Annotated in this window: 204 protein-coding genes, 1 tRNA gene and 1 pseudogene (2 of these 206 running past the window's edge); 112 read left to right on the plus strand and 94 right to left on the minus strand. The window is 63.6% G+C overall.

The genetic code is table 11. The features are described 5' to 3' along the window. Positions 1–474, minus strand: the 5' portion of a protein-coding gene (locus B9N93_RS10685; protein ID WP_085213459.1) for a hypothetical protein. Its footprint begins 432 nt before the window's first position; only the first 474 of its 906 coding nucleotides appear in the window; the start codon lies at positions 472–474; its stop codon lies beyond the left edge, outside the window. 14 nt (positions 475–488) lie between these two features. Further along, positions 489–803, minus strand: a complete 315-nt coding sequence (locus tag B9N93_RS10690; RefSeq protein WP_085213461.1) for a PilZ domain-containing protein — start codon at positions 801–803, stop codon at positions 489–491. A 153-nt stretch (positions 804–956) separates the two neighbouring features. Here B9N93_RS10690 and B9N93_RS10695 point away from each other — a divergent pair, with 153 nt between their 5' ends. Further along, positions 957–1,355 (plus strand): exosortase system-associated protein, TIGR04073 family, encoded by a 399-nt coding sequence (locus tag B9N93_RS10695; RefSeq protein ID WP_176225224.1) that lies wholly within the window; start codon positions 957–959, stop codon positions 1,353–1,355. 95 nt (positions 1,356–1,450) lie between these two features. Here B9N93_RS10695 and B9N93_RS10700 read toward each other — a convergent pair whose 3' ends face one another. Then, positions 1,451–1,819, minus strand: coding sequence for a VOC family protein (locus B9N93_RS10700; RefSeq protein ID WP_085213466.1), 369 nt, complete (start codon positions 1,817–1,819; stop codon positions 1,451–1,453). 11 nt (positions 1,820–1,830) lie between these two features. On the opposite strand from B9N93_RS10700, the gene B9N93_RS10705 reads away from it, so the two are divergent. Continuing rightward, a complete protein-coding gene (locus B9N93_RS10705; RefSeq protein ID WP_125468935.1) occupies positions 1,831–2,694 on the plus strand; it encodes an ATP-grasp domain-containing protein in 864 nt (287 codons plus the stop codon). 10 nt (positions 2,695–2,704) lie between these two features. Here the strand turns inward: B9N93_RS10705 and B9N93_RS10710 are convergent, their stop codons facing one another. The 3 genes from B9N93_RS10710 to B9N93_RS10720 form a co-directional block, all read right to left on the minus strand. Beyond that, positions 2,705–4,375, minus strand: coding sequence for an SWIM zinc finger family protein (locus B9N93_RS10710; protein ID WP_085213471.1), 1,671 nt, complete (start codon positions 4,373–4,375; stop codon positions 2,705–2,707). A gap of 401 nt (positions 4,376–4,776) precedes the next feature. Continuing rightward, positions 4,777–5,325, minus strand: coding sequence for a GTP-binding protein (locus B9N93_RS10715; RefSeq protein ID WP_085213473.1), 549 nt, complete (start codon positions 5,323–5,325; stop codon positions 4,777–4,779). Continuing rightward, positions 5,309–6,589 carry a hypothetical protein gene (locus tag B9N93_RS10720; protein WP_125468936.1) on the minus strand — a complete coding sequence of 427 codons (1,281 nt, stop codon included), beginning with the start codon at positions 6,587–6,589 and terminating at the stop codon, positions 5,309–5,311. The genes B9N93_RS10715 and B9N93_RS10720 overlap by 17 nt, the downstream gene beginning before the upstream one ends. A gap of 609 nt (positions 6,590–7,198) precedes the next feature. Between B9N93_RS10720 and B9N93_RS10725 the strand changes: the two genes are divergently transcribed. Together B9N93_RS10725 and B9N93_RS10730 are read left to right on the plus strand one after the other, a co-directional pair. After that, entirely contained in the window at positions 7,199–8,572 is a 1,374-nt protein-coding gene (locus tag B9N93_RS10725) for an ammonium transporter (RefSeq protein WP_085213477.1), read from the plus strand. A 462-nt stretch (positions 8,573–9,034) separates the two neighbouring features. Beyond that, entirely contained in the window at positions 9,035–10,501 is a 1,467-nt protein-coding gene (locus B9N93_RS10730) for a PAS domain S-box protein (RefSeq protein WP_085213479.1), read from the plus strand. 46 nt (positions 10,502–10,547) lie between these two features. On the opposite strand, the gene B9N93_RS10735 is transcribed toward B9N93_RS10730, so the two are convergent. From B9N93_RS10735 to B9N93_RS24655, 3 genes are all read right to left on the minus strand, one after another. After that, positions 10,548–11,096, minus strand: a complete 549-nt coding sequence (locus tag B9N93_RS10735; protein WP_085213481.1) for a hemerythrin domain-containing protein — start codon at positions 11,094–11,096, stop codon at positions 10,548–10,550. A gap of 166 nt (positions 11,097–11,262) precedes the next feature. After that, on the minus strand, positions 11,263–12,018 hold the full coding sequence (locus tag B9N93_RS10740; protein ID WP_085213483.1) for a proteasome-type protease: 756 nt from the start codon (positions 12,016–12,018) through the stop codon (positions 11,263–11,265). A gap of 485 nt (positions 12,019–12,503) precedes the next feature. Then, a complete protein-coding gene (locus B9N93_RS24655; protein ID WP_176225225.1) occupies positions 12,504–13,532 on the minus strand; it encodes a DUF3530 family protein in 1,029 nt (342 codons plus the stop codon). Between the two features lie 112 nt (positions 13,533–13,644). On the opposite strand from B9N93_RS24655, the gene B9N93_RS10755 reads away from it, so the two are divergent. Next, positions 13,645–15,105, plus strand: a complete 1,461-nt coding sequence (locus B9N93_RS10755) for a glycosyl hydrolase family 57 (protein WP_085213487.1) — start codon at positions 13,645–13,647, stop codon at positions 15,103–15,105. Between the two features lie 6 nt (positions 15,106–15,111). Here B9N93_RS10755 and B9N93_RS10760 read toward each other — a convergent pair whose 3' ends face one another. The 4 genes from B9N93_RS10760 to ftsH form a co-directional block, all read right to left on the minus strand. Beyond that, the gene (locus B9N93_RS10760) at positions 15,112–15,639 is read right to left on the minus strand and encodes a hypothetical protein (RefSeq protein WP_125468938.1); all 528 of its coding nucleotides are present in this window, start codon (positions 15,637–15,639) and stop codon (positions 15,112–15,114) included. A gap of 10 nt (positions 15,640–15,649) precedes the next feature. Beyond that, positions 15,650–16,915 carry a glycosyltransferase gene (locus tag B9N93_RS10765; RefSeq protein ID WP_085213491.1) on the minus strand — a complete coding sequence of 422 codons (1,266 nt, stop codon included), beginning with the start codon at positions 16,913–16,915 and terminating at the stop codon, positions 15,650–15,652. A gap of 6 nt (positions 16,916–16,921) precedes the next feature. Beyond that, on the minus strand, positions 16,922–17,776 hold the full coding sequence (locus B9N93_RS10770) for a hypothetical protein (protein WP_085213493.1): 855 nt from the start codon (positions 17,774–17,776) through the stop codon (positions 16,922–16,924). 76 nt (positions 17,777–17,852) lie between these two features. Continuing rightward, complete coding sequence (gene ftsH, locus B9N93_RS10775; protein WP_085213495.1) at positions 17,853–19,787, minus strand: ATP-dependent zinc metalloprotease FtsH; 1,935 nt, start codon at positions 19,785–19,787, stop codon at positions 17,853–17,855. Between the two features lie 348 nt (positions 19,788–20,135). On the opposite strand from ftsH, the gene B9N93_RS10780 reads away from it, so the two are divergent. Further along, positions 20,136–21,704: a multicopper oxidase family protein gene (locus tag B9N93_RS10780; protein WP_085213497.1), complete on the plus strand. Its 1,569-nt coding sequence runs from the start codon at positions 20,136–20,138 to the stop codon at positions 21,702–21,704. A gap of 183 nt (positions 21,705–21,887) precedes the next feature. Next, entirely contained in the window at positions 21,888–23,114 is a 1,227-nt protein-coding gene (locus B9N93_RS10785; protein WP_085213499.1) for an outer membrane protein assembly factor BamB family protein, read from the plus strand. A 123-nt stretch (positions 23,115–23,237) separates the two neighbouring features. Here B9N93_RS10785 and B9N93_RS10790 read toward each other — a convergent pair whose 3' ends face one another. Both B9N93_RS10790 and B9N93_RS10795 read right to left on the minus strand, forming a co-directional pair. Beyond that, positions 23,238–23,750, minus strand: a complete 513-nt coding sequence (locus tag B9N93_RS10790; RefSeq protein ID WP_085213501.1) for a Slp family lipoprotein — start codon at positions 23,748–23,750, stop codon at positions 23,238–23,240. Beyond that, complete coding sequence (locus B9N93_RS10795; RefSeq protein WP_085213503.1) at positions 23,750–24,295, minus strand: Slp family lipoprotein; 546 nt, start codon at positions 24,293–24,295, stop codon at positions 23,750–23,752. The genes B9N93_RS10790 and B9N93_RS10795 overlap by 1 nt, the downstream gene beginning before the upstream one ends. A gap of 179 nt (positions 24,296–24,474) precedes the next feature. Here B9N93_RS10795 and B9N93_RS10800 point away from each other — a divergent pair. The 13 genes from B9N93_RS10800 (at position 24,475) to B9N93_RS10860 (ending at position 36,674) form a co-directional block, all read left to right on the plus strand. After that, a tRNA-Val gene (locus tag B9N93_RS10800) sits at positions 24,475–24,551 on the plus strand. A gap of 57 nt (positions 24,552–24,608) precedes the next feature. Beyond that, the gene (gene thrS / locus B9N93_RS10805) at positions 24,609–26,525 is read left to right on the plus strand and encodes a threonine--tRNA ligase (RefSeq protein WP_085213505.1); all 1,917 of its coding nucleotides are present in this window, start codon (positions 24,609–24,611) and stop codon (positions 26,523–26,525) included. 21 nt (positions 26,526–26,546) lie between these two features. Continuing rightward, complete coding sequence (gene infC, locus B9N93_RS10810; protein ID WP_176225368.1) at positions 26,547–27,071, plus strand: translation initiation factor IF-3; 525 nt, start codon at positions 26,547–26,549, stop codon at positions 27,069–27,071. A 24-nt stretch (positions 27,072–27,095) separates the two neighbouring features. Beyond that, positions 27,096–27,293, plus strand: coding sequence for a 50S ribosomal protein L35 (gene rpmI, locus B9N93_RS10815; protein ID WP_085213507.1), 198 nt, complete (start codon positions 27,096–27,098; stop codon positions 27,291–27,293). Positions 27,294–27,324: 31 nt separating this feature from the next. Continuing rightward, positions 27,325–27,672: a 50S ribosomal protein L20 gene (gene rplT, locus B9N93_RS10820; RefSeq protein ID WP_085213509.1), complete on the plus strand. Its 348-nt coding sequence runs from the start codon at positions 27,325–27,327 to the stop codon at positions 27,670–27,672. A gap of 89 nt (positions 27,673–27,761) precedes the next feature. Next, positions 27,762–28,784, plus strand: coding sequence for a phenylalanine--tRNA ligase subunit alpha (gene pheS / locus B9N93_RS10825; protein ID WP_085213511.1), 1,023 nt, complete (start codon positions 27,762–27,764; stop codon positions 28,782–28,784). 22 nt (positions 28,785–28,806) lie between these two features. Further along, the gene (gene pheT, locus B9N93_RS10830) at positions 28,807–31,185 is read left to right on the plus strand and encodes a phenylalanine--tRNA ligase subunit beta (RefSeq protein ID WP_085213513.1); all 2,379 of its coding nucleotides are present in this window, start codon (positions 28,807–28,809) and stop codon (positions 31,183–31,185) included. 3 nt (positions 31,186–31,188) lie between these two features. Continuing rightward, entirely contained in the window at positions 31,189–31,506 is a 318-nt protein-coding gene (locus B9N93_RS10835; protein ID WP_085213515.1) for an integration host factor subunit alpha, read from the plus strand. 113 nt (positions 31,507–31,619) lie between these two features. After that, a complete protein-coding gene (gene argC / locus B9N93_RS10840) occupies positions 31,620–32,651 on the plus strand; it encodes an N-acetyl-gamma-glutamyl-phosphate reductase (RefSeq protein WP_085213517.1) in 1,032 nt (343 codons plus the stop codon). A 130-nt stretch (positions 32,652–32,781) separates the two neighbouring features. Beyond that, entirely contained in the window at positions 32,782–33,699 is a 918-nt protein-coding gene (gene prmB, locus B9N93_RS10845) for a 50S ribosomal protein L3 N(5)-glutamine methyltransferase (protein ID WP_176225226.1), read from the plus strand. A gap of 15 nt (positions 33,700–33,714) precedes the next feature. After that, positions 33,715–34,323, plus strand: coding sequence for an arylesterase (locus tag B9N93_RS10850; RefSeq protein WP_085213519.1), 609 nt, complete (start codon positions 33,715–33,717; stop codon positions 34,321–34,323). Positions 34,324–34,407: 84 nt separating this feature from the next. Continuing rightward, positions 34,408–35,508, plus strand: coding sequence for a chorismate synthase (aroC, locus tag B9N93_RS10855; RefSeq protein ID WP_085213521.1), 1,101 nt, complete (start codon positions 34,408–34,410; stop codon positions 35,506–35,508). A gap of 41 nt (positions 35,509–35,549) precedes the next feature. Next, positions 35,550–36,674, plus strand: coding sequence for an MFS transporter (locus tag B9N93_RS10860; RefSeq protein WP_368655827.1), 1,125 nt, complete (start codon positions 35,550–35,552; stop codon positions 36,672–36,674). Here B9N93_RS10860 and B9N93_RS10865 read toward each other — a convergent pair. The 9 genes from B9N93_RS10865 to B9N93_RS10905 all read right to left on the minus strand — a co-directional run bounded on the left by B9N93_RS10865 (position 36,671) and on the right by B9N93_RS10905 (position 43,476). Then, positions 36,671–37,288, minus strand: a complete 618-nt coding sequence (locus tag B9N93_RS10865) for a DUF4276 family protein (RefSeq protein WP_085213524.1) — start codon at positions 37,286–37,288, stop codon at positions 36,671–36,673. The genes B9N93_RS10860 and B9N93_RS10865 overlap by 4 nt on opposite strands. A 1-nt stretch (position 37,289) precedes the next feature. Then, on the minus strand, positions 37,290–38,450 hold the full coding sequence (locus B9N93_RS10870; protein ID WP_085213528.1) for an AAA family ATPase: 1,161 nt from the start codon (positions 38,448–38,450) through the stop codon (positions 37,290–37,292). An 88-nt stretch (positions 38,451–38,538) separates the two neighbouring features. Next, positions 38,539–38,994, minus strand: coding sequence for a large conductance mechanosensitive channel protein MscL (mscL, locus tag B9N93_RS10875; RefSeq protein WP_085213530.1), 456 nt, complete (start codon positions 38,992–38,994; stop codon positions 38,539–38,541). Positions 38,995–39,053: 59 nt separating this feature from the next. Then, the gene (gene sufT, locus B9N93_RS10880) at positions 39,054–39,620 is read right to left on the minus strand and encodes a putative Fe-S cluster assembly protein SufT (RefSeq protein WP_085213532.1); all 567 of its coding nucleotides are present in this window, start codon (positions 39,618–39,620) and stop codon (positions 39,054–39,056) included. A 21-nt stretch (positions 39,621–39,641) separates the two neighbouring features. Further along, positions 39,642–40,325, minus strand: a complete 684-nt coding sequence (locus B9N93_RS10885; RefSeq protein ID WP_085213534.1) for an SDR family NAD(P)-dependent oxidoreductase — start codon at positions 40,323–40,325, stop codon at positions 39,642–39,644. Then, positions 40,322–41,008, minus strand: coding sequence for an HAD family hydrolase (locus tag B9N93_RS10890; protein WP_254899376.1), 687 nt, complete (start codon positions 41,006–41,008; stop codon positions 40,322–40,324). Before B9N93_RS10890 ends, B9N93_RS10885 begins: the two co-directional genes overlap by 4 nt. Then, positions 41,005–41,718 (minus strand): bifunctional 2-polyprenyl-6-hydroxyphenol methylase/3-demethylubiquinol 3-O-methyltransferase UbiG, encoded by a 714-nt coding sequence (gene ubiG, locus B9N93_RS10895; protein WP_085213539.1) that lies wholly within the window; start codon positions 41,716–41,718, stop codon positions 41,005–41,007. The genes B9N93_RS10890 and ubiG overlap by 4 nt, the downstream gene beginning before the upstream one ends. Before the next feature lie 30 nt (positions 41,719–41,748). Further along, complete coding sequence (locus B9N93_RS10900; RefSeq protein ID WP_085213541.1) at positions 41,749–43,059, minus strand: TRZ/ATZ family hydrolase; 1,311 nt, start codon at positions 43,057–43,059, stop codon at positions 41,749–41,751. Between the two features lie 51 nt (positions 43,060–43,110). Then, entirely contained in the window at positions 43,111–43,476 is a 366-nt protein-coding gene (locus tag B9N93_RS10905) for a SpoIIAA family protein (protein ID WP_176225227.1), read from the minus strand. Between the two features lie 291 nt (positions 43,477–43,767). On the opposite strand from B9N93_RS10905, the gene B9N93_RS26000 reads away from it, so the two are divergent. The 3 genes from B9N93_RS26000 (at position 43,768) to B9N93_RS10920 (ending at position 47,913) form a co-directional block, all read left to right on the plus strand. Then, positions 43,768–46,065, plus strand: coding sequence for a cytochrome C (locus B9N93_RS26000; RefSeq protein ID WP_217807292.1), 2,298 nt, complete (start codon positions 43,768–43,770; stop codon positions 46,063–46,065). 77 nt (positions 46,066–46,142) lie between these two features. Continuing rightward, entirely contained in the window at positions 46,143–47,459 is a 1,317-nt protein-coding gene (locus tag B9N93_RS10915; RefSeq protein WP_254899377.1) for a dicarboxylate/amino acid:cation symporter, read from the plus strand. A 121-nt stretch (positions 47,460–47,580) separates the two neighbouring features. Beyond that, entirely contained in the window at positions 47,581–47,913 is a 333-nt protein-coding gene (locus B9N93_RS10920; protein WP_085213545.1) for a DMT family transporter, read from the plus strand. A 9-nt stretch (positions 47,914–47,922) separates the two neighbouring features. On the opposite strand, the gene B9N93_RS10925 is transcribed toward B9N93_RS10920, so the two are convergent. Further along, the gene (locus B9N93_RS10925; protein ID WP_085213547.1) at positions 47,923–48,828 is read right to left on the minus strand and encodes a DUF2167 domain-containing protein; all 906 of its coding nucleotides are present in this window, start codon (positions 48,826–48,828) and stop codon (positions 47,923–47,925) included. A 250-nt stretch (positions 48,829–49,078) separates the two neighbouring features. Continuing rightward, positions 49,079–49,924 (minus strand): aldo/keto reductase family protein, encoded by an 846-nt coding sequence (locus tag B9N93_RS10930; RefSeq protein ID WP_085213550.1) that lies wholly within the window; start codon positions 49,922–49,924, stop codon positions 49,079–49,081. A 308-nt stretch (positions 49,925–50,232) separates the two neighbouring features. Here B9N93_RS10930 and B9N93_RS10940 point away from each other — a divergent pair, with 308 nt between their 5' ends. Genes B9N93_RS10940 through rimI form a run of 3 tightly spaced genes read left to right on the plus strand, consistent with a single transcriptional unit; the run spans position 50,233 to position 53,256 of the window. Continuing rightward, entirely contained in the window at positions 50,233–51,780 is a 1,548-nt protein-coding gene (locus tag B9N93_RS10940; protein WP_085213555.1) for a 2-isopropylmalate synthase, read from the plus strand. Positions 51,781–51,828: 48 nt separating this feature from the next. Further along, on the plus strand, positions 51,829–52,710 hold the full coding sequence (locus tag B9N93_RS10945; RefSeq protein ID WP_085213558.1) for a uracil-DNA glycosylase: 882 nt from the start codon (positions 51,829–51,831) through the stop codon (positions 52,708–52,710). Between the two features lie 9 nt (positions 52,711–52,719). Further along, positions 52,720–53,256: a ribosomal protein S18-alanine N-acetyltransferase gene (gene rimI / locus B9N93_RS10950; RefSeq protein WP_085213561.1), complete on the plus strand. Its 537-nt coding sequence runs from the start codon at positions 52,720–52,722 to the stop codon at positions 53,254–53,256. Positions 53,257–53,441: 185 nt separating this feature from the next. Here rimI and B9N93_RS10955 read toward each other — a convergent pair whose 3' ends face one another. Then, positions 53,442–53,765, minus strand: coding sequence for an RNA recognition motif domain-containing protein (locus B9N93_RS10955; protein ID WP_085213563.1), 324 nt, complete (start codon positions 53,763–53,765; stop codon positions 53,442–53,444). A gap of 129 nt (positions 53,766–53,894) precedes the next feature. Here B9N93_RS10955 and B9N93_RS25480 point away from each other — a divergent pair, with 129 nt between their 5' ends. Further along, complete coding sequence (locus B9N93_RS25480) at positions 53,895–54,080, plus strand: hypothetical protein (RefSeq protein ID WP_217807293.1); 186 nt, start codon at positions 53,895–53,897, stop codon at positions 54,078–54,080. A gap of 57 nt (positions 54,081–54,137) precedes the next feature. Here the strand turns inward: B9N93_RS25480 and B9N93_RS10960 are convergent, their stop codons facing one another. Further along, a complete protein-coding gene (locus B9N93_RS10960; RefSeq protein ID WP_176225229.1) occupies positions 54,138–55,400 on the minus strand; it encodes a DEAD/DEAH box helicase in 1,263 nt (420 codons plus the stop codon). 471 nt (positions 55,401–55,871) lie between these two features. Here B9N93_RS10960 and B9N93_RS10965 point away from each other — a divergent pair, with 471 nt between their 5' ends. Further along, positions 55,872–56,204 (plus strand): hypothetical protein, encoded by a 333-nt coding sequence (locus tag B9N93_RS10965; RefSeq protein WP_085213565.1) that lies wholly within the window; start codon positions 55,872–55,874, stop codon positions 56,202–56,204. Positions 56,205–56,216: 12 nt separating this feature from the next. Here B9N93_RS10965 and B9N93_RS10970 read toward each other — a convergent pair whose 3' ends face one another. After that, entirely contained in the window at positions 56,217–56,885 is a 669-nt protein-coding gene (locus B9N93_RS10970; protein WP_085213567.1) for a M15 family metallopeptidase, read from the minus strand. A gap of 30 nt (positions 56,886–56,915) precedes the next feature. After that, entirely contained in the window at positions 56,916–58,580 is a 1,665-nt protein-coding gene (locus B9N93_RS10975) for an ATP-binding protein (protein ID WP_085213569.1), read from the minus strand. Positions 58,581–58,893: 313 nt separating this feature from the next. Here B9N93_RS10975 and pepN point away from each other — a divergent pair, with 313 nt between their 5' ends. Next, on the plus strand, positions 58,894–61,548 hold the full coding sequence (pepN, locus tag B9N93_RS10980; RefSeq protein ID WP_085213571.1) for an aminopeptidase N: 2,655 nt from the start codon (positions 58,894–58,896) through the stop codon (positions 61,546–61,548). A 106-nt stretch (positions 61,549–61,654) separates the two neighbouring features. On the opposite strand, the gene B9N93_RS10985 is transcribed toward pepN, so the two are convergent. From B9N93_RS10985 to grxC, 7 genes are all read right to left on the minus strand, one after another. Beyond that, positions 61,655–62,038, minus strand: coding sequence for a YgaP family membrane protein (locus tag B9N93_RS10985; RefSeq protein WP_085213574.1), 384 nt, complete (start codon positions 62,036–62,038; stop codon positions 61,655–61,657). A 127-nt stretch (positions 62,039–62,165) separates the two neighbouring features. Beyond that, positions 62,166–62,543 (minus strand): hypothetical protein, encoded by a 378-nt coding sequence (locus tag B9N93_RS10990; protein WP_085213577.1) that lies wholly within the window; start codon positions 62,541–62,543, stop codon positions 62,166–62,168. 165 nt (positions 62,544–62,708) lie between these two features. Beyond that, positions 62,709–63,911, minus strand: coding sequence for an ammonium transporter (locus B9N93_RS10995; RefSeq protein ID WP_085213580.1), 1,203 nt, complete (start codon positions 63,909–63,911; stop codon positions 62,709–62,711). 258 nt (positions 63,912–64,169) lie between these two features. Beyond that, entirely contained in the window at positions 64,170–65,039 is an 870-nt protein-coding gene (locus B9N93_RS11000) for a cupredoxin domain-containing protein (protein ID WP_254899378.1), read from the minus strand. A 10-nt stretch (positions 65,040–65,049) separates the two neighbouring features. After that, on the minus strand, positions 65,050–66,792 hold the full coding sequence (locus B9N93_RS11005; protein WP_085213582.1) for a multicopper oxidase domain-containing protein: 1,743 nt from the start codon (positions 66,790–66,792) through the stop codon (positions 65,050–65,052). 88 nt (positions 66,793–66,880) lie between these two features. Then, entirely contained in the window at positions 66,881–67,462 is a 582-nt protein-coding gene (locus tag B9N93_RS11010; RefSeq protein WP_085213584.1) for a hypothetical protein, read from the minus strand. 261 nt (positions 67,463–67,723) lie between these two features. Then, on the minus strand, positions 67,724–67,984 hold the full coding sequence (gene grxC, locus B9N93_RS11015) for a glutaredoxin 3 (RefSeq protein ID WP_085213588.1): 261 nt from the start codon (positions 67,982–67,984) through the stop codon (positions 67,724–67,726). A gap of 104 nt (positions 67,985–68,088) precedes the next feature. On the opposite strand from grxC, the gene B9N93_RS11020 reads away from it, so the two are divergent. The 11 genes from B9N93_RS11020 (at position 68,089) to B9N93_RS11070 (ending at position 79,381) form a co-directional block, all read left to right on the plus strand. Then, positions 68,089–68,304, plus strand: a complete 216-nt coding sequence (locus tag B9N93_RS11020; protein ID WP_085213591.1) for a YgaP family membrane protein — start codon at positions 68,089–68,091, stop codon at positions 68,302–68,304. A 223-nt stretch (positions 68,305–68,527) separates the two neighbouring features. Further along, a complete protein-coding gene (locus tag B9N93_RS11025) occupies positions 68,528–69,133 on the plus strand; it encodes a DUF502 domain-containing protein (protein ID WP_085213593.1) in 606 nt (201 codons plus the stop codon). A gap of 43 nt (positions 69,134–69,176) precedes the next feature. Next, positions 69,177–70,031, plus strand: a complete 855-nt coding sequence (locus tag B9N93_RS11030) for an isocitrate lyase/PEP mutase family protein (protein WP_085213595.1) — start codon at positions 69,177–69,179, stop codon at positions 70,029–70,031. A gap of 116 nt (positions 70,032–70,147) precedes the next feature. After that, positions 70,148–70,510: a hypothetical protein gene (locus tag B9N93_RS11035; RefSeq protein WP_125468941.1), complete on the plus strand. Its 363-nt coding sequence runs from the start codon at positions 70,148–70,150 to the stop codon at positions 70,508–70,510. Positions 70,511–70,991: 481 nt separating this feature from the next. Next, entirely contained in the window at positions 70,992–71,429 is a 438-nt protein-coding gene (locus B9N93_RS11040; protein ID WP_217807294.1) for a type IV pilin protein, read from the plus strand. Next, a complete protein-coding gene (locus B9N93_RS11045; protein WP_176225230.1) occupies positions 71,423–72,007 on the plus strand; it encodes a GspH/FimT family pseudopilin in 585 nt (194 codons plus the stop codon). Before B9N93_RS11040 ends, B9N93_RS11045 begins: the two co-directional genes overlap by 7 nt. A gap of 2 nt (positions 72,008–72,009) precedes the next feature. Beyond that, on the plus strand, positions 72,010–72,489 hold the full coding sequence (locus tag B9N93_RS11050) for a type IV pilus modification PilV family protein (RefSeq protein ID WP_085213601.1): 480 nt from the start codon (positions 72,010–72,012) through the stop codon (positions 72,487–72,489). A gap of 13 nt (positions 72,490–72,502) precedes the next feature. Further along, a complete protein-coding gene (locus B9N93_RS11055; protein WP_176225231.1) occupies positions 72,503–73,702 on the plus strand; it encodes a PilW family protein in 1,200 nt (399 codons plus the stop codon). Continuing rightward, entirely contained in the window at positions 73,696–74,292 is a 597-nt protein-coding gene (locus tag B9N93_RS11060) for a pilus assembly PilX family protein (protein ID WP_085213605.1), read from the plus strand. Before B9N93_RS11055 ends, B9N93_RS11060 begins: the two co-directional genes overlap by 7 nt. Before the next feature lie 10 nt (positions 74,293–74,302). Further along, on the plus strand, positions 74,303–78,775 hold the full coding sequence (locus tag B9N93_RS11065; RefSeq protein ID WP_085213607.1) for a pilus assembly protein: 4,473 nt from the start codon (positions 74,303–74,305) through the stop codon (positions 78,773–78,775). Between the two features lie 120 nt (positions 78,776–78,895). After that, on the plus strand, positions 78,896–79,381 hold the full coding sequence (locus B9N93_RS11070; RefSeq protein ID WP_085213609.1) for an FKBP-type peptidyl-prolyl cis-trans isomerase: 486 nt from the start codon (positions 78,896–78,898) through the stop codon (positions 79,379–79,381). Between the two features lie 3 nt (positions 79,382–79,384). On the opposite strand, the gene B9N93_RS11075 is transcribed toward B9N93_RS11070, so the two are convergent. Beyond that, the gene (locus tag B9N93_RS11075; RefSeq protein ID WP_125468942.1) at positions 79,385–79,801 is read right to left on the minus strand and encodes a hypothetical protein; all 417 of its coding nucleotides are present in this window, start codon (positions 79,799–79,801) and stop codon (positions 79,385–79,387) included. Between the two features lie 158 nt (positions 79,802–79,959). On the opposite strand from B9N93_RS11075, the gene B9N93_RS11080 reads away from it, so the two are divergent. The 3 genes from B9N93_RS11080 to B9N93_RS11090 all read left to right on the plus strand — a co-directional run bounded on the left by B9N93_RS11080 (position 79,960) and on the right by B9N93_RS11090 (position 85,251). Then, positions 79,960–80,370: an HMA2 domain-containing protein gene (locus B9N93_RS11080; protein ID WP_085213613.1), complete on the plus strand. Its 411-nt coding sequence runs from the start codon at positions 79,960–79,962 to the stop codon at positions 80,368–80,370. Between the two features lie 44 nt (positions 80,371–80,414). Further along, positions 80,415–81,485, plus strand: a complete 1,071-nt coding sequence (locus tag B9N93_RS11085) for an EAL domain-containing protein (RefSeq protein WP_085213615.1) — start codon at positions 80,415–80,417, stop codon at positions 81,483–81,485. 301 nt (positions 81,486–81,786) lie between these two features. After that, on the plus strand, positions 81,787–85,251 hold the full coding sequence (locus B9N93_RS11090; protein ID WP_176225232.1) for an autotransporter outer membrane beta-barrel domain-containing protein: 3,465 nt from the start codon (positions 81,787–81,789) through the stop codon (positions 85,249–85,251). A gap of 67 nt (positions 85,252–85,318) precedes the next feature. Here B9N93_RS11090 and B9N93_RS11095 read toward each other — a convergent pair whose 3' ends face one another. The 4 genes from B9N93_RS11095 to B9N93_RS11110 are packed head-to-tail and all read right to left on the minus strand — an operon-like array spanning position 85,319 to position 91,971. Beyond that, positions 85,319–89,221, minus strand: a complete 3,903-nt coding sequence (locus B9N93_RS11095; RefSeq protein WP_085213619.1) for an EAL domain-containing protein — start codon at positions 89,219–89,221, stop codon at positions 85,319–85,321. Continuing rightward, a complete protein-coding gene (locus B9N93_RS11100; RefSeq protein ID WP_085213621.1) occupies positions 89,199–90,050 on the minus strand; it encodes a response regulator in 852 nt (283 codons plus the stop codon). Before B9N93_RS11100 ends, B9N93_RS11095 begins: the two co-directional genes overlap by 23 nt. Beyond that, entirely contained in the window at positions 90,047–91,576 is a 1,530-nt protein-coding gene (locus tag B9N93_RS11105; RefSeq protein ID WP_085213623.1) for a PAS domain-containing sensor histidine kinase, read from the minus strand. Before B9N93_RS11105 ends, B9N93_RS11100 begins: the two co-directional genes overlap by 4 nt. A gap of 20 nt (positions 91,577–91,596) precedes the next feature. Continuing rightward, entirely contained in the window at positions 91,597–91,971 is a 375-nt protein-coding gene (locus B9N93_RS11110) for a hypothetical protein (protein WP_085213625.1), read from the minus strand. A gap of 255 nt (positions 91,972–92,226) precedes the next feature. Here B9N93_RS11110 and rdgC point away from each other — a divergent pair, with 255 nt between their 5' ends. Both rdgC and B9N93_RS11120 read left to right on the plus strand, forming a co-directional pair. Beyond that, positions 92,227–93,141 carry a recombination-associated protein RdgC gene (rdgC, locus tag B9N93_RS11115; protein WP_085216244.1) on the plus strand — a complete coding sequence of 305 codons (915 nt, stop codon included), beginning with the start codon at positions 92,227–92,229 and terminating at the stop codon, positions 93,139–93,141. A gap of 19 nt (positions 93,142–93,160) precedes the next feature. Next, on the plus strand, positions 93,161–94,861 hold the full coding sequence (locus tag B9N93_RS11120) for a L,D-transpeptidase family protein (RefSeq protein ID WP_254899379.1): 1,701 nt from the start codon (positions 93,161–93,163) through the stop codon (positions 94,859–94,861). Positions 94,862–94,932: 71 nt separating this feature from the next. On the opposite strand, the gene B9N93_RS11125 is transcribed toward B9N93_RS11120, so the two are convergent. Both B9N93_RS11125 and mutY read right to left on the minus strand, forming a co-directional pair. Continuing rightward, positions 94,933–95,205, minus strand: coding sequence for an oxidative damage protection protein (locus tag B9N93_RS11125; RefSeq protein ID WP_085213626.1), 273 nt, complete (start codon positions 95,203–95,205; stop codon positions 94,933–94,935). A gap of 62 nt (positions 95,206–95,267) precedes the next feature. Continuing rightward, positions 95,268–96,344: an A/G-specific adenine glycosylase gene (mutY, locus tag B9N93_RS11130; RefSeq protein ID WP_085213628.1), complete on the minus strand. Its 1,077-nt coding sequence runs from the start codon at positions 96,342–96,344 to the stop codon at positions 95,268–95,270. 262 nt (positions 96,345–96,606) lie between these two features. Between mutY and B9N93_RS11135 the strand changes: the two genes are divergently transcribed. Further along, positions 96,607–98,406, plus strand: a complete 1,800-nt coding sequence (locus B9N93_RS11135; RefSeq protein ID WP_085213630.1) for a multicopper oxidase family protein — start codon at positions 96,607–96,609, stop codon at positions 98,404–98,406. 361 nt (positions 98,407–98,767) lie between these two features. On the opposite strand, the gene B9N93_RS11140 is transcribed toward B9N93_RS11135, so the two are convergent. The 4 genes from B9N93_RS11140 to B9N93_RS11155 all read right to left on the minus strand — a co-directional run bounded on the left by B9N93_RS11140 (position 98,768) and on the right by B9N93_RS11155 (position 103,730). Further along, positions 98,768–99,283 (minus strand): lipocalin family protein, encoded by a 516-nt coding sequence (locus tag B9N93_RS11140; RefSeq protein WP_085213632.1) that lies wholly within the window; start codon positions 99,281–99,283, stop codon positions 98,768–98,770. Between the two features lie 13 nt (positions 99,284–99,296). Next, a complete protein-coding gene (locus B9N93_RS26005; RefSeq protein WP_217807295.1) occupies positions 99,297–99,758 on the minus strand; it encodes a DUF2956 domain-containing protein in 462 nt (153 codons plus the stop codon). Between the two features lie 97 nt (positions 99,759–99,855). Beyond that, positions 99,856–102,873, minus strand: a complete 3,018-nt coding sequence (locus tag B9N93_RS11150) for a bifunctional diguanylate cyclase/phosphodiesterase (protein ID WP_085213634.1) — start codon at positions 102,871–102,873, stop codon at positions 99,856–99,858. Beyond that, a complete protein-coding gene (locus tag B9N93_RS11155) occupies positions 102,870–103,730 on the minus strand; it encodes a GGDEF domain-containing protein (protein ID WP_085213636.1) in 861 nt (286 codons plus the stop codon). The genes B9N93_RS11150 and B9N93_RS11155 overlap by 4 nt, the downstream gene beginning before the upstream one ends. A 335-nt stretch (positions 103,731–104,065) precedes the next feature. Here B9N93_RS11155 and B9N93_RS11165 point away from each other — a divergent pair, with 335 nt between their 5' ends. After that, entirely contained in the window at positions 104,066–104,281 is a 216-nt protein-coding gene (locus B9N93_RS11165; protein WP_085213639.1) for a hypothetical protein, read from the plus strand. Positions 104,282–104,293: 12 nt separating this feature from the next. On the opposite strand, the gene B9N93_RS11170 is transcribed toward B9N93_RS11165, so the two are convergent. From B9N93_RS11170 to B9N93_RS11185, 4 genes are all read right to left on the minus strand, one after another. Then, the gene (locus B9N93_RS11170) at positions 104,294–105,412 is read right to left on the minus strand and encodes a response regulator (protein ID WP_085213641.1); all 1,119 of its coding nucleotides are present in this window, start codon (positions 105,410–105,412) and stop codon (positions 104,294–104,296) included. A 146-nt stretch (positions 105,413–105,558) separates the two neighbouring features. Further along, the gene (locus B9N93_RS11175) at positions 105,559–108,675 is read right to left on the minus strand and encodes an efflux RND transporter permease subunit (RefSeq protein WP_085213643.1); all 3,117 of its coding nucleotides are present in this window, start codon (positions 108,673–108,675) and stop codon (positions 105,559–105,561) included. Then, complete coding sequence (locus tag B9N93_RS11180; protein ID WP_085213644.1) at positions 108,672–109,832, minus strand: efflux RND transporter periplasmic adaptor subunit; 1,161 nt, start codon at positions 109,830–109,832, stop codon at positions 108,672–108,674. The genes B9N93_RS11175 and B9N93_RS11180 overlap by 4 nt, the downstream gene beginning before the upstream one ends. Continuing rightward, the gene (locus tag B9N93_RS11185; protein ID WP_254899380.1) at positions 109,829–111,241 is read right to left on the minus strand and encodes a TolC family protein; all 1,413 of its coding nucleotides are present in this window, start codon (positions 111,239–111,241) and stop codon (positions 109,829–109,831) included. Before B9N93_RS11185 ends, B9N93_RS11180 begins: the two co-directional genes overlap by 4 nt. A 298-nt stretch (positions 111,242–111,539) precedes the next feature. Here B9N93_RS11185 and B9N93_RS11190 point away from each other — a divergent pair, with 298 nt between their 5' ends. The 5 genes from B9N93_RS11190 to B9N93_RS11210 all read left to right on the plus strand — a co-directional run bounded on the left by B9N93_RS11190 (position 111,540) and on the right by B9N93_RS11210 (position 118,099). Next, positions 111,540–112,523 (plus strand): DUF11 domain-containing protein, encoded by a 984-nt coding sequence (locus B9N93_RS11190; protein WP_125468943.1) that lies wholly within the window; start codon positions 111,540–111,542, stop codon positions 112,521–112,523. Between the two features lie 171 nt (positions 112,524–112,694). Beyond that, the gene (locus B9N93_RS11195; RefSeq protein ID WP_085213648.1) at positions 112,695–114,368 is read left to right on the plus strand and encodes a formate--tetrahydrofolate ligase; all 1,674 of its coding nucleotides are present in this window, start codon (positions 112,695–112,697) and stop codon (positions 114,366–114,368) included. Between the two features lie 147 nt (positions 114,369–114,515). Next, on the plus strand, positions 114,516–115,637 hold the full coding sequence (gene wecB, locus B9N93_RS11200; RefSeq protein ID WP_254899381.1) for a non-hydrolyzing UDP-N-acetylglucosamine 2-epimerase: 1,122 nt from the start codon (positions 114,516–114,518) through the stop codon (positions 115,635–115,637). Between the two features lie 15 nt (positions 115,638–115,652). Beyond that, the gene (locus tag B9N93_RS11205) at positions 115,653–116,612 is read left to right on the plus strand and encodes a DUF6635 family protein (RefSeq protein WP_254899382.1); all 960 of its coding nucleotides are present in this window, start codon (positions 115,653–115,655) and stop codon (positions 116,610–116,612) included. 59 nt (positions 116,613–116,671) lie between these two features. After that, positions 116,672–118,099, plus strand: a complete 1,428-nt coding sequence (locus B9N93_RS11210; RefSeq protein ID WP_176225233.1) for an Nramp family divalent metal transporter — start codon at positions 116,672–116,674, stop codon at positions 118,097–118,099. A 164-nt stretch (positions 118,100–118,263) separates the two neighbouring features. On the opposite strand, the gene B9N93_RS11215 is transcribed toward B9N93_RS11210, so the two are convergent. Both B9N93_RS11215 and B9N93_RS11220 read right to left on the minus strand, forming a co-directional pair. Further along, positions 118,264–118,608 carry an HU family DNA-binding protein gene (locus B9N93_RS11215; protein WP_439897116.1) on the minus strand — a complete coding sequence of 115 codons (345 nt, stop codon included), beginning with the start codon at positions 118,606–118,608 and terminating at the stop codon, positions 118,264–118,266. Positions 118,609–118,694: 86 nt separating this feature from the next. Beyond that, the gene (locus tag B9N93_RS11220; protein WP_085213656.1) at positions 118,695–119,447 is read right to left on the minus strand and encodes a GNAT family protein; all 753 of its coding nucleotides are present in this window, start codon (positions 119,445–119,447) and stop codon (positions 118,695–118,697) included. A 133-nt stretch (positions 119,448–119,580) separates the two neighbouring features. Here B9N93_RS11220 and B9N93_RS11225 point away from each other — a divergent pair, with 133 nt between their 5' ends. The 11 genes and pseudogenes from B9N93_RS11225 to B9N93_RS11275 all read left to right on the plus strand — a co-directional run bounded on the left by B9N93_RS11225 (position 119,581) and on the right by B9N93_RS11275 (position 129,111). After that, entirely contained in the window at positions 119,581–120,054 is a 474-nt protein-coding gene (locus tag B9N93_RS11225; RefSeq protein WP_085213658.1) for an NUDIX hydrolase, read from the plus strand. Between the two features lie 5 nt (positions 120,055–120,059). Then, positions 120,060–121,157, plus strand: a complete 1,098-nt coding sequence (mnmA, locus tag B9N93_RS11230) for a tRNA 2-thiouridine(34) synthase MnmA (RefSeq protein WP_085216248.1) — start codon at positions 120,060–120,062, stop codon at positions 121,155–121,157. Further along, positions 121,154–121,367, plus strand: a pseudogene (locus tag B9N93_RS26010) (DUF29 domain-containing protein). Before mnmA ends, B9N93_RS26010 begins: the two are co-directional and overlap by 4 nt. Before the next feature lie 290 nt (positions 121,368–121,657). Next, positions 121,658–122,554, plus strand: coding sequence for a glycosyltransferase family 61 protein (locus B9N93_RS11240; protein WP_176225234.1), 897 nt, complete (start codon positions 121,658–121,660; stop codon positions 122,552–122,554). Positions 122,555–122,681: 127 nt separating this feature from the next. After that, positions 122,682–124,040 carry an adenylosuccinate lyase gene (gene purB, locus B9N93_RS11245; protein ID WP_085216249.1) on the plus strand — a complete coding sequence of 453 codons (1,359 nt, stop codon included), beginning with the start codon at positions 122,682–122,684 and terminating at the stop codon, positions 124,038–124,040. 17 nt (positions 124,041–124,057) lie between these two features. Next, positions 124,058–124,681, plus strand: a complete 624-nt coding sequence (gene lolA, locus B9N93_RS11250; RefSeq protein WP_085213662.1) for an outer membrane lipoprotein periplasmic chaperone LolA — start codon at positions 124,058–124,060, stop codon at positions 124,679–124,681. Between the two features lie 13 nt (positions 124,682–124,694). Then, positions 124,695–125,996, plus strand: coding sequence for a replication-associated recombination protein A (locus tag B9N93_RS11255; RefSeq protein WP_085213664.1), 1,302 nt, complete (start codon positions 124,695–124,697; stop codon positions 125,994–125,996). Between the two features lie 18 nt (positions 125,997–126,014). After that, positions 126,015–126,698, plus strand: a complete 684-nt coding sequence (locus B9N93_RS11260; protein WP_085213666.1) for a PilZ domain-containing protein — start codon at positions 126,015–126,017, stop codon at positions 126,696–126,698. Continuing rightward, positions 126,676–127,662: a biotin--[acetyl-CoA-carboxylase] ligase gene (locus B9N93_RS11265; protein ID WP_085213667.1), complete on the plus strand. Its 987-nt coding sequence runs from the start codon at positions 126,676–126,678 to the stop codon at positions 127,660–127,662. The genes B9N93_RS11260 and B9N93_RS11265 overlap by 23 nt, the downstream gene beginning before the upstream one ends. Further along, positions 127,655–128,401, plus strand: coding sequence for a type III pantothenate kinase (locus B9N93_RS11270; protein ID WP_176225235.1), 747 nt, complete (start codon positions 127,655–127,657; stop codon positions 128,399–128,401). Before B9N93_RS11265 ends, B9N93_RS11270 begins: the two co-directional genes overlap by 8 nt. Further along, positions 128,398–129,111 (plus strand): SPOR domain-containing protein, encoded by a 714-nt coding sequence (locus B9N93_RS11275; RefSeq protein WP_085213671.1) that lies wholly within the window; start codon positions 128,398–128,400, stop codon positions 129,109–129,111. Before B9N93_RS11270 ends, B9N93_RS11275 begins: the two co-directional genes overlap by 4 nt. A 69-nt stretch (positions 129,112–129,180) precedes the next feature. Here B9N93_RS11275 and B9N93_RS11280 read toward each other — a convergent pair whose 3' ends face one another. The 3 genes from B9N93_RS11280 to B9N93_RS11290 all read right to left on the minus strand — a co-directional run bounded on the left by B9N93_RS11280 (position 129,181) and on the right by B9N93_RS11290 (position 131,900). Then, a complete protein-coding gene (locus tag B9N93_RS11280; RefSeq protein WP_085213673.1) occupies positions 129,181–130,182 on the minus strand; it encodes a COX15/CtaA family protein in 1,002 nt (333 codons plus the stop codon). Positions 130,183–130,293: 111 nt separating this feature from the next. Beyond that, a complete protein-coding gene (locus B9N93_RS11285; protein ID WP_085216250.1) occupies positions 130,294–130,863 on the minus strand; it encodes a CDP-alcohol phosphatidyltransferase family protein in 570 nt (189 codons plus the stop codon). Beyond that, positions 130,860–131,900: a DUF2066 domain-containing protein gene (locus B9N93_RS11290; protein ID WP_176225236.1), complete on the minus strand. Its 1,041-nt coding sequence runs from the start codon at positions 131,898–131,900 to the stop codon at positions 130,860–130,862. The genes B9N93_RS11285 and B9N93_RS11290 overlap by 4 nt, the downstream gene beginning before the upstream one ends. Before the next feature lie 148 nt (positions 131,901–132,048). On the opposite strand from B9N93_RS11290, the gene purM reads away from it, so the two are divergent. Genes purM through B9N93_RS11305 form a run of 3 tightly spaced genes read left to right on the plus strand, consistent with a single transcriptional unit; the run spans position 132,049 to position 134,265 of the window. Then, positions 132,049–133,101, plus strand: a complete 1,053-nt coding sequence (purM, locus tag B9N93_RS11295) for a phosphoribosylformylglycinamidine cyclo-ligase (protein WP_254899478.1) — start codon at positions 132,049–132,051, stop codon at positions 133,099–133,101. 10 nt (positions 133,102–133,111) lie between these two features. After that, positions 133,112–133,834 (plus strand): glycosyltransferase family 2 protein, encoded by a 723-nt coding sequence (locus B9N93_RS11300; RefSeq protein WP_085213679.1) that lies wholly within the window; start codon positions 133,112–133,114, stop codon positions 133,832–133,834. 35 nt (positions 133,835–133,869) lie between these two features. Continuing rightward, a complete protein-coding gene (locus B9N93_RS11305) occupies positions 133,870–134,265 on the plus strand; it encodes a cupin domain-containing protein (RefSeq protein WP_085213681.1) in 396 nt (131 codons plus the stop codon). Between the two features lie 16 nt (positions 134,266–134,281). On the opposite strand, the gene B9N93_RS11310 is transcribed toward B9N93_RS11305, so the two are convergent. After that, positions 134,282–134,869 (minus strand): putative metalloprotease CJM1_0395 family protein, encoded by a 588-nt coding sequence (locus B9N93_RS11310; RefSeq protein ID WP_085213683.1) that lies wholly within the window; start codon positions 134,867–134,869, stop codon positions 134,282–134,284. A gap of 183 nt (positions 134,870–135,052) precedes the next feature. Between B9N93_RS11310 and B9N93_RS11315 the strand changes: the two genes are divergently transcribed. Then, on the plus strand, positions 135,053–135,430 hold the full coding sequence (locus tag B9N93_RS11315; RefSeq protein ID WP_085213684.1) for a hypothetical protein: 378 nt from the start codon (positions 135,053–135,055) through the stop codon (positions 135,428–135,430). Between the two features lie 61 nt (positions 135,431–135,491). Here B9N93_RS11315 and B9N93_RS11320 read toward each other — a convergent pair whose 3' ends face one another. Together B9N93_RS11320 and B9N93_RS11325 are read right to left on the minus strand one after the other, a co-directional pair. Then, entirely contained in the window at positions 135,492–136,445 is a 954-nt protein-coding gene (locus B9N93_RS11320) for a response regulator transcription factor (protein ID WP_085213686.1), read from the minus strand. Continuing rightward, positions 136,442–139,819: an ATP-binding protein gene (locus tag B9N93_RS11325; protein ID WP_085213688.1), complete on the minus strand. Its 3,378-nt coding sequence runs from the start codon at positions 139,817–139,819 to the stop codon at positions 136,442–136,444. Before B9N93_RS11325 ends, B9N93_RS11320 begins: the two co-directional genes overlap by 4 nt. Positions 139,820–140,124: 305 nt before the next feature. Between B9N93_RS11325 and puuE the strand changes: the two genes are divergently transcribed. Continuing rightward, a complete protein-coding gene (puuE, locus tag B9N93_RS11330; RefSeq protein WP_176225237.1) occupies positions 140,125–141,045 on the plus strand; it encodes an allantoinase PuuE in 921 nt (306 codons plus the stop codon). 2 nt (positions 141,046–141,047) lie between these two features. On the opposite strand, the gene B9N93_RS11335 is transcribed toward puuE, so the two are convergent. From B9N93_RS11335 to B9N93_RS11360, 6 genes are all read right to left on the minus strand, one after another. Then, on the minus strand, positions 141,048–141,830 hold the full coding sequence (locus B9N93_RS11335; protein ID WP_085213689.1) for an ABC transporter ATP-binding protein: 783 nt from the start codon (positions 141,828–141,830) through the stop codon (positions 141,048–141,050). Then, a complete protein-coding gene (gene urtD / locus B9N93_RS11340; RefSeq protein ID WP_254899479.1) occupies positions 141,830–142,594 on the minus strand; it encodes an urea ABC transporter ATP-binding protein UrtD in 765 nt (254 codons plus the stop codon). The genes B9N93_RS11335 and urtD overlap by 1 nt, the downstream gene beginning before the upstream one ends. Positions 142,595–142,647: 53 nt before the next feature. Next, positions 142,648–143,736 carry an urea ABC transporter permease subunit UrtC gene (gene urtC / locus B9N93_RS11345; RefSeq protein ID WP_085213693.1) on the minus strand — a complete coding sequence of 363 codons (1,089 nt, stop codon included), beginning with the start codon at positions 143,734–143,736 and terminating at the stop codon, positions 142,648–142,650. Between the two features lie 2 nt (positions 143,737–143,738). Beyond that, complete coding sequence (gene urtB, locus B9N93_RS11350; protein WP_125468944.1) at positions 143,739–145,382, minus strand: urea ABC transporter permease subunit UrtB; 1,644 nt, start codon at positions 145,380–145,382, stop codon at positions 143,739–143,741. A 166-nt stretch (positions 145,383–145,548) separates the two neighbouring features. Continuing rightward, positions 145,549–146,847, minus strand: a complete 1,299-nt coding sequence (gene urtA / locus B9N93_RS11355) for an urea ABC transporter substrate-binding protein (protein WP_085213695.1) — start codon at positions 146,845–146,847, stop codon at positions 145,549–145,551. Between the two features lie 77 nt (positions 146,848–146,924). Then, complete coding sequence (locus tag B9N93_RS11360) at positions 146,925–148,157, minus strand: hypothetical protein (protein ID WP_125468945.1); 1,233 nt, start codon at positions 148,155–148,157, stop codon at positions 146,925–146,927. Between the two features lie 208 nt (positions 148,158–148,365). Here B9N93_RS11360 and B9N93_RS11365 point away from each other — a divergent pair, with 208 nt between their 5' ends. The 11 genes from B9N93_RS11365 (at position 148,366) to ureG (ending at position 157,517) form a co-directional block, all read left to right on the plus strand. Next, on the plus strand, positions 148,366–149,346 hold the full coding sequence (locus B9N93_RS11365; protein ID WP_085213697.1) for a hypothetical protein: 981 nt from the start codon (positions 148,366–148,368) through the stop codon (positions 149,344–149,346). Continuing rightward, positions 149,343–150,182, plus strand: a complete 840-nt coding sequence (locus tag B9N93_RS11370) for an urease accessory protein UreD (RefSeq protein WP_085213699.1) — start codon at positions 149,343–149,345, stop codon at positions 150,180–150,182. The genes B9N93_RS11365 and B9N93_RS11370 overlap by 4 nt, the downstream gene beginning before the upstream one ends. A gap of 74 nt (positions 150,183–150,256) precedes the next feature. Next, entirely contained in the window at positions 150,257–150,559 is a 303-nt protein-coding gene (gene ureA, locus B9N93_RS11375) for an urease subunit gamma (RefSeq protein ID WP_085213701.1), read from the plus strand. Between the two features lie 33 nt (positions 150,560–150,592). Further along, on the plus strand, positions 150,593–150,910 hold the full coding sequence (locus B9N93_RS11380) for an urease subunit beta (RefSeq protein ID WP_085213702.1): 318 nt from the start codon (positions 150,593–150,595) through the stop codon (positions 150,908–150,910). After that, complete coding sequence (ureC, locus tag B9N93_RS11385; RefSeq protein WP_085213704.1) at positions 150,907–152,610, plus strand: urease subunit alpha; 1,704 nt, start codon at positions 150,907–150,909, stop codon at positions 152,608–152,610. The genes B9N93_RS11380 and ureC overlap by 4 nt, the downstream gene beginning before the upstream one ends. Before the next feature lie 139 nt (positions 152,611–152,749). After that, complete coding sequence (locus tag B9N93_RS11390) at positions 152,750–154,894, plus strand: ATP-binding protein (protein ID WP_085213706.1); 2,145 nt, start codon at positions 152,750–152,752, stop codon at positions 154,892–154,894. Then, positions 154,891–155,262 carry a response regulator transcription factor gene (locus B9N93_RS11395; RefSeq protein ID WP_085213708.1) on the plus strand — a complete coding sequence of 124 codons (372 nt, stop codon included), beginning with the start codon at positions 154,891–154,893 and terminating at the stop codon, positions 155,260–155,262. The genes B9N93_RS11390 and B9N93_RS11395 overlap by 4 nt, the downstream gene beginning before the upstream one ends. Positions 155,263–155,279: 17 nt before the next feature. Beyond that, positions 155,280–155,741 (plus strand): chemotaxis protein CheX, encoded by a 462-nt coding sequence (locus B9N93_RS11400; protein WP_085213710.1) that lies wholly within the window; start codon positions 155,280–155,282, stop codon positions 155,739–155,741. Further along, entirely contained in the window at positions 155,734–156,177 is a 444-nt protein-coding gene (gene ureE, locus B9N93_RS11405) for an urease accessory protein UreE (RefSeq protein WP_368655813.1), read from the plus strand. Before B9N93_RS11400 ends, ureE begins: the two co-directional genes overlap by 8 nt. Continuing rightward, positions 156,167–156,841, plus strand: a complete 675-nt coding sequence (locus B9N93_RS11410; RefSeq protein WP_085213715.1) for an urease accessory protein UreF — start codon at positions 156,167–156,169, stop codon at positions 156,839–156,841. The genes ureE and B9N93_RS11410 overlap by 11 nt, the downstream gene beginning before the upstream one ends. A gap of 52 nt (positions 156,842–156,893) precedes the next feature. After that, positions 156,894–157,517, plus strand: coding sequence for an urease accessory protein UreG (gene ureG, locus B9N93_RS11415; protein WP_085213717.1), 624 nt, complete (start codon positions 156,894–156,896; stop codon positions 157,515–157,517). Between the two features lie 73 nt (positions 157,518–157,590). Here ureG and odhB read toward each other — a convergent pair whose 3' ends face one another. Next, the gene (gene odhB / locus B9N93_RS11420) at positions 157,591–158,820 is read right to left on the minus strand and encodes a 2-oxoglutarate dehydrogenase complex dihydrolipoyllysine-residue succinyltransferase (RefSeq protein ID WP_085213718.1); all 1,230 of its coding nucleotides are present in this window, start codon (positions 158,818–158,820) and stop codon (positions 157,591–157,593) included. Continuing rightward, positions 158,795–161,623 carry a 2-oxoglutarate dehydrogenase E1 component gene (locus B9N93_RS11425; RefSeq protein ID WP_085213720.1) on the minus strand — a complete coding sequence of 943 codons (2,829 nt, stop codon included), beginning with the start codon at positions 161,621–161,623 and terminating at the stop codon, positions 158,795–158,797. Before B9N93_RS11425 ends, odhB begins: the two co-directional genes overlap by 26 nt. Positions 161,624–161,963: 340 nt before the next feature. On the opposite strand from B9N93_RS11425, the gene B9N93_RS11430 reads away from it, so the two are divergent. Then, complete coding sequence (locus B9N93_RS11430; protein ID WP_085213722.1) at positions 161,964–163,163, plus strand: EAL and HDOD domain-containing protein; 1,200 nt, start codon at positions 161,964–161,966, stop codon at positions 163,161–163,163. 96 nt (positions 163,164–163,259) lie between these two features. Then, complete coding sequence (moaA, locus tag B9N93_RS11435) at positions 163,260–164,261, plus strand: GTP 3',8-cyclase MoaA (protein WP_085213724.1); 1,002 nt, start codon at positions 163,260–163,262, stop codon at positions 164,259–164,261. An 8-nt stretch (positions 164,262–164,269) separates the two neighbouring features. On the opposite strand, the gene B9N93_RS11440 is transcribed toward moaA, so the two are convergent. The 3 genes from B9N93_RS11440 to ettA form a co-directional block, all read right to left on the minus strand. Beyond that, the gene (locus B9N93_RS11440) at positions 164,270–165,142 is read right to left on the minus strand and encodes an ATP-binding protein (RefSeq protein ID WP_085213726.1); all 873 of its coding nucleotides are present in this window, start codon (positions 165,140–165,142) and stop codon (positions 164,270–164,272) included. Beyond that, on the minus strand, positions 165,142–166,941 hold the full coding sequence (locus B9N93_RS11445) for a DEAD/DEAH box helicase (RefSeq protein WP_085213728.1): 1,800 nt from the start codon (positions 166,939–166,941) through the stop codon (positions 165,142–165,144). Before B9N93_RS11445 ends, B9N93_RS11440 begins: the two co-directional genes overlap by 1 nt. A gap of 193 nt (positions 166,942–167,134) precedes the next feature. Next, complete coding sequence (gene ettA / locus B9N93_RS11450) at positions 167,135–168,802, minus strand: energy-dependent translational throttle protein EttA (protein ID WP_085213730.1); 1,668 nt, start codon at positions 168,800–168,802, stop codon at positions 167,135–167,137. Positions 168,803–168,915: 113 nt separating this feature from the next. Here ettA and B9N93_RS11455 point away from each other — a divergent pair, with 113 nt between their 5' ends. The 4 genes from B9N93_RS11455 to infA all read left to right on the plus strand — a co-directional run bounded on the left by B9N93_RS11455 (position 168,916) and on the right by infA (position 171,821). Next, the gene (locus tag B9N93_RS11455; protein WP_085213732.1) at positions 168,916–170,052 is read left to right on the plus strand and encodes a GNAT family N-acetyltransferase; all 1,137 of its coding nucleotides are present in this window, start codon (positions 168,916–168,918) and stop codon (positions 170,050–170,052) included. A 72-nt stretch (positions 170,053–170,124) separates the two neighbouring features. Next, on the plus strand, positions 170,125–170,829 hold the full coding sequence (gene aat / locus B9N93_RS11460) for a leucyl/phenylalanyl-tRNA--protein transferase (RefSeq protein ID WP_085213734.1): 705 nt from the start codon (positions 170,125–170,127) through the stop codon (positions 170,827–170,829). Next, positions 170,826–171,545 (plus strand): arginyltransferase, encoded by a 720-nt coding sequence (locus tag B9N93_RS11465; protein ID WP_085213736.1) that lies wholly within the window; start codon positions 170,826–170,828, stop codon positions 171,543–171,545. The genes aat and B9N93_RS11465 overlap by 4 nt, the downstream gene beginning before the upstream one ends. Positions 171,546–171,602: 57 nt before the next feature. Beyond that, positions 171,603–171,821, plus strand: coding sequence for a translation initiation factor IF-1 (gene infA, locus B9N93_RS11470; RefSeq protein ID WP_085213738.1), 219 nt, complete (start codon positions 171,603–171,605; stop codon positions 171,819–171,821). Positions 171,822–171,823: 2 nt separating this feature from the next. Here the strand turns inward: infA and clpA are convergent, their stop codons facing one another. The 3 genes from clpA to htpX form a co-directional block, all read right to left on the minus strand. After that, the gene (clpA, locus tag B9N93_RS11475; protein ID WP_085213740.1) at positions 171,824–174,091 is read right to left on the minus strand and encodes an ATP-dependent Clp protease ATP-binding subunit ClpA; all 2,268 of its coding nucleotides are present in this window, start codon (positions 174,089–174,091) and stop codon (positions 171,824–171,826) included. A gap of 13 nt (positions 174,092–174,104) precedes the next feature. Further along, the gene (clpS, locus tag B9N93_RS11480) at positions 174,105–174,425 is read right to left on the minus strand and encodes an ATP-dependent Clp protease adapter ClpS (RefSeq protein ID WP_085213742.1); all 321 of its coding nucleotides are present in this window, start codon (positions 174,423–174,425) and stop codon (positions 174,105–174,107) included. Between the two features lie 206 nt (positions 174,426–174,631). Then, positions 174,632–175,525, minus strand: a complete 894-nt coding sequence (htpX, locus tag B9N93_RS11485; protein ID WP_085213744.1) for a protease HtpX — start codon at positions 175,523–175,525, stop codon at positions 174,632–174,634. Between the two features lie 183 nt (positions 175,526–175,708). Here htpX and B9N93_RS11490 point away from each other — a divergent pair, with 183 nt between their 5' ends. The 3 genes from B9N93_RS11490 to radA are packed head-to-tail and all read left to right on the plus strand — an operon-like array spanning position 175,709 to position 178,949. Then, positions 175,709–176,818 (plus strand): PQQ-dependent sugar dehydrogenase, encoded by a 1,110-nt coding sequence (locus B9N93_RS11490; RefSeq protein WP_085213746.1) that lies wholly within the window; start codon positions 175,709–175,711, stop codon positions 176,816–176,818. An 8-nt stretch (positions 176,819–176,826) separates the two neighbouring features. Beyond that, positions 176,827–177,570, plus strand: a complete 744-nt coding sequence (locus tag B9N93_RS11495) for a class I SAM-dependent methyltransferase (RefSeq protein WP_085213748.1) — start codon at positions 176,827–176,829, stop codon at positions 177,568–177,570. Between the two features lie 23 nt (positions 177,571–177,593). Next, on the plus strand, positions 177,594–178,949 hold the full coding sequence (gene radA / locus B9N93_RS11500; protein WP_085216254.1) for a DNA repair protein RadA: 1,356 nt from the start codon (positions 177,594–177,596) through the stop codon (positions 178,947–178,949). A 56-nt stretch (positions 178,950–179,005) separates the two neighbouring features. On the opposite strand, the gene B9N93_RS11505 is transcribed toward radA, so the two are convergent. Together B9N93_RS11505 and B9N93_RS11510 are read right to left on the minus strand one after the other, a co-directional pair. Next, positions 179,006–179,383, minus strand: coding sequence for a PilZ domain-containing protein (locus B9N93_RS11505; RefSeq protein ID WP_085213750.1), 378 nt, complete (start codon positions 179,381–179,383; stop codon positions 179,006–179,008). A gap of 15 nt (positions 179,384–179,398) precedes the next feature. Then, positions 179,399–180,007, minus strand: a complete 609-nt coding sequence (locus B9N93_RS11510; RefSeq protein ID WP_176225238.1) for an FHA domain-containing protein — start codon at positions 180,005–180,007, stop codon at positions 179,399–179,401. A gap of 541 nt (positions 180,008–180,548) precedes the next feature. Between B9N93_RS11510 and B9N93_RS11515 the strand changes: the two genes are divergently transcribed. From B9N93_RS11515 to B9N93_RS11560, 10 genes are all read left to right on the plus strand, one after another. Then, positions 180,549–181,943 carry a sigma-54 interaction domain-containing protein gene (locus B9N93_RS11515; protein WP_085213753.1) on the plus strand — a complete coding sequence of 465 codons (1,395 nt, stop codon included), beginning with the start codon at positions 180,549–180,551 and terminating at the stop codon, positions 181,941–181,943. A 214-nt stretch (positions 181,944–182,157) separates the two neighbouring features. Further along, a complete protein-coding gene (gene fliE, locus B9N93_RS11520; protein WP_085213755.1) occupies positions 182,158–182,481 on the plus strand; it encodes a flagellar hook-basal body complex protein FliE in 324 nt (107 codons plus the stop codon). A gap of 9 nt (positions 182,482–182,490) precedes the next feature. Then, positions 182,491–184,314: a flagellar basal-body MS-ring/collar protein FliF gene (gene fliF, locus B9N93_RS11525; protein ID WP_085213757.1), complete on the plus strand. Its 1,824-nt coding sequence runs from the start codon at positions 182,491–182,493 to the stop codon at positions 184,312–184,314. Positions 184,315–184,338: 24 nt separating this feature from the next. Continuing rightward, positions 184,339–184,530 (plus strand): hypothetical protein, encoded by a 192-nt coding sequence (locus B9N93_RS11530; protein WP_085213759.1) that lies wholly within the window; start codon positions 184,339–184,341, stop codon positions 184,528–184,530. A 10-nt stretch (positions 184,531–184,540) separates the two neighbouring features. Beyond that, positions 184,541–185,551, plus strand: coding sequence for a flagellar motor switch protein FliG (gene fliG, locus B9N93_RS11535; protein ID WP_085213761.1), 1,011 nt, complete (start codon positions 184,541–184,543; stop codon positions 185,549–185,551). Then, the gene (locus B9N93_RS11540) at positions 185,538–186,365 is read left to right on the plus strand and encodes a flagellar assembly protein FliH (RefSeq protein ID WP_085213763.1); all 828 of its coding nucleotides are present in this window, start codon (positions 185,538–185,540) and stop codon (positions 186,363–186,365) included. Before fliG ends, B9N93_RS11540 begins: the two co-directional genes overlap by 14 nt. Beyond that, complete coding sequence (fliI, locus tag B9N93_RS11545; protein WP_085213765.1) at positions 186,362–187,711, plus strand: flagellar protein export ATPase FliI; 1,350 nt, start codon at positions 186,362–186,364, stop codon at positions 187,709–187,711. The genes B9N93_RS11540 and fliI overlap by 4 nt, the downstream gene beginning before the upstream one ends. A gap of 49 nt (positions 187,712–187,760) precedes the next feature. Beyond that, complete coding sequence (gene fliJ / locus B9N93_RS11550) at positions 187,761–188,222, plus strand: flagellar export protein FliJ (RefSeq protein ID WP_085213767.1); 462 nt, start codon at positions 187,761–187,763, stop codon at positions 188,220–188,222. Positions 188,223–188,244: 22 nt separating this feature from the next. Next, on the plus strand, positions 188,245–189,345 hold the full coding sequence (locus tag B9N93_RS11555) for a flagellar hook-length control protein FliK (protein ID WP_085213769.1): 1,101 nt from the start codon (positions 188,245–188,247) through the stop codon (positions 189,343–189,345). Between the two features lie 122 nt (positions 189,346–189,467). Beyond that, positions 189,468–190,700, plus strand: a complete 1,233-nt coding sequence (locus B9N93_RS11560) for an HD-GYP domain-containing protein (protein ID WP_085213772.1) — start codon at positions 189,468–189,470, stop codon at positions 190,698–190,700. 82 nt (positions 190,701–190,782) lie between these two features. On the opposite strand, the gene B9N93_RS11565 is transcribed toward B9N93_RS11560, so the two are convergent. Next, positions 190,783–192,345, minus strand: a complete 1,563-nt coding sequence (locus B9N93_RS11565; RefSeq protein WP_176225239.1) for a diguanylate cyclase — start codon at positions 192,343–192,345, stop codon at positions 190,783–190,785. A 221-nt stretch (positions 192,346–192,566) separates the two neighbouring features. On the opposite strand from B9N93_RS11565, the gene B9N93_RS11570 reads away from it, so the two are divergent. Next, complete coding sequence (locus B9N93_RS11570) at positions 192,567–193,394, plus strand: hypothetical protein (RefSeq protein ID WP_085213779.1); 828 nt, start codon at positions 192,567–192,569, stop codon at positions 193,392–193,394. Here B9N93_RS11570 and B9N93_RS11575 read toward each other — a convergent pair. Together B9N93_RS11575 and B9N93_RS11580 are read right to left on the minus strand one after the other, a co-directional pair. Beyond that, positions 193,391–195,211 carry an autotransporter assembly complex protein TamA gene (locus B9N93_RS11575; protein WP_085213781.1) on the minus strand — a complete coding sequence of 607 codons (1,821 nt, stop codon included), beginning with the start codon at positions 195,209–195,211 and terminating at the stop codon, positions 193,391–193,393. The two genes, B9N93_RS11570 and B9N93_RS11575, sit on opposite strands and share 4 nt — an antisense overlap. After that, positions 195,211–195,585: a hypothetical protein gene (locus tag B9N93_RS11580; protein ID WP_085213783.1), complete on the minus strand. Its 375-nt coding sequence runs from the start codon at positions 195,583–195,585 to the stop codon at positions 195,211–195,213. Before B9N93_RS11580 ends, B9N93_RS11575 begins: the two co-directional genes overlap by 1 nt. A gap of 242 nt (positions 195,586–195,827) precedes the next feature. Between B9N93_RS11580 and rpsF the strand changes: the two genes are divergently transcribed. The 9 genes from rpsF (at position 195,828) to B9N93_RS11625 (ending at position 207,345) form a co-directional block, all read left to right on the plus strand. Continuing rightward, positions 195,828–196,214 (plus strand): 30S ribosomal protein S6, encoded by a 387-nt coding sequence (gene rpsF, locus B9N93_RS11585; protein ID WP_085213785.1) that lies wholly within the window; start codon positions 195,828–195,830, stop codon positions 196,212–196,214. Between the two features lie 60 nt (positions 196,215–196,274). Next, a complete protein-coding gene (gene rpsR / locus B9N93_RS11590) occupies positions 196,275–196,502 on the plus strand; it encodes a 30S ribosomal protein S18 (RefSeq protein ID WP_085213787.1) in 228 nt (75 codons plus the stop codon). 23 nt (positions 196,503–196,525) lie between these two features. Next, the gene (locus tag B9N93_RS11595) at positions 196,526–197,431 is read left to right on the plus strand and encodes a YybS family protein (protein ID WP_085213789.1); all 906 of its coding nucleotides are present in this window, start codon (positions 196,526–196,528) and stop codon (positions 197,429–197,431) included. A gap of 44 nt (positions 197,432–197,475) precedes the next feature. Further along, positions 197,476–197,922 carry a 50S ribosomal protein L9 gene (gene rplI / locus B9N93_RS11600; protein WP_085213791.1) on the plus strand — a complete coding sequence of 149 codons (447 nt, stop codon included), beginning with the start codon at positions 197,476–197,478 and terminating at the stop codon, positions 197,920–197,922. Between the two features lie 66 nt (positions 197,923–197,988). Next, positions 197,989–199,287: a lipid IV(A) 3-deoxy-D-manno-octulosonic acid transferase gene (gene waaA, locus B9N93_RS11605; RefSeq protein ID WP_085213793.1), complete on the plus strand. Its 1,299-nt coding sequence runs from the start codon at positions 197,989–197,991 to the stop codon at positions 199,285–199,287. Positions 199,288–199,362: 75 nt separating this feature from the next. Beyond that, positions 199,363–200,829, plus strand: a complete 1,467-nt coding sequence (locus B9N93_RS11610) for a mannose-1-phosphate guanylyltransferase/mannose-6-phosphate isomerase (protein ID WP_125468946.1) — start codon at positions 199,363–199,365, stop codon at positions 200,827–200,829. Between the two features lie 41 nt (positions 200,830–200,870). Further along, the gene (gene ychF / locus B9N93_RS11615) at positions 200,871–201,965 is read left to right on the plus strand and encodes a redox-regulated ATPase YchF (protein WP_085213795.1); all 1,095 of its coding nucleotides are present in this window, start codon (positions 200,871–200,873) and stop codon (positions 201,963–201,965) included. Positions 201,966–202,264: 299 nt separating this feature from the next. Continuing rightward, entirely contained in the window at positions 202,265–206,260 is a 3,996-nt protein-coding gene (locus B9N93_RS11620; protein WP_176225240.1) for a translocation/assembly module TamB domain-containing protein, read from the plus strand. A gap of 188 nt (positions 206,261–206,448) precedes the next feature. Then, positions 206,449–207,345 (plus strand): GGDEF domain-containing protein, encoded by an 897-nt coding sequence (locus B9N93_RS11625; protein ID WP_085213800.1) that lies wholly within the window; start codon positions 206,449–206,451, stop codon positions 207,343–207,345. A 22-nt stretch (positions 207,346–207,367) separates the two neighbouring features. On the opposite strand, the gene B9N93_RS11630 is transcribed toward B9N93_RS11625, so the two are convergent. From B9N93_RS11630 to B9N93_RS11660, 7 genes are read right to left on the minus strand one after another with little or no spacing between them, the layout of a single operon-like run. Then, entirely contained in the window at positions 207,368–208,663 is a 1,296-nt protein-coding gene (locus B9N93_RS11630; protein WP_085213802.1) for a type III PLP-dependent enzyme domain-containing protein, read from the minus strand. A 3-nt stretch (positions 208,664–208,666) separates the two neighbouring features. Beyond that, on the minus strand, positions 208,667–210,229 hold the full coding sequence (locus B9N93_RS11635) for a hypothetical protein (RefSeq protein WP_085213803.1): 1,563 nt from the start codon (positions 210,227–210,229) through the stop codon (positions 208,667–208,669). Positions 210,230–210,238: 9 nt separating this feature from the next. Continuing rightward, positions 210,239–211,123, minus strand: a complete 885-nt coding sequence (gene rluB, locus B9N93_RS11640; RefSeq protein ID WP_085213805.1) for a 23S rRNA pseudouridine(2605) synthase RluB — start codon at positions 211,121–211,123, stop codon at positions 210,239–210,241. After that, the gene (gene scpB, locus B9N93_RS11645; RefSeq protein WP_085213806.1) at positions 211,080–211,679 is read right to left on the minus strand and encodes an SMC-Scp complex subunit ScpB; all 600 of its coding nucleotides are present in this window, start codon (positions 211,677–211,679) and stop codon (positions 211,080–211,082) included. The genes rluB and scpB overlap by 44 nt, the downstream gene beginning before the upstream one ends. Before the next feature lies 1 nt (position 211,680). Further along, positions 211,681–212,502: a segregation and condensation protein A gene (locus B9N93_RS11650; protein ID WP_085213808.1), complete on the minus strand. Its 822-nt coding sequence runs from the start codon at positions 212,500–212,502 to the stop codon at positions 211,681–211,683. Positions 212,503–212,511: 9 nt separating this feature from the next. Beyond that, positions 212,512–213,198: a site-2 protease family protein gene (locus B9N93_RS11655; protein ID WP_085213810.1), complete on the minus strand. Its 687-nt coding sequence runs from the start codon at positions 213,196–213,198 to the stop codon at positions 212,512–212,514. A 22-nt stretch (positions 213,199–213,220) separates the two neighbouring features. Beyond that, a complete protein-coding gene (locus tag B9N93_RS11660; protein ID WP_085213812.1) occupies positions 213,221–213,841 on the minus strand; it encodes an L-threonylcarbamoyladenylate synthase in 621 nt (206 codons plus the stop codon). A 294-nt stretch (positions 213,842–214,135) separates the two neighbouring features. On the opposite strand from B9N93_RS11660, the gene B9N93_RS11670 reads away from it, so the two are divergent. After that, complete coding sequence (locus B9N93_RS11670) at positions 214,136–216,901, plus strand: glycoside hydrolase family 44 protein (RefSeq protein WP_085213815.1); 2,766 nt, start codon at positions 214,136–214,138, stop codon at positions 216,899–216,901. A 73-nt stretch (positions 216,902–216,974) separates the two neighbouring features. On the opposite strand, the gene tsaB is transcribed toward B9N93_RS11670, so the two are convergent. From tsaB to B9N93_RS11685, 3 genes are read right to left on the minus strand one after another with little or no spacing between them, the layout of a single operon-like run. Beyond that, the gene (gene tsaB, locus B9N93_RS11675; RefSeq protein WP_085213817.1) at positions 216,975–217,670 is read right to left on the minus strand and encodes a tRNA (adenosine(37)-N6)-threonylcarbamoyltransferase complex dimerization subunit type 1 TsaB; all 696 of its coding nucleotides are present in this window, start codon (positions 217,668–217,670) and stop codon (positions 216,975–216,977) included. A 16-nt stretch (positions 217,671–217,686) separates the two neighbouring features. Further along, complete coding sequence (locus tag B9N93_RS11680; protein ID WP_085213819.1) at positions 217,687–219,612, minus strand: ATP-dependent DNA helicase; 1,926 nt, start codon at positions 219,610–219,612, stop codon at positions 217,687–217,689. A gap of 2 nt (positions 219,613–219,614) precedes the next feature. Continuing rightward, positions 219,615–220,175, minus strand: a complete 561-nt coding sequence (locus B9N93_RS11685) for a tetratricopeptide repeat protein (protein ID WP_085213821.1) — start codon at positions 220,173–220,175, stop codon at positions 219,615–219,617. Positions 220,176–220,329: 154 nt separating this feature from the next. Here B9N93_RS11685 and B9N93_RS11690 point away from each other — a divergent pair, with 154 nt between their 5' ends. From B9N93_RS11690 to B9N93_RS11700, 3 genes are all read left to right on the plus strand, one after another. Then, complete coding sequence (locus tag B9N93_RS11690; RefSeq protein ID WP_085213823.1) at positions 220,330–221,556, plus strand: DUF1015 domain-containing protein; 1,227 nt, start codon at positions 220,330–220,332, stop codon at positions 221,554–221,556. Positions 221,557–221,657: 101 nt separating this feature from the next. Further along, on the plus strand, positions 221,658–222,548 hold the full coding sequence (locus tag B9N93_RS11695; RefSeq protein WP_085213824.1) for a hypothetical protein: 891 nt from the start codon (positions 221,658–221,660) through the stop codon (positions 222,546–222,548). 28 nt (positions 222,549–222,576) lie between these two features. Further along, complete coding sequence (locus B9N93_RS11700; RefSeq protein WP_085213826.1) at positions 222,577–222,891, plus strand: hypothetical protein; 315 nt, start codon at positions 222,577–222,579, stop codon at positions 222,889–222,891. On the opposite strand, the gene B9N93_RS11705 is transcribed toward B9N93_RS11700, so the two are convergent. The 5 genes from B9N93_RS11705 to B9N93_RS11725 form a co-directional block, all read right to left on the minus strand. Further along, positions 222,884–223,870, minus strand: coding sequence for a serine/threonine protein kinase (locus tag B9N93_RS11705; RefSeq protein WP_085213828.1), 987 nt, complete (start codon positions 223,868–223,870; stop codon positions 222,884–222,886). The two genes, B9N93_RS11700 and B9N93_RS11705, sit on opposite strands and share 8 nt — an antisense overlap. Before the next feature lie 180 nt (positions 223,871–224,050). Next, a complete protein-coding gene (locus B9N93_RS11710; protein ID WP_085213829.1) occupies positions 224,051–225,439 on the minus strand; it encodes a class II fumarate hydratase in 1,389 nt (462 codons plus the stop codon). A 1-nt stretch (position 225,440) separates the two neighbouring features. Next, a complete protein-coding gene (locus B9N93_RS11715) occupies positions 225,441–225,716 on the minus strand; it encodes a glutaredoxin family protein (RefSeq protein ID WP_254899383.1) in 276 nt (91 codons plus the stop codon). A gap of 26 nt (positions 225,717–225,742) precedes the next feature. Then, the gene (locus tag B9N93_RS11720; protein ID WP_085213833.1) at positions 225,743–227,896 is read right to left on the minus strand and encodes a tetratricopeptide repeat protein; all 2,154 of its coding nucleotides are present in this window, start codon (positions 227,894–227,896) and stop codon (positions 225,743–225,745) included. Further along, positions 227,893–228,283, minus strand: partial view of a hypothetical protein gene (locus tag B9N93_RS11725; protein WP_085213835.1) — the 3' portion only. 617 nt of this gene lie beyond the right edge of the window; 391 of the gene's 1,008 nt are visible here — the last part of the coding sequence; its start codon lies beyond the right edge, outside the window; the stop codon is at positions 227,893–227,895. The genes B9N93_RS11720 and B9N93_RS11725 overlap by 4 nt, the downstream gene beginning before the upstream one ends.

Genomic DNA, 228,283 nt, shown 5'->3' on the forward strand with positions numbered 1-228,283 from the left:
GGGCTGTGCTTCCCGGGTCGTCACTTGTTCGTCGGCGAGGTCGGGCGCGATCAGCGGCGCGACGGTGAAGCGCCATTCGGGCAGGGTGGCGGTCAGCGGACCGGGTCCCTGGAAGCGTAAGGGCAGGGCGGGGACCGTCGCCGTTTCGATGGCGCGAACCCCTTTGAAAACTTGGTAGGCGACGCGGACTTGGTAAACCGAGGTATCGTCCCGTTGTTCCAGATGCCATTTGCTACCGCGCACTTCGAGGTATTCGTCCAGCGCCCCGGTTTGGGGCAGATATCCGGTTTCGAGCGCATAGCCCGCCGGGACCGAGACGGTGAAGGTTTGTTCGAGGATATCGCCCATGGCGTAGCCGAAATCGCGGGGGGGCTGGACTTGGAGACGCGGCGTGGCCGGGCCGGGACCGGCCAGGGCGGAGCCGGTGCAGAGCAGGAACCACACCGCGAAGGTGCGGGAGCGCGGGGCGATCATGGGCGTAGTCGCCGTTATTCGTCGTCGTCCCGGAAGCGGTAGGTGTTGTCGCCCACCCCATCCATGCGGTTGATCTGGAAGCCGATATGGCAGGTGCCTTCCGGTTGTGGGGTGATGCGTACCACCGTGACTAGACCTTCGACGCTTTGGTCCGGCAACTCGATCCTGAGGATTTGTTCAGGTTGCAAGCCGGGATTGTGGTCGAATTCGGCTTGCAGTCCCCGCAGGGACAAATCCAGCAGGGAGAATTTCCGCTCTTCGCCGGATGGTAGAATCAGGTATCCGGTCGATGTCAGCTTTTTCCGGTAAAAATGCCTCTGTTCGCTCATGTCGTGTCCTTGGAATCTAGTGGGATTGTGGCCGGGGAAACCGCGGCACAGTTTAACGTTCCATAGGGCCGGGGGTGAACGGGGCCGACGTTTTTCCAGCGGGACGTGCCCGAGCCGGCATCGATCCCCCTATCCGCGATGAAGTGGAGTTTTATGAAGAAAATCAATTATATGGCCGTCGCGGTGGTGTGCCTCGGCCTAGCCAGCGCCCCGGCCTGCCACGCGCAGCGCGAACCGGCCCCGGCCTATCGGGGCTATACCGGCACCATTGCCGAGAAGTTCGGGACCGGCGTCACCAATATGGGCTTGGGTTGGGTGGAAATCCCCAAGACCATGTATGTGTCCTCGATGCAGGACGGCGTGTTGTCGGGCCTGACCCTGGGCCTGTTCAAGGGCATGGCGAACACCTTCGGCAGGATGTTCCTGGGGATGGCGGATATGTTCACCTTCATGATCCCGACCAAGCCCATGGTTACGCCGGATGTGGTATGGCGCGATTTCGGCACGGAAACTTCGTATAGCAATAGCTGGGAGTTGTACAACACCCGCTAGGACATTTTCGGAACGGGTGTACGGTCCTCAGCGTAGGTGGGCATGTCCCCATGCCCACCCTACAGAAAATATGAAAACGCTTTGGCGAGGGGCCGTCACTGGCCGATCAACTCGAAGGCGTTGCCGTCGGGGTCGCGGCAGAACAGGGCGGGACGGCCCGAGCGGCTGAGGGTGTAGGGGATGCCCGCTTGTTCCAGGTCGGCTTTGAGGGCGTCGAGGTCGGCCACCCGCAGGGCGGTATGGCGGTCGCGCCCGCCGTGTTCGGGTTTTGCAAGGCCGAATTCGGGGCTGGGCAGGGCGAGCAGGTGGATTTGTTGGTCGCCGATGTCGTACCACGCGCCGTCGAAGTCGAAATTGGGGCGCTTGGGATTGGGGACCAGCCCCAGGATGCCCTCGTAGAAGGGGCGGGCCAGGGCCATATCGCTGACCATGATGGAGGCGTGGTGGAAGGCGGTGATTCGCATGGGAAGCTCCTGTGTCGGGTGGTTTTGTGCCGGATGATCGCAAAGGGGGATGGCGCGGCGGGCTTATGGTTATGCGGAATTTCTGCCCGGTCAACTTGAAAGACACGGGGTTTTCTATTTTGTTTTCAAATAAGCAGGGTTGGAAACCCGCCCTGCAAAATAGGTTATCCGGTTACAATGTAACTTTCGGTGATTTTCGCGCCGTCGATCTGGGCGCTTTCGATCTCATTATCCCGCTGAATTTAAGCGACCAAAGATATCTCAACGAAATGGCTGCGCACAAGCCGCTGGCCCGCCTGAGTCCTTCGGAATATTGCATGGGGCTTTGCAATGACAAAACCGCGCTTTATGTTTTTTTGCAAGGTTTGGGGCTTGGCGATGCGGTCCCCAAAATCGACCAGCAGTTGCCGCCACCTTATATACTGAAGCCGAAAATCGGGGAATGGGGGATTGGCACAAGCATTATCATGGACCCGAAAGATGAGCCGGGGAGTGCAGATAAGCTCAAGTCTGGCAAGTATTTCAAGCAGGAATACATCGCGGGCGGACGCGAATATGCGACCCATATTATCATGAAGGACAGGCGGATCGTTTTTTTCAAAACCATCGAATTTGAATTCGATACCGATGTTTATGTCAAGGGCATCGACAAGACCCCGGCCAAGGCGCGGTGGATCGATCATGGAAAATACCAAGGGATATTCGAGAAAATCCTAGGGGCGATGGATTATCAAGGGATTTGTTGCTTCGATTATAAAGTCGTGAACGACCGCCTTTATCTCTTCGAGATCAATCCACGCTATGGGGGCAGCCTGACGGGCTTCATAGAGGAAGCTTTGGCGGCCTATGCCCTGGCGGTTTATGGGGCGGGTTGATTCCGCGCGCCTACAAATCCCAGCCCATTTCATCCAGCAGCTTCATGAAATTGCGCTTGGCCTTGAACGCCGCCCGCCACCCGGCCAGCAGCCCCTGGAATTCATCCTCCCGGTCCAGGCGCTGTAGCAATTCCCCGACGATCCCGATCAACTCCACCGCCCGCTGGTAGGCTTCGTTCTTGCCCTGGGCGACCTGCGCCGGGATCATCGGCAGATAGAGCGCCAGGGCTTCCGCCGGGCGCGGTTCTTCGAGTTTTTCGGCCAGCCGCGTCTTGAGTCCCGGTTGGCAATAGCCCCGCTGCGCCGCTTCCCAACCCGCCTCGGGGTCTTCCTCCCACAGGGCGATTTCCACCCGCAACGACGTATCCGGGGTTTGGTTCTGGGTGGCCCAGCGCTTGGGATGTTGGGCCGCGCGTTCCACTTCGGCCAAGGCCCGTTCCCGTTGTTCGGGCCACCTGCCCAAGCGTTCCGCCAGGTCGCGCAGCTTTTGATAGGTGCGGAGGCTTGGGTCTTCGGCGAATTGCGCCCAGGCCAGTGCCAGCGCCTCGTCGTTCCGCCCGAGTTCCAGATACAACTCCGCCAGGAAATCCCGCAGCCGGGAGTCTGGGCGTTCGGGAAAGGCTTCCAGGCCGAGTTCGGCCCACTTCAAGGCTTGGTCCGGTTGCCGGGCCTCCTGGTAGATTTCGGCGATGTCCAGGAAACGATGGGCGGACGACAGGTCGTGGGCCTTGACGGCGACCAGGGCTTCGATATTGCCGGATTCCCGCGCCAGGTTTTCCATGATCGAGCTGATCCGGTAATTACGGCCAGGGTTTTCGCGCCAAGCGGCTTCGGCGAGTTCCCGGTAGCGCCGCGTCCCGGCTTCGCCCAGCGCTTCCCGGTAGTCGGGCAGGCTGTTGTGGAAGGCATTGCCTTCGCCGGTCGTGTCGTAGCGGAACAGCCGTTCCGCCAGGGCCACCGGGTCGGGCCGGGCCGACAAGCAGGCTTGGCGGTGGAGTTCGCCCAACCGGTCCAGGATATCGATGGCCTCGCCCTCGTCGTATTCGAGTTCGGGAATGGCCGCCTCCACCCGCTCGACGGCGTATTCGGCCACTTCGACCACGGCGGCGGGTTCGGTGTCCAACAGTTCTTCGAGGCTGTCGAGCAGGGAATCCCAGTCGTCCGGGTTGCAATAACGGGCGATTTGGTCGATTTCCCGGCGCAGGGCTTTGATCTGGTGCAGCGAGCCGCCGACCTTTTCCATGGCCAGCCGCAAGGTCCGGTAGGTGGTTTCGTCGCGTCCGGCGGCTTCGAGCAGCCAGTCCACCAGGGTTTCCACCGGTTGGAGCGGGAGGTATTCCCCAAGCCGCTTCCAGACGCCTTGCGGGGTGTCCGCCGGGGCCAGATGTTCCATGCCGCGCCGCCCGTCCAGGAAGGCCAGCCCGGCCGCGACGCAGTGCTTGCAGAAATTGCCTTCGGCGGCGTGGGGGCAGGTGCAGGCGTATTCGAATTCCTCGCCGTCGGTCCACAACTCGACCTCGTAGTCCTCGGAACCCGAAACTCGGGCGCTGACCCGGTGGCCGATGTCGCGCAGCCGGGTGACACTGCTGGCTTGGAAATAATCGAGGCCGCGTTGGAAAACCTTGGGGCCGGCGTATTCGGCTAGGGATTGGCGGGTGATCCAGTCGTCGAGGTCGGGCATGGGAGCGCTCGGTGATGGTGGGAGGGGGCGTAGTGTAATGGATACGCCGTTTTGTGCTAAGTCGCGGGTGGCGGGCGGCGGAATCCGGGGGAATTTCAAAATCCGGCGTGGATGCGCCATTGGCGGTGGGTGGAATCGGTTGAAAGCCTTGGGCTTGGAAATCCGCTGCTCGCCAACTTCATCCTGGCGCCGGCCCAAGACCAATGGCAGGACGCATCCGACTCCTGGCGTATATCCCGGTGGGGGCGAAACGGCGTTAAACCGCCCAATGCTACAACCCGCCGGGCCAGAGGATGTTGAGGAAGGAAACCCGCCCAACCGGAACCCGGTGGAATCCGTGACCCCCAAGCGACCGGGTCGTCACGGATTCCACCCCACTCCACCTGGGCGGAAGGGCAGCCTCAGCCGAACTCCAGCACCGACAGCAGCGCGTTCACCAGGATCGTCACATCGTCCCGGCTGCGGGCGTCGGCCTTCAGCACGGGCCAATATTCCCCGCGCTCGGCCAGGCATTGGTAATACTCCTCGATGCTGGGCGTGGCGGCTTCGTCGAGGTGGGTCACGCCGATCACGGCGGGCCGGTCCTTGAGGAAATCGGCGTTGAGGTTGAGGTAGTAGTCCAACTCATCCAAGGGCGTGGGATGGGCGTTGTTGATGAGGACGATCAGCCCCAACGCGCCCTTGGTCAGGATATGGCACATGAAATCGAAACGGCGCTGGCCCGGCGTCCCGTACAGGTTCAGCTTGATCCCGCCTTCCAGGGTCAGTTCGCCGTAGTCCATCGCCACCGTGGTGCTGCTCTTGCGGAACGCCACGTCGTCGCTGGGACGGGCCTCGGTCATGATCGGTGGCACCTCGCTGATGACCGAAATCGCCGTGGTCTTGCCCGCCCCCACGCTGCCGGTGAACACCAGCTTGATCTGCGGATTGCCCTTAGGAGGTTGGCTCATGCTGCGCGCCCGCCTTCATGGTCTCCAGGGCCTTGGATATCTTCCGGTAGATTTCGCGCTGGCCTTCCGCCACCGGCTTGGCCTTGATGCTCTCGGTCCCGCCGGTCTCGATCAGGCCCAGCGCCGCGCAGGCGTTGTGGAATTCCGCCACCCGCCCCAGCGAGATGCCGGTGTATTCGGAAATCTTCGCCACCGAGGCGGTATTGGCCGACATGAACGCCGCCAGCGCGAAAAACCGCCGGTCCAGTTCCAGGCAGTGGGCCTCCGGCCAGCGGGTCAGGCGCACGGTGTCGCCCAGGGAGCTACCCGCCACCAACCGTCCGCGCGAGGTGTCCAGCGTGGCCCGGAATAGCAGTTGCGTCAGCGGATAGGCCGGCGGCGCGGCCACTTGCACTTCTTTCTTGCGGCGTACCCACATCCGCCCGATCTGCACCAGTTCTTCCTCCTCCCCGGCCTGGGTGCCGAGGCCGTCGGCGATGCCGATGTCCATTTCCGCCAGCGAGGCCGTGGCATAGGCCGCGACCGTGGCGGCGTCGCCCTGGGTGTAGTACTTGCCTTCGGCGGGGGCCAGGAACAAAGGGGCGCGGCCCGGCAGTTCGCAGCGCCGCATCTGCCGGTCGACCAGCGCCCGCTGGATCGCGCCGGCCAGGTATTCACCAGGGTCGAAGGCGTTGCCGCGCTCGATCAGGCCCAGGGCGGCGCAGGCGTTGTGGAAGTCGAACACCTTGGCCAGCGGGATGCCGGTGGCCTCGGCCACGGTCAGGAGGTCGCCGCTCTCCTCCATCATGAATACCGCCAGGGTCATGTCGTGTTCGGAGTGGGGCAGGATCGAAAAATCCGGGCAGCGCTTGAGCCGCACCAGATCGTCGGCCCGGCAGCCGTGCAGCAATTGCCCGTGCGAGGCGCTGAGGCTGGCGTACCACAGGAGTTCTTGCAGGGGACGGGCGGGCAGGCTGGGGGCGGCGGTTTCGGCTTTGGGTTTGCGCATCCAGAGCCGGCCCGCCTGCACCGCTTCCTTGCCGCCGTCGGGCCGCCAGTCCGGCACCGGTTCCACCATTAGGTCGAAAGGCGCGGCCAGGCAGAGTTCACGCAGCGCCTGGACGTTGGGGGCTGTCGTGTAGTAGGCCTTGTCGGTGGGCACGATATAGACCTCGGGGCAGGCCGGCATCGAACAACGCCGGGGGATGCCGTCCGAAAGGGCTTTCTGGATCAGTCCAAGGAAGTGGAACGAGGGGTTGAATTGGCCTTCTGTCGCTAGTGGCATGATCGTTCACCGGGGAAGTGGGGCAAGCGGAGCGGGGCGGCGTGGTCGCGGGGGCGTCCCGCATGTTCCAGGTGGCCAGCAGGTTATGTGCCAAACCTCCCGTGGGTTCGCCGCGTCGGGTGTAGCCGAAATTAACCGGGGCTTGTGACGCCGCCATGGCCTGGGTCCGTTGGGGCTATGGCCCTATGCGGCGTATGGATATGCACCATTATTGAGCTTGGCCGTGAACTTGGTTGGTTCGTGGTGCGCGTCGGTATCGCCTAAACAAGGCCGGTGTCGGCGGGAGGCGTGGCGCGGTGGGGCCGGGGGTCTGGGGCGGGTTTCGTTCCGCCACCACCACTCCCACGCGGGTTGTCCCGTATGTTTGGCATTTTTAATGCTAGGACGCATTCCGCTCATTGCAATACACCGGCCTGGGGGGCGGGGACCACGCATCCCGTCGGCCGGGGCCGGATACAGCGGCCCATCGCCATGTGCCGCCGCCTGCGGACGGCGGTGGAACGGCCAAGGCCCGATCCGCCCATTTGGGAAGGGACGGATCGCGATTTGGCTGGATGGGGTGATTTTTGACGAAAACAATCTTTCAGAAACAACCGTTTAGGGGAGTCCATGATTAAACCATCGACCTCGCTCGCTTTATTGCTCCTGTCCGGCGGCGCGATGGCCGCCGAACCCGTGGCCAGCAAGCCCGACACCGCTTGGCTGCTGGTCGCCACCGTGTTGGTGATCCTGATGACCGTGCCGGGGCTGGCCTTGTTCTATGGCGGCATGGTCCGCGCCAAGAACGTGCTGTCGGTCCTGATGCAGGTGTTCGTGGTCTTTTGCCTGGTCGCGCTGCTGTGGGCCGTCTATGGCTATAGCCTCGCCTTCACCGAGGGCAATGCCATCATCGGCGGCTTCGGCAAGAGCTTCCTGGGGGGCATCACGGTGGATTCGGTCGCGGCCACCTTCAGCAAGGGCGTATATGTGCCGGAATATGTGTACGCGATGTTCCAGCTTACTTTCGCCGCCATCACCCCGGCCTTGATCGTGGGCGCTTTCGCCGAGCGCATGAAATTTTCGGCAGTGCTGTTGTTCATCTTCCTGTGGTTCACCTTCTCCTATCTGCCCATCGCCCATATGGTGTGGTACTGGGCCGGTCCCGACGCCTATACCGACGCCCAGGCCGCCGAGGCTGCGGCCGCCACCGCCGGGTTCATCTTCCAGAAGGGGGCGCTGGATTTCGCGGGCGGGACGGTGGTGCATGTCAACGCCGGGGTGGCCGGTTTGGTGGGCAGCCTGCTGGTCGGCCAGCGTATCGGTTTCGGGCGCGAACCCATGGCCCCGCACAATATGCCGATGACCATGACCGGCGCCTGCCTGTTGTGGGTGGGCTGGTTCGGTTTCAACGTGGGTTCCAACCTGGAGGCCAACGGCGCGGCGGGGCTGGTGTTCGCCAACACCTTGCTGGCCACGGCGGCGGCGACCCTGGCCTGGATGTCCGCCGAATGGCTGGCGCGGGGGATGCCTTCCGTGCTGGGCGCGGCTTCCGGGGCGGTGGCGGGCTTGGTGGCGGTGACTCCGGCCTGTGGCTGGGCCGGTCCCATGGGGGCGATCCTGTTGGGGCTGGTGGCAGGGGCGGGCTGTTTCTGGGCCGTCACCGGCTTGAAGGGCCATTTCGGCTACGACGATTCGCTGGACGTGTTTGGCGTGCATGGCGTCGGCGGCATCATCGGTTCCCTGGGGACCGCTTTCGTGGCCGCCCCGGCCTTGGGCGGCACCGGGGTCTATGATTACGTCGCCAATGGGTTCGGCGAGTATAGCCTGGGTTCGCAATTGCTCAGCCAGGTTTGGGGGACCGGGGTAGCCTTGGTTTGGTCCGGCGTGGTGGCCTTTCTGGCTTTCAAGCTGGTGGATATGACCCTGGGCCTACGCGTTGCCGCCGATGCGGAACGGGAGGGTCTGGATTTGTCCGAACATGGCGAAATGGCCTATCACGATTAAAATCCGGGGGCCATCGCCATGGCGGCCCCCGCTGCGGTTGGCCTTCCTATTGGGTACAACCGGGCGGCGGGCCTGTGACACAGGTGCGGTCCGCCACATCCTTGTGGCGCGGCTATAGCGTTATCAGCGGATTGTCCCCAGACACACCGGCGGCGCGACCGGATTTTCCTAAGCATTAATACTTATTTCCCTACTTGCAGGTTTCTGTATATTGGTCCGGGCTTCCATCGGCGGACGGAGGGTGGCCCATCCCATGCAGGTGCGGTCCCCGAGAATTTCTGCCACATAGCGGTTTACGCGGATTTTTTCACAAAACCGGACACGACAGTATCACCATAATACCCGCGACCTTTGTTCGATAGCGTCTACCCTATCGGGTTCCCCTGTCCGACCGCGTTCTCCCGCCGTGGTGTCTTTTGCCCTGTGTCGTCCATTGTCCCGGCCAGTCCAAGGAGTCCCAGCATGAACCCGCAGCCCCACACCCCCCCGATCCGCCTGTTGCTCATCGCCAGTGATCCCGTCGATAGCGCGGCTTGTCGGCGGGTCTTGGCGCGATCCGGCGGCGAGTTCGTCCTCAGCGAAGCCGGGAGCGTCGCGCAAGGCATCGCTTTGGTGCGGGATGATGGCTGCGATTGCGTGCTTTTGGAGCAGCGGCGGCCCGATTGGGAGCGGCTCGCGGAATTGGCCGGGGCTTGCGAAAGGGCCGATGTGCCCGTGGTGGTGCTGGCCGGGGCCGAGGACGCTGGGGTCGGGCTGCGGGCGCTGGAATCGGGTGCCGCCGATTATGTGGTCGCGACCGCCGCTGGCCTGGAATGGCTGCCCGCCGCGATTTTCAAGGCTTTGCGGGAGAGCGCGGCCCGCCGCGTGGGCCGCGCGGCCTTGGCCGAACTCGGGGCCGTGCGGGCGCAGTACCGGGGCTTGGTGGAGCAGATGCCGGCCATCGTCTACCTCGCCGCCTTGGAACCGCCGGGGCGGCTCTTGTATCTCAGCCCCCGCATCGCCGACTGCCTGGGTTATCCCGCCGAGCGTTGGCGGGAGGCGCGGGACGGGCTGCTTGGCGCGGTGCATCCCGAGGACCGGCCCCGGTTGGCCGGGCTGTGGGCGCGGACCTGGGAGGACCATGCGCCCCTGCGGGCCGAATACCGGATGCTCAAGCGCGATGGCCGCGTCCGCTGGATGCTGGACGAGGCGCGGGTGGTGCGGGACGAACTGGGCCGTCCTTTGTTCGTGCAAGGGCTGTTGGTCGATATTACCGAGGACAAGGAGAACGAGCGCGACCTGGAGTATTACCGCCACCGGCTGGAGGATTTGGTGGCCCAGCGCACCGAGCAGTTGGAGCGGCAGGGCAGCCTGCTCCTGGCCGCCAACCAGCGGATGGACCTGGAGCTATGCCACCGCAAACAGGCCGAGGCCAAGCTCCGGGCCAGCGAGGCGCGGTTCCGGCTGTTGTTGGAATCGGTGGGGGAGGGCATCCTGGGCATGGACCGGCAGGGCCGCTGCACCTTCATCAACCGGGCGGCGCGGGATTTGCTCGGCTGCGAGGACGGTTGGGAGCCGGTGGGGCAGGATTTGCTGGGGTTCCTCTGCCATTGCCGGGAGGAGGTGGCCGCCGAACCCTGCCCCTTGCGGCGCACCTTGCGGGACGGGGTGCCGGCCCGCTTCGACGAAACCTTGCTGCGTTCCGACGGCACCCATTTCCTCGCCGAGTTCGCCGCCTATCCCTTACGGATCGGGGCGGAGGCGGCGGGGGCGGTGGTGGTGTTGCGGGATATCGGCGCGGCCCGCGCCTTCGTCGCGCGCTTGGCCCAGGGCGCGGGGTTCGGCGGCCATCTGCCGGGCCATCTGGATTCGGAGTGGCCCGTCGAGGCCGTGCCCTCCGCCCATCATGCCCTCAGGACCGAGCCGCTCCGGCAGGTCGCCGCCGGTTGAGGGCGTGGCGGGGGCCGGTCCCCGGCCCCCGCCCGCCGGGACCGGCTTAATAGGCCGATTCCACCACCCGCTCGTAGATGTTCTGATAGCGCCGCCGCATCTGATCCGTGAACAAGGGATCGGACCCCGGCGGCAGGCCCGCCTCGATCCCCGCCCAATCCTCTTCCCCCAGCCCTTCGGCCAGCATCCCGTAGATCGAGCCTTCCTCCAGGTTCAGGTGTTCCCATTGCAGGCGCAGGTAGTCGTCGATCTGCCCGGCGACCTGTTCCCGTGGCATCGGCGAATCGCAATGCCATTGCTCCAGCGAGACCTTGAGCTGGGCGGTGCTGTCCAGTAGGGTTCGATGCTCCGCCATCAGGCGCTCGATCACGTCGATCCCCGGCAGCGCCCGCGCCCGGTAGGCCGCGAAGATCATGTCCTCGCGGGGATGGTGGACGAGGTCGGGATAGCTCTGCACATAGTCGATGATTTCGCCCAGGACGTGGATGTCCGCGTCCGCGCCGGCGCGGAGCAGGCCGAGCTGGTTCTCCAGGATACGCAAGACCCTGCCGAGGTTGACATGGTCTTGGTGCAGTTCGTTGAGTAGGCGGTGCATGGCGGACCTCCTGCGGGGGAGCCGGTAAGGCGGGGCCGGTCCCGGAAACGGCGCGTCGTCCGGCTTCCGGGGGGGCGGGTGCCCACGCCGGGTAGCGGCGTGGCTGGGCCTATATCCTGCGCCGATTCGCGGTGGATGGCGAGTCCCTCCGCAGGGACCGTCGGCCTTAGGACGGGGACGGTTTTTTGTCGAGCTTGTCCTCCCAGGAAAATACCGGGAGGCTTTCCAGGGCCAGGATCAGCCCCTTGTTCCAGCGTTCGGACAGTTCGTGGGCGAAGGGATCGTCATCGGTGAGGAACAGCCGACGGCCTCCGCTGAGGCTGTCTCGCTCATAGATCAGGAGTTCCACCGGCGGGCCGACGGTCACATTGCTGCGGATGGTGGAGTTCATCGACACCAATGCCACGCGGGCGGCGCGTTCGAGGTCGATCTCGCGCTTGATGGTTCGATCCAGGATGGGTTTGCCGTATTTGGTCTCGCCGATTTGCAGGAACGGGTGTTCGCTGGACTCGTGGATGTAGTTGCCCTGCGGATAGACCATGAAGGTCTCCGGGGTCGCCGTCCCCAACTGTCCCCCGAAGATGAAGGTGGCCTCGAAATTGGTGTTGGCCGTGTCGCGGGTGGCCTGTTGGCGCTGGATTTGGGTGCTGATCATGCCCACGTAATCGGCGGCTTCGCTGATACTGCCCACCGAGAGCAGGTTGGGGACCAGCGTCTGGTCGATATCGTGGTTGAGTTTTTTCACCACGGCCTGGGTAGTCGCCAGATTGCCCGCCGACAACAGGACGAACACCCGGTCGCCCGGCCAGATGAAAGTATGCATTTTCGAGTAGCTGCCGATATTGTCCATCCCGGCGTTGGTGCGGGAGTCGGAGCAGAAAATCAAGCCGCGGTCTACGTTGATCGAAAGGCAGTAAGTCATGGCTATCCGGGTCCTGAAGGTCTTTTTAATTCTTGAATGCTAGGTCTTGGGCCGCCGTGCGGCAGGGGTTCCGGGGAATCGGCCAGGGGGCGCGGCACGGGTCGGCACATTAGGCAGAAATTAAGCCATTTGCGCAAGTCCGGCATTTACCCCCTTGCGCAAGGGATGCGGGACTGGGCCGGGCGTGTGGGGGGGAGAAGGGTTTGCCCTGTTTTGGCGCGTTTATGCCTCGCCATGAGGCGGCGCGGTGGGGAAGGAAGGGGCGGGAAGCGGGATTTCCGGGGGGCCAAAAAAACGGAAACCCGACCTTGCGGCCGGGTTTCAGTCCCCCAGTCCGAAACGGAACACCGATGCAAAATGTTTCCGCCAGACTTGGTGCCTATTTAACCGCGGCTTCGTTTATCGGTAAATTAGTAGATTCCGTCGCTATCTACGAGGAACTACGTAGTCCCCGCCATGGAGTGATATTCAGGGTGCATGGGATTTCAGGGGAGACCAGAGGCATCCCGGACCGGTGCCGAGTCGGGATCGGCGCTTTGTTGCAGCCGCACCAGCCAGCCATGGACGCGGTTTTCCACGAATTCCTCCATATCCTTCCAATCGGGATGGGGGTCGTTCAGGACCGATTGCCGGTAGCCGGGATCGCCCCGGAACGCCACCCGCCATAGGCGCGCCTCTTCCCCCAGGACCGCGATATCCCGCCCGGTGCGGAGGTCCAGGACCGGGAGCCGCAGCCGCGCCGCCTGTTCGTTGCCGATCCCCATGCCCGGCGCGAATATGCCCGGCACCGGGTCGATCACCACGGCGGCCTTGACCGCGGGATCGGTCTCCTGTTGCAACAGGTAGTCGAGCAAGGTCCGTGCGCCCTGGTCGTGTCCCAGCAGGATCAGCGACTTGAAGTTTTTGCCCTTGAGGAAGTCCACGCCCGCTTTGATCCGTGCCCCGGCTTGGGTTTGGCCCGGCGGCGTATCCGGCAAGGCCAGGGACAGGCTGGACCAGCCGCGTTCCGGCAGCCGGACCCGGAGCGGATCGACGATGGCTTGATCGTTCGCCGCCGAACTCCGGCCATGCATCAGGAGGATCGCGCCCCGGATTCGCCGCGCCGGGGTTTCGCGGAACAAGCCCTCGAAGGACGTGCCGTCCGCCGTCAGTTTGACCACTTCGCTGGGTGGGAACAGGTCGCTGGCTTCTGGGGGCTTGGGTTTCGCTGGCGCGGCGGGCGGGGTTGGCGCCGGGGCGTTGGTGGTCGCGGGCGTCGGGGCGCTGGGGGGGGCGAAGCCGGTGTGCTGGGTGGCGCGGGCGTACCGTCGGGCGCGGCGGGTGGAGCCGTGGTGGGTGGCTCGGACGCGGGCGGGGTGGCCGGTGGATTCGCAGGTGCCGCTGGCGGTTCGGGGGCCGCCAGCGGCGCGGCCATCGCCAGTAGTAGCGGCCAGCCGGGCCAGAGGGCTCGGACTCCACGGCGGCGCGGAATGGAAGCGGAGCGGGATAGGCGGTTCATGGCGGATAAGTTGCATCAAGGCCGGACTGCCGGGTCCGGGGATTCGTGTACACTCGGGCCGTCGCGGCGGGCCGGTCCCCGTGGGTCCGGTGCCGAACCAACCCCTCCACAGTTTAGAGGAGCCTGCCATGGAACATCTTCCCGAATACATCGACGAGCTGCCCAATATCTCCGGTTCCGAAGCCTTGATCGAAGCCACCCTGCGGAACCGTCCCGCCGAGGTGTACAAGCCCGCCAGCCCCATCCATTTCGACCAGATCGACAGCGCCTGCGCCATCGCCCTGCACATGCACCAGCCCTTGATCCCGGCGGGCGGCGGCGACCTCCGCAGCGCCGATATCATCAGTAACCTGCAATATATGATGTGGAACCAGGGCGTCGGCGACAACCACAACGCCCCGGTATTCCACTGGTGCTATAAGCGCATCGGCGAATTCGTGCCGCAGTTGTTCCACGAGGGCAAAAGCCCCCGGGTGATGCTGGAATATTCCGGCACGCTGTTCCACGGGCTGCGCAAGATGGGCCTGCACGATGTGTTCGACACCTTGCGCAATGTGACCTGCAACCCGGATTACCGCCAGGGCGTGGAATGGCTGGGCGCGCCCTGGGGCCACGCGGTCGCGCCTTCGACCCCGGCGCAGGATTACCGCCTGCACGTCAAGGCGTGGCAGCACCATTTCGCCGCTATTTTCGGCCTGGAGGCGCTGGAGCGGGTGCGCGGCTTCTCGCCTTCGGAAATGGCCCTGCCCAACCATCCCGACGTGGCCTACGAATATATCAAGACCCTGCGCGACTGCGGTTTCACCTGGCTCTTGGTGCAGGAACACACGGTCGAGCTTCCTGAAAGCGGCCATGGCCCGGAACTCAAGCATCTGCCGCACCGGCTGGTCTGCACCAATTCGGCGGGCGAGCGCGTCGATATCATCGCCATCATCAAGACCCAGGGCAGCGACACCAAGCTGGTGGCGCAGATGCAGCCGTTCTACGAGGCCAAGGGGTTGTCGCGCTGGACCTTGGCGGGGCGTTCGGTTCCGCCCCTGGTGACGCAGATCGCCGACGGCGAGAACGGCGGGGTGATGATGAACGAATTCCCTGGCAAGTTCATGGACGCGGTGCGGGAAGCCAGCGGCAGCCGTTCCCCCTTGATGAACGCCACCGAATACCTGGAATTCCTGTTCGCCATGGGCATTAAAGAAAGCGATTTGCCGGTGGTCCAGCCCTTGTTCCAGAAGAAGATTTGGGACCGTTACACGCCGGGCGAGGGCCCCGCCAAGCTGGAAACCGTGATCGAGGATATCCGCAAGGAGGATCACCGTTTCCACATGGAGGGCGGCAGTTGGACCAACGATATTTCCTGGGTGCGCGGCTATGACAACGTGCTGGGACCGATGGAGGAGGCCAGTTCGGCGTTTTACCAGAAGGTGCTGAAGTCCGGTGCGTCCACCAGCGATAGGCGCTACCGCAACGCGCTGTTCCATCTGATGACGGCGCAGACCAGTTGCTACCGTTATTGGGGGCAGGGCCAGTGGACCGATTATGGGCGGGAGATTTGCCGGCGGGCGGTGGAGATCGCGACGCACGATTTTTGAGGTGGATTAGTGGTGTGGGGCGGGTTGCGGCCCGTCCTGCCAGGCAACCGCATCCCGCGCCCGCAAGAATTCCCCGATATAGCCGCCCGGCAAAGCCAGCGCCCGCCGCCCGCCCGCTTTCCCGAGCAAAGCCAATTCCACCCCCTCGGCCCGCGCCCGCTCCAAAGCGCCTGGCGGCGGGTCGAGGTCCAGCACATCGTGATAAATGCAGCGCGATTGCAGGCTGCCGAACACCTGGCAACGCTCCGCCGAATGCTCCAACACCCGCAAAGGCTGGATGCCCAGTCCCGGCCAGTCGATGGCGCGAAAATCGGCGCTGGCGGCCCCATAGCGCAAATCCACGACGAGTGCGTCCCCCGCCGCCGTGTGGCGCAGGCGGTAGGCCGCTTCGTCGTAGCCGTAGAATTCGCCGCGCCACCATTGGGCATGTAGGCGCGGGGCTTCGACCACGCCGGGTTCGGTGGCGGGGGGCGAGGCGCAGGCGGACAAAACCACCAATAACAGCGCTATCGACCGGGATCGGGGTCTGGGCATGGCAAACCAGTCAAGGGTATGGGGCCAGGGGAAGGTGCCCGCCGGGATAGCGCCTTTCCGCCACGGTACGCACCAAGGCCATCTGCCGGGGCAGGCACAGGCGTTCCAGGTCGTAGCGCTCGACCACGGTACGGCGGGCGTTGGCCCGCAAATCCCGTAGCTGTTCCGGCTGTTGCAGCGCCCGTATCACCGCCCCGGCGATGGACTCGGGCGAGAAGAAATCCACCAACAGCCCGTTCATCCCGTCCTCGATTACTTCCTCGACCGGCGGCGTGCGGGAACCCACCACCAAGCAGCCCGCCGCCATCGCTTCCAGCATCGACCAGGACAGCACATAGGGATAGCTCAGATAGACATGGGCGGCGGACACCTGGAACAGCGTCAGCAGCAAAGGGTGGGGCAGGGTGCCGACGAAGTGCACCCGGCCCATGTCCAGTTGGGCGCCGACCTCGGCCAGGGCGCGTTGCTTGTAGCTGTCGCCGGCGGGCAGCGCCGGGCTATAGCTGGCGGTTGCGCTGCCGACGATGATCGCCCGCGCCTGGGGACAGGCCCGCTGGATCAAGGGCAGGGCGCGCATGAAGCTCGGGAAACCGCGGGCCGGTTCCAGGCTGCGGCCCGCGAAAGTCACCACCGGGTCGCCGGGGCGCAGGGTGAGACCATGGGCCGCGAGTTGGATAAAGGCATCCGGGTCGGGCCGGGCGGCGTGGGTGTCGATGCCGTCATGGATGACTTGGATGCGCGGGCGGTGGTAATCCGGGAACTGCGCGGCCTGCCACTGGGTGGGGCTGACGCCGAAGTCCATGGCGTCGAGTCCATGCAGGGCGAAGCTGTTCTTCATCCGCCAGGCGCATTCCGCCTCGAAGCCGCGCTCCGGGTATGCGGGATCGAACGCCCCGAAGTGGTTGCCCCGCTGGAAGAAAAATTCCAGATAGCACAAGAGCGGCGCGTCCGGCCACACGTCCTTGAGGAACAGGGCTTCGCCCCAACCGGGATGGGCGCAGATCGCATCGGGGGTGAAGCCGCCGCGCTTGAGTTCCAAGGCCGCCCGCGCCGCCGCCTCGCCCATGAGGACGCGGGTTTCGGTAGTTTCCAGCCAGGGGTGGAGGCCGCTGGCGAAGTCCGGTCGCACCGTGTAGCGCAGGGCTTGGAGGCCGGGGGGCAAGGGGCGGCGGTGGGCGCAGAGGACCACCACTTGATTTCCAGGATCGGCCGCCAACCGGGGCGCGAGGCGCTGGTATTGGCCGGGGAAATTCTGGTGGACGAACAGGACGCGCATGGACCTTCAAGTCCTGCCGCACCAGGAACCGCGATAGGCCTTGCGGATATCGCGGGTGCCGAGATTGGCCTGGATGCGCTCGACCCGGTCTTGGATATCGTCGGCGGATTGGCGGCGGTAGTCGGCGATTTCGCGTTCGATGCGCTGCTGGGTTTCGGGCGAGGCCGTCTGCACGAAGCGGTGCAACAGCCCCGCGAACACCGGGCCGCTGTCCTCGGTCGGGCCGCTGATGCCGTAATGGCGGCGGATGGCGGCGGCGGCTTGGTCGGTGTTGCAGAAGTCCAGGTCCAGCCATAGCCGGAGTTGATCCAGCGCGGCGTCTTTGTTGCCCAGGGCGGTGCCGGTGGCTGCGCCATTCCCGGCGACGGCGGCATAGGCCGTCCAACTGCGCTTGACTTCGGCGTCATAGGCTGCGCGGGTGATGGTCCGGGCTTGGTATTGCTTCCAGGCCCGCGCCATTTCGGTTTGATAGCTGCGCCAGGCTTCCATTTCGGCGAGGTAGTCGGCTTCGCTGGCCGGGGCGGCTGGTGCGGGTGCGCTGGCGGGCGCGTGGCGGGTTTTGGGGTGGGGTGCCGGTTCCGTCGGGGCAGTGGCAGGGCTGGCTTGGATTTCCGGGATGGCAAGCTTCGGTTCCGGTGCCGATGGGGGCTGGGGTGGCGTCTTCGCGGCCACGGGAGCTGGATGAGGGTGTTTAGGTCCGGTGGTTTTGGCCGGTTGCGCCGCCTTGGCCGGGACGGGGGCGGTGGCTTTACCGGGTTGGGGTTTGGCCTTGCCGGGGTGTTTTTCGGCGGCGGCGGCGGGGCCGAGCGCACATAAGAGGGCGAGGACCAAGGGCAATTGTCGGACGATGCTCGGGGTCATTGTGATGTTTGGGGATGGGGAATCAAGGGGGGCGCGGGCCGGTGGCGTTGCGGATTCCCGGCCCGCGCCCCTGGGTTCAGCCGCCGTGGATGACTTCCTTGATTTCTTCTCCGCCGACGACTTCCTTATCCTGAAGCAGCTGGGCGATCACGTCCAGGATTCCGCGCCGCTCGCCAAGGATTTCCCGCGCCCGGCGCTGGCCTTCCTCCACCAAGCCGCGTACTTCGGCATCGATCAGCTTCGCGGTTTCCTCGCTGAAATTGCGCTCCTCCATGCCTTCGGTGGCGAGATAGGCCAAGCGCTGGCGACGGCCATAGGTCAGGGGACCGAGCCGCTGGCTCATGCCCAGTTGGCAGACCATGGCGCGGGCGATTTCCGACGCCTTTTCCAAATCGTTCTGCGCCCCGCTCGACACATCGCCGAACACCAGCTCCTCCGCCGTGCGCCCGCCCAGGAGGATGGCGATCTGGTCGCGCAATTCGGCCTCGGTCGAGAGGAATTTTTCCTCCACCGGCAGTTGCAGGGTATAGCCCAGCGCCGCCGCGCCCCGCGGGATGATCGATACCTTATGCACTGGCTCGCCGGTCGGCACGATCTCGGCGACCAGGGCATGGCCGGATTCGTGGTAGGCCACCCGGCGCTTCTCGGCTTCGTTGAGGGTGCGGGATTTCTTCTCGGGACCGGCGATGACCCGGTCTATCGCCGCTTCGAAATCTTCCAGGTCCACCGCGTTCTGGTTTTTCCTGACGGCGATGATGGCGGCTTCGTTGCAGATGTTGGCGAGGTCCGCGCCGACCAGCCCCGGCGTGCGCTGGGCCACGATGCGCAGGTTCACGCCCGGCGCCAAGGTGATCTTGGCGGTGTGGAGCTTGAGGATGGCGAGGCGGTCTTCAAGGCCGGGTTTGTCCACCACGATCTGGCGGTCGAAGCGGCCCGCCCGCAGCAGGGCTTTGTCGAGGATTTCCGGGCGGTTGGTCGCGGCCATCACCACCACGCCCACCGACGGGTCGAAGCCGTCCATCTCGGTCAGCAGTTGATTCAATGTCTGTTCGCGTTCGTCGTGGCCGCCCATGACCACGGGACCGCCCCGGGCGCGGCCTATGGCGTCGAGTTCGTCGATGAAGATCATGCAAGGCGCTTTCTGGCGGGCCTGTTCGAACAAATCGCGCATCCTAGCCGCGCCGACGCCGACGAACATCTCGATAAATTCCGCCCCGCTGATGTTGAAGAACGGCACGCCCGCCTCGCCAGCCACGGCCCGCGCCAACAGGGTCTTGCCGGTGCCGGGCGAACCCACCAGCAACACGCCCTTGGGCATGCGTCCTCCCAGGCGCTGGATTTGGCTGGGGTCGCGCAGGAATTCGATGGTTTCCCGCAGTTCCTGCTTGGCTTCCTCGGCCCCGGCCACGTCCTGGAAGGTGACGTTGACCGAGATATCGGCGTTGATCCTGACCCGGTTGCGGCCAATGCTGAGGAAGCCGCGGCCCGCCCCGCCGGTCATGCGCCGGGCCATCCAACTCCACAACGCGATCATGATGGCGATGGGCAATAACCAGTTGAAGATGAAATTGCCCAGCCAATTGCTGCCGTAGCGCACGCTGTATTTGACGCCCTTGGCTTCCAAGTCTTTGGCGAGGTCTTGGTTCCACAGGGGCACGGTGATGAAGCGGCGGCGCTCTTCGCCATTCTTGGGTTTCAGGGTGCCGGTGATGACTTGGTCGGTGACGACGGCGTCCTCGATGCGCTGTTCCTGCACGTATTTGAGGAAATCGCTGTAGGGGATTTCGTCCTGGCGGACTTCCTGGTAGCCCTGCCACAGGTAGAGCGTGGCGAAGAACAGCAGAGCATAGAAGAACAACAGGTTGCGGCGGCGCTGGCCATCGCCTTGGGGATTGATTTCCACCTCGGGCTTCCCGAGCGGGTTGGCGGATTTGAGCGAGTCGGCGAGCTTTTGCCAGTATTCCCGGAGGGTTTTGAGCAGAGGGTTGGCGGGGGAGGGGTCTTTGTTCATGGTGTTCTCCTTAAAACGCAGGGGAGTTGCCGGTTCCGGCCGTTGCGCGGGGCGGGGGTTGCTGTGAAGGATGGGGGCCGTCCGCCGCTGTTCAAGGCGCATCCTAGCTTGGATTTGTTGCGGGCGGCGTTGTGGACGGGCGGGGCGTCGATCCGGGGCGAGTGTAGGCGTTAGTCGTGGGGAATGAAAGTTCACAGCCCATGGCGTCGGCGTGGGATCGGCGCTCGATCCGGTGGATGGCCCTATCCTGGGCTATATTCCGGTTCGGTCCCGCCGGGTCCGCCGTGGGCGGGCGCGGACCGGGCCGATACATGAATAAACGATAACTAAAACCGATAAGAGGTGGCTATGCATGCTTTGAATAAATCTGTGGTGGCGGGAGCGATTGCGTTGCTGATGGGAGTGGCCTGGGGGGCCGACGGGCCGGGGGACGCAGCGGCGGTGCAGTCCGGCGCGGTCCATGCCGGGCATCGTATGGATGCCGAGGTGGCCCCGGCTGCGCCGCCGCCCCGGATTCCCAACAGCGTATCCGGCGATATCCTGACCGGCCTGCCCTTGGCCGAACCGCCGGTGATCCGCAGCCGCCAAGGCGTGCTGAAAGTGGAGTTGACCGCCATGGCGACCCCGGTGCGGATCAGCGGCAAGCTGGTCAACGCCCGCGTCTATGCCGCCAGCGCTTACGGGCAGAGCTATCCGCCCGCGTTCGCCCCGCCGACCTTGGTGGTGGACCCCGGCGATAATCTGCAAGTGACCCTCAATAACCAACTGGGCGAACCCACCAACCTGCATACCCATGGCTTCTTCGTGTCGCCGATGGGGAATCAGGATAATATCTTCGTGGATTTGCCCAGCGGCTCCAAATTCCTCTACAGTTATGATTTGCCCAAGGGTATATCGCCGGGTTCGTATTGGTATCATCCGCATTTACATCCCTTGGTCGAGGAACAGGTGTTCGGGGGGTTGTCCGGGTTTATTTATGTGCGTGGGCAGGAGTCTTTTTTGCCCCAGGATTTGCAGGATATTAAGCAGCGCTTCCTGCAACTCAAGGATTTCCAGTACGACGGCGGGAACACGATCCCGGCGACCAATATCGATTCCAACGCCGCCACCCATCGCACGGTGAACGGTTTGGTCCAGCCGACCCTGGCACTGCGGGCGGGCGAGACCCAGCTTTGGCATCTCGGCAATCTCGGGGCCGATATCTGGTATACGCTGGAACTGTCCGGGCTGAGCTTCACCGTGATCGGCGAGGATGGCAATATCCTCGGCCGCCCTTGGACCACCACGCAATTGCTGATGCCCCCGGCCAAGCGCTTCGATGTGCTGGTGCAGGCCAGGACGCCGGGTAGCTATTCCCTCCTCACCGCGCCGATGGATACCGGCCCGGCGGGCGACACGTACCCCTTGGCCCTGCTGGCGACCTTGAACGTGACCGGCAAGGTTGCGGAACCCACCGCCCTGCCCAAGCGGCTCAAGGGCTTCGACGATCTGAGCGATGCGGCCATTGCCAAGCAGCGCGTGTTCGTGCTGTCCGAGAACCAGAACACCAATCGTTTTTTCATCAATCACCGCACTTTCGGGGCCAACCGGGTCGATGCCACGCCGGAGACCGGCACGGTCGAGGAATGGGTGTTCCAGAACAACACGGATGAACTGCATCCGATCCATTTCCACGTCAACGATATCCAGGTGGTGAGCGTCAACGGCGTTCCGCAGCAGGCGCGGTCCTTGGTGGATACCGTGCCGATTCCCTATGCGACCACGGACGCGGCGGGCCACCGGACGCCGGGCGAGGTGGTGATACGGACCCGCTTCAGCCGCTTCGTCGGTCCCTATGTGTTCCATTGCCATATCCTGGCGCACGAGGACAACGGCATGATGTCGATTATCAACGTGACCAGTCCGGGATCGGAGTAGGGGTGGTGTGCCCACCCGGAGCGCGGGCTAATCCTGTCGGGTGGGCTTGACTTATCGTTTGGACATGGGTTGTCCGATCCGGGTTGACCTGTCCGATAGCTTGGACGAGGATGGGTCGCGGTATTGATTCATGGTGGTCTGCCATCCCGGCGACCGGACCCATTGCCTTCCAGGAGACCCGATATGTCCAAAGCGCGTTTTTCCCTGAAGATCGCCGCCTGCGCCTTGTTGTGCGGGGTCGGCCTCGCCGCCCAGGCGGCCCCCGTCCAGGCTTGGCGGCAGAGCGGCTACGACGCCGCCCAAACCCGTTACAACCCCAATGAAAGCCAGTTGAACAGCAATACCGTGGCCCGGTTGCGTCCGGTGTGGTCGGCGGAAACGGCGTTCTACCGCACCGCTCCCATCGCCGAAGCCGATGGCGTGGTGTACCAATGCGGCTCCAACCTCACCGCCCACGATCCCACCACCGGTGTTGTGCTGTGGAGTGTGCCCGGCTGCGGTACGGCCCCGGCCCTGGTGGGCAACCTTGTATTGGGCAGCGCGGTTTCCGGCCATTCGATGGTGGAGGTCGGTGCCTATAACAAGAACAAGGCGGGGGCCAAGGTGTGGCGGCAGACTTTCGCCGGCGAGCATATTTCTGCGCCCACCGTGGCCAATGGAGTGGTCTATGTCAGTGTTTCCTATGGTTTCCAGAACATCGCGCCGCCCTCGGTGTACGCCCTGGACGCCAAAACCGGGGTGGTTTTGTGGCAGGGGCAGGCACCCGCCGATAAGACCATCTTCTATGACAATGGCGTGAGCGTGGCCGATGGCGTGGTCTATCTTTCGGACCACGATTGGGTGCCCAAGCCCAAGGGGAGGGGGCGGATCACCGCCTTCGACGCCATCACCGGAACCCAGCTATGGAGTGTCATCCGCAGCACTTTATATGTCCCGGTCGCGGTGGCGGACGGTTTGGTTTACTTCGGCGAGGAGAGCGGTCGGGCCACCGCTTTGGACGCCAAGACCGGTGCCGAGGTCTGGAGCCTGCCCAAGAAGGCTAGCGGCTGGTTGTTCTTGTCGCCCGCCGTGGCCGGGGGGACCGTGCTGTTCCCGGCACCCGGCGGGGTCGCCGCCTTCGAGGGCAAGACCGGCAAACCGCTCCGCGAATTCCGCATCAGCGCGGCCCGGCTCAGTTCCGACATCGTGGTCGCCAACAACGTGGTCTACCTGACCTTGGACAGCTTCGGGCCGGGGGCCATCCATACCTTGTTCGCCCTGGACTTCTTCAGTTTGATGCCGGTCTACACCAGCCGACCCCTGGGCGGCAGCGATTCTATGGCCTATTCGCTCCAGGTGGTGGATGGGAAGCTTTATGCCAGCGATACCAATGGAAGTTTGCGGGCCTATGGCTTGCCGCCACAGCCTTGAGGAATTGGAAACCCGTGAGTGGGTCATCGGGGGCGTCCTGCGGGACGCCCTTTTTGTTGGGGCCAGCGGGGTAGGAGCGCTCAAGCGCTCTAAGCCAGAATCCAAAATCCCGTTGAAGCAGCATTAGAACCCGCCCATCACTCCGATACCGATCAGGATGGGCGAATCGTACAAGGCGGGTTCCGGCAGCAGTTTCAATTCCAGGGAGCGCAGCACGGGGCGGCGCTGTACGGTGCCGCCGAGGGTCGTTTCGCGCTCGCCTTCGACCCGCGCCGCGGCGGCGATGGAACGTCCCGGCCAATATGCTTTGGGGTCCAAAGCGGCGGGATGGCGCAGCAAGAAGCGCCCCAAGGCCGGTTCGCTGGTATCGGGGAAGCCCCGCGCCGTGGTGGGATAGCCGAGGATTTCGAGCATCGCGCCGTCCCTGCGGTTTTCCAACCCCAGGATGGGACCGGCCAGCAGCACGACTTGTCCGATGTGGCTCCGGGGGTCGTCCAGTACCGCGCCGGGCGTGATGCCCGGCGTCACTCCATCCATGGCGGTGCCGGACAGCGCCGTGGCGCAGCCGCCCAGGTGCCAGAGCGCCCAGCAGAGTCCGAGGTGCAACCCATGCCGGGCCAGGCGGTTCCATCGCATCAGTACGGATACCAATAAGGGTAATATCCCGCCCAGCCGCCCCAGCCCATTCCGTAGCCATAGGGATAGGCCGGATAGTAATAGGCCGCTTGCGGCTGGGTCGGCCAGAGGTGGATTTGCTGGCAGCCGATCACCGGATAGGTGTAGTGGATTTGGTCGAGGGGCCGGGTTTCCGCGCCCTCGACCGGACCCGCCACCGTGATGTCCCGCCCCTTGGCATAGAGCGCCGAATCCAGGAAGCCGGGACAGCGCACCAGGAACCGCCCGGCGCTGCGGTCGTTGTCCTCGGGGCTGTCGTTGTAGCGGCTGAGGGGTTTCTGCAAGACCTCGATTTCGGTGGTTTTCGGCTGGTTGGTGGTTTGGATCACGCTGCCGCCCAGCACGACCGCCTGGCCTTTGAAGCGCTCGGGTTGGACGGCGATGGCGCTGAACGCGGGTTGTTGTTCCGCCGCCTGCCGCAGCGGCTTGGAGATGGGGCTGGCGCTGCACCCCACCAGGAGGAGGGGCAGCAAGAACCAGGGCAGATGGGTCGGGTGGATGTCCATGTCGCGGTCCTCGATGATGGATAGAAAAGAAACTTAAAGAGCGGTTTCATCCTGGGCGATAGTTTAGACCGCCCACCGGCAAGGCTATCCCGGACGCGGTTGGCACGACTTATGTCGGCATCCGCAAGAAAAGGCTTGCGCTCCCATGAAATCCCGTTATAATAAGCGCTCTTGATTGCAGGCGCGTAGCTCAGTTGGTTAGAGCACCACCTTGACATGGTGGGGGTCGTTGGTTCGAGTCCAATCGCGCCTACCAAACCCAGAAAAAAGCATCGCAAAGCGATGCTTTTTTTATTAGCGAGGTGATGAAACGATGCCCGTGATTACGCTGCCCGATGGCTCGACCCGGCACTACGACCGCGCCGTCACGCTATTGGAAGTCGCCGAATCCATCGGCCCCGGTCTCGCCAAGGCGGCCTTGGCCGGACGCATCGATGGCAAGTTGGTCGATCTGTCCCGTGTGATCGAGAACGACGCCCAAGTCGCTCTCGTGACCGGTAAAGACGCCGATGGCCTCGAAGTCATCCGCCATTCCACCGCCCACCTCCTGGCCCAGGCGGTCAAAGCGCTGTTCCCCACCGCGCAAGTCACCATCGGCCCTGTGGTCGATAACGGTTTCTACTACGACTTCGCCTACGAGCGCCCCTTCACCCCCGAAGACCTGGTCGCCATCGAAAAGGAGATGGAGGCACTGGCCGCCCAAGCCCTGCCGGTGCGGCGCCAAGTGATGCCGCGTGACGAAGCCGCCGAATTCTTCCTGAAGCAGGGCGAGGCTTACAAAGCCGAGATCATCCGCGATATTCCTGCGGACCAGGATATTTCGCTCTACGGCCAGGGCGATTTCATCGATCTGTGCCGCGGTCCCCATGTGCCGGATACCGGCAAACTCAAAGCCTTCAAGCTGATGAAGATCGCCGGAGCCTATTGGCGCGGCGATCCCAAGAACGAGATGCTGCAACGCATCTACGGCACGGCCTGGGCCGACAAGAAAGACCTCAAGGATTACCTGCACCGCCTGGAAGAAGCCGAGCGCCGCGACCATCGCAAGATCGGCAAGACCCTCGACTTGTTCCACTTGCAGGAAGAAGCGCCGGGCATGGTGTTCTGGCATCCCAAGGGCTGGGTGCTGTGGCAGGTGGTCGAGCAATACATGCGCTCGGTGTTCCGCACCAACGGCTACGAGGAAATCCGCACGCCCCTGGTCGTGTCCCGCACCCTGTGGGAAAAATCCGGCCACTGGGACAAGTTCCAATCCGAGATGTTCACCACGAACTCGGAAGAGCGCGACTACGCCATCAAGCCCATGAACTGCCCCTGCCATATCCAGGTGTACAACCAAGGCTTGAAGAGCTACCGCGATCTGCCCCTGCGCTTGGCCGAGTTCGGCGCTTGCCACCGCAACGAGTTGTCCGGCGTGCTGCACGGCCTCATGCGCGTGCGCGGCTTCACCCAGGACGACGCCCATATCTTCTGCGCCGAGACGCAAATCCAGGACGAGGTGTCCCGCTTCATCGACCTATTGCACAAGGTCTATGCCGATTTCGGCTTCGACAAGGTGTTGGTGAAACTCTCGACCCGTCCCGCCAAGCGTGTCGGTTCCGACGAAGTTTGGGACAAAGCCGAGGCCGCGCTGGAAACCGCCTTGAACAGCAAGGGTATCGCCTTCCAATTGCAGCCGGGCGAAGGCGCTTTCTATGGGCCGAAGATCGAATTCTCCTTGAGCGATTGCCTGGACCGGGTGTGGCAGTGCGGCACCATCCAGGTCGATTTCTCCATGCCGGAACGCCTGGGCGCGGCCTATGTGGCCGAAGACGGTGCCAAACATACCCCCGTGATGCTGCATCGGGCGATTTTGGGTTCGATGGAGCGTTTCATCGGTATTTTGATCGAGCATTTCGCGGGATATTTTCCCCTATGGCTCGCGCCCGTCCAAGCGGTGGTCATGAATATCACCGATAGCCAAGCCGGGTATGTCGAGGCATTGGCGGGTGAATTGGCCCGGCACGGCTTCCGGGTTGAAACCGACTTGAGAAATGAGAAGATCGGCTTTAAAATCCGCGAGCATTCCATGCAGCGCGTCCCTTATCTTCTCATTGTCGGCGATAAGGAAGTCGAGTCCCGCACCGTTTCCCTGCGTACCCAAAAAGGCAAGGACCTCGGCAGCTTCGAGTGGCCGGAGCTTATCCGTTTGCTCACCGAAGAGGCGGCGACCCGCGCTGTCGCTCAATAATCGTCTGTGGAGGATTAGGATATCACTGCCGAAAGAAAAGAACCGCGCCTGAACGACGAGATCATGGTCCCCAGTGTCCGTTTGATCGACTCGGAAGGCAACCAAGTCGGGGTCGTATCGATCAGGGAAGCCAAGCAAATGGCTTATGAGGCCGAATTGGACCTGGTGGAAATTTCACCCGGAGCCGAGCCTCCCGTTTGCCGCATCATGGATTACGGCAAGTTTCGCTTCGAGCAGAATAAAAAGCTGCAAGCCGCGAAGAAAAAGCAGAAGCAAATTCAGGTCAAGGAAGTTAAATTCCGCCCCGGTACCGACGAAGGCGACTATCAGGTCAAATTACGCAATCTCGTGCGTTTCTTGACCGAAGGCGATAAGGCCAAGGTAACCGTCAGGTTCCGCGGGCGCGAATTAAGCCATAAAGATTTGGGTATGGACCTGCTCAAACGGATCGAAACCGATTTGGTGGAGCATGCGGTGGTCGAGCAGTTCCCGAAAATGGAAGGCAAGCAGTTGAGTATGACGCTTGCGCCCAAACGCAAAAAATAACCCGACTTCAACCTGGAGACTATCATGCCAAAATTGAAAACCAATCGCGGCGCGGCCAAACGCTTCAAGAAAACCGCTTCCGGCGGTTTCAAGTGCAATCACTCGCACCGCCGCCACATCCTCACCAAGAAAAGCACCAAGCGTAAACGCCAATTGCGGGGGGCCAATATGGTCCACGATTCCGATGTCCGCGGCGTGGCCCGTCTGTTGCCACATAGCTGATTCCACTACGATTCGAGAGTAAGAGGTCTCCATGCCTAGAGTAAAACGGGGGGTAACCGCTAGAGCCCGCCATAAGAAGGTGCTCAAGCAAGCCAAGGGTTACTACGGCGCCCGTAGCCGCGTTTATCGCATCGCCAAGCAAGCCGTCATCAAGGCCGGCCAATATGCCTACCGCGACCGCAGACAGAGAAAGCGTCAGTTCCGCGCCCTGTGGATCGTCCGCATCAACGCGGCGGCCCGCGAGTTCGGCCTGTCCTACAGCCGCTTCATCGACGGCCTGAAAAAGGCTTCCGTCGAAATCGACCGCAAAGTGTTGGCGGATTTGGCCGTGCGCGACAAAGAAGCGTTCGGCGAGTTGGCCAAGATCGCCAAGGGTTAATACCCCAGCGTTCCCCGGCGGGAAGGGCGTTGCCATACGCTCTCTCCCGCGCTCGTTTATCCCCCACAAGTACTGAGCAAGGCGCCGTGATGACCCCTCTCGAAGATGTTCTCGCGCAGGCGCGCAAGGACTTGGCCGAGGCCGATACCCTCGTCAAGCTGGATCAAGTGCGGGTGCATTATCTCGGCAAGAAGGGCTTGTTCACCGAGCGCATGAAGGCTCTCGGCGGTATCCCGCCCGACCAACGCAAGGAGGCCGGTGCCCAGATCAACCGCGCCAAGGATGGTTTTGTCGCCGAACTGGAAGCCCATAAATCCTGGTTGGAACTTCGCGAACTTGAGCAACGCCTCGCCCGCGAAACCATCGACGTGACCCTCCCAGGTCGCGGCCAGCATACCGGCGGTCTGCATCCGGTCACTTTGACCCTGCGCCGCATTTCCGAATTATTCGCACAGGTGGGTTTTGAAATCGTCGAAGGCCCGGAAGTCGAGGACGATTACCATAACTTCGAGGCGCTCAACATCCCCGCTTCCCATCCAGCGCGGGCGATGCACGATACCTTCTATTTCGACGAGCATACCCTGCTGCGCACCCACACCTCGCCGGTGCAGGTGCGGATCATGGAATCGCGCCAGCCGCCGCTCCGGGTGATCGCCCCAGGGCGGGTTTACCGCTGCGATTCCGATTTGACCCATACCCCGATGTTCCATCAGGTCGAGGGCTTCCTGGTCGATGAGAACGTCAGCTTCGCCGATTTGCGCGGCATCCTGTACGACTTCCTCACCCTGTTCTTCGAGAAGGATGTAGAGGTCCGTTTCCGCCCGTCCTATTTCCCATTCACCGAACCGTCCGCCGAGGTCGATATCGAGTGCGTGATGTGCGGCGGTTCCGGTTGCCGGGTGTGCGGACAGACGGGCTGGCTGGAAGTGATGGGCTGCGGCATGATCCATCCCAAGGTGTTCGATTTCGTGCGTATCGACCCGGAACGCTACACCGGCTTCGCCTTCGGGTTGGGCGTGGAGCGCATGGCCATGCTGCGCTACGGCATCAACGACCTACGGCTGTTTTTCGAGAACGATCTCAAGTTCCTCGGACAGTTCGCGGCTTTCTAAGAAGAATTAAGGATACGGCTCTATGCGTTTCAGCGAAGCCTGGCTCCGGGCCTACGTCAATCCCCCCCTCGATACCGCGCAACTGGTCCATCAATTGACCATGGCCGGTTTGGAAGTCGATAGCGCCGAACCCGCCGCCGGTACTTTTTCCGGCGTGGTGGTGGCCGAAATCCTGGAAACCTCGCCCCATCCCCAGGCCGACCGCCTGAAGGTGTGCATTGTGGCGGCGGGTTTGCCCGAACCCCTGCAAATCGTTTGCGGTGCCCCGAATGCGCGGGCCGGGTTGCGGGCCCCGCTAGCAATGGAAGGCGCGGAATTGCCGGGTGGCCTCAAGATCAAGCGTTCCGCCCTGCGCGGCGTTGAATCCTGCGGCATGATGTGCTCGGCCAAGGAATTGGGCATCGACGAAAACGCCGCCGGACTTCTGGAGTTGCCCGCCGATGCCCCGGTTGGCACCAGCCTCCGCGAGTATCTGCAACTCGACGACACCCTGATCGAAGTCGATCTGACGCCCAACCGTGCCGATTGCCTCAGCGTCGAAGGTATCGCCCGCGAAGTCGCCCTGCTCAACGGCCTGGACCTGACTCCGCCGGAAACCGCCCCGGTTCCCGTGACCATTGGCGACACGCTGCCTGTCAGCTTGCCCGCGCCGGAAGCCTGTCCGCGTTACCTGGGCCGTATGATTAAAGGCGTGTCCCGCTCGGCGGAAACCCCGTTGTGGATGAAAGAACGCCTGCGCCGCTCGGGCTTGCGTTCGCTCGATGCTGTGGTCGATGTCACCAATTACATTCTGCTGGAACTGGGCCAGCCGCTCCACGCTTTCGATGCGGCCAAGCTTGAAGGTGGTATCCAGGCCCGCTATGCCCAACCGGGCGAAAAGCTGAGCCTCCTCAACGGCCAAACAGTTGAATTGCACGCCGATACCCTGGTCATCGCCGACGACCGCAAGGCGTTGGCTTTGGCTGGCATCATGGGCGGCAGCGAATCCGCCGTGGGCGAGACCACGGTCGATATCTTCCTCGAATGCGCCTTCTTCTCGCCCGCGCTGATCATGGGCAAGGCCCGCCGTTATGGGTTGGCGACCGATTCCTCGCACCGCTTCGAGCGCGGCGTCGATTTCGAGATGCAAGCCCGCGCCATCGAACGCGCCACCCGCTTGATCCTCGATATTGCGGGCGGTGAAGCCGGTCCGGTGGTCGAGGCTTCCGGTTCCGAACACCTGCCGAAGCGCGAACCCATCGCCCTGCGCTCCGCACGGATCAGCCGCTTGCTGGGGCTCACCATCGAACCGCCCAGGGTCAAGGACATCCTATCCCGCCTGGGTCTGAACCCGCAGGACACGGCGGAAGGCTGGTCGGTCACGCCGCCCGGTTTCCGCTTCGATATCGCCATCGAAGCCGATTTGATCGAGGAACTGGGCCGCGTCTACGGCTACGATGCTTTGCCGCGCCGCCAGCCGGTCATCCCGGCCGCGATGCGCCCGGTGTCCGAACATAGCTTGGCACTGGACCGGGTCAAGGACGTGTTGGTGGATCGCGGCTTCCAGGAAGCTATCACCTATAGCTTCGTCGATGACGCCCTGCAAAAGTTCGTCGAGCCCGAACTGCCCGGCCTCCCGCTCAAAAATCCGATTTCCGCCGAACTGGGCGTGATGCGCACCGGCCTCTGGGTCGGTTTGTTGGACGCGGCGCTCAAGAACGCCAACCGCCAGCAAACCCGCGTCCGTTTGTTCGAGACCGGCCTAAGGTTCATCCAGCGCCCCGAAGGACTCGACCAACGCAAATCCATCGCCGCCCTGGTCATGGGCACGGTGAACGCCGAGCAATGGGGTGAAAAGACCCAGCCGGTCGATTTTTACGATCTCAAGGCCGATGTCGAGGCGCTGGTCCGCTTGACGGGCCGCTCCGAGGCTTTGAGCTTCGCGGCGGGCAGTCATCCGGCCCTGCATCCCGGCCAAACCGCCGAAATCAAGCTGGATGGTGAATGCCTGGGTTGGATCGGCATGTTGCATCCCCGCTTGGAAAAACAACTCGGTTTCGAGCAGAACGTATTCCTGTTCCAACTGGACCAGGACATCCTGCTCCAACGCACCGTGCCCAAGTTCAAGCCGCTGTCGAGATTCCCGCAGACCCGCCGCGATATCGCCTTGATTGTCGAGGCCGGTTTGCCGGTGGACCGCTTAGTGGATTGCGCCCAAACCCACGGCGGCGATTTGCTGCGCGAAGTTTCGGTGTTCGACGTGTACCGGGGCCAGGGCGTGGAACCCGGTAAGAAAAGCGTGGCCTTGGCCTTGATCTGGCGCGACGACGCCGAAACCCTGACCGATGCCAAGGTCGATGCCGCTGTTGCCACGGTGGTGGAAGCCCTCGCTATCGCCCATGAAGCCAAATTGAGGGACTGAATCATGGCGCTCACCAAAGCGGATATGGTGGAACATTTGTCCACCGAACTCGGTATGAACAAGAAAGACGCCAAAGACCTGGTCGATCAATTTTTTGAGGAAGTCAAAGCCGCCTTGGCGCAGGGTCGTTCGGTCAAACTGTCGGGCTTCGGCAATTTCGACCTCCGCGACAAGAACCAGCGTCCCGGTCGCAATCCCAAGACCGGCGAGGAAATCCCCATCACCGCCCGCCGCGTGGTCACTTTCAAGCCGGGCCAGAAGCTCAAGGTCAAGGTCGAGGCGTTCGAGGAACTGAACCGGGGCCAGGAAGTCGCGGGCTGAATCATCACGGGGTGGCGGGGGGTCGGCGATGGTTTCCCATGGAAACGCTCATCCCGGTCACTCGCCACTTTTTTTGTCCGCGCCTTCCGGCGTGGAATAGCGGAGGTAGGCATATGATCCGAGCGGGCATCGTGGGCGGCACTGGTTATACCGGCGTGGAATTGCTGCGCATCCTGGCGACCCATCCCGAAGTCAAGATCGAAGCCGTGACCTCGCGTTCCGATGTGGGCAAGCGGGTGGACGCGGCCTACCCCAATCTGCGCGGCTTCGTGGACGCGGCGTTCGTCGAGCCGGGTGCCGAAGCCCTGGCCGGGTGCGATGTGGTGTTCTTCGCCACCCCGAACGGCACGGCCATGCGGATGGCCCCGGAACTCCTGGCCCGTGGCGTCAAGGTCATCGACCTCGCCGCCGATTTCCGCTTGCAAGACCCCGCTGTCTGGGCGCATTGGTATGGCGAGCCGCACGCCTGTCCCGAGTTATTGGCGGACGCCGTCTACGGCCTGCCTGAAGTCAACCGCGCGGCGATCCGGGAAGCCCGCTTGATCGCCTGTCCTGGCTGTTATCCGACTGCGGTGCAACTGGGCTTGCTGCCCTTGCTGGAAGCCGGTGTGATCGATCCGGGCCGTATCATCGCCGATGTGAAATCCGGGGTCAGCGGGGCTGGGCGCAAGGCCGAAATCCCCATCCTGATGAGCGAAACCGGCGAGAGTTTCAAAGCCTATGCGGTCCAGGGCCACCGCCATTGGCCGGAAATCAAGCAGGGTTTGGCGCTAATGGCCGGGACCACCGTTGGCCTGACCTTCGTGCCGCATTTGGTTCCCATGATCCGCGGCATCCATGCCACGCTGTACGCCGACCTCAAGGGCGATGCGGGCGATTGGCAAGCCTTGTTCGAGGCGCGTTATCGGGACGAGCCGTTCGTTGATGTGTTGCCCCAGGGTTCCCATCCCGACACCCGCAACGTGCGCGGCGTCAACCGTTGCCAGATCGCGGTGCATCGGCCTTTGGGCGGGAATACCGTCGTGGTGTTGTCGGTCATCGATAATCTGGTGAAGGGCGCGGCGGGGCAGGCGGTGCAGAATATGAACCTGATGTTCGGCTTGGCCGAGACGGCGGGCTTGTGGGCGGTGGGTTTATATCCCTGAACCTGAAAGTCCTGCCCAAATCCGGGATAATTCCAGCATTCAATTTCGTTCCGTCCCTATGGGGCGGGTTGCGGGGCTCATAATATTTGCTCCGCTGTGTTGCTTATTCCTCAATCATCTCCGCCTGTCCATGAACCGCCAAACCACCCTAGAAACCCTCTCCACCCTGCGCGATTACGTCCGCTACGCCGCCAGCCGCTTCGCCGAGGCGGGCCTGTTCTTCGGCCACGGCACCGCCGGACCTTTGGACGAAGCCGCCGCCTTGGTGTTGCACGCCTTGCGCTTGCCCTACGACTTGCCCGGCGGCTATTTCGAGGCCCGCTTGATTCCCGAGGAGCGGGAACGGGTCTATGCCTTGATCCAGCGGCGCATCAACGAACGCAAGCCCCTGGCCTACCTGACCCACGAAGCGCCGTTCGCTGGGCTGTCGTTCTATGTGGACGAACGGGTGTTGGTGCCGCGTTCGCCCATCGCCGAGTTGATCGAAAACCACTTCGCGCCCTGGCTGGAAGAGCCGGACGCCGTGACCGATATCCTCGATCTTTGCACCGGCAGCGGCTGCATCGCCATCGCCTGCGCCCACGCCTTCCACCAAGCGGCGGTCGATGCCGCCGATATTTCCCTGGACGCGCTGGAAGTGGCCCAGGTCAACATCGCCCGGCACGAGATGGAAGACCATGTGCGGGTGGTCGAGTCCGATGTTTATTCCGGGTTGGACGGCAAATGCTACGACATCATCGTCAGCAATCCGCCCTATGTGAACCGGGCCGAATGGCAAGCCTTGCCGCCCGAATTCCACGCCGAACCCAAACTGGGTCTCGAAAGCGGCGAGGATGGCCTGGATTGTGTGCGGCGCATCCTCAAGGATGCCCATCGCCATCTCAAGCCGGACGGTATTTTGGTGGTGGAGGTCGGGAGTTCCGCCGAAGCCTTGGCTGAGGCTTACCCGGAGGTGCCGTTCTGCTGGTTGGATTTCGAGCGCGGCGGGGATGGCGTGTTCTTGCTGACCGCCGAGCAAGTCGGGGAATACCACGAATTGTTCCGATAAGGCCGGGCGGCTGCCATGCGCGGGTTTTTGAACATCGGCCTTTGCCTGTTCCTGCTGTGCCTGTGGGGTTGCGGTCCATCCGCCAAGCTGCCGCCCTTGCCGGGCGAAGCCAAGGTGCTGGCTTTCGGCGATAGCCTGACCTATGGCACGGGGGCCGGTTCCGGCCAGAGTTATCCCGATGTGTTGGGGGGGATGATCGGTCGCGATATCATCAATGCCGGGATTCCGGGCGAAACCAGCGCCGAGGGCTTGGCCCGCCTGCCGGAACTCCTGGACGAATACCAGCCCGCGCTATTGCTCCTCTGCCATGGCGGCAACGATTTCCTCCGCAACCTGGGCGAAAAGGGCGCGGAGGACAATGTGAGGGCCATGGTCAAGCTGGCGCGGGAGCGTGGCGTCGATGTGGTGTTGATCGCGGTGCCCAGCTTCGGGCTGACCTTGTCGCCGCCCGATCTCTACGAACGCATCGCCGGGGAATTGGGCTTGCCTATCGAAACCGATACCCTGAGCCGGATCATCCGCGATCCGGGCCTCAAGTCGGATTCGGTGCATCCCAACGCGGCGGGTTATAAGTTGTTGGCGGAGGCGGTGGCGGGGCGTTTGAAGGCGGCGGGGGCGATTTAATCGTATGTGCGGGATGTTGATTCGCACGTATTCCGGCGTGGTCGAAGCCCAAGCGTTTTATAAAGGTATCCAGGAATAGTCCATATGTCAGGCAACACCCTAGGCCAACTCTTCACCGTCACCAGCTTCGGCGAAAGCCACGGTCCCGCCCTCGGCTGCATCGTCGATGGCTGTCCGCCCGGCCTGCCGCTGTCGGAGGCCGATTTGCAGGTCGAACTCGACCGCCGCAAACCCGGTACTTCGCGCCACACCACCCAGCGCCGCGAACCGGACGCAGTGAAAATCCTCTCCGGCGTGTTCGAGGGCAAGACCACCGGTACGCCCATCGGCCTCTTGATCGAGAACGTGGACCAGCGTTCCAAGGATTACGGCAATATCGCCGAGCAATTCCGGCCCGCCCACGCCGATTACACCTACCACATGAAATACGGCTTCCGCGATTACCGGGGCGGTGGGCGGTCCTCGGCGCGGGAAACCGCCCTGCGGGTGGCGGCGGGGGCCATCGCCAAGAAATATCTGCGGGAGCGCTTGGGCGTCGAAATCCGGGGTTATCTGGCCCAACTCGGTCCCATCAAGATGGGGCGCATCGTCTGGGAAGAGATCGGTAACAACCCGTTCTTCTGCCCGGACCCGGACCAAGTCGAGGCGCTGGAAAACTACATGGACGCCCTGCGCAAGGAGGGCGATTCCATCGGTGCCCGCATCAACGTGGTGGCGACCGGCGTGCCGCCCGGCTGGGGCGAACCCGTTTTCGACCGGCTGGATGCCGAACTGGCCTACGCCCTGATGAGCATCAACGCGGTGAAGGGCGTGGAGATCGGCGGCGGCTTCGGCTGCGTCGAAGCCAAGGGTACCCAGTTCCGCGACGAGATCACGCCGGAAGGCTTTCTCAGCAATCACGCGGGCGGCATCCTGGGCGGGATTTCCTCCGGGCAGGAGATTCTCGCCAGCATCGCCTTGAAGCCGACGTCCAGCCTGCGCTTGCCGGGGCGTTCGGTGAATGTGCGGGGCGAGCCGGTCGAGGTCGTCACCACCGGCCGCCACGATCCTTGCGTCGGTATCCGCGCCACGCCCATCGCCGAGGCCATGGTGGCCTTGGTGCTGATGGATCACTACTTGCGGCACCGCGCCCAGAATGGCGATGTCACGCCCGGACTGCGGCTCATCCCGCCGCAAGCCCCATAGACGCTCCCGCCACCGCCGGGCCGGGCCTGCCCTACGTCCGGCTGTCCGGCATCTATTTCTTCTATTTCTCCGCCTTGGGCGCGTTCCTGCCCTACTGGCCGCTGTATCTGGAAGGCATCGGTTTCGATCCCATCCAGATCGGCCAGATCATGGCGATTCCCGCCGCCACCAAGATCGTTTCCCCCAACCTCTGGGGCTGGCTGGCCGACCATACGGGTCGGACCCTGCGCTTGATCCGTTGGGCCGCGTTTTCCACTTTCGTGGCGTTCTGCGCCGTATTCTGGGTGCGCGATTATGCCGGGGTAGTTGGGGTAATGCTGGGCTTCAGCTTCTTTTGGAACGCCATCCTGCCTTTGTTCGAGACCATCACCCTGGGCCATCTCCACGGGCAGGCGCAGCGTTACAGCGGCATTCGGATGTGGGGTTCCATCGGTTTCATCGCCTGGGTGGCGGCGCTGGGCAAGGGGCTGGACGGGCCGTTCCCGGTCGCGTGTTTGCCGCAGGCGGTGGCGCTGCTGTTCGGGGCGCTGTGGCTGAATACCCTGGTGGTGCCGTCTTCCGGGCGCGAGAACCACGGCGAAGGCCAGGGCAGTTTGGCCGGTATCTTGAAGCGCCCGGATGTCATCGCCTTCTTCGTGGCCAATATGCTGTTGCAGGTCGCCCATGGACCGTATTACGTGTTCTTCTCGGTCTACCTGGAGGAACACGGCTTCGACGGGGCCGGGATCGGCCAGTTGTGGGCCTTGGGGGTGTTCGCCGAAATCGTCCTGTTCGCCGGGTTCCACCGGCTGCTGCGCCTCGCCAGTCCCCGCGCCATCCTGCTGGGCAGCCTCGCCCTGAGCGCGGCGCGGTGGCTGATGATCGCCTGGGGCGTGGACCATCTGGCTTGGTTGCTCATCGCCCAGGTGTTGCACGCGGCCAGTTTCGGGGCGGTCCACGCGGTCGCCATCCATTTGGTGCATGGCTATTTCCGGGGGCCGCACCATGGCAAGGGGCAGGCGCTCTATAGCAGCCTGAGCTTCGGGTTGGGCGGGGCGCTGGGCAGTTTCCTCAGCGGTTATGGCTGGGAGGATTGGGGACCGCGGGGGGTGTATACGGCGGCGGCGGGGTGTTGTTTGCTGGCTTTGGGGGTGGCTTGGCCTAGGGTGGGGCGGAGCGTGGCCTAGGCTTGGCGCAGGCGGGAGGCTAGTTCGCCGATGCGTCGTTGCGCCCGGACCAAACTAGGGGCGAGGGCGGCTGCGGATTGCGGGGACCAGTGTCCGCGGACGTACCGGCATAAGGCGTCGTTGTAGCCCAGCCCGACCTTGGCGGCGGCACCGGGCGTGGGCAGTAGGGCGGCCTTGAGTTCGCGGTTTTTGCAATGGCGTCGGATCAGCCTCAATAACTCCCCTTTGGGGTCGGATTCGTCTTCCGGGGTTTGGGTGATCTTGTCGATGGGGATGCCGGTATAGGCCGAGAAGGATTCGCGGTCGGCGAGCAGCCATGCTTCGGTTTCGCGCACCGCGATACGGAATAGCAGATTCGGGGAGAAGCGTTCCTTTCCGCGCCAAGCTTGGACCAAAGCGGAAGGGCAGGGATGGGCGTCCAGGTCGGTCAGGACCAACACGGGCAATGTGGAGCGGGCGATGTTGTTGAATGCCGCCATCCGCCGTTTGAGTTCTTGGTTGCCGCGAAGGGGGAAAGGCTGTTCGATTTCAAATGCGGGATCGATGCTCAGCAGGAGTTTTTCGGCGACAGCGATGGATAACTGATCCTCGGCGGCGAGATAAATCCCCGGCATTTCAGAACAGCTCCAATTGCTCCGCCTTGGGGGGGTGCGCCTTCGGCAGTAATACCTCGGCGATGGATAACCCGCTTTTGATGAGCTTCAATTCCCGTGGGTCGGGCGGACGGATGCTCGATCCTTCCGCATCTTGGGCCAATAACAAAACCCCCCTGCCGTCGATGCCCGGATTGCTCAACAAGGCTTCGCTGTGGGTGCTGATAAGAATCTGCCGCCGGTATTTGGCGGAGCGCTGAATCTTTTGGAAGATCAAGGGAATCCGTTCCACGATGGCGCTGTTCAAGGAAAGTTCGGGCTCTTCCAATAACAGCAGGGAATCCCCCTCGAACAGCGACCATAACAGGGCCAGGAGCCGCAAGGTGCCGTCTGAAAACTGGTCTTCGCGTTGCCATCCGGCGTTGGGGCGGTGGTGTTCGTAGCGGGCTTCGAGGTGTGGCCTTCCCGTGATTTCATCCGGCGTGTAGCGGATTTCCGCAAAGTGGGGCACGGCCGCTTGCAAGGCTTTGCCGATCTTCGCCAACCTGGAATCGCGGGCCTTGGCTTGGCATTTGGCGATGCGTTCCAAGAAGCCTTGGCCGAAAGGATCATCCTCCAGACGGTTGCCTCCGATCTTGTCGGCATGTTTGAGTAATTGCGGTACAAGGTGCAAATAATTCACCGCGCCGAAAAAATCTGCGATTTCTCGGAAATCGCGGTTGGCGTTGATTTGCTCAAGGAAGGTTTGGGTGAGCCGTGCCGAGTCTTTTTTATCTTTGGCGTCGGGGCGGCTGATCAGCGGTTTGTCTTCCGAACCGCGCCATACCTGCTCGGTGGTGATGGCGGGCCTTTGCGAACCTTTGCCTTCGCTCTTAAATCCGAGGATGTAACGCCATGTGGGCGATGCTGGGTCGGGGGAATCGCCCAAAGCGACTTCTATGCGGACTTCGCTATCTTGGCGGTGGTGCAGACAGCGTAATTTCGAGATGCCACCCCGGTCCCGGATCGCCTTTTGCAAGCCACCGCCTTCGGGCTTGCTGATATCCCTGAGAAACCGGAACACATCCAGGAAATTGGATTTGCCGGAGGCGTTAGGGCCGATGATATAGGTTTTGTCCCGCAGATACGCTTCGGCGTTTTTGAAGTTCCTCCAGTTTTTCAAAGCTACATGGTTAACGAACATCTCAAAATCCGGAGGGTTTCGGGGTTGGTATTTTCAGCAGCTTTGGGGCGGGTTTATACCACTCATCAAAACCACGGGTGGCGGAACGCTATTTATCCTTCAACAAATCCCGAATCTCGGTCAGCAGTTGAATATCGGCGGGCACAGGCGGCGGGGCTTCCGATTCTTCGCTGGCTTTTTTGCGGGAGGCCAGTTCCGCCAACTTGTTCATCGGCTTGACGATGATGAAGAACACCACGGACGCGGTGATCAGGAAGCTGACGCCGGCCCCGATGATGCTGCCGATATCCAGTTCGATCAGCTTGTTCACGGTGCGGGTGACGGGTTCGCCCGCCGCGTTCTTTTCCGTGACCTCGACCAGCTTGTTCATGATCGGGATGCTCAGCCTGGGCTGGGGACCGCCCCCGGCCAGGGCCAGGATGGGTTCGACGATGCCCTTGGTGAACGCCGTCACGATGCCGGTGAAGGCGGCCCCGATGATGACGCCGGTGGAGAGGTCGACGACATTGCCTTTCAGGATGAATTTTTTGAATTCTTCGAACATGGGAGGTTTCCTGGGGGTCCGTTGAGGGGGATGGCCGTTGGGCCGGGTTCAAGGGTGCCTCAAATCATCCCCAACTGCAATTTCGCCACTTCCGACATTCTGTCGCGGCTCCACGGCGGGTCGAACACCACTTCCACCCGCACATCGCCCACGCCCGGCAGGTTCTTCACCGCCGCCTCGGCGTCGTATTGCAGGACCGGCCCCATGCCGCAGCCCGGCGCGGTCAGGGTCATGAGGATATGCACGTCGTTCAGCCCGTCTTCCCGTGGCCGCACACCGCAGTGGTAGACCAAGCCCAGGTCCACGATATTGACCGGGATTTCCGGGTCGAAGATGGTCTTGAGGATTTCCCAGGCGTTGCGCTCCACGGTTCCGGGGTCGGTGCCGTTGGCGAGGTTGCCGAGGGCGGGCGGTTCCTTGCCCAGGGCGTCGGCGTCCTCGCCGGCGATGCGGACCATATAGCCCCATTCCGTCGTCACCGTGAAATTGCCGCCCAGGGATTGGTAAAGCGTGACGATGTGCCCGGCGGGCAGGGTGCCGGGCGTGCCTTCGGGGATGTTGACCACGTTCACTTCGCGTTGCAGCGCGATACTCTCGCGCCCGTAGCCATGGGTGTGACCGTACATAAGCGTTGCTCTCGATGTTTTTTACGGATTCGGGGCCAGCAGGGCGAGGATGCGCCCGGCGGCGGTGTCCGGCTGCGCCAGCGCTTCCGGGTGTTCGGCGGGATAGGCCGAGCGCCGGATCGGGCTGTGGAGCGGGCCGGGGGTGAAATAATGGACCTTGATTCCGTGGCCCTCGGTTTCGTCGGCGAGGATGCGGGCGTAGCCTTCGAGGCCGATTTTCGCTACGCCATAGCCGCCCCAATAGGCTTTGCCCGCGCCCACCGCCGAATCGCCCACGAAGACCGCCGTCCCCGCGCTGGCTTTGAGCAGGGGCAACAGTTCGCGGGTCATGATGGCGGGGGCGGTCAGGTTGACATGGAGCAGGCGTTGCCAGCGTTCGCCGGTGACATCGGCCAGGGGGCCGAGGCTGCCGAGTTCGGCGGCGCAATGCACCAGTCCGTGCAAAGCCCCGAGTTCGCGTTCCAAGGTGTCGGCCAGGTCGGCGTAGTCCTTTTCGGTGGCTCCGGCCAGGTCCAGCGGATAGAGGGCGGGTTGGGGACCACCGGCGGCGACGATGGCGTCGTAGAGCTTTTCCAACCGGGGGATGGCGCGGCTCAGTAGCACCACGGTCGCGCCGGCGCGGGCGCAAGCCTGGGCGGTCGCCGAACCCAGGGCGCCGGTGGCCCCGGTGACGAGGACGACGCGGTTGTGCAGGATCGTGGTCATGGCTGTGTTCCTCCGTCCAACCAAGCGAGCAGGTCCAGGGGCCGGTGGATATGGCCATCGGCTCCCCAGCCCAGGGGGTCGTCGTCCACCGCGATATAGCCGTACCAGGCCACCAAGGTGGTCATCCCGGCGCGGCGGCCCGCTTCCATATCTTTGGCGGCATCGCCGATATAGACACAGCGTTCCGGCGCCTGTCCCAGGCGGCGGCTGGCTTCCAGCAGGGGCAGGGGATGGGGCTTGCATTCGGCGGTGGTGTCGCCGCTGACGATGCAGGCGGTCCGCGCCGTGAGCCGGAGCGCCGCCGCCAACGGGTCGGTGAAGCGGCGGCGCTTGTTGGTGACGATGCCCCAGGGCAGGCCGCGGGCGTCCAATTCGGCCAGCACGGTATCCATGCCCTCGAACAATCCGGTCCGGTCGGCCAAATGGGTTTGATAAAGGTCCAGCATCCGCTGTAGCAAGGGTTCTCCCGCTGTCGCCACCGGACGGCCCAGGGCATGGCCCAGCATGGCCCGCGCCCCGCCCGAAATATAGGGTTTCACCGCCGCCGCCGCGCAAGGTGGCAAACCGGCCTCGGCCAGGGTGGTATTGAGGGCGAACACCAGGTCGGGTGCGGTATCCAGCAAGGTGCCGTCCAGGTCGAACAGCACGGCGGCGATCCCCGGCGCGGCGTTCATCGGTCTCATGCTTCCGGCTTGGCGAAGGCCGCCAGATAGTTCACGCCAATGTCGCGGCGGCTCAGGTTGAATTGCCGGGTCAGCGGGTTGTAGACGATGCCTTCGAGTCCTAAAAGGTCCAGCCCCGCTTCCCGCGCCCAGCGCCCGAGTTCCGACGGCTTGATGAAGGTGGAGAAATCATGGGTACCTTTGGGGATCATCTTGAGCAGGTATTCGGCACCGACGATGGCGAGCAGATAGGCTTTCAAGTTGCGGTTGAGGGTGGAGAAGAACACCCGCCCGCCCGGTTTCACCAGATCGGCGCAGGAGCGCACGATGGCGGCGGGATCGGGCACATGTTCCAGCATCTCCATGCAAGTGACGTGGTCGAAACCGCCCGGCTGCTCCCCGGCCAGCGCCTCGGCGCTGATGTGGCGGTAGTCCACGGCTAGCCCGGCGGCCTGGGCGTGTTGGGCCGCCACCGCCAAAAGCGCTTCGCCCAGGTCGATGCCTAGCGCTTCGGCCCCGGCCCGCGCCAAGCCTTCGGTCAGGATGCCGCCGCCGCAGCCCACGTCCACCACGCGCCGCCCAGCGAGTTCGGCCTGGGAACGGATGAATTGCAGGCGCAGCGGGTTCACCGCGTGCAGGGTTTTGAATTCGCCGGTGGCATCCCACCAGCGTTCGGCCAGTGCGCCGAATTTGTGGATTTCATGTTCGTGTACGTTGTCGGTCGGGGTCATGGGGTTTCCTTGAGGCTTGGAGGGCGACGCCTACGGCATCAGTTTTTGCCGCCAGTCCTGGGCGCGGCGGCAAATCTCGACGGCATCCAGCGTGGTCAACTCCCGCTTGTGCAATAGCCGTTTGCCCGCCACCCAGACATCCGTCACCTGATGGCGGCTGGCGGCGTAGACCAGGTCGGAAATGGGATTGTACAGCGGTTGGGTTTCGATGCCGTCCAAGCGGATCGCGGTGATATCGGCGGCCTTGCCCAGTTCCAGGGAGCCGGTTTCGCCATCGAGTCCCAGCGCCCTGGCCCCGTTCAGGGTCGCCATCCTCAGCGCGGTCGGGGCCGGGACCGCGCTGGCGTCGCCGGCCACGGCCTTGCCCAGCAGCGCCGCCATCCGCATTTCGCCCATTACATCCAGGTCGTTGTTGCTGGCCGCGCCGTCGGTGCCGATGGCGACATTGACCCCGGCCGCCACCAGCTTCGCCACCGGGCAGAAGCCGCTCGCCAGCTTGAGGTTGGATTCCGGGCAATGCGCCACGCTGGTCCCGCTGCGGGCGAGGAGGTCGATCTCCGCGTCGGTGAGTTGGGTCATATGCACGGCGACGAAACCGGGGCCGGGCAGGTCCAGCGCGGCCAATCTTTCCAGCGGGCGCACCCCGTGGCGCTGGAGGCTTTCCTCGATTTCCCCGGCGGTCTCGTGGACATGCATATGGATGGGCCGTTCCAATTCCGCGGCGAGCCGGCGCAGCCGGGACAAGGGTTCGTCGGAGACGGAATAGGGCGCGTGGGGCGCGAAGGCCACGCTGACCAGTGGATCGCCGTTCAAGGCTTCAAGCAATTCCAAGCCCTTGCTCAGATATTCGTCCGGTTCCGTGGCCCAGGCGCTGGGGAAATCCACCACGATCAGCCCCACCACCGCCCGCATCCCGCAAAGCGAGGCTTGCCGCGCCGTGATTTCCGGGAAGAAATACATGTCGTTGAAGCAGGTGATCCCGCCCCGGATCATCTCGGCCAGGGCCAAATCGGTGCCGTCGCGCACGAAATCCTCGTCCACCCAGCGCTGTTCCAGCGGCCAGATATGCTCGGTCAGCCATTCCATCAAGGGGCGGTCGTCGGCGACGCCCCGCAGCAGGGACATGGCGGCGTGGGTATGGGCGTTGACGAAGCCGGGGATCAGGGCGTGGTGGGGGAATTCCTCGGCGGCGGCGTCGGGATAGCGGGCGCGGGCCTCGGCGGTGGGCAGAAGGGCGGCGATGCGGCCTCCGGCCAGCCCCAGGCTGTGGTGTTCCAGTACCAGGCCGTCGGGTTCCACGGGGATGATCCAGCGCGCGCTCAGGAGGGTGTCGATGGGCATGGCATAACCTAGTATTTTAGTAGACTTTAGCACAGGCGGGTGGGGTCCGGCCTAGGGATGGAGCAACCAAGCCTCGGCGAAGGCTTCCTGTCCGGTCTTGAAGAATTCGATGGGGAAGGGCAGCAAGCCTTTGAGGAAGAACAGCAAAGCACCATCCCGCCATTTCAGGTCGCCGACGATGGCCAGCCGGTTCATGCGGCGCTGGAGGCGTTCGTCGTCGGGGTCGTCGTCCCAAGCCGCGAGGCTGTCCAGGTGGGTGAAGCCGGGTTCGAGGACCACGAGGACGTTGGCTTTGCCCAGCGGCGGCAGGGCGGCGATCACTTGGCGCTTGGTCGCGTCGGCTTCGCTGCGCGTCACCGTGCCGGAGGCCCGGACCAACATGAAGCCGGGCGGTTTGTGTTCCAAGGTCAGTGGCATGGGTGGGGAATGGGATGGGAACGAAGCCCGCATTATAACGCCGCCCTGGTCCGGTGGTGCCGGGAAGCGTGCCTGCCGGGCCAATGGTCGGCATTGCCAATTCCATCACGTTAATTCCGGTTTATATCGCTTGAGATAATTAGTATTTACTAATACCCTGGATTCCAGGGCATGGGCAAGGAGATGCGGGGGCGGTGGGTATCGCGTCGATTTGCCCGATGTCCGGCCGGACCGGCGCGGAAATCCACCGGCCGTCCACGTCACCACATTACTTCCCGACGGTATAAACCCATGAACAGCCTAGGATTATTACGCCCACGGCGCGGCCCGGCCCTGGCCGCGCTGGGATTTTTGCTCTGTGGTCCTTGGTTCGCGCAGGTCGCCACGGCGGCGGCGACGGCGACCACTTCCATCAACTCGACCAGCCAGAACAAGCCCAAGAAGCTCAACGCCGTGCCCCAGGCCGCCCAGCTCATCAATGGCAGCAAGGGCTACCGGGTGTTGGCGACCAATGATCTGGGGATGCATTGCTCCGATCTCGATTACCGGATCGCGGCCATCCTGCCGCCCTACAACTCGGTGCATTCGCAGGTCGTGCGCATCGGCAGTTCCAGCGCCAGCCCACCCCGGTTGCTCGACGCCACCGCCATCGACCTGTATTACTCGGCAGTGGCCAATCCCCAGGAACCCTTGCTGGCGGGCGGTGCGTACACCCCGCCGCCGGGTTACGAGAATCCCCCGGCCGGGACTACGGCGGTGTTCAAGGGTAATTTCTGGGCCTGTCAATCGGGCGCGGCTACTTGCGCCGCGACCGCCACCAATGCCTACAAAGCCTATAACCCGTTCTATCCGGTGGGCATCCTGGGCCTGTTCAAGCTGATGCCGGATTACGGCCTACCCACGCCGGATGTCGAGCGGCTCTATCTGGGCGATGGCCAATTGACGGCGGACCAATCGGCGATGCCGGGGCAAAGCGGGCCGATGACGGCCAACGCGCCACAGAAGTTTGGCCGTTATAACCAGAGCTATCCGGTGTTCAAGGATTTCCCGTTCGGCTATGTCGCCCAGCCGGGTTGGTTCTCGGCGGAGGGTATTCCTATCACCAACTGGGACGATGGTGGGCGGCTCAACGCCTATCCGCTGCTGCGGGTGCAGGCCGTGGCCAAGGGCGCTTTGCCTACCGACGCGGCCAACCTGCTGGCGAGCCTGGATACCGTCGCCCCGGTGTCGGGCGAGGCCAATTGCCGGAGTTGCCATACCGACGGGGCGGCGGCCAATGGCGGCCTGGGCGGCAATGGCGTCGCCACCGTGGGCTTGGCCCAGGTGTTCAGCGCCGCCGACGACCCCAAGTTCGGCAAACTGCCCCTGGCCGTCAGCGTGGAATATGCCGCCGACAAGAATATCGTCAGCCTGCATGACCAGCGCGAAGGCGCGAAATACATCAATTCGGCCACCGGCAAAGCCGCGCCCTGCGATGCCGCGCATCCGGGCAATTGCTTGATTAAAAAGACCCCGGTCGCCTGCCAGACCTGTCATTACACCCCCGCCCTGGACCTGGCCCAGGTCGGCCCGCTGGGACCGGGTGCCAGCGCCAACGGTCGCCAACAAACGCTGCATGAATCCATGTCGCGGGTGATGCACGGTTTCCACGGTGCCCTGGCCGACGGCCACGGGGCCAAACTCATCCCCGACATGCCCGCGCCCGGCCAGCGCACCCCCCAGCAAACCCAGGCTTTGCTGCAACAGACCTGCTATACCTGCCATCCGGGTAATAACACCAAATGCCTGCGCGGGGTCATGGCCGAGAACAACGTGGTCTGCCAGGATTGCCACGGCGGCATGGCGCAGATCGGCGAGGATTTCTCGAAAGGAGTGTCGCGCAGCCATCCGGGCGCGTTCACGCTGGATGGGAGCCTGCGCGTGCCCTGGGCCGACGAACCCGGTTGCGGGTCCTGCCATACCGGCGACGCGCTCAGCAACCTCGCCAAGGCCGCGGATACGGTGAAATCCGCCGACGGCATCAATCTGGCCCAGGCCTACCGGGTCGGGGACGCCTCCGCCAAACCCATCGTGCCGGGCAACGATGCCCTGGGCGTGGTCGGCGTCAACGGCAATAAGCGCTTCGCCGAGCCGGTGGCTGCGACCGCCCTGGGCGCGAAGCCGATGTTGTACCGCTTCAGTACCGGCCATGGCGGCGTCTATTGCCAGGGTTGCCATGGCAGCACCCATGCCGAGTGGTCGAACACCGCGCTCAATGACAACGACGATGTGCCCTCGGCCCAGTTGCAAGGTCATACCGGGCCTATCGTCGAATGCTCGACCTGCCATAAGAACGACCTCGGCATCACCTTGAATGGGCCGCATGGGATGCACCCGGTGGGTGCGAGCCGCTTCGTCCAGGGCGGGCACGAGGATTACGCCGAGCATCATCTCAACGAGTGCCGGGCCTGCCATGGCACCGACCTCAAGGGCACGGCCTTGTCCAAGGCCCAGGCCGAGCGGACCCTGAAAGTGGAAGATCGCACGGTCAAGATCGCCAAGGGCCAGGCCGTGGCTTGCAATACCTGCCACGAAATGCCCGGCCACTGAGTTTCGCTGTGTTGGCCCCGCCCGTCTTCGATGGGCGGGGCTTTTTTTATGCCGCTGTCCCGTGTTGCCTTGCCCTGTTGTCCCCGAACGCCTACGATCCGGGCGGCTTTTCCACCGAACCCGACCCGGAACCCCGCATGGATATCTCCCCGAACCCGCACGCCCATCCGCCCAACCGCCAAACCCTCTATGTCCTCGTGGCCTTGCTGCTGGGGGTGGTGGCGGGCGAAATCCTCAACCTGGGCCTGGGCGCGGACAGTCCCGCGCTCGCCGCCCTCGTCGGCGGCTGCGGGGTCGTCACCGATATTTTCATGCGGCTCATCAAGATGATCATTGCGCCCCTGGTGTTCGCCACCCTGGTGGTGGGTATGGCGAAGATGGGCGATGGCAAGGCGGTCGGGCGCATCGGCGGTAAGGCTATCCTATGGTTCTTCTCGGCTTCCTTGCTCAGCCTGGTGCTGGGGATGATGTTGGTGAACCTGTTCGATCCGGGCGCGGCCTTGCATTTGGAGCCGCCGCCCGCCGGGACCGACACCGGCTTGGCCAAGACCGCGCCGAGCTTCGGCAATTTCGTCGCCCATATCTTCCCCAAGAGCATCGCCGAGGCCATGGCCCAGAACGAAATCTTGCAAATCGTGGTGTTCTCGGTGTTTTTCGGGGTGGCCGCCGCCCAGTTGGAGGAACTGGCCCTGCCCATGGTCAAGACCCTGGACGCCCTGGGCCATATCATGCTCAAGATGACCGGCTATGTGATGCGCTTCGCGCCGGTGGCGGTGTTCGCCGCCATGGTCGCCGTCATCGCCAAACAGGGCTTGGGGGTGTTGGCGACCTATGGCTTGTTGATCGGCGAGTTCTATCTCGGTTTGTTTTTGCTGTGGGGCGTGCTGGGCTTGGCGGGATATCTATGCCTGGGGCGGCGGGTGCTGTCCTTGGTGCGGCATATCCGCGAGCCGATGCTGTTGGCCTTCGGCACCGCCAGCAGCGAGGCGGCCTATCCCATGCTGCTGCGGCAGCTGGAGCGCTTCGGCTGCGAGGAGCGGGTGTGCGGCTTCGTGCTGCCCCTGGGTTATTCCTTCAACCTGGACGGCAGCATGATGTACATGACCTTCGCGGTCTTGTTCATCGCCGGGGCTTATGGGATCGAGATGCCGCTGGCCGACCAGTTGTTGATGCTGCTGGTGCTGTTGTTCACCAGCAAGGGCGTGGCGGGGGTGCCGAGGGCGTCCTTGATCGTGATTTCGGCCACGCTGTCGATGTTCCATATTCCCGAGGCGGGGGTGTTGCTCCTGCTCGGGATCGACCAGTTGTTGGACATGGGGCGCAGCGCCACCAATGTGCTGGGGAATAGCGTGGCGGCGGCGGTGGTGAGTCGGTGGGAGAAGGCATTGCGCTGAGCGATAAGCGGGCTCTGGCGCTTGGAATTCGCCGTATACCCCAACCGAAAACGCGCTGGATTTTATCAAGCCGTGTGATCGGGTCTGGATAATATATGTTTGAACATCGGGAGCTATGCCCATGCAGCAATGGATTTTCCTGGCAGTGGCCATCGTTAGCGAAGTGGTCGCCACCTCGGCGCTCAAGGCCACCGAGGGCTTCACCCGTTTATGGCCTTCGTTGATCGTGGCCTTTGGATACGTGCTGGCTTTTTTCTTCCTGTCGCTCACGCTGAAAACCCTTCCGGTGGGCGTGGCCTACGCCGTTTGGTCCGGTGTGGGAACCGCGCTGGTGGTGTTGATCGGATGGGCTTGCCTGGGGCAGGCGCTCGATATTCCCGCCATGATCGGTTTGCTATTGATCGTGGCGGGCGTCGTCGTCCTCAATTTCTCCAAGACGGTTTCCCATGCCTGATGGCCCCGCTTACGCTTCCGGCTTCTTCTTCCCGCCGAACACCCGCGCCAAGCCGCCCATTGCTACCACCGCCCCGGCCAGGATGATCTTGGCGAACTTGGCGAAGAATAACCCCGCCAGCGCCAACAACCCCAACTTCTTGGCCGCGACCCCCGCCACCAGGGCGGCGAGGCCGTATTCCGCGACCTTATCGGTGTCGGGCTGGAAATCGGCATAGCGCTTGCCCGCGTCGAAGTCCAGCGAGGCCAGCATATTGCGGGAGACGGGCTTGAGCCGCTCGATACTGGCGAGGTCGGTCACGAGGTTGAGGCTGATATAGCCCTCGCGGCCCAACATCAGGGTGTTGTAATTCACCCCGCTGGGTTGGTCGCTACCGGCCAGTTGGCTCGATAGCGACCACACCAGCCGGTGGGTTTCGGGATCGTACTGGGGGGCTTCCACCCAACCGGCGACAGTAATTTCCGGCAAGCCCCGCGTCCGCCGTTCCTCGTTGGCGCTGGCCGTGCCCTTACGGATTTCTTCCAAGAGGGCGTCGGCCTTCCAATCCTTGGCCTCGTCGTCCTTGATATAGCCCGCCGGGTTGAAACTCACCACGATGAACCAGGGGGCGTCCTGCTCGCGGGCGGGGAAGATCATGCCCTGCACAGGGTCCGCGCCGGGATTGCCCATGGCCACCAACAATTGGCGGGCGGGTTCGGCGGGCACGAAGTGATAGCCCGAGGGCAGTTGCAACACCGCCTGCCCGGCGATGGCGACATCGGTCGGTCCTTTGAGGGTGGCCGCGTCCACCGCCTGGAACGCGGTTTCCAGTTGGGAGCGGGTGGTTTCCGGGAGTTCGGGGGCGGCTTGGGCCGTGGCCGTGGCCAACACGGCCAGGAGCAATAACCACGGGGCCGGGCGGCGGAAGCTATTCATGCGGATTCCTTGGGGTTGGGGGAAAGCGACTTGGGCATCAATATCGGCGAGGTCCAGCGCCGATGGGCTGACACAAGTCGTGCGGCGCGGCGGAAGGTGGGGCAAATGGGACATCCAGACCCAAGGATGAACCCGCGATGCCCCCAACCTTCCAACCTGTACGATACGTTGATGCTCCTGTTCCAACAAGCGCCTTGGCGCGAGGTAAGGAGCAAAAAATAATCCGGCTTATTGCGGGAGGCCGTAGGCGTCAACTCCGGATTAACCGCCCGACCGCCCCGCATTGCTTCTCGCCCAACTCGAACCCGAATATCCCCAAATCCTCCCGCATATGCTCCGCCGAGCCGGTCCCGGTCAGGGGCACGATGCCGATCTGGGTCAGGTAGCGGAACAGGATTTGTGCCGGGGTGCGTCGGTATTGGGCGGCGAGTTGTTTCACCGTGGCGTGTTCCAGCAGCTTGGGATTGGCGGTGAGGGTCCAGAAGCTTTGGTAGACCATGCCATGCTGTCGGCAGAATTCGCGGATTTCGCGGTCGTAGCCGGTTTCGGCATAGAAGCGGTTTTGCACCACCGCCGGTTTGATGCGGGCCGCGCGGTGGAGGTTTTCCAACAGCTGCGGCTGGTAGCAATTGCTGATGCCCAAGCGCTTGACCGCGCCGCTATCGTGCAAGTCTTCCATGGACCGCCACACTTCCAGGGTTTCCCGTTCCTGTCGCAAGGGCGAATGCAGCACCAAACCATCGAGATAATCGGTGCGTAGATTCTCCAAGGACACCGCGAACGATTGCCGGACCTGTTCGGCCAGCGGAGCCTTGGGGTCGTAGGGAACCCGCGCCGGGTCTTGGCCGTCGAGCGGCGTGAACTTGGTTTGCAGGTAAAAGTCGTCGCGCCGCAAGCCCGCGCCCAGGCAGGCCGCCAAGCCCTCGCCGACGCCGGGTTCGTGGTAATGCTTGGGCTGGCAGGCGGTGTCGATGCCCCGGAAGCCTTGCCGGATCGCGAGTTCCACCAGTTCGGCGGTGCGTTCTTTTTTCCAGGCCGTGCCGTAGAGGATTCCGGGCATACTGGAAACGGCGGGAGCATCGGGCGTTGTGGTCATCGGGGAATCCTCGGGTGGGCTGGGAGTGGATATTATCCGGCTGGGGCGGATTCCGGCCAATCCGGTTGGGATGGAATGGCTTGTCTCCGAAGCCCCCGGCCTTTATAGTGTCCGCCTTGCTTCAGCCAAGGCCGCCATGTTCCAGCACCGCCCGCCCATCGCCGACACCGCCAGCCGCGCCGCCCCGCGTCTGCTTACGCTCGCCCTGCTGCTGCCCTGAGGGGCAGTCATCCATACCTTTCCTCATTCCAGCGCACGTATTTTCGGCCCCCGCACCGGGGGAAGGCTTTAGATTCACGGGGATTTCCATGAGCGACAAACTCATTATTTTCGATACGACTTTACGCGACGGCGAGCAGAGTCCGGGCGCGTCCATGACCCGCGACGAAAAGGTCCGCATCGCCAAGGCTTTGGAGCGGATGCGGGTGGATGTGATCGAGGCCGGTTTCCCGGCGGCGAGTCCGGGGGATTTCGAGGCGGTGCAGGCGGTGGCCCGCGCCGTGAAGGAATCGGTGGTGTGCGGTTTGGCCCGCGCCCTTGATCGCGACATCGACCAGGCCGGCGAGGCGCTGAAAGACGCCAAGCGGGCGCGCATCCATACCTTCATTGCCACTTCGCCCATCCACATGCAGCGCAAGCTCAGGATGGAGCCGGACCAGGTGGTCGAACATGCGGTCCGCGCCGTGAAACGAGCGCTGCAATATACCGACAATGTGGAATTCTCGCCGGAGGACGCCGGGCGCTCGGAGGAGGATTTCCTTTGCCGCATCCTGGAAGCCGTCATCGACGCCGGGGCCACCACCCTGAATATCCCGGATACCGTGGGTTATAGCCTGCCCGAGCAATTCGGGGCCACGATCCGCCGTTTGCGCGAGCGCATCCCCAATTCCGATAAGGCGGTGTTCTCGGTGCATTGCCATAACGATTTGGGCTTGGCGGTGGCGAATTCGCTGTCGGCGGTCATCAATGGGGCGCGGCAGGTCGAATGCACCATCAACGGCTTGGGCGAACGGGCCGGCAATGCCGCCTTGGAAGAAATCGTCATGGCGGTGAAGACCCGCAAGGACGTGTTCCCCTGCCATGTGGACATCGATACCCACGAGATCGTGGTGTGTTCCAAGCTGGTGTCGAGCATCACCGGCTTTCCGGTGCAGCCCAACAAGGCCATCGTCGGGGCCAACGCCTTCGCCCATGAATCCGGCATCCACCAGGACGGCGTGCTGAAGCACCGCGAGACCTATGAAATCATGCGGGCCGAGGATGTGGGCTGGAGCGCCAACCGCATGGTCTTGGGCAAGCATTCCGGGCGCAACGCCTTTAAAACCCGCGTGCAGGAACTCGGCATCGAATTCGCCTCCGAGGCCGAATTGAACGACGCCTTCCAGCGCTTCAAGGAACTGGCCGACAAGAAACACGAGATTTTCGACGAGGATTTGCAGGCGCTCATCACCGAGGCCGCCACCGAGGCCGAGGACGAGCGGGTGCGTTTGGTGTCGCTCAAAGTGTGTTCGGAAACCGGCGAAGTACCCTGCGCCCGCGTGACCCTGCGTTTCGACCACCAGGAAGTGACCGGCACCGGCACCGGCGGCGGGGCGGTCGATGCCAGCCTCAAGGCTATCGAGTCCCTGGTCGATACCCGGTCGCATCTGGTGCTGTATTCGGTCAACAGCATCACCACCGGCACCGACGCCCAGGGCGAAGTCACCGTCCGCCTGGAAAAGGCCGGGCGCATCGTCAACGGTCAGGGCGCGGACACCGATATTGTGATCGCCTCGGCCAAGGCGTATATCAACGCCGTCAACAAGCTGCTGCTGCCGCGCGAGCGGATGCATCCGCAAGTGGCGGGCGATGTTTAACCCTTACCGGGCTTGAGGGGACGGCTCCGCGCCGTCCCCGTCCGCGCCATGTCGCCAGATCAACGCCGTCTCGACTATCTCAAAGCTATGGGCATCGATGCTTGGGTGCCGCGTATTGCCGCGCCCTATGCGCCCGTGGCTGTTTTCATTCCCTATGCCGATCAAACCCTCGAAGTTCCCATCGCGGGGACACCGGAGGAAGCCACCGTGCCGCCCATCCCCGCTGACGTGATTCCCGCCGTGGAAACACCCGCGCCGGTCCCGTTTCCTCAACCGCAACCGCAGTTTGTTCCAGAACCGGAGCCGCCGCCGCCGATCCTTCCGCCCGTCCCGAATCCTGTTGCAATGCCTCCGCCTGGTATCCCGTGCCCGCACAACTGGGACGATCTCGCCGCCCAGGTCGTGGCCTGCACCGCCTGCCCCCTGCACCTGACCCGCACCCAGACCGTGTTCGGCGTGGGCGACCGCGAGGCGCGGTGGATGTTCATCGGCGAGGCGCCCGGCGAGCAGGAGGATTTGCAGGGCGAACCCTTCGTGGGCCGGGCCGGGCAATTGCTCAACGAGATGATCCGGGCCATCGGGCTCAAGCGGGAAGAGGTCTACATCGCCAATATCTTGAAATGCCGTCCGCCCAAGAACCGCGATCCCGCCCCCGAGGAAGCCGCCGCCTGCGAAAACTACCTCAAGGCCCAGTTGGCGCTGGTGCGGCCCGATATCATCGTCGCCGTGGGCCGCATCGCCGCCCAGAATCTGTTAAAAACCGCCACGCCCATCGGTAAACTACGCGGTCAGGTGTATGCCTACCAGGAAATCCCGCTGGTGGTGACTTTCCATCCGGCCTACCTGCTGCGCTCCCAGACCGAGAAGCGCCGGGCCTGGGACGATTTGAAACTGGCTCTCCGCACCTTCCGCCAACGACAACAACAATAAGCCCCGCACATGTCCGAGCTACTCGATGCCCTCAAACGCTGGATCAGCTACGACGCCGAAACCGAATTCTATTGCAAACATTTTCCCAGCCTCGCGGAGTCCGCCGAAATGGTGCTGCGGCCCATGCGTAAATCCGATCTGAAAACCGTCTGCGCCATCGAGCAATCCGCCTACGAGTTCCCCTGGGAACCCGCCACCTTCAAGGATTGTTTCAACGTGGGCTATTGCTGTTGGGTCGGGGAAAAGGGCGGGCAGGTCTTGGCCTATGGCATTTGTTCGGTGGGGGCGGGGGAATCGCACGTGCTGAACCTCTGCGTGTCGCCGCAGAGCCAGGGCCGGGGCTTCGGGGCGCTGATGCTGGGCAAGCTGATCGAGGTGGCGCAGGGCCATCGCGCCGAGAGCATGTTCCTTGAAGTCCGTCCCTCCAACCATGCCGCGATCCGGCTCTACCAGAGGATGGGGTTCAACGAGATCGGCACCCGCCGCGATTATTATCCCGCCCGCAAGGGCCGCGAAGACGCCTTGGTGATGGCGCGGATGCTTTGATCGAGACTTCCCCGGCCCGTGCTGTTTCCGGGTGATCGCGTCGTGGGGATAGGGAACGGGTTGGCCTGTGGCTGTGGAATCCGTTCCGAACCGGCGGGGTAAGGGAAGATTTTTCCGCCCTGGCGGGGCCGGGCATCGAGACGGCGGGCCGGTCCCGGTGGGACCGGCCCGCCGCAAGAAAGGGATTAGAAGCGGCGACCGCCACCGAATCCGCCACCCCGCTTGCCGCCGAAGCCACCGCCGCCGCCCTCGCCGCGGTCTTCGCGGGGCCGGGCTTCGTTGACGGTCAGGCTGCGGCCACCGACTTCCTTACCATGCAGGGCGGCGATGGCCGCTTGTGCCTGCTGGTCGGAACCCATTTCCACGAAGCCGAAACCCTTGGAACGGCCGGTATCGCGGTCGGTGATGACGTGCGCGGATTCCACCGTGCCGTGCGGGGCGAACATTTGCTCCAGTTCGCTATTGTTGACGGAATAGCTCAAGTTGCCGACGTACAATTTCTTACTCACAGAAAACTCCTAAAGACAGATAGAACATAACTCACGAACCAGACCCGACCGAGCAACTTGTGACGAGCTCGCCGATTCACCCATAAATAAACAATGTTTCCGTCCGGGATTCTGTAGGTGCCTATCCCTATGGATATTCCCGAATCCCGTGGAGACTTGTTTTACCGCTCCCTACCGGCCAGGGGTTTCATGCCCTGGGCCATCCTCCGCATTTCCCTCGCGGAGGTTTCCGACAACGCACGGCCCGAGGCCATGCGTGGTGGCTTATTCCTCAATTCCATCGCCAGGGTATCGGCGGGAGATTTCCCCGCTTGAATCCCCGTGCGGTTGTTGCCGCCAAGCCCAGCCTTGGGACCGGAACGGCTCCCTGGCTCAAAGGGCGCGACGGCGCGGCCCATGCGTCCCGCGGCGTCCCGTGGAGCGCCGCTCGGGATGGGGGCCGCGCGGGCGGCTCCGGTACGGCGGCGGTGCTTCGCCGGACGGATGGCCGGGGCTTTTTTCCGCCATCGCCACTTGCGCCGGGAGTCTGCGTCCCAGCAGGCGCTCGATATCCCTGAGCAGTTCTTTCTCGTCCTCGGATACCAGGGACACCGCTTCGCCGACGGCCCCGGCCCGGCCCGTGCGGCCGATACGGTGGACGTAATCCGCCGGGATGTTCGGCAGTTCGTAGTTCACCACATGGGGCAACTCCCGGATATCGAGGCCGCGGGCGGCGATATCGGTGGCGACCAGCACCTGCACCCGGTCCTGTTTGAAATCTTCCAGGGCCTTGGTGCGGATCGACTGGCTTTTGTTGCCATGGATCACCGCGACCTGGAAGCCGTCCCGCTCCAATTGCTGGGCCAGGCGGTTGGCTCCGTGCTTGGTGCGGGTGAACACCAGGGTCTGGCCCCAAGCATGGGAGTGCAGGAGGTGGGCGAGCAGGGCTTGCTTGCATTCCCGCTCGACATGATAGACGCGCTGGTTGACGCTGGCGGCGGCGGTGTTGGGCGGGGCGACCTCGATGCCGAGGGGATGGCGCAGCAGGCCGCCGGACAAGGCCCGGACTTCCGCCGAGAAGGTGGCCGAGAACAGGAGGTTCTGCCTGATCTTGGGCAGCAGCGAGAGGATGCGCTTGATGTCGTGGATGAAGCCCATGTCCAACATGCGGTCGGCTTCGTCCAGCACCAGGAAGTCGACTTCGCCCAGCTTGGCCTGGCCTTGCTCGACCAGGTCGAGCAGGCGTCCGGGGGTGGCGACCAGGATATCGAGGCCGCGCTTGAGGGCGTCGATCTGGGGCTGCATCCCCACGCCGCCGAAGACGGTGGCGGAACGGAGCGCCGTGTGTTTGCCATAGGTGCGGATGCTGTCGCCGACCTGGGCGGCGAGTTCGCGGGTGGGGGCCAGGATCAGGGCGCGGGGGGCGCGGCCCTGGGCCGAGCGTTCGCCGGTGCGGCCCGCATCGAGCAGTTTTTGCAGAAGGGGCAGGGTGAAGGCGGCGGTTTTGCCGGTGCCGGTCTGGGCGGCGGCGAGCAGGTCGCGGCCTGCGAGTATGGCTGGAATGGCTTGTGCCTGGATGGGCGTGGGTGCCGTGTAACCCTGTTCCGCGATGGCCCGCAGCAGGGCTTTATCGAGGCCGAGAGAAGAAAATGCCATGGAGTATCCCTAAGGTCCGCCTGTCCTGGGGTTCCGCTGGGGAACGGTTGCGAAGCGGCGGATGGTGTTTAACGGGACGCGGCGGGGCCGCGCTGGGTTTGCTGGAGGAAGGAAGCGAGTCAAAGGCCACCGGGTGGCGTCCGTGGGGGAAAGGGCCGGATCGATCCTCGTGGCGGGGAACTATCCGCCGCCGCGACAAACTGTGCAAAGCATACCGTTATTTTGGGAGGATTGCTAATGGCCGGGGTTGCCGGGCGATTAGGGGCCGGGCGGAATGCGGGGCGGTGTGGATTACCGTTATTCGGGCGGTTTTGCCGGACCTTGATTTCCATGGGGACATAATCCGGGATTATGCCGGGAGGGCCAATCCGCTCGATCTTTTCCGGCGGCGCGGGCGATAACGATGGGCGCGGCAATGGTGTAGACTTTGCCCATTTTCCACCCTACCGGCCCATCTCGAAGGATAACTCCATGAAAACGCGCTTGTTCCTGCCTTTGTTCCTGCTTTGCGCCGCGCTGGTTCCAGGGGGGGCCGCCGCCGACCCCAGGGATGAACGCAACCTGCATCCGTTCGCCATCCTGGCCGATCTGGTGTTGTTGCGGCCTTTCGGTTTGGCGCTGACCGTGGGCGGGGCGGGGGTGTTCATCGCGACCACGCCTTTCGCCGGCATCGCGTCCATCGCCCCGCCCCACGACGCTTTGCAGAAGAGTAGCGAGATGCTGGTGCTGGCCCCGGCGGCGTTCACCTTCATGCGGCCGCTGGGCGATTTCAGCTACCAGATGGGCGGCGTCTATTCCCGCTGAGCCGGGCGCGGCCTACCGCGCCAGCTCGGCGAAGCTCGTATCCAGCACCCGATAGGCCCGCCAGTCCTTGTGGTTGAAATGCCACCATTCGTTGGGGTCCACGCCGAAGCCCTGGGCTTCCATCGCTCGCCGCAATAAATCCCGCGCTCGCCGGGCCTCGGGTGGGCCACCCGCATAATCGGGATGCGCCCGTTCCGAGAATTCATCGTAGCCACTGGGCATCGCCACTTCCTTCCCCGTCCGCAACTCGTACAGCCCGACATCGACCGCGCAGCCCCGGTTGTGCTTGGAACCGGTCTTGGGATCGGCCACGAAGCCGATGGCCCGCTCGTGCGGACTGGCGGAATCCCACAGCGCCTGGGTCACGGACCAAGGCCGGTAGGCGTCGTAGATCAACAGGCCATAGCCCAATGCCAGGAGGCTGCGGTTGGCGCGGACCAGGGCTTCGGCGGCGGGCCGTTGCAGGAAGGCCTTGGACTCGGGGTAGAGCGGATGGCCGGTGAAATTGTTGGCCGTGGCGTAACGGATATCGGTGTGAATGCGCGGATCGAGCCGGACGACCTCGGCGAAATCGGGGTCGCGGAACGGGCCGGGTTCTTGGGGCGGGGTGGAGCGGCAGCCCGCCGCCACCGCCAATATCAGGATCGGGATCAAGCGCGAAAACCGGGTTGGATAGGCCATGGGATCGCTCCTCGCATCGGGTTGGAATGCCTATTTGCCTTGCCGCCGCCAGCGTTCGACGATGCCGTCCATATCGAGATCGTCCGGGCCTTCCCGCCAATAGGTGTAGAAGTCGGCATCGTTGCTGTTGGGCGCGGGGTCGGGTTTGAAAATCTGGCTGCGGGTCGGCAACGGAATGGCCTCGCCCAGGATCATGGCCTCGCCCCGGCCCAGCGAGGTGAGGATATCCACCAAATCGGCCTCGCCTTCCGGCACCAGTTTGCGGACATAGGCTTGGTCGTCCGGGTTGGTGATGCGCAGGCAAACATAGGTGCCGCACTGCGACAGCACGGTTTCCGACAAATCCTTGGGCCTTTGGGTCACCACCGCCAGCCCCACGCCGTATTTGCGGCCTTCCTTGGCGATGCGCTCCATCGATTTGCGGGTGCCTTCGTACTGGGTGCCGTGTTCCCTGGGAATATAGGAATGGGCTTCCTCGCACACCAATAGGATGGGGAATTCCCGGTTCTTGGGGTTCCAATAATTGAATTCGAAGGCGAGCCGCCCGATCTGGGCCGATACCGTGGGCCGGACATCGAAAGGCACCGGGCTGAGGTCGATCACGGTGATCTGGCGTTTGGGGTTGCCCAGCCCCACGAAATCGCGCAGCAGTCCCGCCATGGTTTCCGAGCGGTTGCGGCGCTTGGGATTGAGCAGGAAGTCATAGCGCACATCGCTGAGGCGGCTGTGCAGTTTGATGAGGAATTCGTCGAACTGCCCGAACAGCGGACCTTTGGTCTTGCCGAAGTCGGTGCGCATCTCGTTGGCTTCCTTGAAACTCTTATAGACCTCCTGGATCGGGAAATGGATGGGCGAATCCAGCGACACCGTTTCCATCCCCAGGGTTTTGGCCGATTGTTGCTTGAGGGCCAGGATGGTCTCGCGGAAGAACGCGGTCTGCACCGAGGCGCCGGGGTCGTTGCGGTCGATGAACAGGTCGCACAGTTCGGCGAAGGTCATCAGCCAATAGGGGATTTCCAGGCGGCGGGCGTCGAGGTGGCGGGTTTGGTCGGGCTTGAAGGCGGCGGAGACCTGCATGTCCTGCTTGTCGGTCCAGTAATACTCGCCGTGCAGGTCCAGCAGGATGATATGGGCCTTGGGCATGGCCTTGACCATGTGTTGGATCAGGCTGGCGACCGACCAGGATTTGCCCGAACCGGATTGGCCGAGGATGGCGAAATGGCGGCTGAACATCGCGGTCGGGTCCAGATGCACGCCCACCGTGGGATGGCTACGCAGATAGGCTGGGGTGAAGCCGAAGCGCTTGTTGTGGGTGAAAATGGTGTTGATCTCGCTGGATGAGACCATGTGCAGTTCCGCGCCCGGCGTCGGGAAGCGCCCGACCCCGCGGCGGAAACCGCCCTTGGGGTCGATCTCGCCCAGCGGGGTGATGGATAAAAGACTGCCGGCGGCGGAGCGGCAGGCCGCGCCGTTCAGGGCGGCGCGGCCGGCCTGGATGTGGTGGATGAGGCCGATGATCCGGCTATTGTGCTGGCGCACCGAGACATAGGCACCGACCTGGCCGACCACTTCGGGTTTGCCATCGATTTCAAGCGTGGCTTGGAAGCCGTCCGGCTCGGATAGGAGTTGGCCTTGGAAGCGGCCCGCCCGTACTTCGAGGAGATGGCCGATAAGGGTGTTGGAAGTGTCCGCCATGCTGAACTCCGGGGCGATGGTTGGTTGTGCGGGGGAAGGCGTGCGGGCGTGGCCGCGGCCCCGGTATTATCGGCCAAACGCGGAGGATGCGCTCAAGCCGGTCCCGCCCGTGTCTTGCGAACTCCCGCCGCCCGGATGGATCGAAGCTTTCCATGAACACTCCCGCCCGGCCTGGGAATCCGCGCCCGGAACGCCCCCACAAGGGAATTGGACTGCGCCCCCGGCCTTGTTATGCTTGGCGTCCACCGCCGCAACGGGCGGAAACGTACCCCCCGGCCCGGGCCACGGGCCGACGACAACGAGAATAGCGATCATGCGCGAGCCAACTCCCAGAGCCATCCATCTCAAGGACTATACCCCGCCGGAATATCTGGTCGATACCGTCGATCTGTTTTTCGAACTGGATGAGGAAAACACCCGCGTTACCGCCAAACTGCGGGTCCGCCGCAATCCGGATGCCGGGGGCGGGGGAGGGGAGTTGGAACTCTGCGGGGAGGATTTGATCCTGGAGACGCTCAAGCTGAACGGTCGGCCTTGGGCGGCTTCCCGCTACCGGCTCACCCCGGAAGCCTTGTTCCTGTCCGGCGTCCCCGACCGCGCCTTCGATCTCGAAATCGTCACCCGGCTCAATCCCAAGGCCAACACCGCGCTGGAGGGGCTTTATCTCTCCAACGGCATGTTCTGCACCCAGTGCGAGGCCCAGGGTTTCCGCAAGATCACCTATTTTCCCGACCGGCCCGATGTGATGGCGGTTTATACCACCACCCTGGTCGCCGACCGTGACCGCTATCCGGTGCTGCTTTCCAACGGCAATCCCATCGCCCAGGGCGAATTGAAAAATGGCCGCCATTGGGTGAAGTGGGAAGACCCGTTCAAGAAACCATGTTATCTGTTCGCCCTGGTGGCGGGGCGTTTGGCCTGCCTGGAGGAGGATTACCGCACCGCCTCCGGGCGCGGGGTGAAGCTGCAAATCTTCGCCGAGCCGCACGACCTCGACAAATGCGGCCACGCCATGCAGTCGCTGCGCAACGCCATGCGCTGGGACGAGGAGACCTATGGCCGCGAATACGATCTCGACCTCTATATGATCGTCGCCGTCAACCATTTCAATATGGGCGCGATGGAGAACAAGGGGCTGAATATCTTCAACACCAAATATGTGCTGGCCCGGCCCGATACCGCCACCGACACCGATTACGAGCATATCGAGGGCGTGATTGGCCACGAGTATTTCCACAACTGGACCGGCAACCGCATCACCTGCCGCGATTGGTTCCAACTCAGCCTCAAGGAAGGGCTGACGGTGTTCCGCGACCAGGAGTTCTCGGCTTCCCGCACTTCGCGCCCGGTCAAGCGCATCGACTCGGTGAACATGCTGAGGACGCGGCAATTCGCCGAGGATTCCGGCCCCTTGGCCCATCCGGTGCGGCCCGAGTCCTATATCGAGATCAACAATTTCTACACCATGACCGTGTACGAGAAGGGCGCGGAAGTGGTGCGGATGCTTCATACCTTGCTGGGCGCGGACGGCTTCCGCCGCGGCAGCGATCTCTATTTCCAGCGCCACGACGGACAGGCGGTCACTTGCGACGATTTCGTCAAGTGCATGGAGGACGCCAACGGGGTCGATCTGGCCCAGTTCCGGCGCTGGTATAGCCAGGCCGGGACGCCGGAACTCCATCTCCACGCTGTCTACGACGCGGCCAGCCGCAGCCTCGCCCTCACCGTCCGCCAGAATTGCCCGCCCACGCCGGGGCAGCCGGTGAAGCAGCCGTTCCATATCCCGCTGGCCGTGGGCTTGCTGGGACCGGATGGCCGGGAGTTGCCGCTACGGCTGGAAGGCGAGGCCGCGCCCCACCCGGAAACCACCCGCGTCCTGCATGTCCAGGCCCAGGAGCAACGGTTCCGCTTCGTCGATCTGCCGGCCAAGCCGGTGGTTTCGGCCCTGCGGGGTTTTTCCGCGCCGGTCAAGCTGCATGTGGAGCGCAGCCCGCAGGAACTGGCCTTCCTGTGCGCCCACGACCCGGATTTCTTCAACCGCTGGGACGCCGGGCAGGAACTCGCCGCCCGCGCCCTGCTCAGGCTGGTGCCGCGCTGGGCGGTGGGCGAGACCTCCAAACCGCTGGAACCTTTGTTGCTGGAAGTCTTCCGCGCCCTGGTCGCGGGGGAATGGGAGGATCGGTCCTATCAAGCTTTGTTGCTGACCCTGCCTTCCGAGGAATATGTCGGCGCGGCGATGAAGGCCATCGAGCCCGAGGCGGTCCATGCCGCCCGGCAATGGGTCAAGCGGGAATTGGCGGTGCATCTGGAAGCCGATTTCCTGCGGCTTTACCAAGCCTGCCACGAGGACCGCCGCGACCGTTTCGACGCCGCGACCATGGGTCGCCGCCGTCTCAAGAACACCTGCCTCGCCTATCTGGGGGAATTGGAAACCAGGGCTTCCCAGCGCCTGGCCGTGCGCCAATTCCGCGAATCCCACACCATGACCGACCGCATCGCCGCGCTTTCGGTCATCGTCAACAGCCACAACCCTGAGCGCGAGGTCTGCCTGGACGAGTTCTACCAGCAATGGAAGGACGAGTCCCTGGTGGTCGGCAAGTGGTTTTCCATCCAGGCCACCTGCCATCTGCCCGGCACTTTGGCGCGGGTGCGGGCTTTGATCGCCCATCCGGCCTTCGATTTCAAGATGCCCAACCATGTGCGTTCCTTGATCGGGGCGTTCTCGCAGTCCAATCCGGTCAATTTCCACGCCAAGGACGGGGCGGGCTACGCCTTCCTGGCCGACCATGTGATCGAACTCAACACTATCAATCCGCAGATCGCCGCCCGTTTGTTGACCGCGCTGACCCCGTGGCGCCGCTACGACGACGAGCGCCAGCGCTTGATGTGCCTGCAATTGCAACGGGTGGCGGGCACCTCGAACATCTCCAAGGATGTGTACGAAGTCGCGATGAAAAGCTTGTCCTGATGCCCGCGCTAGGGGCACCCCGATCCTGGGGTCGGCGCGGGCCGGGAGGGCGGCGGGGTCGGTGCCGTCTTGCTGGTGCCGACATCCCCGCTGTGGGGGTGGGGGTTTAAGCGGCGGGTTTTTCTTCGGCGGTCGGGGTGGCCTCGGCGGACGCTTCGGCGGCGGCTTCCGTCGGTGTTGAGGGTTCTTCCGCGGGCGCTTCCGGCGCGGTGGTGGCTGCTGTGGGTTCCGCCGGAGTGGCCGAACCGCCGCAGCAAGCGCCGCCGTGGGCGTGGGTTTCGGCCTGGGCTGTGCCACCATTCGTGTCCTTGCCCATCAGGGTATAGACCGGGCAGCTACCCAACAGCCCGGTGGCGAGCGGCACCAGCCCGATGAAACCCCAAGCGCCAACGACGCCGACCCCGGCCAGCACCGTCAAAAGTCCACCCGCGCCGATGCGGATGTATTTTTCCGTCGGGCCGATGTTCTTCTTGCATAGATCGATAGCCATACGTACCTCCTCCTTTTCGCTGATTTTATTTATGGAAGTGGCGAACCGATACTAGGCTCGCCGGGAAGGAAGATAGCGCGTTGTTATGTCGAACGCTACTGTTGTAGCGGGCCGGTGGAGCGCCCCGCTACACGAGCAGCGCTAGGACCAGCAAGGCCAGCAAGACCACCAGGGCCATCGGCCAGCGCAGCGACGAGCGCATGGCCTGGAGCCGGGCTTTTTCTTCCTCCCACCACAGCGGCGTCTGGGTTTTCAGTTTTTGCACGGCGGTGTTGGCCTTCTTGAGCCCCACGATCATCAGGAGGGTGAACACCCCGAACCCCAGCCAGGCCGTCACCATCTGGGCTTCGTACAGGGTCAGCCCCACGTGTTCCAGGACGGTGTCGACCAGTAATTCCAGGATTTCCAGCACGATCAGGACCGCGTGCAGCAGCAGTTCCAATAGCGCGTGCCACCAAAACACCAGGATCAAGATTCCACTGCCGATCAAGAGCGCTTTTTTCATGCTGTACGACTCGTTATGGCCCCGCGGCGGGTGGACACGGGGGGCGCGAGGGACTGGGGATGGGTGGGGTCGGCGCGACCGGCCCGGTGCGCGGCACGGACCGGGCCGCGGCGGGGCACATTATCGCCCAGGACGGTCGGAATGGCGACAAGAGGCCGGGAGGCTTCACCAACCGGCTTCCTTTTCCGGCGAGGCGCTGATCTTGTGGAGGGTCAGGTCGGCCCCGGCGAATTCCTCCTCGGGGTCCAGGCGCAATCCCACCGCCAGTTTCAAGAGGCCATAGGTCGCGAAACCGCCCGCCAGGGCGATGGCGATGCCGAGGCCGGTGCCGATCAATTGCGAAACGAGGCTGATGTGGCCGAGGCCGCCCAGGGCGGTCTGGCCGAACAGGCCGGCGGCGATTCCGCCCCAGGCACCGCACAGCCCGTGCAGGGGCCAGACGCCCAGCACGTCGTCGATCTTCCAGCGGTTCTGGGTCAGGGTGAACATGGACACGAACAGGACGCCCGCCACCGCCCCCACCGTCAAGGCCCCGACCGGATGCATCAGGTCGGAGCCGGCGCACACCGCCACCAGCCCGGCCAGCGGCCCGTTATGCACGAAGCCCGGATCGTTGCGGCCCATGAGCAGGGCGGCCAGGGTGCCGCCGACCATCGCCATCAGCGAGTTCAACGCCACCAATCCGCTGATGGCCCCGAGCGTCTGGGCCGACATCACGTTGAAGCCGAACCAACCCACCGTGAGTATCCAAGCGCCCAGGGCCAGGAATGGGATGCTGGACGGCGGATGCGCCGCGATGCCGCCGTCGCGGTGGTAACGGCCCCGGCGCGGCCCCAGCAGCAGCACGGCGGCGAGGCCGATCCAGCCGCCCACCGCGTGGACCACGACGGAACCGGCGAAATCGTGGAAGGCCGCGCCGAAGGTTTGTTCCAGCCAGGGCTGCAGTCCCAGGTTCTGGTTCCAGGCGATGCCCTCGAACAGGGGATAGACGAAACCCACCAGGATGAAGGTGGCGGCGATTTGCGGGTTGAACTTGGCCCGCTCGGCGATGCCGCCGGAGACGATGGCCGGGATGGCGGCGGCGAAGGTCAGCAGGAAGAAGAATTTGACCAGCCCGTAGCCGTTGTCGAGGGCGAGCCGGTCCGCGCCCTGGAAGAATTGGACGCCATAGGCCAGGTAGTAGCCGATGAAGAAATAGGCGACCGTGGACATGGCGAAGTCGGTGAGGATTTTCACCAGGGCATTGACTTGGTTCTTGCGGCGGACGGTGCCGACTTCGAGGAAGGCGAAGCCGGAATGCATGGCCAGCACCATGATGGCACCCAGCAGGATAAACAGGACGTCTTGGCTTTTATTAATTGTTTCCATAGGAGAGCCTCGTTGAAGGACGGGCTATCCGAAAGCAAATAGCGGGCCGATCCGAATGGGGGCGAATTGTCCCGGTTCGGGGCGTTAATCCTCGTATTGGTGCGCGAACGTTTGGGCCGGTATGGTGCGATGCAGGATTTTACGCACCAATAGTGCGCTTCATGGGATTATTTCGGGAAGTCCAGCCCTGTTTGTGGGCATAAAAAAACGGTGGTTCACACCACCGTTTTTCCGTCCGTCCGTCAGGATGGGGCCGGGCTATTTGCCGCCCTTGGCGAGCGCGGCGATGAAGCCCAGCAACCGGTCGATCAAGCCCAGCCCTGTATGGCCGAGAGAATTCAAGACCTCGCCCGCCGACATGCCCTGGAAGCGCCGACGATAGGTGGAGATGGCGAACGGCGTGCCGAAGGCTCCCAGGATCACGCCTAGGATGAAGCCGCCCGAGGTGGGTTGGGCGGGCGGGTTCTGGGCGGCGGTCGCTGTGGGCGGCACCGATTTGTCGGTGATGGGCGGCGCCGGGGCGGGGGTGGGCACGAACGCCGGGCCGTAATCGTCCGGGATCGCCAGATCAGTCAGGCCGGGGATGCTGGGGAAGGGCGTGCCGCCCTTGCCCACGATCAGTTGGCCCTTCATGCCTTTTTCCATGTGCTGGGCGATATCGCAATGCACCAGGTAGGTCCGGTCCTCGACGGGCAGGATCAAGGTGCCGCTGACCTTGGCCGGGCCGGTCACTTCCAGGTGGAACATGCCCTTGTCGTACAGGAATTTGGGCAGACCGTGCATCATCCATTGATGGCGGATATGGTCCTCGTTGATGAAATGCACGGTGAGCCGGGTGCAGGGCTTCACTTTCCATTCATGCTCGCTGAAGCCGAACATGGTGCCGGGATAGTCCTTGGCGTATTTGTGGCCGGCGTGGACGGTGATTTCCACGTCCTCGCTGACCTTGTCGCAACCGGGGGCGAGCGTGTCCTTGTTTTGGCCCATGACCATGGCGCCGTCCATGTCCATCAAATGGCCGTCGCCGTGGTCCATGAAGGAATTATGCTCGACGATCTTGTCTTCCGCCGCGTACACGGAGGTAGCTGCTAACAGGGAGCCGAGGAAAAGGGTGGGGATGGTTTTCATGGGATCGACCTCAGGGCTTGCTTCGGGTCAGGGAGGAGATCAAAGCCAGCAACCTTTCCCGGTATAGGTAGATCAGGTAGCCCACGATACCCAGCAGCAAGCCGGAGAACCAGCCGCCGCCCGTATCTTCGACCGGGGCCGCCGGAGGGGCCGCCGCCGCCGCCGCGGCCAGGGCCGCCGCTTTCGCGGTGCCCGCGGGATCGGTGTCCATGGTGCCGGCGGGAGCGCCGAGGCTACCCCATTCGTCCATCCAATCCTGCCAGACCGGGATTTTCCGCTGCCAATATTCCTTGGTGAAATAGGGCTTCAAATCCATGCCGTGGGTTTTCGGCGTGCCATTGTCTTCGAGGTAATTGTTGTAGGCCACCAAACTGATGCTGCCGCCTTCGCCCATGCCGTCGGTGGTGAAAGCCTTCTCGGTATGGTCGTGGAACATCCATAGCCCCGAGCCGTAGCTGTGCAGGCCGTCGTCGGTGGTGTCCAGCGACAAATCCAGGCGCTGGGCCGGGGCCAGGCTATAGACATCGCGGGTGACTTGGGCGGCGGGGTTGTGTTCGACGCCGTCGTAATGGGTTTCGGTGGCTTTGTGGCCGTGGATATGCAGGGCCATGTGTTCGGTATGGCCGTTGAGGATGCGCAACTTCACCTTCTCGCCGGGTTTCACCGAGATCAGGGATTCGCGCAGGGTATAGGGGAAGGAACGGCCATTCAGCAGGTAATAGTCGTCCTTGGCGTCGGTGATATCGTATTCCTGGTTCATCGATTTGGCGATCAACCGGGGATCGTTGGCCGATTGCGGGATTTGGTGCAGTTCCTTATCCACCGATTGATAGTGCAGGTCGTATTCCTGGCTGTATTTCTCCCGCACCGCGACCGAAGGGTGGCGCACTTGCCCGGCCCCGACATTGAAGACCTGCGGCCAGTTGTTGGGCCGGTTCTCCTCGACGATGAACATCCCCGCAAGTCCCATGGGAATATGGGTATGCGGCTGCACATGGCAGTGGTAATACATGGTGCCCGCGACCCTGGGCCGGATCACATAGGTCTTGCTCTCGCCCGGCATGATATCCATCTGGCTGGTCTGGCCGACGCCGTCGTTGCCTTCGCCGCCATGGTCCATATAGGGATGGTCCACGCCGTGCAAGTGGATCGAGTGCGGGAAATAATGGGTGTTCTCCACCACCAGCCAGACCACGTCGCCCTGTTCCACCCGGATCGGCGGGGAGGGCATCCGCAGCAGCGGGTTGGCCTCGACGCTGGCGAAGCTCTTGGTGGACATATCGCGGCTCTTGGGGGCGAACACCCAGAAGCTGGGTTCGATGCCCGGAGCTATATCGAAAGTGGGCACTACGCCGGCGAAGTCCGGGGAATGGCCGTTCACCTCCATGATTTCCAGCTTGATGACGATATGGTCGGGGTCGCCGTCCTTGTCGATGTCGTTGCTCATGGTGATGGCGTCCGCCGCGAGGTTGGACGTGTCCATCAGGGTTTGCATGGAGATGTTGTTGGTGCCCTTGACGAAGGCGGTGACATCGGCGGGATTGTCCGGGTTGCAGGACTTCGATTCCTGGATGTCCACCCCCTCCAACACCTGGGCCTTGCGCCATTCGGGCGGTGCGCCGCTATTACAGAAAGGTTCCGCTTGGCCGGGCTGGACCTTGACGCTGGGCGGCGGCGTGTTGAGCGCGTGCGCGGGACCGGCCAAGGCGAGCAGGAGGGCGCTGGACAGGAGGGCGGGGGCGTGTTTGTGCATCGTGAATACCGTGGGGAACTGGGATACGGTCCAACCCCGACCGGGATCGGGATTGGCCGTTAGTCAAACGATCCCTAAGGGAAGTTCCTTATGCCTTTTTATTGAGCAGGCCATCGACGGCGTTCTTGAACGAGGCGTTCGATAGGTAGCCGATATAACCCGCCGCCAGCAGAACCACCCCGAAGATGATATAGGTGGTGGCGGACGGACCGCCCTGGGCGCTGCCCACGGTGAACGGGATGTGGGCGTCGATTTTCTGGCCTTCGTTGATCAGGGTGACATGGCCCAGGTATTTGCTGGGCTCGGTGAAGTTGACGGTGGTGTTGAAGGTGCCTTTGGAATGGGCGGAGGGCGGAGCGTAGTAGACGCGGGTGCCTTCCGGTTCCTTGGTGATCTCGAACTCGACGGTCATGTCGCGCAGCGCCTTGCCTTCGTAGTCGAACACCAGGACGGCGCTGCCGAGTTCCGGGATGGAGTTGCAGTATTCGGTGGTGCCGGTGAGCTGCGGTTGGTAGGCGGTGAAATGCACCAGATGCGGGCCTACGAAGATGCGGCATTGGTCGGTATCGACGCTGGCACCGCCATGGGCCCAGGTGGTCGTGGGGAGTGCGCCGGGCAGCAAAAGGCTTAGGGCGAGCAGTCCTTTCTTCAGGAAATTCGTTTTATGCATATCTCTTCCCTCACTCGGTCAATAGATTTTAGTGATTGTTATATTCAATGGCATGAGCCCATCGGGGCTTGAATCGACTTCCCCACGCCGCCTAGCTAAGCCAGGGAACGCGGGGAATATACATAAGCAGGCTGTCCTACACAACCTTTGGCTTCAGGCAGGGGCGGCCCTGAAAAGTTCCGTTTCGATACCGTGGGGAAGGGAAAAAATTCCCCGGCCCAGGCGGGCGCATGCCCCTGGGACGCGCGGTTATCCACGGTTTTACACGAGGCCCAACAAGCGGTCCAGACCACCCGCCTGGTCCAGGGCGGCGAGGTCGTCGAAGCCGCCGACATGGGTTTCCCCCACGAAAATTTGCGGGACGGTGCGGCGGCGGGTTTTCAACATCATTTCTTCGCGGCGCTCGGGGTCGAGATCGACCCTGATCTTGTGGATGTCCTTGACGCCTTTTTTGGTGAGCAGCCGTTCCGCCATGAGGCAATAGGGACAGACGGCGGTGCTGTACATGGTGACTTTTTCCATGGAAGGTTCTCGCTGGATCGGGGAAGGGGAGTGCGGGAGTTATACCCCAAAGCGGTTCCGGGCTACAATATTAGCGTATCCTAACATTCAAGGAGGTTTCCGCCATGACCACCGACCGTATGATCCGTATCGTCGCCGGTTCTTTCGTGCTGCTATCCCTGGCGCTGGGCGTCGAGTCCAGTCCGGTGTTCGTGAATGCGAACTGGCTCTGGTTCACCGCTTTCGTGGGGGCCAACCTGCTGCAAAGCGGTTTCACCCGCTGGTGCCTGCTGGAAACCTTCCTCAAAAAGTGCGGTGTCAAGCAGGCGGGCGCGGATTAGCGCCCGCCCCATACCTTTATTTACTATCGTCCGCCATCCTGGCGCGCCCGGCCTGCCAGGCGGGCCGGTTCTCCGCCGCCGCGATGGACGGTTCCGGCCAAGATGGCCGCAGCCCATGAACCCGTTTAAACTTTGGGCCGCACCGCCCGGCGGTACCTTGTTTTCCGCTGGCGGCGCTGCCTGTTCCGTCATGATAATTAAAACACAACGGGGTCATATGCCAATGAAAGCGAAGCTACAACAGTTTTTTGGGTATTTTTTGATTGGCGTTTTGGGCTTGCTGCCCATCGTCATTATTTTCCAGATCGTCATTTATATTGAAGTCCTGCTCGGGGATTTCCTGGTGAATATCTGGGGACGTTATGAAAACCCTTGGGTTCCGGTGTTGCTGTTCGCCCTGGTCGTCGCGTTCTTCGCTTATATTGGGTACCTGCTCAAACAGGATAAAGCCTACCTCCTCTATTTCGTGGAGAAGATCATCCACCGGATTCCTTTGCTGGGCACTATTTACCGGGTGTCCAAGAAAATCCTGGGCCTGTTCCGGGGCGACGAGGAAAACCGCCTGCGGGAAGTGGTGTATATCGAATATCCCAAGGATGGGCTGTGGGTGCCGGCCTACATCACTAACCGGATGGGCGACCATGTGGTGGTGTACGTGCCGACCTCGCCCAACCCGACCTCGGGTTTCACCTTGATCGTGCATGAATCCAAAGTGGTGCATTCGGACATGAGCATCGAGCAGGCGTCCAGTTTCGTCATCAGCCTGGGGGTGGACATGCCCAAGCCGGACGAGGCCGGGCGTCTGATCCCGCCACGCGCCGACGCTTGAACCGGCACCCCGGCCCGCCGCGATCATAGCCCGAGGACGTTCCATGGTTTCACGTACCCAAGTTTTGCGGGCCTTGCTGGCCCGGCCCGGACTCCTGGTGATGCCGGGCTGCCACGACGCCCTATCCGCCCGTTTGGCGGAGGAGGCCGGTTTCGACAGTGCCTTCATGAGCGGCTTCGCGGTGTCGGCCACCCGGTTGGCGCTGCCGGATACCGGGCTGATTTCCTACGGCGAATTGCTGGAACAGGGCCGTAATATCTGCGGCGCGGTGTCCATCCCGATCTTCGGCGACGGCGATACCGGCTTCGGCAACGCCCTCAACGTCAAGCGCACGGTCGAAGGCTATGCGCGGGCGGGCTTCGCCTGCGTCATGTTGGAGGACCAGGTCGCGCCCAAGCGTTGCGGCCACACCCAGGGCAAGGCCGTGGTGGGCCGGGCCGAGGCCGCGCTCCGCATCCGGGCGGCGGTCGATGCCCGCGAGGAGGGCGCGGATATCCTCATCATGGCCCGCACCGACGCCCGCGCCACCGAGGGACTGGACGAGGCCATCGCCCGCTGCCGGTTGTTCCGGGAGTTGGGGGCCGATATGACTTTCCTGGAAGCGCCCGAGAGCGCCGAGGAGATGCGGCGTTATTGCGGGGAGGTGGAGGGGCCGAAAATGGCCAACCTGATCGAACGCGGCAAGACCCCGCTGCTGCCCCACGCCGAGTTGGAGGCCATGGGTTATAAGATCGCGGTCTATCCCCTGGCCCCGCTCGGTGCCGCCATCGGCGCGATGCGGGAGGTTTTGGCGCGGATCGGGCGGGGCGGGCGGCCCGGAGGAACGGTGGATTTCGAGGCGCTGAAGGCGGCGGTGGGTTTTCCGGGGTATTACGCCGAGGATGAGCGTTACCGCTGACCCGCGCCCCGGCGGTTTTTTATGGACAGTGCCCGCGTGGCACGCGAAACTAAGGCGGGTCTCCGGGTCGCCGGAAACCGCTCAAAACAGCATTACAACTACAAGAGAGGGATTCCATGAGATTGCAGCATATTTTCCATCATCTCGGTGTGGGCGCGGTCATCGCCGCCGGTCCGGTCCCGGCCTGGGCCGCCGAGGGCGGTGTCCTTGGGGATAATCTCCCGGTCTTGGGCGTGGTCGCCGCCTTGCTGATTTTCGCGCTCACCCGCAAACCCGAAAAATCGGTCGCCCCGCCCGCCGCCGTCCCGGCAGCGGAAGCCGACCCCGTCGCCGTTCCCAGCGAACCCGAAGCCGAAGTTCCCGCCGAGGAGCCTGTCACGGACGAAACCCCGTCCGAGCCGGGCGAACCCGCCGCTTCCGAAGAAGCCGCCCCCGCCGAGCCCGAGCAGCCGGCACCTTCCGAAGAGAACGCCGCTTAATCCCACGCATTCACGGTGGGGGTCATCGCCCCGGTGTTCCCCCCGCCGTCGTCATCTTTGTATCGCCCCGTGTAGATGGCTTGCCGGGTCCGCTGTGTGTCTCGGCTTGGCGTCTTTCTTGGGATACAGGCCAAACTCTGGATTAGGTGCGCGGATTGAGCGCCATGCTTATTTGAGCGGGCGTTCCGACGGAGCCGGACGGGGGCTGATTGCAAAATCGCGCGGTTCGGATAACGATCAGCGGTTATCGCCGTAGGGTCGGCGGTGATTCATATCACACAATTTTTCAGTAATATTTACTAGAATCTGAATAAGAACTTTGATAGGACATCGGCAAGAGCGATGTTTGAAGGTGGAAAAGTGCCGGGACCGGAATTGCATTTATAAGGGGGCGATGGCGCGGGCGGGTCGACAAATGGTCGTCCGGTGTGGTGTTTTCGATATTAAGGCACGAGGTTTGCGGTTCATGTTTGGGAATGGATTGAATAGGCCGGGCCTGGGAATATCCCACGATGGCTACACATTGGTGGAGATGTTGGTGGTGGTGAGCATGTTGGGCATTTTGGCGTCGATTGCCCTGCCCGCCTACCGCGATTACGTGGTCCGGGGCAAATTGCCCGAGGCCACCTCTAATCTGGCCCAGAAAAGGGTGAACATAGAGCAGTACTTCCAGGACAACCGTACCTACGTGAGTGCGCCCGATTGCGACCCGGACACCACCACTAGCAAATATTTCATTTTCGTTTGCAACGCGGTAGCTCCCGTGACCTTTACGCTGCAAGCGGTGGGAACGGGGGATATGACCGGATTCACCTTTTCCATCGACTCTGCCGGGATCAAGCAGACCGTCGCCGTGCCCACGGGTTGGACCCTGCCCACCACCAATTGCTGGGTGACCAGGAAGGATGGGTCGTGCTGAACCGGCGCACACAGCAGCATGGCGTGACCCTGATCGAAATTATTATCGGCTTGGTGATCGCTTCCTCGCTGCTGATGCTCGGGACGGTGGGGTTCAGGGATTGGACCCAGAACGCCCGTATCCGCGCCGAGGCCGAGTCCGTCCGTAGCGGCTTGCAACTGGCGCGGGTCACGGCGGTGCAGGTCAACGGCCCGGTGCGTTTCCAGTTCACCACCAGCGTGGACAGCGAGTGTGCCTTGTCGACCACAGGCGTTTATTGGGTGGTCAGCCAAGCCAACCCGGCCGGACAGTGTGATAACACGAACACGAACGCGAACCCGCCCGGCATCTTCCAGGTCGGGGGCGGCGATATGGACGGGGCGACCAACGCGGCATTGAATTCCGACCAGAATACGCTGGTGTTCACCGGCACCGGCCAAACCCAGGGCAATACCACGATGACCATCAATATCAGCAATTCCTTGGGTACCTGCCGTGCGGCGGGCGGAACCTTGCATTGCCTCAGGGTCACAGTGTCCACCGGGGGCCAAATCCGCATGTGCGATCCCGCCGTGCCCGATGGCATAGGAACTTGCTAGCCATGGGCACACGCTTATCGAAGCCCCGCGCGGCGGGTTATATGCTGATGGAGGTACTGGTGTCCTTGGTGATTTTTTCCATCGGCATCCTCGGTGTTTCCGCCATGCAGGTGGTTTCTCTCCGGGCCGATAGCGCAGCCAAATATCGTACCGACGCCAGCATCCTCGCCAATCTGTTGATTGGCCGGATGTGGGCCGACGACCGCACGCCAGCGGTGTTGCAAGCCAACTATCAAGGCAGCGATGGCAGCGGCGGACCGGGCTATCTCCAATGGGTGGGCGAGATCGGTGCGGCCAATGGCATCTACCTGCCTCGGGTCGCCGAGGTTCCGCCCGAAGTGAAAGTGGAACCGAGGGACGGCAACCTGCCTCCCAATTCGGCAAAAAGCTTGGTCACTGTGACGGTTTATTGGCTGATGCCGGGGGATGATAACGATGCGAAACACCGCCATAGCTATGTGGCCACCGCCGAGATCAAGTAGGAGGGCAGCGCCGATGTTCCCTCGATACCGCGCCGCCCTGGGGTTCAGTTTGGTCGAGATCATGGTCGGCTTGGTCATCGGCTCGGTCGGTATCGCGGCGGTCCTCCAACTGTTCGCGTTGTCCGAGGGACAGCGGCGCTCGATTACCGGCGGCGGCGATGCCCAGGTTGTTGGCGCGGCGGCCCTCAAGGTGTTGCAAAGCGATATACGCCAAAGCGGCTGGAATGTCCGTGATATCAACCTGATGGGTTGCCAACTCGCCCTCCGGGCCGGTGTGGCCCTGGCTCCCTTGGCTCCGGTGATTATCAACTCCGCTTCCATCCCACCCGGCGATGCCAACACCGATACCTTGCTGGTCATCTATGGTAACGGTGCTTTTCAACCCGAAGGCGATATCATCAACTCCCAGCCTGCGGCGGCCAATGCGCCCCCTGTTGGCGCTCCTGCCCTGGCTTACAACCCGGCGAATCCCGATATCTACGCGGTACGATCGCCAGCCTCCTTTCTGGTGGGGGACTATGTGGTCGGCATGCCCATCTCCAGGCCACGCCCAGAGCCGTGTCTGTCGATTTTGACGCAAGTAGTCAATGTCGGTCGTGGTGGTACTTCTAACGTGATTGTAACCGCTGGCACAGGCACGGTCGGTGTGGTCAACGGTAGGTTGTACGACTTGGGAGCCGTTCCCCAGATGCTGGCCTATGCCGTGCGCGGCGGCAACCTCACGGTCTGCAATTACATGGTTAACGACTGTGGCGATGCCGCTGTGCTGGGCGATCCGGCGGTCTGGCGACCCATTGGCGAGGGTGTCGTCAGCCTTAGGGCGCAGTATGGTCGCGATACCAGGGTCGTTCTTCCGAATCCGTCCTCCGATTCGTTCGATGCCGTCGTTGATACCTATGACGTATCGACCCCGCCACAAGGCGTCCCCGATCCCAGCGGCAACTTTACAGCGACGCAATGTGGTTGGGCGCGCATCGCCGCTGTGCGGTTGGCTTTGGTGGTTCGCGGCGAGGAGTTGGTCAAGCCTTCCGTCTCCGGCGGCCACGTGACCTCCGCCGCACCGACCTGGGCGGGCAGCGACATCAGCCCGATCAATCTCTCTACGGTGTCTGCTGCGCCCGGATTCGATTGGCAGGATTATCGTTACAAATTGTTCCAGACAGTGATTCCTTTGCGGAACGCTGCTTGGATGGGAGTGAACAACGGATGCTGAATCCCACTTTTCCCGGAAAGCAAGGTGGCGTGGTTTTGATGATTACGCTGATTGTATTAGTGGCAATGAGTCTCGCAGGTCTTGCCCTGACCCGTACGGTGGATACCAGCAACCTCATCGCCGGCAACTTGGCGGCCCAGCAGTCCGCCATCCAGGCTGGGGACACCGGGATAGAGGCGGCTGTCGATTGGCTGGAAAGCAAGTCCCTCGCCCCTGTTGTCCTGCAAACCAATAGTTCCGCCGATGGCTATAGCGCTTCTTGGCAGCCACCGCTGGCGGCCGGTCAGGATTGGGCAGCTTATTGGACGGACGTGTTGTCGGTCATCGCGGTGGTCCTGCCCCAGGACGCTTCGGGTAACACCGTGTCCTATGCCATCCAGCGATTATGCACCATGACCGGACCTCCTAGCGTGGCGGGTTGCATGACCCCGCCTAACAGCAGCGCCGACAATGGCAACAGCCAAGTTTCGCAGAGTCCTCAATTCGATGTGAACACCGCTCAGTATTACAGGGTCACTGTCCAGATCGTGGGGCCACGCAACACCGTGGGCTATGTGCAGGCGATAATTCAGATGACCGTATCATCGTAAGGGGGTACTTATGAACATACGTAGATTGCTCGGGAAGTTGGTTTGGGCGTGCGTCTGCTTGTTGTTCGCGGTGATGGTCCAGGCGGGGACGACAGACTTGGCTAACGCGCCCTTGGTGACTTCGGCATCGACCAGCGTAAAGCCGAACTTGTGGTTCATCCTAGACGATTCCGGCAGTATGGCCTGGGACTACATGGGCGACTGGGTGGGCGGGGCCGACAACGGGGTCAAGGTCTGCAAGGGTGGCAGCACGGGCGCGGCCAACTCCAGCTATTGTTGCCAAAGCAGCGCGGGGGGGAGCAGTCCCAATTCGTCGAGCAACGCCTGTTGGAAGGGGTCGTCTTCCTCGACGCCATCTTCGTCGTTCGGGGGGTTCCGGGGCGAGCCTTTGTTTTTGACCAACGATGCGGACGGGGTCGCGAACGGGGTCTATTACAATCCCGCTATTTTCTACAAGGTGCCCGTGGTCTATCAGGATTCGAATAGCGGTGCGGAGGATACGGGCAAATATGTCAGCCAGACCAGCGCCAACACCAGCGGCTGGACCAAGGTGAAGAATGATGGCTATGATGTCCAGTGGTCCAGTACCGACACTATCAACCTGATCACCCAGTTCCCGGACCTGGAATGGTGTACCACCACCAGCTACACCGACTGCCTGCGCAACGATAATTACATCCTGCCCACCAGCGTCAAGATCAACGATAAGACCTACAATGTGTTCCACGCCGCCAACGCGACCGGCAGTGGCTCGGTGGTGTCGGGCGATCCCGACAATCCGACGGTATCGGCCCGGACTTTCGGCCCCCATTACTACACCATTACCCCTGGGGAATACTGCGATTCTAAAAATCTGCGCAATTGCCAGGCCGCCCAGGATGTTACTTTCCAATTCCCCGCCAAACTGCGCTGGTGCAGCGATTCCGCCCTGACCAATTGTCAGGCTATCAAGACCCCCACTTTCAAATATCCGCGCTTCCCCACCAACGGGATGTCCACCGGGGGCACCGCCGGGAAGGACGCCGTCCCGGCCTCGGTGACGTTCGCCGTGTCGATGCCGAATTGTAGCTCCAGCAAAAAAGCGACGATATCCCAAGTATTGATCAACGGCACCAATGTCCTCGTCAGTCCCACGACGACCCCGCAGAATTCGGCCACTTCATTGGCCGCCGATCTCCGCAACGCGAGTTATACCTCCAACTACACCATCGATACTTCTGTGACCAGCAGTAAGGTGAAGATCAACGTCGATCTGTCATTGGGTTCGGCGGGTAATATCAGCTCGGTATCTATAGTCAAAACCCCGAATTCAAATACTTGTAATCCCAGCGCTATATCGGTCACCTATACCCCTTATTCCCCAGCCGTGCCCGCCGTGCCCAAGACTTGGTATGGCGGCTTCTATCGCACCGATATCGTGCCCGGCCAGACCTATCCCGTGAATGGTGTTAAGCCGGCCACCCGCACGGATTGCGCGGCGGCCACCTACTGCACCTATGACGAGGAGATGACCAACTTCGCCAATTGGTGGGCCTATTACCATACCCGCATGCAGATGATGAAAAGCTCGGCCAGTCTGGCGTTCCAACCCATCGGCCAGAATTACCGGGTGGGCTTTTTCACCATCAACGCCAGCGCGGTCAAGACCGGCACCGAATTCCTCAATATCAGCGATTTCGATTTCTCGGGTACCACCAAGCAGAAATACACTTGGTATTCCAAATTGTTCTCGACCGGCCCAAGTGGCAGTACACCCTTGCGCGGCGCATTGACCAAGGCGGGCCGTCTTTACGCGAAGCAGATCAGCGGCGCCGCCGATCCGGTGCAATACTCTTGTCAGCAGAATTTCACCCTGCTCTCCACCGATGGCTACTGGAACGAGAGCGAACCCGGCGGCTACCAACTCAATGGCAGCACGGAAGTCGGCGACCAGGATGGTTCCGAGCAACGGCCCATGTTGGATGGCAACAACCAAGCCAACACCTTGGCCGATGTAGCGGAATACTATTATGTGACCGACCTGCGCACCACGGGCCTGGGCAATTGCACCGGTGTGCCGGTACCGCCCGCCACCACCGGCAATACCTTGTGTTCCTCTGAAAGTCCCGACCCCTATGACAATGTGCCGACCGGAGGTAGTGATACTTCTGCCAAACAACACATGACCACGTTCACCTTGGGACTGGGGGCTTCGGGCTATATGCAGTTCGATCCGGGTTCGAGTTACCAGACCCAGACTAGCGGGGACTTTTTCGACGTGTCCAACGGTACGACACCCAACTCGAAAGCGGGCATCTGTTCTTGGCAGAGCAGCGGCAGCGAGTGCAACTGGCCCCCCACCTCCAATAATTCCCAACCCAATATCGACGACCTATGGCACGCAGCGGTGAACGGGCGGGGGAGCTATTTCAGCGCCACCAACCCGGCTTCGCTCGCTACCGGCCTACAACGTGCCTTGGCCGGAGTGACTGCCCGCAACGGCGCCGCCGCCGCCGCTACCACCAGCAACCCGAATGTGTCCTCGGGGGATGACTTCGTGTTCAGTTCCATCTATACCACGGTGCAATGGAGCGGCGAACTGGTGCGGCAGCGGATCGACCTCGACACGGGCGCGGTGGTCAAATACGATCCCGAAGACCCTAGTACCTATGATTGGGTGGCCCGGTCCATCCTCGACGCCACCCCGTATACCAGCCGTAATATCTACACCAAGACCAGCGCGGGTTTGCAGCCGTTCACTTGGGGGTCGTTGGACGCGACCACCCAGAGCTATTTCAGCCTGCCCTATATTTCCACCACTCCGCCTACGGGGTTCAATACGCTGTCTCAGATTTGCACGGTCGGCACCGACTGCATCGATGTCAGCCTCCAGGACAATGACCATGTTGGCGGCCAGAACTTGGTGAGTTTCCTCCGTGGCGACCGCAGCAACGAAGGCAGCGAGTCCGATTCTTCCAAATATTACCGGCAGCGTGCCCATGTGCTGGGGGACTTGGTCAATGCCGAAGCGGTCTACGTCAGGGGGTCGTTGTTCAAATACGCAGACTCGGGTTATAGCGATTTCAAGGATGCCAACGATAAAGGACGGTTGCCCGTGGTCTATGTGGCCGCCAACGATGGTATGTTGCACGCTTTCAACGGGGGGGACACCGCTTCGGGGGGAGGAACTGAAAAATGGGCTTATATCCCCTCGTTCCTATTGCCCAAGCTCTACGCTTTGGCCGACAAACAATATTACCTGGGGGATAATCATCGGTTCTTTGCCGATGCCACGCCGGTGGTGGGTGACATTGCTTGTCCAGCCTCGGGATGCGTGACCAGTTCGGGTGGCGTCTCCGGTTGGCGGACGATCTTGGTGGGCGGGTTGAACAGCGGTGGGCGTGGTTATTACGCGCTGGATGTGACCAATCCGGCTTCTACGCCCACACTGTTATGGGAATTCACCGACCCGAACATGGGTTATACCTTCGGTAATCCCCAAATCACCAAGTTGACCGACGGTACCTGGGTGGTGCTGGTGACCTCTGGTTACAACAACGTGTCCCCTGGGGACGGGAAAGGGCGCTTGTATGTGATCAATGCGGCTACCGGAGCCTTAATCAGGTCGATTGCGACCACTGCGGGCAGTACCACCACCCCGAGTGGTCTGGGGCGTATCAGTACTTGGGTCAATAGTCCTGCGTACGATAATACTGCTACCGCAGTCTATGGCGGGGATTTGATGGGAAACTTGTGGCGTTTCGATCCCAATAGCGCCCAAGGGGTCAACAATCCGGTCTTGTTGGCGACCTTCAAAAATCCTTCCGGCAACGCGCAACCCATCACCACCAAGCCCGAACTGGGGGACGTGGACGGCAACCATGTGGTTTATGTCGGCACCGGGCGCTATCTGGGCGCGACCGACCTCAACGACAAGAGCGTGCAAACCTTCTATGCCGTGAAGGATCCGCTAGATAATACCGGATACGGCAATCCTAGGACGGCGGGTGGGTTTGTCCAGCAGGTCATGACCACCACCACCTGCCCGGCTGGCACCTCGAGCGAAGTGTGCGGCAGCAACCAGACAGTGCGGATCATCACCAGTAACGCCGTGGATTTGGCAAGCGCGAACAGCGGTTGGTATATCGATCTGCCCGATAGCGGGGAGCGCTCCAATACCGACCCGACCCTAGTGTTCGGCGTCCTGGTATTTACCACCAACGTGCCCACCACGGATGCTTGTAGCTCGGGCGGCTATAGCTATCACTACCTCCTGGACTACCGTACAGGTTCGTCCTTGCTGGCGGTGGGAACGGGCGTGGCTGCGGTGAAGGCCGCCAACGCTCTGGCCACCCGCGAGGTGGTGGTGGCCTTGCCAAATGGTAAGGTAGTCAGCTTGACGCGCTTTAGTGACTTGTCGAACGAGAATAGAGCCGTTCCTCTGGGTGGAAAGCTGGGTCCGGCCCGGCGGGTCTCCTGGCGGGAGCTCATCACCAACCAATAGCCTAGGCGGCGACCGATTCTCCCGCGCCACGACGAACCCACCCTCTCCCCGATGCCGCGCCCGTAAATCGGGCGCGGCGCTTTATAACGGCCCGCTACCACCTTCCAAGGAAACACGACCATGCATGAAAACCCTGTCGGCCCCGCGCTCCGCGCCGTCGCGCTGGCCGCCCTGGCCGCGTTCGGCCTGTCCGCCTGCGCCCCCTCCCCGGCGGAAGCCGAGCGCAACCGCGAGGACAGCCTGAAGTTCCTGACCGAAAACGCCCATAAGCCCGGCATCGCCGCCACCCCCAGCGGCTTGCAGTACCAAGTCTTGCAGGCGGGGAGCGGCGCGTCCCCCAAACCCACCGACAAGGTGACGGTCAACTATCGCGGCAGTTTGGTGTCGGGCCGCGAATTCGACAGCGGCGAAGGTATCACTTTCGGATTGGACCAGGTGATTCCCGGCTGGACCGAAGGCTTGCAATTAATGCGGGAAGGTGCCCGCTACCGGTTCTTCATCCCGGCGGAATTGGCCTATGGCGAGCGCGGCGCGGGCCGGGCGATCCCGCCCAATGCCGCTTTGGTATTCGAGGTCGATCTGCTCAAGGTCGAACCCGCGCCTTGAACTTCAGGGGGAGGTGTGCCGCGCCGCCCTGGGTAATAATCCTTCCACGATCCGCGTGGCCGCTTCGCAGGCGGGCACGGCGTCGATCAATGCCATCTGGGTCTGGAGGTCGGCGCTCGCGCCCGACAACGATTCCGAGACCACTTCGTTCAGGGGATCGCAAGCCTCCGTCATCCTGGCTTCCGCCGCCGCGAGCGCGCCGTCTTCGGCGTCTTCCGCATCCTCAGCTTCGATCAAAGCATTCATGACTTGGTTGTGGTGGCGGAATACCCGCTCCACGTACCGGGCGAATTCCTCCTGGCTCAGGGTCATGGGTTTGCCGTTGGCACCGTGGGTGGCGACCGTCGCGCAGCCGCCTAGCGCCGCGGCGAGCGCCACCAAGGCTAAATATCTCTGGGTCCGAGTCGATTGGGTTGCCATAGGGTGAATCGATAGTCCGGGAGGGCATTGTCGCCAATTCCGCCAGGCTTGTCGTCCGCTAAAAAACCGCCTCCCCATGCCGGTGGACCGTGTTCCGCCCGGCCTCCGGGGTGTACGATGGCTTTGAAAAATCCCCTTGAATTTCTTATTCTTGACCCATGAAGCACATCGAACCCCCAGCGCCAAGCGTCGTCCATAATCAGGTTCCTGGCAGGATTCGCCTGTTCGTCCCCGTCATCAAGCATAAGCGGACCTTCGCCGGGCTGCTGAGGCAAAACCTATTGAAAGGCCCGGCGGGCAAAGGTATCTACCACGCGGAGCCCAATATCGTCACCGGCACCGTCCTCATCAAATACCATCGGGCCGTTTATTCCGAAACCGAAATCCTGGGTTGGGTCGAAAGGATAGCCCGGAAAATCGCCCTCGGCGAAATCGAAATCACGGCTAAACATAAGAATCCAAGGCTGGGTAAAATGCTGCCGGGAGCGTTTTTCACGCGGGAATTGCTGGTGAGTATTTGCGGGAATGTCATCGCCGGACTGGTGTTGGCGGCGATGGTGTCCGGCTAGTTCCGCTTTGGCGGTTGCCTCAACTTCGAAAGTGTGGCGGGTCCATGGCTGAGAAAAATATCAAAACCTGGGCGTTGGAAGCGAAAGGCGCGGATGGCGAACCCTGGGTGACTCCGTTGACCACCAGCCCGTTCAGGATCGGCAGGCGCGACGACTGCGAATTGCGGCTGGCCTCCGACAGTATTTCCCGGCTGCATGCCGAGATTCGCTGGAGCGAACAAGGGATTTGGATCAAGGACGCCGGTAGCACCAATGGCACGTTCGTGAATTTCCACCGTATTTCCGGGGAGCTACAACTCCAATCGGGCGATACGGTGCATTTCGCCGGCCTGGAGTTCCGGGTCGAAGGCCGGGCGGAAGCCGGGGCGGAGGGTTCCGACCGCACCGTCATGGTCAATCCCTATGTGGAAAAGCTCGACCAACTCATCGCCCGCAAGGCCGTGGTCCCGCATTTCCAACCCATCGTCGACTTGCGCGACAACCGGATTTTCGGGCACGAACTGCTGGGGCGGGTGGGTTGTGAGGGCGTGCCCAGCAGTATTCCGCAACTTTTCTATATTGCCAAGCAATTGGGGCGGGATATCGAGTTGAGCCTGTTGTTCCGGGATACCGGGATCGAACAGGCCGTGGGCCAGAAAACCCAGGGCCTGATCTTTTTCAATACCGTACCCAGGGAAATGGACCTTGCCGCTTTGGATCGTTCCTTGGGCATCCTGCGTGCCGCCGCGCCCCGGATCGGTTTGGCCTTGGAAATCCATGAGAACGCGATTACCGATATAGGTTTCATCCGTAGGCTCAAGGAAGTGCTGCGGGCTTTGGATATCCAATTGGTCTACGACGATTTCGGGGCCGGCCAATCCCGCTTGCTGGAATTGATGGATGCCCCGCCCGATATTCTGAAATTCGATATCTCCTTGGTCCGTAATATCCATTTGCGCTCGCCCGCCTCTTTGCGGATGGTGGCGGCGCTGGTGGGTATGTCGAAGGATTTGGGGGTATTGACCTTGGCGGAGGGGATCGAGCGGGTGGAGGAGGCCGGGATATGCCGCCAGATAGGCTTCGATTTGGCCCAGGGGTTTTATTTCGGCAAACCTTCGCCCAGTTTATCCCGGTAAGTTTTCCCGCCGGATTCAAGGGGACAAAACCTGTGGTTGCCCAGGCTGTGGACGATGCGAGAAAATTTTTATCCTTTTCGGGGGGACGATAATGGCGGGATATGTCAATCGGGAGCGACGGCGGGGGGAGGCCGGATATGGGCGGAACGGCGTCGCGACCTTGTGCGCCGGGTTTTCTATCGCCCTCGTCCATCCGGAGGCCGGGGCCGAAACCTGGATCGGTCAGAATAACGGGAATTGGTATCAATCTTCGAATTGGCGGGGCGGGCGGGTGCCGGGGGAGGGCACGGACACGACCACAGTGGCTAACGGTGCCGCGGCGGTCGTCAACGGTGGGACCGCCCAGGCCGGTGGCGACCTCGATATCACCGGTACCGGGAGCGCCGTCGTGGTGAGGAGCGAAGGCAGCCTGGATTTCGGCACGGCGAATGTTTCCCAAGGCGGCCAACTCCAGGCCCTGGGGGGAAGCGCCACCGGGACCACCCTCAATATCGGGGGGTCCGGCAGCATCGTCGCGGTGGACGACGGGGGAAGCCTGGATTTCGTCGGTGTGAACGTGTCGCAGGGCGGACAGCTCCAGGTTTTCAATGGCAAGCTTGTCGGCGATGTCAATCTGGACAATGGCCAACTGGTGTTCGCGCCTGCCGCGGGTAACACAACGACCTATGCCGGGGCCATCGGCGGCGGGGATTCCACCACCAATGGCTGCGATAACAACAGTTGCGCCAGTGTGATCGTGGAGTCGGGGACCGTGTTGTTGAAGGGGCAAAGCAGCTATTCCGGCCAGACCGATGTTTTCGACGGCGCGACGCTCCGGCTCGGCAGCGCTAACGCCCTGCAAAACAGCGCCATCATCGTCCGCCAAGGGGCCACGCTGGAATTGGGCGGCACCGATGCGACGGTCGCGGCCCTGCGCGATCTCGTGTCCGGGGGGGGAGGGCGCGTGAACCTGGGCGCATCCACCCTGACCCTCGGGCATCAGGATGGGTTGTTCAGCGGCGTGATCGTCGGCAGCGGCGGCTTGATCAAGGCTGGGAGCGGGACCCAGGTCTTGGCCGGCCAGAACACCTATACCGGTCCCACCGTGATCGAGGGCGGTGCCTTGGTGATCGGCGACGGTGGTACCCAGGGCGCCATCGCCGGAAACGTGGTGGATAATGCCATCCTGGCCTTCAAGCGTTCGGACGCCGTCACTTTCGGCGGCAATATCAGCGGTTCCGGGGCCTTGGTACAGGCGGGAAGCGGGGTGCTGACCCTGACCGGCACCAACAGCTACACCCGTGGCACCGTGGTCGAGGCGGGCACGCTGGCGGGCGATACCCGTAGCCTCCAGGGCGCGATCACCAACAACGCCCAGGTGGTGTTCAACCAAACCGCGGACGGCAGCTACCTAGGCGATATGTCCGGCACCGGCAGCCTGGTCAAGAATGGCGCGGGCATCTTGACCCTCGCCGGGAACAACAGCTATACCGGCACCACCACGGTGAACGCGGGGGTTCTGGCGGGCAACGCCACCAGCCTGCAAGGCAATATCCGACTCGCCGATAATACCTTGCTGGTGTTCGACCAAGCTCAGGACGCCCCGGACAACGAGTACGACGGGTCCATCACCGGCAGCGGCGGCATGGTCAAGAATGGCGCGGGCACCTTGATCCTGGGTGGGCTGAATAGCTACACCGGCTCCACCACGGTGAACGCGGGGGTGTTGCAGGGCGATACCGGCAGCCTGCGCGGCAATATCCTCGACAACGCCACGGTGCGATTCGACCAGGCGGACGACGGCAGCTATGGCGGGGTGATTTCCGGCGGCGGCGGTTTGCTCAAGACCGGCGGGGGCGTGCTGACCCTGGCCAACGCCTCCACCTATACCGGCACCACCCAGGTCGATGGCGGCACTTTACAACTGCAAGGGGCCGCGCAGTACACCTTCGTCGGCAACGTGGTCAACAATGCCGGTTTCTCGGTCAGCCAGACCACGGCGCGATACCAGGGCGATTTCACCAACAACGGTGCCTATCTCAGCCAGCAGGCGACCAGCCAGTTCGAAAACCTCACGGTGGGCGGCGCAGGCTATCTTGCGGGCGGCAGCGCCCAGGACCAGTTCATCGTCGCGGGCAATTTCCTCAATACCAGCACCCAAGCCAAGCAGTGGAACACCGCCAACGCCAGCCTGGAATTCACCGGCACCCAGGGTACCCACCATCTGATGCAATTGGCCGCAACCGACAAGGGGACGGGGTCCGAGGCCACCCACAAGAATTTCCTGTGGGGCGCGGTGAAGCTGGGCGCGGGCAATACCCTCGAACTGACCGATGGCAACGCCGAGGGTAAGAAACCCGCCCTGTACGTCCAGAAACTGGTGCTACCGGGGGGCAAGGCCCAGTTGGCGGATATCACCAGCGACTACAACATTTATTTCAATTCCACCCTGGCGGCCAATAACGGCCTGCAAGACCATATGGCCTTCGGTGGCGGTAATGGGGAATTGCTGTCCTGGAGTTTCTCGCCGCAACTGGCCGGGACACCGACCCAGCCCGATACCAGCCTGACCCCCACCCAACAGAGCTTTGCCCAGGGCTTGGACCAAGCCTGCAACGGTGCCCAGGGCCAGTTGCTGCAACAGTGCCAGCAGTTGCAGAGCTTGAGTCCTGCGGGCAAGCAGCAAGCCGCCCAGCAACTCACCCCCGACCAAGTGGCTTCCCAGGGCGGCGTCGTCACCCAAATCCAGACCCATCAGGGCGGCGCGGCCCTCAGCCGGATGGACGGCATCCGCCACGGCAATATCGATACCATGTCCTTCAACTTCAATGGCTTGCAGATCGGAGCCCGGCAGTTGGCGGCCTTGGGTCCGCTGTTCGGGGGCGGTGGCGCGGCGGGCGACGAGGACGCGGCCCGGCCCGCCGGGCAGGACGCCAGCTTCCGCGACGCGCCGGTGGGGGCGTTCATCCAGGGCCAGTTCACCTTCGGCGACCTGGCCGAAAACGAATGGCAGCGCGGCTATCACTTCGATACCCGCAATGTGACCTTCGGGGCCGACTACCGCCTCAACGACAAGCTGGTGGCGGGCGCGATGTTCAGCTATAGCAACACCAACGCCCACTACAACCAGAACGCCGGCAGCATGAACAGCAATGCCTATCTGGGCTCGCTCTACGGCAGCTATTACCTGCCGCTGGATTTCTATGTGGATTTGGCCGCGACCTATGGCGGACAGGATTACGGCTTCACCCGGCAATACAGCTATCCGGGTTTCGTGGGGCAGGCCAGGGGCAATCCCGGCAGCGGGCAATTCGGCTTCACGCTCAACCTGGGCAAGGACTTCGCCTATCAGGCGTGGTCTTTCAGCCCCTACACCCGCTTCGAGTATGCCAACCTGCATATCGACGCCTACCGCGAGAGCGGCGGCGAGGGCTACGCCATGAATGTGGGCGGCCAGACCGCGCAGTCCTTCGTGAGCGACCTGGGGTTCCAGGCCAGCCATCAATTCAGCACGCCGTTCGGGATCGTGGCCCCGGCCCTGCGGGTGGAATGGGAACACCAATTCCTCAACGACAACCGGGGCGTGCAGATGAGCTTCGTCGATTCTTCGCAGGGCGCTTTCGTGTTGCAGACCGGGGAACCGGACCGCGATTACGTCAACCTGGGCGGTTCGGTGGTCGCCACCCTGCCCAATGGCGGTTCCGGGTTCCTGCGCTACGAAAGCCGTCTCGGCCAGAGCGATGTCACCCAGCACATCGTGCAGCTCGGTTTCAGGATGTCCTTCTGATGCATACGGAGTCCAAAGCCCGCTTCGGGCCGGTCCGAAGCGGGCTTTGGACTCCAAACCAGAGGGGTCACGCGGCCTGGGAAGGCAGGACCAAGCGCCGGTTGTCCCGCAGCATCCCGGCGAATTCGGCGGCGGGCACCGGACGGCTCAGGTAATAGCCCTGCATCTCGTCGCAGCGGTTGCGGCACAGGAAGGCCAGTTGCTCCCGCGTCTCCACCCCTTCCGCGATCACCTTGAGGCCGAGGATATGGCCCAGGGCGATCACCGTCTGCACGATCCCCGCGTCGTTGCTGTCGGTCGCTATGTCCCGCACGAAGGATTGGTCGATCTTGAGCCGGTCGAACGGGAAGCGCTTCAAATAGCTCAGGCTGGAATAGCCGGTCCCGAAATCGTCCACCGAAATCTCCACCCCCAGTTGTTTCAAGCCGCGCAGCACCGGGATGAATTGCTCGGGGTCTTGCATGACCATGGTCTCGGTCAATTCCAATTCCAGGTAGCGGCCTTCCAAACCCGTGTCTTCGAGGGTGGCGGTGATGAGTTCGGTTAGGTGGTCGCCGCGCACTTGCCGGGCCGAAAGGTTGACCGACATGTTGAGCCGCGCCAGCCCTTCCCGCTGCCAGGATTTGGTTTGCAGGCAGGCCGCGTGCAAGGCCCAGCCGCCGATGGGGTGGATCAGGCCGGTCTTCTCGGCCAGCGGGATGAACTCGGAGGGCGCGACCAGCCCCAGTTCGGGATGCCGCCAGCGGATCAGGGCTTCCGCGCCGATGATCGAACCGCCCCGCAGTTCCACCTTGGGCTGGTAATACAGCTCGAACTGGCCTTGTTCCAGCGCCCGCCGCAGGGCGTTTTCCAACTGTAGCCGTTCCACCGCCAAGCGGCTCATTTCCCGCGAATACAACCGGAAGCCGTTGCCGCCTTCCTCCTTGGCCCGGTACATGGCGATATCGGCGTGCTTGAGCAGGGTTTCCATGTCCTCGCCGTCGGTGGGAAAGACGCTGGCCCCGATGCTGCCGTTGAGGTATAGCTCGCGCCCTTCGACTTGGAACGGCTGGGCGAAGGCCCGCAGTGTTTTGAACGCCACCCGTTCTATATCCTCCAGCTTGTCGATATCGGCCAGCAGGATCAGGAATTCGTCGCCGCCCTGGCGGGCCACGGTGTCGCCCTCCCGCACCGCGGCCTTGAGCCGCTCGGCCACGGCCAGCAGCAGCTTGTCGCCCAGCACATGGCCGAAGCTGTCGTTGATATCCTTGAAGCGGTCGAGGTCCAGGAAGAACAGCGCCAACAGCCGTTGGGCGCGGCGGGCGTGGGCCAGGGCCTGGTTCATGCGGTCGGCCAGCAGGGCGCGGTTGGGCAGGCGGGTCAGGGCGTCGTGGGTGGCGAGGTATTCGATATTGGCCTCGTAGCGCTTGCGCTCGGTGATATCGCTGGCGACGCCGTCCAACCGCAGGGGTTGGCCCTCCGCGTCCCGGATCAGCTTGACCCGGTCCTCCAGCCAGCGGATTTGGCCGTCCGGGCGCAGGATGCGGTATTCGACAGTCAGGGTGCCGCTCGCCAGCGCGTCCTCGGGAATCCGGCCCATCCGTTCCCGGTCCTCGGGGTGGACGGTGTTCAGCCACAGGTTTTTGTCGGCCATGAAATCGGCCACCGGGCGGCCCCAGACCCGCTCGGCGGCGGCGTTGAGATAGAGCAAACGGTAATTCCGCAGCGAAATGGACCAGACGATGTTGTCGATGGACCCCAGGATGCTGCTCAGCTTGTCCTCGGAAACCCTGAGTTCCTCCTCGGCGCGTTTGTGTTCCACGAACAGGCCGATCTGGTTGCCGATGGCGGCGAGCAAGTTCATCACTTCTTCCCTGGGCTGGCGGATTTCGCGGCTATAAAAGCCGATGGTGCCCAGCACCCGCCCCTCGAACCGCAGCGGGAAACCGAAGCCTGCGTGGATGCCGGCCTGCAAGGCGAGTTCGGAGCGTGGGCAGAGGACGTCCTGGCCTAGATCGGCGATCCAGAGCGGCTGCCGGGACTGCCAGACCCGCCCCGGTAGCCCGCTGCCCGGTTCGAACACCATTTCCTGGGTGGCCGCCTCGAAAGCGCGCACATCCGCGTGCGTATTGCTCCGCCGCCAAGTACCGGCGCAACGCAATAGTTTGGCCGTGTCGTCCACCAAGCAGAGTTCGCCCACATCCACGTCCCAGTTCAGGGTTTCACAGATGACCCGCAGCACCTCGGGGGTGGCTTCGGCCAGGCTGGCGGCTTCGGCCAGGATGCGGGCCACCGCGTATTGCGCGGCCAGCCGTTGCTCCGCCCGGCCCCGCGCCGCTTGGTTGCGGAGGTTGGCGGCACCATAGGCGATATCGTTGGCCAACTCCTCCAGCAGTTCGATTTCGTCCGGGCCGAAGGCGTCGGGGGCGGTGTCGCAAATGCACAACGCGCCGATGGCTTTTTGGTTTTCCCGCAGCGGCAGGGCGATCATGGCGTGGTAGCCCAGGCCCAGGATGGCTTCCCGCCATTGGGGCCAGCGGGTTTCCGCCGACAGGTCGCGCACGGCCACGGTTTGGGCCGTCCGCAAGGCCGCGCCGATGGGGGTGTCGGAGGCACTGCCGTCCATCAGGGCGGGCATCCAGGCCTGCCGTTCCCCGGCCTGCGCCATGGAGGATAACAGGGTGGAACGGTCTTCCCTGAGCATCCCGATCCAGGCCGTGGGGTAGTTGCCGGTGCCGACGATGATCCGGCACATGTGGTCGAACAATTCCTGTTTTTCGGTGGCGTGGATCAGGGCGTGGTTGCACTCGGCCATGACGCTGCGGGCGCGGAGGATTTTTCGTAAGGCTTGCTGGGCCAGCCTGCGCTCGGCGATTTCCAGCCTCAGCACCTCGGCCCGCTGCTGCAATTCGGCGTAGAACTCCAGGTTCTCGTAGGCGGTGGCGACCTGGGCGGTGATGGTGGCGGCGATATCCTCGTCCACCCCGCTGAATTCCGGGGCTTCCCGTTTGTTGGCGAGATACAGCCAGCCATAGACCCGGCTGGAGGTGGCGATGGGCAGGCCCAGCCAGCTCTGCACCGGCGGATGCCAGGCCGGCAACCCCAGGGGCGTGGGATCGCCCGCCAGCCCGGCGATGCGGCGCGGGCGCGGTTCGGCCAGCAGGTGGCCCAGCAATCCATCCGGTCGCAGCGGGAAATCGGTGTCCGCCACCGCCGGTGCGCCCATGCCCCAGGTGTAGATCAAACGGGGCCGGGTGCCGTTGTGTTCCAGCAGGCCGACCACGGCGTATTGCGCGGCGCAGATGTCGTGGACCGCCCGGCAGAAGGTTTCCAACAGTGCCTTGGGATCGCGCTGGGAGCCGAGTTCCAATCCCAGCTCGATCAGGGTGGCGAGCCGTAGGCTGATTTCACCCAGATGGCCCAGCGATTGCGAGGAATGGGCCGCCAGCCGCCGCCATTCCGCGCCCTGGACCGGATCGGCCCTGGCGATGCGGTCGATCAGCCGTTGCAGGGCTTCGATATCCGACAGATAGCCGTTCAATTGCCCGGACAGGGCGGTGCCCAGGGTTTCGGGCGTGGGCGGTTCGGCATGGGCGGGCGCGGCGCTGGGTTGGACGAAAGCGGGCAGGCCCAGCGTGGTCTGCACGGCGGCGAGGATTTCCTCGGGCGAGGAAGGCTTGGCCAGCACGGCGGACACGCTGCGGGATTCGGTCTGCCGCTGGGCTTCCGGGGCGCGGTAGGTGGCGGTGTAGAAGATGACCTTGGTCCCGGCCAGGGTCGGGTCGGCCCGCAGTTGATCGACCAACTGGTAGCCATCCATGCCCGGCATCAGGATATCGGTGATGACCAGGTCCGGCGGGGACGAGCGGGCCAGGGCCAGGGCTTCCGCGCCACTGGCGGCTTCCAGCAGCCGGTGGCCGGCGTAGCCCAGGAGGGTGCAGAGGAATTCCCGGTTGAGCGGGCGGTCGTCAACGACCAGGATCGTCGCCATGGGGTACACCTCGGGGCTGTGGCGTTCCGCCCAGGCAGTCCTCGATTTCCCGCAGCAGGGCCAGCGGCTCGATGGGGCTGCGGAGGTAGCGGGTCGCGCCCAGGCTCAAGGCCAAGGCTTGCTCGTTGCCACCCCACACCGAGGCGCTGAGGAACACGAAGGGAATGCCGCGCCAACGCGGATCGCCGCGTACGGTCTTGAGGAAGCTCCAACCATCCACATGGGGCATCCACAGGTCGGAGAGGATCAGGTCGAAGCGGTCCCCGGCCAAGTGGTCCAGGGCTTCCGCGACGTCGTTCGCCAACACCACCCGGTAGCCGAAGGGTTCGAGGATGCCACGGATCAATTCCTGGTTGTTGGGCGAGTCGTTCACCGACAGGATGCGGCCTTGCCGGGCGGCGGGGATTTCCGATTTGGCGGGCGCGGGTTCGGGCGCGGTGGGTTCGGGCGCGGCGTGGAGGTTATGTGCCAGGAAGCTTTCCACCTGGGGGATGAAGGTTTCCGGGTCGATGGGCTTGGAGATATAGCCGTCGAAACCCGCGGATAACAGCCGCTCGCGGTCGCCGACCATGGCCAGGGCCGTGACCGCGACGATGGGCGTCTGCCGCGATTCGGGTCGGCTTTTGAGGGCGCGGATCACGCCATAGCCATCCATGCGCGGCAGATGGATATCGCAGATGATGAGATCGGGCCGCTCCGCGAGCGCGGCGAACACGCCTTGTTCGCCATCGGTGGCGGTTTGCGGCAGATAACCGAAGGCTTCCAATAGGTAGACCATCAGTTCCAGATTGCCGGGGTTGTCTTCGATGATGAGGATGCGGGCGTTCATGGGTCCGGCCCGGCGCAGGCCGTGCGGAGGCTCAGGGTGAACACGCTGCCCGCGCCGGCTTCGCTGTGGAAGCCGATGTGCGCTCCGATGAGGTCGGCCAGCTTTCCGCACAGGTACAGCCCCAGTCCGGTGCCCGCGAAGCCGCGGGTGCTGGTGGAATCGACCTGGCTGAAGGCCCGGAACAGCTTGTCTTGATCTTCCGGCTTGATACCGATGCCGGTGTCGATCACGGCGACCTCGACCTCCTGGCCGCACCGGGCCAGCTCGATCCGCACCTCGCCGCGCAGGGTGAATTTGACGGCGTTGTTGGCGAGGTTGATGAGGATTTGGCGCAGGGCGCGGCGGTCGGTCTCAACCACGATGGGGGCGTCCGGCAGGCCCAGCTTGAAATCCAGGCCCTTCTGCTCGGCCATGGGGCGCAGGGTTTCGGCGATTTCGGTCAGCAATTCCTGGCATTCGACTGGCTCGGGGGCGATCCGCACCTTGCCGGATTCGATCTTGGCGAGGTCCAGCAGGTCGTTGATCAGCGAAAGCAAATGCTTGGCGCTGGATTGGATGATGCCGAGTTGGCGTTCTTGGGCGGCGGTGAGGGGGCCGGGCAGTTTCATCAGCAAGGTGCCAGTGAAGCCGATGATGGCGTTCAAGGGGGTGCGCAGTTCGTGCGACATCCCGGCCAGGAAGCGGTCCTTGGCCAGGTTCGCGCCTTCCAGTTCCAGGTTTTTTTCCCGCAGCGCCTGCTCGAAGCGCTTGCGCTCGGTCACGTCGCGGATCGAGGCGTTGACCAGGACGCCCGCGTCGGTTTCGAGCGGGCCGAGGCTGATTTCGACCGGGAATTGGCCGCCGTCCTTGTGCAGGCCGTACAGTTCCAGACCCGAACCCATGGGCCGGGGCCGGGGGGCTTGGAAGTAGCTAGCCCGGTGCTGGGCATGTGTCGAGCGGAAGCCCTCCGGGACCAGCATTTCCACGCTTTGGCCCAGCATCTCCGCGCGGGTGTAGCCGAAGAGCTGTTCGGTCTGGGAATTGACCAAGCGGATAATGCCGTCGTTGTCCACGATCACCATGGCATCGGGGGCGGATTCCAACAGTCCCCGGAACTGGGTTTCGGAGCGCTGGCGTTCGGTTTCGGCGGAAATATCCTTGGAAATCAATAGGAAGCCGAATGGTTGGTCTTGGGGGTCGCGGCGGGTGGTGACCGCCGCGCGGGCGATGAAACGCTGTCCATCCTTGCGGCGGCGGTACAAGATGCCTTCCCATTTGCCCTCTTCCAGGGCGGCGTCGAGGATGGCCTGGGGTTTGCCGGCGGCGATATCCTCTTCGGGGTAGAGCAAGGAGGAATCGGCCCGGCCTACGACTTCTTCCGGCTCGTAGCCGTAGATGCGCCGCGCCCCCTCGTTCCACAGGAGGATGGTGCCGTCCCGGTCCAGGGCGATGATCGAGTATTCGGTCGAGGCTTGCAGCACGCTGGTGATGAAATCCACCGCGCTTGCGGCGGTACCGACGATGCGGTCGTCGAAGAGCTTGGCCATGTCCGCCACCCCCGCCGCTATTATTGGGGCTGGGTTGCCGCCGCCATTTGCCGGTGCAGGTCGGCGAGCGCCTTGTGGCGCTGGGCCGCTTCGCCGTAGCTGTGGGCCAGGGCGTCGGTGTGTTCGACCAGATCGGGGATGTTCTTGCCGTAGGCGCTGTGCAGATGCTCGCGGTACGCTTCGGCTTGGTCGCTCAGGGTTTTGGCCTTGGCGGCTTCGGTCTCGGCTTCGGCGTCGAGCAGGGCGGCGATTTTCAGGTGATCCGCCGGGGTTTTGGCGGATTTGACCAAGGTGCTGATTTGGGCGTCCCCGGTGGGAGGTTCGGCCAGGGCGAACGGGACTGGGACGCAAGCGGCGAGCAAAACCAATAGGAACGGGGCGATGTGCTTGGGCATCCGACACCTCCATGGTGGGCAATCCGTATAGCCGGGTAATTCCTGACTAAAATAGATTGGCATGGAGCATGGTAGTTCCTGGGGTTTTCCACGGCAAGCGGAACTTATCGGATATACGCGGGGTGGCGCTCCGGTTTGATGCGCCAGCGCCCGAGTTCCCTTGGACCGGGGAAAGATACCATCCTTCCGGCCGCGGATGACAAACGCCGCCCCGCCCCCCATAATGCCGCGCTTTTTACCAGCACCAAAACAAACATGTGGTTCAAGAATCTGGCACTGCTTCGTTTTACCGAACCCTTCTCCCTGAATGCCACCGAACTGGAGGAACGCCTCCAGCAACGCCGCTTCCAGAATTGCGGTAGCCTCGAACTCGCCAGCTTCGGCTGGTGCGCCCCCCTGGGCCGGGATACCTTCCCCCTGGTCCACGCCACCAACGGTTTCCTGATGATCTGCCTGCAAAAGGAGGAAAAAATCCTCCCGGCCTCGGTGGTGAACGAGGTGGTGGCGGAACGGGTCCAGGAGATCGAGGACCGTCGGGGTACCCCGGTACGGCGCAAGGAAAAGGACGCGCTGCGCGACGAAGTGATGCAGGACTTGTTGCCACGGGCGTTCAGTTTCAGCCGCCGCGCCTATGCTTATATCGATCCCAAGGGCGGCTGGCTGGTGGTCGATAGCACCAGCGCCAAGAAGACCGACGAGTTGACCAGCCTGTTGCGGCAGTGCCTGGGTTCGTTGCCGGTGGTGCCGTTCGCCACCCGCGAGCGTCCCAGCCTCGCCATGACCCTGTGGTTGGGCGAAAATGGCCCACCGCCGGGCGTCACCCTGGAAAGCGAATGCGAACTGCGCTCCCCGGAGGAAGACGGCGGCATCGTGCGCTGCCGCAAGCACGATCTGGGCGCCCCGGAAATCCAAAACCATCTCGAAGCCGGCAAGGAAGTCATCAAGCTGGCCTTCACCTGGAGCGACCGCCTCAGCCTGGTGCTGGACGAGAATCTCGCCGTCAAGCGCCTGAGGTTCCTCGACATGGTGCAGGAAGCGGCGGCCGAGGTGGACACGGACGACGCGGCGGAGCGTTTCGATGCCGATTTCGCCGTCATGAGCCTGGAGTTGGCGGCGTTCCTCCCTCAACTGGCCGAACTGTTCGGGGGCGAAAACCTCCAGGCCAAGTAATCGGTAACAGGAAAACGCGATGCGGAACAACAACCAATCCCTGCCTATCTTCCGGCCCCGGCTCGGTGGCTGGATCGCGGCCCTGCTGGTGCTGGAACCCTGGGGGGTCCGGGCCGAGGTCTATACCCTGCCGTCCGGCAGCGACGATGTGATCGGCCAGGTGGAATACGCCACCGCCCGCCAGGAGGATACCCTCATCGATATCGCCCGCAGGACCAGCGTGGGCCAGGTCGAGATGAACATGGCCAATCCCAAGGTGGACCGCTGGCTGCCCGGCGCGGGCACGCGGGTGGTGATTCCGCACCGCTATATCCTGCCCGATTCCCCCCGGGCCGGCATCGTGGTGAATATCCCGGAAATGCGCCTGTATTTCTTTCCGGTGCAATATTCCACCATTACCCACAAGAAGGCCGTGCCGGGCAAGGCCAAGGCCGCCCATGGCAAGGACGGCAAACCGGCCAAGGGCAAGTCCGCCCCGCCGCCGGTCACGTATGTGACCACCACGGAAATGGGCGAGCCGGTCGCCCCGGCCAGCCAGGTCATCACCTATCCGGTCAGCATGGGCCGCATGGATTGGCGCACGCCCATCGGCAAGACCCGCATCGCGCAGAAGGTCAAGGACCCCACCTGGACCCCGCCCGAATCCATCAAGCGCGAACACGCCAAGAAGGGCGAAATCCTGCCCGATGTGGTGCCCGCCGGTCCCGAGAATCCGCTGGGGCCTTATGCCATGAAACTGGGGGTGCCGGGCTATTTGATCCATGGCACCGACCGGGCCGACCCGGCCAAGCCCTTCGGCATCGGCGAGCGGGTAACCCATGGCTGCATGAGGATGTACAACGAGGACGTGACCAAGCTGTTCCCGGAAGTCTCGGTGGGCACGCCGGTCTATTTGGTCAACCAGCCCATCAAGCTGGGCTGGTCGGCGGGCGAGTTGTACATGGAGGTGACGTGGCCGCTGGACGAGGATATCAAGGAGATTCCGGCCAAATGGGGCGACGACGTACTCGACGAAAGCAATCTGAGCGAGGAGGAGATCAAGGCGATCCGCGCCAAGAAGCGGACCTTGATGGTCGCCTACCTGACCAAGCTGGGGAACACGCTGATCGAGAAGGAAAACGCCAAGCACGCGATCCTGGTGGACCGCGCCGCGATCAAGGCGGCGGTGGAGCATCCCAGCGGGATTCCGGTCGCCATCGGCAAGCTGGCGGAACCGCCGGTGATCGAAACCGCGCCCAGCGAGTACCCGGCGAACCCCTATGGTTCGCCGCATCCCGCCCCGCAAGCGGTACCGGCCTATCCCTACGGTGGCACGGGCCAGTCCCCGGCACCGAATGCCGGGGTCCCCTACGGCCAGCCAGTGCCCGCCCCGCCGTCCGCGCCGCGCCAATATCCTTCCCAGCCCCAGGCCGCCTATCCCTACGGGACCACGCCCTATGAGGCGGCCCCGTCCCGGCCACAGGCGGAGTATCCCTATGGGGGAACCGCCCAACCCGCTCCGGCGGAACAACCCCAGTATGGCCGGCCTCCGGCGACCTACCCCTATGGCTCGCAGCCGCAGCCGAGGCCGGTCCAGTATCCGTCCTACCCGGCGGGCCAGTCCGATCCCTATGCCCGCCCGCAGGCGACCCAACCCTATACGCCCGAGCGGGCTGCCCCGTCTTCCTCCACCATGCCCGACCCGTTCGCGCCGGCGGAAGAGGAGGAGGAAGAACAATAATCCCGCCATGAAAAAAAGCCCGCCAAGGCTGAATCCTTGGCGGGCTTTTTTATTGGGGCGGCAGGCGCGGATCAGGCTTTGGGCGGCACGTAGCCTTCCGGGGTGGGGTCCGCGCCGCCGAACAGGTATTTGTTGCGTTCCGCCGCCAGGAATGTGCGGGCGGCGGGCTCGAACGGCGTCAGGCGATGTTCGTTGATGAGCATGGTTTGCAGTTTCAGCCAGCCCTGCCATGCCTCCTTGGAGATGTTCTCGTAAATCCGTTGTCCTTCCGCGCCGGGGAAGGGCGGTTGATCCAAGCCTTCGGCCTCGGTGCCCAGGCGGGCGCATTGCACCAGATGTGTCATTGTGATCCTCGCGATGTTTTCAGGGATGGTGGGTGATGGGTGGGATCGTCCCGGTGGGTGTTTTATAAGTCCAGGGCGATCTGGCCCCGCGTGGCGTTGTCGCCGGCGATGTCCCGCAACAATTGGGCGATGGGTGCGGGCAGCCCCACCGCCGCGTCCGGGCCGAACCAGCCCGGCCCGGCGTCCTCGGCCACCCAGGGCGCGAAGCCTTCGGCCCGGATCAGCACCGGTACGAAGTCCAGCCGGAAGTGCGTGAAAGTATGTCGGCGCCGGGGCAGCCGCTCAAGCCGGCAAGTGTCGATCCCCCGCTCCGCGCACCACCCCAACAGGGCGTCCAGCCCGTCGAATTCCGGCAGGCTCCTGAGTCCGCCCCAGATGCCGGTCGGCGGGCGCTTTTCCAGATAGACCGCCCCGCTCCCGTCGCGCAATACCAGCATATGGCATTCCCGTACCGGCTGGGCCAGTTTGGGCCGGGGCGTGGGGATGGCGTCGGTCAAGCCCAGCCGCAGGGCCGCGCAACCGTCGCGCAAGGGGCAAACCCCGCAGGCCGGGCCGCGCTTGGCGCAGACCGTGGCCCCGAGGTCCATCATGGCTTGGTTGTGGTCGGCCACCCGGAATTCCGGGGTCAGCGCCTCGCTGAGCCGCCAGAGTTCCCGTTCCACCTGGGGTGCGCCGGGCCAGCCCGCCAGCCCGGCGTAGCGGCACAGCACCCGTTTGACATTGCCGTCCAGGATTGGGGCGGGCAAGCCCGAGCCCAGGCTGAGGATGGCCCCGGCGGTGGAACGGCCTATCCCCGGCAGTGCCTTCAGCGCATCGACGCTGGCCGGGAAGCGCCCGCCATGTTGCGCCACCACGATCCGTGCCGCCCGGTGCAGATTGCGGGCGCGGGCGTAATAGCCCAGCCCGGCCCACAGCGCGACCACCTCGTCCACCGAACCCGCCGCCAGCGCCGCCACGTCCGGGAACCGCGCCATGAAACGCTCGAAATAGGGGATCACCGTGGCGACCTGGGTTTGTTGCAGCATGATCTCGGAAATCCAGACCCGGTAGGGATCGCGGGCGGTTTGCCAGGGGAGGTGTTTGCGGCCATGGCGGTCGAACCAATCGAGCAGGGCGGTGCGGAATTCTTCGGTGTGCATCGGGCAAAGCGGGTCCGGGAAAGGCGGGCATTGTAACCCGGCGGCGGGGCCGGGGCGGCAACGCCAAAGTTTGATAAATCAGGAACCGCTAATTTTCTTTTGGGCCTATAGTTAGGCTGGGCCGGCAAAATAGCCGGGCCGGGGCTTCCAGGGTTTGGGGAAGCATCGCCATCCGCGCGGGGGTTTGGTCTCACGGCCAAGCCCAGGTAAGCGGGCCGGGACGGCCTCCGCGCCCAAGATAAGAAAACCGAGGAGAGAGTCTATGCAAAACCGAATTGATCGCTCGCGCCGCCGTTTCATGTGCCATGCCGGTTTGGGAGCATTGGCCGTTTCCGCCTTGCCCGGATGGGTCCGCGCCATGGAAATGCAGGCCATGGCCAAGCTGGCCCCCAACCGCGCTTCGCCCGGTTTCAATCCCGATGTCGAGATCGATATGGCCGCCCAACCGGGGCTGGCGTCGATCCTGCCGGGACCGTCCACCCAGGTTGTGCAATATGTCGCCCAGCGGGTCAAGGGACCGGACGGCACCGTGGCCGAACTGCCCGGCAGCTATTTGGGACCGCTGCTCCGGCTCCACCGCGGCCAGAAGGTCCGCATCAACTTCCGCAGCAAGCTGGCGGAGCCCACCATCGTCCATTGGCATGGCCTGCATGTGCCCGCCGTCATGGACGGCCATCCGATGCATGTCATCGACAATGGCGAGACCTATGTCTACGAGTTCGAGGTGTTGAACCGGGCCGGTCTGCACATCTACCACCCGCACCCGCACGAATTGCTCGGCAAGCAGCTTTACCAGGGCTTGGCCGGCGGCATCATCGTCAACGACGAGGAAGAGTCCAAGCTGGAGCTACCTTCGGGCGAATACGAAATCCCCATCATCATCCAGGACCGCCGCTTCGACGCCCAGAACCGGATGGCCTACGTCCCCACCATGCACGACCGCATGATGGGCTATTACGGCGACCGCATCCTGGTCAACGGACGGCCCGAGATGGCGCTGGACGTGGCGAGCCGGGCCTACCGCCTGCGCTTCCTCAACGGCTCGAACGCCCGCATCTACAAGCTGGGCTGGAGCGACGGCACGCCCATCACCGTGATCGGCGTCGATGGCGGCTTGTTGGAAACCCCGGAAACCCTGCCCTACGTCATGCTGGCACCGGGCGAACGCCTGGATGTCTGGGCCGATTTCAGCGGCAGGGCCAAGGGTTCCGAGTTCACGCTGCGTAGCCTGCCGTTCCAGGGCGTGCTGCCCAAAATGGCGGGCCGGATGATGGGGGGTGGAATGGGCGGCATGGGCGGCGGCATGATGGCGGGCATGGCCTTGCCGGTCGGCAGCGATTTCCCCATCTTCAAGGTCCGCGTCACCCGGACTACCAGCGACAGCCCCAAACTGCCCGGCCACCTGTCCAGTTTCAAGCGCTATACCCTGGCCGAGGTCGCCAATCCCGCCAAGCCCATCCCCATCGGCATTTCCGAAGCGCCGATGGCGATGTTGCTCAATGGCAGGCCGTATAAATTCGACGATGTGCAACCCAACGAGCGCATCCCGGTCGATACGGTCCAATTGCTGGAAATCTTCCATGCCCACGGCGGCGAAGGCGGGGGCCATGGTGCCGCCACCCAATCCGAAGGCGGCCATGGCGGTGCCGGGGGCGATAAACCCCAAGGCGGCATGGGCGGTGGAATGATGGGCGGTATGGGCCATGGCATGATGGGGGGCGGCATGGGGGGCATGGGCCACGGCGGCGGGCAATCCGGCGGCATGGGCATGATGGGCGGTATGGGCGGCGGCATGATGCTGTCCATGGCGCATCCCATCCATCTGCACGGCCAGCAGTTCCAGACCATCAGCCGCGGCATCGGGGCCGGAGAGGCGGAGGACTACGCCACGGTCAAGGACGGCTTCATCGATTCGGGACTCAAAGACACCGTGTTGGTGATGCCGGGCGAGAAGGTCCGCATCATCAAGCCCTTCCAGGATTTCAAGGGCTTGTTCGTCTACCACTGCCACAATATCGAGCATGAGGACATGGGCATGATGCGGGATTTCCTGGTGGAATGATCCCGCCCGACGGCGGATAAAAAAAGGCGCGGCCTGGGCCGCGCCTTTTTCGCATGGAAACCGTGTGGGTCGCCAAGTATCCCTTGTCCGGCCTTTGGAGGAAGCCAAACAATCTGAGAAGTAAAAAACCGTGTTAACCCCTGCTTGTTCAGGTCGGAGCCTTCTTGGCGGCCGGCGTTTTGGTTTCTCGGGGCGGGGGGATGACGTTGGCGGTCGGTCCCCTCCGATCCGCCCCTGGGATCGCCGTAAATTGTATCCGGGAAAAAAGCCCGTGAAGCCATTCCAAAAACGTGAATATTCACAATTGACGCGGTGCTTGTAATGTGGCAGCAGCCGGGATCGGGCCCGTCCCGGATTCCGCTTATTCCTGCCGGGGATAGATCAACTGCCCGACCGGGAAGCCCAGGCTTTTGGCCTGGGCGGTCAAGCGGGCCAGGACTTCCGGGTCCAGCCGTGGGTTCCGGGCCAGTATCCACAGATAATCCCGGCTCGGCCCCGCGACCAGCGAATAACCGTAGCCCGCGCGGTCGAGTGCCAGGATGTGGTAGCCACCATAGAACGGCCCGAAGAACGAGACCTTGAGGCTGCCCACCGCCGGGCTGCCGATGAAATAGGCTTTGCCCTCGGCTTGTCGCCATACGCCCCGCTCCGCGTCGAAGCCCCGGTTGACCACCCGGACCCCGCCGTCGTCGCGCAGGCTGTATTCGGCGGTGACACGCGACAGGCCGCGCTCGAAGGCGTGGTTCAGCCGGGCGATTTCATGCCAGGTGCCCAGATAGCGGGGTAGCTCGAAACCGTCCACGACGGTCACGCCCCTGGGGGCCCCCACGCAGCCGGCCAGGAGCAGGCAAGCCGCCCCTATCGAAAGGAAACGCATCGGAACCCCCGTCTTAATCGGACTGCTGCGCGGTGCGGAACAGCCAGGCCGACAGCCCCGCCAGCGCCAGGGCCGCCACGCCGGAAATCCAGGTCGGCACCGCCCACGGCCCTATCGCCATCTCCCAGCCCAACAGCGCCCGCAGCAGATGGGCCAACGCCATCAGCCCGAACACGCCGCCACCCGCGAGCAGGGCCGGGCGCTGGTCCGGGTCGGTGGCGGGGTTGGCTTCCGCTTCCAAGGCCGCGCTGTCGGGGGTGGCCCGCTTTTGTTTCAGCAGGCGCTTCCGCAATTTGTCGCGTTCGCGGGCCTTGGCGCTTTGCTGTTTCTTGTAGAGCTCGATGCCCTTGGCGATGCCTTGGGCGATGAGCTTGGTTTGCTCCTTGGTCTGGCCGGGGGTCTGGATGGAGCGGGCCATGCGCAGGGCTTCGGCCTGGATCGCGTCGCCGGGGGATGGGGGATCGGGTTGGGACATGGCGGGGTTGGTCGGGAAGTGGGCGGGATGGGTCGGAAGCGTAGTGTAATCCGGTGGGGATGGGAAGGTGCCGACCTCCCGCTTCCGCCGCGCCCGGCTATGGGGCAAGGCGCGTCCCGGCCCGGAGTTTCGCGCCGAAGCTGTCGGTATCGACCGGCTGGCCGAACAGGTAGCCTTGGAACAGTCCGCAGCCATGTTCCTTGAGGAACTCGAACTGCGCCAGGGTTTCCACGCCCTCGGCCACCACCTCCAGCGCCAGGCTCTGGCCCATGTTGATGATGGTGCGCACGATCACGGCGTCGTTGGCGTCGTGGTGCAGGTCCAGCACGAAGGAGCGGTCGATCTTGAGCTGGTCCAGCGGCAGCCTTTGCAGATAGGCCAGCGAAGAATAGCCGGTGCCGAAATCGTCCAGCGAGAAGCGCACGCCCGCGGCCCGGAGCCCCGCGAGGATGGGCACGATATCGTCCAGCTTGGAGATGAGCATCCCCTCGGTGATTTCCAGCTTGAGCCGGTGCGGCGAAATCCCGGCCCGTTCCGCCGCCGTGTGGATGATGCCGGGGAAGTCCGGCTGGCGGAATTGGCGCGGACTGATATTGATCGACAGGAAGAAATCGGGGGACAGCCAGTCGCGGGTTTCCCAGGCCCGGAGCAGGCCGCAGGCGGTTTCCAGCACCCAGGTGCCGATGTCGATGATGAGTCCGCTTTCCTCGGCCAGGGGGATGAAATCGCTAGGACCGATCCAGCCGCGGTCGGGATGCTCCCAGCGCAAGAGGATTTCCCCGCCCGCGATCCGGCCGGCGGCGTCCACCACCGGCTGGCAGTGCAGGTGCAATTGGTCCAGGGTGCGGGCCTTGCGCAGTTCCGCCAGCAGCGCCACCCTGGCCTCCATCGCCGCCGCCATCGCCGGATCGAAGAAGCAGGCGGTGTTGCGTCCGGCGGCCTTGGCCTGGTACATGGCGGCGTCGGCGCGTTTGAGGAACGACTCGGGCCGTTCCTCGTTGCCCTTGAACAAGGCCACGCCAATGCTCAGGGTGACATGGTGTTCGTGCCCGGCCAACGTGTAGGGGTCGGCCATGGTGGCGATCACTTTGGATGCGACCTGTTCGGCGCGGGCGGCGGCGTCCAAGCCGTCATGGCCCAGCCGTTCCAGCACGATCACGAATTCGTCCCCGCCCAGCCGGGCCACGGTGTCCTCGGAGCGCACGGTGCGCGAGAGGATTTCGGCCACCTGGATCAGCAGGGCGTCGCCCACATCGTGCCCGGCGGTATCGTTGAGGACCTTGAAATTATCCAGGTCGATGAACAGCAGGGCGCCGTATTGTTCCAGCCGGGCCGAGGCCGCGAAAATCTGCTGTAGCCGGTCGTAGAGCAAGCGCCGGTTGGGCAGTCCGGTGAGGGTGTCGTAATAGGCCAGCCGCCGCACTTGTTCCTCGGCTTGTTTTTGCCGGGACAGGTCGAGGTAGGCGCCGACGTAATGGGTGGTGTCGCCGTCGGTGTTCCTGACCGCGCTGATCGACAGCCATTCCGGGTATACCTCGCCGGATTTGCGCCGGTTCCACACTTCCCCTTGCCAGAAGCCGCGTTCGGCCAGTCCCTGCCACATCTCGCGGTAGAAGGCGGTATCGTGCCGCCCGGATTTCACCAGGTTGGAACGCTGCCCGACGATTTCCTCCAGGACGTAGCCGGTGCTTTCGCAATAGCGGCGGTTGGCGCGTTGGATCACGCCCTGGGCGTCGGTGATGATGATGGCCTCGTTGGCCTCGAAGGCGGAAGCCACCAGACGCAGTTCCAATTCGGCGCGTTTCATGTCGCTGATATCGATGCAGCAGCCGACGAAGCCCAGGAACCGGCCCCGTTCGTCGCCGCGGGGCTGGGCGGTTTCGACCAGCCAGTGGTAGGTGCCGTCGTGGCGGCGCAGGCGGTATTCCATCCGGTAGGGCCGGGGCTGGGCGAGATGTTCGCGGTGGGCTGCGAGGCAGGCGTCCCGGTCTTCCGGGTAGAGCCCCGCCTGCCAACCATCGCCCGCCTCCGCCTCCAGGGGGCGGCCGCGGAATTCCAGCCAGCCCCGGTTGAAATAATCGCGCCGGCCTTGGGCGTCGGTGGTCCAGATCATCACCGGGGCGGCGTCGCTCAATTCCCGGAACCGCGCCTCGCTTTCGCGCAAGGCCCGCTCCGCCGCCTTGCGCTCGGACACGTCGCGCGAGGCGCAGAACAACAGCCAGCGCTCGCCCATCTGGATCGCGGTGGCGCTGACCTCGACCTCGAACAGGCTGCCGTCCTTGCGCCGGTGCTGGGTGTCGAACACGGCGGGCTGGCATAGCAATTGGCGGAGCTTTTCCATCAGTTCCGGGCGGGTCCACCGCGCATCCCATTGGGAGACGTGCATGCCTTTCAACTCGCCCCGGCTATAGCCCAGCATCCGGCAGAAGGCATCGCTCATCAGCACCAATTGGCCCTGCTCGCTGAGGACGTGGATGCCGTCGCTGGCGGTTTTCAGCAATAGGGAATTGCGTAGGTTCTCGACATAGAAGGCCCGTTCCAGGCGCTTGCGGATGCGGAGGTCGCGCACGATGGCACAGCCGTATTCCCGCTCGGCATGGACCACCAGGCTATAGGCCATCTCGACCGGGATGGGGTGGCCTTCCCTGGGCCGCTGCTCGGTTTCCACCCGGATATGACTGTGGCGGCGCAGGTAGTCCCAATGGCGTTGCCAGCGCTCCTCGGAAAAATGGGTGTCGATATCGGCGAGGTGCAGGGTCTTGAGTTTTTCCAGGTCGTAGCCCAGCATCCGCGCCGCGCCCAGGTTGGCATCCAGCAGGCGGCCCTGGGCGTCCATCCACAGGATGGGTTCCAGGGATTGCTCGATGCAGGCCCGTTGGAAATCGAAGGGGGGCGGGGGATCGTCGGGGTCGGAGCCGGTGCCGTCCCGCGGCGGCTCCGTTGGGGATTTGCCGCGCCTTAGCCCCATCGTGGCCATGAGGGCGACCGCGCTCCCGGCCAGCCCGAAAGGCTCTTGGGCCGGCTTGGCGACCAGGAACGCGCAGGGCAGGGCGAGCGCGGCCAGCAGCAGGGCCGGCTTCCAGTGGGGGCGGGTGGCGGGGTTGGAGTTTTTCACCGGGTGGGTCGTGCCAAGAGGGTTTCCATCAGCGCGGCCTCGGCGGCGGCATGGACCAGGTCTTCGCAACCCGCCTCGTGGTCCGTCAGTTCGGCGACGCCCATGGAGATGCCGGGCGCGGCATCGGCCTGGAACCGGGCGGTTTCCAGGGCGCGTCCGATGCGGGTGGCGACGCCGCGGCCTTCCTCCAGCCAGGTGTCGGGCATGACGAGGCAGAATTCGTCGCGGCTATAGCGGGCCAGCCAATCGGTGACGCGGATGTTGGCGAACACGATCCGGCCGAAATGGGCGATCCATTGCCGGACCACGGCCTCGCCCTCGGTCTTGGCGAGAATGTCGAGCCGGGTCAGGTTGATCCAGGCCAGGGTCAGCGAGCGGCAATGTTTGCGGGCGCTGTCGAATTCCCTGGGGAGCCGGGCGTCCAGATAGCCCCGGTTATGGATTTGTTTATGCTGGACCGGACCCAGGGTGGTATCCAGGCCGCCGCCGAATCCCAGCCGCAGTCCGGTCAATACCCGTTGTAGGCGGTGGCCCAATTGCGCCGCCAAAACCCCGGCGCGGCAAATATCCAATTCGGGCGGAAAACCCCAGGCCAATAACTGGGTTTCCTCCGCTTCCGAGTCCACGACGACCAGGCCCGGCTTGGCCAGGCGCTCCAAGGCGTGGGCCAGGCCGTCCAGGCTTCCCAGGGCCGCCGTATGCAAAACCAGCAGTTCGGCGGGGTTTTCATAGGGCTCGGCGGGCACATAGGGAATCGGGACCAAGCCCGTGGGGACCAGGATGCGTTGTGCGTCGGCCAGGGAAAGGCAGGCTTCCGGGACGCACCAAGCCAGGGCGGTCGGATGGGGGGTATCCATGGTTGGGGGTTTCCTTGGGGGGATGGGGTAATGGGAAAAGATTCTAGTCGGCGCGACGGGGATGTCAAAGCCGGGTGTAAGGGTGGGAATCCTAAGGTTTGCCCGGCCCCGGTTGGGGGGCGGCGGTCGGCGCGTTCCAGGGCGCGGCGGGGCGATTTTTTTGGGCGGTGGAGGGGCGCGAATCGCCGGTCCAACGGTCGAATCCGCTAGGGCCGTAGCCATCGCTATCCGGCCGGGGCGAGGCTTCGGCATGATCGGGACCAGCCCCCTGATATTCCCACGGCAGCCGCGGCGATGGCCTTGCCGGGGTTCCCTCCACTCCACAGGTATTCGCCATGAACACATCCATCGACCGGTTGGCCCATAGGTTCCACGGCAGCATCGACGAGAAGGCGGGTTCCGTGGTGGTTTGCTTCCGCGATCCGGGCGCGGCGCGGGAATGCGCCCGTGCGATCGAGTCCTCGACCCAGCGCAAGGTCGCGCTGTGCGGCTGCCGGATCGTCATCGAGGGCGACGGCTTCCTGGAACAATTGCGGCAGGCGGGCCTGTAGCCGACGCGGCGGTCACGGTGGCGCGGGTTCCGGCGGAGGATCGGCGTAGAGTTCGGCGATAGCCCGGAACTCGTCCTCTAATGACAGGAAAGCATCCACCACGGCGGGGTCGAAATGGCTGCCCCGACCGGCCACGATGATGGCCTTGGCCTCCGCGTGGGGCATCCCCGCCTTGTAGACCCGGCGGCTGATCAAGGCGTCGTAGACATCGGCCAGCGCCATCAGGCGGGCCGAGACCGGGATGGCCTCGCCGCTCAAGCCCTCCGGGTAGCCGCTGCCGTCCCATTTTTCCTGGTGGCTGTAGGCGATTTCCTTGGCGTAGCGCAGGAAGGGGATTTCCACGCCCAGCGCGAGTTCGGCCTGGGCGATGGCGTCGCGGCCCAGGGTGGTGTGGGTCTTCATGATCTCGAATTCCTCCGGCTCGAACCTGCCCGGTTTGAGCAGGATGCGGTCGGGGATGCCGACCTTGCCGATATCGTGCAGGGGGGCGGATTTGAACAGCAGGTGGATGACCTTGTCGTCGTCGAGGGCGGGGGCGAAGCGGGGATGGACGCGGAGTTGTTCCGCCAAGGCTTTCACATAGTGCTGGGTGCGGCGGATGTGGTTGCCGGTTTCGTTATCGCGGGTCTCGGCCAGCGAGGCCAGGATTTGGACGGTGACATCCTGGATGGTTTCCACTTCCTGGATGCGCCGTTTCACCTCCTGTTCCAGGAATTCGTTCTGGTCCCGCAGGAAATCCCGCACCTGCTTCAAGGCCAGATGGGTCTTGACCCGCGCCAGCACGATGGGCGGGCTGATGGGCTTGGCGATATAGTCCACCGCGCCCAGTTCCAGCCCGTGGGCCTCGTCCTCGGCCCCGTCCTTGGCGGTGAGGAAGATGACGGGGATGTCCGCCGTGGCGGGGTCGGCCTTGAGTTGGCGGCAGACTTCGTAGCCGTCTATCTCCGGCATCATGATATCGAGCAGGATCAACTCGGGAGGGGGCTGCGAGCGGGCGATCCGCAGTGCCCGGTCGCCGCGGTTGGCGACCTTGACCTTGTAATGGGCTTCGAGGATGCCGCCCATCAGGCTGAGATTGTCCGGGGTGTCGTCGACGACCAAGAGGGTGGATTGGGGGGGTGGCTTCGACATGGGGATGGGTTCGGGGCTGGCGTGCTTGAAGGGGGCTGGTATCCGGGCGGGCACGGAGGCCGGGTCTATAGTAGTTTAGTCGGTGGCGGGAAATAATCGAGGCGGGGTTACTACCGGGCGGATGGGCCCGCCTGGACCGGGGTCCGCTAAATCCCCTCCCATTCCCCGCGCCCGTTGTCCGCCACCGGCAACCGCGGCACGAACAGCCGGTACAACACCGGCACCAACAGCAAGGTCATCACCGTGGCGCTGAACAAGCCCCACACGATCACCGTCGCCAAGGGCCGCTGCACATCCGAACCCAGCCCGGTCGCCAAGGACGCGGGCACCAGCCCCAGGATCGCCACCAGCGAGGCGATCAGGATGGGCCTAAGGCACCGGACCGACCCGCGCAGGATGGATTCTTCCAAAGCCGTGCCCTGGAGCCGCAAATCGGTGATGGTGCGCACGATCAACACCCCGTTCATGATCGACACCCCGAACACGGCGGCGAAACCCACCCCCGACGAAACATTGAGGTTCATGCCCCGGAGGTGCAGGGCGACGGCCCCGCCCACGAAGGCGAAGGGAATCGCCAGCAGCAGGATCAACGCCGCCCGCTGCGAGGCGAACATGGCGAGCAGCAGCACATAGATCACTGCGATGGTGACCGGGACCAGCAGCGCGAAATGCCCGCCCGCCCGCTTGAGGTTCTCGAACATGCCGAGCCAGGTGGCGCGGTAGCCCGGCGGCACCTGGATTTGCCCCTCGAACCTGTGCTGTGCCTCGGCCACGAAACCGCCCTGGTCGCGGCCCACGATATCGCTGCGCACGGTCAGGCGGCGGCGGCCATCGGCGCGGGCGATCATGGTTTGCCCATCGACGATATCGATGCGGGCGACCTGGGCCAAGGGAATCGGGATGCCGTCGGCGTTGTAGACCGGCAAGCGCCCGAGCGCCTGGGGCGAACGCAGGTATTCCGGGGCGAAGCGCGACACGATATCGAAGCGGCGCTCGCCCTCGAACAAGCTGCCGATGGGCGCGCCACCGATGGCGGTATCGACCAAGCGGGTCACGTCCTCGATGCGGACGTTGTAGCGGGCGCAGAGGGAGCGGTCGGGCTGGATCACCAATTGCGGCTGCGGGCCTTCCTGCTCGATGTTCACGTCCACCGCGCCGGGTACTTGTTTCAGCAGGATTTCCGCCCGCCGCGCCAGGTCCAGCAGCACGTCGGAATCGGCACCCGAGAATTCAATCGCCATATTGGCCGAGGTGCCGTTGGTGTCCTCGGTCACGCTGTCGATGATGGGCTGGGTGAAATTGAAACGGGTGGTGGGGAATTCGGCGCGGAACCGCGCCCCCAGCGCCGCCACCAATTCCTGCTTGCGCTGGAATTGGGTCCAGCTGTCGCTGGGTTTCGGGCCCACCATCATTTCGATGCGGCTGGGCGGATAGGGGTCGGTGCCGCTGTCGTTGCGGCCGGTCTGGGCGGCGGCGAATTCGATATCGGGGAACTCCAGGGCGATTTCCCTAAGGCGCTGGCCGAAATGCGCGGTCATTTGCAGCGAAGTGCCTTCCGGGAAATTGGCGCGGACCCAGACCACGCCCTCGTCCATATAGGGCAGGAATTCGGTGCCGAGGCGCGGCACGATGGTCGCCAGCACGGCCACGAGCAACACCCCGGCCCCGGCCACGGTCGGCCAGCGCTGGCGTAGCAGGAAGCCCAGCAACGCGGCATAACGCCCGGACAGCCAATGCAGCGCCGGGTTTTCCCATTCCCGGAACCCTTTGCGGAACAGGAAGGCCGACAGCACCGGCACCGCCAGCAAGGCGAACAACGCGGCCCCGGCCAAGGCGAACACCAGGGTCAGGGCCATGGGCCGGAACAGCAGCCCCTCGATCCGGGTCAGGGTCAACAGCGGCAGGAAGGCACCGACGATCATCAGGATCGAGAAGAACACCGGGCGTTCCACATCCAGCGCGGCGGCCAGCACCGTGTGCGGCACGCTGGCGCGTTCGGTTTCGGGTTGGTGTTCCCGGAGGTCCAGGCGGCGGGCGATGCTTTCGCACATGATGACCGCGCCATCGACGATGATGCCGAAATCGATGGCCCCGATGGACAGGAGGCCGATGGGAATCCCGGCGAGATACATCATCACCAGGGCGAACAGCAGCGAGAACGGGATGGTCAAGGCCACCAGCAAGGCCAGGGACGGGCGGCCGAAGAAAGCCAGCAGCACCAACAGTACCAAGCCAATCCCCAGGCCCACGCTATGGCCGACCGTGTGCAGCGTGCTGTCGATGAGATGGCTGCGGTCGTAATAGGGCGCGACCTTGGCCCCTTCCGGCAAGCCTTCCCCGTTGAGTTCGGCGATGGCGGTTTCCACCCGCGCCAGCACTTCCGACGGGTTCTCGCCCTTGCGCAATAGCACGATGCCTTCGACCGCCTCGTCGGTGCGGTCCTTGCTGAAGATACCGGCGGGCACCTTGGCGTCCAGCCGCACCTCGGCCACATCGCGCACATAGATGGGCGTGCCGCCGATGGACTTGATGAAGATCGAGCCGATTTCGTCCTCGTCCTGCAACGCGCCCCGGCCCCGGATCACGAAGGACATGCTGCCCCGCGACAACACGCTGCCGCCCGCGCTCTGGTTGTTGGTCTGGATGGCGTCCACCACGTCGTTGACCGAAAGCCCGTAGCGCTGCAACTGCGCCGGATTCAGCAAAACCCCGTGCTGCTTGGCATAGCCGCCGAAATTGGCGACTTCCGCCACCCCCGCCGCCCGTAGCAGGCGCGGAATCACCACCCAATCGTTGAGGGTGCGCAGTTCCATCAGGTCGAAGCGGCCATCCGACACCAGTTCGTAGCGCAGCACCTCGCCATAGGCGGTCGCCAGCGGTCCCATCTCGGCGTCGGCCCCGTCGGGCAAGTCGAGGCTGGAGAGCTTTTCCTGTACCCGTTGCCGCGCCCAATAGCTCTCGGTGCCTTCCTCGAAAATCATCTGCACCACCGACAGCCCGAAGATGGTGCGCGAGCGGATGGTTTCCACCTTGGGCACGTTGCGCATGGCGATCTCGACCGGGAGGGTGACTTGGCGCTCGACCTCCTCCGGGGCGCGGCCCGGATAGGTGGTGATGACCTGGACCATCTGGGCCGAGATATCCGGGTAGGCGTCGATCTTCATCTGGGTGAAGGTCCAAACGCCCAGCAGGGACAGGGCCACCACGCCGATCAGGACGATCCAGCGGTAGCGCAGCGCGGCGCGGATCAGGAAGGGAATCATCGTGGCTCCACCGCGCCGTGGTCGGCTGCACGCAGTCCGGCCAAGAGGGATTGCACCACCAGGGGCTTCAGCAGGATGGCCCCGCTGCCGACGATGGTTTCGCCGCCCTTGAGTCCCCCCAGGATTTCCACGTAATCGCCCGCCCGCTCGCCGACCTGGATCGGGTTGACCCGCCACAGGCCGGGGTTTTCCGCCTTCAGCACATAGTCGGCGTCGCCGATGTGCAGCACGCCGTCGGCGGGAGCCAGGACCGCCAGCCGGGGGTCGGTGCCGAGGCCGATTTCGGCGTACATGCCGGGCTTGAGCTTGCCTTCCGCATCCATGAGGGCGAAGAACACCCGGAGCGTGCGCCGTTCGGGCGAGAGCGCGGGCGCGAGGCTACGCACCACGCCCCGGAACACCTGGCCCGGCAGGCCATAGAAGCGGGCTTCGCAGGCTTGCCCCACCGCGACCTGGCTGATCCTGACCTCGGGCACGTCAGCCATTACCAGGGACGCCCCGGCGGGTTCTTTTTCCAGCAGGTCCGGGTCCACGCCCGCTTGCAGCAAACGGCGCTCCAGATCGGCGTGGGCGTGGGTGGCCTGGGTCAGGGCGCTTTCGGCGTCGAACACGGCTTTCTCGCCTTCGAGCTGCATTTGCAGGAGGTTGGCTTCCGCCGAAGTCAGGTCGCGCACGGCCTCGGTGCCGGTGGCGACCAGTTTGCGCAGGCGGTCCACCACCCGCGCCTGGGAGTGGTATTGGGCGGCGGTGAGTTCGCGGGTCTTGCTCAATTGCTTGGCGGCGAATTCCATCTCGGTGCCGGTCTTCTGCCAATCGGCGTAGATGCCCGACAGTTCGATGCCGCTGAATTGCCAGCGGTCCTCCATCGGTCCCGCCCCGGCCCTGAGGCGAGCCATCACCGCGCCCGACACCGACAGCAAGGGTGTGGTCAGCCGTTCCTGGCGTACCTGGGCGATTTCCAGTTTCTTTTCCAAGAGGCTCCCCGGCTGTACCGCCACCACGCCCGGCCCGGCCAGGCTCACCGCCGGATTGTCGAGGGGCGCGGCGGGCGGCGCGTTGGCTTCGAGGCGGGTGCCGGGGAAGCGCCAGAACAGGCCGGTGGCGAGTGCCAGGACGGCCAGCGTGGCCGCCGCTTTGACAGTGGGGTGGAGGATCATTGCAATACCTGTTTGCCGACGGCGGCGTTGAGCCCGTGCAGGGAGTGCCAATAGCCGGAACGGCTGGCGATGTGGAGCTTATAGGTTTCGCGGTAGGCGCGTTGGGCGTCCAGCACTTCGATGAGGGGTTTGCCGCCCAGTTCGTAGGCGGCGCGGATTTTGTCGCGCACGTTCTTGGCGGCTTCGAGCTGGCCGGGATCGTCCAGCAACAGGGCGTCGCGGGCGGCGGCGTAGGCCTTGACCGCTTGCTCGATCTCGGCGCGTAGCGTCACCAGTTGCGCCCCGAGGCTCAGTTCGGCCTGGGTCTTGGCGGAGCGGGCCTTGGCGATGTTGCCCTGGTTGCGGTCGAACACCGGCACGCTCATCTGTAGGGCGATGTTCCAGGAATCGGCGTCGGGGAAACCCATCTCGTGCTGGAATTGCCGGGTATAGCCGAAACTGGGCCGCACCTCGGGATAGGCGCGGGTTTCCTCCAGGTCCACGCCCGCCGTGGCGAAGGCGATTTGACGGCGCAGGGCCACGAGGTCGGGCCGGTTGTCCCCGGCCAGGGCGAAGGCGGCTTCCGGCGTGGGCGGCGCGGCGGGGACGGCCACGTCCAGATCGCCCAACACCTCGACTGGGGCTTCCCCCGCCATCCCCAAAAAGGCCCGCAAGCGGCTGAGCGCTCCGGCCAGCGCGGTTTCCCGCGAGCGCACCTCGCGCTGGGCACCGTAGATCGACAGCCGGACCCGGTCCAGTTCGATGGTGCCGACCCCGCCCAAGGCCACCCGGTTGGCGACGATGCCCTGTACCTGCGAAAGATTGGCGAGGTCTTCCCGCGCCAGGGCCAGCTGTTCGCGGGCTTCCAGCACATCGTAGAAGGCGGTGATGGTACCCGCGATGCGCTGGCGCACCAGGTCGGCGAACTGGGCGGTCGCCACGTCCACGCCCTTTTGCGCGGCGACGATGGCGGCGGCGCGTTTGCCGAACAGGAACCAGTCGATGGGGAAGCCCACGAACACATCGGTCTGGGCCGGGCCGCCCTGCTTGGTCGGTCGGAACGGCTGGCCCCAGGGCATCATCAGCAGGTCGGCGGTCACTTCCGGGTTGGGCAGGAGTCCCGCCGTCACCAGATCGGCCTCGGCCTGGCGCACGTTCTCGAACCCGGCCCGGATTTGCGGATCGGCGGCCAGCGCGGTCTGGACCGCGCGGTCCAGGGTGAGCGGGGTGTCTTGTGCCGGGGACGGGGCCGTGGCGGGCCGGGCCTGGGGCGCGGGCGCGGCCTGGGGCGGGCGGATGTCATCGGCCAAGGGGACCGGAGGGTATTCCGGGGCGGCGCAACCCCCCAGCGCGAGGGCCAGGGCGCAGGCCCAGCCAGGACGGGGGGCGGTCCACGGGGAAGGGGCGGGACGGATATCAGAGGGATGCAAGGCCGTTTCCTGGGGTTGTGCGGGCGTCCTGGGCTGCGGGCCGGGCCTTGCCGTTAGGTCCGCCGCCGGGCGCGGTCGGTCGGATGGCCTGTCCGGCCCTGTCTGGCTGGGTCGGGGCGACGCTATTTATAGCGGCTGGAGGCTTAAATTGCCACCGCGGGACCGGCGGAATCTGTCTGGTTCGGTCCGGCGGAACGGGATCGACCGTTACAATCCATGACGGGGGATGTCCCAAGCGATCAACCCGGCGATCACGAATATCCTTGTGGCGTCGGCTCTATTCTCCGTAGGGAAGACGATGTTGCTACGATCCATCACCATGATGATTGCCCTGGTCGGTTTGTGGGCGGTGCCTATCAACGCGGGTTGGGCGATGGTGGCCTATACCAATATATCGACCGATTTATCGGTGGCCGGGCAGACCGATTACGACCCCGCTTTGTTCCAGGATACCCTGGGCTATACCGTCACCCTATCCAATCATGGTTCCACCACCGCGCAGGGGACGGTATTGCATATCGAATGGATCAGCCAGCTCATGGAGGTTTCCAGCGACCTACCGGCGGAATGCACGCACCAAGCCTTGGGTTCCTTGCCGGGACAGGAATGGGTCGAATGTCCCTTGGGCGATTTGGCCGCCGGCGAAACCAGGGTTTACCACATGGACTTCGCCCAATCCTATCGTGGCGCTACGTCTTATATCCGGGCCACGGTCAGTTCGGGCCAGGTGGATACCGATGCGTCCGATAACGATAACCGGGTGGAAACCCCCGGCCTTTATCTATTGCCCGCGACGGCGCTGGACGTTTCCACCCCGGCGGGATCGGCCAATCGCATTCAGGATTCTGACGATCTCGCGTTCGCCATGAAAATGGGGGCTTTCCCCAAAACCCCCGGGGCGGGGCGGCCAGTGCGTATCGTCGCCCGCTTTGTCAATCGCCGGCAAAGTCAGGCCGGGATCATGGGGGTGCTATACACCTTTTCCAAGCCGGTCGCTTTGCTGTCGGGTGGCGATGCCTTATATCAATGTAGGCCGGTGGAGCCGGGAATCTCGATGGCCTGCCTGTTCAACGACGTGGTCCAGGCCGTTCCCGGCCAGGTCTTGTCCGAGGATGTGGGGGTCGCCCTCAAACGGGGGAAGAAGTTCAAGCAGATGTTCACGGTGGTTCCCCAACTGAAGGGGCCGCTATCCATCCAAGCCAGGGTGTTCGGCGTGAAGCAAGACCCGAATCCCGATAACAATACCCGGATCGGGTTCGTCAAGGTCCGCTCCAATCCTTGAATCTTCCCCTCCGGCGACCGGCCATGGACGGCGTGGCCGACACCCCCCTTCGGTATCCATCGCCCCCCCCAACTTGTTAAACTTCGACCTCAGCCGGAGCGCCCGCCCGGGCGTATTCCCACCGTTTTTTCCACGCGCCGTCCAGGCGCGGCCATCGCACGAAGGAAATCCATGTCCGACATCGAAATCGCCCAGCAAGCCCAAATGCGTCCTATCATCGACCTCGCCGGAGACCGGCTGGGCATCCCGGCGCAGCATCTCGACCCCTACGGCCATTACAAGGCCAAGCTGTCGCTGGACTATATCCGTTCGCTCAACGACCGCCCGGATGGCAAGCTGATCCTGGTCACCGCCATCAGCCCGACCCCGGCCGGCGAGGGCAAGACCACCACCACCGTGGGCCTGGGCGACGCGCTCAACCGTATCGGCAAGAAGGCCATCATGTGCCTGCGCGAGCCTTCGCTGGGACCGTGCTTCGGGGTCAAGGGCGGGGCGGCGGGCGGCGGCTACGCCCAGGTGGTGCCGATGGAGGATATCAACCTGCATTTCACCGGCGACTTCCACGCCATCGGCGTGGCCCATAACCTCTTGGCCGCGATGATCGACAACCACATCACCCACGGCAACGAACTGCATATCGACCCGCGCCGGGTGCAATGGAAGCGGGTGGTGGATATGAACGACCGGGCGCTCCGCAAGATCGTCATCGGCATGGGCGGTCCCGGCAACGGCTATGCCCGCGAGGACGGTTTCGACATCGTGGTGGCGTCCGAAGTCATGGCGATCCTCTGCCTCGCCAGCGGCATCGAGGATTTGAAGGAGCGCCTGGGCCGTATCGTCATCGGCTACAAGGCCGACGGCAAAACCCCGATCTATGCCCGCGATCTCAAGGCCCATGGGGCGATGGCGGCCCTGCTCAAGGACGCCATCAAGCCCAACCTGGTGCAGACCTTGGAAAACAATCTCGCCATCATCCACGGCGGTCCCTTCGCCAATATCGCCCATGGTTGCAACACCGTGATGGCGACGAAAACCGCCCTCAAGCTGGCCGATTATGTCGTGACCGAGGCCGGGTTCGGGGCCGACCTGGGCGCGGAGAAGTTCATCGATATCAAATGCCGCATGGCGGGGCTGGAACCTGCGGCGGTGGTGCTGGTGGCGACGCTCAGGGCGCTCAAGTTCCACGGCGGTGTGAAGAAGGAAGACCTGAACCAGGAGAATCTGGCGGCCCTGGAAACAGGCTTCGCCAACCTGGAAAAGCACGTCCGCAATATCCAGACGCATTACCACCTGCCCTGCGTGGTGTCGATCAACCATTTCACCTTCGACACCGAGGCCGAGATCGAGCTATTGCGCCGGAAATGCGAAAGCCTGGGCGTCAAGGTGGTGCTGGCCCAGCACTGGGCGCACGGCGGGGCGGGGGCTGAGGATTTGGCCCACGCGGTGGCGGATATCGTGGACAACGCGCCGGGGCGGCATCAATTCGTCTATGACGGTGGCTTGTCGCTGTGCGAAAAGATCGAGGCCGTTGCCACCAAAATCTACGGCGCGGGTAGCGTGAGCTACGAAGGCAAGGTGCGCGAGCAGTTGAACGCCTGGAATGCCGAATACGGCCAGTTCCCGGTGTGCATGGCCAAGACCCAGATGTCGTTTTCCACCGACGCCACGGTGCGCGGTGCGCCTACCGGCCACAATATCCACATCCGGGAAGTGCGGCTCGCCAGCGGGGCGGGTTTCGTGGTCGCCATCGCGGGCGACATGATGACCATGCCGGGCCTGCCGAAAATCCCGGCGGCGGAGCATATCGATGTGGATGGGAATGGGCGGATTTCCGGTTTGTTCTGATTCCGGCAATCCCGCTAGCATCGCTGGATTCGAGAAAGCGAGGGCATTCCCCCCTCGCTTTTTTGTTACCCTTTCCCAGCTAAACCGGGCGGCCCGCCCCCACCGGACGTCCGTGCGTCCCATGCAAACCCCATGAGGAATCCCGCAGTGAGCGCATCGCCCAACGCCACCCAGAAAAAACTTTTCATCGTCGCCGGTGCCCGCCCCAATTTCATGAAGATCGCCCCGATCCTGCGGGAATTGCGGCGCGGCGCTTATCCCTTCGCGGCCAAGCTGGTGCATACCGGCCAGCATTACGACAAGGCGATGAGCGATGTCTTCTTCGAGGAACTGGAAATCCCCCGGCCCGATTACCACCTGGAGGTCGGTAGCGGTTCCCACGCCGAGCAGACCGCCCGGATCATGACCCGCTTCGAGGCAATCTGCCTCAGGGACCGGCCCGATCTGGTGCTGGTGGTGGGCGATGTCAATTCCACCCTGGCCTGTTCCATCGTCGCCAAGAAACTGCATATCGGCGTGGCCCACGTCGAGGCCGGCCTCAGGAGCGGCGACCGCGCCATGCCGGAGGAAATCAACCGCCTCGTCACCGACGCCATCAGCGATTGGTTCTTCGTGACCGAGCAGAGCGGCCTCGAACATCTGCTGGCCGAGGGCCAGCCCCGCGACCGCATCCATTTCGTCGGCCATGTAATGATCGACAACCTGTTCCACCAAGTGGAAAAGCTCGCTGCCCTGCCGCCCGCCGCCCTGGGCACCACGCCGCTGAAGCAGCGCTTCCCCGAGTACGGCGTCATCACCCTGCACCGGCCTTCCAATGTGGACGACCCACAAGTTTTCAGCGGCATCATGGCGGCTTTGGCCGAGGTATCCCAAGGGCTGCCGCTGATTTTCCCGGTGCATCCACGCACCCGTGGCAACCTCGATAAATTCGGCATCGCCATCCCCGACAGCGTCGTGCTGACCGAGCCCTTGGCCTATATGGATTTCCTCAACCTGTTCAAAGATGCCCGGCTGGTGCTGACCGACAGCGGCGGCTTGCAGGAGGAAACCACCGCCCTGGGCGTGCCTTGCCTGACCTTGCGCGAGAACACCGAACGCCCGGTCACGGTGGACGAGGGTACCAACACCGTCGTCGGGGTCGATCCGGCGCGGATCGTGGCGGAAGCGACAGCCATCCTGGCCGGGCGCGGCAAGCAGGGATGCAGACCGCAATTCTGGGATGGGCGGGCTTCCGGGCGCATCCTGGAAGCCTTGGCGGTGGCGGTCTAGGCAGTGGACGGGCCGGTGCGGGAAGCAATCGAAGCCGCCGTCCAGCGCGGCATCCGGGCCTATATCGAATCCCGGCGCGACAAGGTGCCGGAATTCGTCGAGCGGCATTTTTCCCTGCGCGGGGCTTGGGCCTTGCGCCGCGCCACCCTGGGCCGGGATTTCTACCGCCATCCGCTCAATATGCTGTGGGGTTTGCCGCTGGCGTTGATCCAGGGCGCGGCGGGTTTGGCCGGGCGGATGGGGGCGGAACGCGCCGCCGCTTGGTTGAACCGGGTTCCGCCGGGGATTCCCACCCGGCTCGATAAGGAATTGCGCTGGCTGCTGCATACCGAATTGCTGGAACTGCCCTATGCCGACGAGGGCCGCGAATCCCGTCACGACGCCTTGATGGAAACCTTGCTGGCCCAGCCAGAAATCGCCGCTTTGTGCGAGGAATACTTGCGAGTCCTGGGAAGTCGGGCCGACCGGCCCGGCTTCCGCGCCGCGCTGGAAGCCAATCTGGCGGAATATGGCAAGACCCGCGCCGGGGTGTCGGAATTGGCCGGGAGCCTCATCACCCTCGCCACCGGCTACGCGGTCGCGCAGCAGGCCACGCCTGGCGCTTTCTCGGCGGGTTCCGCCGCTGCCGCCGTCATCGCCCAACACATCGCCATCGCCAATTTTTGGTTGGGTTCGACCGTGGGGGCTTGGTATTACGCGGTGTTCCCGGCCACGGCCTCGGCGGGATTGGTGGCGGCGACCACGGGGGCGTTGCTGGCGGCGGTCGGGGTGTTGGCCGCGCTATCCTGGATCGTGCTGGACCCCTTGCTCGCCAAGACCGGCTTGCACCGGCGGCGCTTGCTGGGTTTCGTCGATGCCCTGGGCGCCCAGCTCGCGGGTGGCGAAGGCGGCGATTACCGGGTGCGGGATCATTACATCGCCAGGGTGTTCGATGTGCTGGACCTGTTGCGGAGCGCGGCGGGGGCGGTGCGCTGAGGGTTCCGCCCGACTGGATGGAGTCTTGGACTCCAATGGCCTTTTTATAAAATAACTCCATGAATAACAAAGAACTTTCCGGGCTGGAACGCAAGTCCCTGCCCGCGTTTCCCGGCTGGGCCGTGGCGCTCGGTCCCGGCATCGTCTGGATGGCCCTGGCCCAGGGCAGCGGCGAATTGATCTGGTGGCCGTATATGATCGCCAAGTACGGGCTGACCTTCCTCTGCCTGCTGCTGCCCGCCTGCTTGCTGCAATATCCGCTCAATATCGAGATCGGTCGCTACACCCTTTTGACCGGCGAAAGCATCTTCCACGGTTTCATCCGTCTGCACCGGGGCTTCGGGATATTCCTGTGGCTGCTGATGTCGGTGTCGTTTTTCTGGTTCGGGGCGTTTGCTTCGGCGGGCGGGACTTCGTTGGCGGCGCTGACCCATTTCCCGGAAGGCTGGACCCCGCGGGGGCAATCGCTGTTCTGGGGCTATTTCACTATCGCGGTGTTCCTGGTGGCTTTGCTGTTCAGCCAGGTGGTTTACGTGCTGGTCGAGCGCTTCATGAAGTTCGTCGCCATCACCACGGTGGTGGGTTTGTTGTGGGCCTGCGCCCAGCCGGAAGTGGCGGCGGCCTTGCCGGGTTTCCTGCGCGGTTTGCTCGGCCCGACCGGACCGATGCCCCGGCCCTGGGAAACCGCCGACGCCACCAAGCTCTTGACCGCCATCGCCTTCGCCGGGCTGGGGGGCTTTTGGATCCTGTTCTATTCCTATTGGCTGCGTGACAAGGGCGCGGGGATGGCGGCGCATATGGGCCGCATCACCGGGGTGGTCGCCGACAAGCCGGAGGTGGTGACCAGCGAGGGTTTCCTGCCGGAGGACAATGCCGAGAACGCCGGGCGCTGGCGCTTGTGGCGGCGTTATCTCGGGGCCGATGCTTGGGTCGGGATCGGCGGCAATGTGTTGACCACGCTGATGACCTGCCTGTTGTCGTATGCCTTGCTCTATCCCAAGGGCTTGCTGCCGCAGGAATACGAATTGGCGGTGGTGCAGGCCAAGTTCTTCGAGGTGGGGTGGGGCGAGATCGGGCGTATCCTGTTCTTGATCGTGGCGGCGGCGTTCCTGGCCGATACCTGGCTGGCGACGGCGGACGCGGTGAGCCGGATGCAGGCCGATATCGTCCATGTGCTGTTTCCCCGGAGCCGTCGCTGGTCGCTCAGGGTGTGGTATTACGGCTTCCTGGGGCTGATGACCCTCGTCACCTGCCTGACCATGCTGCTGGATACCCCTGGCAGCTTGATCCTGACCAGCGCGGTGATCGGTTTCGCCGGGACGGTGATTTTCCCGGTGGCTTTGTATCTGCTGAATTACCGGGTGTTGGCCCCGCATTTGCCGGAATGGGCGCGGCCCGGCGGGATGAATCCTTGGCTGTTGGGGGTGAGTTTCCTGGCCTATCTGGGTTTGGCCTTGGCCTATGGCTGGACGCTGTGGGCGGGCTGAGGGGCTGGGCTGGCTTGCGCCGGGACGATGATTCCGGGGCAGGCCGCGGGCTTGGCCCGCGTCCTGCGGACGGCGCTCTGGGCGGGATGGCCCGGAACGCCGCCCGGCCCCGGATCGGGGCACCCACGGAATCGAAAGGCAGCGAGTCGGCGCGGGAGCTAGGATCAGCCTTTGTGGGCGACCCGGTTCTTGAAGGTCGCGCCCGGTTGGAACTTGGGTACGGTGCTTTCGGGGACTTGGATCGTGGCGCCGGTGGCGGGGTTGCGGCCTTCCCGCGCCGCCCGGTAGGTCGCCTTGAAGGTGCCGAAGCCCGCCAGGGCCACGGGTTCGCCCTTGGCGACGGTGGCGGTGATGGTTTCGAGCAGGGCGTCCAGGGTCTTGCCGATTTCGGTCTTGGTCTGGCCGGAGGTGTCGGCGATGGCGTCGATCAGTTCGGATTTATTCATGCTTGGGTCTCGCAGAGCTTGAAGGGAGGCGCATTGTCGCATGAATCGGGGCGGGCTTTGCATGGGTTTCGCCTGATTTCATAGGGCTTTCGCCGTGGGCGCGCGGGCTGGATCGGTGGTGGAGGCCACCGCTCCCAAACCCCCGCCGCTCAAGACCGGGTCAAGGCATTGCGCCGGTCCGGGAACGGCAATTTCCCCGGCAATATCCACATCTCGTACATCGACACCACCCACATGAACACGAAGGCCATCGCCATGCCGCCGCCGCCCAGGATCACCAGCAGGGCGAAGTTCGGATTGAGCTTGGTCAGCCACCACGAGGTAATATCCAGCAACAGGAACACATAGGGCATGACGATGGCCGCGCCCTTGAGCTTGCCCGGCACCCCCGAGGCCAGGGCGAAGATCAATCCCACGAACATGAAGATGAAGGCGATCCCGAACAAATGGATGTGCGATACCCGCGCCAGCGAAGCGAAGGTCGCGCCCTGGTCGGATTGGGCGCGTTGGTGGATATGCTCGAACTGGGTGAAATCGGGCAGCCCTGCCGCCTCCGAGTTATGGCACATGATGCAGCGCAATTCGATGATGGGCTTGATCTCCTTGTCATAGACCTTGGCGTCGCCGCCGTCGCGCACCCATTGGATGATCTTGAAACGCTCGCTGTCGGGGGCGTTGTTCTTCATGGAGCCGTTCAGCTTGCTCTCCAACACCGAGCCCGAGCGGTTGCCGTAATAGCTATAGACGATGTCCTCGATGGACAGGCCGAACTTGCCATCGGCCATCCCATGCGTGAATAGCACTTGCATGACGGCCACCCCATAGCCGATTGCGATGACTACCAAATACCCGGAAAATAGCATTTTGATCGAGAATCCCAGATTGCTAAGGTTCAATGGCATCGATTCGGCTCCATGGCTGGCGTGCCCCGCGTCGCCGTCCGGCAGATTCCGGGCGGTTCCTAAGGCGTTGAGGGAAGGGCGGTTTTATAGCACAGCGCCCTTCCCAGACGCTGACCCCGGTAGAAAAAACTTCATGCACACATCGGAAATCCAGGCCCAACGGCCCCGCGTCACCGTCGCGACCTTGGTCGAGCGGGACGGACGTTTTTTGTTCGTCGAGGAAATCGACCCCCAAGGCCGCTTGGTCATCAACCAGCCGGCCGGCCATGTCGAGGGCGGCGAAACCCTGGTCGAAGCCGCCCTCCGCGAGACCTTCGAGGAAACCGGCTGGCATGTCCAACCCGAGTATCTGGTTGGCATCTACCTGTGGAGCCGGCCCGACGCCACGGCCAGCTATTGCCGGGTCGCCCTCGCGGGCCGGGCCGAACGCCACGATCCCGCCGCGCCCTTGGATGCGGGCATCCAGCGGGCCTTGTGGTTGACGCCCGAGGAATTGGCCGGGCGGGAGGCTTCCTTGCGTAGTCCCATGGTGCGGCGCTGCCTGGAGGATTATCTGGCGGGCGAGCGCCATCCCCTGTCGGTGTTGAAATCGCTGTTGGCGGCTTGATGGGCATGGCGCACAAGGTCGTGGTGGGCATGTCGGGCGGGGTGGATTCTTCCGTGACCGCCCAGGTCCTGCTGGAACAGGGCTACGAGGTCGTGGGCCTGTTCATGAAGAACTGGGAGGAAGACGACGGCACCGAATATTGCACCGCCCTTGAGGATTTGGCCGATGCCCAGGGCGTGTGCGATAAACTCGGGATTCCGCTCAAGACCGTGAATTTCGCCGCCGAATACTGGGACCAAGTGTTCGAGATTTTCCTGCACGAATACGGGGCCGGGCGCACACCCAACCCGGATATCCTCTGCAACAAGGAAATCAAGTTCAAAGCCTTCCTCGACTATGCCCAGGACTTGGGGGCCGACCTCATCGCCACCGGCCATTACGCCCGCGTCGAACAGCGCGATGGGCGGTTCCATCTGCTCAAGGGCTGGGATGGCAACAAGGACCAGAGCTATTTCATCTATACCCTGGGCCAGCCGCAACTCTCCCGCACCCTGTTTCCCATCGGCCACCTCGACAAGCCCGAAGTGCGCCGCATCGCCGCCCGCCTGGGCTTCGACAACGCCCGCAAGAAGGACAGCACCGGCATTTGCTTCATCGGCGAACGGCGCTTCAAGGATTTCCTGCAACGCTATTTGCCCGCCCAGCCCGGCGCTATCGAAACCCCGGACGGCGTGGCGGTCGGTCGCCACGAGGGCTTGATGTATTACACCCTGGGCCAGCGCCGGGGTTTCGGCGTGGGCGGTATCAAGGGCGCGGACCCGGAGGCTTGGTACGTGCTGCGCAAGGATTTGGAGCGCAATGTGCTGGTGGTCGGGCAGGGCCACGACCATCCTTGGCTGTTCACCGATACCCTGGAAGCGGGCACCTTGGATTGGTGCGATAACCAGCCCTTGCGGGAACCTGTGCGCTGCGCCGCCAAGACCCGCTATCGCCAGCCCGACCAGCCGTGCCGGATCGAACCTGTGGACGGTGGCCGCTGCCGGGTGGTGTTCGACGCACCGCAGCGGGCGGTGACGCCGGGGCAGTCGGTGGTGTTTTATCGTGGGGAGGAATGCTTGGGTGGCGGGGTGATAGAGCGGGCTTTCAACACGGAGCAACCATGAGCGCCAATTGGCATGATGGCGATTTCTATGCCTGGACTCAACAACAGGCCGCTTTGTTGAAAGCGGGCTGGTGGGCCAAACTCGACATCGAACATTTGATCGGGGAAATCGAAACCGTTGATCAGTCGGTTGGCCGTATTATTGGCCCATTTGCTCAAATGGGAATATCAGCCGACCCATCGTGGGCGTAGTGGCGGGCCTGCTGAATAGCCGATTTTGATTGCTGTGGTGGAAATATGGGTTCCAGCCAAGTTTTTCCCTTGGATATAGATACCCTGCCTAAAAACCTAGGTGAAGGCTCAAATCTGGCCTTTCAATCCCAGCCAATTCGCTATCAAGCTGCGCCGGGACGGGTTTATCCGAGGAAGCAGCCTCTGGGTATCTGCGGGCCAGGGGCGAAACAAGCGGGATCGGTGATCGATAAGTTATCCGCGCCGCCGCCCGCCACGCCTTGGTCGGGTTTCGTGGGCCTGTGCGACGCCACGATAATCGCCAAGGGATTGACCTTGACCGGCGACAATAGGATATTGTTGGGCCGTGGTTTGATGTTGAATCCTAAAAGTTTCCCCCAAGCGCCCCTGGCCTCGTTAGCCGCCAAAGACCCTGCTATGCCGGGAACTTATCGGGTCGATAAGCCGGAAGAAGCTATTTATCTGGCCGGGACCGTTTGCAATCTCGGCTTGCCGGGGGCGCGTATCTACGGGCATTGGATCGTCGATGTCCTGCCGAGGCTGTATAAAACCTTGGGCCATGGCCTGGTTATCGATCATTATGTGATGGGCGAAACGCGAAAACCATGGCAAAACGATATTCTGAAAGCCGTGGGTGTCGCCGAAGATAAGTTCTTGTTTTGGGATGCACGGCAATATCGGCTCGAAGCCGAGCGCTTGGTCGTCCCCACTTTCGCCAGGATTAGCAGCGAACTCCACGAGGAGTTCATGGACGTCCATATCTTCTTGCGGGAAAAACACGCCGCGTCCGAACTGGGTAGCCCGGCGACCGATAAGTTGTTTATTGCGCGGGCGGAAGGGGGCAATCGGCAACTCGCCAACCGGGATGCGGTTGAAGCGGTGTTTGCGGACCATGGGTTCGAGATTTTCAGGCCGGAACTTTGGCCTTTTGTCGAACAAATCAAAAAACTGGCGCGGGCGGCGGTGGTGGCGGGGGAATGTGGCTCGGGAATGCATAACACCGTGTTTTGCCGTCCGGGCACCCGCGTCGGTGTATTACAGTCCAGCGCCAATCTTAGCTTTCTTCAGGGGCAAATCGCGCTACACGCGCAGCATGATTTGTATTATTTGATAGGGATGCCCATCGATCCCAAGGAGGCTTATCTTAAATCCAGTTGGCGCGTGGATATTGCAGATGCGCATCGGTTTATCGCGATGCTGTCTTGAGTATTATAACCCGTGCCGACGCTGCCGATGTGGAATTTCAATGAACGCTGTAAGGCGGGAATCGCCAGCCTGATATATCGATGCGATGCCCATTTTGGATGAACTATTGTCGATAGAAGCTACCCTCATGACTTTAACCAATCTGTCCCCCATCGATGGCCGTTATGCCGATAAGGCCGATGCCTTACGATCCATCCTCAGCGAATACGGTTTGATCCGTTATCGGGTCTTGGTGGAAATCCGTTGGCTCCAAGCCTTGGCCCAGGAATCCGCCATCGCCGAAGTGCCGCCCTTGAGCGAAGCGGCCCAGGCCGTATTGGAAAGTATCCTGGTGGATTTTTCGGTGGAGGATGCCGAGCGGGTCAAACAAATCGAGCGCGTCACCAACCACGACGTGAAGGCGGTCGAATATTTCCTCAAGGAGAAAATCGCCGCCAGCGAGGAATTGGTCCGGGTCGGCGAATTCATCCATTTCGCCTGTACTTCCGAGGATATTAATAATCTGGCCTATGCCTCGATGCTGCGGGAAGCGCGGGATAGCGTGCTGGTGCCGAAACTGCGCGAACTGGTCGCCGAAATCAAAACCCAGGCCGGGGCTTATGCCGCCCAGCCCATGCTGTCCCGTACCCACGGCCAACCAGCCACACCGACCACCATGGGCAAGGAATTCGCCAATGTCGCGGTGCGTTTAGAACGCCAACTCAAGGCCATCGCGGCGGTGGAATTGCTGGGCAAGATCAACGGCGCGGTGGGCAATTACAACGCCCATGCCGTGGCCTATCCCGAAGTGGATTGGCCGGGTTTGGCCCGCAACTTCGTGGAATCCTTGGGGCTGGTTTTCAACCCTTATACCACCCAGATCGAACCGCATGATTATCTAGCGGAATTTTTCCATGCCCTGGCCCGCTTCAATACCATTTTGGTCGATTTCGACCGCGATGTTTGGGGGTATATCTCGCTGGGGTATTTCCGCCAGAAAACCATCGCCGGGGAAGTGGGTTCCTCCACTATGCCGCATAAGGTCAACCCGATAGATTTCGAGAATTCCGAAGGCAATCTCGGCATGGCCAACGCGGTCCTGGCCCATCTGGCCGAGAAACTGCCGATTTCGCGCTGGCAGCGCGACCTGACCGATTCCACCGTGCTGCGCAATATCGGGCTGGGCATCGCCTACACGCTGGTGGCCGCCCAGGCCACGCTGAAAGGCTTGTCCAAGCTGGAAATCGCGCCCGCCGTGCTGGAGGCCGACCTGGCCGCCAACCCGGAAGTGCTGGCCGAGCCGATCCAGACCGTGATGCGCCGTTATGGCATCGAGAAGCCCTACGAGAAACTGAAGGAACTCACCCGCGGGCGGCGCATGGATGCCGAGGCGCTGGCGGCTTTCGTCGCGGGCTTGGAACTGCCCGACGACGCCAAACAGCGCTTGTTGGCGTTGACGCCCGCCAGCTATACCGGCTATGCGGCAACGCTGGCGCGACAGATTTAACCCACCGCCGAGGTTCCATGTTCAAACAAGTTTTGCCAGCGCTGCTTTTGGTGGCGGCGTCCGCGTCGGTCCGGGCCGGGGACGAGCCGGTCCAGCATCTGCGTCATTTCCTGGCCCATGCCCATACCTTGCAGGCCGAATTCAGCCAGGTGCTGGTCGATGAGAAGGGCGGCACCGATAGGCGCAGCAACGGGGTGTTCTATCTGGAAAGGCCGGGCAAATTCCGCTGGGATTACCAAAAGCCCTATCATCAGGAAATCGTGTCCAGCGGTGGCAAGGTCTGGTTCTACGATGTGGACCTGGAACAAGTCACCGCCAAGCGCCTGAACGCTGCCATCGGTTCCACCCCGGCTTTGCTGTTGAGCGGCGAGGTGCCTTTGGAAACCAATTTCAGCATCGAGAAGCAGGCGCTGGACGAGGGTTTGTATTGGATCAAGCTGGTGCCCAAGGCCGAGGACAGCGGCTTCAAATATGTGCTGCTGGGCTTGGAGGGCGATAAGTTGGCCGGGATGGAACTCAGCGACAATTTCGGCCAGTTGACCCGGATTTATTTCGACAAGGTGAAAACCGGACTCAAGCTGGACCCGGCTTTGTTCGAGTTCAAGCCGCCCGCTGGGGTGGATGTGTTCGAGGAGAAATAGGGCGGGTGGGACGATGAACGCCGATGCGCTGAAACCCCTGGCCGACCGGATGCGGCCCCGGAATCTGGACGAATACATCGGCCAGCGCCATATCCTCGCGCCGGGGAAGCCCTTGTACGCGGCGATCAAGGCCGGTCGGCTGCATTCCATGATCTTGTGGGGACCGCCCGGCACCGGCAAGACCACCCTGGCCCGGCTGGTCGCCCATCACGCCGATGCCGAGTTCCTGCCGATCTCGGCGGTGCTGTCCGGGGTCAAGGAAATCCGCGAAGCGGTGGCGGCGGCCCGGCACCTCTTGGCCGCCCACAACCGCCGGACCCTCCTGTTCGTGGACGAGGTCCACCGCTTCAACAAATCCCAGCAGGATGCTTTCCTGCCGCATGTCGAGGATGGCACCGTGTATTTCATCGGGGCCACCACCGAGAATCCTTCCTTCGAGTTGAACAACGCCTTGTTATCGCGGGCGCGGGTCTATGTGTTGCGCGGCCTGACCGGGGAGGATTTGCAACTGGCCCTGGACCGGGCCTTGACCGACCCCGAGCGCGGCTATGGCGACAGGGATTTGGACATGCCGGAAGAAGTGCGCGGCTGGTACGCCCAGGCGGCGGACGGCGACGCCCGCAAGTTGCTGAACCTCCTGGAAATCACCCTCGACCTGGTCGAGCCGGGCCAGCGCGAAATCACCCCGGAACTGGCCCGCGCGGTCCTGGCCGGGGGTTCGGCCCGCCGTTTCGACAAGCATGGGGAGGAATTCCACAACCAGATTTCCGCCCTGCACAAGGCGGTGCGCGGTAGCGCCCCGGACGCGGCCTTGTATTGGCTGTGCCGGATGCTGGACGGCGGCTGCGATCCCCTTTATCTGGCCCGGCGTATCGTCCGTATTGCCAGCGAGGATATCGGCAACGCCGACCCGCGCGGCCTGCAACTGGCGCTCAACGCCTGGGACGCGCAGGAGCGCCTGGGCAGTCCCGAAGGCGAACTGGCCTTGGCCCAAGCCGTGCTTTATCTGGCTTGCGCCCCCAAGAGCAATGCCGTATACACCGCCTACAAGGCGGCGCGGGCCGAGGCGGCGGCGACCGGGAGCCTCGAAGTCCCGGCGCATCTGCGCAACGCTCCTACCAGCCTGATGCAACAACTCGGTTACGGCAAGCACTACCGCTATGCCCACGACGAGCCGGAGGCCTATGCCGCCGGGGAGAATTATTTCCCAGAGGGACTGGAACCCCGTGCTTATTACCGGCCCGCGCCACGCGGCCTGGAAATCAAGATCGCCGAAAAACTGGCGCGGTTGAAAGCCTTGGACCAAGCCCGATAAACCCACCGGACGAGCGCTATGGATACCGAAGAAGCATTGGACCCGGAAGCGGATTTCCCCAACACCCAGGGCGGGACCGAACGGGAACGCCGCCGCTATTTCCGCATCGAGGAACAGGTCATCCTGTCCTTCAAGGAAATCTCCCCCAGGGAGATTCCCGACCTGGCCGGGTTCCAGGAAATCACGGAATTGCCCTGCAATCCGTTCGCGCTGGCGTCCAGCTTGGAATTGCTGTCGCAGGAATCGCGCTTCCTATTGCGCAAGATCGAGCGCGACGCGCCCGATATCGCCGAAGCCTTGCGGATCATCGAGCGCAAGGTCGATCTGGTCACGCGGGTGTTCATGTCGCGGGAGCCCGATCTGGCGGAATGCCTGCCCCAGGAAATCAACCTCAGCGCCTCGGGCCTGTCGTTCTCCATCGACCAGACCTACGATCCGGGCCGGGTGTTGGAAATCAAGATGGTGCTGTTGCCCAATATGGTCGGCGTGATCGCCTATGGCCGGGTGATCTATTGCCGCCGCAATGTGACCCTGGCGGGGCAGCCCTACCGGGTCGGGGTGGATTTCATCGGGTTGAGCGACCGCGACCGGGAAATGCTGATCCGCCATGTGGTGCGGCGGCAATCGCAAATCCTGCGCGGCCAGAAGCAGAACGGCCAGCCCCCAGGGCGGGGGAGCGATGGTGGATACGATCCGGAATAGGCTGCTGCGCCTGTTGGCCGACCGCCGTTTCCATTCCGGGGCCGCCATCGCCGCCGAGTTGGGCGTGAGCCGCACTTCGGTATGGAAATGGGTGCGGGAACTGGAAAACCTGGGGCTGGAGATCGCCGCCCTGCCGGGCAAGGGCTACCGGGTGCTGTCCCCGCTGGAATTGCTCGACAGCGCCGTGATCCGCCAGCACTTGGGACCGGAGGCCGCGGCCTCGCTGACCGCCCTCCTGATCCACGACCAACTCGATTCCACCAATACCCAGCTGATGCGGCTCGCCGCCGAAGGCGCGGCGGCGGGTACGGTGTGCCTGGCCGAAACCCAAACGGCGGGCCGGGGTCGGATCGGGCGGGAATGGGTGTCGCCGTTCGGGTCCAATATCTATCTTTCGCTGCTGTGGCGCTACGAGGACACCTCGCGCATCGCCGGGCTGAGCCTCGCGGTCGGGGTTGGCGTGGTGCGGGCCTTGGCCGGGTTGGGCGTGGCGGATATCGGGCTGAAGTGGCCGAACGATCTGCTGCTGGGCGAGCGCAAGCTGGGCGGCCTCCTGATCGAGGTGGCCGGGGAAGCCCATGGCCGTTGCGCCGTGGTGGTCGGCCTGGGCTTGAACCGCTATTTGCCGCCGCGTCTGGGCCGCGCCATCGACCAGCCCTGGGCCGATCTATCCATGAACGGGGGACCGCCGCCGCGCAACCGCTTGGTCGCGGCCCTGCTCGACGAATTGCTGCCCTTGCTCGACCGTTACGCGGCGGTGGGTTTGGCGCCCTATCTGCCGGAATGGCGCGGCCATCACCGCTGGCAAGGCCGCGAAGCCGTGATCCACCAGGGCGAAACCCGGACCCTGGGCCGGATCGAGGATATTTCGGCGGCGGGGCTGTTGATCCTGCGCTGCGCGGACGGGCGCTTGCGCGAATTCGCGTCCGGGGATGTGCGCTTGCGGGCCTTGGACCATGGCTAGCCTGTTGGTGGACATCGGCAATTCCCGGCTGAAGTGGGCCGCGGTGTCGAACGCGGGGGAACTGCGGGTCGGCCCGGCTTTTCCTTCGTCCGTCGCCGGTTTGGCCGATCACCTGGACCGGAATTGGGCCGGGCTGGAAGCGCCGGATGCCGTCTATGTCTCGAACGTGGCGGGTGCCGGAACCGCCGGACAGCTTTCCGCCTGGGTCGCCCGGCGGTGGCGGCTGCCCGTGCATTGCGTGCGCTCCCAGGCCGTGGGCTATGGCGTGATCAATGGCTATCTCGAACCGGAGCGCCTGGGCGTGGACCGCTGGGTCGGTTTGGTCGCCCTGCGCCGGGATTATCCCTTGCCCGCTTGCCTGGTCGATTGCGGTACGGCCCTGACCCTGGATGTGCTGGACGCGGCGGGGCGGCATCTGGGCGGATTGATCGCGCCCGGCCCGGCCCTGATGCGGCGGGCCTTGTTCCAGGAAACCCAGGGCGTCCGGCCCGGTGGCGAACCGGCCCAGGATATTCTGGGACGGGATACCGCTTCCGGGGTGGCGGGCGGCATCATGGCCGCCTGCGCCGGGTTGGTGGAAAAAACCCTGGCCGGACTCGCCTTCGACCGCCTGCCCACCCTGGTGCTGACCGGCGGCGACGCGGCGGCGCTGGCTTCCGCCCTGTCCCCGCCTTGCCGGTTCGCCCCCGATATGGTGTTGCGGGGCTTGTTCATCATCGCGACTACCGAATCGACATGAAGTATTCCGTTTACCTGCTGATCCTCGTCAATGTGGTGTTTTTCCTGTGGGAGACCGGCTTCCGGGGCGAGGGGGGCGGACCCCAGGAACTGGCGATCCCGAGCGAATTGGAGCGGATACTCCTGAGCAGCGAGGCGGCGGATTCGGAAGCGGCGGAATTGGAGCCGGGCGATGCCGAACTGAAATCGGTCGAGGACGAACAGACCGACGATACGCCCACCCCGGAAGTGAAACCGCCGCCGCCGAGCGATTGTTTCCTGATCGGTCCTTCCAACCAGGCGCGGGCCGACGAACTACGCGGGCTGATCAAAAGCCATACCGGCGAGGTCGAGGTGGTGGCCAAGCCGGGCGAGGTGCCCGCCGGTTGGTGGATTTTGTTCCCCAAAGCCCCGAGCCTCGAAGCCGCCCGCGAGAACCGCCGCATGTTGGCCGGGAAGGGGGTGGCGGATATGTGGGTGTTCGAGAAAGGCTCGCTGCAATGGGCGATTTCGCTGGGGTTGTATCCGGGCCGGGCCGAGGCCGAGGCCGCCCAGAAGCAGTTCACCGACAAGAATATCGTGACCGAGGTCGCGCCGCGCTTGGTGCAGGGGGAGGTTTATTGGCTGCGGATTCCCTGGCACCGGCCCAGGATCGAATTAGAGGAGATCGTGCAGTTGCTCAACACCCAAGACCCGGAGTCGAAGATTCCGGCACCGATTGCTTGTCCTTGAACGATCCCCGATACAAAAAGCCCGCCGGACTCGTCCAGTCCGGGCGGGCTTTTCCATATCCAGGATCGCTCAGCCCGGCGCTTTGGCCGTGGCCGGGTCGGCCAGCGGCGCGGCGCTATCACCATAGCGCAAGGCCGTGAACAGGAAGAACTGGCAGCCGAAGATCAAATTCGCCAGCAACAAATGCACCGGCTGCACCAAGGCCGGGAAGCCCAGCCGGTCCAGGCTCACGCCGGTCAGGATGGCGACCACGACCAAGCCGCCCAGCGTGTAGGCGAAGCGCCGCAATAAATGCCCGGCGTTCAGATGGCGGGTGAAGTTCCACACCAGCCACAGGTTGGTGAACAGGATCACCGACGAGAACGAACGGTGGACATAGAAGATGATGGGGAAATGCTCGCGCCAGACATTGCGCTCCAATACTTCGTTGGCATTGGTGATGCCGTCGATGGCCTCGCGGATTTGGGTGCCCATGGCGATTTGCAGCAGGCTCAGGCCCAGGGCGACCAGCAGCACGGTGCGGACCTTGGACGGCAGCGCGGTGGTATCGAGACGCCGCAATACCTGCTGCTGGGAACGGCAGACCGTATATACCAACAGCATTACGATCAAGAAAGCCGTCACCATATGCGCGGTGATCATCACGGGCCGCAAATCGCTGGCGACCACCCGCGATCCCAGCCAGCCCTGGAATCCCACCAATAGGAACACCGCCAGCGCCAGTTGGAACACCGGCGGGTCCAGTTTGCGGTAGGGCAGGGAACGCCACAAGGTCATGAACACCAGGATACCGATGCTCACGCCCACCAAGCGGTTGAGGTACTCGGTCCAGGTCTTGACCGGATTGAACTGGGTGTCGCCGTAGCCGATGTATTTCTGGTGGTAATCGGGCGGCAATTGGGATTCCTCGGTGGGCGGGACCAGCCTGCCGAAGCAGGTGGGCCAGTCGGGGCAGCCCATCCCGGCCCCCGAAGCCCGGACGATGCCGCCGACCAGGATCAGGAAATACACGGCGGCGAGGGTGATGAGGCCGATGCGGCGGAAGCGCGTGGAAATATCGGAATCGGTCATGGCGGATTCGGTAAGTACTTGAAGGAATAGGGAAGGCCGGATGATAGCACCGGCACCGTGCGGGCGGAATTCAGCCGGTTCCGGCGGGGTCCGCGGCGTCCCAAGCCCTGTTCACGCCGCATCCGGCCCTTGCCGCTGTTTTTCCCGCCAATAGCTGCTACCCCAGACCTGGACGTAATGCGCCCCGCTTGCCAGCGTGGTGAACGCGGTCAGCCACAGCAGCGCCTCCGCCACCGCCGCCGGGAACGGCGCGATGCCCTGCCGCACGATCACAGCGAACACCAAGACCAATTGCAGCACGGTGTTGAGCTTGCTGAGCAGAGTGGGCTGGCCCTCGAAGGGCCGCAGCATGAAGTAATAGGCCACCGCCCCGCCGAAAATCACCAAATCGCGCAGTACCACCAAACCCACCAGCCACACCGGCATCAGGCCCAGCCAGCCCAGGGCGACATAGGAGGAAATCAACAGCAGCTTGTCGGCCAGGGGGTCCAGATAGGAACCCAAGCGCGATTGCCAGTGGTAATGCTTGGCGAGGAAGCCGTCCACGCCATCCGACAGTCCCGCCACCACGAACAAGGCCAGTGCCGCTCCGAAGCGCTGTTGCAACAGCAGGCTGACGACCGGATAGACCAGGAGGATGCGGGCCACGCTGATGAGATTGGGGAGATGCTTCGGGTTCATGGCGTCCACCGATAGATGAGCGGCCCCGCGCCCCCGGTGGTTTCTCCGTCCTGGGGTTTGAGCCGGTGGCTGAGGTTGAGGGTTTGCCGCAGGGCTTCGCGCCCGCCGCGCACCACTAGCTTGAACGCGGCCTCGCCGGTGCCCACCGCCAGCCATTCCAGGCGGTTGACCGGTGAGAGTTTTTCCAGGTAGGCGGCGATTTGGTTGGCGTCGTCCAGGGATTCGAGTCCGGTGATATGCAGTTCCACGCTGGCCGGGGTGGTGTCACGGGGGACGCTCTGGGTCAAAAGCCGGGCATAGGTGGTTTCGATGCCCGCCGCCAGGGTGTCCGCCAGCGTGGCGGTCTTGCTTTGCCAGCGTTCCGGGGCGCGGGCGGAATAGAGCCGCCATTCCGCTTCCCAGGTATCGTCCGCCACCGGGCTGAGCCTGCCGGTGAGGACGGTGTCGGTTTCATAGCGCTGGGCGGCGAGGCGGATGCGCTCGGCGTTGCCGGTATTGATATCGTTCCAATCGAGGGCTTGCCGGTCCGGCAAATCCCACAGCGGCAGGGAGAGCGGCAGGCCGCGCTCCGCCGCGAACCCGCCCAGGAGGCGGTCGGCTTGGGGCAGGATTTCGGCGGCGCTGGACCAAACGCCTTGTTTGTCGCGCACCGCCAGCCAGACCAAGAGTTCCGGCCGTTCCGCGCCCCAGACCGGGATGCCGTGGCGGCGCAACTCCCCATCGAGCCGGGCCGGATCGAAATCGACCCGGAGGATCGGCGTCGCCAGCGGCCCTTCGCCCCGCAAGGTGTAATCGAACTCCTCGACATACTCCTGGGGTTTGGTGAGCAGGCCGCGCACCGTGGCGGAATCGAGGTCGTTCGGGCGGACCAGGCGTTTCAACACCCGGCCCAGCGCGGCGCGGATATCCTCGGCGCGGGCCGCTTCGGCGCGGCTCCGCACGGCGGTTTCGCTCCGGTACAGCCCCTCGATTTCGGCGGCGGGCGCGGTCGGGCCGAACCACGCGGCCAGGGCCAGGCAGGCCAGGAACGGACGCATCAAGTTTCCTCCGGCAGGTTGGGGCGGGGCGTTGTAAAATAGCACAGTCCCCAAGGCGCGGAATCCTGGGTTCGGAGCCGGTTCCATGGTCGCCGTTCCTGCCGTGTCCCGCATCGTTTTCCCCTATGAGCTTTCCTGGAGAGTCCGCTTGAGCAACACCCACACCGAATCCTTAGACTACAAAAGCGCCGGCGTCGATATCGCGGCGGGCAACGCGCTGGTGGAAAAAATCAAGCCCGTGGCCGCCAAGACCCGCATTCCGGGGGTCTTGGCCGGCCTGGGCGGTTTCGGCTCCCTGTTCGAGTTGCCGGTGGAGCGTTACCGGCGTCCGGTGCTGGTGGCCGGCACCGATGGCGTGGGCACCAAGCTCCGGCTCGCCATCGAGACCGGCAGGCATTCCGGCGTGGGCGTCGATCTGGTGGCGATGTGCGTCAACGATATCGTGGTGCAGGGCGCGGAGCCTTTGTTCTTCCTGGATTATTACGCCACCGGCGCTTTGGATGTCGAAGTCGCGGCGGCGGTGATCGCCGGGATAGGCCGGGGCTGCGAACTGGCCGGTTGCGCCCTGGTCGGCGGCGAAACCGCCGAGATGCCCGGCATGTACAGCGCCGGGGATTACGATCTGGCCGGGTTCTGCGTGGGCGTGGTCGAGAAGGACGCCATCCTCGACGGTGGCCGGGTCCGCCCTGGCGACACGCTGATCGGGCTGGCCTCGTCCGGGCCGCATTCCAACGGCTATTCCCTGATCCGCAAGGTGCTGGACCGCCAGGGCTGGAACCTCGCCGAAACCCTGGACGGCCAAGCCCTGGGCGATTGGCTGCTGGAACCGACCCGCATCTATGTCAAACCCCTGTTGAATCTCCTGAAAACCATCGAGGTCCACGCCTTCGCCCATATCACCGGCGGCGGCATCACCGAAAACCTGCCAAGGGTCTTGCCCGCGGGTACGGCGGCGGTGGTCGATGCGGCGGCCTGGGCGCGGCCCGCCGTGTTCGGCTGGTTGGCCGAGGTGGGCAAGATCGCCGAGGCCGAGATGCTCCGCACCTTCAATTGCGGCATCGGCATGATTGTCTGCGTGGCCCCGGAGGACGCGGCCACCGCGCTGGACACCTTGCGGGCCGTGGGCGAAACCGCCTGCGTCATCGGCGCGATTGTCGCCGCCGAGGGCGGTCCCGCCGTGCGCTACGCCGATGCGGGCTGAGGGGGTAGGCATGGAACTGAGCGTCGTGGTCCCCGTACATAACGAAACCGACAACGTCCGCCCGCTCATCGAGGAAATCGATGCCGCGCTGGATGCTGCCCTGGCCTATGAAATCGTCTATGTGGACGATGGCAGCGGCGACGATACCTTGGCGAAGCTGGTGGCGTTGCAGGCCGAATTCCCGCGCCTCCGGGTGCTGAGCCATCGGCGCTGCTGCGGACAAAGCACCGCGCTCCGCACCGGCATCCGCGCCGCGAAGGGCCGGGTTGTCGCCACCCTGGACGGCGACGGCCAGAACAACCCGGCGGATATTCCCCGCCTGCTCGCCGCCTGGCGCGAACTCGACGGCGGCCCGGCGGGCGCGATGGTCGCGGGCTACCGTAAAAAGCGCCAGGACACCGAATGGCGCAGGCTCTCCTCCAAGATCGCCAATGGCGTGCGCGGCTCCCTGCTCCAGGACAACACCCCCGACACCGGCTGCGGACTCAAGGTGTTTTCGCGGGAGTTGTTCCTGGCCCTGCCGTATTTCGACCATATGCACCGCTTCCTGCCGGCCCTGGCCCAGCGGGCGGGCGGCAAGGTGGTCTCGGTCGAGGTCGATCATCGCCCCAGGCTGCGTGGACAGTCCAAATATGGCACTTGGCACCGGCTGTGGGTGGGCCTCTGGGATTTGCTCGGGGTGATGTGGTTGCAGCGCCGCGCCCAGGTGCCGGAAGTGACCGAGGTGGCCTGATGAACCGTTCAACCCCCCATCCACCAGGGCCATCCATGTGGGTTTCCTGTGCCCGGCGGTTCGGCGTATGGATCGCCGCGCTGGCCGTATCGGGCGGCCCCGTGCAGGCCGAGGAACCCAAGCCCGACGAGGTCAAGCTGCCGCCCCTCCAGGTGCTGTTGGAAAAGCCGGTCGAATTGCCCGGCAACAAGCTCACCACGCGGGTGGTCCGGGTGGTCTTGCCGCAGGGCTACAAGACACCCTTGCACACCCACGAAGGACCGGGGCCGCGCTATGTGCTGAGGGGCCGGGTGAAGGTCGAGGAGGGTGGCCAAGTCCATGAATACGGGCCGGGCGAGGTGTTCTGGGAATCCGGCCAGTGGACCACCGCCGAGAACATCGGCCAGGGTGAGGTCGAGTTGTTGATCGTGGAATTGGCCGCGGTGAAATAACCCGACCCCGCCGGGGTCAAGCGTAGAGGTCGATGGCGGTCGGGCGGTCCCGGTCCGCCGCTTCGACCGTTTTGAACAGGCCGGTTTTTTCCTTGCCGCTATCGCTTGGATTGGCGTGCTGGAGGGTCAATTCCGCCAACGCCTGGGCCGCCATCTGCCCCGCCCGCGCCGCCACTTGCCGATCCTGTCCCGAGGGTTCGGCGGGGGCGAGCGCGGCCCTGGCGATGGTCGCGGCCTTGGCGAGGGTGGCGGCGGGATTGCCGGACACGGGCGAGGTGTCGATATTGACCTCGCCGCCGATGGCGTATTGTTGGCCGTCCGGTCCCCGCTGGTAACTGAAGCTGGCCCCGCCCCGCGCCAATCCGCCCGCCGCCGCCTGATGGGCGGCTTCGTGCGCCCGGACTTCGCGGTCGCGCTTCCTGAGCGATTCGAGTTGTTTGAGTTGGTCTTCGCTGAGGTTTTGGGTGGAGCCGCCCGCCGCCGTGGTGGAAGAGGGGGTCGCCGTGGTGTCGTCCTTCTTGGCATCGCCGCCCCGGACCCCGCTCCAATCGGGGAGCCGGATGGCGGTATGGACGTTGGCGCTGCTGCTGATGGCGGCGAACATGGGCGGGATTCCGTGGAAACCGGGCTATCGCTTAACTATACCGCAAGCTGTGTTCGCGGGCATGTTCTGGCCACCACGATCTACCGTTCCCGATGGGCCGGTTCTGGAACCCCTTCCCGTGCCGGTTGTCATAATTACGCAAACAATCTGTTTGCTGATTGTGAATGACCCGGAGGCAAAACCATGGATACCGCGAAAAACATCAAAGCCACCGTGTTGGGTTGCGCCCTCGCCCTGGGCTACGCTTGCGCCGCGCCCGCTTGGGGTGGCGCGGATCGTCACACCGGCCTGGGCTATGTGAGCCAGGCGCACGGTCCCGCCATTTTCGGCTACCCCGGCCTCGAAGGCGTCGAGCGTCCCAGCGCCGAACCCGTCATCGTCTATGCCAACCCGGCCTATGGCCAGGCGATCTACAGCTATCCCCAGGTCGGCGGTGAAACCGTCGCCGGCTTCAATGTGGAATACGTCGATCCGGCCTATGGGCAGGCGATCCAGGGCTATCCCCATTGGGGCGACGACGCCTTGGGCGAAGTCGAAATCCTGCCGGTGGCCCCCGAATAGCATCCCGCCGGTGCGTGCCCGGACCGCGCCGCGTCCGGGCTGCTGGTTCCTCATGGGCGCCTCAGGCCGCGGCTTCCGGCGCGTCCCGCATCCGGTCCAGCGCCACCGCCACGGCGGCGGCGCGGGTCGCCACTCCCAGCTTCTCGAAGATATGCTCCAGGTGCTTGTTGATGGTGCGCGGGCTGCTGCCGAGGATTTGGCCCACGTCCTTGTTGGTCTTGCCACGGGCGATCCACATCAGGATTTCGGCTTCCCGCGGGGTCAGGCCCAGGGCGCTTTTCAAGGAATCCAGGTTCCAGTCGCCGGAGGATTCCTGCAACAGCAACAGATATTCCTGCCCGTCCTGGCAGGGGACCAGCCGCGCCGTGAAGCGTTTGCCGTCGCGCTGGGCGGTGAAGGTGCCCTGGTGGGGGTCGGTGTCCTCCACCGCGATGCGTTGGCGCGACCATTCGGCCAGGGGTGGGGGCAGGTTGGCGGGCGGGGTGCCGCCGCTGCTGCGGCCCGAAAGCTCCTGGAGCCAGCGGCAACCCGCCGGGGTCAGCCAGGTGATGCCGCCCGCGCCGTCGATGGCGAGCGCCGCGAAACCGCTGCGTACCAGGGCGTCCTCGGAACGGCGGATCAGCCGGGCCTGGGCCATGTGGCTCCCGACCCGCGCCAGCACTTCCTGATGGCGGATCGGCTTCACCAGATAATCCACCGCGCCTTCCTCGAAGGCCCGCAGCAAATCGTCCAATTCGCTCAGGGCGGTCATGAAGATGACCGGGATCAGGCTGGTGCCGGGATCGGCCTTGAGGCGGCGGCAGGTCTCGAAGCCGTCCAGGCCGGGCATGACCGCGTCCAGCAGGATGGCGTCGGGCTGGGCGTAGCGCAGTTGTTCCAGGGCCGAAGCGCCGTCGGTGGCGACCAGGACGCGGTAGCCGGCCTCTTCCAGGGCGTCGGACAGGAAGGCCAGGTTGCCGGGCGCGTCGTCCACGATCATGACGGTGCCCAGGGCTTGGGGTCGGGAAGGGTTCATGGGGGGGTCTCCGGGTGGCTGCCGAGGAAAGCCTTGATATCGGCGATCCTGAATTCTTTGGCCAGGCCTTGCAGGTGGCGGGCGTAGGGCAGGTATTTGAAATCCTCGTCGATCAAATCCTTGAGGCGGTCGGTCAGGCCGCGCATATCGCCGATGCGGGCGCAGAATTCCAGTTCCTCCAATACGTCCGGCGGCGGCGGGGCCAGGGTTTGCTCCGCCGCCGTCCGGCCCGCCGCCGCGCCGTCCTTGCGGTAAATCCAATCCAATCCCAGGTGCAGTTTGACCTTGCGCAAAAGCTCGGCGATCTGGATCGGCTTGGCGACGAAATCGTCGCAACCGGCCCCGAAGGACTGCCTGCGGTCGGAGGGATAGGCGTTGGCGCTGACCACGATGATGGGACTGCGGCAACCCTGCGCCCGCAGGCGTTCGGCGGCCTCGATGCCGCCGGTGTCCGCCATCACCAAGTCCATCAGGATCAAATCGGGCCGCCGCCGGGCGACCTGGGCGAGGCAGTCCGTCCCGGAACCGGCCTCGTCCAGGTCGAAGCCCAGGGGGTCGAGGATGGAGCGCAGCAAGCCCCGGTGTTCGGGCTGGTCGTCCACGACCAGGATGCGTTTGCGCGGGCCGTGATAGCCCGCGATATCGTCCTCGGCGGCAATCTCCTCGAAGTTTTTGAGATCGGGCAGGAACAGGCGCACCGAAAAGGTCGAGCCTCGGCCCGGTTCGCTTTCCACCGACAGTTCCCCGCCCATGATTTCCGCCAGGATTTTGCTGATGGTGAGGCCGAGGCCGCTGCCGGAAGCGGCGTTGCCCCGCGTCCCCGCGAGGCGCTGGAACGGCTGGAAGATTTCTTCGAGCTGGTCGGCGGGGATGCCGATGCCGGTATCGACGATCTGGAAGCGGGCGATTTCGCCGCCGTAGCCGACCCGGAACAGCACCTCGCCGCCCTGGGTGAATTTCACCGCGTTGCCCAGCAGGTTGATGAGGATTTGCCCGACCCGTTTCTCGTCGCCCCGGATGCGGCGCGGCAGGGTATCGACAATCTGGCAGCGGAAGGCCAAGCCCTTGGCCTCGGCCTGGGGCCGGAACATCCGCGCCAATTGTTCGATCAGGGCCGGGAGGTCGATGGGGGCGCGTTTGAGTTCCAGCTTGCGGGCCTCGATGCGGGCGATGTCGAGGATATCCTCGATCAGGGCGGAAAGATGTTCGCCGCTGCGCTGGACGATCTCCACGGCATCGCGGCGGTGGGCCGGGATGGCCGGGTCCTTGCCGAGGATTTGGGCATAGCCCAGGATGCTGTTGAGCGGGGTGCGGATTTCATGGCTCATATCGCTGAGGAAGCGGCTTTTGGCTTGGTTGGCGCGTTCGGCGGCGTCCCTGGCTTGTTTCAGCTTGATATCGGTTTTGCGGTGTTCCTCGATTTCCTGCATCAGGCGCTGGGTCTGGCGGGCCGATTCTTCCTGGGCGACCTGGCGGCTCTCGCTGTTCAGGACCAACCACCAAGCACCCAGCCCCAGGAATACCAGCAAGGCCGCGTAGACCTTGACGAAGCTATCGACCAGGGCGTGAGCCAGGGCCGGATTGCCGACCCGCGCCGCCAGCACGTCCTGGTAGAAGATCACGCCCACGAACAAGCCGCCCAAGGTCGCCAGCAAGGAAAACACCATGGCGAAGCGGAGCAGGCGCAAACGGATGGCGATGGGCCAGCCGGTGGGCAGCCAGCGGGCGAGGCTTTCCAATTGGTCCTTGAGGCGGACGCCGGGTTTGCAGGCGTCCAGGCAGCGGGCGTCCAGGGTGCAGCACAGCGAGCAGATGGTGCCCTGGTAGGCCGGGCAATAGGCCTTGTCCTCGATCTCGAAATCGTTGCCGCAGATGCAGCACTGGGCGTGGGGCGTGGCTTGGCCCCAGTCGTCGCGGTCGCGGGCCAGATAGAACCGGCCCCGGCTGAGGAAGGCGATCAAGGGGGCCAGGGCGAACGCCAATCCCAAGGCCAGGAAGGCCGAGAACGCCTTCGGTCCCGCCCCGAACAGGCCGAGATAGGCCAGGATCGACACCAGCGAGGCGCACAGGGTCGAGACCACGCCCACCGGATTCAGGTCCGGCAGATAGGCCCGCTTGAACTCGACATGGGCGGGACTCAGGCCCAAGGGCTTGTTCACCACCAAATCCGCCACCAGGGCGCCGATCCAGGCGATGGCGATATTGGAGAACAGGCCCAGCACCCGTTCCAAGGCCCCGAACACGCCCAGTTCCATCAGCAGCAAGGCGATGGCGACATTGAACACCAGCCACACCACCCGCCCCGGATGGCTATGGGTCAGCCGGGAAAAGAAATTCGACCAGGCCAGGGAACCGGCATAGGCGTTGGTGACATTGATCTTGACCTGGGATACCACCACCAGCAGGGTGGTCGCCGCCAGCGCCAGCGCCGGGTTGTCGAACACATGGCCATAGGCGGTCAGATACATCTGGGTCGGCTCGTGGGCATGGACCGGGTCGATGCCATGGCGGATGGCGAGGTGGGCCAGCAAGGCACCGCCCAATTGCCGCGCCACGCCCAGCAAAATCCAGCCGGGACCGGCCAGGATGGTTGCCGCCCACCAGCGCCAGCGGTTGGCGGTGGTCTTTTCCGGCAGGAACCGCAGGAAATCCACTTGCTCCCCGATCTGGGCCACCATCGAGAAGGCCATGGTGCAGGCCGCGCCGAACAGCAGCCCGTCGAAACCGCCGTCCACCGGACCCCGGCCCGTGAACAGCGGCAGGGTCCGCAGCGCTTCCGGCTCGCGCAGCAACACCCCGACATAGGGCGCGACCAGGAGGGCCAGCCACAGCGGTTGGGTCCACAATTGCAGCCGGTTGATCATGGTGATGCCGAAAGTCACCAAGGGGATCACCACCACCGCGCTCACCACATGGGCCAGGGCCAGCGGCATCCCGAAATACAACTCCAGCGCCAGCGACATGATCGAGGCTTCCAGCGCGAACAGGATGAAGGTGAACGAGGCGTAGATCAGCGAGGTGAGGGTGGAGCCGATATAGCCGAAGCCCGCGCCACGGGTCAAAAGGTCCATGTCGATGTTGTGGCGGGCGGCGTAATAGCTGATGGGGAACCCTGTTAGGAACACGATCAGCCCGACCGTGAGGATGGCGAGGCAGGCGTTGGTGAAGCCGTAGTTGACCGCCATCAGCCCGCCCATGGCCTCCAGCACCAGGAAGGAAATCGAACCGAAGGCGGTGTTGGCAACCCGGAATTCCGACCATTTGCGGAAGCTGCGCGGGGCGAACCGCAGCGCATAATCTTCCAGGGTTTCGTTGGCGACCCAGGAATTGTAATCGCGCCGGACCTTGGCGATGGTTTGCCGGTTGACGGCCATGCGTTGCTATGCCCCTTGAGGATCGACGCCCCGGTCTTTGCGCCGGGTTGTCCGGTAAGTGCTGGCGCTTTTCAGCCACAATGATGTTTCCGCGCCACAGGATTGTTGGGCATATGCAAATTCCATGCGCTGGCGCGGGGGCGGAATGGCCATCGTCGTAGCCGCCGGGCCGGGAGTCCGTGGTGGCGGCTGGGAGACCGTGGCACGGCCTATTTTGGGGTGTTATGACCTATATTGGTGCGTTCCTGGGTCCAGGCCGGGCTGGCTTATAATTCCCGGAACATCCAGCCAAGAGAACCCAACCCATGAACCTACCCGATTTGCCCACAGTCCCCCGCGATTTCATCGGCTATGGCCGCAATCCGCCCGATCCGGCCTGGCCCGGCGCAGCCAGGGTCGCGCTCAATTTCGTGCTGAACTACGAGGAAGGCGGCGAAAGCACCCCGCTCGACGGCGACCCGGTATCGGAGGGCTATCTGCATGAAATCATCGGTGCGCCGCCTAGTGTCGGCGTCCGTAACCTGAACGTGGAATCGATGTACGAATACGGCAGCCGCGCCGGTTTCTGGCGGATGCACCGCTTGTTCACCGGGCGGGGTTTACCATTGACCGTGTACGCGGTGGGACTGGCCTTGGAGCGGAATCCGGCCGCCGCCGTCGCCATGGCTGGGGCCGGTTGGGAAGTCGCCAGCCACGGCTGGCGCTGGATCGATTACCAGGGCATGGACGAGGCCGAGGAGCGCGAGCATATCCTGTGCTGCATCGACACCATCGCCGGTTTGACCGGCCAGCGCCCGGTGGGGTGGTACACGGGGCGGATCAGCGCCAATACCCGGCGCTTGGTGGTGGAGGAGGGCGGTTTCTTGTACGACTCGGATTCCTACGCCGACGAATTGCCCTATTGGCAGACGGTGGCGGGCCAGCCGCATCTGGTGATTCCCTACACTTTGGATTGCAACGATTTCAAATACCTACTGCCGAACGGCTTTACCACCGGGGATGATTTCTACCGCTATCTGGTGGACGCTTTCGAGCAGCATTGGGAAGAGGGCGCGGCCCGTCCGACCTTGATGTCGGTGGGCCTGCATTGCCGGATTTCCGGGCGTCCGGGGCGGGCGCGGGCCTTGGCGCGGTTCCTCGACCATGTGAAGGACCGGGAAGGCGTGTGGATCGCCACCCGCGAGCAGATCGCCCGCCATTGGCACCAACACCATAAGCCCGCGTAGGCTCACACCGTCAGATAGCGCTTCACCATGTCCTCGGTGAGTTCGCCCATGGCCCCGGTGGCGACGGCGCGGCCCCGGTCCATGATGCAGAAGCGGTCGGCCACCTTGCGGGCGAACGGCAGTTTTTGCTCCACCAGCAGCACCGTCACGCCCAAGTCCCGTTTCACCTTGACGATGGCGTCGTTGATCTCGTCCACCACGTCGGGGGCGGTTTTTTCGATTGGGGTTGGGATGCCCCGCGCCCGGTTCAACCGGATGATGACATCGCCGATTTCGCTGACGATGTTGGGTTGGATGCCTTCGGTCGGCTCGTCGAGGATCAATAATTTCGGGTCCAACACCAGCGCCCGGCCTATCGCCAATTGCTGTTGCTGGCCGCCGGAAAGATCGCCGCCGCGCCGTTTCAACATCTTCTTCAGCACCGGGAAAATCTCGAACACCTGTTCGGGCACGTCCTTGATGCCCTTGCGGCGGACGGCGCGGAGCCCGGTCCTGAGGTTTTCCTCCACCGTCATCAGCGGGAAGATTTCCCGGCCCTGCGGCACGTAGCCGATGCCGAGTTCGGCCCGCTGCTCGGCCTTGAGGCCCAGCAGGTTGCCGCCATCGAACATGATGCCGCCGGAACGGGCCGGGATCAGGCCCATCACGGTCTTGAGCAGGGTGGTCTTGCCCACGCCGTTGCGGCCCATCAGGCACAGGCACGCGCCTTTCGGCACCTCCAGCCCCAAATCCCACAAGGTATGGCTCTCGCCGTAAAACTGGTTCAAACCGGCAACGTTTAACATCAGCCCCCCAAATACACCTGGATGACCCGTGGGTCGTTCTGTACTTCGTCCATGCTGCCTTCGGTCAACACCGTGCCCTCGTGCAATACCGTGACCCGCTTGGCGATGGAGCGCACGAATTCCATATCGTGTTCCACCACCACCACCGAATGCTTGCCTTGCAGCGATAACAGCAATTCGGCGGTGCGCTCGGTTTCCTGGTGGGTCATGCCGGCCACGGGCTCGTCCACCAGCAGCACCTTGGGCTCTTGCATGAGCAACATGCCGATTTCCAGCCATTGCTTCTGGCCGTGCGACAGTGCCCCGGCCCGGAAATCGCGTTGATCGGCGAGGCCGATGGTTTGCAGCACTTCGCCGATTCGGTCCGTTTGCTCGCCCCGCAGTTGGGCGAACAGGGTCGGCCAGACCCGCTTGTCGGTGCGCATGGCCAGTTCCAGGTTTTCGAATACGCTGAGCTTGTCGAACACGCTGGGCTTTTGGAACTTGCGGCAGACCCCGGCCTGGGCGATGGCGGGTTCGTCCAATTTGAGGAGGTCGATGGTCTGGCCGAAAAACACCGTGCCGATATCGGGCCGGGTCTTGCCGGTGATGACATCCATCATGGTGGTTTTGCCCGCGCCGTTGGGACCGATGATGCAGCGCAATTCGCCCTCGTCGATGTAGAGCGAGAGTTTATTCAGCGCTTTGAAGCCGTCGAAGCTGACGCTCACATCTTCCAGATAGAGGATGGGGCGGTGGCTGGTGTCGAGTTGACCGCCCGGCATGGGGCGGCCGGCTTGGGGACCGAGGCTGGAGCCTTCGAGTGGGGTGCCGGAAATCATGCGGCTTCCTCCTTGCGGCGTTGCCAGAGGCCGACGAGGCCGTCCGGCAGGAACAGCGTCACCAGCACGAAAATAGCGCCCAGCGCGAACAGCCAGACCTCGGGCAGGATCGCCGTGAACACGGTTTTGCCGTAGTTGACCAGGATGGCCCCGACGATGGCCCCGTACAGGGTCGAACGCCCGCCGACCGCCACCCAGACCACGATTTCCAGCGAGGCCAGGGGCGAGAATTCGCTGGGGTTGATGATGCCGACCTGGGGCACGTACAGCGCCCCCGCGATACCGGCCAGGATGGCCGAGAACACGAAAATCCACAGCTTGAACATCTCCACCTTGTAGCCGAGGAAACGCACCCTGGCTTCCTGGTCGCGGATGGCGGTCACGACCCGGCCCAACTTGGAATCCACCACGTAGCGGCAGGCCAGATAAGCCAGGATCACGCTGGACCCCGTGGCTGCGAACAGGGCGGCGCGGGTGCCGCCCGCTTGCAGGTTGAAGCCTAGGATGTCCTTGAAGTCGGTCAGGCCGTTGTTGCCGCCGAAGCCCATTTCGTTACGGAAGAAGGCCAGCAACAGGGCGTAGGTCAAGGCTTGGGTGATGATGGAGAGGTAGACGCCGGTCACGCGGGAACGGAACGCCAGCCAGCCGAACACGAAGGCCAACACGCCCGGTGCCAGCACGATCATCAGCAGGGCGAACCAGAATTGGTCGAAGCCTTGCCAATACCAGGGCAGTTCCGGCCAGTTGAGGAACACCATGAAATCGGGCAGGACCGGATTGCCATAAACGCCCCGGTCGCCGATCTGGCGCATCAAATACATGCCCATGGCATAGCCCCCGAGCGCGAAGAAAGCGCCATGGCCCAGGCTCAGGATGCCGCAATAGCCCCACACCAGGTCCATCGCCAACGCCAACAAAGCGTAGGTCAGGTATTTGCCCAGCAGCGATACCGTGTAGGTGGAGAAATGCAGGGGCGAGCTTTCCGGCAGCAGCAGGTTGAACAGCGGCACGAACACCGTGATGAGGGCGACCGCCCCCAGCACGATCTGGCCGAATTTGTCGTTTTGGAGTAGCGGGAAAGTCATGCTCAAGCCTCCGCCGCCCGGCCTTTCTGCGGGAACAAGCCGCGCGGGCGTTTTTGGATGAAGATGATGATGAACACCAGCACCAGGATTTTCGCCAGCACCGCCCCGGCATAGGGTTCGAGGAATTTATTGGCGACCCCTAGCGAAAACCCGGCGACCAGGGTGCCCCACAGGTTTCCCACGCCGCCGAACACCACCACCATGAACGAATCGACGATATAGGATTGCCCGAGGTTCGGCCCCACGTTGGTCAACTGGCTGAGCGCGACCCCGGCCACCCCGGCGATACCGGAACCCAGCCCGAAAGTCATCGCGTCCACCCGTTCGGTGGGGATGCCCATGGCTTTGGCCATCGCCCGGTTCTGGGCTACGGCGCGGACTTCGAGGCCGAGGCGGGTGCGCTTGAGGATTTGCAGCAGCATCACGAACACGATCACGCAGAACAACAGGATGTAGAAGCGGTTCAAGGTCAGCGAGAGGGCGTCGTTGATCTGCCAAGAGCCGCTCATCCAGGCGGGCGTCGCCACGCTGCGGTTCAGGGGCGAGAAGATCGAGCGCACCGCTTGCTGTAGGAACAGGCTCACGCCGAAGGTCGCCAGCAAGGTTTCCAGGGGACGGCCATACAGGAAGCGGATGATGCCGCGTTCGATGGCGATGCCGACCAAGGCGGAAATCAGGAACGCCGCCGGGATCGCCACGAACAGCGAGAGTTCCAGATGGTTGGGCATGAGTTGCTGCACCACATAGGTGGTATACGCCCCGATCATCATCAGTTCGCCATGGGCCATGTTGATGATGCCCATGACGCCGAAGGTGATGGCGAGGCCGATGGCGGCGAGGACCAGGACCGCCCCCAGGCTCAGGCCGAAGAACACGGTTTCGATGCTAGCGTACAGTTGCAGCCGCCCCTTGATGTCGGTCAGCGCGGCCTCGGCGGTATGGCGTATATCGGAATCGGGTTCGAGGTATTCGCCCGCTTCGTTCTTTTCCAACAGGGCGTTGAGATGGTTCACCACGTCCGCGCCGACTTCGGTGCGTAGCGTGGCGATGGCTTTCAGCCGGTTGGCCTTGTCGGGGCTGTTCAAATCGGCCAGGGCCAGGGCCAGGCGGATCGCGGCGAGGACTTTGGGGTCTTGTTCCTGCCCCAACCGGGCCAGGAGCAGGGCGAGGGTTGCGGGGTCCGGGGCTTGGCTCATGGCCTCCACGGCTTTGAGCCGCACGTCGGCCTCGGGGGCGTTGAGTTCCAAACGTCCGATGAGTTGGCGCAGGGTGGAGCGCAGAGCGTTGTTCAGATTGATTTTTTTCACATCGAAGCGGCCCGCCGTGCCGAGTTGCTCGCCGGTCGCGGCATCGGCGAGGGCGTAGCCGTCGTCGGCGCTGTCGCCCGTCACGATGCGATTATCGGCCTTTTGGTAGAACAAACGGCCATCGAGCAGGGCTTGCAGGAGTTTCGGCACCCGTGCGTCCGGGACGGTGGCGAATTGCTGGATGCTGGCTTCCAGTTGGTCCAGCGGGGCCGCTTTGATCTGGGCCAGGCCGTCGGCGACCGGATCGCCCGCCTGGGCCGTTCCGATCCGGCACAAGGCCAGGACCAAGAGGAGCCAAAGGGCGGGCAAGGGGCTGGATTGGAATTTCATGTCGGACATAGGCGTTCCTCGTTGCCGCCGGGTAGCGGGCGGGCTTGGGTGCCCATGGGTTGGAGCGCAGGACTTGCCCTGCGCTCCAAAGCTGGGAATTCAAAAAGAAGGGGCGCGGTGCGCCCCGACAGGTTTCCCGCGCAACGGAGCGGGAAGGGGGCCATGAAGCCTTACATCAATATTTCTGGCCGGAGCATTTCTTGGTCTTGGTGTTGTAGTTGCCACAATTGATGGGCGCGGTCCAGTCGGCCACGATGGGCTTGGATTCCGGCAGGAAGTCGGACCAGGCGTCGCCATCGACCAAGCCCTTGGTCTGCCACACCACGGAGAACTGGCCGTCGTCCTGGATTTCGCCGATCAACACCGGCTTGGAGATGTGGTGGTTGGGCAGCATCTTGGAGGTGCCGCCGGTCAGGTTGGGTTGCTCCACGCCGATGATGGCCTTGGCGACCGCGTCGGTGTCGGTGGTCTTGGCCTTCTCCACCGCCTTCACCCACATGTTGAAGCCGATGTAATGGGCTTCCATCGGGTCGTTGGTGACGCGCTTGGGGTTCTTGATGAAGCTGTGCCAGTTCTTGATGAACTCGGCGTTGGCCGGGGTATCGACCGACATGAAGTAGTTCCAGGCGGCGAGATGGCCGACCAGGGGCTTGGTGTCGATGCCGGACAGTTCTTCCTCGCCGACCGAGAACGCCACCACCGGAATCTGTTCGGCGGAAATGCCCTGGTTGCCGAGTTCCTTGTAGAACGGCACGTTGGCGTCGCCGTTGATGGTGGAGACCACGGCGGTCTTCTTGCCCGCCGAGCCGAACTTCTTGATATCCGACACGATGCTCTGCCAATCGGAATGGCCGAACGGCGTGTAGTTGATCATGATGTCGGCGGGCTTGACGCCCTTGGCCTTCAGATAGGCTTCCAGGATTTTATTGGTGGTGCGCGGATAGACGTAGTCGGTACCGGCCAGTACCCAGCGCTTCACCTTCAAATCCTTCATCAGATAATCCACCGCCGGGATGGCTTGCTGGTTCGGGGCCGCGCCGGTGTAGAACACGTTCTTGGAGGATTCCTCGCCCTCGTATTGCACCGGGTAGAACAACAGGCCGTTGAGTTCTTCCACCACCGGCAGCGCCGATTTGCGGGACACCGAAGTCCAGCAGCCGAAGATCGCCGCCACCTTGTCCTTGCTGATGAGTTCGCGGGTCTTTTCGGCGAACAAGGGCCAGTTGGAGGCGGGATCGACCACCACCGGCTCCAATTTCTTGCCGAGGAGGCCGCCTTTCTTGTTCTGCTCGTCGATGAGCATGAGCATGGTGTCCTTCAGCGTGGTTTCGCTGATGGCCATGGTGCCGGACAGGGAATGCAGGATGCCGACCTTGATGGTGTCCTCGGCATGGACACTGAACGCGACCAGGGTCGAACCGGCCACGGCCAGCGATTGGAACCAGCGGCGCAGGGGGTATTGATGTTCGGACATGGATTACTCCTCGTGATGAAGGGGGTGGGGACGGCCAGGCGCGCCCCCGGGCAGTTGTTTGGGAATGCGGGAAAAACCTAGATTTGCAATTGGAAGCCCAACAGCAAGGAGCTGACGTGGCTGCCGCTGGCGGTCGAGGTGTAGTTCAAACCCTTGGTGAACATGTCGCTGTAGTTGTAAACCAGAGAAATCTTGGCGTTGTGGCCGTCGATGACGTAGTTGAGACCGGCTTCCCAGTTGTTGCGGTCGCTGCTGTTGAAGGGCATGGCTTCCACATAGCGCAGGTACGGCTGGAACTGGCCGATCCAGACCTTGTCCGGGACCAGGTACATGGCGCTGATATCGTAGGCGTTGCCCTCGAACAGGTCGAAGCCGGGGGTCTGGGATTGGCGCTGGGCCATGCCGTAGCCGCCGCTGATGCCGTAGTTCTTGTATTCGCCGTTGAAGGTGAGGACGCCGGAGTCGCCGCCGTTGAGGTTCTGTTCATACAGCACGTCCACCGTGGTGCCGCGGAAGTTGCCGGGATCGGTGGCGGTGCCCGCGCCGTCCTCCTGGTACTGGTTGGAAACGCCGAGGGTGAGGATATCGCCGCCCTTGCCGTAATAGGTGCCCGAGGTGTAGTAGCCGGGGTTCTTCTCGACATCGAGGAAGTTGTAGGCGAAGCGCTGGGCGTAGAGGATATTGTCGTTCTGGTTCGCGCCGTTGCGTAGGCCCCGGAAGAAACCGACGGCGTATTGGAAGCGGTTCTCGTAGACCGCGCCCCAGATCGTGGCGCCGTCGTCGCGGCCATAGGAACCGGCGGAATTGCCGTTGGATTGGATGGTGACGTTATAGTCCGAGGGCTCGAACGGTGTGCCGGTGCGGAACATGTCGTACACGGCGCTGAAGAACGGACCGTTCATCTCGCGGCGTTCGGCGGGGACCAGCATCCGGCCCATCCACAGGTTGATCATCGGGTCGTATTCGATCTTGCCGATGGCGTCCAGCACCCGGATCTCGCCACCGTTGTTGCAGGTTTGGCAATCGGTGTTGAATTCGAGCTTGAGGTACTTGAATATCTGGCCGTTGATGTAGAGACGGATGTTGTCGAGGTTGAAATCGTTCGACCATTGGGTGCCGTTCGCCGCGCCTTTCTCGGTGGCGCTGAAGCTGGTGCGTAATCCCGCCCCGATGCTGATCCATTTGGTGTCGTCGATCTTGAAGGTCGCCCCGGCCTCCGCGTGGGGCGCGTAGCCCGCCGAGAACGCGAGCGTGATGGCGGCGGGCAACAGCGCCAAGCGCCGGCCGCCCAGGGTTTGGGTGTTATGCATGGTTGGACCCCTGAAGGTTTGGCTTAAATGACGGAGCCCATTAAAATTTCCGCGCCCTATCTCAACAATCAGTCATCTGACTCATCAGTCAAATGACGTATGCCGGACGCGCCACCGCCGACGCTATAGTCCGGGCAGGCCAGGGGACTGGCGGTTCATTCCGGTATCGCCGGGCCGGTCCCTCCCAACCCCGAGGAAGCCCGATACCATGAATCCCACTCCCGGAAAGCGCCGCGCACGGTGGCTCCGCCTGTCCATCCTGACCGTCCTCGCCGGTTGCGCGGAACAAGCGCCTTATCGGGGCGTCCGTCCCGATCCGGCCCAGGTCCACAAGATCGGCCTCAAGATCGATCCCACGCTTGCCGGGAGCCGCGCCGACGGCGCCAAGCTCAAGGACATGGCCGCCCGCGCCGCCCGGAACCTGGGCGGCTGGGGTTATGCGGTGGCGGCGGGGAGCGGGGACTTCAGCCATATCCTCGAAGCCAAGATCGATCCGGTGGCGCATAAAAGCACGCCGCCCGGCTTTTCCATGAGCATGGGCAATTCCGATCCCCGTGCGCTGGAATTCCAGAAAGCCTATGTGCTGCCGGTGGATTGCGTGATCTATCCGGTGGCGCGGCCCCAGGACCGCGCCAGCCTGTACATGGATTTCGTCGCCAAGGACACCTCCCTCAGCGATCCCGATTCGGTCAAGACCTATGTGGACCATATTTCCACGGTCTGTTTCAACCTGCTGGAAGATTTGAAGATCAAGCGGACCCAGGCCGCGCCCGCCGCCGCCCAGGCCGAAACCCCGGCCAATGCCGATACCTGGTTCCCGGAAGTACGGGTCGAGGTCCGTAATAAGACCGTGACGCCGATCGCCGCGCCGGTCGCGGCTCCGTCCGTGCCCAGTGCGCCGCCGCCGATGGCTCCGGTTCCGGTGGTTCCGGCGGTGCCCAAGCCGGCGGCAGCGCCCGTTCCCGCCAGGGCGGTGGTTCCATCCGCGCCTGTGGCGGTGCCCGCGCCCGCCGCGCCGGTTTCCACGAGTCCACCCGTTCCGCCCACCACGGCACCCGCGCCGTCCCAGCCCCAAGCCCCGGCGGTGACGACCGAAACCGCCACCGACCCCGGCAACGGCAAGAAGGAAATGATCATCCACAACCAGGGCAGCCCGATCATCTTGGAATTCGGCTACGAGCGGAAATGAGCGCCGTTCCCGCGACTGAGGCGGCGGCCCCGGAAGGTTGGCGGGCCGGATTGGAACTGGGTTTCGCGGCCACGGGGTCCGGCAAGACCCTACTGGCCCGGCGGCGGCACCATGGCCCGCTCGCGGTGCAGCGGCCTTTCCATCCCGAGGGCGGCGTCTGCCATGTGTATGTGCTGCATCCGCCCGGCGGCGTGGTGGCGGGGGATCGGCTGTCGATCCGGGTCGAAGCCGATCCGGGCGCGGCGGCCTTGGTCACCACCCCGGCGGCGGGCAAGTTCTACCGCAGCGCCGGACCCTTGGCCCGGCAATCGGTAGCGCTGACAATAGCGCCGGGCGCGGCCCTGGAATGGCTGCCGCAGGAAACGATTGTTTACCAAGGTGCCCGCGTGGCTTCGACGACACGGGTGGATTTGCGGGAAGGGGCCCGCTTCCTGGGCTGGGAAGTGCTGGCGCTGGGCCGTCCCGCCGCCGGCGAAGGTTTCGAGGCGGGCGAGGCCGGGTTGGATTGGCGGATCGACCTGGAAGGCCAGCCGCTCTATCTGGAACGGCTGGTGCTGGACCCTTGGGCGTTCCGGGCCCACTGGGGTTTGCGTGGGCGTGCGGCTTTGGGCACCTTGTTCGCTTATCCGGCCACGGCGGCGCAGTTGGACACCGTGCGCGGACTTGTCGGCGACCGGCCCGACCTGGGCGTCAGCCTGATCGAAGGCTTGTTGATCTGCCGGGGCTTGGATGCCAGGGCCGATGTGCTGCGGCGGTTTTTCGAGCAGGTTTGGGCGGCGCTGCGGCCCGGCGTGATGGGGCGGCCCGCCTGTCCGCCACGCATCTGGGCGACTTGATCCATACCGCGCCCGGTCCGGGGCGGTTGCGCCGCGCCGCAGCCGGGCTACGAAAACGCAAACGAGAGGGAAACATGCAACTCACACCCCGCGAAAAAGACAAGCTATTGATTTTCACCGCCGCCCTCCTGGCCGAGCGCCGCAAGGCCCGTGGCCTCAAGCTCAACCATCCCGAAGCCGTGGCCTATCTGTCCGCCGCCATCATGGAGGGTGCCCGCGATGGCCGTTCCGTGGCCGAACTGATGGACTATGGCCGTTTGCTCCTGACCCGCGCCGATGTGATGGAGGGCGTGCCGGAACTGATCCCCGATGTCCAGGTCGAGGCCACCTTCCCGGACGGCACCAAGCTGGTGACGGTCCACAACCCCATCGAATAGCCTTTTTCCACCCACCCCAACCTTGGTTTTCCCATGATCCCAGGCGAAATCATCCCCGCCGACGGCAGCATCGAATTGAACGCGGGCCGTCCCGTCCGCGTCCTCACGGTGGCGAACACCGGCGACCGGCCCATCCAGGTCGGCTCCCACTACCATTTTTCCGAGACCAACCCGGCCCTCCGCTTCGACCGCGCCCAGGCCAGGGGCCACCGGCTCGACATCCCGGCGGGCACGGCGGTGCGCTTCGAGCCGGGCCAGGAACGCGAGGTGCGGCTGGTGCCGTTCGCGGGCCGGCGGGAAATCTACGGTTTCCGCCAGGAAGTCATGGGCGCTTGGGAGGACCAGCCATGAGCCGGATATCGCGACACGCCTATGCCGAGATGTTCGGTCCCACCACCGGGGACAAGGTGCGGCTGGCCGATACCGGCCTGTTCCTGGAGGTCGAGAAGGATTTCACCGTCTACGGCGACGAGGTGAAATTCGGCGGCGGCAAGGTCATCCGCGACGGCATGGGCCAGGGCCAGCAGGATTCCGCCACGGCGGTCGATACCGTCATCACCAATGCGCTGATCGTCGATTGGTGGGGCATCGTCAAGGCCGATGTCGGCATCAAAGGGGGCCGCATCGCCGGGATTGGCAAGGCCGGCAACCCGGATACCCAGGCGGGCGTCGATATCGTCATCGGCCCCGGCACCGAGGTCATCGCCGGGGAAGGCCAAATCCTCACCGCCGGGGGCATCGATGCCCACATCCATTTCATTTGCCCGCAGCAGGTGGAAGAAGCCCTGATGTCGGGCGTCACCACTATGATCGGCGGCGGCACCGGACCCGCCACCGGCACCAACGCCACCACCTGCACCCCCGGTCCGTGGAACATCCACCGCATGCTGCAAGCCGTGGATGGATTGCCCATGAATATCGGCCTGCTGGGCAAAGGCAACGCCAGTTTGCCCGCCGCCTTGGTCGAGCAGGTCCAAGCCGGGGCCATCGGTCTCAAGCTGCACGAGGATTGGGGCACCACGCCCGCCGCCATCGATTGCTGCCTCGCGGTGGCCGACGAATATGACGTGCAGGTCGCCATCCATACCGACACCCTCAACGAATCCGGTTTCGTCGAGGATACCTTCGCCGCCTTCAAGGGCCGCACCATCCACACCTACCACACCGAAGGCGCGGGTGGCGGCCACGCCCCCGATATCATCAAAGCCTGCGGCGAATCCAATGTTTTGCCCTCGTCCACCAATCCGACCCGGCCCTATACGGTCAACACCGTGGACGAGCATCTCGACATGCTGATGGTTTGCCACCATCTCGACCCGGCCATCCCCGAGGACGTGGCTTTCGCCGAATCGCGCATCCGCCGCGAAACCATCGCGGCGGAGGACATATTGCACGATTTGGGTGCGTTCTCGATGCTGTCCTCCGATTCGCAGGCCATGGGCCGGGTCGGCGAGGTGGTTATCCGCACTTGGCAGACCGCCCATAAGATGAAGGCCCAGCGCGGCCCGCTGCCGGAAGATAACCCTGGCAATGACAATTTCCGCATCAAGCGTTACATCGCCAAATACACCATCAACCCGGCCCTCAGCCATGGCATTGCCCACGAGGTCGGCTCGGTCGAGGTGGGGAAACTGGCCGATTTGGTGCTGTGGTCCCCGGCTTTCTTCGGGGTGAAGCCCAGTGTGATCCTCAAGGGCGGCTTCATCGCCGCCGCGCCCATGGGCGATCCCAACGCCTCGATCCCGACCCCGCAGCCGGTGCATTACCGGCCCATGTTCGGGGCGCTGGGCGACGCCTGCCGCGCCACTTCCATGACCTTCCTGTCCCAGGCGGCTTTCGAGTCCGGTGTGGCCCAGCGTTTGCAACTCCGAAAACTGATCGGTGTGGTTTCCCATACCCGCGACATCGGCAAGAAGGACTTGATACATAACGCCTATCAACCCCGGATCGAGGTCGATGCCCAAACCTATGCGGTGCGGGCCGATGGGGTCTTGCTGACCTGCGAACCCGCCGAGGTGTTGCCGATGGCGCAGCGCTATTTCTTGTTCTGACCGGGGTGCGGGCCGCGCCATCGGAGCGGGAAACTGCCCGCTGCCGGTGGGGGCGCCGCCATCCCCGCGCAAGCATAACCCACCCCCGCCCGGCTCACGGAAATTCGGAGCGAAATCCTTTCCACCACCAGGAGTCGATATGATGAGCGCCCCTGATTCGCAGCGTTTTCTGGGTAAGTACCGTGAAATCATCGTCGCGGTGGCTTTCTTCCTGATTTTCGATTTGGCGGTTCTGATCCTGAATTTCTATATCTCCTACAAGATTTCGGAAAGCGCCGTCGAAATCAATTTGGCCGGACGCCAAAGGATGTTATCGCAGCGCATGACCAAGGAGTTATTGATCGGGTTGCAAGATGCCCAGCAACTCCAGGATGTGAATGGGTCCATCGAGAAAATATATGCCTCGGCTTTGGGTTTCAATCAAACCCTGCAAGCTTTCCGCCAGGGCGGGACGGTCGTTAGCGCCGATAACCAGCCCGCCACCTTGAAGGCGGTCGCCATTCCTGCCGCCCAGGACGTACTGGCCAGGGCGGATAGGCTATGGCAGCCTTTGTTCCAGCGGATACTCACGGTCAAGCGCACCAACGACGATATTCGGGCGCTGTTCAATGCTCATTTGCTCGGGGCCGAGGAAGCCCAGGACAAAAGCGCGGAACGGGAATTGACCTTGGAAGCCGCTGTGCGCTATGCCCAGGTTTACAACCTGGATTTGCTGGACTTGATGAACCAGTTCACCAACCAACTCGAATCCGCCGCCAATCAACGCGCCAATACCCTGCGCCAAGTGCAAACGGCGGGTATTTTGCTGGCCTTGCTGAACTTCGGTTTCATCCTGTTCAAATTCATCCGCCGCTTGCTCGAAAACGACCAGCGGGTCGAGAAGGCCCGCCAGGAAACTTCCGAAATCCTGGGCACGGTGCGCGAGGGTTTGTTCTTGCTGGGACAGGATTTCTCGATAGGCTCGCAATACTCGACGTCCCTAGCGGCTATTTTGGGTAGGCCGATCAAGGCGGGGGATGATTTGCGTACCCTGCTGGCCGATATGGTCAGCCCCGAATCCTTGAAGGCCGCGACCGAGTATATCGGCCTGTTATTGGGCGACCGGGTCAAGGAATCGCTGGTGCAAGACCTGAATCCCTTGGTCAACCTGCCCGTGCAATTGGCCGATGCCCAGGGTCACAGCCGCCAGCGCTATTTGAGCCTGTATTTCAACCGGGTATTGGAACACGGGAAGATCGTGCATTTGCTGGTGACGGTGTTCGATGTCACGACGCAGGTGCGTTTGGAGCAGGAATTGGCAGCGGCCAAACAAAAAGCCAAGGCCGAGATGGAGGTTTTGTTGGATTTGCTCAAGGTGAATCCGGCCCATTTGAAGCATTATCTGGGTCGAGCCGAAAGTGAGTTATTGGGTATCAACGACCAATTGCGGAATATCGAGAATAGCCGGGATTATCGTCAAACCATTAATCAAATCTTCCGTCAGACCCATACCCTCAAGGGCGAGGCGGCGGCGCTGGGTTTGGGGATTTTCGAGGATTTGGCGCAGAGGTTCGAGGATATGCTGTCCGAATTGCGCGGCAAATCCACCGTGCTGGGCCGCGATTTGCTAGCCTTGCCCTTGCCCTTGGACGATTTCCTGAACCGCATCGGCCAAGTGCGCGAACTGAGTCGCCGCCTCTCCGATTTGCAAGCGGCTTTCAGCGAGCCCAACGAACCCGAGTTGGTCAGGAATATGACCGCGCTGGCGCAGCGTATCGCCGAGGACCATGCCAAACAGGTGGACTTGGAAACCGATCTGGCTTTGATGGCGGTATTGCCACCCAAAATCCGCCATGGTTTGAACGATATCGCCTTGCAGTTATTACGGAATGCCATCGTGCATGGTATCGAAAGCCGGAGCGAGCGTTTGATCTGGAATAAGGCCGTGACCGGCACGGTGCAGGTTTTCTTGAAGCAGCGCGAGGACGAATATGAATTCGTGATGCGCGACGATGGCCGGGGTTTGATCGCGGAGGATATTCGCGCCGAATTGCTGCGCCGGGGTTTATATACCGAAGCCCAATTGCGGGAATTCGACGATAACCAAGTCGTCATGAAGATATTCGAGCCGGGTTTCAGTACTGCCGACAGCGTAGGCCGCGATGCGGGGCATGGGGTGGGATTGGATGTGGTCAAGCATATGATCGGCGAATTGGGCGCGCGCCTGAGTATAGCCACCGAGAAATATAGCTATACCCAGTTCAGTATTTGTTTCCCGGTACCAGCGGAGGAAGCTACGGCATGAAACTCAAACTGCTGATCGTGGACGATTCCAATATCATCCGCAGGCGCATCGTCCGGGTCGCGGCCTTGCCGGAGTTGCAAGGCATGGGTATCGTGGGTTTGGCGCGGAATGGGGTCGAGGCCATCGAGGTTTGTCGGCAAATCGTGCCCGATATTGTCACCATGGATTTGACCATGCCGGAAATGGACGGTAATACCTGCGTGGAGGAAATGGTGAAGATTTGTCCCGCTGTCAAAATTCTGGTGGTATCGGCCCTGAGCGACAAGGCGACGGCTATCGACGCGCTGAAACGCGGGGCGCAGGGTTTTCTATATAAACCCTTCACCGACGAGCAACTCGTCAACGCGCTGTTGGAATTGGTCGCTTGAGAATAAGGAGGACGACGATGCCCGAGCTGTCCGAAATCGATTTGAAGGTATTTGTGGATGCGGTGACCCATTATTTCCAGACCAGCACCGACGAGCCCGCCACCATCCGCTCCGCCTATCTGGCACAGGATATTCCGCCCTCTGAATCCTATATTGGCTTGATTACCTGTTCGGGCCGTTTCCGGGGCTGTGTGCATTTTTCGGCGGCGGATCGCATGGTCCGCGAATTACTGCGCTATTGGGGCGAACACGACCATAGCGAGGCCAACCTGTTGGACGCCGTGGGCGAGATCGCCAATACCATCGCGGGGAATGCCCGGCGTCATTTCGGGACAGGATTGCAGATTTCCGTGCCGGTGAAATTGCGCGGTCCCAGCGAGCGGATCAAGGCGGCGGTGCGGGCGCGTCCGTTTGTGATCGCCCTGCGGTGGCGTGATCACAACGCCATCGTGGTGGTCGATCTGGCCCCGGATGAGTGAACCCATGTACAGCCTGACCGAATTCGCCTCCCCCGAAACGCCCCACGGCGATACCCTGACCCTGCCTTATGAAGCCCGCCAGAAAAGCCGCCTCCTGGCCCGCACCGACGGCGGCGTCCAGGTCGGCCTGTTCCTGCCGCGCGGGAAGGTGCTGCGTGGCGGCGATGTGCTGACCGGACCCACGGGCGAGGTGGTGGCGGTCCGGTCCGCGCCGGAAGCCCTGTCCGTCGTGAAGACCGGCGACGCCCTGTTGTTCGCCCGCGCCTGCTACCACCTGGGCAACCGCCATGTGGCTTTGCAGATCGCGCCGGGCGAGCTGCGCTATCTGGCCGACCACGTCCTGGACGAAATGGTGCGCGGCCTGGGGTTGGAGATCGCCCACGAGTCCGCCCCGTTCGAGCCGGAAGCCGGCGCTTATCACGGCCATGGGCACTGATTTGGCCCTGGTCCGCCTGCTGCAACTGGCCAGCCCGGCCTTGCCCATCGGCATGTACAGCTATTCCCAAGGCATGGAGCGGGCGGTAGAGGATGGCTGGATCGCGACCGAGGCCGACGCCCTGGCGTGGCTGTCCGGGGTGTTGGAGCGCGGCCTGGGGCGGGTGGATTTGCCGGTGCTGGCCCGTTTGCACGCGGCCTGGGCGGCGGACGACGCCGGGACCGTGGCCCGTTGGAGCCGCCATCTCTTGGCCTGCCGGGAAACCTTGGAACTCCGGGCCGAGGACCGTCAGACCGGGCAGGCTCTGGCCCGGCTATTGGATGCCCTGGGCGTGGCCCGCGCCGCCGCCTGGACCCGCGACCCGGCGGCGACGCTGGCCAATGGTTTCGCGCTGGCGGCGGTGGAATGGGGTATCGACCAACGCCAAGCGCTGTTGGGCTATGCCTGGGGCTGGCTGGAAAACCAAGTCCTGTGCGCCGTGAAACTGGTGCCGCTGGGGCAGGTGGCGGGGCAGCGCCTGTCGCTGGAACTCGCCGCCACGTTGCCCGCGCGGGTGGACCGGGCCTTGCTCATGGCCGACGCCGATATCGGCGGCAGCGCCTTCGGGCTGGCCTTGGCCAGCGCCCGCCACGAGACCCAGTATTCCCGGCTGTTCCGTTCTTGAGCTGGCCGCAGCGCCGGGCCACGGTTTTTTCCCTCAACTTTGGAAATGAAAGATGTCCGACAAACCCGTCTTGAGAGTAGGTGTCGGCGGCCCGGTGGGCTCCGGCAAGACCGCCCTGGTGGACGCCCTGTGCAAGCGTATGCGCGGCGATTACCAGATCGGCGTGGTGACCAACGATATCTATACCCGCGAGGACCAGCAATTCCTGATCCGCAGCCAAGCCCTGCCCGAGGAACGCATCCTGGGCGTCGAGACCGGCGGTTGCCCCCATACCGCCATCCGCGAGGACGCCTCGATGAACCTGGCGGCGGTCGAGGAACTGTGCCAGCGTTTCGGCGACCTGGATTTCGTGCTGGTGGAAAGCGGCGGCGACAATCTCAGCGCCACCTTCAGCCCGGAACTGGCCGATCTCACCTTGTACGTGATCGACGTGTCGGCGGGGGACAAGATTCCGCGCAAGGGCGGTCCCGGCATCACCCGTTCCGACCTGCTCATCATCAACAAGACCGATCTGGCCCCGTATGTGGGCGCGTCGCTGGAGGTGATGGATCGCGATGCCCGCAAGATGCGCGGCGAGCGGCCTTTCGTGTTCACCAACCTCAAGACCGGCGCGGGCCTGGATGAGGTGGTGGGCTTCATCGTGCGGCAGGGGATGTTGGGGGCGGTCCCGGCCTGAGCTTTGCCCGTAAAAAAACCGCCGCCGGGGTCGCCCCTGGCGGCGGTTTTTTCATGCCCGTGCGGTGCCGGGTTCAGACGCCGAGCAGCAGGCGGCCTGGGTCTTCCAGCAATTCCTTGATGGTGTAGAGGCAGGACACGGCGTCGCGCCCGTCGATGATGCGGTGGTCGTAGGACAAGGCCAGATAGATCATGGGCCGGATCACGATTTGGCCGTCCTCCACCACGGGCCGGTCCTTGATGGCGTGCATCCCCAGGATGGCGCTTTGCGGCGGGTTGAGGATGGGCGTCGAGAGCATCGAGCCGAAGATGCCGCCATTGGTGATGGTGAAGGTGCCGCCGTTGAGTTCCTCGTAGGTCAGCTTGCCGTCGCGGGCGCGTTTGGAGAATTCGACCACGGCCTTTTCGATGTCGGCGAAATCCTTTTGATCGGCGTCGCGCAGCACCGGCACCACCAGGCCGCGGTCGGTCGAGACCGCGAGGCCGATGTCGTAGTAGTCGTGGTAGACAATATCGTTGCCCTCGACCGAGGAATTGACGATGGGATAGCGCTTCAGGGCTTCCACCGCCGCCTTCACGAAGAAGGACATATAGCCCAGTTTGACCTTGTGGGCCTGCTCGAATTTGTCCCGGTAGCGCTTGCGGAGGTCGTTGATGTTTTTAAGGTTGACCTCGTTGAAGGTGGTCAGGGTGGCGGTGGAGCGCTGGGCGTCGATCAAGCGCTCGGCGATGCGGGCGCGGAGCCGGGTCATGGGCACGCGGCGGTCGCCGGGACGGGTGGCCGGTGCCGGTTGCGGGGTGGGTGCGGGCCGGGCGGGTTCCGCCGCCGGTCGGGCCGGGGCGGCTTGCTGGTGGTCGAGGTAATGCTGTACATCCTCCCGCGTGAGCCGCCCCTCCCGGCCCGTGCCTTGGATGGCGGCGGAGTCCAGCCCATGCTCGGACAGCATCCGGCGCACGGCGGGACTCAGGGTCGGCGGGAATTCGGGCCGGGGTTCCGGGGCGGCGGCGGGCGGCGGGGCGCTGGGCTTGGGGGGTTCCGGCACCGGGGCCGCGGCCGCGGGCTTGGCCTCGGTGTCGATGACGGCCAGCAATTCGCCGCTGGTCACCACATCGCCCTTGTGGCGGAGGATTTCCAGCAGGACGCCGTTTTCCGGCACCGGCACTTCCAGCACGACCTTGTCGGTTTCGAGGTCGATGAGGTTGTCGGACTTTAGGACCGGGTCGCCGGGCCGCTTGTGCCAGTCGAGCAGGACGGCGTCGCTGACGGATTCCGGGAGGTTAGGGACTGTGACTTCTATGCGCATGGACGATCCTGACGGATTGTTGAGGGTTCACGGCCCGGAACAGCGCGTCTTCCACGACTTTCTTCTGCTGTTCCAGGTGGCGGTGGAATTGGCCCACGGCGGGCGCGGCGGACATGGGGCGCCCCGCGTAGCCGAGGAGGATGTCTTTTTCCAGGAGGGATAGGAAACGGTGCTTGATCTGGTGCCAAGCGCCCTGGTTCTCGGGTTCTTCCTGGCACCAGACCAGTTCCCTGAGGTTGTTGAACGGGGAGAGCTGTTCCAGGAAATAATCGAATGGGAACGGATAGAGTTGCTCGATGCGGATCAGGGCGACATGTTCCAGATGTTCCTTGCGGCGGGTTTCCAACAGGTCGTAGAACACCTTGCCGGAACACAGCACCACGCGGGTGATCTTGTCGGGATCGTGCGGGTCGATCTCGCCGATGACGTTGTGGAAATGGCCCCGCGTCAGGTCTTCCAGGGGCGAGATCGCCAGCTTGTGCCGCAACAGGCTTTTCGGGGTCATCACGATCAAGGGCTTGCGGTAGCGCCGCACCAGTTGCCGCCGCAGCAGGTGGAAAATCTGGGCCGGGCTGCTCGGCACGCAGACCTGCACGTTCTGCTCGGCGCACAGTTGCAGGTAGCGTTCCAGCCGGGCCGAGGAATGCTCCGGTCCCTGGCCTTCGTAGCCGTGGGGCAGCAGCATGGTGAGGGCGCACAAGCGGCCCCATTTGGTTTCGCCGGAGGTGATGAACTGGTCGATGACGACCTGGGCGTTGTTGGCGAAATCGCCGAACTGGGCTTCCCAGATCACCAGGGTCTCGGGTTCGGAACTGGCGTAGCCGTACTCGAAGCCCAACACGCCTTCCTCCGACAACAGGGAGTCGTAGATATGGAATTTGCCGCCTGGCCCGTCCAGATGGTGCAACGGGACGTGGGCCGCGCCATTGTCCTGGTCGTACAGCACGGCGTGGCGGTGGAAGAAGGTGCCGCGCCCCACGTCCTGGCCGCTGATGCGGACGTTGTAGCCTTCTTTCAGCAGGGAGGCGTAGGCCAGGGTTTCGGCGAAGCCCCAGTCCATCGGGATTTCCCCGGTCGCCATCTTGCGGCGGCTGTCCATGACGGCGGCGGTCCTGGAATGCAGCGAGAAACCGTCCGGCACGCGGGCGATCTGTCCGGCCAGGCCGCGGGCGGTGTCGAGGTCCAGGGTCGAATCGTAGTCCACGCTCCATTCCGCGCCCAGATAGCGGTCCCAACTGGTTTTCAGGTAGCTGGCGGCGTCCGGCAGCACCGGGCGCGACACGATCTCGTCGCGCTTGAGCGAACCCTGGTAGTCTTCCTCCATGCCCAGTTCGTCCTCGCGGCTGATGACGCCCGCCTGGATCAAGGTTTCGGCGTAGAGCCGCCGCACCGGCGGATGCTGGCGGATGAAGCGGTACATGGCGGGTTGCGTCACCGCCGGCTCGTCGGCTTCGTTATGGCCGTGGCGGCGGTAGCAGATCAGGTCGATCACCACGTCGCGCTTGAACCTCATGCGATAATCGACCGCTAGCTGGGTCACGAACAGCACGGCCTCGGGGTCGTCGCCGTTCACATGGAACACGGGTGCCTGGACCATGTTGGCCACGTCGGTGCAGTACAGCGTGGAGCGGGCGTCGAACGGGTTGCTGGTGGTGAAGCCGATCTGGTTGTTGATGACGATGTGGATACTGCCGCCGGTGGTGTAGGCGCGGGTTTCGGCCATGTTGAGGGTTTCCATCACCACGCCCTGCCCGGCGAAGGCGGCGTCGCCATGCACCAACACCGCCAGCACCCCGGTTTCGCCGTCGCCGTCGCGGCGGTCCTGGCGGGCGCGCACCGAGCCTTCCACCACCGGGCTGATGATTTCCAGGTGCGAGGGATTGAAGGCCATGGCGAGGTGCAGCGGACCCTTGGGCGTTTGCAGGTCGGAGGAAAAGCCCATGTGGTATTTCACATCGCCCGCGCTGGCGTGGGGCGGGGCGCTGGTGTAGGTGCCCTCGAATTCCTGGAACAGGGAACCCGGTTTCTTGCCCAGGATGTTGATGAGGACGTTGAGGCGTCCGCGGTGGGCCATGCCGATCACGATTTCCTGCGTGCCCTGGTCGCCGGCCCGCTGGATCAACTCGTCGAGCAGCGGGATCATGCTTTCCGCGCCCTCCAGCGAGAAGCGCTTCTGGCCCACGTATTTGCGGTGCAGGTATTTCTCGATGCCCTCGGCGGCGGTCAGCATCCTCAAGAGCCAGCGCTGGGATTCGGCGTCGGGCAAGGCCCAGGTGGTGGCGGTTTCCAGCCGTTCCCGCACCCATTGCTTGATCTCGCTATCGACGATATGCATGTACTCGGAACCGATGGCCCCGCAGTAGGTGCGCTTGAGCCGGGCGATGATCTCGCGCAGCGGCAGTTTCTTGGAGCCGCGCATGATATCGACGTAGAACGGGCGGTCGAGGTCGGCGGCGTCGAGGCCGTAGTGGGCCGGGTCCAGGTCCGGCAGGGCGGGGGGCGGGGCGAGCTTGAGGGGATTGTTGTCCGCCGCCTGGTGGCCGCGGGTGCGGTAATGGTAGATGAGCCGGTCCACGGCGGCCTGCTTGCGCAGGGCTTCCTCGATATCGGCGGGCATCGTCGCCGTGGGCGGGGTGGCGGGATGCAGGCGCACCGGTTCTTGGATGGACTTGAATTTCTCGCGCCAACTGGGATCGACCGATTCGGGATCGCGCTGGAAACGTTCGTACAGGTCTTCGAGGAAACCGACGTTATCCTCCGCGCAAGCGGAGGACTCTTCGAATAGGTATTTGAGCGTGTTCATATTGCCGTCTTGGAATATCCACTGGGTGTCTTCGATGGGTGGCCGGGACCGCGTGGCCCGGTGGGGTGGCCCCATGGCAGGTATGATGTGGTGGTGCCGCCTGGGCGGAGGTCCAGGCACGGATACGGGATGGGGCTGGGGCGGTGCGGGGCACCGGTCGGAAAGGCGTAGGTCGGCGCAACGGATGGGGGACGTGGCTGTTGGGTCATTGGGGTGTGTGGCCGTCCGGCGTTTACTTTAGATTGTAGGACTAGAGCCGCAACAAATCGACCCTAACCTTGTCGCGGGGCGATTCATTGCTTACCCTCAAGGCGTGGCTTGGACCAGCGGAGTGAACGATATGTTCGATGGCATGGTGGGTCGTTTACCGATTTTCGACCGGGGCTTGGAGGTGTTCGGCTATGAGCTGAGGTTTTGCGACCGGGCAGCCCTGCGCCGGGGCGGGGGCGGCGTGGCCGGGCCGGAGACCTTGCGCGAGGCCAGCCATTGCCTGTCCCTGGCCGATTTGGTCGGTGGTGGCCGGGCCTTGGTCCGGGTGCCGTCCGATGGCTTGGCCGCTTGCGCCGAATGGGGCTGGCCCAAGGCGCGGGTCGTCCTCGCCGTGCCGGGCGCGGTGGCGCGGGATGCCGGGCTGGGCGCGGTGGCCGGAGGCTTGGCGGCCTTGGGCTACGCCATCGCCTTGTGCGATCCCGTAGGCGATCCCGGCCGGCTGCGCCGGGAAGCCGCTTATGTTTCCCTCTGCTTGTTCGACGCGGACCGGCTTGCCGCCGGGGTGGCCGGATGGCCGGGCGGGCACGGCTTGGATCCGCGGTGCTTGGTCGCCGGGGTCGGCACCCGCGACCAATTCGAACGTTGCGTCAAACTGGGATTTCATTATTTCCAGGGGGCGTTCGTCGAGCGTCCGGGTCGGCTGCGCGGCCCCGACATACCGGGCAACCGGCTGGCCCTGCTGGAACTGCTCGCCAAGTTGCAAAACCCCGATATTTCCATCGCCGAGGCCGAAACCCTGATCGGCCGAGATATGGTGCTGAGCTACAAACTGCTGCGCTTGATCAATTCCGCCTTCTTCGGGCTGGGGAAGCCGGTGGAATCGATCCGCCGGGCGGTGTTGGTGTTCGGTCTGGGCCGGGTGAAGAACTGGGCTTCGGTGATCTTGATGAACTCGGTGGACTACCAGCCCCGCGAATTGCTGGCGATGGCGACCTTGCGGGCGCGCACCTGCGAATCCTTGGCCCAGCATCTCAACCGCCCCGATCCCGAACATTATTATCTCGCGGGCTTGTTTTCCCTGCTGGACGCCATCATGGACCTGCCCAGGGAGCAAATCCTGGCCGCCTTGAACCTGCCCGCCCCGGTCCATACCGCCTTGTTGGAAGGCGCGGGGCCGGTGGGCGAGGTCTTGCGGCTGGCCCTGGCTTTCGAGCGGGCCGATCCGGCCCCGCTGGTCGCGGCGGGCTTGGCCGATGTGGTGCCGTCCCACCTGTACCTGGACGCTATACGCTGGAGCCGGGATTTGGGCGCGGCCTTGCTTGCCGCTTAGCGGTTTTAGCGTCCCTGTTGACGGTAATTCCCCAGTAAAACACTTGGCTGTCATGGGGGGGCGTGGCAGAATCGCGTCATCAAGCCGAAACAATCGATGACCATGAACGCCAATCCCTTGATCGACCGCTATGGTAGGCGGGTCCATTATCTCCGGGTGTCCATCACCGACCGCTGCGATTTCCGGTGTATCTACTGTATGGGCGAGGAGATGGAATTCCTGCCCCGCGCCCAAATCCTGACCCTGGAGGAAATCGCCGCCGTTTGCCGGGCCTTCGTGGCCTTGGGCGCGGACAAGATCAGGATCACCGGCGGCGAGCCTTTGGTGCGCAAGGGCGCGGTGGATTTGATGCGGGATATTGGCGGCTTGCCGGGCCTTAGGGAATTGGCGCTGACCACCAATGGCTCGCAATTGGAGGGCTGCGCCGCCGACCTCAAGGCCGCCGGGGTCAAGCGCATCAATGTGAGCCTGGATTCGCTGGACGCCGGACGTTTCCGCCAGATGACCCGGATCGGCGATTTGGGGCGGGTGTTGCGGGGGATCGACGCGGCGCTGGAACAGGATTTCGACAAGGTCAAGCTCAACACCGTGGTGCTGAAGGGCCGCAACCACGACGAGGTCTGCGATCTCGTGGCCTATGCCGTCGCCAAGCGGATGGATATCAGCTTCATCGAGGAAATGCCGCTGGGCGTGGTCGATGGCCACGACCGGGCCGAGGAATATTATTCCAGCGACGCCATCCACCGCGACCTCGACAAGCATTTCTCGCTGCTGCCCACGCCCGAGAATACCGGCGGGCCTTCGCGCTATTTCCGGGTGGTTGGCACCGCGACGCGGGTCGGTTTCATTTCGCCCCACAGCCATAATTTCTGCGGCACCTGTAACCGGGTCCGGCTCACCGCCGAGGGACGCTTGTTGCTGTGCCTGGGGAATGAGCATTCGGTGGACCTCAAGCGGGTGTTGCGGGCCAATCCCGGCGACGCCGCCAAGCTGAGGCAGGCCATCGTCGAGTCCATGCACCTCAAGCCCGAGCGCCATCATTTCGACCTCAAGGCGGAGCCGGTGATTTTCCGGCATATGAACGCGACGGGCGGGTGAGGCGGGGGTTATGGATTTTCCAAGCCCAAACGCCCGCTCCAATCCTTGGCGAACTGCCAGGCCACCCGCCCGCTGCGCGAGCCCCTGAGCAGGGCGTAGCGCAAAGCCTCGGCGCGGGCCGTGTCCCAATCCTCCAGCGGCGTCCCCAGCCGCTCCAGCCAATGGCGCACCACGGCCAGGTATTGGTCTTGGTTGAAGGCGTGGAACGACAGCCACACCCCGAAGCGCTCCGACAGCGAAATCTTCTCCTCCACCGCCTCGCCCTGGTGCAACTCGCCTTCGATCCAGCGGGCCTGTTGGTTGTCCTCGGCGTATTCGGGCAACAGGTGGCGGCGGTTCGAGGTGGCGTAGATCAGCACGTTGGGCGGCGGGGCGTGGAACGAGCCTTCGAGGATGGCTTTCAGCGCCTTATAACCGGCGTCGTCGGCCTCGAACGAAAGATCGTCGCAGTACAGGATGAATTTTTCCGGCCTGGGATGGAGCAGGTCCAGGATGTCCGGCAGTTCCACCAGGTGTTGGCGGTCCACCTCGATCACGCGGAGTCCGTCGGCGGCATACTCATGCAGCAAGGCCTTGACGAGCGAGGATTTGCCGGTGCCCTTCGCGCCCCACAACAGGGCGTTGTTGGCGGGCAAACCCTTGAGGAATTGCCGGGTGTTGCGGTCGAGTTCGGCTTTCTGCCGGTCCACGCACAGGAGATCGGCCAGCGCCAGCCGGTGCGGCCTGGGGATGGCCTGCAAGGGCTGGCGGGCCGCCGCGCCCCGCCAGCGGAAGGCGGGGGAGGCGTTCCAATCGACGGTTGCCGGCGCGGCGGGGACCAGCTGTTCTAGCCGGTCCACCAGCGCCGCGGCCTTTTCGAGGAAGTGGGCCAGCGCGTCCATCAGCTCTCGTCGCGGCCCGGCTTATTGGGCTTGCGCTTGGGCAGATGGACATCCACGTCGGCCCGCTTGCGGCCACCCGCCGGGCGATAGGGCGCATCGCCATCTTTTAACCGCAAGGGTTTGCGCGGGCCACGCTCGCCGCCTTCTTCCGGTTGCAGGTTGATGCGCTGGTTACGGACCCAGGTTTTTTTCAGGCGGGCGAAGCAATCGCCGGGCAGGTCTTCCGGCAGTTCCACCGTGCTGTGGGTGTCGTGCAGCTTGATCTGGCCGATGCGCCGGGCCGGGATGCCGCCCTCGTTGGCCAGCGCCCCGACGATATCCCTGGGGGTGACGCCATGCTCGCGGCCCACGTCGAGGGTGTAGCGGCGCATGGGTTCGGTATCGCGGCGGCGGTCGTCGCGGTCGCGGCGTTCCGGGCGGCGGTCGGAACCCCGGTCGCGGTCGAAGTCGCGGAATTCGCGTACCGGCGGTTCCGGCTCGTCCGGCGCGGCCAGGGGGCGTTCCTTATGCATCAGATGGGCGATGGCGGCGGCGATATCGGCGGGTTCGCCCAGTTCCTCCGTCACCATCTGGTCGACCAATTCGCGGTAGAAACCGATGTCCTCGTTGTCCAGCACCTCGACCAGCTGCGCCTTGAATTGCTCGATGCGGCGGTCGGCGATGTCTTGCAAGGTCGGCAGGCGCATCTGTTGGATGGGCTGGCGGGTGGCCTGCTCGATGGCCCGCAACATGCGGCGTTCACGCGGGGCCACGAACAGGATCGCCGTGCCCTTGCGCCCGGCCCGGCCCGTGCGGCCGATGCGGTGGACATAGGCTTCGGTGTCGTAGGGGATGTCGTAGTTCACCACATGGGTGATGCGTTCCACGTCCAGGCCACGGGCGGCGACATCGGTGGCGATGACGATATCCAACCCGCCCTTCTTCAAACGGTCGATGACCTTTTCGCGCAGGACCTGGCTCATGTCGCCGTTCAGCGCCGCCGCCTCGTAGCCGCGGGCTTCCAGCTTCTCGGCCAGTTCCACGGTTTCGGTCTTGGTGCGGACGAAGATGATCATGGCGTCGATATCCTCGGCGTCGAGGATGCGGGTCAGGGCTTCCAGCTTTTGCAGGCCCGACACCAGCCAATATTGCTGGTTGATGGATTCGACGGTGGCGGTCTTGGCCTTGATCTTGACTTCTACCGGCTCGCGCAGCTGGCCGTCGGCGATCTTGCGGATCACCGGCGGCATGGTGGCGGAGAACAGGGCGGTCTGGCGGGTGTCAGGGGTGTGTTCGAGGATCCATTCCACATCCTCGATGAAACCCATGCGCAGCATCTCGTCGGCCTCGTCGAGGACCAGGGTGGTGAGCGCATCCAGGTTCAAGGTGCCCCGGCGCAAATGGTCCATGACCCGCCCTGGGGTGCCGACCACGACATGGACGCCGCGGGCGAGGTGGCGCAATTGCAGGGTCATGCCCTGGCCACCGTAGATGGGCAGGATATGGAAACCTTCGAGGTGGCGGGCGTAGGTCTGGAACGCCTCGGCGACCTGGATGGCGAGTTCGCGGGTCGGGGCCAGCACCAGGGCTTGCGGGGCGCGGCGCTCGATATCGATGCGGTTGAGGACGGGCAGGGCGAAGGCGGCGGTTTTGCCGGTGCCGGTTTGGGCTTGGCCGATGAGGTCGCGTCCGGCCAGAAGGTGCGGGATGCACGCGGCCTGGATGGGGGAGGGGTTCTCGTAGCCGATTTCCTGGATGGTTTGCAGGAGTTCCGGGGAAAGGCCGAGGTCTTCGAAGGAGAGGTTGGTTTCGTCGGTCATGTGTTTCTGCTGAGTGAGGAAAGGGGTGGGGCCGCGCCGGAAGGGCGGCGGTCATCAAAATGGCTTGCCGATGGCCACCGTAGAGTGGGTGGCGATGGGAAAGCCGATTCGGTTGCTGGTTCGCGGTTCCTTTGTTTTGGGAAGCGCCGGGAGACTCCCAGGCCGAAACCTGGGAATCCCGCAGTCCTTAGGATTAACCCATCAGCGGCTTATACCGGATGCGGTGCGGATTCTCGGCTTCGTCGCCCAGGCGGCGCTTGCGGTCGGCCTCGTAGTCGGCGTAATTGCCCTCGAACCACACCACTTTGCTTTCGCCCTCGAAAGCCAGCATGTGGGTGGCGATGCGGTCCAGGAACCAGCGGTCGTGCGAGATCACCACCGCGCAGCCGGGGAAGTCGAGCAAGGCTTCTTCCAATGCCCGCAGGGTTTCCACGTCCAGGTCGTTGGTCGGTTCGTCCAACAGCAGGACGTTGCCGCCGCTCTTCAGCAGCTTGGCCAGATGGACGCGGTTGCGTTCGCCGCCCGACAGGTCGCCGATGCGCTTTTGCTGGTCGGAGCCCTTGAAGTTGAAGCGGCCACAGTAGGCGCGGGATGGCGTCTGGTAATTGCCGACGGTAATCATGTCGAGTCCGTCGGAAATCTCCTCCCAGACGGTCTTGTTGGGGTCGAGATGGTCGCGGGTTTGATCGACATGGGCGATTTGCACGGTTTCGCCATGGCGGATGGTACCACTATCCGGCGGTTCTATGCCCGCGATCATGCGGAATAGGGTGGTTTTGCCCGCGCCATTGGGGCCGATGATGCCGACGATGCCGCCGGGCGGCAGCCGGAAGCTCAGGTCGTCGACCAACAAACGGTCGCCGAAGCCTTTCCGCAAGCTTTTCACCTCGACCACCATATCCCCGAGCCGCGGCCCCGGCGGGATGTAGATTTCCTTGGTTTCGTTGCGCTTTTGGGTTTCCTGGTTGGCGAGTTCGTCGAAGCGCTGCAAACGGGCCTTGCTCTTGGCGTGGCGGCCTTTGGGGTTGGCGCGGACCCATTCCAATTCGGCCTTCATGGCTTTCTGGCGGGCGGATTCCTGTTTTTCCTCGATGGCGAGGCGTTTTTCCTTCTGGTCCAGCCAGGAGGAATAATTGCCTTCCCAGGGGATGCCGTGGCCGCGGTCGAGTTCCAGAATCCAGCCCGCGACGTTGTCGAGGAAATAGCGGTCGTGGGTGACGGCGATCACGGTGCCGGGGAAATCGTGGAGGAAGCGTTCCAGCCAGGCCACCGATTCGGCGTCGAGGTGGTTGGTGGGTTCGTCCAGCAGCAGCATGTCGGGGCTGGACAGTAGCAAGCGGCACAGGGCCACGCGGCGTTTTTCGCCCCCCGAAAGTTTGGTGACATCGGCGTCCCAGTCCGGGAGGCGGAGGGCGTCGGCGGCGATTTCCAGGGTGCGGTCGAGGTTGTGGCCGTCGCTGGCCTGGATGATGCCTTCCAGCCGGGCCTGTTCGGCGGCGAGGGTGTCGAAATCGGCGTCCGGTTCGGCATAGGCGGCGTAGACCGCGTCCAGTTGGGCCAAGGCGTCCTTGATGTGGGACAGGGCTTCCTCGACATTGCCGCGCACGTTCTTGCTGGGGTCGAGTTGCGGTTCTTGCGGCAGGTAGCCGATGTTGATGCCGGGTTGCGGGCGGGCTTCGCCGTTGTAATCCTGATCGACCCCGGCCATGATCCGCAATAGGCTGGATTTGCCGGAGCCGTTGAGTCCCAGCACGCCGATCTTGGCACCGGGGAAGAAGGAGAGCGAGATGTCCCGGAGGATTTCGCGCTTGGGCGGGACGACCTTGCCCACCCGGTTCATTGTATAAATATATTGAGCCATTTCAATGCCATGCCTTCGGCGTGAAAACCGATATTATTTCACGGTTCGCCGCCGGGTTCACGGCGTGTAGTTTCGCGGATGGAGGGGAGCAGCCGATGCGGCTAGAAGGTGGAATGAAAACGCGGGTCGTGCGGCGCTTGGCCGAAGTCGATGCCGCCGCGTGGAACGCGCTGACCGGAGGGGCTTATCCGTTCCTGCGCCATGAGTTCCTGTCGGCCTTGGAAGAATGCGGTTGCCTGGGCCAGCGGGTCGGGTGGATGCCGCGGCATTTGTTGTTCGAGGACGGGGCGGGGCGCTTGGTCGCCGCTTGTCCGATGTACCTCAAATTTAATTCCTTCGGGGAGTTCGTGTTCGATGGGGCCTGGGCCAGCGCCTATGAGCGCTCGGGCCTCGATTATTACCCCAAACTGGTGGTGGCCGCGCCGTTCACGCCCGCCACCGGACCACGGTTGTTGATCGCCCCGGAATACCGCTCCGCCGCACTGGCGGCGGCGATGATGGAAGCGGCCATCGAACTGGCCGATGAGGCCGGGGTGTCTTCGTTGCATTGGTTGTTCGCCACCGACGCCGATTTGCTGGGATCGCCGCGCTTGATGCGGCGGCTGGGCTGCCAATTCCATTGGGAGAACCGGGATTACCGGGATTTCGGCGATTTCCTGGCGGGGTTCACCGCCAAGCGGCGCAAGGAGGTCCAGCGCGAGCGGCGCTTGGTGCGGGAGGCGGGCGTCGAGTTGGAGCGTATCCAGGGTGGCGCTGTCGTGCCGGAACTCTGGCGCAAGGTCCACGAGCTTTATTGCGCGACCTTCGCTAAGCACGGCAATTATCCGGCGCTGACCGAGGCGTTCTTCCGCGAAATCGCCGCTACCATGGGCGATCAGGTGATGCTGGTGCTGGCCCGGCGTGGCGGGGACGTTATCGGCGCGGCTTATTTCCTGGTGGGGACCGAGTGTTTGTATGGCCGTTATTGGGGGTGTTGGGAGGAGGTGCCCGGTCTCCATTTCGAGGCGTGCTATTACCAGGGCATCGAGTATTGCATCGGGAACGGCCTGAAACGGTTCGAGCCGGGTGCCCAGGGCGAACACAAGATCAGCCGGGGGTTCTTGCCGACGCCGACCTGGTCGGCGCATTGGATCGCGCATCCGGGATTTAAGGAGCCTATCGCCCGGTTTTTGGAGCGGGAGGAACAGGGGATGCTGGGGTATATGGCGGAGCTTGGGGAGCGGTCGCCGTTCAAGGACGGTGGGGCATGAAGGTCTTGCGCCCAGCGGGTCGGCAAGTTTCTCGGGTATACTCGGGCCGTTGCCCGATTCCATCCTCCACCCATGCTCACCGTCCTCAACCCCTTCGATAAGCACCAACCCTTCCCCACCGTGGACAAGGCTTTGCGCGATCCCAACGGGCTGTTGGCCATGGGCGGTTGCCTCTCCCCGGAACGGCTGTGCAACGCCTACCGCCGTGGCATCTTTCCCTGGTTCGGCGAGAACGAGCCGATCCTGTGGTGGTCGCCCGATCCCAGGCTGGTGCTACGGCCCGAGCAGGTCAAGGTGTCCCGCAGCCTCGGCAAGCGGCTCAAGCGCGGCGAATTCGCCTTCACCCACGATGTTTGCTTCGCCGACGTGGTCGAGGCTTGCGCCGGACCCCGATCGATGGCGGCGGGTACCTGGATCACCGCCGACATGAAGCGGGCCTATCGCCGCCTGTACGAGCAGGGGTTGGCCCATTCCTTCGAGGCTTGGCGGGAAGGCAGGTTGGTGGGGGGGTTGTATGGCGTGGCTTTGGGGCGGGTGTTTTTCGGTGAGTCGATGTTCCACCGCGCCACCGACGCTTCCAAGGCCGCGTTCGCCTATGCCTGCGGGCGGTTGGCGGAGTGGGGCTATGCGCTGATCGATTGCCAGGTCCATACCCAGCATTTGGCGAGCCTTGGGGCCGGGGAAATCCCGCGCCGCGAATTCGTCCGCCTGCTTAACCTCTATTGCGAACAAACCGCCGCGTCCGGGGCGTGGCAACCCAGGGAAGAATCCTTATGAAATCCATCCCCCTTTATCTCGGCTACGAGCACGATTGCGATTATCTTCCAGGGCAACGGGCGCGGATGGCTTATGTGTCGCCCAGGGTGGCGCTGGACCCCGTGTTGTATACCCGGCTCGCGGCCAGCGGGTTCCGGCGCAGCGGCGATTTGGTCTACCGGCCCCACTGCCTGGATTGCTCGGCCTGTGTTCCGGTGCGGATTCCGGCCGTCCGTTTCCAGCCCAGCCGCGCCCAGCGCCGGGTCGCCAAGCTCAACGCCGATTTGCGCGTGGTGCGGAAATACGATGTTTTCGACGAGCGGCATTATCGGCTGTATATGCGCTACTTGGAATCGCGCCATGCCGACGGCCATATGGCGTTGTCCAGCCCGGAGGATTACATCCAGTTCGTCGGCAGCGATTGGGGCGATACCGGCTTGTACGAGTTCCTGGAAGGGGACGAATTGCGGGCGGTGGCGGTGGTCGACCACCTAAGCGACGGATTATCGGCGGTTTATACCTTTTACGACCCGGAAGCGCCGCGCCGGAGCCTGGGCACCCAGGCCGTGCTGTGGCAGATCGACGAGGCCCGGCGGCGCGGATTGCCCTGGGTGTACCTGGGATTCTGGATTTCGGGATGCCGCAAGATGGCCTATAAGGATGCGTTCAGGCCGTTCGAGGTGCTGCGGGAGGGAGGCTGGACCCCGTGGGACGGAGGCGGCAATGCCAGGGTTTGATGTGCTATCATTCGCGCTTTGCCGAAGCGCGGCGCGATACGTTTAGAGAAGAGGTTTATGTCGAAAGAAGATCATATCGAAATGGAAGGCAAGGTGATCGAAACCCTGCCCAATACCACTTTCCGGGTGCAGTTGGATAATGGCCACACCATCATCGCCCATATCTCCGGTAAGATGCGGAAGCATTACATCCGCATCCTGACCGGGGATCGGGTGAAGGTCGAAATGACCCCCTACGATCTATCCAAGGGCCGCATCACCTTCCGCCAACGCTGAACTCAGGCGGGCTCGGGCGCCACCCGTGCGCTTTCGAACTCGAACGAAAGCTTGTCTTCCTCCACCCCGATCCTGACGATCCCGCCTTCGGTCAGCCTGCCGAACAATATTTCCTCGGCCAGGGGCTTCTTGATGTTCTCCTGAATCACGCGGCTCATGGGCCGCGCCCCCATCTTGGGGTCGAAGCCATGCTCGGCCAGCCATTCCCGCGCGTCGGGTTCCAACACCAGGGACACCCGCTTTTCCGCCAACTGCGTTTCCAGTTCGAACAGGAACTTGTCCACCACTTGGCCGATGGTGTCGATGCTGAGCGGCTTGAATTGGATCACGGCGTCGAGGCGGTTGCGGAATTCCGGGGAGAACGAGCGTTCGATCACCTTCATGCTGTCGGTGCTGTGGTCCTGTTGGGTGAAGCCGATGGAGGGCCGTCCGCCTTCCGCCGCGCCGGCGTTGGTGGTCATCACCAGGATGATGTTGCGGAAATCGGCCTTGCGTCCGTTGTTGTCGGTCAAGGTGCCGTGGTCCATGACTTGCAGCAGCAGGTTGAACACATCGCCGTGGGCCTTTTCGATTTCGTCCAACAGCAACACCGCGTGCGGATGCTTGGTGACTTCCTCGGTGAGGAGGCCGCCCTGGTCGAAGCCGACATAGCCGGGCGGTGCGCCGATCAAACGGGACACGGTGTGGCGTTCCATGTATTCCGACATGTCGAAGCGGATCAATTCCACGCCCAGCACCTTGGCGAGCTGGCGGGTGACTTCGGTCTTGCCGACGCCGGTGGGGCCGGAGAACAGGAAGCAGCCGATAGGCTTCTGGGTTTCCCGCAGACCCGCCCGTGCCAGCTTGATGGCGGCCGAGAGCGCCGTGATGGCCGCGTCCTGGCCGAACACCAACATCTTCAGGTTTTTTTCCAGATCGCGCAGCTTGTCCTTGTCGTTGGTGGACACGGTTTTCGGCGGGATGCGGGCGATCTTGGATACGATATCCTCGATTTCCAGGGTGCCGATCAGCTTCTTGCGGCGGGAGACCGGTTGCAGCCGTTGGCAAGCCCCGGCTTCGTCGATCACGTCGATGGCCTTGTCGGGTAAATGCCGGTCGGTGATGTAGCGGTCGGAGAGTTCCGCCGCCGTGCGCAGGGCCGCGAGCGAGTATTTCACCTCGTGGTGCTTCTCGAACCGGGTCTTGAGTCCCTTGAGGATTTGGTAGGTTTCATCGACCGTGGGTTCGTGGACATCGATCTTCTGGAAGCGGCGGGCCAGGGCGCGGTCCTTTTCGAAGATGCCGCGATATTCCTGGTAGGTGGTCGAACCGATACAACGTAGGTCGCCCGAGGCCAGCACTGGCTTGATGAGGTTGGAGGCGTCCATCACCCCGCCCGAAGCCGAACCGGCACCAATGATGGTGTGGATTTCGTCGATGAACAGGATGGAGTTCGGTTCCTTCTTCAATTGCGCCAACAGGGCTTTCAGGCGTTTTTCAAAGTCGCCGCGGTATTTGGTGCCCGCCACCAAGGCACCCAGGTCCAGGGAATAGATGGTGCTTTCGGCCAGGATGTCCGGGACTTCGTTGTCGATGATCTTCTTGGCCAGTCCCTCGGCGATGGCGGTTTTGCCGACCCCGGCCTCGCCGACCAACAGCGGGTTGTTCTTGCGGCGGCGGCAGAGGACTTGCACCGTGCGCTCGATTTCGTCCTTGCGGCCGATCAGGGGATCGATCTTGCCGCGCTTGGCCATTTCGTTGAGGTTGGTGGCGAATTTTTCCAACGGGTTGGCGTTGGAGGTGTCGCTTTCATCCCCATCCGGGCTACCGGATTTGGTGGCGGGTTCGGCTTCCTCGCGCACTTTGGAGATGCCGTGGGAAATGTAGTTCACCACGTCCAGCCGGGTCACGTCCTGTTTGTTCAGCAGGTAGACCGCCTGGGAATCCTGTTCGCTGAAGATGGCGACCAGGATATTGGCCCCGGTGACTTCCTTCTTGCCGGAGGATTGCACATGGAAAGCCGCCCGTTGCAGTACCCTTTGGAAACCCAGGGTCGGCTGGGTTTCGCGCTTGACGCCGGGAGGGATCAAGGGGGTGGTTTCGTCGAGGAAATCGATCAATTCCTTGCGGAGCGGGTCGAGCCGGGCACCGCAGGCCTTGAGGACTTCCACCGCGACGGCGTTGTCGAGCATCGCCAGCAGCAGATGTTCGACGGTGATGAATTCGTGCCGCTTTTCGTAGGCCGACCGGAACGCGACATTCAGCGAGTGTTCGAGATCTTTGCTTAACATAATCAAGACCCTGCTAGGTCTCCTCCATGCTGCACAGCAAGGGATGCTGGTGCTGCCGGGAGTAGTCGTTTACCAAGCGGACTTTGGTTTCCGCCACGTCTTTTGAGAAAACACCGCACACGCCGATACCCCGTGTATGGACATGGAGCATGACCTGGGTGGCTTTTTCCTCGCTCATGCCGAAGAAGGTTTTCAGCACTTCGACCACGAAATCCATCGGGGTGAAGTCATCGTTCAACAAGACAACCTTGTATAGGGGAGGCCGCTTGAGTTTGGGTTCTGCTTCCTGGACAGCAAGATCGTCGTTGAGCTTGTGATCAGGATGTTGGGCCATCTCTTGGAATCCTATATTGCGAACAGGCCGGATCGTTTCGGCGGAACTTACTATAGCACCGGGCAAGGGGCTTGTCTTAACCCCAGGCGGCGGTATTTGGGGTGGTTAAAGGTGTCGGTGTGATACCGTTCGCGGCATTATCCCGTGGGCGATATTGGCCGAAAATGGGGGGCCGGGCGGCGGCGGGCCACCTCGGCCCCGGTCCGTCAGCGCAACTCGCGCAGGGCGGCGATGCGTTCCTCCAGCGGCGGGTGGCTCATGAACAGCTTCTGGAAGCCCTCCGCGATGCCGCCGTTGATGCCGAAGGCGGCGAGCTGCCCCGGCAGTTCCTCTTGTTCATGGCTGCGCCGCAGGGCTTCGAGGGCCGAAATCATCTTGCCGCGCCCGGTCAAACCGGCGGCCCCGGCATCGGCGCGGAACTCCCGCCAGCGCGAGAACCACATCACGATCATGGTCGCGAGGATGGAGAGCAGCACTTGCGCTACCATCTGGGTGATGTAGTAGGCCGGACCGTAGCCGCCGCGGTCGTCGTCGCCCGAGCGGAACAGGGTGCGGTCCACCACATGGCCGATGAGGGTCGCGAAGAAATAGACGAAGGTGTTCACCACCCCTTGCAGCAAGCCCATGGTCACCATATCGCCGTTGGCGACATGGCTGATTTCGTGGCCCAGTACCGCTTCCACCGCGTTGGCGTCCATGGCGTGCAGCAGCCCGGTGCTGACGGCGACCAGGGAGCTGTTTTTGCTCATGCCAGTGGCGAAGGCGTTGGGTTCGGGGGAGTCGAAGATGCCGACCTCCGGCATCCCGATCCGGGCTTGTTGGGCGAGGCGGGCGACGGTTTCCACCAGCCATTGCTCGGTGGAATTGGAAGGCTGTTCGATGACATAGACCCCCATGGATTGTTTGGCCATCCATTTCGACATCAACAGCGAAATGAACGAGCCGCTCATGCCGATGATGGCCGACATGAGCAGCAATTGGTCGAGGTTGAGGTGGACGCCCTGGCGGCCCAGGTATTGGCCCAGCCCGAGGACGTGGAAGATGACGCTGACCAACAGCAGCACGGCGGCGTTGGTCAGCAGGAACAAGAAGATGCGCATGGTGTCGATTACCTGTCTGTGTGGCGGTGATACCATATTTGGAGGCGCTGGCTTAAAAATCAAGTTGTTCGGGGCGATGTCCAGGGTCGGCCCGATAGGCCGGAAGCTGTTCCATGCCGTCTTTTCCCCTCGCCGATCTGGCGGGCAGGACGCCCAATCCCTCCAAAATCCACGAGGAATGCCATGAATATCCGATCCAAGCTATTAGGGTGCCTGCTGGCCTGCGTCGGCGCGGCCACCGCCCAGGCCGGGTCCGGCCTGGGCGGGATCACCGTGCCGCCCGGATTCCATATCGAGCTATTCACCGACCAGGTGCCCAGTGCCCGCTCCCTGGCCTTGGGCGACGATGGTACCGTGTATGTCGGCAGCCTGGACGCGGGCAAGGTCTATGCGGTGCGCGACGACAACCTCGATGGCAAGGCCGACCGGGTCTATACCCTGGCTTCCGGCCTGCATATGCCCAACGGGGTGGCCAGCCTGGACGGGGATTTGTACGTGGCCGAGGTGTCCCGCATCGGCAAGCTCAAGGATATCGGCCATCATCTGGCCGACCCGCCGCCTTTGACAACGGTCTACGACAGTTATCCCAAGGATATCCATCATGGTTGGAAATATCTCAGGGTCGGGCCGGACCGCAAGTTGTACGCGCCGGTGGGAGCGCCCTGTAATATCTGCAACCCTTCCCAGGACGTCTACGCCAGCCTGACCCGGCTCGATCCCGACGGCAAGAACCTGGAAATCTACGCCAAGGGCATCCGCAACACGGTCGGTTTCGACTGGCAGCCCGAGACCCATGAACTGTGGTTCACCGACAATGGCCGCGATTGGCTGGGCGACGACGCCCCGCCCGATGAACTCAATACCGCGCCCAAGGCCGGGATGCATTTCGGCTATCCCTTCTGCCACGGCAAGGACATCGCCGATCCCGAGTTCGGCAAATTCAAAGCCTGCGCCCACACTACGCCGCCCGCCTGGAATTTCCCGGCCCATGTCGCTCCTTTGGGGATGCGCTTCTATACCGGCACCCAATTCCCCGCCGAATACCGGGGCCAGCTTTTCGTCGCCCAGCATGGTTCATGGAACCGCTCCACGCCCCAGGGTTATCGGGTGGTGCTGGTGCGTTTCCAGGATGGCAGGCCGGTGGAGGAAAAACCCTTCGCCGAGGGGTGGCTCCAGGCCGATGGCAAGGTGACAGGCCGTCCCGTCGATATCTTGACGCTGCCGGACGGGGCTTTGCTGGTGTCGGACGATCAGCGCGGCGCGCTCTACCGCATTTCCTATCAACCCCAATGAGGCATCCCATGAACCAAGCCCACTACGTTGCCGAACTATTGTTCGATGGTCCCATCGCCGAGGAATACAACCTGCTGCACCGGATCGCCCCGGAGATACCCGATATGAGCCGCCGGGTGGGCGAATTCGTCGGGGCTTGGGCCGCGCCCGCCGCCGGGAACCTGGAACTGCTGGAACTCGGCACCGGCACCGGCGTGACCACCGCGTATTTGCTGCATCACCGCCCGGAGGCGCGTATCACCAGCCTCGACAACGGTCCCGCCATGCTGGAACAGGCCGGTCGCCATCTGGCCGGGGCCGTGGCGCAAGGTCGGCTGCGCCTGGTCGAGAGCGATGCCTTGTCCTACCTCGCCCAATGGCCGACCGCCAGCCTGGACCTGGTGGCCAGCGCCTACACCGTACACAATTTCCTGCAAGGCTACCGGGGCCGGGTGTTCGAAGAAATCCACCGCGTGTTGAAACCGGGCGGCGTGTTCGTCAACGGCGACCGCTACGCCCTCGACGACAGCCTGCAACACCTGCGGCGGACCCAGGACGAGGTGCGCGGTTATTTCCGGGAATTCCTGGCCATGGACCGGCCCGATTTGCTGGAACAATGGGTGGTGCATTTGTTCAGCGACGAATCCCAGGATCATATCATGCGGTTGGAACCGGCCTTGGCGCGGATGGCGGAAGCCGGATTCCAGCCCGTGACCTGCCATTACCGGGAAGGGGTCAATGCCTTGGTCAGCGGGGTGAAGCCTTGGCCGTGAAACCGCCCAAGGACAGCCGCAAAATCGTCTACCGCTGCACCGATTGCGGCCACGCCCAGAACAAATGGGCCGGCCAATGCCCCGGCTGCGGCGCTTGGAACTCCCTGGTCGAAGGCGTCGAAGACCGTGCCCCACCGCCCGCCCGGTTCGCGGGTTTCGCCGGGGCGGCGGGGGAGGGCGCCGTGCCGGTGTCCCTGGCCGAGGTCGAGGCCGAGGAAATCAGCCGCGTGCCCTGTGGCCTGGAAGAATTCGACCGGGTGTTGGGGGGCGGGCTGGTGCCGGGGTCGGCCATCCTGATCGGCGGCGATCCCGGCATCGGCAAATCCACCTTGCTGTTGCAGACTGTGGCCGCGCTGGGCGGCGACCACAAGGTGCTGTACGTCACCGGCGAGGAATCCATCCGCCAGGTGAGCCTCAGGGCGCGGCGGCTGCAACTCGGCGGCGCGGCGGCGGTGCGGATCGTCGCCGAAACCCGCCTGGAGCAAATCTTGGCGGTGGCGCAGGCGGAACAGCCGGAATTCCTGGTGGTGGATTCCATCCAGACCGCCTACAGCGAATTGCTGCAATCCGCCCCCGGTTCGGTGGCCCAGGTGCGGGAGTGCGCCGCCCGGCTGGTGCGCTACGCCAAGGAAACCCAGACCACGGTGTTCCTGGTCGGCCATGTGACTAAGGAGGGCGCGCTGGCCGGTCCCAGGGTGTTGGAACATATGGTCGATACCGTGCTGTATTTCGAGGGCGATGACAGCAGCCGGTTCCGGGTGATCCGCGCCTTCAAGAACCGTTTCGGCGCGGTCAACGAAATGGGCGTGTTCGCCATGACCGAAACCGGCCTGCGCGAGGTCCGCAATCCCTCGGCCATCTTCCTGTCCCGTGGCGACGAGGACGCGCCCGGCAGCGTGGTGATGGTGATGCGCGAGGGCAGCCGCCCGATGCTGGTCGAAGTGCAGGCGCTGGTGGATGAATCCCATCTGCCCAGCCCGCGCCGGGTCGCGGTGGGTATGGAGGGCAACCGGCTGGCGATGCTGCTGGCGATCCTGCACCGGCATGGCGGGGTGCCGCTATTCAATCAGGACGTGTTCGTCAATCTGGTGGGCGGCTTGCGCCTGGGCGAGACCGCCGGGGATTTGGCGGTGGCCTTGGCGGTGGTGTCGAGTTACCGCGATAAACAGGTGCCGCGTGATTGGGTGGTGTTCGGCGAACTCGGCCTGAATGGCGAGGTCCGCCCGGTGCAGAATGGCGAGGAACGCTTAAAGGAAGCCGCCAAACATGGCTTCAAGCACGCCCTGGCACCGGCTAAGAACGTGCCCAGGTCGTTGGCCGTTCCCGGCTTGGAGGTCGTTCCCGTGAAGAGTCTCCGCGAAGCTATCGCCGTGTTATGATAACAGTACCATAGCGGGGTGCAGCATGTGCCGTCTTTGGTTTTCGAAGCGGGTTTTTAACTTGGACTGTGGACGGCGAGGGCTTCGAGGTCGCGGTCCAGCAACTCGGGATCGCCCAGGTTCAATTCCACCAAACGCCGGAGCGTGGAAATACTGTCGAGATCGATATGCTCGCACTTGAAACCCGCCCGCCGCTCCTGTCGGTGGATCAACGCTCCGCGCATGGCGATCCGCACATCCTCGCTCAAATGGATTTCGATGGAGTAGGGGATGCCAATGCCGAGCGCCACTGCCGGGTCGATCTCCAGCAGGCAGCCTCTGAGCGAAAGGTCAAGGGTCCGCGCCGTCAAGGCTGAATCTTCCAGGGTGATAAGCGCCGGGGCGTCGTGGGCGATGCGATGGAAAAGGCGGTGGTCTGGATGGGTGGCGGGCATAGTGGTGGTTCCGGGTTATTTCTGGAAAAACAGCAACAGGGAGCTATTGATCCTGACGATATCGTTGTTCTGGAGCAAGACTTCTTCGCCGATCTGTAGGGAATTGCCATTGACGGTCAGCAGCACCTCGCCATCCTTGGGGCTGATGGTATAGCCCGCGTCCCCCTTGTTGACGACCACAAGGCCGGTCGGGCCTTTGCCGATCTGGGTCAGCGTTTGCTTCAAAGGGATCACCATCCCGATCTTCTTCCCGTTCATCACTTGGAAGCTGCCCTCGAAGGCCCGAAATACATTGGTGGGACCGGGTTCGGGTAGTGGTGTCGTCCGCGGTGCCGGGGGCCGTTGGCTGAAATAGAGGTCGTGCTTGCCGATCAGGATATGGTCGCCATCGTCCAGCCGCTCCCGTGAAACCGGGCGTCCATTCAGGTACACCGGGAAATCCATCTGCAATTGCTGGATGACATAGCCTTCCTGGGTGAACTTCACCATCGCGTGGAAATCGGCCAAGGCCAGGCTGTCGATATACACCGCGTTCGAGGGATTGCGGCCTATGCTGATCTCGTCCCGTTCCAACTCGATGGACTGTAGGGGTATGCCTTTGAAAGTGACGGTCAGTTTGGACATGGATCGAGGCGTGGAAAAATGAGGGGGCCGGGGTAGGTTCGGGGCATGGGGTTGCATGGAGTCCGTTCCGTTGTGGGGGTGTTGCGAGCGGTGTCTCCTCGTGACATCCCTAAAGTATAGCTGTTTTGCCTGCCGGTCCATCCATGGATATCGACATTCTCCGGCTCTCCTCCGGGGATGGTGTGTCCCCTGACCGCCGTATTCCAGCGGCGGATTTTGATACGGCGGAAGAGGCCTTTACGAGGCCGGGCCGGAGATGCTCGGAAAATCCTGCTGCTAAGTTGACGACGAATTTTTGACGATTAAACTTCCGAGGTATGGCTTAGAAAGCAACACCTTATCCAAGCCTGTCCCAAGCCGGTGTGCCATCCCCAAGAACGATGGCCGCGCCTTGTCGAAAGAAGGTCCGGTTTTCGGACTATCCTTCCTGGTTTGGCGGTCCAGATGCGGATGGCCACCGGAATCCCCAGGGCCATAACGAAAATAAATCAGGCCCGGATCGGCCCGACCGAATCCGTTCCACCGATGGAGTTTTAGAACGATGCGTCCACGCCGTGTCCTATTGATCCAATCCAGCGCCGAACCCTGCGCGGAGCTTCAGGCCGTGCTGAATTTCGTCGAATGCGAGGTCGCGAGTTGCGTCCCGGCGCAGTTGGGCCGGGAGACCCCGCAGGAAATCGAAGCGGTGTTCGTGTTCCTGGACGAGGATACGGAAACGGTGCTGGCACGGGTGGTGGAGCGCTACCGGCAGGTGCCTTTGGTGCTGGTGCTGGACCGGCATAAACCCAAGGCCATGCCGCCCGGCCTTGAAAGCCGTGCCGCCGCCGTATTGGTCTGGCCCACCAACCATCGGGGTTTGAGCGATTGCCTGGAGCGGCTGGGGCAGCCGGGTCCGGCCCGGAACTCCGAGTTGTTCCGCAGTCTGACCGGCAACAGCCCGGCGATCCTGCGTACCCGCAAGCTGATCCAGCAGGCCGCGCCGTCCGATGCCACGGTCCTGATCCTCGGCGAGTCCGGCACCGGCAAGGAAGTCATCGCGCGGAACCTCCATTATTACTCCGCCCGTCGCAACAAGCCCTTCGTGCCGGTCAATTGCGGCGCGATTCCCGGCGAATTGCTGGAGAGCGAATTGTTCGGCCACGAGAAGGGTGCCTTCACCGGGGCTTTGAGCGCCCGCCAGGGCCGTTTCGAGCTGGCCGAGGGTGGTACCTTGTTCCTGGACGAGATCGGCGACATGCCCCTGGCCATGCAGGTCAAACTGCTCCGGGTCTTGCAGGAGCGCACCTTCGAGCGGGTCGGTAGCAATAAAACCCTCCCGTGCGATGTCCGGGTCGTCGCCGCCACCCACCGCAACCTGGAGGATGAAATCCGCCTCAACCGCTTCCGGGAAGACCTGTACTACCGGTTGGATGTATTCCCCATCGCGGTGCCTCCCTTGCGCGAGCGCTTGGAGGATATCCCGCTCTTGGTGGACGACCTGACCGCCCGGCTCAGGGCCGAGCGGCGCGGCGATATCCGCCTGTCCCCCGCCGCCTTGCGGACCTTGCGGCGTTACCACTGGCCCGGCAATGTGCGCGAACTAGCGAACCTGGTCGAACGGTTGGCCATCCTATATCCCAACCAAATGGTGGAGACCACCGATCTGCCGGAACGGATATTGGAACATTTGCAACCCGGCGACGCGGCGGAAGGGCAAGAGGACCACGGCGGTTTCGCCGATTCCAAGGAAGCGCTCTCCCTGGCCCGTCTGCCCGAAAACGGCTTGGACCTGAAGGAACACCTCAGCCAGCTCGAATGCGAACTCATCAAGCAGGCTTTGGAAGAATGTGATGGGGTGGTGGCCCATGCCGCCAATTTGCTGCGAATGCGGCGCACCACCTTGGTCGAAAAACTACGTAAATACGGCTTGCGCGGCGAGGAATCCCCGGTGGTTTGAGTCGGCGCGGCTTACGTCCTACGCCACGCCCGTCATCCACTTGTTTACGATAACAGTATCATTAAGGCCCGCGCCGCCGCGCCAAGCACCGGCAGATTGAGCCCCCATCCACCCTGTTTTTCCCATTCCACGCCGGGATTTCGTCGCCATGATGACCCAAAATTAAAAAAACATGGCTCCAAATATGCTTAACAATAAAAAATGAGTCACTACCATGAATACGAATACCACTGAAATCAACACCGTCCTCAACCAAATTCACCGCCTGCGTGACCAAATGCAGCAGGGCACCAGCATCCGTTCGGAAACCCCATCAGTCAATTTCGGCCAATTGCTCAAACAATCCGTAGACAAGGTCAACGATACCCAACACTACGCCGATAAATTGGCGCAAGACTTCGAGAGCGGCGAGCCTGGACTGAACCTGGCGGAAGTCATGATCGCCGCGCAGAAAGCGGGTGTTTCATTCCAAGCCACAGTGCAGGTAAGAAACAAGCTGGTCGATGCCTACAAAGAAATCATGAACATGCCCATGTAATCCGCCATCATGGAACTCAGCCCCAGCGATAGCAAAGAATTGGTTCCCGGCGAAGCGTCTCAGCCACCGCTCCCACCCGCCGAACAAAAATACGAAAACCTGCCGCCCCTGGTCCGGGGTTGGATGCTCATGCCACGCAACCGCCAAATCGGTTTGGCCGCCATCCTGGCCCTGACCGTGGCGGTCATCATCGCCATGCTGCTTTGGGCCAAGGAACCCCAATACGCGATGCTGTTCGGCGAAATGCCGGAAAAGGAAGCGGGCGAAGTGGTCGCGGCCCTGGAAAAACTCAAGGTCGAGCATTACATCGACCCCGACAACGGCAGCATCCGAGTTCCGGCGGATAAAGTCCATGAACTCAGGCTCAAGCTCGCCAGCATGGGCTTCCCCAAAGAAAACGGTACCGGCTTCGAGATACTCGACAAGGAAAACGGCTTCGGCGTCAGCCAATTGGTGGAAGGCGCCCGTTACCAACGGGCCTTGGAAGGCGAGATCGCCCGCTCGATCATGACCATCAAGGGCGTGAAGGCAGCGCGGGTGCATTTGGCCCTGCCCAAGGAATCGGTGTTCGTGCGCCAGCCCAAGCAACCCAGCGCCTCGGTGGTGCTGGACATGCAGCCCAACCATACACTGGAACCGCTCCAAGTCGATGCCATCGCCCGGCTGGTGGCATCCAGCATCCCGCAGCTCCAACCCGAACAAGTCAGCGTGGTGGACCAACGCGGCCATCTGTTGCTGGGCACGGCGGAGGAAAGCGAGAACAACCTCACCCTCAAGCAATTCGATTTCAAACGGCAGATCGAAGAACACCTGATTGAGCGGGTCGAGAACATCTTAAGCCCCGTGATGGGCAGCGACGGCATGAGAACCCAGGTCTCGGCGGATGTGGATTTCACCGTCACCGAGCGCACCCAGGAAGTCTACAACCCCGACCAGCCCGCCCTCCGCAGCGAACAAAACCGCGAGGAACAAAGCCGGGGTGCGGGGCCACAAGGCGTGCCCGGTGCCCTGTCGAATCAACCGCCCCCCGCCGGCGTGGCACCGGAAGTCACCAACGCCAACCAGCCTGGGCAACCGGGCGGGCAGGGCGGTCAAACCGCAGGCCAGCAAACCGGCCCGACCACCACCAATAAAAGCGCCACCCGCAACTACGAACTGGACAAAACCATCAGCCACTCCAAACTCGGCACCGGCGTGGTGCGCCGGGTCACGGCGGCGGTAGTGGTGGACAACAAACGGGTCTTGCAAGCCGACGGCACCATCACCACCCAGGCCTATAGCGACGAGGAACTCGGGCGTTTCACCAATCTGGTCAAAGAAGCTGTCGGCTACGACGCCGCTCGCGGCGACCGGGTGACCGTCACCCACGCGGCTTTCCGCCCCGAGGAAGCCGCGCCGCCGGTTCCGCTGTGGGAGCAACCGTGGTTCATTCCCCTGGTCAAATACGCCGCCCTCGCTTTGGTGCTATTGCTGCTAATCTTCGGGGTGATACGACCCATCATCAGGGGTTTGACCGGTGAAGCCCAACGGCAGAAGGAAGCGGAAGAAGCCGCAAAAGCCGCTGCCGAGGCCGAAGCCGCGGCGGCTGCAGCCGCCGCGGCCGCCGAAACCCTGGCGCTGACCGAAGGCGGCGAAGCCCGGGAAGGCGTCCTGGCCGGGCCGGAAGGCGAACCCTCGGAAGAGGAAACCGAGGCCATCGAAGAGGATGAATTGCTCATGCTCGAAGCGCCCCAAAGCCACGAGAAACGGATAGAGTTCGTGCAACGGGCCATCGACCACGACTCCAAACGGGTCGCCCAAGTCATCAAGAACTGGATGGGTTCCACCAGCTAACCCCGAACCACAGGACACAGCACCATGGCTGAAGCGCTAGACACCCCTACCACCAAAAACACCCGGCAAGCCGACCCATCGCTCCCCGCCGTGCTGAAACCCGCCGCCCAAAGCTACGAAAAACGTATGGCGCTGGTGCAACAGGCCATCGATCAGGATGCCAAGCGGGCCGCCCTGGTCGTCAAAAACTGGCTGGGTTCCAACCCCAAACCCTAGGATCACTCCCATGGCCGAAGCGCTAGACACCCTCAAAATGGACGGCACCCAACAAGCCGCCCTGCTCTTCCTCACGGTGGGCCAGGAGCGCGCCGCCGAGGTGCTGAAACACATGACCCCGAAAGAGGTCCAGCAAATCGGCGCGGCCATGGCCGAAATGCGCAATATCACCCTGGACATGATCGACGGGGTATTGCGCCGCTTCATCGAGGAAATCCGCAACCAAACCGCCCTGGGCGTCAACTCGGAAGATTACATCCGCAACATGCTGACCCAGGCGCTGGGCGCGGACAAGGCGGCCAACATCATTGACCGCATTTTGTTGGGCCGCAACAGCAAGGGTTTGGAACAATTGAAATGGATGGACCCCCGCGCCATCGCCGACCTGATCCGCCTCGAACATCCGCAAATCATCGCCATCATCCTCTCGCTGCTGGATAGCGACCAAGCGGCGGAAACCCTGGCCCACCTCCCCGAGCGTAGTCGCTCCGATGTCATCATGCGGGTGGCGACCCTGCAAGGCGTGCATCCGGCGGCGCTGAAAGAGTTGGACGACATCATGGAAAAACAACTCAGCGGCAATGCCAACGTCAAATCTTCGACGATAGGCGGCATCGAGGCGGCGGCCAATATCCTCAACTTCAGCGACAGCAACATCGAAGTCTCCATCATGGAGCAGATCGCCGAGGCCAATCCCGACCTCAGCCAGAAAATCCAGGACAAGATGTTCGTGTTCGACGATTTGGTGAGCATCGACGACCGCGGCATCCAAACCCTGCTGCGCGAAGTTTCCACCGACGCCTTGCTCCTGGCCCTGCGCGGGGCCGACGACGGCCTCAAGGAAAAAGTCTTCAACAATATGTCGCGGCGGGCGGCGGAAATGCTGCGCGACGATCTCGAAGCCGCGCCGCCCGCCCGCCTCAGCGATGTCGAGGCGTCCCAGAAAGACATCCTCGCCATCGCCCGCCGCTTGGCCGAAGCCGGCGAAATTTCCTTAGGTGGTGGCGATGACCTTATCTAAATCCAGCAGGTTGAAGCCCTTCACCCGCGAGGAATTGGAAGCGCTCTCGCCTTGGCAATTGCCGGTCATGGATGCGCCGGAGCCAGAGCCAGAACCCGAGGAAGAGCCGGTCGAACTGCCGAAAATGCCCACCGCCGAGGAAATCGAGGCTATCCAAAAACAGGCCCACGACGAGGCGGCGATCCTAGGCCACCAAGAAGGCTACGAACGCGGCCACCAGGAAGGGCGGGAGCAAGGCTACAACGAAGGCCATAACGCAGGCCGCAACGCGGGCCATCAGCAAGGCCACGACGAAGGTTGGCAACAAGGTCGCGAGGAAGGCTGGAAACGGGGCCACGACGAAGGCTGGCAACAAGGCCATGCCGAAGGCCAGAAAATCATGCTGGAAGCGGCGGCCCGCTTCGAGCCTTTGATCGATTGCCTGGACCAACCCTTGACCCTGATGGACGAGCAGGTCGAGCAAGAACTGGTGACGCTCGCCATCGCCCTCGCCAAGCAATTGATCCGGCGCGAACTCAAGACCGATCCCGGCCAGATCGTGGCCGTGGCGCGGGAAGCCTTGGCGGCGCTGCCGGCTTCGGCGCGGCGGGTACATCTGCATCTGCATCCAGAAGACGCCGAATTGGTCCGCCACGCCCTGGCCCTCCGGGATTCCGGCCCGCGCTGGAAAATCGTCGAAGACCCCTTGATGACCCGTGGCGGTTGCCGCGTCCTGACCGAGACTTCGCATATCGACGCCACTTTGGAAAAACGCTTGATGACCGTCATCGCCCAGGTATTGGGCGGCGAACGGGAAGGGGATGCGCTGCTATGAACGGCTTGGACCCCCGCCAACATACCGGACGCTGGATCGACGTACTAGCGACCCACCGGGCACGCCTCGCCGAACCGCCCGCCCTGGTGGTCGAAGGCAAACTGAACCGCATGGTCGGCCTGACCCTGGAGGCCGTGGGTTGCCGGGCGGCGGTCGGTGCCCGCTGCATCGTCAAGACCCCGCAAGGCCGGGAAATGGAAGCGGAAGTGGTGGGATTTTCCGGGGAGCGGCTGTTCCTCATGCCCATCGGCGATATCCACGGCCTGGAACCGGATTGCCGGGTGATTCCCTTGGAACGCGGTTCGACGGTGCCGGTGGGCTTCGGTCTGTTGGGCCGGGTGGTCGATGGCTCCGGCAATCCCCTGGACGGCAAAGGCCCGGTCGATACCGAGGCCCACGTCCCCCTGACCGGACTGGCCATCAATCCCCTGGCCCGCCAACCGATCCGCGAACCCTTGGACGTGGGTGTCCGGGCCATCAATGCCATGCTCAGCGTCGGGCGCGGCCAGCGCCTGGGGCTGTTCGCCGGGACCGGCGTGGGCAAAAGCATCCTGTTGGGCATGATGACCAAGTACACCACCGCCGATGTGGTCGTGGTCGGCCTGATCGGCGAGCGGGGCCGCGAAGTGAACGAATTCGTCCAGAAAATCCTGGGCGAAGAGGGCTTGACCCGCGCGGCGGTGGTGGCGGTCCCCGCCGATTATCCGCCGCTGATGCGGCTGCATGGTGCCCTGCTGGCGACCAGCGTCGCCGAGTTCTTCCGGGCCAAGGGCTTGAACGTCCTGCTGCTGATGGATTCCCTGACCCGCTACGCCCAGGCCCAGCGCGAAATCGCCCTTGCCATCGACGAACCGCCCGCCACCAAGGGCTATCCGCCTTCGGTGTTCGCCAAGCTGCCGCAATTGGTGGAACGGGCGGGCAATGGCGACCGGGGCGCGGGTTCCATCACGGCGTTCTACACCGTGCTGGCCGAGGGCGACGACACCAACGACCCCATCGCCGACGCGGCGCGGGGCATCCTCGACGGCCATATCGTCCTGTCCCGCGCCCTGGCCGATGCTGGTCACTATCCCGCCATCGACATCGAGGCTTCGGTGAGCCGTGTCATGCAGGACATCGCCGACCCGCGCCATCTGAACTTGGCACGGCGTTTGAAACGGCTGTATTCGACCTTCCAACAAAACCGCGACCTCATTAGCGTCGGTGCCTACCGTCACGGCGCGGACCCGCGCATCGACGAAGCCATCGCCTTGAATCCCAAAATTGTCGCCTTCCTGCAACAAGGCATCGAAGAGGCGGTGGATTTCCGGCGCAGCCTGGACGAATTGGAAACTTTGCTCGGCTGAAAAGACGGGCGTATCGCCACCGCCGCACAACAACGAGAGAAGACGCCCCATGAAACGTTCCGAACGCTTGAACAGCATCCTCGAACTAGCCACCGCCCGTGAACAAGAAGCGGCCCAGCAACTCGGCGAAATGACCCGCAAGCTGGAAAACGCCCGCCGCAACCTCGATAACCTAAGGAGTTTCCAAGACAACTATAGCCAGAAATTCCGCGACACCGGCGATCAGGGCTTGGGGATGCGGCAATTGCTGGAATACCGGGCATTCCTCGCCAAGATCAACGGCGCGGTGCTGGAACAAGAAAGGATCGTCGGCAATGTCGAAAAAAACCTGGCGCAGAGCCGGACCCATTGGGAAGCCACCCGCCGCCAGACCTTGGGGATGAAGACGGTGGTGGACAAGGCCCGCGCCGAGGAACGCCACCTGGAAGAACGCCGCCGCCAAGCCGAAGAAGACGAACGGGCCAGCCGCCGCCGCGACCGGGGCGGGGACGCCTTGTCGATGGGTTATTGAGAAAACCAAGGGAGCGCGGGCGATGACATCCCATTCCATGCAAGCGAACGGCGCGGCGCGTCCGGCTTCCGCCCAGGATGTCGGTTATCCGGCGGGGCGGGGCAGGGGGGTCGCAAGCGGGGAGGATGGCGATTTCCAGGCCATGTTACAGCGCAAGCTGGACGTCCAGGATCGAGCCGCCGCCGATAATAGCGACAAGACCGAACCGGCCACCACCCCGGATGATGCGGAACCCGCCGCCGCACCCCAGGCCGAAACCCCGCCGGAACAACTGTGGGCCATGGTGGCGGAATTCTTCCAGAACCAGGAGGCGACCCCGGATCAAACCCAAACCGGAGCGGATATGGATGCCGCACCCATAGTTCCGGCCCAAGCCAATCCAACAGGCAGCGCGGGCTCGGCCAAACCACAAGCGCCCCTCTCGCAATCCAGCGCACCAGCCCAGATCACGGCGGGCACCACCGACACCACGGTATTCGCGAACCTGGTCGAGAGCGGGGCCGTATCCCGGAACCCGGCGGAAGGCACCGGCAACCCCGAAACCGCCAGCGGCGAGCGCGGTTCCAACCTACCGCCCGGCTTGCCGCTAGACACCATGTCCACACCGCAATTCCGCGACAGCGCCGCCCCGGCCAAAACCCCGGCCCCGTCCCACGATCTACCCACGCCGTTCGGGCAACCCGGCTGGCACGATGAAGTCGGCGAAAAAGTCGTATGGCTGGCCCAACGCGACCTGGGCGCGGCCCAACTCAAGCTCAATCCCGAACATCTCGGCCCGGTGGATGTCCGTATCCAGTTGGACGGGGAGGGCGCTTCGATCCAATTCACCGCCCACAGCGCCGGGGTCCGCGAAGCTTTGGAAGCCTCGGTGCCGCGCCTTAGGGAAATGTTCGACACCCAGCGCATCGCTTTGAACGAGGTCAGCGTCGCGCCGCCCCAACCTTCCGCCCAAACCGATAGCCGGGGATTCGATTTCCAGCGTCAATCCGGCCACGAGCCCCAAGGTTCCGGTACCCGGTCCCCCGGCAACCCAGGCGGGAGGGAGGCGATGGCGGAGGGTGAAACAAGGATCGAATCCACCCGCCCATCCACCGGCCTGGGTCTGGTCAATGTTTTCGCCTGACCCCCCAGCCGCATAAAACGGCCAAAAGCACATAGAATTAGGGGGGCCAGCCCGGAAAGGGCGGGCATCCAGCGCGGTTCCCGGCGGGAACGAACGATGCCACCCAGTGTTGAAGCAGCCCAGTGATCAAGAAAATCAAACCCTCCGAACTCGTGCTGGGGATGTATATCCACAGCCTCAATGCCGATTGGAGCAAGCATCCCTTTTTCCGCAAGCGCTTCCTCATCAAGACCGAGGACCAGCTCCAAAAGATCATCGATCTGGACCTGCCCCTCATTGATATCGACACCGATAAAGGATTGGATGTCGCTCCACCGCCACCGCTATCGACGCCAGAATCCGTCCCTCCGCCGCAAGCCCAACCCGCTCCATCCACGCCCACGCTTCCAGACAAGCAGCGCCGCAGGATACTGCCGCCGGAAAAAATCTCCCTACGCGGCGAGATGACGCGGGCCAGGAACATCTACGGCGAAGCCAGCGTCACGGTGCAAAGCATGTTGATCGACGCCCGCCTGGGCCGGCCCATCGAACTGGAGCGGATGCAACCGACCATCGCCGCCATCACCGGCTCGGTGCTGCGCAATCCGGACGCCATGATCAGCCTGTTCCGGGTCAAGCAGGCGGACAAGCATACTTTCCAGCACTCGGTGGCCGTTTCCACCTTGCTGGTCGCCTTCGGACAAACCTTGCAACTGGACCGCGACCTGGTCGAGCAAGCCGCCCTTGGTGGCTTGATGCACGATATCGGCAAGGTGAAGCTGCCTTCCTACATCCTCGCCAAGCCTGGCAAACTCACCGAGGCCGAATACAAGCTCATGCAAAGGCATGTGGAATACGGCCTGGACCTCATGTGCAACGCCACGGGCCTATCGTCCGTGGTGTTGGACGTGGTGGGCCAGCACCACGAGCGCATCGATGGTTCCGGCTATCCATACCGGCTGCGCGGCGAGGAACTGTCGATCTACGGGCAGATGGCGGCCATCGTCGACAGCTACGACGCCATGACCTCCGATAGCGCCTATCAACGCCACCGCGAACCGACCGAAGCCCTGCAACTCCTCATGGAAAAGAGCGACCGCCATTTCAAGCCGGAATTGATCCAGCATTTCATCCGCAGCTTGGGGATTTATCCGGTGGGGAGCCTGGTGCGGCTGGAAAGCGAGCATTTGGCGGTGGTGATCGAACAGCGGCGCGAGGATTTGCTCCGCCCGAAGATACGCGCCATCTTCAGCATCCGGGCCGAGGGGTTCATCACGCCGAAGGATATCGATCTGGCCGCCCCCGGCAGCGCCGACCGCATCGTCGGCTTCGAGAATCCCTTGCGCTGGAAAATCGACCCCCGGCGGTTCATCTAATTCCGAAAACGGGTGTACCCCAAACACCGGATGTTGTAGGGCGGACATGTACTCATATCCCGGTGCCCGGACGGTTCTCCCGTCAGACCAGCGATATGATCTCGCAACGGTTGCGGCCTTTTTTCTTGGCCTGGTAAAGGGCTTTGTCCGCCCGCTCGAAAACATCCTGGAAGCCGTCCCGCCCTTTGAACTGGCTGATACCGCAAGACACCGTGACCGCGATGCGCTTGCCATTGCCGATGAATTCGCAATCCTCGATCCGCTGGCGGATGCCCTCGGCGATTTCCAGGGCGTTGCTATCGTCGCTCCCCAACAACAGCATGACGAATTCTTCCCCGCCATAACGCGCGACGAAATCGGTGTTGCGGATAGAGGCCGCCAAGACCTGGCCGATCATCGCCAGCGCCTTGTCGCCGGAAGCATGGCCGAAACGGTCGTTGATCTTCTTGAAGAAATCGATATCCCACACCGCCAGGGTCAAGGGCTGTTGGAACCGGCGCCAGCGCTTTTCTTCCAGGTCCACCCGCTCTAGATAGGCTTTGCGGTTGGGGAGCTTGGTCAAGGGATCGATATAGGCGGCCCGGTTGGCCAGTTCCAGGCGGTTGCGTAAATCTTCCGCCTCCTGCTCCAAGGTCCGCAGGCGTTGGCTCAAGTCCTGGACCTGGGCTTGGGTCTCGGTGAAACGGGCTTCCTCGGCGTGGTCGAAGCTATCCAGGCGCTGGGAGATGGTATCCAGGCGCATCTGGATGATTTGGCGCAATTGCACCAGGTTGGTGGCTTCCGAGGCGTCGGCCCGCAGTCCGGCGACCTCGCCCGCCACGGCCTTTTCGGTGAGGCGGCGATCCTCCGCCGAGGACTGGCTGAGGGCGTCCATCCGCAGGGCCTTTCCTTCCAGCTCGCCTAGCTTGCCGCTCAGGGCGGCGAGGAAATCCCCGAACTGCTTTTGTTCCTGCCAATAGCCCGCATCCATATCGGCGATCAAAGCCGCCGCCGCGTCGAACAAGGCGATCAAGTCCTCCGTGTCGTCGGCGACCCGCGCCTTGAGTTGCTCCAGGCGCTCCTGCAAAGAGGCGGACAGGTTGAGCGCCCGCAACAGTTCGTCCAGACGGCGGCGCAGCTTGGTGGTGTCGATATCGGCAGACGCGGCCTGACCCTTGCCGAACAGCTTGCCGATCACGCCGGTGGCGGAGGAGCCTTTGCGGTTCCGCAGCACGCGGATGGCGGCGTCGAACAATTCTTGTTCGGTGGCGTAACCGCCGGCTTCGAACCGGCGGCACACCGCCTCCGACGCGGTCTTTTCCTCCGGTGTCGCACACAGGGCTTCCAAAAACCTCAGCAATTCCCGGCCCTGGCCGGCAGTCGCGGTGGGATGGCCCAGTTTGGGGGTGCGTATCAGCGTATCGAGTAGGGCGTCCAATTCCCGGCGCAGGGTGCTGTTTTCCCCCTTGCGCATCACTTCGCGGATGGCGCGTAGATGCGGGTCCAAGGCCGCGTCCAACCCAGACACCGCCTGGGTCAAGCGGATCACCGCCCGGTTCAGTAGGGTTTCGTACTCGTTCTGCTCGGTTTGCCGTTTTTCGCCCTCGTTGAGCAGGGTGAAATAGCGTTCCTTCCAGTAGGCGGTTTCTTCCGACACGACACTCATGTTTGCAGTCCTCGCGGTCTCTCCGGGATCGTATGCCATAGATCATAGGAGGCTTGGAGATTTTTTCCCGCCCGGTTGGAACCTGTGTTCCCGATCATGCGATGCTCGGCGGCTGTCTTGTGAGGGGTACCGAAGCGGTGTACCCTACCGGCCCATCGGAAAACGGTAGGCGCCTCCCGCTCCAATAATCAAATGGCGCGAGGCTTGATTCGCTGATATCCATGAAAAGAATCCATATCGCCCTCCTGCTGTCATTGCTTCTCCATGGGGCTTGCGCCTGGGCCGACAGCCAAGTGCATTCCCTCTTCAACGCCTTCGACTTCCTCGAAAACAAGGAAAATATTTTATCGGAGGAATTCTGGTCCTCGCCCCGGAGCGTGCTATATGGGAAACCCGTGGCGGACTGGAACGACGAGGATTTCCAGCAATTGGAAACCGCGCTACAAGATAAGATTTATTCGCTTTATAATTCGAGCAATCCATACCGTGCCAATATCATCGGCCAATTACAGAATGTGGTGGAACATATTCCCAGGTTCAAGCAATGGTCGGCCTATGCGCGGCTGAATCCCCCTATCGGAGGTTCCGGCGCGGCCAAGGGCTGGGAGTTTTCCTGGGGCCATCTGTTGGAACAGCAAATCCCCTTGATCCCGGCGCTGGGGGTATTATTGGCGTTGGGAGGAACGCTAGCGGGTGGGTGGCATATCCGCAATGTGATGAGGCTCAGGCGTAGATTAAAGTTTCAAGCCGCCGGGGCTGCGGCGGGCGGCGATACCCAGCGGGTGGCGAATCCGCCGGAATCCGCGACGGACATTCCGGCCAGCCCAGCGCCAGCCACCGGTAAACCCGCCAAGGGCAAAGCCGACTCCAAACCCTTGTTGGCCTGCCCCAAATGCGGCAATACCGATCCGGGCAAACTGACCATCGGTCGCCGCGCCCCGGAATCGACCCTATTCAAACCCCTGCGCAAATATTATTGCCATGCCTGCGATTACAAATGGATCGCCCGCCAACTCAAGTTCAAACAGGCGGGTATCACGCGGCTTTAAAACGCCTGTCCCAAACCGATATATATTTCGAAATTCCCGCTATTGGGCACCTGCACCACCGGCACCGCCACATCCAGGCGGATCGGCCCAATCGAAGTGTAATAGCGAGCACCCACGCCCACGCCCATCCCCGCCGTTCCCGTGAAGGGGGCGCTATTGGCGGCGACCTGCCCGGCGTCCACAAATACCACCGCCCCATACGAATCCAGGAAACGCTGGCGGAATTCCACCGTCCCCGCCACCACAGCGGCTCCGCCTTGCGGCTTGTGGTCGGGGAATTGCGGGCCCACCGACAGGAACTTGTAGCCGCGCACCGTGGCGCTGCCACCCGCATAGAAGCGCTTGTCGGGCGGTAGCGCGTCTGCGCTCGCCCCCAACACATCGCCGATCAAACCGCGCACGGCCAGTACGCTGCGCCCCGGTTCGCCCAGGTCGAAATAGCCGGAACCGGAAACCTGTAGGCTGAGGAAGGCTTCGGTCTGCGGTCCGGCCAAGGGTTGGGTCGGGGTCGCCAACACCGCCGCCCGGAAACCACGGGTGGGGTCGAGCAAATTGTCGGTATCGTCGTACTTCAGGGTACCAGGCAGGCCGAGCAAGGTGTAGTCCTGGGTTTCGCCTTCCTGGGTGACGCGCTCCTGTTCCGCCGCCAGCCCCAGGCTGACGCTCCAGTGCTGGGCGAATTTGCGGCTGAGCAGGAGGTCGCCGGTCAAGGCTTGGCGGTCGTAGGCGGTGAGGCTTTGCTTGACCGCGCCCAGGCTGGCCTGGAGGGATTGGTCGCGTTGCCAGACATCGGGCTTGAGGAACCCGGCCAGGAAGTTGTAGCCGATGCCGGTGGTGCTGTTGCCGCCGATCTGGGTCATGCCCGCCGTGAGGTTGAGTTGCTCGGCCCGGCCCAGCAGGTTGCGGTGCTGCCAGAGCACGGCGAAGCTACCGCCGAGATCGGTCGAATAGGCGGCGTTCAGGTTGGCGGCGCGGCGCGGGCGTTCCTTCACCTCGAAGGCGATGGGCAAACGGCCTGCCGGGTCAGGCTTGTCGGCATCGACCACCCGCACCGAGGAGAACACGCCCAGCGCGACCAAATCCCGGCGGGCGGCATCCAAGGCTGTGGGATCGTAGCGTTCGCCGCTGTAGACCTGTAGGCGTTGGCGCACGAAAGCCTCGTCCATGCGCTGCAAGCCCTTGATGTCGATAGCGCCTAAATCCAGGCGCGGGCCGGGATCGGTGTGGAATTCAAGATCCAGGATTCGCCGGTCCTCATGCAAGAACGCCACCGGCGCTTCGACCTGGGCCAGGGCGTAGCCTTGTCCGCGCAGCCCGTCCAGCAGTTTTTCCCGCGCCGCCAGCACCGGGGGGGCCAGGGCGGGCGCTCCGGTGGCGATGCCGATATCGGGCCGGGCCGCGCCCGCAGGCAAGCCTTGGATATCGATCTGGCCGAGATGGAACAAGGTCCCCGGTTCGATATGGATATTGACCGGCACGGGCGGATCGGCGGGGCTGTGTTCCAAGAATTCCGCCAAGCCGGGATCGTCCAGCGGATGCCCGGCGATACTTGTCAATGCCTTGCCTTGGTAGTAGCCGAAGCTATGCAGGGCGGTCTCGAAACGACCTTGGTCCTCCTGGGCGCGGACCAAGAGGGCGAAGGGACCGACGGGTGCCCGCTCGCGCAGGCCGATGAGCATGGAGGAATCGGCGAGGGCGCGGTCCAGCGCGGCATCGCCGGTCGGATCGAGGAGGACGGTGTAAGTCCTGGGATCGGCAGCGTGGGCGACCGGACCCGTAAGCCCGAGGAGGAGGAGGGCGGCGATCCGCCGCATCATCAGGCCAGCACCGACCACAACAGGAAAATACCCAGTCCCACGGGAAAAACCACCCACAGCCGGACCCAGCGCGGTGGCAAATCCCGCCACCCAGCCAGGATGCGCTTGAACCGCGCCAATCCCAACCCAGGCAGGGCCAGCCCGGCGCAAACCGTCAGCACGGCGAGGATGTGGAAAGTCAGCGGGGTCCGGGTGGCTGGAGCGACCCCGCCCAGGATCAGGCCGAAACCGATGCGCAACACCGCCGCTGCCCACAACCCCCGCCGGGATTCCCAACGGGCCACGAACCGCGCCAATCCGGGCGGCGAGACCAGCCCGAACCCACCGATGCCGATCATGAACAGCGCGACCCCTACGACGATGGCGACCTGCATGGCGTTACCTCCTTTCTGGTCTGGGGCAGTATCCTTGGAATTCCCGGAGATTCGCAAGCCAAAGCCTGGGAATCCCGCCGCCGGACCGGAAAAGTCCGTCCTGGGCGGCGCTGGCACAAAGAATGCCTTGCCACCCGTCCCGCCCCCCGCTAGAATTCGCGGCTTTTACCGGACGGCCCCCGGCCTTCCACTCCTTGCCTCACCGTCCCCACGGGAGGCTGCATAAACCGTAAGGAGCGATTATGCGTCACTATGAAATCGTCTTCATGGTCCACCCGGACCAGAGCGCCCAGGTTCCGGCCATGCTGGAACGTTACCGCGCCTTGATCGAAGCCAATGGCACCATCCACCGTCTCGAAGACTGGGGACGCCGCCAACTGGCCTATCCCATCGACAAGATTCACAAGGCCCACTACGTCTTGATGAACATCGAATGCGACCAGCCCACCCTGGACGAACTGGAAAGCGGTTTCCGCTTCAACGACGCCATCCTGCGTAGCCTCACGATCCGCCGCGAAGCCGCCATCACCGAACCCTCGCCGATGGCGCGGGAAGGCCATTCCGAATCCGGCCGCCGCGGCGGCGTGGCGGACAGCGACGAAGGCGACGAGGGCGAAGCGGCGGAATAATCCACCACCGCCCGCGCCCATCCCGGCTCAATCCACAGCAGCGTTATCAAGAGGCTCACCATGGCTCGTCAATTCAAGCGTAAGAAATACTGCCGCTTCACGGCGGAAGGCGTCCAGGAAATCGACTATAAGGACTTGGAAGTCCTCCACGAATACATCTCCGAAACCGGCAAGATCGTGCCCAGCCGCATCACCGGCACCAAGGCCAAGTATCAGCGCCAACTCGCCACCGCCATCAAGCGGGCGCGGTTCCTGGCCCTGATCCCGTTCTGCGATTCGCACAGCTAAACGGACACGGTCCTAGGTCGCTCATGCGCGGATTGGCGGCCTATATCATGCGGGGCAGGGCGCAGGCGGTTTCGGCCATTTGCGCTCTGACGGTATTGTCCTGGGTCGTATCACTGGCGAGTTTGCTCGCCGCCGCCGCCCTGGCCTTGCCGACCTTGCGCAAAGGAGCCGCCGAAGGCGGTCTCCTGCTGGGTATGGCGGTGGCGATCATGGCGCTGATCGGCGGGCTGATGTTGGGTAATCCCCTGTCGGCGGCGGGTTATGCGCTGGCCTTGTGGGGTCCGGTGTGGCTGCTGTCCGCGTTGCTGCGCGAGACGGCGCGGCTGGACTGGACCTTGGGCGCTGCCGCGTTGCTCGCCATGGTGCTGGTGCTGGGACTCTACGCGGTCTACGGCGATCCCATGCGGCTGTGGCTGGAGGAATTGCAACAGTTCTCCAAGGCATTCGTGGAGGGTGGCAGGCCCGCCGCCGAGCAGGCTTTGCTGCGGCAAAACGTGGAACTGTTCGCCCGCTACATGACTGGCGGCATCGCGGCGGGGTCCATGCTGACCGTGAGTTTCAGCCTGCTGCTGGCCCGCTGGTGGCAGGCGACCCTGTTCAATCCCGGCGGCTTCCGGGTCGAATTCCAAGGATTGCGCCCGGCTTCCCCGTGGGCCTATGCCAGCCTGGGCTTGTTCGCCCTGGCCGGGATCGCCGACGGCGGCCTCGCGGAGTTCGCCTGGAACCTCGCCCTTCCGCTCTCGATGCTGTTCCTGCTGACCGGGTTCGCGGTACTGCACGCGGTGTTCGGGCGGCAGGCCAACGGCGGGTTCTGGCTGGCCGGGGTCTATGTGGCCTTGGTATTCGCCTCGCCCTTGATCGTGTTGATCGGCCTGCTCGGCTATAGCGACACCTGGATGGACTGGCGCAACCGCCCCCGTGTGGCCTAGGGCCGTTCGGATTCATTGTTTAAAAAAGATTGAGGCATTCGAAGATGGAAATCATTCTCCTGGAAAAAATCACCAACCTGGGCAATCTGGGCGACAAAGTGACCGTGAAGCCCGGTTATGGCCGCAACTATCTGATCCCCCATGGCAAGGCCGTGGCCGCCACCGCCGCCAAACTGGCCGAGTTCGAACAGCGCCGCGCCGAACTGGAGCGGAAAGCCGCCGAGACCACCGCCGCCGCCGAGGCCCGCGCCCAGGCGATTGGTGAAATCATCATCACCATCGCCCAGAAGGCGGGCGAGGAAGGCCGCTTGTACGGCTCCATCGGCACCAAGGACATCGCCGACGCCGCCAGCCATGCCGGCATCGAAATCCACAAGAACGAAGTCCGCCTGCCGGCCGGCCCGATCCGCCATACCGGCGAATACGAAGTCACGGTGCAGTTGCACGGCGATGTGGCCGCCAAGCTGTCCCTGCATGTGGTTCCCGAGTAAGCGGAACCGATCCCGCACGGGTCGCCGTGCGGGTTTTCACGATTGTCTTTGGCCGGTGGGCTCCGAGTGAGGCGGCTTTACACGGCGTTGTTCTACGCCGCCACGCCCTTCATCCTGGGTCGTCTGGCTTGGCGCGGCCTCAAGCTTCCGGCCTACCGGGAGCGCTGGGGCGAACGTTTCGCCCGTTACGCCACGGTCCCGGACGGGGAGGGCGTGGTGTGGTTCCACGCCGTTTCGGTGGGCGAGGCGGAAGCCGCCTTTCCCCTGATCCGCGCTTTCCGCGCCCGTCATCCTGGGCTTCCCATCCTGGTTACTTGCACCACGCCCACGGGCTCGGCCCGGATCGAGGCCGTCCTGGGCGGTACAGTTGCCCATGTCTATCTGCCGTATGATCTGCCCGGCGGGGTTGACCGTTTCCTCGACCGGTTCCGGCCCCGCCTTGGCGTCATCCTCGAAACCGAAATCTGGCCCAATCTCTACCGCGAATGCGCCCGCCGGGGGATTCCCTTGGCGATAGCCAACGGCAGGCTGTCCGAGAAATCGGCGCGGGGCTATGGCCGCATCGCCGGATTGGTGGCGGAAAGCTTGGCCGCCGTGGACTTGATCGCGGCGCAAACGCCGCTGGACGCCAAGCGCTACGTCGCCATCGGGGCCGATCCCCGCAAGGTGGCGGTCGCGGGCAATATCAAATTCGATATCGAATTCCCGGCCCCGCTGCGCGAACAAGCCTCGGGCTTGCGGGAAACCCTATTTCCGGGCCGCCCGGTATGGATCGCGGGCAGTACCCATCCGGGCGAGGAAGAACAGGTGCTTGCCGCCCACGCCCTGGTGCGGTCGGTGTTGCCCGACGCCTTGTTGATCCTGGCACCGCGCCATCCCGATAGGTTCCAAGAAGTGCGGAGCCTGTGCTACAGAACCGGAATCCCGCTGCGTTGCCGCGGCGAATCCTTGCCTTGCGAAAGCGGGACCGGGATTTTCCTGCTCGACAGCCTGGGGGAATTGCGCTGTTTCTATGGCACCGCCGATGTGGCTTTTGTCGGCGGCAGCTTGATTCCGCAAGGCGGGCATAATGTACTGGAACCGGCGGTGGCGGGCGTTCCGGTATTGTTCGGGCCGCATATGTTCAATTTCGCGGAAATCGCCCGGCGGCTCGAACAATGCGGCGGCGCCCGCCTTGTCGCCGACGCGGATGGATTGGCGGCGACCGTCGTCGGTTGGTTAAACCGTCCCGATACCAGGTCCGAAATAGGCGGCAAAGCCTCCGCTTTCGTGGATGAAAACCGCGGGGCCGTGGCCCGTGTGGTGGAACTCATCTCGGGTTTGCTACCCGGCCGCCTGGATTCGAGCCGGACCGTCGATACCTAGATCGGCACGGGTTTCGGCTATACTCGGACCCTGGTTTTTCCGCGCCAGATTTTGCCCATCTCAATAGGGGATCACATGAATATCGCTATTCAGGCAGTTGTATTATCGGGCGGGTCCGGTACCCGTCTCTGGCCGTTTTCACGCGAATCCTATCCCAAGCAATTCCTATCCTTCACCGGCAGCGGCACTTTATTCCAGGACACCGTGACCCGCGTGGTGGATTGGGGCGCGGTGGACAGCGGCCCGTTCCAAGTCCTGCCGCCCTTGGTGGTGTGCAACGAAATGCACCGCTTCCTGGTGGCCGAGCAATTGCGGCAACTAGGCTTGGAAAAAAGCCCGATCCTGTTGGAACCGATGGGCCGCAACACCGCCCCGGCCTTGACCCTGGCCGCTTTGCAGGCGGTGGAGCAGGGGGGCAATCCGGTATTATTGGTGTTGCCCTCGGACCATTATGTCGCCGATTTGGCGGGTTTCCAGCAACGCTTGGCGGAAGCCATCAAACTCGCCGCCACTGGTGTGATTGCGACTTTCGGCATCGTCCCCGACAAGCCCGAAACCGGTTTCGGCTATATCCATCGCGGGGCCGATTTAGGAGGTAATGCCTTCGTGCTGGGTGGATTCCGGGAAAAACCCGACGCCGCCACGGCTTCCGAGTATCTATTCTCCGGCGAATACTTCTGGAATAGCGGTATCTTCATCCTGCGGGCGCAAACTTGGCTGGAGGAAATCGCCGCCCATAGGCCGGATATCCTCGAAGCCTGCGCCCAGGCCATGGCGCTCAGCAAGCGCGACGGCGATTTCATCCGCGCCGACAAGGCGGCGTTTTCGCGGTGCCCCAGCGATTCCATCGATTACGCGGTCATGGAGCGGCTGGCCGGCTTCTCGCCGGAAACGCCCCGCGCCGTGGTCCTGCCGCTGGACGTGGGCTGGTCCGACCTGGGTTCCTGGCCGGCCCTGACCTCGGTGCGTCCCACCGACCACGACGGCAATGTCATGATCGGCGATGTGTTCATCAAGGACACCCACAATTCGGTGCTGTACTCGCAGAGCCGGTTCGTGGCGGCGGTGGGTATCACCGACGTGGTGGTGATCGAGACCTCCGACGCCGTGCTGGTCGCCCACAAGGACCGCGCCCAGGATGTCAAGGCCATCACCGACCACCTCAAGAAGACCGAGCGCTCCGAGCATGTCTTCCACGCCAAGGTCCACCGGCCCTGGGGCAATTACGAATCCATCGGCAACGGCTCGCGCTATCAGGTCAAGCGTTTGACCATCGCGCCGGGCGGCACGCTGTCCCTGCAATTGCACCACCACCGCGCCGAACACTGGATCGTGGTGAAAGGCACGGCCAGGGTGACGCGGGACGAGGAAAGCTTCCTGTTGACCGAGAACGAATCCACCTTCATCCCGCTGGGCGTGAGGCACCGCTTGGAGAATCCCGGCGCCATCCCGCTGGAAATCATCGAGGTCCAGTCGGGCAGCTATCTCGGCGAGGACGATATCGTCCGCTTCGAGGACCGCTATAACCGGCTGGAATCCTGAATTTTCCAACCTATCATCCACACTGCCATCCATCGAAACCTATGACGCTCTATTGCGGTATCGTCGGCCTGCCCAACGTCGGCAAATCCACTTTGTTCAACGCGCTGACCCAGGCGGCCATCGCGGCGGAAAACTATCCGTTCTGCACCATCGATCCCAATGTGGGCGTGGTCCCGGTGCCCGACCCGCGCCTCGACGCCCTGGCCGCGATTGTCAAGCCCGAGCGCGTGGTGCCCACCGCCATCGAGTTCGTGGATATCGCGGGATTGGTGGCCGGCGCCTCGAAGGGGGAGGGCCTGGGCAACCAATTCCTGGCCCATATCCGCGAAACCGACGCCATCGCCCATGTGGTGCGCTGTTTCGAGGACGACGACGTGATCCATGTCGCGGGCAAGATCGATCCGATTTCCGATATCGAGGTCATCAACACCGAACTCGCGCTGGCCGACCTTGGCACCGTGGACAAGGCCTTGCAGCGGGCCACCAAGGCTTCCAAGGCGGGCAACAAGGACGAATTGGCGAAAAAAGCCTTGTTCGAGCGGGTGTTGGCGCATTTGGACAGCGGCAAGCCGGTGCGGACCCTGCCCATGGCCGACGAGGAAAAGGCGTTGTTGCGTGAACTGCACCTCATCACCGCCAAGCCGACCATGTATATCGCCAACGTGCGCGAGGACGGCTTCGGGGACGACAACGTCTTCCTGGACCGGGTGCGGGCCTACGCCGGGGAGGAAGGCTCGATGGTGGTGCCGGTGTGCGCGGCGTTCGAGGCCGAGATCGCCCAGCTCGACGAGGCCGACAAGGCGGAGTTCCTGGCCGGGATCGGCATGGAGGAACCGGGGCTGAACCGGGTCATCCGCGCCGGTTATAAGCTGCTGCGCCTGGCGACGTATTTCACCGCGGGCGTCAAGGAGGTGCGGGCCTGGACCATCCCGGTCGGGGCCACCGCGCCGCAGTCGGCGGGCGTGATCCACACCGACTTCGAGCGCGGTTTCATCCGCGCCGAGGTGATCGCTTACGAGGATTTCATCGCGCATCGCGGCGAACAGGGCGCGAAGGACGCGGGTAAATGGCGTCTGGAAGGCAAGGAATACATCATGCGCGACGGCGATGTCGTGCATTTCCGGTTCAACGTGTAGCCGGGCGCGGTGGGGAGTCCCGCCGCATCCGCCCATGATTTAACATAATATCCATTATGCGCAATTACGGCGGGCGCATCGAACACGGATCAAAATGCCCGTCCCAGAAGCTCCGTATCAAATTATCTAGTGTTAACAATCAAAAAGTTCTAAATAAATTATTTAAACGTCTATAAAGATAGCCTGGGTCGAACTGGGCCGGTCGGATGCCTTCCGCGTGGTTCCGGCCCCGGCAGAAACTCCTGTATGATTTTTCAGGCGAAATTCCGTGGCTGATCAACAACGAGGAACCAATCGACATGCGGCGCGCGCTGCGATGGAGCGGCTGGCTTTTGGCGGGAATCCTGGGGCTGCCGGTCGTCGCGCTGGTCTTGGCGCTATGGGCCGCGAACAGCCCGCCGGGCTGGGCCTGGATCGAACGCTCGCTCCCAGGACTCACCGGCGGCAAGGTCGGCATCGCCAAGCTGGAAGGCCGCTTCCCCGACGCCTTGCGGATCGGCCATATCGAAATCCGCGATGCCGCCGGGGTTTGGCTGGCCCTCGACGATTTGGCCTTGGATTGGTCGCCGGTCCGCTTGCTGGCTGGATATGCCGACATCCAGCGTTTGGAGGCGGGCCGCATCGCCCTATCGCGCCGTCCCCTGCCCGCGCCCGAACCCCAGCCCTCCCCAAAAACCGGCTTTTCCCTGCCGGTGGGCATCGACCTGCATAGCCTGCGCGTGGGACGGCTGGAATTGGCCCCGCCGGTCGCGGGGGTCGCCGCCGCGCTCGGGATCGAAGGCTCCGGTCGGCTGTCGGCCTTGGATCAAGGCGAGGCCACGCTTGCGATCACCCGCCTGGATGGTGCAGGCCGCTATGCACTGCGGGGCCGGATCGAACCCGGCGGACTGCACTTGCAACTGGAGGCGAAAGAACCGCCCTTAGGCTTGTTGGCCCATCTCGCCCACTTGCCGGAACTGGGCGCGTTGTCCCTCGATGCCGGGGCGGACGGACCCTATGCCGCGCTCAACATCCGGTTCGGCCTGGAAGCCGGACCCCTGCGGGCCGGGGCGCGGGGCACCATCGACCTGGAACACAACACCGCCGACCTCGCCCTGACCGCTGCGGCCCCCGCCCTGCGGCCACGGCCCGAGGTGTCCTGGCAATCGGTGGCGCTGGACGCCAAACTGCATGGCCCTTTCATCCGGCCCACGGCCCAGGCCCGACTCGATATCGCCGCCCTGGAAGCCGCCGGGACCGCCATCCCCGAGGCTACGCTGGAACTCCAAGGCGACGCCGGTGCCTTGCGGCTCCAGGCCGTTTTCAAAAGCGTCCGTATTCCCGGCCCGCATCCCGATATTCTGCGGGCCGCGCCTTTGGTGCTTGCCGCCGATGCCCGGCTCGACGCGCCCGAACGCCCCGTGAAGTTCTCGGCCCGTCATCCCTTGCTAACCCTCGAAGGCCAAGCCCGGACCGGACCCGACCCCGACGGCACGGCCTTGCTCAAACTGCCGGACTTGTCCCCTTGGGCGGCGCTGGGCGGCGTCGATCTGCGGGGTTCGACCGAATTGCGCTTCCGCGCCGCGCAGACCGGCGCTACCCTGCGGATCGACGCCGAAGACAAACTCGCCCTGACCGGCGGTATGGCTCCCCTGCCCGCCCTGGTCGGCACGGACGGGAAAATCGGCCTATCGGCGACGCTACGGGGACCGGAAATCGCGGTGTCGCGGTTACGGTTCGACGGCAAGGCGTTGACCCTCGCGGCGGATGGCGTATGGTCCGGGCAAACGCTGGGTTTGAATTGGAAACTGAACCTGCCCGATCTGGCGGCGCTGGCCCAGAACCTGGCCGGACGGGCCGCGCTGACGGGACGGATCGACGGTGCCAAGGATGATCTCGCCCTCGTCGCCGATATGGGCGGCGAACTGGCGGCGCAAGGACTGCCACGGGGTCCGGTGAGCGCGAATATCCGCCTGCAAGGACTGCCCCGGAATCCGGCGGGACAAATGAAGGCGCAAGGCATGCTCAACGGCTCGCCCTTGCAGTTGGCCTTGACCGCCCAACGCGGCGCGGATGGCGTGTTGCGGGTCGCCATCGACCGGGCCGACTGGAAAAGCGCCCATGCCGAAGGCACCTTGAGCCTGTCTCAAGGTGCGGCCCTGCCCTTGGGCAAGATCGACCTGCGGATGACCCGGTTGGAGGATTTGCGGCCCTGGCTGGGCCAGCCGCTGACCGGCTCCCTGAGCGCCGGTCTGGACGCCACCGAGCGGGAAGCCCGGCTCAGGCTGGATGCCCGCGACACCGGCCTGACCGGCACCGCCCAAGTGGAACACGCCGCCCTGGCGCTCACGCTGGACGACCCGCTCAAACACCCACGGGTGGAGGGCTCGATGACCCTGGACGGTATCGAAGCCGGGGCGGTGCGGGGTTCCGCCCGGCTGACGGCGCTGGGGCCACTCGACGCGCTGGACCTGGGGCTATCCTCCGAAATGAAGGCGCTGGCCGGGGCGGACGCCCAGGTGTCCAGCGCACTCCGGCTCGATATTCCGGGCCAATCGGTCCGGGTGTCCAGCCTGGAAACCCGCTGGAAGCGGGAAACCCTGCGCTTGCTGCAACCCGCCCGCATCGGCTACGGCAAGGGCCTGAGTTTCGAGGGTTTGCGCCTGGGATTGCGCGGGGCCGTGTTGGAAGCCGAGGGCCGCGCCGCGCCCACGCTCGATCTGGAGGTGGCCCTACGCGATTTGCCCGCCGATTTGGTGGGGCTCTTCGTGCCCGGATTGGCGCTGGATGGCGCGTTGCGGGCCGAGGCCCACCTGTCCGGCTCCCCGGCCCGCCCGCTCGGCACGTTGACGCTGGCGGCCCAGGGCGTCCATCCCCGCGAAGGCGCGGGCCGGGTCTTGCCGCCGGTCAACCTCGCCACCCATATCGACCTCGCCGGCACCAGCGCCGAGGTTGATTCCCGCATGCAGGCCGGGACGCTCGCCAATCTGGCCGTGACCGGGCGGGCGCCGCTGGTGCCGGGCGGCGAATTCGATCTCCGCGCCAGCGGCGACCTGGATTTGAAAATCCTCGATCCCCTGTTGATGGCGGAAGGCCACCGGGTGCGTGGACGGACCGTCCTGAACGCCGCCCTGTCGGGCACTCCGACCGAGCCCCGCGCCCATGGCAGCCTGCAATGGAGCGGCGGCGAAGTGCAGGATTTCGCGCAAGGGATGCATATTTCCGATATCACCGCCCTGTTGCTGGCCGAGGGGGACAGCGTCCGCATCGCCCAGTTCCAGGGCCGGGCCGGTCCCGGCACGCTGAATTTGGCCGGGCGCTTGGGCGTGCTCGCCGAGGGCTTCCCCATCGATTTGAAGCTGACCGCCCGCAATGCCCAACCCCTGGCCAGCGACCGCCTGACGGTGAATCTGAACGCCGACCTGGGCCTGCAAGGCCATGCCGCCGGGACGCTCGACGCCAACGGCACGTTGCGGCTCCAACGGGTCGAAATCCGTGTCCCCGAGACCATGCCCGCTAGCATCGCGGTGCTGGATGTGCGCCGCCCCGGACAAGCCCCGCCCCCGCCGCCCAAACCCGGTCCCCGTATCGGCCTGGACCTCTTGATCAGCGCGCCGAGCCGGATTTTCGTGCGCGGGCGCGGTCTGGACGCCGAATTGGGCGGCACCGTGCGGTTGCGCGGCGATTCCAACGCTCCGCACCCGGAAGGCCGCTTCGAATTACGCCGCGGCGAATTCAGCCTGGCCGGCAAGACCCTGACCTTCGACAAGGGGGTGATCGGCTTCAACGGCGGCAACTTGGCCGATCCCACCCTGGATTTCGCCGCCAGTTCCACCAACAACAGCGTCACCGCCACCCTGGGCGTGACCGGCACCGCCCGCAAACCCAAGATCACTCTCAGCAGCGTGCCGGAACTGCCACCGGACGAGGTCTTGGCCCAATTGCTGTTCGGCCATGCCACCGCCAGCCTCAACCCGTTCGAGATGGTGCAGATCGCCTCGGCGGTGGTTTCCCTGACCGGGGTCACCGCCGGGGCGGGCAGTCCCCTGGAAACCGTACGCAAGGGCTTGGGGCTGGACCGGCTGGCGCTGGGCGGGAGCGGCGGCAGTCCCGGCCTGGAAGCCGGGCGCTATGTCGCGCCCGGCGTGTTCGTGGGGGCCAAGCAAGGCTTTTCCGGCAACAGCACCCAGGCCACGGTGCAGATCGATATCGCCAAGGGGTTGAAGGTGGAAGGCAGCGCCGGGACCGGGTCCACCACGCCCGGTTCCACGGTCGGCACCAACAGCGTTGGCTTGATCTATCAAATCGAATACTGAACCGCCGGAAAGTCGTCATCCTGGAGCGCTCGGAAACCGGCCTGGGCGGCGTCGGAAACCCGACGATCCCGGTCCACTCAACATCCGTGTCGCCGCCTATTCCCTTGATCCAAGCGGGTGCCTATCATTTGGCATGGTTTAGGCTGGGATAAGTCCAACAAAAACCCGACGACAAGCCGAGGCTAGCAATGAAAAACGATGCCGGAAACCTGGCGGTGGTTCCCCAAACCCATAAAGTCCTGGGGGAATGGCGGCATGAAAGCGGTGGTATGTTCGACCTGTTGGCCGATCTGCAAACCACCCTCGATATCGCCCAATTGCTACAGGTGTTCAGCGGCCACCTGCAAGCGAGCGTGCCGCACGAGGGCTATGGATTCCACAACCCACTCCTGAATCTCGACCTGGAGCAGGGCCGGGAAGCGCACCACCATTGCAGCTATACCCTGAAGTTGCAGGATGAAGTCCTGGGCGAATGGCGGATGCGGCGCGACCGCCGTTTCAGCCAGGCCGACCTGGAAAGCACGGAAAACCTGCTGTCGCATCTGCTCTATCCGCTCCGCAACTGCCTACGCTACCGGGAAGCGGTGTGCTATGCCCATACCGACCCCCTGACCCAGGTCGGCAACCGGATCGCCCTCCTGAACCAAATCCAGCGTGAAACCGACCTGGCCCGCCGCCATGGGACGCCTTTCGCTGTGGTATTCCTGGATATCGACCATTTCAAGGCCATCAACGACACCCACGGCCATGGGGTGGGCGATGCGGTGCTGCGCTCCGTGGCCCATAGCGTCAAACAGGTCGTGCGCTCCACCGATGGCGTGTTCCGCTATGGCGGGGAAGAATTCGTGGTTTTGTTCAGCCATGTGGGCAGGCGGGATGCCCTCGGCTTGGCGGAACGCATCCGCCAAGCCGTGGCGGCGCAGGCGCATCCGGTAGGCGAGGACGGCGAGTCGCTGACGGTGACGGTCAGCCTGGGACTAGCCTTGCTCGCTCCGGGCGAGTCGCCGATGGCTTTGATGAACCGGGCGGACCAGGCCATGTACAAGGCCAAGCGCCAGGGCCGCAACCGGGTGGCGATGGCTTAGCGCGTCGGGGCGGATTCCGTCGTTACCCGCCCCAGAACCGGACCACATCCTCCGGCCCCTCCCCCGCCAGCAATACCTGGAACCGCCACGGGTCGGCCCGGTAGCCCAACACCCTCGGCAAACCCCGGTTGCAATGCCGCGACCACAAGCCCAGCGTATAGCCCCCGGCGTCGTGCAGCACGATCCAGTCGCCCGCCTCCACCCTGGGCACAACGGCGGCTTCCGCCAAAATATCGCCGCCGAAGCACAAGGGTCCGGCGATGACATGGGGTTCGCCGGGCGCCAGCTTCGGACGGCCATCCGGGGCCAGCACCGAAATGTGATGATGCCAATCCTCCGGGCGGTACACCTTCCGCAGGAACAAATCGGCCCCGAAATGGACGACGGCAGTCCGCCTACCGGCGTCGGTCTTGAGGTATTCCACCCGGCTGGCCGCGAAACCGCTCCCGGCTTGCAAGACGCGGCCAAATTCGGTCGCCAAGCGGACCCCTTCCGCGAATGCCTCCGGGACGGCCCGGCCCAGCGCGGCGGCATAGGCCGCCGGGGTGGGCGCGGTCGTATCCGCCCGGTAAGGCCAGGGCAGACCGCCGCCAATGTCCACCGAGACGATGCGGCGCTCGCCCAAGTCCCGGTGGATTTCCTGGCGCAAGGCGAAAATCTGTTCCGCCGCCCGGACCATCTGGGCCATGCCGACGCCTTGGCTGCCGGTGTGGACATGCAAACCCCGTAGCCAGGGATAGCGCCGGAACGCCGAGACGATGGCGGCGCGTTGCTCCCCCAAGGGCACGCCGAACTTGGAATAACCGCCCGAGACGCTGAGCATCCCAATACTGCCCAGGCCGGTTTGGGGATTGACGCGCAGGCCGATCAGGCTGGTTGGCTGGGGAGCGCCGTCCAATAGTGCGGCGATGCGGGCCAGTTCGTCGAAATGATCGGCGTTGACCGTGACGCCGGCCGCCAGGGCCATGGCGAGTTCGTCACGGGTTTTGGCGGGCGAATCGAACAGGATACGTTCGGGCGGGCAGCCTGCCGCCTGGGCCAGGGCCACTTCCTCCCAGGAGGCGGCTTCCAGGCCCATGCCCCGCGCCACCGCGAAGCGCAGCACCCCGACCACCGGATTGGCTTTGATGGCGAGGGCGTGCAGGGTGCCCGGCGGGAAGCTGGTGCTTAACAAGTCGATCCGCGCCGCCAGGGCGTCCAAGCTATGGAACATCAACGCGGGCCGGTCGCCCGCGATGCCCTGGGCCAGGGCGGCGGCGAGCGCCTGTCCCGCTTCCGCCGCGTCGATACGGGTATGCCAAGCGAAAGCTTCCGCCATGGTTCAGACCTCCCGCGCCAGCAAGGCGGCTTCGTGGGCGGCGATGAATTCCAGCTTGAGGCGCGTTTGTTCCAGCTTGGCCGCCAGCCAGGCCAACCGGGCGTCCAGGTCCGCGCCCAATGCGGCGTCGGCGGCGATATCGGCGATCAACACCCCGCCTATCGCCACCCGGATGACATGGTCGTGGCGACCCACATGCACCGATTGGCCTAGTTGGAAACACACGCGGGCCGCCGCCACCACGGCGGGGCTTTCCCCGGCTTTGGCGAAACCGGAAATATCCCGGTTCATCCAACGTAGCCAGCGTTCCAGATCGGGTTTTTCCAACTGGTGGGCATGTACGCCGCAAGCCTTAACCCGGAAGCTGAACACCGTGGTTTTCGATTCCAACAACCGCTCGGAGGCGTCGTCGTAGAGGGGGGTCGGTACATTGATGGGTTCGAGCAGTGTGCTTCGACCCAGGATGGCGGGCGCTTGCGACTCGAAGAACCGCAGGACGCGGTAACGCGCCAAGGGCGGCGTGGCGTAATAGGCCCGCATCTCGGCCAGGGCGGCTTCCCAGCGCAGCAGCAAGCCCAGGTTGACGGCGGGCGCGAGCGCCGCCCGCGCCTGGGTCCAATCCTCCGGCAATTGGGCCGGGGTGAGATAGGCCGAAAATCCGGCGGGAAACCGGAGGTGGGTTTGGTCTTCCGGCAGGCGTTGCGCGGGGATGAGCAGGCAGCCGGAAAAAGGCGGTCCGCCATAGAATTTCGAGCCGGTCAGGATCACCATGCAGCCCCGCATCAGATAATCGCGCAACCCCCGGCGGCTAAACCGGCCCTGGGCCGCGTCGATGATGGGGATCAGGTCGCCGCCATGACGGTCGATCAGGGCGTTCAGGGTTTCCAGGCGGGGGGCGTGGACGCCGGTCTTGCTGTGGGCGACCACATGGACGACGACCTTGGCCCCGCGTGCCAGCCCGGCCCGGACCCGGTCCAGGATGTCGGCGTCCAGGTCGTCGGGGGCGCGTTCGGCGGCGCTGTCGCCGCGGATTTTGATTTCGTGGACCGTGGTGCGCCCGGCCAGATCGGCATCCAGCGCCGCGCCGGGTTCGGCGCTCCGACCCGAGGGCAAGCGCCGGGAAAAATACCGCGCCCCCGCCGCCAACACGCTGCCGCTACCGACTTCGCGGGCACCGACCACGATGTTCACCAAGGGGCGGCGGTGGCCCCATCCGGCGATGCCGAGGGCCACTGATTCGGCATCGGTGCCCGAGGGCGTCAACACGACGCGCAAACCCTGGATGTTGCGCAGCTCCATCAAATCCAGCAGGCCATCCCGTATCCAGCGCCCCAGCGCGTCCGCCGTCGCGGGTTCCCCATCCGCCACCGCCCGCCACTGGAAAGCTTCCAAGGCCGAACGGGCCGCCGTCCAACCCCGCGGCGAAATGGTCGAGCTGGTGCAGCTACCGAAACCCACGCCGGGCCGGGGATAGACCGACCCGCCATATTTGTTCAACCCGTCCGCGCCCAGGACCGAGCGCTCGTCCCCGCCCGAGCAAAGCCATTGTTCCAGGACGCGCGGCACGGTACCGCCCTATCTCCGCCCCCTGGACCGGCTTTCGTCCCGGCCGGGACGGCGCTCCACCGGCCTGCGCCGTTCTTCCGCCGGATGTTCCGCCGCCAAACCCACCAGCGCCATCAATGCCGCGACCCCTTCTGGCGGCAATTCCCAGCTATGCCCGGCCTTCAAATGCGGCGGCAAAGCCACCCCGGCGAACCGGATGCGGATCAAGCGGCTGACCGCGACGCCCTGCGATTCCCACAGCCGCCGCACGATGCGGTTGCGCCCTTCGCGCAGAGTGACATGGAACCATTTGTTGGCCCCCTCCCCGCCCGCCGCCTCGATGGCATCGAACCGGGCCAGGCCATCTTCCAGCAATACGCCTTGCGACAGCCGCCCAAGCATGGCCTCGTCGATATTGCCCAGGACGCGCACGGCGTATTGGCGCTCGATCTGGTGGGAAGGATGCATCAGCCGGTTGGCGAGTTCGCCATGGGTGGTGACCAGCAGCAGCCCTTGGGTGTTGATGTCCAAGCGGCCTATAGCGATCCAGCGCCCGCGTTCCGGCCTGGGCAATTGGGTGAAGATCACCGGACGGCCTTCCGGGTCGCGGCGGCTGACCACTTCGCCGGCGGGCTTGTGGTAGAGCAGCACCCGGGTTTCGGCCTGGGATTTCCGGGCGAGGTCGATGGGGCGGCCATTGACGGTGATGCGGTCGTCCGGGCGGCAACGCGCACCCAGTTCGGCCCGCTGGCCGTTGAGGGAAATACGTCCGTCCTTGATCCATTGCTCGATTTCCCGGCGCGAACCCAGGCCCAATTGGGCCAATACTTTCTGGATACGCTCCCCGGCCTCGGCGGGCGGGGTGTCCGGCTCAGGCGTCCGGTTCTGTGGTTGGGATCGTGGGAATGTGCGCATGGGAGGGTTCCTGTTCGGTGGGTTCCAGGGGGCTGTCGAGCCGGTCGATGAGCGCCTGCAAAGGCGGTAATTCGCTCAGGCTTTTCAGGCCGAAATAATCGAGGAAATGCCGGGTGGTGGCGAGCAAGGCCGGGCGACCGGGGACTTCCTTGTGGCCCACGGTCTGGACCCAGTTGCGGTCGAGCAGGGTGCGGACGATACCGGTGTTCACCGCCACGCCCCGGATGTCCTCGATCTCGCCGCGCGTGACCGGCTGGCGGTAGGCGATGATGGCGAGGGTTTCCAGCAAGGCCCGCGAATAACGGGCCGGGCGCTCCTCGAACAAGCGCGACAGCCAGGGCGAGAAAATCGCCCGCACTTGCAGGCGGTAGCCGGTCGCCACCTGTTTCAATTCGACCGGGCGGCCTTGGCAATCCTCGGCCAGCGCCGCCAAGGCCGCTTGTAATTGCTCCGGGCCGGGCTGTTCCCGCTCGCCGAACAGACCCAGCAATTCCGCCTGGCTCAAAGGACGGCCCGCCGCCAGCAAGGCCGCTTCGATGATGTGCTTGAGTTCCATCCTAGTCGGCGACCGGGGCGGCGGCGCGGATTTGCAAGGGTCCGAGCGGTTCGTCCTGGAGGATTTCGATCAACCGTTCCTTGGACAATTCCAGTATAGCCAGCAACGCGACCACGGCACCGGGGCGGCCTTCGCCGCGCTCGAACAAGTCTTGGAACGGCACCAGCGCCTGCACTTTCAGCCGCCCCAGGATACCCGACATCCGTTCCCGCACCGACAAGGGTTCGCGCTTGATCTGGTGGCGGGTGAGGCGGTCGGCCCGGCGCAGCACGCCCTGGAACGCCAGCAGGATTTCTTGCAACGCGACTTCCGGGTAGACCTTGTTAACCTGGATGGCCCCGGTGTCGGCGGACACCTCGTGGACATCGCGCTCGCAGCGCGGCAATTGGTCCAGGGCTTGCGCCGCCAGTTTGTAGCGCTCGTATTCCCGGAGGCGGCGGATCAAATCGGCGCGGGGGTCGTCTTCCTCGCGCTCGGCGGCGGCGGGTTTCGGCAGTAGCATCCGGGATTTGATCTCGGCCAGGATCGCGGCCATCAGCAGGTATTCGGCGGCGAGTTCGATGCGCAGCACGGCCATCATGTCGATATAGGCGATGTATTGGCGGGTGATATCGGCGATGGGGATTTCGAGGATCGATAGGTTCTGCCGCCGGATCAAATACAGCAGCAAATCCAGCGGACCCTCGAACGATTCCAGGATCACTTCCAGCGCGTCGGGCGGGATATAGAGATCGGTCGGCAGATCGGTGACGGGATTGCCGTTGACGATGGCGACCACATCCGAAGGCGCGGCGCGTTCGCCCGGCGCGGTATGCTCGCTCATCGGCGGACCCTAGCCTCCCGGTCCCATCAATTGGTACAGGATACCGTAGGGAATCCCGGCATAGAGCAGTGATTGGTTGAGTAACAGGTTCATCGGTCCGCCGAGCAACAGCGACAAGGCCGGGGTCGCGATCAAGATCAACAGGATCAACAAGCCGTATTGTTCCAACTGGCCGTAGCGGTAGGCCCATTTGTCCGGCAGCAGGCTGGTCATGATGCGCCCGCCGTCCAGGGGCGGTAGCGGCACCAAGTTGATGAGCATCAGCATCAGGTTGATGTAGATACCGGCGGCGGCCATGTAGATCATCGGCAGCGAGTAATAACGGTCGCCGATCACATGCGCCAGCTTGGCGATCAAAATCCAGGACGCCACCATCAGCAGGTTGGCCAGCGGCCCGGCCAGGGCGACCAAGCCGATATCGCGCTTGGGCTGGTGGAGCTTGCCCCAATCGACCGGCACCGGCTTGGCCCAGCCGAAGATGAAACCGCCCAGCACCAGCATCACCCCCGGCAGGATGACCGTGCCCACGGGATCGATATGCTTGAGCGGATTGAGCGTCAGGCGTCCCAAGCGGTCCGCCGTCTTGTCGCCGAGGAGTTTGGCGACCCATCCGTGGGCGACTTCGTGCAGGGTGATGGCGAAAATCACGGGCAAGGCCCAAACGGCGAAACGCCCGACCGTGGTGAGTTGTTCCATGGGGATAGCGGGGGATAAGCGGTTAAAACAGGCCGTCAACGGTGCCCTTGCCCTGCCGGATCAGTTCCGGGCGGGCTTCGGTGAAACCGATGATGGTGGTGGGTTGGTAGGCCACCGGGCCGGCGTCTAGGACCAGGTCCACCTCTTTTTCCAGGCGGGCGCGGATATCCTCGGGGTCGCTCATGGCGTCTTCGTGTCCTGGGAGGATCAGGGTGGAACTGAACAAGGGTTCTTGTAATTCTTCCACCAAGGCCATGGTGATGGGATTGTTCGGGAGCCGGATGCCGATGGTCTTGCGCTTGGAGTGCTGCAAGCGCCGTGGAGTTTCGCGGGTGGCCGGTAGGATGAAGGTGAAGGGTCCGGGGGTCAGGGTTTTGATGAGGCGGAAGGCTTCGTTGTTGATCTTGGCGAAGGTGGCGATTTGCGAAAGATCGATGCAGACCAGGGTGAAATTATGCGCGTCGCCGAGTTGGCGGATGCGGCGGATGCGTTCGAGGGCGTCCTTGTTGTCGAGTTGGCAGGCGAAGGCGTAGCCGGAATCGGTGGGATACACGATCAAACCACCCTGCCGGATGATCTCCACCGCGCGGCGGATCAGCCTGGGCTGGGGGTCTTTGGGGTGAACTTGGAAGTATTGTGCCATGGCGATAGTTTACCCGATGCGGTACGTATTATGCAGCGGCGGCGATACCGGCCCAGCATAAAAGCTTCCCGGTCGGCAGTGACTTAATCCCCTCGAATACCAGGGCAGAGTTCCGTTGGTCTTGGGGCATATTCCACATCTTATATAAGGGATTGCTACTAAGCTTGATCGTGTCGGCGGCGGAGACCCGTCCCACCGCCCCATCCAAGCCGGATTTGTAGGATTGGGTATCCATCCACGCCCGCCCAAGGACTCCGGGCTCCACGTCCAAGCTTTTCCAAAGGGGACTTTCCTATGTATGCACGACCCTGGCCCCCCAAAATATGGCCTTTGGCCCGGCTTTGCCTCTGGTTTTGGTTGCTGGTCGCGACCCTGCCCGGCCATGCCGCGCTCGGCTATATCCCCGTTTACGATTCCGGCTTCGTCGGCCAATGGGGCATCAACAACTGGCCTCCCGTCGCCGTGACCGACCCCAACGCCCAAGCGCCGGGCCGGTCCGGCAAGGCGATAGAAGTGCGGTTTTCCGGCCAGGGCAATCTGTGGAAAGCCTTCGGCATCGGCCCCGCCGATTGGAACAATCCGCCGGTCTATTACCTGAACGAAGTCCGCACCATCGAATTCGATGTCTATATCGCGGCGGATTCGGTGAAGACCGAGAACCTGCAATTCATCTTCGAGGACGGCGGCTACGCCGATATGCACCGGCTGGTGGATTTCATCCCCGGCTGGGCCGATATGACAGCGGATCAGCGCTTCGGCCATTGGTTCCACATCCGGGTCAACCTGGCGCAACTACATCCGAAAATCTTCCGCTTCTCGCGCTTCGTGTTGTGGAACATCGACGATGGGACCGGCATCGTTTCCGAACCGCATTTCTATGTGGCCGCAGTGAAACTGGGCTGGACCCCGGACACCAAGCCCCCCGTGATAAAACTGGGTTCGGCCACCCTCAGTTCCACCTACGACCAACTCGCCTTGGTCTTCAAGACCAACGAGGCCACGTTGTACCGCCTCGAATATGGCGTCAACGATTACAGCCATCAGGTCCAAGACCTGCAGAACTGGGGCACGGCCCACAAGGTGAACCTGACCGGCCTGACGCCCGGCACCACCGTGCGATACCGCTTCACCGCCCTGGATCATCGTATCGATCCCCAGGCCACGCCCAACCAGAGCGTGCTGGAAGGCAACTACGTCCTGCCCCCGGCCCCGACCACGCCGCCCACCTTGTCCACCCCGACCGCGACCGGCGTGGAAGGCCATAAAATCACCTTGAAATGGACCACCGACCGGCCTTGCACCGCCGAACTGAGTTTCCAGAAGCAGGGCGGTGCGGAAACGCTGCGACGCACGCTCACCGACTTCGCCACCGCACGCAGCCTGTTGATCGACTTGCTGGAACCGTCCGCGGCCTATACCGGAACCCTCAAGGTCACCGACCATTTCGGCAACCAAGCCTCCAGCGCCGTCGCTTTCACCACCAAGGCCGGTAGCAGCGTCGATGTCGGGGTGACGCTGAATCCCGCCAACCGCAAACCCATCTCCCCTTATATCTACGGCAGCAACCAGAACCACGGCGCACCGCAATACACCTTCGGACGCCTAGGCGGCAACCGCTGGACCGCCTACAACTGGGAGAACAACGCCAGCAACGCCGGCGTCGATTACCTCAACGAGAACGACGATTACCTGCCCTGGGTCGAGGGGGTGCCCGCCAACCAGTACAACGTGCCGGGCCGGGCGGTTTCCTACGAGGTGGACAAGGTGTTCGCCGCCACCGGCCACGCCGAGGCGGTCCTGGTCACGGTGCCGATCCTGGGCTATGTCGCCGCCGACAAGGGTCCGGGGGGCGATGTCGCCGATTCCGGTCCCAATTACCTGCAAACCCGCTTCAAACAGGTTGATCTGGAGAAGAACGCGCCTTTCACCACCATGCCGGATACTGCCGATCCTTTCGTTTTCACCGACGAATATATCAACTGGATCAAGACCGTGGTCAAACCGGCCCATCCCGGCAAGCAGGTCTTCTACTCGCTGGATAATGAGCCGGATATCTGGTTCGCCAGCCATCCGCGCATCGAGCCACACCAGGAGTCCTACGACAGCCTGTGCCAGAAGAACCAAGCCGCCGCCGAGACCATCAAGACGGTCGATCCCAATGCCATGGTATTCGGTTTCGTGAGCTATGGCTGGTATGGCTTCACCTATCTCCAGGGCGCACCCGATGGCGGCGGATCGGACCATGCCAGCAAGGGCGATTTCACCGAGTACTACCTGGACCGCATGAGACAGGCCGAAACCACCGCCGGCAAGCGTTTGGTCGATGTGCTGGACCTGCATTTCTACACCGAGGCCAAATCGGCGGGCGGTTCGCCGGTCGGGTATTACTGGGATGGCAGCCAGATGGCCACGCTCAACACGCCCGAAGTGGTCGCGGCCCGCTTGCAAGCGACGCGCTCGCTGTGGGATGCCGGTTATGTGGAGAATTCCTGGATTCCGGGAGTACTGCCGGAGGGCGACAAGGCCATCCGCTTGATTCCCAGGATGAAGGCCAAGATCGACGCGCACTACCCCGGCACGAAGTTCGCCATCACCGAATATAACTACGGCGGCGGCAACCACATCTCGGGAGCTTTGGCCGAAGCGGACGCCTTGGGCATCTTCGGCCAGCAAGGCGTATTCGCCGCCACCCGTTGGCAGATGGGCGGCACCGAGCCGTTCATCGAGGCCGCTTTCCTGATGTACCGGAGTTTCGATGGCAAGGCGGCGAACTTCGGGGATATCGCCTTGGATGCTCAATCCGCCGATGTCACCAAGGTATCGGTCTATGCCAGCGTGGATTCCAGCGTGGCGGGTCGTTCGGTGTTCGTGGCGATCAACCGTAGCGACAAAGCCCAGGACGTGGGCTTGCAAGGCTTGCCGAACCAAGGCACGGCGCGGGTCTACCGGCTGGCCGGGACCGCGACCACGCCCGTTTATATGGGTTCGGTCCCCGTCACCAAGACCCAACTGGTGGTGGCCCTGCCGCCGATGAGTGTGTCCACCCTCGAAATCCGCTGAGGCTGGTGCTTTAACCGGACCTGGAAACGCCCGTGGGATGCGCCGACGCACATTCCACGGGCGTTCTGGTCTCTCAGGTCAAGCTGGGCAATTGGGGTTTTTTCGCCACGTTGTCCCGCAGATAAATGGGCTGGACCTGCTCCACCGGCACTGCCACGCCCGCCTGAAAAGCCGCCGCCCCCAGCCGGGCGACAAACCCGGCGCGGGGGAACTGCCCTTCCAACACGGTCAGCACCCGCCCGCCCAGGCGCTCCCCCAATACGGCACCATAGGTCGCCCAACCACTCCCGGTCGCCACGCCCCGGACCGCCTCGGGAAACGACGCTTGCTCTGCCGGAAGCACGGCTTCCTCCCCCAGCAATTCGGCCCAGCCCGTCCCACCCCGCCGGTACACGGCCCAATAGACTTCCCCCATCCGGGCATCGATGCAGGGAAAAGCGGTGTCCAGCCCGGTTGCGGCCAGGGCCGCCTCGGCCAGGGCCGCCAAGGTCGAAACCGGCACCACCGGCAAATCCGCCCCGAAAGCGATACCTTGAGCCACGCCTGCCGCGATCCGCACCCCGGTGAACGAACCCGGCCCGCGCCCGAAAGCCAGGGCGTCGAGCTGGCCGACAACCAGCCCCGCTTCCGCCAATAGCTCGTCCACCATGGGCAGGATCAGGCTGTTGTGCAGGCGCGGGGCCAGTTGGTAACGCTCGATCAGTTGGTCTCCCACCAGCAAAGCGGCGGAACAAGCTTCGGTGGCGGTTTCGATGGCGAGTAGGTTCATGGTCGTGTGCGTCTCCTCAGGGCGTGGCGAAAAAGCGTTCCACATCGGCCAGTGCGTGGCTCCGGGGCATGTCCGGGAGGCTGTCCAGGAACTCTTCGCCATAAGAGCGGCCCACTAGACGCGGATCGCATAGCACCAGCACGCCCCGGTCGGTCTGGTTGCGGATCAAGCGGCCCACGCCCTGTTTCAGAGCCAGGATGGCCGTGGGCAATTGATAAGACATGAAGGGGTTCGCCCCGGTTTTCTTCAGGCTTTCCAAACGGGCGCTCAACACCGGATCGCCGGGCGAGGCGAACGGCAGTTTGTCGATGATGACGCAGGACAGGGCCGGACCTTGCACATCCACGCCTTCCCAAAAGCTGGCCGTGCCCAACAAAATGCCATTCCCCGCCCGCTTGAACAATTCCAGCAAGGTGGATTTGGGCTGGCTGCCTTGGATGAACAGGGGATAGTCGAAATATTCGGGCAGGCGCTTGGCGGCTTCCGCCAAAGCTTGGTGCGAAGTGAACAACAAGAACGCCCTGCCCCGGCTGGCCCGCAACACCGGCACAGCGGCGCGGATCACGGCTTGGGTATAGCCCTGGGTTCCCGGATCGGGCAAGCCAGGCGGCAGGTATAGCAATGATTGGCGTTGATAGTCGAACGGGCTGTCCCAGGCTTTGCACTCGGCTTCCTGGAGTCCGCACTGGTGGATGAAATGCCCGAAGTCGCCGCCCACGGTCAGGGTGGCCGAGGCGAACACCCAGGCGGCTTGGCTGTACTGGCGGAATTTGCCGAACTCGTCGGCGACGGTCAGCGGCGTGCGGTTCAGGCTGAAGGCGCGTTTACGGGTTTCGAACCAACGCACGGTGTCGCCGCCGTCGGTGTTCTCGTTATCGTCGAGGAAAGCGTCGAGCCGGGAGCCGATCTCGAAACAGCGCTTGTAGCAGGACTCCAAGCCCTTGCCGCGTACCGCCAAAGGCTTGAGCAGGTCGGCCAATTGGCCCAATTGCATGAACAAGCCACCGATGATTTCCTTGACCAAGGGATCGTCCGCCACCCGGTGCCAAGCTTCGCGGCGGGTGGTTTCCACTCCCAGCGCCAGCCGCAAATCCTCGGTTTGGCGGTGCAGCCAATCGGCCTCGTCTTGTAGCGCGGGCACGTCGCGGGCGTCCTTGATCCACTCGGCGGTGATATCGTCGGCCAGTTCGGTGAATTGGCGCGAGGTTACGCTCAGCCCAAGGAACTGGGTGGACGATTCCAGGAATTGATGGGCCTCGTCCACCACGATGGCTTGGACATTCGGCAAAAGTTCGCCGAAACCATCGTTCCTCAGGGTCCAATCCGCCCAGAGCAAATGATGGTTGATGACCACCACATCGGCTTCCAGCGCGGCGCGGCGGGCCTTGACCAGATGGCATTCCGCATATTGGGGGCATTCCGAACCCAGGCAATTATCCACGGTGGAAGTCGCCGCCGCCCATAGGGGCGAGGATTCCGGCACGTCCACCGCTTCGGCGATATCGCCGGTCTGGGTGTGCTTGGCCCAGCGGCGGATGGCTTCCAGCGTGGCGGCGTCGGCGGGACCATAGCCGCTCTTGAAGCCCAGGGTGGTTTGCAGCCGGTAGATGCACAGATAATTGGCGCGGCCCTTCAGCAGCACGGCTTGGAACGGCAGGCCCAAGGCGTGCCGGACCAAGGGTAAATCCTTGCGGTAAAGTTGGTCTTGCAAGGTCTTGGTGGCGGTGGAGATGATGGCTTTCTTGCCTGACAGGAGGACCGGGATCAGGTAGGCCAGGGTTTTGCCGGTGCCGGTGCCGGCCTCGGCCACGAGGTTGCCGCCCTGTTCCAAGGTTGCCGCCACGGCCTCGGCCATTTCCAACTGGGCCGGACGGGACTCGAAACCCGGCAAGCGCTGCACCAACAGGCCATCGGGGCCAAACAAGCTGTGGAAGTCGTGCATTATTACTGCCCCGCTTTGCGTAGCGCCTCGTCCGCGCCCGCCGCATCGCCCAGCAAGCGTCGGGCCTCGGCGATGAGGGACCAGTTGGCGCGGATCAGGGTATCGTCGCCCTGGGCATGGAGATTGGATTTCTTGGCGAGGTCTTCGGCCAAGCCGGGTTGTTGTTGCCTCAACCGGACCTCGGCCAGATCGTGCCAAAGCTTGGGGTTCTTGGGCTGGATGCGGATGGCCCGCTCCAAGGCGGTGGCGGCGTTGTCCAGATCGCCGCTTTGGAGGTCTTGTCCGGCCTCGTCCATCAGGGCCAGGACGGCGGGCGGCGTGCTGGTCTGGGTGCGTTGTTCCGGGGCTGTGTCGGTGGGCGGCGGCGCGGTGGGTTCGGGAACCGGGGTCGGCACAACGGATTGGGCGGGTGGGGCCGGGGCGGTACGGGTGGGTTCCCGAGGCGGATGGCGATAGATCGTGGTGGTAGCGGTACCTACGCAGGCGGTTTGGACCAAGAGGATCGGCAGCAGCCATAACAGGCGGTCGGTTCGCTGCGGGCTTGGGCGGGAATGGAATGGCATGGGGTGATGGACTTGGCGATACACGGTCCGGGAGTGGGACTAAAGGATACCGCATATTGGGGCGGGTGGAGCGTGTTCGGCACTGGCGCTACTGGGGCCGAGGTGGAATGAGGGTGCTAGAATGCCAGCCTTTTTTCATTCTAGGAGAATCCCCATGCCGCTCATCCGACCCTTCGCCGCTTTGCGTCCCGCGCCGGGCCGCGCCGCCGAGATCATCGCCCCACCCTACGACGTGCTGAATACCGGGGAAGCCCGCGTCCTGGCCCAGGATAAGCCTTGGAGCTTCCTGCATATTTCCAAGCCCGAAATCGACCTGCCGGAAGGCACCGACCCTTACGCGCCGGAAGTCTATGCCAAGGCCGCGCAAAACCTCGCCGAGATGATCGCCGCCGGGGTGCTGCAACGCGACGACAAGCCTTGCTATTACGTCTACCGGCTCATCATGGGCGACCGGACCCAGACCGGCTTGGTGGCGAGCGCCAGTGTCGCGGCCTATGACAGCAACCGCATCCGCCGCCACGAATTCACCCGCCCCGACAAGGAAGACGACCGGGTCCGCCAGATCGACGCCTTGAACGCGCAGACCGGGCCGGTGCTATTGGCCTATCCCGACGCCCCGGCGGTCGATGCGATCCTGGCCGAAGTATCCGCCGGGGTACCCGAGGCTGATGCCGTGGCGGAATCCGGGGTGCGCCATACGCTGTGGGTGGTCCGCGATGTCCAGATCATCGCCGAACTGACCGGCTATTTCGAGGCGCTGCCTGCGTTGTATATCGCCGATGGGCATCATCGTTCGGCGGCGGCTTCGCGGATCGCGGCTTCGCGGCGCACCGGCGATGCCGAGGCTGATCACGAATATTTCCTGGCGGTGATGTTCCCTTACCATCAAATGCGCATCCTGGATTACAACCGCTTGATCCGGGATTTGCAGGGTTTGGGCGAGGCGGAATTCTTGGAGCGGGTGGCCGGATGTTTCGATATCGAAGCCAGTGTCGGTCAGGTCCATCCAGCTAGGCCCGGCGAGTTTGGCCTATATCTGGGCGGTCGGTGGCTGCGATTAACCATCCATGGCGCTCTGATCCCGCAAGACCCGGTCGGTCGCTTGGATGTGAGCCTGTTGCACGATCATTTGATCGAGCCGATCCTGGGGATCGCCGATGCGCGGCGCGATAAGCGGATCGATTTCGTGGGTGGTATCCGGGGTCTGGGTGAATTGGAGCGCCGGGTTGATGGCGGAGAAATGGCTTTGGCATTTTCCCTATGCCCTACCCGTATGGAGGATTTGATGGCGGTGGCTGATGCGGGCGAAGTGATGCCGCCTAAATCAACTTGGTTTGAGCCTAAATTGGCTGATGGGATGATTTCTCATGTGATTGTTTGATTTTTGGAGTTTAGTTTTTATGTTTTGGTTTTTATTCAAAATGATACTGTTATCATAAAGCTTTTAAGATCGCATCCAAGAACGCCATCGAGGAAACCACCATGTCCAGCCTGGATTCGCAAGCCCAAGTGTTGCTATTGCGCCATATCGGCGAGTTGGAAACCGCCTTGTTCAACCTGGGCGCGGCGGTGATCGCGGATGGCGACCGGCCGGCCTGGGTCGAGGGACAAGACCGAACGGCGTTGGCCCGGCAGGCTTGTGCCGCCTTCTTGCAAAGGCTGGATTATTCGGACGCATTGGAGCCGGGCGGTACTGAACGGCTGCAAGGCTTGCTCGGTGCCTCGGACGAGACTTTGCGCTGGGTGGGCACGGTGAACCGGCTCAAGCAAGCCCTGCACGGCTTGCTGATGCGGCTGGATTCCGGGGTGATCGAAGGACCGAAGGGCCAGCCCACCCAACGCGCCTGGACCGCGCAATTGCTGACCGATATAGGCCGCGCCCGGTTCAACCGGCGGCAGGCGGTGCGTAGCTTCACCGTTCTGGACGCCCAACCGGTCGCGGCTTCCTATTTCTGGGGCAAGGTGCGGAAGATCATCCGCATCACCCGTGACGAGGCCCGCCTACTACTGGAAAAGCGCATCGCCGAAACCGGCGATATCGATCCACGCCACCGTTCCCAATTCGAGGCCCTGATGGACCTGCCCGAAGACGAACCCCTGGCCCAGGTGCAGCAACTCAAGGAATATCCCAGGGTGAACCTGACCTTCCCCACGCCCGAGGGTCCGGTGCGCAAGCAGGTCATGGCCGCCGCCCCCCTCTTCTATCCGGCGGAGACCGGCGCGATGGCCCCGGAAATCATTCCCTTGCCCGACTTGGAGAAGAAACGCCGCCGCCTGCGCCGCAACGACCTTTCCATCGAACTCGATGCCTTCCTGCCTTCGATCCGCGTGCATCGCTACATCAAGGACGCCAAGCACACGGGCAAGGATTGATTCCCCCATCCATGATAGGAGCCTGCCCATGAACACCCGATCCGGCCTCATCATCGCCTGCTTCTTCGCCGCTTGGACCCCATCCCCGGCTTCCGCGCAGAACTTCGCGCGGGGGCAGGAACTGTTCGAGGACCATTGCCAAGCCTGCCACGAGGATTTCAACCGGCCCGAAGTCCGCCACCTCGGCTCGGCGGAAGAACTCAGGGCCAGGATCGAAGCCTGGGCCACGCATACCAATACCGGTTGGAAGAAAGAGGATGTAGAGGATGTGCTGTTCTATCTGGACCGGAGTTTTTACCGCTTCGGCCAGAAGCCTTTGAAACTCGGGGCCGGTCTCAAATAGACCACAGCGGCGGCTCGGCCATGCGGGCGGTTTGCTCGTGGAGTTCGAGTACCCGCTCGTGCCAATAGCCCGGCGACTCGAACCAGGGAAAGGCCTGGGGGAACGCCGGGTCTTCCCAGCGGCGGGCGATCCAACCGGCGTAATGGATCATGCGCAAGGTGCGCAGGGCTTCGACCAAGTGCAGTTCGCGGGGATCGAAGTCGAAGAAGGTTTCGTATCCAGCCAGCAGGTGGCCGAGTTGCCGCCCCATCTCGATGCGGTCGCCCGAGAGCAGCATCCACAAATCCTGGATGGCCGGTCCCATGCGGCTATCGTCGAAATCCACCAGGTGCGGGCCATCGCCGGTCCACAACACATTGCCGGCGTAGCAATCGCCGTGCAGGCGCAGCCGCGCCACTTCCCCGGCCCGCTCGAAACAGCGCCGGACCTGTTCCAAGGCCCGCTCGGTGGTGTCGCGGTAGGCATCGCGGAACTCGGTGGGAATAAAGCCGTGCGCCAGCAGATAGGCGCGGGGTTCCTCGCCGAAACCGGCGATATCGATGCCGGGGCGAGCTTGGTAGGGCCGTAACGCGCCCACGGCGTGGATACGGCCCAAGAGCCGCCCCATCCGTTCCAAGATGGCATCGTCGTTGAATTCGGGCGCATAACCCCCCTGGCGGGGAAACACGGCGAAGCGAAAGCCTTGGTAGGCGTGCAGGGTGGAGCCATCGCCCCCAGCCAGCGCGGGAACGGCGGGAAGTTCGGATTCGGCCAATTCCCGCACGAACCCGTGTTCTTCCAGGATTGCCGCGTCGCTCCAACGTCCAGGCCGGTAGAATTTGGCTACCACGGGCAGCCCCTCCTCCATGCCGATCTGGTAGACCCGGTTTTCATAGCTGTTGAGCGCGGCCAAGCGGCCATCGCAGGGGAATCCGGCGCTATCCAAGGCGTTCAGGATGCAATCCGGGGTGAGTTTGGAATAAGGTGTGGCGTTCATCATGCGCCATTCTACCCCTAGTCCGGGTTTGTTTGGGCCTGGCTCGTCGGCGGGCGGCAGACAATGCTTTCCGCGCTATGATACTGTTATCTTAATACATTGATATATTGAGATGCCGTATCAAAGGGCGGGCATGAGTACATGCCCGCCCTACACCAGACGTACACCCAAACCGAAAATGCCCTAGGCCGAAATCCCGCCCAAAGTCAGCTGGGCCGGATCGAGCAGCTTTTCCAGCTCGGCGCGGGGAATCCCGGTCATGTCCGCCGCCACGTCGATGATGGGCCGTTGTTGCTTGTAGGCGGCCTTGGCGATTTCCGCCGCTTTCGCATAACCGATGACCGGATTCAGGGCCGTAACCAGGATGGGATTCAAGGCCAGCGCCTTCCGCAGATTGTCCTCGCGCACCACGAAACCGGCGATGGCCTTGTCGGCCAGCAAGCGGGAAACATTGGCCAGCAATTCGATGCTTTGCAACAGGTTGTGGGCGATGACCGGCAGCATCACGTTCAACTGGAACGAACCCGACTGCCCGGCCACGGTGATGGTGGTGTCGTTGCCGATGACCTGGGCCGCGACCATGCATGCGGCCTCGGGAATCACCGGGTTGACCTTGCCCGGCATGATGGAACTACCCGGTTGCAGGGCGGGCAGTTCGATCTCGCCCAGGCCCGCCAAGGGGCCGGAATTCATCCAGCGCAAATCGTTGGCGATCTTCATCAGGCCGACCGCCACCGTCTTCAACTGGCCGGACAATTCCACCGCCGCGTCCTGGCAACCCAAGGACTCGAAGAACGAATCGTTCGGCGTGAACGGCAGGCCGGTTTCATGGATCAGGGCATCGGCGATGCGGGCGGCGAATTCGGGATGGGCGTTGATGCCGGTGCCGACCGCCGTACCGCCCTGCGCCAGTTTATAGACACGGGTCAGGGCCATCCCGACGCGGGCGTGGGCGTTGCGGATTTGCAGCGCCCAGCCGGAAAGCTCCTGGCCCAAGGTGATGGGCATGGCGTCCATGAGATGGGTGCGGCCCGTCTTGACGCTATCGGCCAAGGCGGCGGCCTTGGTTTCCAGGGTCGCGGCCAGGTGTTCCAGCGCAGGCAGGAGTTTCCCGTGGCATTCCATCGCCGCGCTGACATGGATGGCGGTGGGGATGGTGTCGTTGCTGCTCTGGCCCATGTTGACATGGTCGTTGGCCCCAACCTTCCGCCCGGCGGCACGGGTCGCCAGGGTGGCGATCACCTCGTTGGCGTTCATGTTGGTGCTGGTGCCGGAGCCGGTCTGGAACACGTCCAGCGGGAATTGGTCGGCGTGCCCGCCCTCGATGATTTCCTGGGCGGCGGCTTGGATGGCCGCGCCCAAATCGGCGTCCAGCACGCCGAGTTCGACGTTGACGCGGGCCGCGCATTTCTTAATCAAAGCCACGGCGCGTATGAAGGCGGGCGGCAAGGTCAGGCCGCTGATGGGAAAGTTCTCGACCGCGCGTTGGGTTTGCGCGGCGTAGAGGGCGCTGGCGGGGACCTGGAGTTGGCCCATGCTGTCTTGTTCGGTGCGGTAGTCGGTGGCGGTCATCTCACTCACTCGTCAAGTTTTGTAAAAAGGTTTGCAGGGTGGCCGCATCGAACGGCCAGCCCAGTTCCAGTTCGGAAGCGGGGTCGCGCAAAACCGGGATGCGGATTCCGTAACGCTCCATCAGGTCGGCGTCGTCGGCGATGTCGATCTTGCGCAGTTCGAGGCCGGGATGGGCGCGGCACAGGGCTTCGGCCTCGTCGCAGAGGTGGCAGCCGTAGGTGCCGTAGAGTTCCAGGCGGATGGGGCGTGATGTTTGGCTATGCAAATTCAGACGCACTTCAAGTTGTTCTGAATATAAACGCCTCATGCCAACAAGGGCGCAGGCAAAGGCTGATAGCGGTCCAGCAAGTCCTTGAGCCAATCCGCGCCGACCGCAAGCGCTGTGTCGGCGGGGGTATTCAAGCTTTCCCAGCGCTGCGCCAAGTAGGGCAACCACGATGGGCTGTCTTGCGTGGGCGAGCGGGCTTCGGTTTCGAGCCATGCTTGCACAGCCTGTTTAGCGCGTTCGCGCTCGCTGGACGCGCCGCCGGACGCCAATGTCTGCAAGTAGCGCCACAACCGCGTTTCCAGGGGAAATTCCCGCTGGTCGGCGGCACCGTAGCGGTCCAACACGTCTGCATCCCAGAGCCCCCGCGCCACGGCCCGCCGCAAGGCTTGCGGCAAAGGTAACACCCGGTCGTCCCCATCTCCACCGTGAGCGAGCGCATCCCCGGTGGCCGTTACGGCCAACATGGCCTCAATCGACTCGGCAAAAGTCAGCCAAGCGGCGTCGGTTTCAGGCGGGGCGGTATCCGGGCGGGTGGGCGCTTCCTTGTCTTCGAGGGGTGTCAGTTGGCCTTGCGCCGCCCATTGCTGACGCCGTAGCAGATCACCCAGATAGCCTTCAGCATTCAGATTCCCAGGGTAACGGTCCACAAACCGCTGCAAGTCGTCGATAGCCGTTTGCAAATCGCCCGGCCCGTTGCGCCGGGCATGGGCGGTGGCTAGCAGTACCGCGCTGGACTCATCGCTAGGATCAATCCGCAAGCCCTGTTGGGCATGATCCAGCGCCTCGGGCCAGTCCTGGCGGCGGATCGCCAATTGGGCCAAGGTGGAATAGGCATGTAGATGCTTGGAGTCCAATCGCAACACCTGCCGCAACAAGCGGTCGGCCTGGGCCTGATCGTCGGCATCGCTGGAATCGGCCAGCAACCGCGCCAATTCCACCCGGCAGGGTAGATGGTCGGGAAAGCGCCGCGTCATCTCCCATAGCACCCACTGCGCCCGTTGCGGCTGGTCAGCTTGGCGCAAGGCCAGTTCCCACAGCATCCATAACCTGGGGTTGTCGGCGTCCATGCGCAAGGCCAAGTGTATCCACTGAAACAGGCGGTCCCGGACTTCCGGGTCGCGTAGCGGGTATTTCTCGCACAGGGCACGGGCACAGCGGTCCAGATTACGCACGAAATAGTAGGCATCGCCCGATTTGTGCAAGTAGTCCTCGTGGGCATTAAGCAAAGGGCGGATAGCATTCCATGCCTCTATTAAACTGCCCGAATTACGCACTATCTGGATAACCTGCCTAGTTTCTTGCGAGGAGCCCGGCGGCTTGAGCTTGTCGCCATTGCTTGGAATCGAAGCGTTGCCATAGCGCGGCCCGTTCTGGACCAGCCCCAAGAAACTCAACACCGACGCGGTCTTGTCCTCGCCCAACGGGACCAGCAATTCAGTTAAAAACGCCCGGTAGTTGGCGGCGCTCATGCAGGGATTACGGGCCATGACCCCGCGCAAGGACTCCGCGAGTTCTTCCTGGGCCGGGACGCCCCAGCCCTTGCGGCGCTGATAACGGTTGATGAGCGCCTGCACTTGCAGCCGCAGGTTGCGCAGGCCGTCCTCCTCCGACAGCGGCAAGCGGGCCAAGGCCAATAGCCCTAAATTGAGATACCGCCCGGAACGCAAACGCCCGGCCTCCACCACGAAGGACTGCCAAAAGAACTGCAAGCGGTCGTCGTCCTGCCGGGCGGCCAACGCCTGCCAATAGTCGTATTCCGGGTCGCGATAAGCCGAGAGGGTCAGCGAACCCAGCCACGACAACCACAGGGCGCGGTCGGATCGCAGCGCGGCGCGGGTCTGCGGCAGCCCAAAGTACAGCGGCCATTGCAAGGCTTCGCACACCTGCGCGGCATAGGCAGCGAGCTTCCGCGCCGGGGGCGAAGGTGCTTGCCGTTGCGCCAGCAGCCATTCCGACAGGCCGGTATCCAAAAGCCCCGGTAGATCGGCGTCGGTTTCCGCCACCTCGGAACGCGGTTCGCCGAGCAAGGTTTGGGAGACGTTGCGGCTGGCACGCGGCATGGCCGCCAACAGGAATTCATGCGCCGCCACCCGCTCGAACGGCGCTATGTCCGCGACGCCACGCAGTAAATCCGCCACCGCTTGCCGGGGTGTCTGGCGCAATTGGTCGGCCCAGCGCTGCCAGTTCATAGCAACACCTCGCCAAAACCATCGCCACCGGGCACAGCTTGCAAGCCCTGCACATGGCGGTTGCGGGCCGCGAGCAGGGCTTGCTCGTCCTGCAATGCATGGGGCCGCAAGATGAAACCCAGTGCCTTGATGTGACTAGGCCGGTAATCGATAGGGAAGGTCAAAAGCTCCGGGGTAAAGGCACCGGGGATGCCGGTATTCGCCAAATCCAGCGTATACCCGTAACTTTCGCCGCCGGGCAGCAAGGGCGCGGGAACGAAAGCGGCGGACATTTCCGTGTCCAGCACGGTGGGGCGGGCAAAGCTGGCGACCGCGCCTTTCTTGGTGGCCAGCGCACGGGCATCGCGCACTTCGTCCAGCGTGTAGCACATCAAGGCGACCGGGAGC

The sequence above is a fragment of the Methylomagnum ishizawai genome (genome assembly GCF_900155475.1).
GTDB classification, from domain to species: Bacteria; Pseudomonadota; Gammaproteobacteria; order Methylococcales; family Methylococcaceae; genus Methylomagnum; species Methylomagnum ishizawai_A.

What these genes read in the sequence shown, in the direction of transcription:
- B9N93_RS10690 (WP_085213461.1), bottom strand. Translation starts at nt 803, where the DNA reads ATGAGCGAACAGAGGCATTTTTACCGGAAAAAGCTGACATCGACCGGA.
- B9N93_RS10695 (WP_176225224.1), top strand. Translation starts at nt 957, where the DNA reads ATGAAGAAAATCAATTATATGGCCGTCGCGGTGGTGTGCCTCGGCCTA.
- B9N93_RS10700 (WP_085213466.1), bottom strand. Translation starts at nt 1,819, where the DNA reads ATGCGAATCACCGCCTTCCACCACGCCTCCATCATGGTCAGCGATATG.
- B9N93_RS10710 (WP_085213471.1), bottom strand. Translation starts at nt 4,375, where the DNA reads ATGCCCGACCTCGACGACTGGATCACCCGCCAATCCCTAGCCGAATAC.
- B9N93_RS10715 (WP_085213473.1), bottom strand. Translation starts at nt 5,325, where the DNA reads ATGAGCCAACCTCCTAAGGGCAATCCGCAGATCAAGCTGGTGTTCACC.
- B9N93_RS10720 (WP_125468936.1), bottom strand. Translation starts at nt 6,589, where the DNA reads ATGCCACTAGCGACAGAAGGCCAATTCAACCCCTCGTTCCACTTCCTT.
- B9N93_RS10725 (WP_085213477.1), top strand. Translation starts at nt 7,199, where the DNA reads ATGATTAAACCATCGACCTCGCTCGCTTTATTGCTCCTGTCCGGCGGC.
- B9N93_RS10730 (WP_085213479.1), top strand. Translation starts at nt 9,035, where the DNA reads ATGAACCCGCAGCCCCACACCCCCCCGATCCGCCTGTTGCTCATCGCC.
- B9N93_RS10735 (WP_085213481.1), bottom strand. Translation starts at nt 11,096, where the DNA reads ATGCACCGCCTACTCAACGAACTGCACCAAGACCATGTCAACCTCGGC.
- B9N93_RS10740 (WP_085213483.1), bottom strand. Translation starts at nt 12,018, where the DNA reads ATGACTTACTGCCTTTCGATCAACGTAGACCGCGGCTTGATTTTCTGC.
- B9N93_RS24655 (WP_176225225.1), bottom strand. Translation starts at nt 13,532, where the DNA reads ATGCAACTTATCCGCCATGAACCGCCTATCCCGCTCCGCTTCCATTCC.
- B9N93_RS10755 (WP_085213487.1), top strand. Translation starts at nt 13,645, where the DNA reads ATGGAACATCTTCCCGAATACATCGACGAGCTGCCCAATATCTCCGGT.
- B9N93_RS10760 (WP_125468938.1), bottom strand. Translation starts at nt 15,639, where the DNA reads ATGCCCAGACCCCGATCCCGGTCGATAGCGCTGTTATTGGTGGTTTTG.
- B9N93_RS10765 (WP_085213491.1), bottom strand. Translation starts at nt 16,915, where the DNA reads ATGCGCGTCCTGTTCGTCCACCAGAATTTCCCCGGCCAATACCAGCGC.
- B9N93_RS10770 (WP_085213493.1), bottom strand. Translation starts at nt 17,776, where the DNA reads ATGACCCCGAGCATCGTCCGACAATTGCCCTTGGTCCTCGCCCTCTTA.
- ftsH (WP_085213495.1), bottom strand. Translation starts at nt 19,787, where the DNA reads ATGAACAAAGACCCCTCCCCCGCCAACCCTCTGCTCAAAACCCTCCGG.
- B9N93_RS10780 (WP_085213497.1), top strand. Translation starts at nt 20,136, where the DNA reads ATGCATGCTTTGAATAAATCTGTGGTGGCGGGAGCGATTGCGTTGCTG.
- B9N93_RS10785 (WP_085213499.1), top strand. Translation starts at nt 21,888, where the DNA reads ATGTCCAAAGCGCGTTTTTCCCTGAAGATCGCCGCCTGCGCCTTGTTG.
- B9N93_RS10790 (WP_085213501.1), bottom strand. Translation starts at nt 23,750, where the DNA reads ATGCGATGGAACCGCCTGGCCCGGCATGGGTTGCACCTCGGACTCTGC.
- B9N93_RS10795 (WP_085213503.1), bottom strand. Translation starts at nt 24,295, where the DNA reads ATGGACATCCACCCGACCCATCTGCCCTGGTTCTTGCTGCCCCTCCTC.
- thrS (WP_085213505.1), top strand. Translation starts at nt 24,609, where the DNA reads ATGCCCGTGATTACGCTGCCCGATGGCTCGACCCGGCACTACGACCGC.
- rpmI (WP_085213507.1), top strand. Translation starts at nt 27,096, where the DNA reads ATGCCAAAATTGAAAACCAATCGCGGCGCGGCCAAACGCTTCAAGAAA.
- rplT (WP_085213509.1), top strand. Translation starts at nt 27,325, where the DNA reads ATGCCTAGAGTAAAACGGGGGGTAACCGCTAGAGCCCGCCATAAGAAG.
- pheS (WP_085213511.1), top strand. Translation starts at nt 27,762, where the DNA reads ATGACCCCTCTCGAAGATGTTCTCGCGCAGGCGCGCAAGGACTTGGCC.
- pheT (WP_085213513.1), top strand. Translation starts at nt 28,807, where the DNA reads ATGCGTTTCAGCGAAGCCTGGCTCCGGGCCTACGTCAATCCCCCCCTC.
- B9N93_RS10835 (WP_085213515.1), top strand. Translation starts at nt 31,189, where the DNA reads ATGGCGCTCACCAAAGCGGATATGGTGGAACATTTGTCCACCGAACTC.
- argC (WP_085213517.1), top strand. Translation starts at nt 31,620, where the DNA reads ATGATCCGAGCGGGCATCGTGGGCGGCACTGGTTATACCGGCGTGGAA.
- prmB (WP_176225226.1), top strand. Translation starts at nt 32,782, where the DNA reads ATGAACCGCCAAACCACCCTAGAAACCCTCTCCACCCTGCGCGATTAC.
- B9N93_RS10850 (WP_085213519.1), top strand. Translation starts at nt 33,715, where the DNA reads ATGCGCGGGTTTTTGAACATCGGCCTTTGCCTGTTCCTGCTGTGCCTG.
- aroC (WP_085213521.1), top strand. Translation starts at nt 34,408, where the DNA reads ATGTCAGGCAACACCCTAGGCCAACTCTTCACCGTCACCAGCTTCGGC.
- B9N93_RS10865 (WP_085213524.1), bottom strand. Translation starts at nt 37,288, where the DNA reads ATGCCGGGGATTTATCTCGCCGCCGAGGATCAGTTATCCATCGCTGTC.
- B9N93_RS10870 (WP_085213528.1), bottom strand. Translation starts at nt 38,450, where the DNA reads ATGTTCGTTAACCATGTAGCTTTGAAAAACTGGAGGAACTTCAAAAAC.
- mscL (WP_085213530.1), bottom strand. Translation starts at nt 38,994, where the DNA reads ATGTTCGAAGAATTCAAAAAATTCATCCTGAAAGGCAATGTCGTCGAC.
- sufT (WP_085213532.1), bottom strand. Translation starts at nt 39,620, where the DNA reads ATGTACGGTCACACCCATGGCTACGGGCGCGAGAGTATCGCGCTGCAA.
- B9N93_RS10885 (WP_085213534.1), bottom strand. Translation starts at nt 40,325, where the DNA reads ATGACCACGATCCTGCACAACCGCGTCGTCCTCGTCACCGGGGCCACC.
- B9N93_RS10890 (WP_254899376.1), bottom strand. Translation starts at nt 41,008, where the DNA reads ATGAGACCGATGAACGCCGCGCCGGGGATCGCCGCCGTGCTGTTCGAC.
- ubiG (WP_085213539.1), bottom strand. Translation starts at nt 41,718, where the DNA reads ATGACCCCGACCGACAACGTACACGAACATGAAATCCACAAATTCGGC.
- B9N93_RS10900 (WP_085213541.1), bottom strand. Translation starts at nt 43,059, where the DNA reads ATGCCCATCGACACCCTCCTGAGCGCGCGCTGGATCATCCCCGTGGAA.
- B9N93_RS10905 (WP_176225227.1), bottom strand. Translation starts at nt 43,476, where the DNA reads ATGCCACTGACCTTGGAACACAAACCGCCCGGCTTCATGTTGGTCCGG.
- B9N93_RS26000 (WP_217807292.1), top strand. Translation starts at nt 43,768, where the DNA reads ATGAACAGCCTAGGATTATTACGCCCACGGCGCGGCCCGGCCCTGGCC.
- B9N93_RS10920 (WP_085213545.1), top strand. Translation starts at nt 47,581, where the DNA reads ATGCAGCAATGGATTTTCCTGGCAGTGGCCATCGTTAGCGAAGTGGTC.
- B9N93_RS10925 (WP_085213547.1), bottom strand. Translation starts at nt 48,828, where the DNA reads ATGAATAGCTTCCGCCGCCCGGCCCCGTGGTTATTGCTCCTGGCCGTG.
- B9N93_RS10930 (WP_085213550.1), bottom strand. Translation starts at nt 49,924, where the DNA reads ATGACCACAACGCCCGATGCTCCCGCCGTTTCCAGTATGCCCGGAATC.
- B9N93_RS10940 (WP_085213555.1), top strand. Translation starts at nt 50,233, where the DNA reads ATGAGCGACAAACTCATTATTTTCGATACGACTTTACGCGACGGCGAG.
- B9N93_RS10945 (WP_085213558.1), top strand. Translation starts at nt 51,829, where the DNA reads ATGTCGCCAGATCAACGCCGTCTCGACTATCTCAAAGCTATGGGCATC.
- rimI (WP_085213561.1), top strand. Translation starts at nt 52,720, where the DNA reads ATGTCCGAGCTACTCGATGCCCTCAAACGCTGGATCAGCTACGACGCC.
- B9N93_RS25480 (WP_217807293.1), top strand. Translation starts at nt 53,895, where the DNA reads ATGGATATTCCCGAATCCCGTGGAGACTTGTTTTACCGCTCCCTACCG.
- B9N93_RS10960 (WP_176225229.1), bottom strand. Translation starts at nt 55,400, where the DNA reads ATGGCATTTTCTTCTCTCGGCCTCGATAAAGCCCTGCTGCGGGCCATC.
- B9N93_RS10965 (WP_085213565.1), top strand. Translation starts at nt 55,872, where the DNA reads ATGAAAACGCGCTTGTTCCTGCCTTTGTTCCTGCTTTGCGCCGCGCTG.
- B9N93_RS10970 (WP_085213567.1), bottom strand. Translation starts at nt 56,885, where the DNA reads ATGGCCTATCCAACCCGGTTTTCGCGCTTGATCCCGATCCTGATATTG.
- B9N93_RS10975 (WP_085213569.1), bottom strand. Translation starts at nt 58,580, where the DNA reads ATGGCGGACACTTCCAACACCCTTATCGGCCATCTCCTCGAAGTACGG.
- pepN (WP_085213571.1), top strand. Translation starts at nt 58,894, where the DNA reads ATGCGCGAGCCAACTCCCAGAGCCATCCATCTCAAGGACTATACCCCG.
- B9N93_RS10985 (WP_085213574.1), bottom strand. Translation starts at nt 62,038, where the DNA reads ATGGCTATCGATCTATGCAAGAAGAACATCGGCCCGACGGAAAAATAC.
- B9N93_RS10990 (WP_085213577.1), bottom strand. Translation starts at nt 62,543, where the DNA reads ATGAAAAAAGCGCTCTTGATCGGCAGTGGAATCTTGATCCTGGTGTTT.
- B9N93_RS10995 (WP_085213580.1), bottom strand. Translation starts at nt 63,911, where the DNA reads ATGGAAACAATTAATAAAAGCCAAGACGTCCTGTTTATCCTGCTGGGT.
- B9N93_RS11000 (WP_254899378.1), bottom strand. Translation starts at nt 65,039, where the DNA reads ATGAAAACCATCCCCACCCTTTTCCTCGGCTCCCTGTTAGCAGCTACC.
- B9N93_RS11005 (WP_085213582.1), bottom strand. Translation starts at nt 66,792, where the DNA reads ATGCACAAACACGCCCCCGCCCTCCTGTCCAGCGCCCTCCTGCTCGCC.
- B9N93_RS11010 (WP_085213584.1), bottom strand. Translation starts at nt 67,462, where the DNA reads ATGCATAAAACGAATTTCCTGAAGAAAGGACTGCTCGCCCTAAGCCTT.
- grxC (WP_085213588.1), bottom strand. Translation starts at nt 67,984, where the DNA reads ATGGAAAAAGTCACCATGTACAGCACCGCCGTCTGTCCCTATTGCCTC.
- B9N93_RS11020 (WP_085213591.1), top strand. Translation starts at nt 68,089, where the DNA reads ATGACCACCGACCGTATGATCCGTATCGTCGCCGGTTCTTTCGTGCTG.
- B9N93_RS11025 (WP_085213593.1), top strand. Translation starts at nt 68,528, where the DNA reads ATGAAAGCGAAGCTACAACAGTTTTTTGGGTATTTTTTGATTGGCGTT.
- B9N93_RS11030 (WP_085213595.1), top strand. Translation starts at nt 69,177, where the DNA reads ATGGTTTCACGTACCCAAGTTTTGCGGGCCTTGCTGGCCCGGCCCGGA.
- B9N93_RS11035 (WP_125468941.1), top strand. Translation starts at nt 70,148, where the DNA reads ATGAGATTGCAGCATATTTTCCATCATCTCGGTGTGGGCGCGGTCATC.
- B9N93_RS11050 (WP_085213601.1), top strand. Translation starts at nt 72,010, where the DNA reads ATGGGCACACGCTTATCGAAGCCCCGCGCGGCGGGTTATATGCTGATG.
- B9N93_RS11055 (WP_176225231.1), top strand. Translation starts at nt 72,503, where the DNA reads ATGTTCCCTCGATACCGCGCCGCCCTGGGGTTCAGTTTGGTCGAGATC.
- B9N93_RS11060 (WP_085213605.1), top strand. Translation starts at nt 73,696, where the DNA reads ATGCTGAATCCCACTTTTCCCGGAAAGCAAGGTGGCGTGGTTTTGATG.
- B9N93_RS11065 (WP_085213607.1), top strand. Translation starts at nt 74,303, where the DNA reads ATGAACATACGTAGATTGCTCGGGAAGTTGGTTTGGGCGTGCGTCTGC.
- B9N93_RS11070 (WP_085213609.1), top strand. Translation starts at nt 78,896, where the DNA reads ATGCATGAAAACCCTGTCGGCCCCGCGCTCCGCGCCGTCGCGCTGGCC.
- B9N93_RS11075 (WP_125468942.1), bottom strand. Translation starts at nt 79,801, where the DNA reads ATGGCAACCCAATCGACTCGGACCCAGAGATATTTAGCCTTGGTGGCG.
- B9N93_RS11080 (WP_085213613.1), top strand. Translation starts at nt 79,960, where the DNA reads ATGAAGCACATCGAACCCCCAGCGCCAAGCGTCGTCCATAATCAGGTT.
- B9N93_RS11085 (WP_085213615.1), top strand. Translation starts at nt 80,415, where the DNA reads ATGGCTGAGAAAAATATCAAAACCTGGGCGTTGGAAGCGAAAGGCGCG.
- B9N93_RS11095 (WP_085213619.1), bottom strand. Translation starts at nt 89,221, where the DNA reads ATGGCGACGATCCTGGTCGTTGACGACCGCCCGCTCAACCGGGAATTC.
- B9N93_RS11100 (WP_085213621.1), bottom strand. Translation starts at nt 90,050, where the DNA reads ATGAACGCCCGCATCCTCATCATCGAAGACAACCCCGGCAATCTGGAA.
- B9N93_RS11105 (WP_085213623.1), bottom strand. Translation starts at nt 91,576, where the DNA reads ATGGCCAAGCTCTTCGACGACCGCATCGTCGGTACCGCCGCAAGCGCG.
- B9N93_RS11110 (WP_085213625.1), bottom strand. Translation starts at nt 91,971, where the DNA reads ATGCCCAAGCACATCGCCCCGTTCCTATTGGTTTTGCTCGCCGCTTGC.
- rdgC (WP_085216244.1), top strand. Translation starts at nt 92,227, where the DNA reads ATGTGGTTCAAGAATCTGGCACTGCTTCGTTTTACCGAACCCTTCTCC.
- B9N93_RS11120 (WP_254899379.1), top strand. Translation starts at nt 93,161, where the DNA reads ATGCGGAACAACAACCAATCCCTGCCTATCTTCCGGCCCCGGCTCGGT.
- B9N93_RS11125 (WP_085213626.1), bottom strand. Translation starts at nt 95,205, where the DNA reads ATGACACATCTGGTGCAATGCGCCCGCCTGGGCACCGAGGCCGAAGGC.
- mutY (WP_085213628.1), bottom strand. Translation starts at nt 96,344, where the DNA reads ATGCACACCGAAGAATTCCGCACCGCCCTGCTCGATTGGTTCGACCGC.
- B9N93_RS11135 (WP_085213630.1), top strand. Translation starts at nt 96,607, where the DNA reads ATGCAAAACCGAATTGATCGCTCGCGCCGCCGTTTCATGTGCCATGCC.
- B9N93_RS11140 (WP_085213632.1), bottom strand. Translation starts at nt 99,283, where the DNA reads ATGCGTTTCCTTTCGATAGGGGCGGCTTGCCTGCTCCTGGCCGGCTGC.
- B9N93_RS26005 (WP_217807295.1), bottom strand. Translation starts at nt 99,758, where the DNA reads ATGTCCCAACCCGATCCCCCATCCCCCGGCGACGCGATCCAGGCCGAA.
- B9N93_RS11155 (WP_085213636.1), bottom strand. Translation starts at nt 103,730, where the DNA reads ATGGATACCCCCCATCCGACCGCCCTGGCTTGGTGCGTCCCGGAAGCC.
- B9N93_RS11165 (WP_085213639.1), top strand. Translation starts at nt 104,066, where the DNA reads ATGAACACATCCATCGACCGGTTGGCCCATAGGTTCCACGGCAGCATC.
- B9N93_RS11170 (WP_085213641.1), bottom strand. Translation starts at nt 105,412, where the DNA reads ATGTCGAAGCCACCCCCCCAATCCACCCTCTTGGTCGTCGACGACACC.
- B9N93_RS11175 (WP_085213643.1), bottom strand. Translation starts at nt 108,675, where the DNA reads ATGATTCCCTTCCTGATCCGCGCCGCGCTGCGCTACCGCTGGATCGTC.
- B9N93_RS11180 (WP_085213644.1), bottom strand. Translation starts at nt 109,832, where the DNA reads ATGATCCTCCACCCCACTGTCAAAGCGGCGGCCACGCTGGCCGTCCTG.
- B9N93_RS11190 (WP_125468943.1), top strand. Translation starts at nt 111,540, where the DNA reads ATGTTGCTACGATCCATCACCATGATGATTGCCCTGGTCGGTTTGTGG.
- B9N93_RS11195 (WP_085213648.1), top strand. Translation starts at nt 112,695, where the DNA reads ATGTCCGACATCGAAATCGCCCAGCAAGCCCAAATGCGTCCTATCATC.
- B9N93_RS11210 (WP_176225233.1), top strand. Translation starts at nt 116,672, where the DNA reads ATGAATAACAAAGAACTTTCCGGGCTGGAACGCAAGTCCCTGCCCGCG.
- B9N93_RS11215 (WP_439897116.1), bottom strand. Translation starts at nt 118,608, where the DNA reads ATGCAAAGCCCGCCCCGATTCATGCGACAATGCGCCTCCCTTCAAGCT.
- B9N93_RS11220 (WP_085213656.1), bottom strand. Translation starts at nt 119,447, where the DNA reads ATGCCATTGAACCTTAGCAATCTGGGATTCTCGATCAAAATGCTATTT.
- B9N93_RS11225 (WP_085213658.1), top strand. Translation starts at nt 119,581, where the DNA reads ATGCACACATCGGAAATCCAGGCCCAACGGCCCCGCGTCACCGTCGCG.
- mnmA (WP_085216248.1), top strand. Translation starts at nt 120,060, where the DNA reads ATGGCGCACAAGGTCGTGGTGGGCATGTCGGGCGGGGTGGATTCTTCC.
- purB (WP_085216249.1), top strand. Translation starts at nt 122,682, where the DNA reads ATGACTTTAACCAATCTGTCCCCCATCGATGGCCGTTATGCCGATAAG.
- lolA (WP_085213662.1), top strand. Translation starts at nt 124,058, where the DNA reads ATGTTCAAACAAGTTTTGCCAGCGCTGCTTTTGGTGGCGGCGTCCGCG.
- B9N93_RS11255 (WP_085213664.1), top strand. Translation starts at nt 124,695, where the DNA reads ATGAACGCCGATGCGCTGAAACCCCTGGCCGACCGGATGCGGCCCCGG.
- B9N93_RS11260 (WP_085213666.1), top strand. Translation starts at nt 126,015, where the DNA reads ATGGATACCGAAGAAGCATTGGACCCGGAAGCGGATTTCCCCAACACC.
- B9N93_RS11265 (WP_085213667.1), top strand. Translation starts at nt 126,676, where the DNA reads ATGGTGGATACGATCCGGAATAGGCTGCTGCGCCTGTTGGCCGACCGC.
- B9N93_RS11270 (WP_176225235.1), top strand. Translation starts at nt 127,655, where the DNA reads ATGGCTAGCCTGTTGGTGGACATCGGCAATTCCCGGCTGAAGTGGGCC.
- B9N93_RS11275 (WP_085213671.1), top strand. Translation starts at nt 128,398, where the DNA reads ATGAAGTATTCCGTTTACCTGCTGATCCTCGTCAATGTGGTGTTTTTC.
- B9N93_RS11280 (WP_085213673.1), bottom strand. Translation starts at nt 130,182, where the DNA reads ATGACCGATTCCGATATTTCCACGCGCTTCCGCCGCATCGGCCTCATC.
- B9N93_RS11285 (WP_085216250.1), bottom strand. Translation starts at nt 130,863, where the DNA reads ATGAACCCGAAGCATCTCCCCAATCTCATCAGCGTGGCCCGCATCCTC.
- B9N93_RS11290 (WP_176225236.1), bottom strand. Translation starts at nt 131,900, where the DNA reads ATGCGTCCGTTCCTGGCCTGCCTGGCCCTGGCCGCGTGGTTCGGCCCG.
- B9N93_RS11300 (WP_085213679.1), top strand. Translation starts at nt 133,112, where the DNA reads ATGGAACTGAGCGTCGTGGTCCCCGTACATAACGAAACCGACAACGTC.
- B9N93_RS11305 (WP_085213681.1), top strand. Translation starts at nt 133,870, where the DNA reads ATGTGGGTTTCCTGTGCCCGGCGGTTCGGCGTATGGATCGCCGCGCTG.
- B9N93_RS11310 (WP_085213683.1), bottom strand. Translation starts at nt 134,869, where the DNA reads ATGTTCGCCGCCATCAGCAGCAGCGCCAACGTCCATACCGCCATCCGG.
- B9N93_RS11315 (WP_085213684.1), top strand. Translation starts at nt 135,053, where the DNA reads ATGGATACCGCGAAAAACATCAAAGCCACCGTGTTGGGTTGCGCCCTC.
- B9N93_RS11320 (WP_085213686.1), bottom strand. Translation starts at nt 136,445, where the DNA reads ATGAACCCTTCCCGACCCCAAGCCCTGGGCACCGTCATGATCGTGGAC.
- B9N93_RS11325 (WP_085213688.1), bottom strand. Translation starts at nt 139,819, where the DNA reads ATGGCCGTCAACCGGCAAACCATCGCCAAGGTCCGGCGCGATTACAAT.
- puuE (WP_176225237.1), top strand. Translation starts at nt 140,125, where the DNA reads ATGAACCTACCCGATTTGCCCACAGTCCCCCGCGATTTCATCGGCTAT.
- B9N93_RS11335 (WP_085213689.1), bottom strand. Translation starts at nt 141,830, where the DNA reads ATGTTAAACGTTGCCGGTTTGAACCAGTTTTACGGCGAGAGCCATACC.
- urtD (WP_254899479.1), bottom strand. Translation starts at nt 142,594, where the DNA reads ATGCCGGGCGGTCAACTCGACACCAGCCACCGCCCCATCCTCTATCTG.
- urtC (WP_085213693.1), bottom strand. Translation starts at nt 143,736, where the DNA reads ATGACTTTCCCGCTACTCCAAAACGACAAATTCGGCCAGATCGTGCTG.
- urtB (WP_125468944.1), bottom strand. Translation starts at nt 145,382, where the DNA reads ATGTCCGACATGAAATTCCAATCCAGCCCCTTGCCCGCCCTTTGGCTC.
- urtA (WP_085213695.1), bottom strand. Translation starts at nt 146,847, where the DNA reads ATGTCCGAACATCAATACCCCCTGCGCCGCTGGTTCCAATCGCTGGCC.
- B9N93_RS11360 (WP_125468945.1), bottom strand. Translation starts at nt 148,157, where the DNA reads ATGCATAACACCCAAACCCTGGGCGGCCGGCGCTTGGCGCTGTTGCCC.
- B9N93_RS11365 (WP_085213697.1), top strand. Translation starts at nt 148,366, where the DNA reads ATGAATCCCACTCCCGGAAAGCGCCGCGCACGGTGGCTCCGCCTGTCC.
- B9N93_RS11370 (WP_085213699.1), top strand. Translation starts at nt 149,343, where the DNA reads ATGAGCGCCGTTCCCGCGACTGAGGCGGCGGCCCCGGAAGGTTGGCGG.
- ureA (WP_085213701.1), top strand. Translation starts at nt 150,257, where the DNA reads ATGCAACTCACACCCCGCGAAAAAGACAAGCTATTGATTTTCACCGCC.
- B9N93_RS11380 (WP_085213702.1), top strand. Translation starts at nt 150,593, where the DNA reads ATGATCCCAGGCGAAATCATCCCCGCCGACGGCAGCATCGAATTGAAC.
- ureC (WP_085213704.1), top strand. Translation starts at nt 150,907, where the DNA reads ATGAGCCGGATATCGCGACACGCCTATGCCGAGATGTTCGGTCCCACC.
- B9N93_RS11390 (WP_085213706.1), top strand. Translation starts at nt 152,750, where the DNA reads ATGATGAGCGCCCCTGATTCGCAGCGTTTTCTGGGTAAGTACCGTGAA.
- B9N93_RS11395 (WP_085213708.1), top strand. Translation starts at nt 154,891, where the DNA reads ATGAAACTCAAACTGCTGATCGTGGACGATTCCAATATCATCCGCAGG.
- B9N93_RS11400 (WP_085213710.1), top strand. Translation starts at nt 155,280, where the DNA reads ATGCCCGAGCTGTCCGAAATCGATTTGAAGGTATTTGTGGATGCGGTG.
- ureE (WP_368655813.1), top strand. Translation starts at nt 155,734, where the DNA reads ATGAGTGAACCCATGTACAGCCTGACCGAATTCGCCTCCCCCGAAACG.
- B9N93_RS11410 (WP_085213715.1), top strand. Translation starts at nt 156,167, where the DNA reads ATGGGCACTGATTTGGCCCTGGTCCGCCTGCTGCAACTGGCCAGCCCG.
- ureG (WP_085213717.1), top strand. Translation starts at nt 156,894, where the DNA reads ATGTCCGACAAACCCGTCTTGAGAGTAGGTGTCGGCGGCCCGGTGGGC.
- odhB (WP_085213718.1), bottom strand. Translation starts at nt 158,820, where the DNA reads ATGCGCATAGAAGTCACAGTCCCTAACCTCCCGGAATCCGTCAGCGAC.
- B9N93_RS11425 (WP_085213720.1), bottom strand. Translation starts at nt 161,623, where the DNA reads ATGAACACGCTCAAATACCTATTCGAAGAGTCCTCCGCTTGCGCGGAG.
- B9N93_RS11430 (WP_085213722.1), top strand. Translation starts at nt 161,964, where the DNA reads ATGTTCGATGGCATGGTGGGTCGTTTACCGATTTTCGACCGGGGCTTG.
- moaA (WP_085213724.1), top strand. Translation starts at nt 163,260, where the DNA reads ATGACCATGAACGCCAATCCCTTGATCGACCGCTATGGTAGGCGGGTC.
- B9N93_RS11440 (WP_085213726.1), bottom strand. Translation starts at nt 165,142, where the DNA reads ATGGACGCGCTGGCCCACTTCCTCGAAAAGGCCGCGGCGCTGGTGGAC.
- B9N93_RS11445 (WP_085213728.1), bottom strand. Translation starts at nt 166,941, where the DNA reads ATGACCGACGAAACCAACCTCTCCTTCGAAGACCTCGGCCTTTCCCCG.
- ettA (WP_085213730.1), bottom strand. Translation starts at nt 168,802, where the DNA reads ATGGCTCAATATATTTATACAATGAACCGGGTGGGCAAGGTCGTCCCG.
- B9N93_RS11455 (WP_085213732.1), top strand. Translation starts at nt 168,916, where the DNA reads ATGAAAACGCGGGTCGTGCGGCGCTTGGCCGAAGTCGATGCCGCCGCG.
- aat (WP_085213734.1), top strand. Translation starts at nt 170,125, where the DNA reads ATGCTCACCGTCCTCAACCCCTTCGATAAGCACCAACCCTTCCCCACC.
- B9N93_RS11465 (WP_085213736.1), top strand. Translation starts at nt 170,826, where the DNA reads ATGAAATCCATCCCCCTTTATCTCGGCTACGAGCACGATTGCGATTAT.
- infA (WP_085213738.1), top strand. Translation starts at nt 171,603, where the DNA reads ATGTCGAAAGAAGATCATATCGAAATGGAAGGCAAGGTGATCGAAACC.
- clpA (WP_085213740.1), bottom strand. Translation starts at nt 174,091, where the DNA reads ATGTTAAGCAAAGATCTCGAACACTCGCTGAATGTCGCGTTCCGGTCG.
- clpS (WP_085213742.1), bottom strand. Translation starts at nt 174,425, where the DNA reads ATGGCCCAACATCCTGATCACAAGCTCAACGACGATCTTGCTGTCCAG.
- htpX (WP_085213744.1), bottom strand. Translation starts at nt 175,525, where the DNA reads ATGCGCATCTTCTTGTTCCTGCTGACCAACGCCGCCGTGCTGCTGTTG.
- B9N93_RS11490 (WP_085213746.1), top strand. Translation starts at nt 175,709, where the DNA reads ATGAATATCCGATCCAAGCTATTAGGGTGCCTGCTGGCCTGCGTCGGC.
- B9N93_RS11495 (WP_085213748.1), top strand. Translation starts at nt 176,827, where the DNA reads ATGAACCAAGCCCACTACGTTGCCGAACTATTGTTCGATGGTCCCATC.
- B9N93_RS11505 (WP_085213750.1), bottom strand. Translation starts at nt 179,383, where the DNA reads ATGCCCGCCACCCATCCAGACCACCGCCTTTTCCATCGCATCGCCCAC.
- B9N93_RS11510 (WP_176225238.1), bottom strand. Translation starts at nt 180,007, where the DNA reads ATGTCCAAACTGACCGTCACTTTCAAAGGCATACCCCTACAGTCCATC.
- B9N93_RS11515 (WP_085213753.1), top strand. Translation starts at nt 180,549, where the DNA reads ATGCGTCCACGCCGTGTCCTATTGATCCAATCCAGCGCCGAACCCTGC.
- fliE (WP_085213755.1), top strand. Translation starts at nt 182,158, where the DNA reads ATGAATACGAATACCACTGAAATCAACACCGTCCTCAACCAAATTCAC.
- fliF (WP_085213757.1), top strand. Translation starts at nt 182,491, where the DNA reads ATGGAACTCAGCCCCAGCGATAGCAAAGAATTGGTTCCCGGCGAAGCG.
- B9N93_RS11530 (WP_085213759.1), top strand. Translation starts at nt 184,339, where the DNA reads ATGGCTGAAGCGCTAGACACCCCTACCACCAAAAACACCCGGCAAGCC.
- fliG (WP_085213761.1), top strand. Translation starts at nt 184,541, where the DNA reads ATGGCCGAAGCGCTAGACACCCTCAAAATGGACGGCACCCAACAAGCC.
- B9N93_RS11540 (WP_085213763.1), top strand. Translation starts at nt 185,538, where the DNA reads ATGACCTTATCTAAATCCAGCAGGTTGAAGCCCTTCACCCGCGAGGAA.
- fliI (WP_085213765.1), top strand. Translation starts at nt 186,362, where the DNA reads ATGAACGGCTTGGACCCCCGCCAACATACCGGACGCTGGATCGACGTA.
- fliJ (WP_085213767.1), top strand. Translation starts at nt 187,761, where the DNA reads ATGAAACGTTCCGAACGCTTGAACAGCATCCTCGAACTAGCCACCGCC.
- B9N93_RS11555 (WP_085213769.1), top strand. Translation starts at nt 188,245, where the DNA reads ATGACATCCCATTCCATGCAAGCGAACGGCGCGGCGCGTCCGGCTTCC.
- B9N93_RS11565 (WP_176225239.1), bottom strand. Translation starts at nt 192,345, where the DNA reads ATGAGTGTCGTGTCGGAAGAAACCGCCTACTGGAAGGAACGCTATTTC.
- B9N93_RS11570 (WP_085213779.1), top strand. Translation starts at nt 192,567, where the DNA reads ATGAAAAGAATCCATATCGCCCTCCTGCTGTCATTGCTTCTCCATGGG.
- B9N93_RS11575 (WP_085213781.1), bottom strand. Translation starts at nt 195,211, where the DNA reads ATGATGCGGCGGATCGCCGCCCTCCTCCTCCTCGGGCTTACGGGTCCG.
- B9N93_RS11580 (WP_085213783.1), bottom strand. Translation starts at nt 195,585, where the DNA reads ATGCAGGTCGCCATCGTCGTAGGGGTCGCGCTGTTCATGATCGGCATC.
- rpsF (WP_085213785.1), top strand. Translation starts at nt 195,828, where the DNA reads ATGCGTCACTATGAAATCGTCTTCATGGTCCACCCGGACCAGAGCGCC.
- rpsR (WP_085213787.1), top strand. Translation starts at nt 196,275, where the DNA reads ATGGCTCGTCAATTCAAGCGTAAGAAATACTGCCGCTTCACGGCGGAA.
- B9N93_RS11595 (WP_085213789.1), top strand. Translation starts at nt 196,526, where the DNA reads ATGCGCGGATTGGCGGCCTATATCATGCGGGGCAGGGCGCAGGCGGTT.
- rplI (WP_085213791.1), top strand. Translation starts at nt 197,476, where the DNA reads ATGGAAATCATTCTCCTGGAAAAAATCACCAACCTGGGCAATCTGGGC.
- B9N93_RS11610 (WP_125468946.1), top strand. Translation starts at nt 199,363, where the DNA reads ATGAATATCGCTATTCAGGCAGTTGTATTATCGGGCGGGTCCGGTACC.
- ychF (WP_085213795.1), top strand. Translation starts at nt 200,871, where the DNA reads ATGACGCTCTATTGCGGTATCGTCGGCCTGCCCAACGTCGGCAAATCC.
- B9N93_RS11620 (WP_176225240.1), top strand. Translation starts at nt 202,265, where the DNA reads ATGCGGCGCGCGCTGCGATGGAGCGGCTGGCTTTTGGCGGGAATCCTG.
- B9N93_RS11625 (WP_085213800.1), top strand. Translation starts at nt 206,449, where the DNA reads ATGAAAAACGATGCCGGAAACCTGGCGGTGGTTCCCCAAACCCATAAA.
- B9N93_RS11630 (WP_085213802.1), bottom strand. Translation starts at nt 208,663, where the DNA reads ATGGCGGAAGCTTTCGCTTGGCATACCCGTATCGACGCGGCGGAAGCG.
- rluB (WP_085213805.1), bottom strand. Translation starts at nt 211,123, where the DNA reads ATGCGCACATTCCCACGATCCCAACCACAGAACCGGACGCCTGAGCCG.
- scpB (WP_085213806.1), bottom strand. Translation starts at nt 211,679, where the DNA reads ATGGAACTCAAGCACATCATCGAAGCGGCCTTGCTGGCGGCGGGCCGT.
- B9N93_RS11650 (WP_085213808.1), bottom strand. Translation starts at nt 212,502, where the DNA reads ATGAGCGAGCATACCGCGCCGGGCGAACGCGCCGCGCCTTCGGATGTG.
- B9N93_RS11655 (WP_085213810.1), bottom strand. Translation starts at nt 213,198, where the DNA reads ATGGAACAACTCACCACGGTCGGGCGTTTCGCCGTTTGGGCCTTGCCC.
- B9N93_RS11660 (WP_085213812.1), bottom strand. Translation starts at nt 213,841, where the DNA reads ATGGCACAATACTTCCAAGTTCACCCCAAAGACCCCCAGCCCAGGCTG.
- B9N93_RS11670 (WP_085213815.1), top strand. Translation starts at nt 214,136, where the DNA reads ATGTATGCACGACCCTGGCCCCCCAAAATATGGCCTTTGGCCCGGCTT.
- tsaB (WP_085213817.1), bottom strand. Translation starts at nt 217,670, where the DNA reads ATGAACCTACTCGCCATCGAAACCGCCACCGAAGCTTGTTCCGCCGCT.
- B9N93_RS11680 (WP_085213819.1), bottom strand. Translation starts at nt 219,612, where the DNA reads ATGCACGACTTCCACAGCTTGTTTGGCCCCGATGGCCTGTTGGTGCAG.
- B9N93_RS11685 (WP_085213821.1), bottom strand. Translation starts at nt 220,175, where the DNA reads ATGCCATTCCATTCCCGCCCAAGCCCGCAGCGAACCGACCGCCTGTTA.
- B9N93_RS11690 (WP_085213823.1), top strand. Translation starts at nt 220,330, where the DNA reads ATGCCGCTCATCCGACCCTTCGCCGCTTTGCGTCCCGCGCCGGGCCGC.
- B9N93_RS11695 (WP_085213824.1), top strand. Translation starts at nt 221,658, where the DNA reads ATGTCCAGCCTGGATTCGCAAGCCCAAGTGTTGCTATTGCGCCATATC.
- B9N93_RS11700 (WP_085213826.1), top strand. Translation starts at nt 222,577, where the DNA reads ATGAACACCCGATCCGGCCTCATCATCGCCTGCTTCTTCGCCGCTTGG.
- B9N93_RS11705 (WP_085213828.1), bottom strand. Translation starts at nt 223,870, where the DNA reads ATGATGAACGCCACACCTTATTCCAAACTCACCCCGGATTGCATCCTG.
- B9N93_RS11710 (WP_085213829.1), bottom strand. Translation starts at nt 225,439, where the DNA reads ATGACCGCCACCGACTACCGCACCGAACAAGACAGCATGGGCCAACTC.
- B9N93_RS11720 (WP_085213833.1), bottom strand. Translation starts at nt 227,896, where the DNA reads ATGAACTGGCAGCGCTGGGCCGACCAATTGCGCCAGACACCCCGGCAA.